General features: G+C 60.7%; 198 protein-coding genes and 9 pseudogenes (1 of these 207 cut by a window edge). 120 read left to right on the top strand and 87 right to left on the bottom strand.

From position 1 onward, the window contains the following. The 3 genes from CAY82_RS07965 to CAY82_RS07955 form a co-directional block, all read right to left on the bottom strand. Positions 1 to 251, bottom strand: the beginning of a protein-coding gene (locus CAY82_RS07965; RefSeq protein WP_087500729.1) for a DMT family transporter. It extends 649 nt beyond the left edge of the window; only the first 251 of its 900 coding nucleotides appear in the window; it begins with the start codon at positions 249 to 251; its stop codon lies beyond the left edge, outside the window. Between the two features lie 24 nt (positions 252 to 275). Then, positions 276 to 1,787, bottom strand: a complete 1,512-nt coding sequence (locus CAY82_RS07960; RefSeq protein WP_170931047.1) for a sensor domain-containing diguanylate cyclase — start codon at positions 1,785 to 1,787, stop codon at positions 276 to 278. Between the two features lie 147 nt (positions 1,788 to 1,934). Continuing rightward, complete coding sequence (locus CAY82_RS07955; protein ID WP_087500727.1) at positions 1,935 to 3,035, bottom strand: SDR family oxidoreductase; 1,101 nt, start codon at positions 3,033 to 3,035, stop codon at positions 1,935 to 1,937. 72 nt (positions 3,036 to 3,107) lie between these two features. Here CAY82_RS07955 and CAY82_RS07950 point away from each other — a divergent pair, with 72 nt between their 5' ends. The 23 genes from CAY82_RS07950 (at position 3,108) to CAY82_RS07835 (ending at position 27,964) form a co-directional block, all read left to right on the top strand. After that, on the top strand, positions 3,108 to 3,512 hold the full coding sequence (locus CAY82_RS07950) for a MerR family transcriptional regulator (protein WP_087500726.1): 405 nt from the start codon (positions 3,108 to 3,110) through the stop codon (positions 3,510 to 3,512). 162 nt (positions 3,513 to 3,674) lie between these two features. Further along, positions 3,675 to 4,199, top strand: a complete 525-nt coding sequence (locus CAY82_RS07945) for an RNA polymerase sigma factor (protein WP_087500725.1) — start codon at positions 3,675 to 3,677, stop codon at positions 4,197 to 4,199. Then, entirely contained in the window at positions 4,196 to 5,032 is an 837-nt protein-coding gene (locus CAY82_RS07940) for a FecR family protein (RefSeq protein ID WP_087500724.1), read from the top strand. The genes CAY82_RS07945 and CAY82_RS07940 overlap by 4 nt, the downstream gene beginning before the upstream one ends. A 77-nt stretch (positions 5,033 to 5,109) precedes the next feature. Then, positions 5,110 to 7,548 carry a TonB-dependent receptor gene (locus CAY82_RS07935; RefSeq protein WP_087500723.1) on the top strand — a complete coding sequence of 813 codons (2,439 nt, stop codon included), beginning with the start codon at positions 5,110 to 5,112 and terminating at the stop codon, positions 7,546 to 7,548. Between the two features lie 190 nt (positions 7,549 to 7,738). Beyond that, positions 7,739 to 8,245 (top strand): GNAT family N-acetyltransferase, encoded by a 507-nt coding sequence (locus CAY82_RS07930; protein ID WP_087500722.1) that lies wholly within the window; start codon positions 7,739 to 7,741, stop codon positions 8,243 to 8,245. Positions 8,246 to 8,402: 157 nt separating this feature from the next. Further along, complete coding sequence (locus tag CAY82_RS07925) at positions 8,403 to 9,116, top strand: YafY family protein (RefSeq protein ID WP_087500721.1); 714 nt, start codon at positions 8,403 to 8,405, stop codon at positions 9,114 to 9,116. Between the two features lie 44 nt (positions 9,117 to 9,160). Further along, positions 9,161 to 9,469 carry an antibiotic biosynthesis monooxygenase gene (locus tag CAY82_RS07920; protein WP_087500720.1) on the top strand — a complete coding sequence of 103 codons (309 nt, stop codon included), beginning with the start codon at positions 9,161 to 9,163 and terminating at the stop codon, positions 9,467 to 9,469. A gap of 988 nt (positions 9,470 to 10,457) precedes the next feature. After that, a complete protein-coding gene (locus CAY82_RS27265) occupies positions 10,458 to 10,607 on the top strand; it encodes a DUF2933 domain-containing protein (RefSeq protein ID WP_087500718.1) in 150 nt (49 codons plus the stop codon). A gap of 35 nt (positions 10,608 to 10,642) precedes the next feature. Next, a complete protein-coding gene (locus CAY82_RS07905; protein ID WP_087500717.1) occupies positions 10,643 to 11,329 on the top strand; it encodes an isoprenylcysteine carboxylmethyltransferase family protein in 687 nt (228 codons plus the stop codon). Next, positions 11,326 to 11,595 carry a DUF5676 family membrane protein gene (locus tag CAY82_RS07900; RefSeq protein WP_087500716.1) on the top strand — a complete coding sequence of 90 codons (270 nt, stop codon included), beginning with the start codon at positions 11,326 to 11,328 and terminating at the stop codon, positions 11,593 to 11,595. The genes CAY82_RS07905 and CAY82_RS07900 overlap by 4 nt, the downstream gene beginning before the upstream one ends. 25 nt (positions 11,596 to 11,620) lie before the next feature. Beyond that, positions 11,621 to 13,804 carry a heavy metal translocating P-type ATPase gene (locus CAY82_RS07895; protein WP_087500715.1) on the top strand — a complete coding sequence of 728 codons (2,184 nt, stop codon included), beginning with the start codon at positions 11,621 to 11,623 and terminating at the stop codon, positions 13,802 to 13,804. Next, positions 13,801 to 14,019 carry a hypothetical protein gene (locus CAY82_RS07890; RefSeq protein WP_087500714.1) on the top strand — a complete coding sequence of 73 codons (219 nt, stop codon included), beginning with the start codon at positions 13,801 to 13,803 and terminating at the stop codon, positions 14,017 to 14,019. Before CAY82_RS07895 ends, CAY82_RS07890 begins: the two co-directional genes overlap by 4 nt. A 156-nt stretch (positions 14,020 to 14,175) precedes the next feature. Next, the gene (locus CAY82_RS07885; RefSeq protein WP_087500713.1) at positions 14,176 to 14,496 is read left to right on the top strand and encodes a DUF2933 domain-containing protein; all 321 of its coding nucleotides are present in this window, start codon (positions 14,176 to 14,178) and stop codon (positions 14,494 to 14,496) included. Between the two features lie 430 nt (positions 14,497 to 14,926). Continuing rightward, on the top strand, positions 14,927 to 16,624 hold the full coding sequence (leuA, locus tag CAY82_RS07880) for a 2-isopropylmalate synthase (protein WP_087500712.1): 1,698 nt from the start codon (positions 14,927 to 14,929) through the stop codon (positions 16,622 to 16,624). A gap of 11 nt (positions 16,625 to 16,635) precedes the next feature. Then, positions 16,636 to 17,370, top strand: a complete 735-nt coding sequence (locus tag CAY82_RS07875) for a helix-turn-helix transcriptional regulator (protein ID WP_087500711.1) — start codon at positions 16,636 to 16,638, stop codon at positions 17,368 to 17,370. 143 nt (positions 17,371 to 17,513) lie between these two features. Continuing rightward, positions 17,514 to 18,992: an efflux transporter outer membrane subunit gene (locus CAY82_RS07870; RefSeq protein WP_256576237.1), complete on the top strand. Its 1,479-nt coding sequence runs from the start codon at positions 17,514 to 17,516 to the stop codon at positions 18,990 to 18,992. Continuing rightward, a complete protein-coding gene (locus CAY82_RS07865; protein ID WP_087500709.1) occupies positions 18,989 to 20,146 on the top strand; it encodes an HlyD family secretion protein in 1,158 nt (385 codons plus the stop codon). The genes CAY82_RS07870 and CAY82_RS07865 overlap by 4 nt, the downstream gene beginning before the upstream one ends. Continuing rightward, positions 20,136 to 21,647 carry a DHA2 family efflux MFS transporter permease subunit gene (locus CAY82_RS07860; protein WP_087500708.1) on the top strand — a complete coding sequence of 504 codons (1,512 nt, stop codon included), beginning with the start codon at positions 20,136 to 20,138 and terminating at the stop codon, positions 21,645 to 21,647. The genes CAY82_RS07865 and CAY82_RS07860 overlap by 11 nt, the downstream gene beginning before the upstream one ends. Positions 21,648 to 21,920: 273 nt before the next feature. Next, positions 21,921 to 22,697 carry a DUF3050 domain-containing protein gene (locus tag CAY82_RS07855; protein WP_087500707.1) on the top strand — a complete coding sequence of 259 codons (777 nt, stop codon included), beginning with the start codon at positions 21,921 to 21,923 and terminating at the stop codon, positions 22,695 to 22,697. After that, complete coding sequence (locus tag CAY82_RS07850; protein WP_087500706.1) at positions 22,694 to 23,041, top strand: DUF4437 domain-containing protein; 348 nt, start codon at positions 22,694 to 22,696, stop codon at positions 23,039 to 23,041. Before CAY82_RS07855 ends, CAY82_RS07850 begins: the two co-directional genes overlap by 4 nt. Positions 23,042 to 23,059: 18 nt before the next feature. Further along, entirely contained in the window at positions 23,060 to 23,989 is a 930-nt protein-coding gene (locus tag CAY82_RS07845; protein ID WP_087500705.1) for a diiron oxygenase, read from the top strand. A 20-nt stretch (positions 23,990 to 24,009) separates the two neighbouring features. Next, positions 24,010 to 27,477 carry an amino acid adenylation domain-containing protein gene (locus CAY82_RS07840; RefSeq protein ID WP_087500704.1) on the top strand — a complete coding sequence of 1,156 codons (3,468 nt, stop codon included), beginning with the start codon at positions 24,010 to 24,012 and terminating at the stop codon, positions 27,475 to 27,477. A gap of 19 nt (positions 27,478 to 27,496) precedes the next feature. Then, positions 27,497 to 27,964 carry an SRPBCC family protein gene (locus CAY82_RS07835; RefSeq protein WP_087500703.1) on the top strand — a complete coding sequence of 156 codons (468 nt, stop codon included), beginning with the start codon at positions 27,497 to 27,499 and terminating at the stop codon, positions 27,962 to 27,964. A 167-nt stretch (positions 27,965 to 28,131) separates the two neighbouring features. Here the strand turns inward: CAY82_RS07835 and CAY82_RS07830 are convergent, their stop codons facing one another. Beyond that, positions 28,132 to 29,043 (bottom strand): LysR family transcriptional regulator, encoded by a 912-nt coding sequence (locus CAY82_RS07830; RefSeq protein WP_087500702.1) that lies wholly within the window; start codon positions 29,041 to 29,043, stop codon positions 28,132 to 28,134. Between the two features lie 93 nt (positions 29,044 to 29,136). Between CAY82_RS07830 and CAY82_RS07825 the strand changes: the two genes are divergently transcribed. Genes CAY82_RS07825 through aroE form a run of 5 tightly spaced genes read left to right on the top strand, consistent with a single transcriptional unit; the run spans position 29,137 to position 32,975 of the window. Continuing rightward, entirely contained in the window at positions 29,137 to 30,084 is a 948-nt protein-coding gene (locus tag CAY82_RS07825) for a ketopantoate reductase family protein (RefSeq protein ID WP_087500701.1), read from the top strand. Beyond that, positions 30,081 to 30,479, top strand: a complete 399-nt coding sequence (locus CAY82_RS07820) for a VOC family protein (RefSeq protein ID WP_087500700.1) — start codon at positions 30,081 to 30,083, stop codon at positions 30,477 to 30,479. Before CAY82_RS07825 ends, CAY82_RS07820 begins: the two co-directional genes overlap by 4 nt. After that, a complete protein-coding gene (locus CAY82_RS07815; RefSeq protein ID WP_063913500.1) occupies positions 30,476 to 30,931 on the top strand; it encodes a MaoC family dehydratase in 456 nt (151 codons plus the stop codon). Before CAY82_RS07820 ends, CAY82_RS07815 begins: the two co-directional genes overlap by 4 nt. Further along, on the top strand, positions 30,928 to 32,160 hold the full coding sequence (locus CAY82_RS07810) for a CaiB/BaiF CoA-transferase family protein (RefSeq protein ID WP_087500699.1): 1,233 nt from the start codon (positions 30,928 to 30,930) through the stop codon (positions 32,158 to 32,160). Before CAY82_RS07815 ends, CAY82_RS07810 begins: the two co-directional genes overlap by 4 nt. After that, a complete protein-coding gene (gene aroE / locus CAY82_RS07805) occupies positions 32,157 to 32,975 on the top strand; it encodes a shikimate dehydrogenase (protein ID WP_087500698.1) in 819 nt (272 codons plus the stop codon). Before CAY82_RS07810 ends, aroE begins: the two co-directional genes overlap by 4 nt. A gap of 108 nt (positions 32,976 to 33,083) precedes the next feature. Here the strand turns inward: aroE and CAY82_RS07800 are convergent, their stop codons facing one another. The 4 genes from CAY82_RS07800 to CAY82_RS07785 are packed head-to-tail and all read right to left on the bottom strand — an operon-like array spanning position 33,084 to position 36,984. Further along, positions 33,084 to 33,803, bottom strand: coding sequence for a proteasome-type protease (locus CAY82_RS07800; protein WP_087500697.1), 720 nt, complete (start codon positions 33,801 to 33,803; stop codon positions 33,084 to 33,086). Positions 33,804 to 33,844: 41 nt separating this feature from the next. Further along, positions 33,845 to 34,624, bottom strand: coding sequence for a transglutaminase family protein (locus tag CAY82_RS07795; RefSeq protein WP_087500696.1), 780 nt, complete (start codon positions 34,622 to 34,624; stop codon positions 33,845 to 33,847). Continuing rightward, the gene (locus CAY82_RS07790; protein WP_087500695.1) at positions 34,621 to 35,571 is read right to left on the bottom strand and encodes an alpha-E domain-containing protein; all 951 of its coding nucleotides are present in this window, start codon (positions 35,569 to 35,571) and stop codon (positions 34,621 to 34,623) included. Before CAY82_RS07790 ends, CAY82_RS07795 begins: the two co-directional genes overlap by 4 nt. Before the next feature lie 3 nt (positions 35,572 to 35,574). Next, on the bottom strand, positions 35,575 to 36,984 hold the full coding sequence (locus tag CAY82_RS07785; RefSeq protein WP_087500694.1) for a circularly permuted type 2 ATP-grasp protein: 1,410 nt from the start codon (positions 36,982 to 36,984) through the stop codon (positions 35,575 to 35,577). Positions 36,985 to 37,451: 467 nt separating this feature from the next. Here CAY82_RS07785 and CAY82_RS07780 point away from each other — a divergent pair, with 467 nt between their 5' ends. Together CAY82_RS07780 and chrA are read left to right on the top strand one after the other, a co-directional pair. After that, positions 37,452 to 37,664: a chromate resistance protein ChrB domain-containing protein gene (locus tag CAY82_RS07780; protein WP_306460810.1), complete on the top strand. Its 213-nt coding sequence runs from the start codon at positions 37,452 to 37,454 to the stop codon at positions 37,662 to 37,664. A 70-nt stretch (positions 37,665 to 37,734) separates the two neighbouring features. Beyond that, positions 37,735 to 39,105 (top strand): chromate efflux transporter, encoded by a 1,371-nt coding sequence (chrA, locus tag CAY82_RS07775; protein WP_087500693.1) that lies wholly within the window; start codon positions 37,735 to 37,737, stop codon positions 39,103 to 39,105. 60 nt (positions 39,106 to 39,165) lie between these two features. Here the strand turns inward: chrA and CAY82_RS07770 are convergent, their stop codons facing one another. Continuing rightward, positions 39,166 to 39,417 carry a MoaD/ThiS family protein gene (locus CAY82_RS07770; protein ID WP_087500692.1) on the bottom strand — a complete coding sequence of 84 codons (252 nt, stop codon included), beginning with the start codon at positions 39,415 to 39,417 and terminating at the stop codon, positions 39,166 to 39,168. A 122-nt stretch (positions 39,418 to 39,539) separates the two neighbouring features. Continuing rightward, positions 39,540 to 39,956, bottom strand: a pseudogene (locus CAY82_RS07765) (LysR family transcriptional regulator); the annotation flags it as partial. 266 nt (positions 39,957 to 40,222) lie between these two features. Here CAY82_RS07765 and moaB point away from each other — a divergent pair. The 6 genes and pseudogenes from moaB (at position 40,223) to CAY82_RS07735 (ending at position 47,237) form a co-directional block, all read left to right on the top strand. After that, entirely contained in the window at positions 40,223 to 40,762 is a 540-nt protein-coding gene (gene moaB / locus CAY82_RS07760; RefSeq protein ID WP_087500691.1) for a molybdenum cofactor biosynthesis protein B, read from the top strand. Between the two features lie 8 nt (positions 40,763 to 40,770). Then, positions 40,771 to 40,944, top strand: a pseudogene (locus CAY82_RS07755) (molybdopterin molybdenumtransferase MoeA); the annotation flags it as partial. A gap of 352 nt (positions 40,945 to 41,296) precedes the next feature. Continuing rightward, positions 41,297 to 43,621, top strand: a complete 2,325-nt coding sequence (locus CAY82_RS07750; protein ID WP_087500690.1) for an FdhF/YdeP family oxidoreductase — start codon at positions 41,297 to 41,299, stop codon at positions 43,619 to 43,621. Positions 43,622 to 43,720: 99 nt separating this feature from the next. Continuing rightward, positions 43,721 to 45,112, top strand: coding sequence for a cytochrome ubiquinol oxidase subunit I (locus CAY82_RS07745; protein WP_087500689.1), 1,392 nt, complete (start codon positions 43,721 to 43,723; stop codon positions 45,110 to 45,112). Positions 45,113 to 45,126: 14 nt separating this feature from the next. Continuing rightward, a complete protein-coding gene (gene cydB / locus CAY82_RS07740) occupies positions 45,127 to 46,143 on the top strand; it encodes a cytochrome d ubiquinol oxidase subunit II (protein WP_087500688.1) in 1,017 nt (338 codons plus the stop codon). Positions 46,144 to 46,298: 155 nt separating this feature from the next. Further along, positions 46,299 to 47,237 (top strand): Dyp-type peroxidase, encoded by a 939-nt coding sequence (locus tag CAY82_RS07735; RefSeq protein WP_087500687.1) that lies wholly within the window; start codon positions 46,299 to 46,301, stop codon positions 47,235 to 47,237. Positions 47,238 to 47,538: 301 nt separating this feature from the next. Here CAY82_RS07735 and CAY82_RS07730 read toward each other — a convergent pair whose 3' ends face one another. Further along, entirely contained in the window at positions 47,539 to 48,057 is a 519-nt protein-coding gene (locus tag CAY82_RS07730; RefSeq protein WP_087500686.1) for a cysteine hydrolase family protein, read from the bottom strand. A 679-nt stretch (positions 48,058 to 48,736) separates the two neighbouring features. On the opposite strand from CAY82_RS07730, the gene CAY82_RS07725 reads away from it, so the two are divergent. Next, positions 48,737 to 49,021: a hypothetical protein gene (locus CAY82_RS07725; protein WP_140399090.1), complete on the top strand. Its 285-nt coding sequence runs from the start codon at positions 48,737 to 48,739 to the stop codon at positions 49,019 to 49,021. Between the two features lie 170 nt (positions 49,022 to 49,191). Here CAY82_RS07725 and CAY82_RS07720 read toward each other — a convergent pair whose 3' ends face one another. After that, on the bottom strand, positions 49,192 to 50,106 hold the full coding sequence (locus CAY82_RS07720) for a LysR family transcriptional regulator (protein WP_087500684.1): 915 nt from the start codon (positions 50,104 to 50,106) through the stop codon (positions 49,192 to 49,194). A 124-nt stretch (positions 50,107 to 50,230) separates the two neighbouring features. Here CAY82_RS07720 and CAY82_RS07715 point away from each other — a divergent pair, with 124 nt between their 5' ends. The 13 genes from CAY82_RS07715 (at position 50,231) to CAY82_RS07655 (ending at position 66,240) form a co-directional block, all read left to right on the top strand. After that, complete coding sequence (locus CAY82_RS07715) at positions 50,231 to 50,689, top strand: DUF6196 family protein (RefSeq protein ID WP_087500683.1); 459 nt, start codon at positions 50,231 to 50,233, stop codon at positions 50,687 to 50,689. A 109-nt stretch (positions 50,690 to 50,798) separates the two neighbouring features. Then, positions 50,799 to 51,095, top strand: coding sequence for a FecR domain-containing protein (locus CAY82_RS07710; protein WP_087500682.1), 297 nt, complete (start codon positions 50,799 to 50,801; stop codon positions 51,093 to 51,095). A gap of 468 nt (positions 51,096 to 51,563) precedes the next feature. After that, on the top strand, positions 51,564 to 52,133 hold the full coding sequence (locus CAY82_RS07705; RefSeq protein WP_087500681.1) for an acyl carrier protein: 570 nt from the start codon (positions 51,564 to 51,566) through the stop codon (positions 52,131 to 52,133). Between the two features lie 11 nt (positions 52,134 to 52,144). Then, positions 52,145 to 53,419 (top strand): beta-ketoacyl-[acyl-carrier-protein] synthase family protein, encoded by a 1,275-nt coding sequence (locus tag CAY82_RS07700; RefSeq protein ID WP_087500680.1) that lies wholly within the window; start codon positions 52,145 to 52,147, stop codon positions 53,417 to 53,419. A gap of 169 nt (positions 53,420 to 53,588) precedes the next feature. Next, positions 53,589 to 54,503, top strand: a complete 915-nt coding sequence (locus CAY82_RS07695; protein WP_087500858.1) for a beta-ketoacyl synthase — start codon at positions 53,589 to 53,591, stop codon at positions 54,501 to 54,503. After that, complete coding sequence (locus tag CAY82_RS07690; RefSeq protein ID WP_084858048.1) at positions 54,500 to 55,798, top strand: beta-ketoacyl-[acyl-carrier-protein] synthase family protein; 1,299 nt, start codon at positions 54,500 to 54,502, stop codon at positions 55,796 to 55,798. The genes CAY82_RS07695 and CAY82_RS07690 overlap by 4 nt, the downstream gene beginning before the upstream one ends. After that, the gene (locus CAY82_RS07685) at positions 55,795 to 57,000 is read left to right on the top strand and encodes a beta-ketoacyl synthase N-terminal-like domain-containing protein (protein ID WP_087500679.1); all 1,206 of its coding nucleotides are present in this window, start codon (positions 55,795 to 55,797) and stop codon (positions 56,998 to 57,000) included. Before CAY82_RS07690 ends, CAY82_RS07685 begins: the two co-directional genes overlap by 4 nt. A gap of 44 nt (positions 57,001 to 57,044) precedes the next feature. Beyond that, positions 57,045 to 59,915 (top strand): aminotransferase class III-fold pyridoxal phosphate-dependent enzyme, encoded by a 2,871-nt coding sequence (locus CAY82_RS07680; RefSeq protein ID WP_087500678.1) that lies wholly within the window; start codon positions 57,045 to 57,047, stop codon positions 59,913 to 59,915. 9 nt (positions 59,916 to 59,924) lie between these two features. Continuing rightward, on the top strand, positions 59,925 to 60,662 hold the full coding sequence (locus CAY82_RS07675; RefSeq protein ID WP_087500677.1) for a 3-oxoacyl-ACP reductase family protein: 738 nt from the start codon (positions 59,925 to 59,927) through the stop codon (positions 60,660 to 60,662). After that, on the top strand, positions 60,659 to 61,423 hold the full coding sequence (locus CAY82_RS07670) for an SDR family NAD(P)-dependent oxidoreductase (protein ID WP_087500676.1): 765 nt from the start codon (positions 60,659 to 60,661) through the stop codon (positions 61,421 to 61,423). Before CAY82_RS07675 ends, CAY82_RS07670 begins: the two co-directional genes overlap by 4 nt. A 2-nt stretch (positions 61,424 to 61,425) precedes the next feature. Further along, positions 61,426 to 62,709 carry a DUF1302 family protein gene (locus tag CAY82_RS07665; protein WP_087500675.1) on the top strand — a complete coding sequence of 428 codons (1,284 nt, stop codon included), beginning with the start codon at positions 61,426 to 61,428 and terminating at the stop codon, positions 62,707 to 62,709. 51 nt (positions 62,710 to 62,760) lie between these two features. Next, positions 62,761 to 63,597: an outer membrane lipoprotein-sorting protein gene (locus tag CAY82_RS07660; RefSeq protein WP_087500674.1), complete on the top strand. Its 837-nt coding sequence runs from the start codon at positions 62,761 to 62,763 to the stop codon at positions 63,595 to 63,597. Positions 63,598 to 63,630: 33 nt separating this feature from the next. Further along, entirely contained in the window at positions 63,631 to 66,240 is a 2,610-nt protein-coding gene (locus CAY82_RS07655; protein WP_087500673.1) for an RND family transporter, read from the top strand. A gap of 69 nt (positions 66,241 to 66,309) precedes the next feature. Here CAY82_RS07655 and CAY82_RS07650 read toward each other — a convergent pair whose 3' ends face one another. The 3 genes from CAY82_RS07650 to CAY82_RS07640 form a co-directional block, all read right to left on the bottom strand. Beyond that, positions 66,310 to 66,693, bottom strand: coding sequence for a MerR family transcriptional regulator (locus tag CAY82_RS07650; RefSeq protein ID WP_087500672.1), 384 nt, complete (start codon positions 66,691 to 66,693; stop codon positions 66,310 to 66,312). Between the two features lie 165 nt (positions 66,694 to 66,858). After that, positions 66,859 to 67,437 carry an NAD(P)H-dependent oxidoreductase gene (locus CAY82_RS07645; protein WP_087500671.1) on the bottom strand — a complete coding sequence of 193 codons (579 nt, stop codon included), beginning with the start codon at positions 67,435 to 67,437 and terminating at the stop codon, positions 66,859 to 66,861. A 364-nt stretch (positions 67,438 to 67,801) separates the two neighbouring features. Next, positions 67,802 to 68,716, bottom strand: a complete 915-nt coding sequence (locus CAY82_RS07640) for a LysR family transcriptional regulator (protein ID WP_063913470.1) — start codon at positions 68,714 to 68,716, stop codon at positions 67,802 to 67,804. 206 nt (positions 68,717 to 68,922) lie between these two features. Here CAY82_RS07640 and CAY82_RS07635 point away from each other — a divergent pair, with 206 nt between their 5' ends. The 5 genes from CAY82_RS07635 to CAY82_RS07610 all read left to right on the top strand — a co-directional run bounded on the left by CAY82_RS07635 (position 68,923) and on the right by CAY82_RS07610 (position 77,320). After that, positions 68,923 to 69,945: a zinc-dependent alcohol dehydrogenase family protein gene (locus CAY82_RS07635; protein WP_087500670.1), complete on the top strand. Its 1,023-nt coding sequence runs from the start codon at positions 68,923 to 68,925 to the stop codon at positions 69,943 to 69,945. Positions 69,946 to 70,457: 512 nt separating this feature from the next. After that, positions 70,458 to 71,843: a hypothetical protein gene (locus CAY82_RS07625; RefSeq protein WP_087500668.1), complete on the top strand. Its 1,386-nt coding sequence runs from the start codon at positions 70,458 to 70,460 to the stop codon at positions 71,841 to 71,843. Next, on the top strand, positions 71,843 to 73,198 hold the full coding sequence (locus CAY82_RS07620) for a GntR family transcriptional regulator (RefSeq protein WP_087500667.1): 1,356 nt from the start codon (positions 71,843 to 71,845) through the stop codon (positions 73,196 to 73,198). The genes CAY82_RS07625 and CAY82_RS07620 overlap by 1 nt, the downstream gene beginning before the upstream one ends. 208 nt (positions 73,199 to 73,406) lie before the next feature. Beyond that, positions 73,407 to 75,056: a VRR-NUC domain-containing protein gene (locus CAY82_RS07615; protein WP_087500666.1), complete on the top strand. Its 1,650-nt coding sequence runs from the start codon at positions 73,407 to 73,409 to the stop codon at positions 75,054 to 75,056. Continuing rightward, positions 75,053 to 77,320 (top strand): ATP-dependent DNA helicase, encoded by a 2,268-nt coding sequence (locus CAY82_RS07610; protein ID WP_087500665.1) that lies wholly within the window; start codon positions 75,053 to 75,055, stop codon positions 77,318 to 77,320. The genes CAY82_RS07615 and CAY82_RS07610 overlap by 4 nt, the downstream gene beginning before the upstream one ends. 12 nt (positions 77,321 to 77,332) lie before the next feature. Here the strand turns inward: CAY82_RS07610 and CAY82_RS07605 are convergent, their stop codons facing one another. Continuing rightward, positions 77,333 to 78,514: an NnrS family protein gene (locus CAY82_RS07605; protein WP_087500664.1), complete on the bottom strand. Its 1,182-nt coding sequence runs from the start codon at positions 78,512 to 78,514 to the stop codon at positions 77,333 to 77,335. A gap of 214 nt (positions 78,515 to 78,728) precedes the next feature. On the opposite strand from CAY82_RS07605, the gene xerC reads away from it, so the two are divergent. The 9 genes from xerC to ureG all read left to right on the top strand — a co-directional run bounded on the left by xerC (position 78,729) and on the right by ureG (position 85,602). Continuing rightward, positions 78,729 to 79,643: a tyrosine recombinase XerC gene (xerC, locus tag CAY82_RS07600; protein WP_087500663.1), complete on the top strand. Its 915-nt coding sequence runs from the start codon at positions 78,729 to 78,731 to the stop codon at positions 79,641 to 79,643. 396 nt (positions 79,644 to 80,039) lie between these two features. Then, a complete protein-coding gene (locus tag CAY82_RS07590) occupies positions 80,040 to 80,873 on the top strand; it encodes an urease accessory protein UreD (RefSeq protein WP_087500662.1) in 834 nt (277 codons plus the stop codon). 9 nt (positions 80,874 to 80,882) lie between these two features. Then, the gene (locus tag CAY82_RS07585) at positions 80,883 to 81,185 is read left to right on the top strand and encodes an urease subunit gamma (RefSeq protein ID WP_003256923.1); all 303 of its coding nucleotides are present in this window, start codon (positions 80,883 to 80,885) and stop codon (positions 81,183 to 81,185) included. A gap of 19 nt (positions 81,186 to 81,204) precedes the next feature. Beyond that, positions 81,205 to 81,522 (top strand): urease subunit beta, encoded by a 318-nt coding sequence (locus tag CAY82_RS07580; protein WP_025339426.1) that lies wholly within the window; start codon positions 81,205 to 81,207, stop codon positions 81,520 to 81,522. After that, a complete protein-coding gene (gene ureC / locus CAY82_RS07575) occupies positions 81,519 to 83,222 on the top strand; it encodes an urease subunit alpha (protein WP_087500661.1) in 1,704 nt (567 codons plus the stop codon). Before CAY82_RS07580 ends, ureC begins: the two co-directional genes overlap by 4 nt. Positions 83,223 to 83,232: 10 nt before the next feature. Beyond that, positions 83,233 to 83,730, top strand: coding sequence for an urease accessory protein UreE (ureE, locus tag CAY82_RS07570; protein WP_087500660.1), 498 nt, complete (start codon positions 83,233 to 83,235; stop codon positions 83,728 to 83,730). Positions 83,731 to 83,747: 17 nt separating this feature from the next. Further along, positions 83,748 to 84,293, top strand: a complete 546-nt coding sequence (locus CAY82_RS07565) for a HupE/UreJ family protein (protein WP_087500659.1) — start codon at positions 83,748 to 83,750, stop codon at positions 84,291 to 84,293. After that, on the top strand, positions 84,293 to 84,967 hold the full coding sequence (locus tag CAY82_RS07560; RefSeq protein WP_087500658.1) for an urease accessory protein UreF: 675 nt from the start codon (positions 84,293 to 84,295) through the stop codon (positions 84,965 to 84,967). The genes CAY82_RS07565 and CAY82_RS07560 overlap by 1 nt, the downstream gene beginning before the upstream one ends. 11 nt (positions 84,968 to 84,978) lie before the next feature. After that, positions 84,979 to 85,602: an urease accessory protein UreG gene (ureG, locus tag CAY82_RS07555; protein ID WP_010953755.1), complete on the top strand. Its 624-nt coding sequence runs from the start codon at positions 84,979 to 84,981 to the stop codon at positions 85,600 to 85,602. Positions 85,603 to 85,820: 218 nt separating this feature from the next. On the opposite strand, the gene CAY82_RS07550 is transcribed toward ureG, so the two are convergent. From CAY82_RS07550 to mcpP, 11 genes are all read right to left on the bottom strand, one after another. Next, entirely contained in the window at positions 85,821 to 86,549 is a 729-nt protein-coding gene (locus CAY82_RS07550) for a thioredoxin family protein (RefSeq protein ID WP_087500657.1), read from the bottom strand. Between the two features lie 93 nt (positions 86,550 to 86,642). Then, on the bottom strand, positions 86,643 to 88,844 hold the full coding sequence (locus CAY82_RS07545) for an LTA synthase family protein (RefSeq protein WP_087500656.1): 2,202 nt from the start codon (positions 88,842 to 88,844) through the stop codon (positions 86,643 to 86,645). Positions 88,845 to 88,980: 136 nt separating this feature from the next. After that, positions 88,981 to 90,261: a hypothetical protein gene (locus CAY82_RS07540; protein WP_087500655.1), complete on the bottom strand. Its 1,281-nt coding sequence runs from the start codon at positions 90,259 to 90,261 to the stop codon at positions 88,981 to 88,983. Positions 90,262 to 90,307: 46 nt separating this feature from the next. Next, positions 90,308 to 91,060 carry a hypothetical protein gene (locus CAY82_RS07535; RefSeq protein WP_087500654.1) on the bottom strand — a complete coding sequence of 251 codons (753 nt, stop codon included), beginning with the start codon at positions 91,058 to 91,060 and terminating at the stop codon, positions 90,308 to 90,310. Between the two features lie 46 nt (positions 91,061 to 91,106). Then, complete coding sequence (locus CAY82_RS07530; protein ID WP_087500653.1) at positions 91,107 to 91,787, bottom strand: C39 family peptidase; 681 nt, start codon at positions 91,785 to 91,787, stop codon at positions 91,107 to 91,109. Between the two features lie 62 nt (positions 91,788 to 91,849). Continuing rightward, positions 91,850 to 93,163, bottom strand: coding sequence for a heme utilization protein (locus CAY82_RS07525; RefSeq protein WP_087500652.1), 1,314 nt, complete (start codon positions 93,161 to 93,163; stop codon positions 91,850 to 91,852). Between the two features lie 49 nt (positions 93,164 to 93,212). Then, positions 93,213 to 93,791 carry an adhesin gene (locus CAY82_RS07520; protein WP_087500651.1) on the bottom strand — a complete coding sequence of 193 codons (579 nt, stop codon included), beginning with the start codon at positions 93,789 to 93,791 and terminating at the stop codon, positions 93,213 to 93,215. A gap of 1 nt (position 93,792) precedes the next feature. Further along, positions 93,793 to 94,227 (bottom strand): hypothetical protein, encoded by a 435-nt coding sequence (locus CAY82_RS07515; RefSeq protein WP_087500650.1) that lies wholly within the window; start codon positions 94,225 to 94,227, stop codon positions 93,793 to 93,795. A gap of 297 nt (positions 94,228 to 94,524) precedes the next feature. After that, the gene (locus CAY82_RS07510) at positions 94,525 to 95,094 is read right to left on the bottom strand and encodes an AAA family ATPase (RefSeq protein ID WP_087500649.1); all 570 of its coding nucleotides are present in this window, start codon (positions 95,092 to 95,094) and stop codon (positions 94,525 to 94,527) included. Next, complete coding sequence (gene pnuC / locus CAY82_RS07505; protein ID WP_087500648.1) at positions 95,091 to 95,657, bottom strand: nicotinamide riboside transporter PnuC; 567 nt, start codon at positions 95,655 to 95,657, stop codon at positions 95,091 to 95,093. Before pnuC ends, CAY82_RS07510 begins: the two co-directional genes overlap by 4 nt. A gap of 245 nt (positions 95,658 to 95,902) precedes the next feature. After that, positions 95,903 to 97,537, bottom strand: coding sequence for a methyl-accepting chemotaxis protein McpP (gene mcpP, locus CAY82_RS07500; RefSeq protein ID WP_087500647.1), 1,635 nt, complete (start codon positions 97,535 to 97,537; stop codon positions 95,903 to 95,905). Positions 97,538 to 97,836: 299 nt separating this feature from the next. Between mcpP and CAY82_RS07495 the strand changes: the two genes are divergently transcribed. After that, the gene (locus tag CAY82_RS07495; protein ID WP_087500646.1) at positions 97,837 to 98,667 is read left to right on the top strand and encodes an undecaprenyl-diphosphate phosphatase; all 831 of its coding nucleotides are present in this window, start codon (positions 97,837 to 97,839) and stop codon (positions 98,665 to 98,667) included. Next, entirely contained in the window at positions 98,660 to 99,073 is a 414-nt protein-coding gene (locus CAY82_RS07490; RefSeq protein WP_087500645.1) for a DUF1294 domain-containing protein, read from the top strand. Before CAY82_RS07495 ends, CAY82_RS07490 begins: the two co-directional genes overlap by 8 nt. A 121-nt stretch (positions 99,074 to 99,194) precedes the next feature. On the opposite strand, the gene CAY82_RS07485 is transcribed toward CAY82_RS07490, so the two are convergent. Continuing rightward, the gene (locus tag CAY82_RS07485; RefSeq protein WP_087500644.1) at positions 99,195 to 99,554 is read right to left on the bottom strand and encodes an MmcQ/YjbR family DNA-binding protein; all 360 of its coding nucleotides are present in this window, start codon (positions 99,552 to 99,554) and stop codon (positions 99,195 to 99,197) included. Beyond that, entirely contained in the window at positions 99,547 to 100,449 is a 903-nt protein-coding gene (locus tag CAY82_RS07480; protein WP_087500643.1) for a LysR substrate-binding domain-containing protein, read from the bottom strand. The genes CAY82_RS07485 and CAY82_RS07480 overlap by 8 nt, the downstream gene beginning before the upstream one ends. 133 nt (positions 100,450 to 100,582) lie before the next feature. Between CAY82_RS07480 and CAY82_RS07475 the strand changes: the two genes are divergently transcribed. Next, on the top strand, positions 100,583 to 101,194 hold the full coding sequence (locus tag CAY82_RS07475; RefSeq protein ID WP_087500642.1) for an FMN-dependent NADH-azoreductase: 612 nt from the start codon (positions 100,583 to 100,585) through the stop codon (positions 101,192 to 101,194). A gap of 88 nt (positions 101,195 to 101,282) precedes the next feature. On the opposite strand, the gene CAY82_RS07470 is transcribed toward CAY82_RS07475, so the two are convergent. The 4 genes from CAY82_RS07470 to CAY82_RS07455 form a co-directional block, all read right to left on the bottom strand. After that, positions 101,283 to 102,485: an NAD(P)/FAD-dependent oxidoreductase gene (locus tag CAY82_RS07470; RefSeq protein WP_087500641.1), complete on the bottom strand. Its 1,203-nt coding sequence runs from the start codon at positions 102,483 to 102,485 to the stop codon at positions 101,283 to 101,285. Between the two features lie 69 nt (positions 102,486 to 102,554). Further along, positions 102,555 to 103,154: a helix-turn-helix domain-containing protein gene (locus CAY82_RS07465; protein WP_087500640.1), complete on the bottom strand. Its 600-nt coding sequence runs from the start codon at positions 103,152 to 103,154 to the stop codon at positions 102,555 to 102,557. Between the two features lie 39 nt (positions 103,155 to 103,193). Further along, positions 103,194 to 105,146 (bottom strand): FAD-dependent oxidoreductase, encoded by a 1,953-nt coding sequence (locus CAY82_RS07460; RefSeq protein WP_087500639.1) that lies wholly within the window; start codon positions 105,144 to 105,146, stop codon positions 103,194 to 103,196. A 327-nt stretch (positions 105,147 to 105,473) separates the two neighbouring features. After that, a complete protein-coding gene (locus tag CAY82_RS07455) occupies positions 105,474 to 106,871 on the bottom strand; it encodes a cytosine permease (protein ID WP_087500638.1) in 1,398 nt (465 codons plus the stop codon). 236 nt (positions 106,872 to 107,107) lie between these two features. Between CAY82_RS07455 and CAY82_RS07450 the strand changes: the two genes are divergently transcribed. The 4 genes from CAY82_RS07450 to CAY82_RS07435 all read left to right on the top strand — a co-directional run bounded on the left by CAY82_RS07450 (position 107,108) and on the right by CAY82_RS07435 (position 109,179). Beyond that, complete coding sequence (locus CAY82_RS07450) at positions 107,108 to 107,992, top strand: EamA family transporter (RefSeq protein ID WP_087500637.1); 885 nt, start codon at positions 107,108 to 107,110, stop codon at positions 107,990 to 107,992. A gap of 87 nt (positions 107,993 to 108,079) precedes the next feature. Further along, positions 108,080 to 108,400, top strand: a complete 321-nt coding sequence (locus CAY82_RS07445) for a YbjQ family protein (RefSeq protein ID WP_003258990.1) — start codon at positions 108,080 to 108,082, stop codon at positions 108,398 to 108,400. A gap of 138 nt (positions 108,401 to 108,538) precedes the next feature. Continuing rightward, on the top strand, positions 108,539 to 108,727 hold the full coding sequence (locus CAY82_RS07440) for a hypothetical protein (RefSeq protein WP_087500636.1): 189 nt from the start codon (positions 108,539 to 108,541) through the stop codon (positions 108,725 to 108,727). 140 nt (positions 108,728 to 108,867) lie between these two features. Continuing rightward, positions 108,868 to 109,179 (top strand): hypothetical protein, encoded by a 312-nt coding sequence (locus CAY82_RS07435; protein WP_087500635.1) that lies wholly within the window; start codon positions 108,868 to 108,870, stop codon positions 109,177 to 109,179. A 46-nt stretch (positions 109,180 to 109,225) separates the two neighbouring features. Here CAY82_RS07435 and CAY82_RS07430 read toward each other — a convergent pair whose 3' ends face one another. Further along, on the bottom strand, positions 109,226 to 109,558 hold the full coding sequence (locus CAY82_RS07430) for a hypothetical protein (RefSeq protein ID WP_087500634.1): 333 nt from the start codon (positions 109,556 to 109,558) through the stop codon (positions 109,226 to 109,228). 301 nt (positions 109,559 to 109,859) lie between these two features. Beyond that, entirely contained in the window at positions 109,860 to 110,999 is a 1,140-nt protein-coding gene (ampC, locus tag CAY82_RS07425) for a class C beta-lactamase (RefSeq protein ID WP_087500633.1), read from the bottom strand. A gap of 119 nt (positions 111,000 to 111,118) precedes the next feature. On the opposite strand from ampC, the gene CAY82_RS07420 reads away from it, so the two are divergent. After that, the gene (locus CAY82_RS07420) at positions 111,119 to 112,108 is read left to right on the top strand and encodes a bile acid:sodium symporter family protein (protein WP_087500632.1); all 990 of its coding nucleotides are present in this window, start codon (positions 111,119 to 111,121) and stop codon (positions 112,106 to 112,108) included. 138 nt (positions 112,109 to 112,246) lie between these two features. Here the strand turns inward: CAY82_RS07420 and CAY82_RS07415 are convergent, their stop codons facing one another. Continuing rightward, positions 112,247 to 112,840 carry a DUF4157 domain-containing protein gene (locus tag CAY82_RS07415; protein WP_087500631.1) on the bottom strand — a complete coding sequence of 198 codons (594 nt, stop codon included), beginning with the start codon at positions 112,838 to 112,840 and terminating at the stop codon, positions 112,247 to 112,249. After that, a complete protein-coding gene (locus CAY82_RS07410) occupies positions 112,827 to 113,390 on the bottom strand; it encodes a TetR/AcrR family transcriptional regulator (RefSeq protein ID WP_087500630.1) in 564 nt (187 codons plus the stop codon). Before CAY82_RS07410 ends, CAY82_RS07415 begins: the two co-directional genes overlap by 14 nt. A gap of 89 nt (positions 113,391 to 113,479) precedes the next feature. Between CAY82_RS07410 and CAY82_RS07405 the strand changes: the two genes are divergently transcribed. Both CAY82_RS07405 and CAY82_RS07400 read left to right on the top strand, forming a co-directional pair. Continuing rightward, the gene (locus CAY82_RS07405; RefSeq protein ID WP_087500629.1) at positions 113,480 to 114,211 is read left to right on the top strand and encodes an SDR family oxidoreductase; all 732 of its coding nucleotides are present in this window, start codon (positions 113,480 to 113,482) and stop codon (positions 114,209 to 114,211) included. A 29-nt stretch (positions 114,212 to 114,240) separates the two neighbouring features. After that, positions 114,241 to 114,852 (top strand): 2-hydroxychromene-2-carboxylate isomerase, encoded by a 612-nt coding sequence (locus tag CAY82_RS07400; RefSeq protein ID WP_087500628.1) that lies wholly within the window; start codon positions 114,241 to 114,243, stop codon positions 114,850 to 114,852. A 94-nt stretch (positions 114,853 to 114,946) separates the two neighbouring features. Here CAY82_RS07400 and CAY82_RS07395 read toward each other — a convergent pair whose 3' ends face one another. From CAY82_RS07395 to CAY82_RS07380, 4 genes are all read right to left on the bottom strand, one after another. Beyond that, complete coding sequence (locus CAY82_RS07395; protein ID WP_087500627.1) at positions 114,947 to 115,492, bottom strand: cupin domain-containing protein; 546 nt, start codon at positions 115,490 to 115,492, stop codon at positions 114,947 to 114,949. Between the two features lie 81 nt (positions 115,493 to 115,573). Next, on the bottom strand, positions 115,574 to 116,779 hold the full coding sequence (locus CAY82_RS07390) for an MFS transporter (RefSeq protein ID WP_087500626.1): 1,206 nt from the start codon (positions 116,777 to 116,779) through the stop codon (positions 115,574 to 115,576). Positions 116,780 to 116,864: 85 nt separating this feature from the next. Next, positions 116,865 to 117,398: a cytochrome b gene (locus CAY82_RS07385; protein ID WP_087500625.1), complete on the bottom strand. Its 534-nt coding sequence runs from the start codon at positions 117,396 to 117,398 to the stop codon at positions 116,865 to 116,867. Then, positions 117,395 to 118,447 (bottom strand): catalase family peroxidase, encoded by a 1,053-nt coding sequence (locus CAY82_RS07380; RefSeq protein WP_087500624.1) that lies wholly within the window; start codon positions 118,445 to 118,447, stop codon positions 117,395 to 117,397. The genes CAY82_RS07385 and CAY82_RS07380 overlap by 4 nt, the downstream gene beginning before the upstream one ends. A 124-nt stretch (positions 118,448 to 118,571) precedes the next feature. Here CAY82_RS07380 and CAY82_RS07375 point away from each other — a divergent pair, with 124 nt between their 5' ends. Together CAY82_RS07375 and CAY82_RS07370 are read left to right on the top strand one after the other, a co-directional pair. Beyond that, positions 118,572 to 119,093, top strand: coding sequence for a sigma-70 family RNA polymerase sigma factor (locus CAY82_RS07375; protein WP_087500623.1), 522 nt, complete (start codon positions 118,572 to 118,574; stop codon positions 119,091 to 119,093). After that, the gene (locus CAY82_RS07370) at positions 119,090 to 119,842 is read left to right on the top strand and encodes an anti-sigma factor (RefSeq protein WP_087500622.1); all 753 of its coding nucleotides are present in this window, start codon (positions 119,090 to 119,092) and stop codon (positions 119,840 to 119,842) included. The genes CAY82_RS07375 and CAY82_RS07370 overlap by 4 nt, the downstream gene beginning before the upstream one ends. Before the next feature lie 344 nt (positions 119,843 to 120,186). Here CAY82_RS07370 and xthA read toward each other — a convergent pair whose 3' ends face one another. Then, positions 120,187 to 120,999 carry an exodeoxyribonuclease III gene (xthA, locus tag CAY82_RS07365; protein WP_087500621.1) on the bottom strand — a complete coding sequence of 271 codons (813 nt, stop codon included), beginning with the start codon at positions 120,997 to 120,999 and terminating at the stop codon, positions 120,187 to 120,189. 164 nt (positions 121,000 to 121,163) lie between these two features. On the opposite strand from xthA, the gene CAY82_RS07360 reads away from it, so the two are divergent. Genes CAY82_RS07360 through CAY82_RS07350 form a run of 3 tightly spaced genes read left to right on the top strand, consistent with a single transcriptional unit; the run spans position 121,164 to position 127,280 of the window. Further along, positions 121,164 to 121,814, top strand: a complete 651-nt coding sequence (locus tag CAY82_RS07360) for an N-acetyltransferase (protein WP_087500620.1) — start codon at positions 121,164 to 121,166, stop codon at positions 121,812 to 121,814. Positions 121,815 to 121,866: 52 nt separating this feature from the next. After that, complete coding sequence (locus CAY82_RS07355; RefSeq protein WP_087500857.1) at positions 121,867 to 123,609, top strand: autotransporter assembly complex family protein; 1,743 nt, start codon at positions 121,867 to 121,869, stop codon at positions 123,607 to 123,609. Then, positions 123,606 to 127,280, top strand: a complete 3,675-nt coding sequence (locus CAY82_RS07350) for a translocation/assembly module TamB domain-containing protein (RefSeq protein WP_087500619.1) — start codon at positions 123,606 to 123,608, stop codon at positions 127,278 to 127,280. The genes CAY82_RS07355 and CAY82_RS07350 overlap by 4 nt, the downstream gene beginning before the upstream one ends. A gap of 18 nt (positions 127,281 to 127,298) precedes the next feature. Here CAY82_RS07350 and CAY82_RS07345 read toward each other — a convergent pair whose 3' ends face one another. From CAY82_RS07345 to CAY82_RS25880, 6 genes are all read right to left on the bottom strand, one after another. After that, on the bottom strand, positions 127,299 to 127,853 hold the full coding sequence (locus tag CAY82_RS07345) for a DUF2589 domain-containing protein (RefSeq protein WP_087500618.1): 555 nt from the start codon (positions 127,851 to 127,853) through the stop codon (positions 127,299 to 127,301). Positions 127,854 to 127,929: 76 nt separating this feature from the next. Further along, positions 127,930 to 128,589 (bottom strand): DUF2589 domain-containing protein, encoded by a 660-nt coding sequence (locus CAY82_RS07340; protein WP_087500617.1) that lies wholly within the window; start codon positions 128,587 to 128,589, stop codon positions 127,930 to 127,932. Positions 128,590 to 128,853: 264 nt separating this feature from the next. Continuing rightward, positions 128,854 to 130,356 carry a hypothetical protein gene (locus CAY82_RS25885; RefSeq protein ID WP_140399089.1) on the bottom strand — a complete coding sequence of 501 codons (1,503 nt, stop codon included), beginning with the start codon at positions 130,354 to 130,356 and terminating at the stop codon, positions 128,854 to 128,856. An 802-nt stretch (positions 130,357 to 131,158) separates the two neighbouring features. Further along, positions 131,159 to 132,118 (bottom strand): ATP-binding protein, encoded by a 960-nt coding sequence (locus CAY82_RS07335; protein WP_087500616.1) that lies wholly within the window; start codon positions 132,116 to 132,118, stop codon positions 131,159 to 131,161. A gap of 2 nt (positions 132,119 to 132,120) precedes the next feature. After that, positions 132,121 to 134,043: a DDE-type integrase/transposase/recombinase gene (locus CAY82_RS07330; RefSeq protein WP_087500615.1), complete on the bottom strand. Its 1,923-nt coding sequence runs from the start codon at positions 134,041 to 134,043 to the stop codon at positions 132,121 to 132,123. Further along, entirely contained in the window at positions 134,027 to 134,695 is a 669-nt protein-coding gene (locus CAY82_RS25880) for a hypothetical protein (RefSeq protein ID WP_140399088.1), read from the bottom strand. The genes CAY82_RS07330 and CAY82_RS25880 overlap by 17 nt, the downstream gene beginning before the upstream one ends. A 314-nt stretch (positions 134,696 to 135,009) precedes the next feature. Between CAY82_RS25880 and CAY82_RS07325 the strand changes: the two genes are divergently transcribed. Then, the gene (locus CAY82_RS07325) at positions 135,010 to 135,939 is read left to right on the top strand and encodes a hypothetical protein (RefSeq protein ID WP_140399087.1); all 930 of its coding nucleotides are present in this window, start codon (positions 135,010 to 135,012) and stop codon (positions 135,937 to 135,939) included. Positions 135,940 to 136,052: 113 nt separating this feature from the next. On the opposite strand, the gene CAY82_RS07320 is transcribed toward CAY82_RS07325, so the two are convergent. Further along, positions 136,053 to 137,015 carry a DNA-binding protein gene (locus CAY82_RS07320; protein ID WP_087500613.1) on the bottom strand — a complete coding sequence of 321 codons (963 nt, stop codon included), beginning with the start codon at positions 137,013 to 137,015 and terminating at the stop codon, positions 136,053 to 136,055. 171 nt (positions 137,016 to 137,186) lie between these two features. On the opposite strand from CAY82_RS07320, the gene CAY82_RS07315 reads away from it, so the two are divergent. From CAY82_RS07315 to CAY82_RS27020, 6 genes and pseudogenes are all read left to right on the top strand, one after another. Then, the gene (locus tag CAY82_RS07315) at positions 137,187 to 138,092 is read left to right on the top strand and encodes a site-specific integrase (RefSeq protein ID WP_087500612.1); all 906 of its coding nucleotides are present in this window, start codon (positions 137,187 to 137,189) and stop codon (positions 138,090 to 138,092) included. 230 nt (positions 138,093 to 138,322) lie between these two features. Continuing rightward, positions 138,323 to 138,532, top strand: a pseudogene (locus CAY82_RS07310) (AAA family ATPase); the annotation flags it as partial. Beyond that, positions 138,495 to 138,653, top strand: a pseudogene (locus CAY82_RS27030) (UvrD-helicase domain-containing protein); the annotation flags it as partial. The pseudogenes CAY82_RS07310 and CAY82_RS27030, both read left to right, overlap by 38 nt. Positions 138,654 to 138,934: 281 nt before the next feature. Next, positions 138,935 to 139,240: pseudogene (locus tag CAY82_RS27025) on the top strand (IS110 family transposase); the annotation flags it as partial. Between the two features lie 529 nt (positions 139,241 to 139,769). Further along, on the top strand, positions 139,770 to 139,946 hold the full coding sequence (locus CAY82_RS07300; protein ID WP_087500610.1) for a CsbD family protein: 177 nt from the start codon (positions 139,770 to 139,772) through the stop codon (positions 139,944 to 139,946). A gap of 175 nt (positions 139,947 to 140,121) precedes the next feature. Next, positions 140,122 to 140,406: a hypothetical protein gene (locus CAY82_RS27020; protein WP_019099085.1), complete on the top strand. Its 285-nt coding sequence runs from the start codon at positions 140,122 to 140,124 to the stop codon at positions 140,404 to 140,406. 133 nt (positions 140,407 to 140,539) lie between these two features. On the opposite strand, the pseudogene CAY82_RS07290 reads toward CAY82_RS27020, so the two are convergent. After that, positions 140,540 to 141,067, bottom strand: a pseudogene (locus CAY82_RS07290) (YSC84-related protein). Between the two features lie 671 nt (positions 141,068 to 141,738). Between CAY82_RS07290 and CAY82_RS07285 the strand changes: the two are divergent. Together CAY82_RS07285 and CAY82_RS07280 are read left to right on the top strand one after the other, a co-directional pair. Continuing rightward, complete coding sequence (locus tag CAY82_RS07285) at positions 141,739 to 142,086, top strand: hypothetical protein (RefSeq protein ID WP_087500609.1); 348 nt, start codon at positions 141,739 to 141,741, stop codon at positions 142,084 to 142,086. Next, positions 142,038 to 142,376 (top strand): hypothetical protein, encoded by a 339-nt coding sequence (locus CAY82_RS07280; RefSeq protein WP_087500608.1) that lies wholly within the window; start codon positions 142,038 to 142,040, stop codon positions 142,374 to 142,376. Before CAY82_RS07285 ends, CAY82_RS07280 begins: the two co-directional genes overlap by 49 nt. Before the next feature lie 51 nt (positions 142,377 to 142,427). Here the strand turns inward: CAY82_RS07280 and CAY82_RS07275 are convergent, their stop codons facing one another. Together CAY82_RS07275 and CAY82_RS07270 are read right to left on the bottom strand one after the other, a co-directional pair. Continuing rightward, positions 142,428 to 143,159, bottom strand: a complete 732-nt coding sequence (locus CAY82_RS07275; RefSeq protein WP_087500607.1) for a Crp/Fnr family transcriptional regulator — start codon at positions 143,157 to 143,159, stop codon at positions 142,428 to 142,430. Between the two features lie 91 nt (positions 143,160 to 143,250). Further along, complete coding sequence (locus tag CAY82_RS07270) at positions 143,251 to 151,884, bottom strand: glucoamylase family protein (RefSeq protein WP_087500606.1); 8,634 nt, start codon at positions 151,882 to 151,884, stop codon at positions 143,251 to 143,253. 198 nt (positions 151,885 to 152,082) lie between these two features. Here CAY82_RS07270 and CAY82_RS07260 point away from each other — a divergent pair, with 198 nt between their 5' ends. The 8 genes and pseudogenes from CAY82_RS07260 to CAY82_RS07205 all read left to right on the top strand — a co-directional run bounded on the left by CAY82_RS07260 (position 152,083) and on the right by CAY82_RS07205 (position 161,467). Further along, entirely contained in the window at positions 152,083 to 153,384 is a 1,302-nt protein-coding gene (locus CAY82_RS07260) for a PAS domain-containing sensor histidine kinase (RefSeq protein ID WP_256576236.1), read from the top strand. A 1,490-nt stretch (positions 153,385 to 154,874) separates the two neighbouring features. After that, positions 154,875 to 155,204, top strand: a pseudogene (locus CAY82_RS07245) (hypothetical protein); the annotation flags it as partial. A 1,095-nt stretch (positions 155,205 to 156,299) separates the two neighbouring features. Then, complete coding sequence (locus CAY82_RS07235) at positions 156,300 to 156,611, top strand: peptidase M48, Ste24p (RefSeq protein WP_087500602.1); 312 nt, start codon at positions 156,300 to 156,302, stop codon at positions 156,609 to 156,611. Positions 156,612 to 156,843: 232 nt separating this feature from the next. Next, positions 156,844 to 157,077 (top strand): hypothetical protein, encoded by a 234-nt coding sequence (locus CAY82_RS07230; RefSeq protein WP_087500601.1) that lies wholly within the window; start codon positions 156,844 to 156,846, stop codon positions 157,075 to 157,077. Between the two features lie 472 nt (positions 157,078 to 157,549). After that, positions 157,550 to 157,774: a Pathogenicity locus gene (locus tag CAY82_RS27015; RefSeq protein WP_087500600.1), complete on the top strand. Its 225-nt coding sequence runs from the start codon at positions 157,550 to 157,552 to the stop codon at positions 157,772 to 157,774. Positions 157,775 to 158,938: 1,164 nt separating this feature from the next. Further along, entirely contained in the window at positions 158,939 to 159,145 is a 207-nt protein-coding gene (locus tag CAY82_RS27010; protein WP_087500599.1) for a hypothetical protein, read from the top strand. Between the two features lie 895 nt (positions 159,146 to 160,040). Further along, positions 160,041 to 160,442: an antitoxin Xre-like helix-turn-helix domain-containing protein gene (locus tag CAY82_RS07210; protein WP_087500598.1), complete on the top strand. Its 402-nt coding sequence runs from the start codon at positions 160,041 to 160,043 to the stop codon at positions 160,440 to 160,442. Positions 160,443 to 160,843: 401 nt separating this feature from the next. Continuing rightward, a complete protein-coding gene (locus tag CAY82_RS07205; protein WP_087500597.1) occupies positions 160,844 to 161,467 on the top strand; it encodes a hypothetical protein in 624 nt (207 codons plus the stop codon). A gap of 547 nt (positions 161,468 to 162,014) precedes the next feature. On the opposite strand, the gene CAY82_RS07200 is transcribed toward CAY82_RS07205, so the two are convergent. Together CAY82_RS07200 and CAY82_RS07195 are read right to left on the bottom strand one after the other, a co-directional pair. Then, positions 162,015 to 162,383, bottom strand: a complete 369-nt coding sequence (locus tag CAY82_RS07200; protein ID WP_087500596.1) for a Mor transcription activator family protein — start codon at positions 162,381 to 162,383, stop codon at positions 162,015 to 162,017. A gap of 251 nt (positions 162,384 to 162,634) precedes the next feature. Further along, positions 162,635 to 163,093, bottom strand: coding sequence for a hypothetical protein (locus tag CAY82_RS07195; protein WP_087500595.1), 459 nt, complete (start codon positions 163,091 to 163,093; stop codon positions 162,635 to 162,637). A 151-nt stretch (positions 163,094 to 163,244) separates the two neighbouring features. Here CAY82_RS07195 and CAY82_RS07190 point away from each other — a divergent pair, with 151 nt between their 5' ends. After that, positions 163,245 to 163,433, top strand: coding sequence for a hypothetical protein (locus CAY82_RS07190; protein WP_003248064.1), 189 nt, complete (start codon positions 163,245 to 163,247; stop codon positions 163,431 to 163,433). A 36-nt stretch (positions 163,434 to 163,469) separates the two neighbouring features. On the opposite strand, the gene CAY82_RS07185 is transcribed toward CAY82_RS07190, so the two are convergent. From CAY82_RS07185 to CAY82_RS07175, 3 genes are all read right to left on the bottom strand, one after another. After that, the gene (locus CAY82_RS07185; protein ID WP_087500594.1) at positions 163,470 to 163,844 is read right to left on the bottom strand and encodes a fe2+ zn2+ uptake regulation protein; all 375 of its coding nucleotides are present in this window, start codon (positions 163,842 to 163,844) and stop codon (positions 163,470 to 163,472) included. Positions 163,845 to 164,249: 405 nt separating this feature from the next. Further along, positions 164,250 to 164,972, bottom strand: a complete 723-nt coding sequence (locus CAY82_RS07180) for a UDP-2,3-diacylglucosamine diphosphatase (protein WP_087500593.1) — start codon at positions 164,970 to 164,972, stop codon at positions 164,250 to 164,252. Continuing rightward, positions 164,969 to 165,469 carry a peptidylprolyl isomerase gene (locus tag CAY82_RS07175; protein WP_087500592.1) on the bottom strand — a complete coding sequence of 167 codons (501 nt, stop codon included), beginning with the start codon at positions 165,467 to 165,469 and terminating at the stop codon, positions 164,969 to 164,971. Before CAY82_RS07175 ends, CAY82_RS07180 begins: the two co-directional genes overlap by 4 nt. Before the next feature lie 247 nt (positions 165,470 to 165,716). Between CAY82_RS07175 and CAY82_RS07170 the strand changes: the two genes are divergently transcribed. Beyond that, positions 165,717 to 167,420, top strand: a complete 1,704-nt coding sequence (locus CAY82_RS07170) for a glutamine--tRNA ligase/YqeY domain fusion protein (RefSeq protein WP_087500591.1) — start codon at positions 165,717 to 165,719, stop codon at positions 167,418 to 167,420. A gap of 9 nt (positions 167,421 to 167,429) precedes the next feature. Then, a complete protein-coding gene (cysS, locus tag CAY82_RS07165; RefSeq protein WP_087500590.1) occupies positions 167,430 to 168,812 on the top strand; it encodes a cysteine--tRNA ligase in 1,383 nt (460 codons plus the stop codon). 110 nt (positions 168,813 to 168,922) lie between these two features. On the opposite strand, the gene CAY82_RS07160 is transcribed toward cysS, so the two are convergent. From CAY82_RS07160 to csiR, 3 genes are all read right to left on the bottom strand, one after another. After that, positions 168,923 to 170,314, bottom strand: coding sequence for a HAMP domain-containing sensor histidine kinase (locus CAY82_RS07160; RefSeq protein ID WP_087500589.1), 1,392 nt, complete (start codon positions 170,312 to 170,314; stop codon positions 168,923 to 168,925). Further along, positions 170,292 to 170,972 (bottom strand): response regulator transcription factor, encoded by a 681-nt coding sequence (locus CAY82_RS07155; protein ID WP_087500588.1) that lies wholly within the window; start codon positions 170,970 to 170,972, stop codon positions 170,292 to 170,294. The genes CAY82_RS07160 and CAY82_RS07155 overlap by 23 nt, the downstream gene beginning before the upstream one ends. Positions 170,973 to 171,169: 197 nt before the next feature. Then, positions 171,170 to 171,865 carry a DNA-binding transcriptional regulator CsiR gene (gene csiR, locus CAY82_RS07150; protein ID WP_087500587.1) on the bottom strand — a complete coding sequence of 232 codons (696 nt, stop codon included), beginning with the start codon at positions 171,863 to 171,865 and terminating at the stop codon, positions 171,170 to 171,172. A gap of 195 nt (positions 171,866 to 172,060) precedes the next feature. Here csiR and glaH point away from each other — a divergent pair, with 195 nt between their 5' ends. The 5 genes from glaH (at position 172,061) to hemB (ending at position 178,178) form a co-directional block, all read left to right on the top strand. After that, complete coding sequence (gene glaH / locus CAY82_RS07145; RefSeq protein ID WP_087500586.1) at positions 172,061 to 173,038, top strand: glutarate dioxygenase GlaH; 978 nt, start codon at positions 172,061 to 172,063, stop codon at positions 173,036 to 173,038. Between the two features lie 115 nt (positions 173,039 to 173,153). Next, positions 173,154 to 174,416: an L-2-hydroxyglutarate oxidase gene (gene lhgO, locus CAY82_RS07140; RefSeq protein ID WP_087500585.1), complete on the top strand. Its 1,263-nt coding sequence runs from the start codon at positions 173,154 to 173,156 to the stop codon at positions 174,414 to 174,416. Between the two features lie 151 nt (positions 174,417 to 174,567). Further along, positions 174,568 to 175,959 carry a GABA permease gene (gabP, locus tag CAY82_RS07135; protein ID WP_087500584.1) on the top strand — a complete coding sequence of 464 codons (1,392 nt, stop codon included), beginning with the start codon at positions 174,568 to 174,570 and terminating at the stop codon, positions 175,957 to 175,959. An 87-nt stretch (positions 175,960 to 176,046) separates the two neighbouring features. Then, positions 176,047 to 176,940 carry a PA4780 family RIO1-like protein kinase gene (locus CAY82_RS07130; protein WP_063914830.1) on the top strand — a complete coding sequence of 298 codons (894 nt, stop codon included), beginning with the start codon at positions 176,047 to 176,049 and terminating at the stop codon, positions 176,938 to 176,940. A 263-nt stretch (positions 176,941 to 177,203) separates the two neighbouring features. Next, positions 177,204 to 178,178 carry a porphobilinogen synthase gene (hemB, locus tag CAY82_RS07125; RefSeq protein ID WP_013972900.1) on the top strand — a complete coding sequence of 325 codons (975 nt, stop codon included), beginning with the start codon at positions 177,204 to 177,206 and terminating at the stop codon, positions 178,176 to 178,178. A 56-nt stretch (positions 178,179 to 178,234) separates the two neighbouring features. On the opposite strand, the gene CAY82_RS07120 is transcribed toward hemB, so the two are convergent. The 4 genes from CAY82_RS07120 to CAY82_RS07105 form a co-directional block, all read right to left on the bottom strand. Then, complete coding sequence (locus tag CAY82_RS07120) at positions 178,235 to 178,936, bottom strand: YoaK family protein (RefSeq protein ID WP_087500583.1); 702 nt, start codon at positions 178,934 to 178,936, stop codon at positions 178,235 to 178,237. Between the two features lie 9 nt (positions 178,937 to 178,945). Then, entirely contained in the window at positions 178,946 to 179,575 is a 630-nt protein-coding gene (locus CAY82_RS07115) for a riboflavin synthase subunit alpha (RefSeq protein ID WP_087500582.1), read from the bottom strand. A 177-nt stretch (positions 179,576 to 179,752) separates the two neighbouring features. Further along, complete coding sequence (locus CAY82_RS07110; RefSeq protein ID WP_256576235.1) at positions 179,753 to 180,655, bottom strand: TIGR03915 family putative DNA repair protein; 903 nt, start codon at positions 180,653 to 180,655, stop codon at positions 179,753 to 179,755. Then, on the bottom strand, positions 180,646 to 181,866 hold the full coding sequence (locus CAY82_RS07105) for a putative DNA modification/repair radical SAM protein (protein ID WP_087500581.1): 1,221 nt from the start codon (positions 181,864 to 181,866) through the stop codon (positions 180,646 to 180,648). The genes CAY82_RS07110 and CAY82_RS07105 overlap by 10 nt, the downstream gene beginning before the upstream one ends. A 145-nt stretch (positions 181,867 to 182,011) precedes the next feature. On the opposite strand from CAY82_RS07105, the gene mqo reads away from it, so the two are divergent. Then, positions 182,012 to 183,589: a malate dehydrogenase (quinone) gene (mqo, locus tag CAY82_RS07100; RefSeq protein WP_087500580.1), complete on the top strand. Its 1,578-nt coding sequence runs from the start codon at positions 182,012 to 182,014 to the stop codon at positions 183,587 to 183,589. 244 nt (positions 183,590 to 183,833) lie between these two features. Here the strand turns inward: mqo and CAY82_RS07090 are convergent, their stop codons facing one another. The 4 genes from CAY82_RS07090 to CAY82_RS07075 are packed head-to-tail and all read right to left on the bottom strand — an operon-like array spanning position 183,834 to position 187,421. Continuing rightward, positions 183,834 to 184,103, bottom strand: a complete 270-nt coding sequence (locus CAY82_RS07090) for a glycosyltransferase (RefSeq protein ID WP_256576234.1) — start codon at positions 184,101 to 184,103, stop codon at positions 183,834 to 183,836. Positions 184,104 to 184,137: 34 nt separating this feature from the next. Further along, complete coding sequence (locus CAY82_RS07085; RefSeq protein WP_087500578.1) at positions 184,138 to 185,112, bottom strand: NAD-dependent epimerase/dehydratase family protein; 975 nt, start codon at positions 185,110 to 185,112, stop codon at positions 184,138 to 184,140. After that, positions 185,100 to 186,437 carry a UDP-glucose/GDP-mannose dehydrogenase family protein gene (locus CAY82_RS07080; RefSeq protein WP_087500577.1) on the bottom strand — a complete coding sequence of 446 codons (1,338 nt, stop codon included), beginning with the start codon at positions 186,435 to 186,437 and terminating at the stop codon, positions 185,100 to 185,102. The genes CAY82_RS07085 and CAY82_RS07080 overlap by 13 nt, the downstream gene beginning before the upstream one ends. A 48-nt stretch (positions 186,438 to 186,485) precedes the next feature. Then, on the bottom strand, positions 186,486 to 187,421 hold the full coding sequence (locus CAY82_RS07075; RefSeq protein WP_087500856.1) for a LysR family transcriptional regulator: 936 nt from the start codon (positions 187,419 to 187,421) through the stop codon (positions 186,486 to 186,488). Between the two features lie 115 nt (positions 187,422 to 187,536). On the opposite strand from CAY82_RS07075, the gene CAY82_RS07070 reads away from it, so the two are divergent. Next, positions 187,537 to 188,400 carry a type 1 glutamine amidotransferase domain-containing protein gene (locus CAY82_RS07070; RefSeq protein ID WP_087500576.1) on the top strand — a complete coding sequence of 288 codons (864 nt, stop codon included), beginning with the start codon at positions 187,537 to 187,539 and terminating at the stop codon, positions 188,398 to 188,400. 119 nt (positions 188,401 to 188,519) lie between these two features. Further along, positions 188,520 to 189,566 (top strand): class I SAM-dependent methyltransferase, encoded by a 1,047-nt coding sequence (locus tag CAY82_RS07065; protein ID WP_087500575.1) that lies wholly within the window; start codon positions 188,520 to 188,522, stop codon positions 189,564 to 189,566. A gap of 142 nt (positions 189,567 to 189,708) precedes the next feature. Here the strand turns inward: CAY82_RS07065 and CAY82_RS07060 are convergent, their stop codons facing one another. From CAY82_RS07060 to yghU, 6 genes are all read right to left on the bottom strand, one after another. Further along, positions 189,709 to 190,953, bottom strand: coding sequence for a saccharopine dehydrogenase family protein (locus tag CAY82_RS07060; protein WP_087500574.1), 1,245 nt, complete (start codon positions 190,951 to 190,953; stop codon positions 189,709 to 189,711). Positions 190,954 to 190,984: 31 nt separating this feature from the next. Beyond that, positions 190,985 to 192,082, bottom strand: coding sequence for a carboxynorspermidine decarboxylase (locus CAY82_RS07055; protein ID WP_087500573.1), 1,098 nt, complete (start codon positions 192,080 to 192,082; stop codon positions 190,985 to 190,987). Positions 192,083 to 192,417: 335 nt separating this feature from the next. After that, on the bottom strand, positions 192,418 to 193,335 hold the full coding sequence (locus tag CAY82_RS07050; RefSeq protein WP_087500572.1) for a pyridoxal-phosphate dependent enzyme: 918 nt from the start codon (positions 193,333 to 193,335) through the stop codon (positions 192,418 to 192,420). After that, positions 193,332 to 194,006 carry a transcriptional regulator gene (locus CAY82_RS07045; RefSeq protein ID WP_087500571.1) on the bottom strand — a complete coding sequence of 225 codons (675 nt, stop codon included), beginning with the start codon at positions 194,004 to 194,006 and terminating at the stop codon, positions 193,332 to 193,334. Before CAY82_RS07045 ends, CAY82_RS07050 begins: the two co-directional genes overlap by 4 nt. 184 nt (positions 194,007 to 194,190) lie before the next feature. Then, a complete protein-coding gene (locus CAY82_RS07040; RefSeq protein ID WP_087500570.1) occupies positions 194,191 to 195,894 on the bottom strand; it encodes an amidase in 1,704 nt (567 codons plus the stop codon). A gap of 138 nt (positions 195,895 to 196,032) precedes the next feature. After that, positions 196,033 to 196,872 (bottom strand): glutathione-dependent disulfide-bond oxidoreductase, encoded by an 840-nt coding sequence (yghU, locus tag CAY82_RS07035; protein WP_087500569.1) that lies wholly within the window; start codon positions 196,870 to 196,872, stop codon positions 196,033 to 196,035. A 200-nt stretch (positions 196,873 to 197,072) separates the two neighbouring features. On the opposite strand from yghU, the gene CAY82_RS07030 reads away from it, so the two are divergent. Next, entirely contained in the window at positions 197,073 to 198,110 is a 1,038-nt protein-coding gene (locus tag CAY82_RS07030; RefSeq protein ID WP_087500568.1) for a dienelactone hydrolase, read from the top strand. A 257-nt stretch (positions 198,111 to 198,367) separates the two neighbouring features. On the opposite strand, the gene CAY82_RS07025 is transcribed toward CAY82_RS07030, so the two are convergent. The 5 genes and pseudogenes from CAY82_RS07025 to CAY82_RS07000 form a co-directional block, all read right to left on the bottom strand. Next, positions 198,368 to 199,954 (bottom strand): ABC-F family ATPase, encoded by a 1,587-nt coding sequence (locus CAY82_RS07025; RefSeq protein ID WP_087500567.1) that lies wholly within the window; start codon positions 199,952 to 199,954, stop codon positions 198,368 to 198,370. 35 nt (positions 199,955 to 199,989) lie between these two features. Further along, a complete protein-coding gene (locus tag CAY82_RS07020; RefSeq protein ID WP_087500566.1) occupies positions 199,990 to 201,168 on the bottom strand; it encodes a tyrosine-type recombinase/integrase in 1,179 nt (392 codons plus the stop codon). A 202-nt stretch (positions 201,169 to 201,370) separates the two neighbouring features. Further along, a pseudogene (locus CAY82_RS27005) lies at positions 201,371 to 201,460 on the bottom strand (DUF2591 domain-containing protein); the annotation flags it as partial. Positions 201,461 to 201,555: 95 nt separating this feature from the next. Continuing rightward, positions 201,556 to 202,125: a hypothetical protein gene (locus CAY82_RS07010; RefSeq protein ID WP_087500565.1), complete on the bottom strand. Its 570-nt coding sequence runs from the start codon at positions 202,123 to 202,125 to the stop codon at positions 201,556 to 201,558. Between the two features lie 333 nt (positions 202,126 to 202,458). After that, the gene (locus tag CAY82_RS07000; protein ID WP_087500563.1) at positions 202,459 to 202,839 is read right to left on the bottom strand and encodes a hypothetical protein; all 381 of its coding nucleotides are present in this window, start codon (positions 202,837 to 202,839) and stop codon (positions 202,459 to 202,461) included. Positions 202,840 to 202,985: 146 nt separating this feature from the next. Here CAY82_RS07000 and CAY82_RS26665 point away from each other — a divergent pair, with 146 nt between their 5' ends. The 3 genes from CAY82_RS26665 (at position 202,986) to CAY82_RS06995 (ending at position 203,663) form a co-directional block, all read left to right on the top strand. Then, positions 202,986 to 203,156 carry a hypothetical protein gene (locus CAY82_RS26665; protein WP_170931045.1) on the top strand — a complete coding sequence of 57 codons (171 nt, stop codon included), beginning with the start codon at positions 202,986 to 202,988 and terminating at the stop codon, positions 203,154 to 203,156. Continuing rightward, entirely contained in the window at positions 203,153 to 203,326 is a 174-nt protein-coding gene (locus tag CAY82_RS26660; protein WP_170931044.1) for a hypothetical protein, read from the top strand. Before CAY82_RS26665 ends, CAY82_RS26660 begins: the two co-directional genes overlap by 4 nt. A 73-nt stretch (positions 203,327 to 203,399) precedes the next feature. Next, entirely contained in the window at positions 203,400 to 203,663 is a 264-nt protein-coding gene (locus tag CAY82_RS06995) for a hypothetical protein (RefSeq protein ID WP_256576233.1), read from the top strand. Positions 203,664 to 204,452: 789 nt separating this feature from the next. On the opposite strand, the gene CAY82_RS06985 is transcribed toward CAY82_RS06995, so the two are convergent. Then, positions 204,453 to 205,175, bottom strand: coding sequence for a DUF4198 domain-containing protein (locus CAY82_RS06985; RefSeq protein WP_087500562.1), 723 nt, complete (start codon positions 205,173 to 205,175; stop codon positions 204,453 to 204,455). Positions 205,176 to 205,189: 14 nt separating this feature from the next. After that, positions 205,190 to 207,280, bottom strand: coding sequence for a TonB-dependent siderophore receptor (locus CAY82_RS06980; protein ID WP_087500561.1), 2,091 nt, complete (start codon positions 207,278 to 207,280; stop codon positions 205,190 to 205,192). Positions 207,281 to 207,928: 648 nt separating this feature from the next. Between CAY82_RS06980 and CAY82_RS06975 the strand changes: the two genes are divergently transcribed. After that, positions 207,929 to 208,753: an AraC family transcriptional regulator gene (locus CAY82_RS06975; protein ID WP_087500560.1), complete on the top strand. Its 825-nt coding sequence runs from the start codon at positions 207,929 to 207,931 to the stop codon at positions 208,751 to 208,753. A 73-nt stretch (positions 208,754 to 208,826) separates the two neighbouring features. Next, positions 208,827 to 209,213 carry a cupin domain-containing protein gene (locus CAY82_RS06970; RefSeq protein ID WP_087500559.1) on the top strand — a complete coding sequence of 129 codons (387 nt, stop codon included), beginning with the start codon at positions 208,827 to 208,829 and terminating at the stop codon, positions 209,211 to 209,213. Between the two features lie 407 nt (positions 209,214 to 209,620). Here CAY82_RS06970 and CAY82_RS06965 read toward each other — a convergent pair. Together CAY82_RS06965 and CAY82_RS06960 are read right to left on the bottom strand one after the other, a co-directional pair. Further along, positions 209,621 to 209,954: pseudogene (locus tag CAY82_RS06965) on the bottom strand (integrase). 32 nt (positions 209,955 to 209,986) lie between these two features. After that, positions 209,987 to 211,567, bottom strand: a complete 1,581-nt coding sequence (locus CAY82_RS06960) for a sensor domain-containing diguanylate cyclase (RefSeq protein WP_087500558.1) — start codon at positions 211,565 to 211,567, stop codon at positions 209,987 to 209,989. Between the two features lie 159 nt (positions 211,568 to 211,726). Here CAY82_RS06960 and CAY82_RS26655 point away from each other — a divergent pair, with 159 nt between their 5' ends. Then, positions 211,727 to 211,879, top strand: coding sequence for a hypothetical protein (locus CAY82_RS26655; protein WP_170931041.1), 153 nt, complete (start codon positions 211,727 to 211,729; stop codon positions 211,877 to 211,879). A gap of 126 nt (positions 211,880 to 212,005) precedes the next feature. Here CAY82_RS26655 and CAY82_RS06955 read toward each other — a convergent pair whose 3' ends face one another. Genes CAY82_RS06955 through CAY82_RS06945 form a run of 3 tightly spaced genes read right to left on the bottom strand, consistent with a single transcriptional unit; the run spans position 212,006 to position 216,215 of the window. After that, positions 212,006 to 213,409, bottom strand: a complete 1,404-nt coding sequence (locus CAY82_RS06955; protein WP_087500557.1) for an ATP-binding protein — start codon at positions 213,407 to 213,409, stop codon at positions 212,006 to 212,008. Continuing rightward, positions 213,406 to 215,220, bottom strand: a complete 1,815-nt coding sequence (locus tag CAY82_RS06950; protein ID WP_087500556.1) for a DAHL domain-containing protein — start codon at positions 215,218 to 215,220, stop codon at positions 213,406 to 213,408. Before CAY82_RS06950 ends, CAY82_RS06955 begins: the two co-directional genes overlap by 4 nt. Next, positions 215,217 to 216,215 (bottom strand): cytochrome-c peroxidase, encoded by a 999-nt coding sequence (locus tag CAY82_RS06945; protein WP_087500555.1) that lies wholly within the window; start codon positions 216,213 to 216,215, stop codon positions 215,217 to 215,219. The genes CAY82_RS06950 and CAY82_RS06945 overlap by 4 nt, the downstream gene beginning before the upstream one ends. Before the next feature lie 199 nt (positions 216,216 to 216,414). Here CAY82_RS06945 and CAY82_RS06940 point away from each other — a divergent pair, with 199 nt between their 5' ends. Beyond that, positions 216,415 to 217,788 (top strand): HD domain-containing phosphohydrolase, encoded by a 1,374-nt coding sequence (locus tag CAY82_RS06940; RefSeq protein WP_087500554.1) that lies wholly within the window; start codon positions 216,415 to 216,417, stop codon positions 217,786 to 217,788. 212 nt (positions 217,789 to 218,000) lie between these two features. Continuing rightward, a complete protein-coding gene (locus CAY82_RS26650; RefSeq protein ID WP_170931043.1) occupies positions 218,001 to 218,174 on the top strand; it encodes a hypothetical protein in 174 nt (57 codons plus the stop codon). Between the two features lie 120 nt (positions 218,175 to 218,294). On the opposite strand, the gene CAY82_RS06930 is transcribed toward CAY82_RS26650, so the two are convergent. Then, a complete protein-coding gene (locus tag CAY82_RS06930; RefSeq protein WP_256576231.1) occupies positions 218,295 to 218,621 on the bottom strand; it encodes a hypothetical protein in 327 nt (108 codons plus the stop codon). 157 nt (positions 218,622 to 218,778) lie between these two features. Here CAY82_RS06930 and CAY82_RS26645 point away from each other — a divergent pair, with 157 nt between their 5' ends. The 4 genes from CAY82_RS26645 to CAY82_RS06915 form a co-directional block, all read left to right on the top strand. After that, a complete protein-coding gene (locus CAY82_RS26645) occupies positions 218,779 to 218,934 on the top strand; it encodes a hypothetical protein (RefSeq protein ID WP_170931040.1) in 156 nt (51 codons plus the stop codon). A 367-nt stretch (positions 218,935 to 219,301) separates the two neighbouring features. After that, a complete protein-coding gene (locus tag CAY82_RS06925; RefSeq protein WP_087500551.1) occupies positions 219,302 to 219,670 on the top strand; it encodes a hypothetical protein in 369 nt (122 codons plus the stop codon). Between the two features lie 130 nt (positions 219,671 to 219,800). Beyond that, positions 219,801 to 220,130, top strand: a complete 330-nt coding sequence (locus CAY82_RS06920) for a hypothetical protein (RefSeq protein ID WP_087500550.1) — start codon at positions 219,801 to 219,803, stop codon at positions 220,128 to 220,130. A 424-nt stretch (positions 220,131 to 220,554) separates the two neighbouring features. Beyond that, positions 220,555 to 230,686, top strand: a 10,132-nt coding sequence (locus tag CAY82_RS06915) for an Ig-like domain-containing protein (RefSeq protein ID WP_140399086.1), incomplete at its 3' end; no start/stop codon positions are given.

The raw sequence follows: 230,686 nt of genomic DNA, 5'->3' as shown, positions 1-230,686 counted from the left end.
AAGTGGAACAACACAAAAATGCCGAGAAAGGCGCAGACGGCTGCATGGAGCCACTTGGCCGTATGCAGGGGCCGCTTCAGGAACAGCAGCAAGGCTGACAGCAGCAGGCAGCCGAGCACGGTTTTTATCAGGGCGATGCTGCTGGAGCTGAACCCACTGTTCATCAGTACCTTGCTGAATACGCCAATTGTCGCATTCAGTGCAGCGGCGCAGAGTGCAAAGAAAACGCCTTTGCCGAAATGAGATTGCATCAGTACATTCCTTGTCAATTGGCCTTATACATTCGCCCGGTCGACATGCAGGCGATTGCGGCCCGCTTGCTTGGCGATATAGAGCGCCTGGTCGGCGCGTTCAATTAGCGATGGCGGGCTGTCGAGGGCCGTTCCATCGGAGCAGGCGATGCCGATACTGGCGGTCACATGCCCGAAAGGGCTGCCTTTGTGAGGGATAGGTTGCAGGGCCAAACGCTCGAGTATCAGCCTGGCAACGACGGTCGCTCCGTCGATGTCGGTATCGGGCAGGATTACAGCCATTTCCTCACCCCCGTAGCGTGCCAGCAGGTCGCGAGGGCGGCGGATGCAGGAAGAGAGCAGGTAAGCCAACTGCTGCAGGCAGGCGTCGCCAGCCGGATGCCCATAGGTGTCGTTGTAACGTTTGAAATGGTCGATGTCGATCATCAGCAAGGTCAGCGTGGTCCCATCTCGATGCGCCGTGCGGATCTCCTGGGTCAGCGCCTCGTCAAAGCAGCGCCGGTTGGCAAGCCCCGTCAGCGCATCGTGCATCGCTTGGCGTTCGAGCTGTTGGTTGCTCTCAAGCAACTGCTGTTGGGTCAGCCGAAGTTCATTTTCGACCGCGCTTCGCCGGCTCATGGCTCTAATCAGCAGCCAGCCAATGGCCCCGGTCAGTGCGAGCAGCGCAGCGACCACCAGTGACGACAGCAGTGCCTCGAACCGCCAGGCTGCGAGTGCTTCCTGCTTGCCCAACGCGACCGTTGTCACCAGGGGTAGCTTGTCACTCTTGCGAAACGCATAGAGGCGTTCCACGCCGTCCAGGCTGGAGGTGAACGATGCGGTGCCCGCTGACTGGTCGATGAGGTACTTGGTGAAGATTGGCGACTTCGAAAAGTTGCGTCCCATGTCCTGTTCCCGAAACGGATAGCGCACCAGCATCGAACCATCGGCGTAGGACAGCCCGATGGCACCGTCATCACCGACGTCCAGCTTGCCGAAAAGCTGCAGGAAGTTCTCCACGCCAAGTGTCATGGCAACAACGCCGGCGAATTCGCCGCGCTCATCGTTGAATCGCCGGCTGACGGTGATCACCCAGTCCTGGGTGACGCGGCTACGGATTGGCAGGCCGATGAAGGGATCGGGGGACGGGTCATCACGGTGGTGTATGAAAAAGGCTCGGTCGCTGCTGTTGGCACCGACGGGGGTCGGACGGTTGGACGACATCAGCCAGCGCCCATCCTTGGCGTAGATGGTGATGCCGCTCATCGGCGGCATCAACGGTTGCTGACGCTTGACCAACTGCCCCAGGCGTTCGATCTGCTCAGGTCCGGCGCCCTCGGTTTCCAGGCGCTCAACCAGGCCGAGCAGCAGCATCGAGCTCTGTCGGACGATACCTTCTGAATAGGTGGACAGTGCCTGGGTCAGGTTCAGGCCATGGACGTTGATATCGTCCAGGGCGCGCTCGCGAGAGGCCATGACCTTCCACAGCGTTAACGAGGCGAGAGAACAACCGATGACCGATAGCAGTAGCACAACGAGCTGGATGTCACGCTTCACGTCAATTCACGCGCCTTTTTCCCTAAAGACCAAGTTGAGCGTCGACACGCTTTAACTAACCAGACGGTCAGGAAGTAACTATCCGGTTCATGCTCAAAAATATAACACCTAAATTGCTGGAATGTCCGACGTTGTTACGCGACGCCGTTATCTTCCAACAGGGTGTTCAGAAGAGTGAGCGTGACGATCAGGCAAGTAACCCATGATGTAGCGCACGGTATTTTCCAGCGTTCGCGACATGTCGGGATGTGCCAGCTGGTACTTTTGTTCCAGTTTCTTGCTATTACTCATGTCGAAGCGCTGCGTCTGAATAAAGTTCAATGACTCGGCGCTGATCGCGAATCGGGCAGCCAGCCCTGGAATCGTCAATAGCCACTTGAGCAACCCTATCGCTATATGACGGCGGGGTGGTTTGACCTCAAGCGTTTGTGCCAACTGTTCGAGCATACCCTGCAAGTTCGGTGTGTGCTCATAAAGCGCCAGGACTTGCCGGTTGGCCATCGAGGGGTCGAACGCCACGCAGGTTATCATCGTCACCAGGTAATCGACGCTCACCAATGGCAACCAGTGCCTGGCGGAACCGGGGACAGCTTTGAATCGGCCCAGGGCCAGGTTTCGAATGAGCCCGACCAGAGGTTGTCCTTCAAGGATGTGCCCACTCTCGCTGTGGCCACACACCGTAGCAGGATGAACGATCGTGTAATCTGCGCCTGCGTCCTGCATGTAACGGATGACTGCAAAATGGGATTCCAGCTTGCTGCCTTCGTAGCCACCTACACGGGCGTAGACTGCGGGCCAATTTGTGTTTTCAGGGTGCTCGTTATCAATCCCGATACGTTCAAGGTGGGTAAGGTTTTGCAGCATGTAGCCGCCCACCATCAGCAAGCGGATGCGCTGGCTCGCCGCGAGCCTGGCGACTCTCAGCGCCCCTTGTACATTGACTGCGCGGGCCTGCTCGATTGTCAGGCCCCAGGTAAACTGCGCCGCGAGGTGGAAGACCACAGCGGCCGAAGACACGCACTGTTGGTCTGCTTCGCTGAGCCCAAGCCCCTCCCTGCTGATGTCTCCCTCAACTGCATGGATATACGCAGGGTTACCTCCCAGCCGGCCTACCTGTTCTCTGAGGCGCTCAATGTTTTCAGGGTTGCGCATAAGCACCCAGGTCTTGTGCCCTGTCGCAGTAAGACGGGCCAGTAAATGTTGCCCCACAAACCCACTGCCGCCTGTGACGAAGCATTCCACGCTCATGTCTGAACCCTTGTTCGGATGATGGGCGCAGGCTAAGGTGTAGACCCTACTCTACAGTCAAGGATTTTTACTGTGAATATTGGAGAGTTGGAGCGCCGTAGTGGAGTCGGTCGTCATACATTGCGCTACTACGAGCAACTCGGACTTATCGTTGCCCATCGACAAGCCAACAACTACCGCAGCTATAGCGATCAGACCGTTGTTGATCTGGCCTTCATTCAGAGCGCCCAGAGCGGAGGTTTTTCACTCGCCGAGATCGGCGACATCCTTGCGGCCAAGCGGGGTAACAAGATCGATTGCGCGCAAGGCGCGGTCTTGGTCGCCAGCAAGATGGCCGAAATTCAAGCAAAGATCGCCACGCTGCAAGCCGCATATGTTTTTCTGGACGCGGAGCGTGTGAAGCTTGAAGCCAGTGCCATTGCCAACGGGCTGACAGTTCCTTACCTTTCTGCCCATGGGCATGCCTCGACGGCGTAGCCTGCCGGCGTGGTTCTCGCATCCTGGAACCGGTCCTCCAAATACGCCTTACGCCCACTCGAGCGGCTGACCGCGGGAGTGGAAGAGGGTGTTTATTCGCAATTATTTCTCATTTACACTTGGATCTTCTCTCCGGAGCCTAGCCCTCTTCCAGGATGCCTCGTGTCGTTCGATCCCGCCAAACCGACGTTGCTGTCTACATTGGTACGTCACTACGACGATCTGGTGGACCACATTCGCCGACGCTTCGGCGACAGGAGCATGGCGCGCGATGTCGTGCATGACGTGTGCGTGCAGTTGCTTGAGCGCGGTGAGAAGGAGGACGTTCGGACCCCACTGGCATTGCTGCGAAAAATCTCCAACGACACCGCCGTGAGTCGCTATCGTAGCGATCGTCGCCGAGTCGCCCGGGTGGAGGCAATCTCCGAGCTACCAGAGGTGGCCTGCCCGGCAGCCACCCCGATGAGCAGGTATGACACTGAGCGCGAGTTTCAACTGCTCGTCAACGCTATCGCAGACCTTCCACCTCGCTGCCAAGCCGTTTTTGTCATGCACAAGATTCACGAAATCCCCCAGGCAGAGGTAGCTGATCGCCTCGGTATTTCCATCAAGACGGTGGAAAAGCACGTACGCCTGGGTTTGGCAGCGTGCAGGCAACGGCTTGGACGCGATGAGGTGCACGCATGACGAACAAGCCCGAACAAGCGCCACTGGACGAGGCTCTGGGGCGACATCGTGAAGAGCTCAAACACCTGTTCCCCGTGCCGCCGTCCAGGCCAGCCTCCTCGAGAGCGGTAAAGTCGGCAGGTATCACGCTAGCGGTTGCGATCGCCTTTGCAGCCCTGGCCTGGCTGAACCCCGTCTACAAGAGCGAGCGTTTCGCTACCGCCATTGGTGAGCGGAGCGCTTTGCTGCTGGGCGACGGAAGCAAACTGCTGCTCGACAGCGGCACGCAGGTCGATATCAGTTGGCGTCTACTCAGCCGCGAAGTCGACCTGCGCGCTGGGCAAGCCCTCTTCGATGTGTCTTCGGCCGTGTACCGCCCCTTCGTAGTGTCCGCTGGCCTGGCGAAAGTCAAGGTGCTCGGTACGCTGTTCAATGTTCGCCGCCTGGATAACGACGAGGTTCGTGTGACCTTGGCCCGTGGGCGCGTTGACGTCGCCGTAGCTGCTGCAGGGCAAGCGCCTGTCACTCTCAGGCCAGGGCAGCAGGTGGACTCGATTGGCGGGCAACTGATGCCGGTTGCGAAGGTCGACGCCTCCAAGGCGATGGCCTGGAAAGATGATCGCATCGTGTTCGAGCAGACGCCGCTGGATGAAGCGGTATCGTTGCTGCGCCACTATCGCAAGGCATCCATTGAGCTGAACGACCCAAGCCTGGCTGCGCTCAAGGTGACAGGGGTCTTCGAGGTGCACAATGTCGACCTGCTGCTGGATCTGCTACCGAGCATCCTGCCCGTCGCCGTACTGCAACAAGGGGATGGCAGCGTCCGGATTCAACGCAAACCGATAAGAAAATAATTCTCAGGCGCAGGTAGGGTTTCTCGATTTCCATGGCGGCTATTGAAAAAAGCCAACTAAAAAAAGGAACTCGAGAAGTGCATTTTCCCCTCCGTAGTCGTCAACTACGCCTGTCATTGCTTGCCAGTAGCTTGCTCATCGCAATGTCGGCCCAGGGCCGGGAAAGGGTGAGCGTGGATCTCCCTGCCGCACCGCTGGGTGAGGCCATCAATGCCCTGGCACAGCAGTCTTCGGTACAGATCATCTTTGCCAGCGATCTCGCTGCAGACCGAAACACGCCCGCGCTGAAGGGGCGGTTCACGCCCGAGGAAGCACTTCAAACGCTACTCAAGGACAGTGGCTTGCAAGTACAGGCCAAGGATGAGCGCACCTTCGTCATCGTCGCGCAGGGTGCTCCAACATCCAGTCCCGAGACCCAAAGCGTGCCCGTGGAAATGGCGCAGATGGAGATTACCGCTTCACGCACCAGTAGCAGCCTGGTTTCCGCGACGCGGCAATCCACCGTTCTCGAGCATGAACAACTGCAAGAGCTGCGCCAGGGTTCAGAAAGCCTTGCCACGGTACTGGCCAAGGCGATTCCGGGCATGTCCGACTCCAGCCGCACCGTTACCGAGTACGGGCAGACCCTGCGCGGGCGCAGCATGTTGGTCATGGTCGACGGGGTGCCGCTCAATACCAACCGGGACTCGTCTCGCAACCTGGCCAACATCGACCCAGCACTGATCGAACGGGTCGAAGTCATCCGTGGCAGCAGCGCTATCTACGGCAGCGGTGCCACGGGGGGCATCATCTCCATCACCACACGACCTGCAGGTGGCGAAAACCGTGCCGAAACCAGCCTGAGCGCCACCTCGCCGCTTACCCGCCTGGGCAGCGACGGCCTGGGGGGCCAGTTCCAGCAATACTTCGCGGGCTCTCAGGGGGCGGTGGACTACTCGTTCGACTTCGGTACCCGCCACATTGGAGCCTCGTACGATGCGCACGGCGACCGGATTGCTCCGGAGCCGAGTCAAGGCGACCTGTTCGATTCGAACATTTACAACATTGGCGGCAAGCTGGGGCTGCGCATCGACGAGGACCAGCGAGTCCAGCTCGCTGTCAGCCATTACGACGCACGTCAGGACTCCGACTACGCTACAGACCCAAGCGTTGCGAAACTCCCCGCAGGCTCGGTGCCGGCCAATGCGATCAAGGGCCTGGATCTTGACGAGCAGAACCGCATTCGCAACACACTGGTGAACCTGGACTACGAGAATCTCGACATTCTCGGAAGCCGGCTTTCTGCCCAGATGTATTACCGGGACTACTTCACCCGCTTTACGCCGTTTGACGCCCGGGCCGTTGCCACCCGCGGCGGCAATGTAGACCAGATCATGCAGAACAGCGAAGTGTTCGGAAGCCGCCTGACCCTGCGCACGCCGCTTGGCGACAGCGGCAGTACCGAGCTGGTGTGGGGTGGCGACTATAACCAGGAACGCAGCGACATGCCGCTCGATGTCTTCGACCCTGCGGCTTATGACGCCAGTGGCGGCCTGGTCTTCGAGAAGACCGGCAAGCTCACTTACATGCCCCCGCTCAAGACTCGTAGCGCCGGTGCGTTCGCGCAGTTACAGCATCGTTTCGATGAGCATTGGTCGGTCGACGGCGGCCTGCGTTACGAATACTCCACCGCTGAATTCGATGACTTCGTTCCGTTGTCCGAATCCAGGGCTGCCTCCCCTGTGGCAGTGAAGGGGGGGCAGATTCATTACGATGCGGTGCTGTCGAACCTTGGCATCGTCTACTCGCCAGTGCTCGGCCAGGAAATCTACGCGTCCTTCAGCCAGGGCTTCCAGTTGCCTGACGTCGGCATTCAATTGCGAAATGCACGCCGTGGCTTCGACATCGACGCCTCGAACCTGGAACCGGTCAAAACCAACAACTATGAGCTTGGTTGGCGCGGTGAGCTGGGCAGCAACACCCTGGGCACCCTGGCACTGTTCTACACCACCTCCAAACTGGGAGACGTGCAAAGTTTCAACAATGGCCTGATTCTGACCCGAACCAAGGAGCGCATTTACGGTGCTGAAGCCAGCGTCGATTGGCTATCGGACGATGCGGTGTGGGGCGCAGGGGGTAGTGCGACCTGGATGCGTGGACGAGAGAAGCCGGATGGCAAGGGCTGGCAAGACATGACCGGCTATCGCGTTCCGCCCCTGAAACTGACCGCCTACATCCAGTACAAGCCGACCCTGGATTGGAGCAACCGCTTGCAAGCAACGTTCTTTGATGCCAAGGACTATAGGCTCGATGGAGTGGACAGTTTTGGACGACATCAGGTCAGTACCTATACGACAGTGGACCTGGTCAGCCAGTACCAGATCTCTGCTGACGACAAGGTGAGCGTCGGCATCCAGAACCTGTTCAATCGCGACTACTACCCGCTCTATAGCCAATTGCTGCGTAATAACAACAACACCAGCCACTTGCCGGCTCCAGGCACTGTGCTGACTGCCAGCTATACGCACAATTGGTAAGGTAGTGAAAAATCACCGGGCTCGATGTCGGGCCCGGTGGTCACTGGCATGTTTCACACCAATAGTTGGCATGTATGGGGCGGTAGCAGTCACTGGCGAGCGGCAGTTGTCGACCCGAAGCAAACATCAGGTGTAGCCGCAGTCGGCCCGTAGCTGGCATGCTTATCTGATCGCACGCAGGGAGTCTACGATGGAACGGTCTTGCACCACTTATTACCTGGAAATGGTCTCGGCTTCCGAGCTGAAGGAAAAACCACCGCGTCACGACCTCCAAATCATTGAATGTGAAGTGCCGCAGGCGGAATTCAATCGGTTTCTCTACAAGCTGGTAGGCACGCCTTGGGAGTGGGGCGATCTTGATACCTGGGGGATTTCTGACTGGCAGGCACTCGTTGAACAGGATTGCCACCGTACCTGGGTTGCCTATCACCGTGGTGCGATAGCCGGCTACTACGAGCTTTATCGCCCCGATGGCTGTAACAGCGAAATCCGTTACTTTGGGCTGGCACCTCAATTTTTAGGGAGTGGCTTCGGCGGAGCGCTCCTGAGTCACGCTGTTCGAACAGCGTGGGAATGGCACGGTACAGAGCGGGTGTGGGTACATACATGCACATTCGACCATCCTGCCGCGCTTCGGAATTATCAGGCGCGCGGATTCCGTATTTTCAAGCAGGAGGAGACGGAGCTAAGCCAATGAATGAAGCTGCCTGTGCGCAGCCGTCAGTTTCGAGCGACTTGCCCTGCCAAAGGCCATGGAGCCGCATTCGCTTCATACGGCCGCATTGCGCACATCATGCTGCGAGTATTTCGCGACGCCAATGAGCTCGCAAAGGACCCTCAATTGAGTACACCTCGTGCGTAAAGCTGATCGCTTGTTTCAATTGGTAAATCTGATTCGCGTCCATCAGCCAATCTCTGCTGAACGACTGGCTAGCCGAATTGGCGTTTCCGTTCGCTCAATCTATCGATACATCGACGACCTTTCCCTCAGTGGAGTCCCAATCTATGGTACCGCTGGCGTGGGATATGCCTTGGATGCCGATTTTGAGATGCCACCTCTAACGTTGAACAGGCTCGAACTGGATGCATTGATGCTCGGGATGGAAATGCTTTCAGCTTCCGCCGATAACGATCTAAGTGCTGCTGCAAGGATGTTGTTGAGCAAAGTCTCGGCCTCCATAGTCCATCACAAGGTTGACCCCAGCTCGGCAAAAATCAGGGCACTTGGAACAACGTCTTCCTCGACGCGTGGTCATCTTGCAACCCTTCGAAAGGCGATTGAAAGCGCTCAGGCGCTGAAGATAACTTATACCAGCTTGGACGGTGCGGTTTCGCAACGCCTCATTTTCCCCCTTGGCCTTTTCTACTGGGGAGGAAAGTGGACAGTTGGAAGCTGGTGTAGTGCCAGGGCAGCTTACCGCGATTTTCGGGTCGATCGCATAACCTCCATTGCTATTGCCCAACAACCATCACCCAACAATCCTGCCCTTGATCTCCAGGCCTATATGAAGCACCAGGCAAGCCAGTGGAAACCGATCACCACCACTGACACTACGCTGTCAGTATGAGCCACTGATAATGGGGACTCCTTGACACATAGAGGGTCATCCCCATGCAGCACACGTCTCACGTACTCGAATTAGCCATTTTCAAGGTCAAACAGGAGTGCGTTGCACAAATGCCTGCGCTCCGCGCAGGGCTTCGTGAAACGTTAAAGACCTTTCCTGGTTTGATCGACTACCGTGCCTACTGCCCTATGAGCGACGACCGCGTCTTCGCGGACTTGGCAATGTGGGACAGTCTTGAAAGCGCACAAAAAGTGGCAAAGGCGTTCAACGATGGAGATCCGAGATTCTCCGCTTATATGCACGCTATTGAAAACCTGACATTCATGAGCCACCTCGTTCCAGAGATGAGTTGACCCTGACAGATTGCCGGAGCAGGCAAGCGACGCCGATGTCTTTTTGTCAGGTATCGGTGTCGTCACTTCCGGTGGGTTTCTTCGTAAGCGTCTGGCCAATACACCTGAGCATTGCTCTCATCCCCGTGCTAGGGCTGCTGGGGAGCCTTCACAAATGACCAGATACCATCGTCAGCCTTAAGCTTACGTAAAGGTAAACACATCATTTCTCAATAGAGGACCTGCGCTTGGCGCATCTGTAGGGTGTCGATGCCAGCCCATAACCAGGGACGATTCAAGGCGGCCCGAGACCTCGAGCATCAGTTCATTGATTAGTTTGATTTTGATCAATTTCTTCATTGCCTTCCTGGCTAGAGTGAAAATCAATACGACGTAATAAGTCGAGGGGGTACCCCATGAACTGGTTCCGCCGTCGCCGCCGAAGCCTGTTGCGCCTCACCCTCGTGGTGTGGGTGTTGGCTGTGGCCGTAATGGCAATCCAAGGGTGCTTGGTACAACCGGATCACAATATAGCCGCGCCACACCATGCCGAGCAGTATGTGGTGGATGGTCATGCTCTCCACGCCAGTGGTTGCCTCCAGACCTGTGAGGAAACCGCCACGGCGATAAAGCCCACATGGCAGACTCCTGCATTAGACCCCGTCCATTGGGCCGTCCTTTTGCTGCTAACTGCGGCAGTAATAATAGTGCTTAACTCCGAGGATAAATCCTCCTTCGCCGCTCTTACACTGAAACGCCCCGCACCGCCGGAACGCCCAGCCCGCCTGATTTTTGTTCGTTCCAACGATTAACCCCCTACTTCAGAGTGGCCGGGCACCGGTCGCTCTGTCTGGTTGAGCACGGATCTTTCGCGACTCAGCTATTTCTACCTCACACGATGAGTATCCGGCATGGCGAGGTAGCTGACTGAGCCGACGCTGATGATTCCCTGGGCAGTAGGAGGTTGATATGGATCACGAACCACAAGGACAACAGTCAGAGTCGCAGGATGTTCCGGGCCATGGACACAATTTACAGCTCTTGCCAATTGAGCACACAACAAAAGGGGAGAGCCTTACCCTACCTACAATTAGCCACCTGCCCACTTGTGCATCTGTTTATGCCCTACGACCACGGCGACCCTCAGCGAAGGCACTAACAGCAAACACATCCGGCAAGTGAGGAGCACCAATCATGAACCATACTGAATCGGCCTACGGTCTCTGGTCGCTGGTCATCATCAACTCATTAGTGTTTGTGTTGTTCGCCTTCAGCTTCACACGGCCTAAGACGAGCCGCGATTGGCGCTCCTTTGGCATGTTCTCGGCGTTCCTGGTAGCTCTATTTACCGAAATGTACGGTTTTCCGCTGACCATCTACCTGTTGATGCCCTGGCTCTCTCGTAACTTCCCGGGCATCGACTTCCTCTCACACGACGCAGGGCATTTGCTCGAAACTGTTATGGGCTGGAAGGTCAATCCGCATTGGGGGCCATTCCACATTATCAGCAACCTGCTGATCGCAGGCGGCTTCTGGTTATTAGCAAGCGCCTGGCGTGTGCTCTACAAGGCCCAAAATACTGGACAACTAGCGCTCGACGGGCCCTATGCGCGGATCCGTCACCCGCAATATGTAGGCTTTGTACTGATCATGTTTGGCTTTCTCTTGCAGTGGCCGACATTGATCACCTTTATAATGTTTCCAATCCTCCTGTTGGTCTATGCCAAGCTGGCGAAGCAGGAAGAACAGGAGATGCTTGCGCACTTCGGCGATGCCTATCGCACTTACTGCGAACATACTCCGGCGTTCCTGCCTTGGTCATCCCCCCGCAGTCCCAACACACCTACTGGCGCTCCTCCAAGCTCAGGAAAGCAGTCATGAATGCTCCCTGGAGAACCGGAATTTCCCTGGCCCTGACCATGGCCATTTCCTACACCATCTGCGCGCTGCTTTATGCGTTATGGCCAGCGCAGGGTGTTGCTTTTCTTGGCGCCTTGTTCCATGGACTCGACTTTGGTCGCCTTCAAGCTCCGCAAGACTACAGTGTGGCGACTTTCGTCGGGCCACTCTTGGTCTTGAGTGTATGGGGCGCGACGGTCGGCACCTTGTTTGCCTGGCTGTCCGCCAAGCTCTGTGGAAGGCCTTGATAGCCGCTTCGAGTAGGAGGCAGCGATGAACGAATCACACATGCAGCACAGCCAACACCCGCAGGCGCTTGCATCAGAAAAAATGGCGAAAGATCCGATCTGCGGGATGATGGTAGATAAGACCAAAGCGTTGTCACGAGAACGTGGCGGGCGCCGCTATTACTTTTGCAGCGATACCTGCCTGCGCACCTTCGAGTCGCCAGAAAGTGAACTGAAGGCGATGAAAACCCGCGTGACCATTGCCCTCACAGGTGTACTGGCCTTGGCGCTGCTGCGTGCGGGCGCCTTCATTGCGTTGGCTGCTGGTGCGACGCTGCTGACTTGGGTGCCGATCCCGGCGCTACCGTGGTTCACGTGGGGAATTTGGCTTTTCCTCTTGGTCACTCCGGTGCAGTTCATCGGTGGCTGGAGTTTCTATAAGGGGGCGTGGAACGCCATTCGCACCCGTAGCATCAACATGGATTTTCTGATCGCCCTTGGCACGTCGGTTGCCTATTTCTACAGCGTCGCGGTGTTGTTCTTTCCGGATGCCCTGCCGGTCAAGGTAGCCGAGCGCGACGTTTATTTCGAGGTGTCGGCGGTCATCATTGCCTTCGTATTGCTTGGTAGGTACATGGAGGAAATCATCAAGAAGAAGTCCTCTGCCGCAGTACGACGCTTACTTGATCTCAAACCGGCGATCGCGCATGTGATTCGTGATGGCCAGGAAATCGACCTGCCCGCTGAAAGCGTTATGGCCGGCGAGTTTCTGATCGTCAAACCTGGCGAAAAAGTCCCTACCGATGGCGATGTCAGTGAGGGGCACTCAACGGTAGATGAGTCCATGCTGACCGGTGAGTCGATGCCGGTTGACAAGCACCCAGGCAGTCCGGTGATCGGAGGTACGCTCAATGGCAGTGGCGTGTTCACTTTCAAGGCGAGCAGGATCGGTGCCGACACCGCACTGGCACAAATCATCAAGATGGTCGAAGAAGCCCAGACCAGCACGGCGCAGATCCAACGGTTGGCCGATCAGGTCACTAGCTACTTTGTACCGTTGGTGGTGTCGGTCGCACTGCTGGCCCTGGTCGGCTGGTCTCTTGTAGGGAATTTCCCGCAGGGGTTATTGGCCTTTATCGCGGTGTTGATCATTTCCTGCCCCTGCGCACTGGGCGTGGCGACGCCCGCCGCGTTAATGGTCGGTGTTGGCAAGGGTGCCAATAACGGCATACTTATCCGCGGCGGCGAAGTGTTAGAGCGAGCAGAAAAACTGAGTACGGTGGTGTTCGACAAAACTGGCACTATTACCCGAGGCGAACCAAACGTAACCGATGTGATCCTGCTTGGCACAGCATTGGAAAACGAGGTCTTGATGCTCGCCGCCGCCGTGGAGTCTGGTTCAGAACATCCGCTCGGCGCAGCGATAGTCCGCGCTGCCCGGCATCGCGGCATCATTCTGCCGAAAGCGACCGGCATCAATGGGGTCGCCGGCCACGGCATCGAAGGCAGTATTGATAATCGAAAAATCTGGCTGGGCAACCGGCGTTTATTCTCCCGCAAAGGCATTTCGACCGAGGCTGCCGAGAAGCACCTCGCCAGCCTGGAAGCCGATGGCAAGACCTCCATGCTGGTCGGTGTGGACGAGCGTGTGGTCGGGGTGATTGCTGTGGCCGATACCGTTAAGCCCGAAGCGGTTGAAGCCGTCGCGGCATTGCAGGCAAGCGGCATCAAGGTCGTGCTACTGAGCGGCGACAACCACCGTACTGCCGAAGCGGTCGCGCGGCAGGTCGGCATCGAGCGAGTGATTGCCGAGGTCTTGCCGGACGATAAGGCCGCAGTGATCCGCCAATTGCAAAGCGAAGGGCAGGTCGTGGCAATGGTCGGTGATGGTGTCAACGATGCACCTGCCCTGGCCACCGCTGACATCGGCATCGCCATCGGCTCGGGTTCTGATGTAGCCAAGGAAACCGGCGGCATCATCTTGCTCAAGAATGATGTACGCGACGTGGTCTCCGCGATCAAGCTGTCACGCGCAACCATGGTCAAGATCAAACAGAACCTGTTCTGGGCGTTCATCTACAACAGCATCGGCATTCCAATCGCGGCCTTCGGACTGCTTAATCCCATCATTGCTGCCGCCGCGATGGCGCTCAGCTCATTATCAGTGATCGCCAACTCCGCGTTGCTAAAACGTGCCCATATTGGCTTAAGTCAGGAGGCCAAATCATGAAACGCGAGATTTTTGTTCTCTGCCTCCTCGTGAGTGTTGTGGGCATCGCCACCGTGCTTTACCTGTTGGGACTGACCGAAGAATCATTTGTCATAGCAGCAATTTTCCTGCTGTGCCCGATCTTGGTCGGTGTCCAACTTTTTCGAGGCGTCCGCCAATTTGATAAGGACATGGACGAGGCTAAACGGCAACTGAAAAGGAAGCATTTGCCTTGATACTTCATGCGATTCACTACCCTGAATGTTCGACGCATAGGACACGTAAACCGATGCTCTAGCTCGCTATGCTCGCGCCCACGATAGCGCTTCAGCAAAATTGGATGTGGCCTTGCGTCATGACCCTCCCTCCCGTTCCCTCCAAGGAGTGCCGTCATGAGCCATCATCACTTGTCCCAGAACCGCGCAAGGGGCACCAACTGGTACTTTTTAGGCTTCCTGGCCATCGCCGGTTATTTCCTGCTCACCGAGCATAGGGCTCACGTCCTTCCATATCTGCCATTCCTGCTGCTACTGGCCTGCCCACTGATGCACTTTTTCATGCACCGGGGACATGGGCATGGCGGACATGAACACGGTGAAAGGGGGGGGCATGACAATTGCTGTGGCCATCAGCACTCCAGCGCTCGCAATAGCCAAGAGGAGCACAACGGTCTACCCGATGAACAGACGAAATATCCCGATCACCCTGCATGACGTATCCGTCGTATGTCCGTAGTGCCATGACGCTAATCGATCTTCGGTTAGCTCATGGCCTGGTTTTTGAAACCGCTCATGAGCAGGATGTCCTGGCGAGAAGGGTGATCGCGTCCGCTTAAAGCTACGCGGACACCATCGCCCTTAATGCTGGAGTTCGAAAGGTGAGTTCGGCGGATGCTTGCCTGGCGCAAGCATTTTCCGGGGTGTGCAGGTGATGCTGGTAGTAATCTGAAAGCTGTTTTCTGTATATTTTTGAGATTAAACGCCAATTTTATAAAAATAATCACAATATTTGGTCTTTATCAGGCTGGATTATGCTGAAAAACGCAATCGACTTAAGCCTGGCATGGTGTAAATTGGATCCAATGTTTGCTCTTGCCCTCTACGGGCGACTACAGGGTGTGCACTGGCATAGGAGAAAGCCGCCATGATGTTGAAGGATCCTTCAAGTAAATATCGCCACTTCGCCACAGTCGACCTGCCAGACCGCCAATGGCCCAATCGGGTCCAGAAGGTCGCTCCCACTTGGTGTAGCGTCGACATGCGGGACGGTAACCAGGCACTGATCGAGCCGATGAACGCCGAACGCAAGCGTCGATTCTTCGACCTGTTGGTGAAGGTCGGTTTCAAGCAGATTGAGGTGGGTTTCCCGGCAGCATCGCAAACCGATTTCGACTATGTGCGTGAACTGATCGAGAGCGGTGGTATCCCCGAGGATGTCACTATCCAGGTCATGACTCAGGCCCGTACTCACCTGATCGAACGTACCTTCGAAGCGCTCAAGGGGGTGCCACGGGCCATCGTTCATGTGTACAACGCAACGGCTCCCGTATTTCGTGATGTGGTGTTCGGCGTGGATCGGGCAGGTTGCATCGACATCGCCACTCAGGCCACCAGGGAGATCAAGGCGCTGATGCAGGCCAATCCGCAGACGCACTGGACTTACCAATATTCACCTGAAACCTTCTGCTTCACCGAACTCGATTTCGGTCTGGAAATCTGTGAAGCGGTGATCGATGTATTCGAACCGTCGCCTACCAACAAGATGATCCTGAACCTGCCTACCACCGTGGAGGTTTCGACCGCCAACGTGTTCGCCGACCAGATCGAATGGTTCTGCCGGCATGTACGCAAGCGCGACAGCGTGATCATCAGTGTTCACCCGCACAATGACCGTGGCACCGGGGTATCTACCGCCGAGCAGGCTTGCCTGGCAGGAGCCGAGCGGGTCGAGGGCACCTTGTTCGGCAACGGTGAGCGAACCGGTAATGTCGATATCCTGACCTTGGCTATGAACCTCTATACCAGTGGCATCAGTCCAGCGCTGGATTTTTCCGACATCATCCACGTCCAGCGTGAGGTCGAGTTCTGTAACCAGTTGCCGACCCATCCGCGTCATCCCTATGCGGGAGAACTGGTGTTCACGGCATTCTCTGGCTCTCACCAGGATGCTATCAAGAAAGGCTTCGCCCATCGGCAGAAAAACCCCGACGGTTTCTGGGAGGTTCCGTACCTGCCGATCGATCCGGCCGACATGGGGCGCAGCTATGAGGCCGTCATCCGGGTCAACAGCCAGTCGGGCAAAGGTGGTGTGGCCTATCTGCTGGAGCAGCATGGTATCGTCCTGCCGCGCCGCTTGCAGATGGAGTTCAGCGGGCTGGTGCAGCAGGTTGCCGATAGTGAAGGGAGGGAGATCACCAGCGAGATGATCTTGTCGTGCTTCACCAGAAATTACCTGGAGCAGGGTAATCCATACGCCTTGCTGCACCCTATGGTCACCACTGACGAAGCCTGCACTTACCTTGACGCTCAACTGGTGGTCGACGGTGAACGCCTGGCGCTCGCTGGCAAGGGCAACGGCCCATTGGCTGCACTGGTCCATGCGTTTGCCCAGCAAGGTCTGGTCTTCGATATTGCCGATTACCACGAGCACGCTGTGCGCGATGGTGCTGAGTCCGAAGCGATCGCTTACATCGAGATACGTGTCAACAACCAGTTGCTGTTTGGCGTGGGTAGGGACGGCAGCACACTCCAGGCATCGCTCAAGGCTGTGGTGAGTGCTGTCTGCCGTGCCACGCGCCTGGGTTTGCTCAATACTGTGAATAGCATGACCGCCACGGCTTGAGGGGATAGTGCATGGAAGCATTGGGAATGGATTATGCGCATGCTGAAGTCGTGGGTAGTCACTGTCATGCACAGGATCAGTTGATCTACGCCGCAAACGGTGTCGTGCGTGTGTGTAGCGATGCTGGTAACTGGGTTATCTCATGTGGCCAGGCGCTTTGGGTGCCGGCTGGTGTCAGTCATGAGATGCGCATGGTGGGGGACGTGTCTGTGCGGACCTTGTTGCTGAGTTCGAGGGTCGATCACTGCCAGGTAATCGCTGTTTCCGGCTTGTTGCGCGAGCTGATTCTGGCAGCGTCACAAATGTTGGGGCAGCGCGATGAGTGTCTGGGTGAACATGTGCGTGCGCTCATTCAGCGCGAGCTGGAAGCGGCTCAGCGTATCAATGCTTATGTACCGATGCCAGAGCATGCAAGGCTACGCGCCTGGTGCGAGCACTTCCTCGATGAGCCCTCCCAGGAGCTGACGCTCGAGCAGTGCGGGGTGCAGTTGAGCATGTGTGCTCGTAGTGTCGCACGGCTGTTCCAGCGTGAGGTCGGTATGTCCTATGGCGAGTGGCGGGCCCGCGCCCGGATGATGCTTAGCCAGCTTCGTCTGGCTGACGGCTTGCCGATCATGAGCGTGGCCCTTGAGCACGGTTACCAGAGCGCCAGCGCTTTCGCAGCTGTGTTCAAGCGTATTCATGGTTATACCCCCAGCGACTGGCAGGTTGGTCTGCAGGAGGCGGCCATTCCGCGCGTGCATTGAGCCTGATTGCGAGCAGGGCGGCAACGCTCTGCTCGCTGCCTGGCAAAGTTGTCCCGGTTGCGCGCATGGTTGTCCTGCTGGCGGCAGAACCACCAGCGCTGCGCCGCTAAGCTGGCATCACGTTCCTTGAAGCGATTTCTGTGATGCAAGTACCGCGATCCTCTCCGTTGACCAGATTGCTTACTGCCGTTGGCCTGATGTCCGTATTGTCGGGCTGCGTTGACCATTCGCCGTTTGCCTCTTCTTCTGTGTCACCGTCAGTTGATGCACTCATGGATCTGCCCACTGGTGTCAGTGACCAGCCCGCGGTGGAGCGTTGGTGGGAGCTGTACCAGGATCCGCTCCTCAACAGCTGGGTGACGCAAGCCCTGGCACACAACCAGGACCTGGCCCAAGCCGATGCCAATGTCCGTGCAATGCTTGCCGGGATTGGTGAATTTGATGCCAGGCGTTGGCCCTCGACTGTGATGAGTTTTGCCGCTACCTACGGCAAGAGTGCAGATGACCAGACGCTGGCAGAGGCCACTGACAGCGATGCGCCTTCGCAATGGGAGTTCAACCCCGGTATCGAGCTGGCCTATCAGGTCGACATATGGGGGCAAGTGCGCAACGCGATCGAACGGGCTCGGGTCCAGGCTGAGGCGACACGTGAGGCCATGGAGCTGGTGCGTCTGCAGGTGGTTACCCAGACCACTCGCGCCTACGTTGACCAGTGCGTTTATGGTGTGCGTATAAAAGAAGCACGGCGGTCGTTGCAGACCCTCGAGCGCAGCGTACAGCTGAGTGACCGCCAACGTCAGGCCGGACTTGCCACCGAACTGGATGGGGTTCGCCTGTTGGGGCTACGCGAACAGGTCAAAGCGCAACTGCCGATGCTTGAGGCGCGCCGGCGTATGGCACAGTACGAACTGAGCATGCTCAGCGGCCAGGAGCCGGCAGCGCTCGTCGCCAAGGCTGATGCCTGCCAGCACATTCCAACCCTCAAAGCCCCGTTGCCCAGTGGTGATAGCTGGCACTTGCTGGAGCGTCGCCCTGATGTTCGCAAGGCAGAGCGCGAGTTGCAGGCGGCCGCTCTGGAAGTCGACATCGTCAAGGCCGATCTTTATCCGAAAGTGAGTTTTGGCGCCTCCTTGACCTCTTCCGATCATCATCTTTCCAATCTGGGCGACAGTCGCTCGGTGATGTTTGGCATTGGCCCGCTTATCAGTTGGGAGTTCCCCAACATCCAGGCCAACCGGGCACGGTTGAGCAAGGCCCGTGCGTTGCAGCAGGCACAGGTGGCGCATTACCGCGCAGTGGCGCTGACGGCGCTGAAGGACGTACGCCAGGCCTTGGCCCGTTTCGATGGTGAGCGGCAGCGGGCGCAGGCGCTGGGCGCGGCCCTGGCGCACAGCCAGCGCGGCTTCGATCTGGCGCAGTACAACTATCGGGCCGGTACCGTGGATGCGTTGCAGATGCTTGATGCCGAGCGTGACTTGATCAGTGTCCGGGCCCGGCATGTCGAGGCACAGGGGCGACTCGCCGGTGCGCAAATCAATCTGTTCAGGGCCCTGGGGGGGCGCTGGCAGCCTTCGTCGGCCTCGGGCACGGGACATGAAAACAATACTGGAATGCAACCATGAATGTAGCCGTTGAAAAACCGCTGCCCGCGGCTGACGCGCAGCTGGACCATGCCCCACATGGCAAGCGCGCCCGGCGGCGCCTGGCATGGATGGTCGGTGGTGGTATCGGGGTGCTGATGGTGCTGGGGGGCACGGGTTACTGGTTCAACACTGGCCGTTATCTGGAAACCACCGATGACGCCTATGTGCGCGCCGACTGGGTGGCGCTGAGCGCGCGCGTGGGCGGCTATGTCGCCCAGGTTGAGGTGGAGGACGATCAACCGGTCAAGGCTGGTGATGTGCTGGTACGTCTGCAGGATCGGGATTATCGCGCGCGTCGTGAACAGGCAGAGGCCGGGGTCGCTGAGGCTCAAGCTGCCCTTGCGGCCGCTCAAGCCATGCAGCGAGTGGCGGTTGAGCGTATCGACCAACAGCAGCAAGCCATCGTGCAAGCGGAGTCGGCGGTACGGAGCGCGCAAGCCGAGCGCCGTCGTAGTGATCTGGATATGCAACGTTATCGAGGTCTGGTGCGCGACAGTGCAGCGACGGTTCAACGCTTGGAGGCCGCCAGCGCCAAAGTCATCCAGGCGGATGCAGCCTTGCAGGCTGCACAGGCGAAACTGAGCGAGCAACGTTCGCAACTGGCGATCGTCAAGGCCGAGGCGGTGCATGCTGGCGCTGCGGTTGAACAGCAGTCGGCGGCCCAGGCCAGCGCACAGGCGCAGTTGGCCTTGGCCCGCCAGGATGAACAGGACACGCTGATCCGCGCACCTATCGAAGGTGTCGTCGGTCAGCGCCGGGTGCGGGCTGGACAGCACGTGGTCGCAGGCCAGCCGATGCTGGCAGTGGTCCCGTTGCAGCACACCTACGTAGTCGCCAACTACAAGGAAACCCAGCTCACCCACATGCGCGTCGGTCAGCCAGTGCGCATCAGTGTCGACAGTTATTCCAGCCAGACCTTGACCGGCCGAGTTGCCAGCTTCTCTCCAGCGTCGGGGAATGTCTTCGCCCTGTTGCCTTCAGACAACGCAACCGGCAATTTCACCAAGATCGTCCAGCGCTTCCCTGTACGCATCCTGCTCGACCAACCCGTGCAAGGGATGCAGATCTTGCCAGGCATGTCTGTGGTGACCACCGTCGACACGCGCCCTGCGGAGCCTGGCCATGAGCAGTGAGCAACCGGTATCGCTGCGGGCGTGGGTGGCGGTGATCGGTGGTTTGTTCGGCTGCTTCATGGCCGGTATGAACGTGCATGTCACCAGTGCAGCACTGCCGGAAATCAGGGGCTCATTGGGGGCCAGCTTCGAGGAGGGGTCGTGGATTTCGACCGCTTACCTGGTCGCGGAAATCGTCATGATCCCGCTGACGGCCTGGTTGGTGGAGGTGTTCTCGATGCGCCGCGTCATGTGGACCGGTTCGTTCATCTTCCTGCTGGCGTCGATCGCCTGTTCATGGGCGCCCAATCTTGAAACCATGATCATTATCAGGGTCATCCAGGGGGCGGCAGGCGCAGTGCTGATTCCGTTGTCCTTTCAGTTGATCATTACCGAGCTGCCGGCCAGCAAAATGGCCATGGGCATGGCGCTGTTCAGTCTTGCCAACAGCGTTGCACAGGCTGCCGGCCCTTCCATAGGGGGCTGGTTGACCGATGCCTACTCCTGGCGCTGGATCTTCTACCTGCAGTTGTTCCCGGGCATCGCCTTGCTGGCCGCCATTGCCTGGTCTATCGAAGCCAAGCCGATGAAGCTGGGGCTGCTGCGCCAGGGAGACTGGCTCGGGATCGTGGCCATGGTGATTGGCCTGGGAGGCCTGCAGATCGTTCTGGAGGAGGGTGGGCGACTGGATTGGTTCGGTTCGCGCTTCATCCTGGGTATGTCCGTCGTCGCTGGCATCGCCTTGGTCGTGTTCGTTGTCACGCAGCTCTATGGGAAGCGGGCATTCATCAACCTGCGACTGCTTGGACACTACAACTTTGGTGTTGCCAGCATTGCCATGTTCATCTTCGGTGGCGCCACTTTCGGCCTGGTATTCCTGGTGCCGAACTACCTCTCCCAACTACAGGGTTTCAGCGCCCGGGACGTTGGCGTGGCCCTGATTGCCTATGGCGTCGTACAACTCTTGCTGGCGCCTTTGATGCCGCGGCTGATGGGCTGGACCAGTGCGAAGTTCATGGTTGCCAGCGGTTTTCTGATCATGGCCCTCGGCTGCTGGATGGGGGCGAGCCTGACGGCGGACAGTGCCGACAACATCATCATCCCGTCGACTGTGGTTCGTGGTATTGGCCAGCCTTTCATCATGGTGGCGCTGTCAGTACTGGCGGTAGCTGGGCTGGACAAGCGTGAAGCTGGATCGGCCTCGGCTGTGTTTTCCATGCTGCGCAACCTCGGCGGTGCAATCGGTACCGCCGGGCTGACGCAGATCGTGGCAACCCGAGAGCGATATCACAGCGAGCGCATCCACGAGCATGTCACGGTATTTTCCCCCGGCTTGCAGGAGCGCATCAATCAGGCCATGGAGACCTGGTTGTCTCAGCAGCAGATGTTCGAGGGGCTGGCGGTCACCATCAGGCGTGAAGCCTACCTGATGGCCTATAGCGATGCGTTTTATGTGTCCTGCCTGGCGCTGCTCGGCTGTGCGGTGGCGGCGATGGTGTTGCGAGCACAACGGATGAACTGAAAGTAGAAAGCAAAAGGAATTCAAGGTGATTGGAATGGAATGTTCAGTCTGAGTAATTGAGTTTGCGGGTGGGTAGTATGCGATGAGGCGACTTATTTATAAGTTGCCGTTTTGTGGTGCCCGTATATAAATACGAGTGATCAAATTTAATCTGAATGACTATTGATTTGTAAGTATCCATGGCTTAGTTTTTTTCGGGCCGGTCCGGTAGGTGCGGTAAAACTTGAAAACAATACAGCTCTCGTCAACTAAGACCTTATGAAAGAGGTAAGCATGTCCGACCAGAAAGCCGTTCTTGAAAGCAAGAAAGCCGAACTAGGGAAACATCCGATTTTTGCCGAAATTGGTTCATTGGAAGTCCTGCGCACATTCATGGAAACGCATGTCTTCGCCGTTTGGGACTTCATGTCGCTGACCAAGCGATTGCAGCAAGAGTTGACCTGTACGCAGCTCCCCTGGCTTCCGCCATCCGACCCGGCAGCAGCACACCTGATCAATGAAATCGTGCTTGGCGAGGAGTCCGACCAGAACCTGCAGGGTGGGCACTACAGTCACTTCGAGCTATATCTGCATGCCATGCACGAGATTGGCGCCAGCACAGAGCGCATCGAGCATTTCGTTCGCCTGCTGCGTGGCGGCATGGACCTCAAGGAGGCGCTACACCACTGCCATGCGTCGCCGGCGGCGGTACGTTTTGTCGCCAACACCATCGAAACGGCCATCAATGCCAAGCCTCACGAGGTAGCTGCCGCCTTCCTGCATGGCCGGGAGAGTGTGATTCCGCGCATGTTCCAGACCATCCTTGATGATTGGGATATTGGTATCGACCAGGCTCCGACCTTCCGTTACTACCTGCAGCGGCACATCGATGTCGACTCCGATGATCATGGCCCGGCCGCCGAAAAACTGCTGGACCGCCTTGTGCAGGGCGACCCTCAGCGCCAGCAGGAGGTGTATGCGGCAGCCATCGATGCCGTGGCAAGCCGCCAATTGCTCTGGGACGATCTGCGCGCCGAGATGGCCGCGCAAATTGCCGAGTGTGTCGCATGAAGTTCGAGGTCATTGAGCAGGATCAGGCCAACTGGCAGCAGGTAAGCAGCGAGCGCGGCATCACCCTCACGGTGTTCAAGGACACCCTGGATGCCAAGACTCGCACCGGTATCCGCACGCGCCTTGTACGCTTCGCCCCCGGTGGTGGCACACGTGAAATCTACACCCACGACTATCACGAAGAAGTTTATCTGATCGAAGGTGATCAGACCGAACATGCCGCCCCAGGCCGCCCTGAGAAAACCTACGGGCAGGGCAGTTATTTCTTTCGCGCGGCCCACACAGAACATGGCCCGTTCCATTCGGAAGATGGCTGCCTGCTGTTCGAGGTCCATTACTATTGATCGGCAGGACGAAGCGAGATGAACGCACATGAATATCAGTCGTTCGCCGAAGTCTGGGAGCGACGAGCAACAATTCGCACGCGGCCGCGGCGGACGGTGGAGGACGACGAAAAGTTAATCTACCCCACCAGTCGTCAACCGCTGGTCACCAGTGCTGTATTTATGGAGAAGTGTCCGCACTTGCAGGAATTTGCTTTGGTGCAAAGTCTCTACAAGTTTATTAATGATGTGGTCATTTTCGAGACCGAGATCGTTGACAAGACGGCACGCAGTATTGCCAAGGATAACTTCCCCATCCGTTTTCCTTTTGCCTGCCGCTACGACGCCATGACTGTGGTGGTGGATGAGGATTACCACGCGTTGGTGGCCATGGACTACTTGCAGCAGACTATCGAGCTGACAGGTATTTCGCCTATAGCGTTGCCTCAGGAGATCGAGCTCAGCCGTTCGATTCCCAAAGCCATGGAAATGGCCCCGGAGCACTTGAAGGCCGCAGTGGAGCTGATTTGTGTGGCGGTAGCAGAAAATACGCTGACCAATGATGTGGCAGCGTTTGCACGCGACGACACCGTCAAGGAGTCCGTCAAAGGGCTGATGGCTGATCACCTGGCTGACGAGGGACGTCACTCGAGCTTCTGGGCACGTTTGACGCAAATCTATTGGAACAGCGCTTCACCAGAGGATCGCGCCACCATCGCTTCGATCCTGCCGTTGTTCCTGAGCCATTACCTGACCAACGACATCCAGAAATCCTTCGATCTAGCGCTAATCGAACAGCTGGACACAACGGAGCAGGTCAAGACGGCGCTGCGTCAGGAAGTCGAAGCCATGGACTTCCCAATCACTGCCGGGCACCCCCTGGTGGGCAACATCATGCGGTTTTTCCAAACGAGCACGATGCTCGAGGATCCAGTCGTGAAGACTGCGCTTGCCGCCTACCGGCTTTGACTTCATAGGAAGGAACTCCAATGAGACGTCTAGAAATTCTGCTCTGCGGGAGCAGCCAGGGGCTCGTGCGCCTGGCGAACGAGCTCCGGCTGATGGGGCACCAACCTCATCTGCTGGATACGGCGGCCAGCTTCGATCACTGGCAGCTCCACGCGTCGGACCTGGTAATCGATGATGGGACGCTTGCAAGCTGGCCAGAGTCGAGAAACACCTGGCAAGTCGCGCTTCGGGTTGTCGACAACGGTCTGGATGATCCGCTCCAGGACCTGCAACTGGCACTGCTTGCCCGCGAAGGCAACGGTACATGGCAATGCCTGGAGCGCCTGGAAATACCGGCGGATGTTTCGGGCAATGGCGCCGACCTTGTGGCCACAGCCTTGCAGGAGATGATTGAGGCCACCACCGCTCATGTCAGTGGCTACTCGCGCAGCGACGCGTACTTCAGCCAGTACCGCTTGCTGCCCAATGAGCCGAAGCCATTGGCAGGCCTGGGTGCTCTGGATACCTTGGCCTTTGCCCATCGCTGCAACATGAGTGCATCGGCTGCGCTGAGCCGGGCGGCAGGTGTTCCGTTCATCCAGCGTCTGGCTACCAGCCTGCGTGAACATCAACATGCGCCAGCTTTGCTGGTAGATGGTCACTACGTCAGCTACGGTGAACTGCATGCGATGAGCGTGGCGATCCAGGAGCGGCTGCTGCCGCTGTTGGTCGATGCTGGTGAACAGGCAGTCGTAGCTGTGGCGTTGGGCAAGGGTGTGGCGCTCTATGCTTCGATCCTGGCAGTGCTCGGTTGTGGTGCGGTGTATCTGCCACTTGACCCACAACACCCTGCCGAACGCCGGGCGCTGATTGTCGAGCACGCTCAGGCACGCGTCGTGATTCATGATGATCGCGTGGCACCTCCTGCAGCTTGCCGAGGGTTGCGTGTCGACCAATTGAGTGCCGTACATCAGGGTATCGATGGTCACGATGCGATAGCGCTTTCGGCCAGCCAATCGCTGCTGCGCGGTAGCTGGGAGGGCCAGCGCCCGTGCGTGGCGATATACACCTCCGGTACCACCGGGGCTCCCAAGGGGGTGCTGCTGACGGTTGCCAACATCAGCCATTTCTGCGCCTGGTATGCAGAGCATGTCGAGCTCGGGCCACAGGCTCGCGCCTTGCAGTTTTCGACCATCAATTTCGACGCATCGATGCTGGACATCTTCCCCACTTTTCTGGAAGGTGGTTGCCTGGTGGTCCCCAATGAGGATCAACGGCGTGACCCGCTAGCCCTTGCGCAACTGGTCGGGCAGGCGAAGGTCACCCACGCCTTTCTGCCGCCGGCGTTGCTCAGCATCATGCCTCTGCAGAGCCTGCACGGCATCCAGCATCTGATTACCGGTGGCGACGTCTGTGAACCGCATGTCATCGATGGGTTGGGTGAGCATTGCTGCCTTCACAATATCTATGGGCCTACCGAAACGACGGTGCTCGCAACCTGCCGGGTGATGCGCCCGGGGGACTCTAATCGTCTATTGGGCCTGCCTATCGCGAATACGCGGCTGTATCTGCTGGACGAGCAGGGCCTGCCCGTGCCTCAGGGGCAGGTGGGAGAAATCCACATCGCCGGGCCTGGTGTGGGGCTGGGGTACCTGAACAATTCCAGTGCCACCGAGGAGCGTTATCTGACCGGCAGTGGTGGCCTGCAGGGCGAGCGTCTGTACCGCACGGGTGATCTGGCGCGCTGGGGCGACCATGGAGTAGAGATCATCGGGCGCTTGGACAACCAAGTGAAGATCCGAGGGTTCCGTGTGGAACCTGAAGAAATCGAGCATGTTCTGCGCAGCAGCAACCTGTTCGTCCAGCAAGCAGTGGTCATCGATGACCAGCGACGTATCCTGGCGTTTTTTGCCGAGCCGCGCAGCTTGGATGCGCAGAGCGCTGCCCAAGCGTTGAAAGCTCATGCCGAGCGCCATCTGCCGGACTACATGCGCCCGGTATATTGGCGTCAGCTCGATACTCTGCCAGCCACAGCCAATGGTAAGGTCGATCGCAAGGCCTTGCGGCAGATGCCTGACGACGCTCGCGAGCGCCATGAGCGCAAGCAGCCTGTCACGCCGAGCATGCAACGCTTGCTAGGTATCTGGGCGAACCTGTTGGAAATCGATGCAGACGAGATCGGACTGGACGAGAGCTTTTTCAACCTTGGTGGCCATTCGATCCTGCTTTCGCGCATGCTCATGGACATTCGCGAGGCGTTCAGCAAAGGTGTTTCGATCAATCGCTTCATCGAAAAGCCCACGCTCAATAACCTTGACCGCTTGCTTGCGCAGGATGCGGCAGCCGATGCGGTGGTCAGCCCCCAGGCCTTGGCGGACGCCAATCTCAGTGTCGAGCTCGACATCTTGCCGCTCAGCGAGCAGGGAGATGTGCACAAGGTCATAGTCACTGGGGCCAATGGTTTCCTGGGCGTGCATATCGTCGAGGCCTTGCTTGAACTTGGCACCAGCGAGGTCGCCTGTCTGGTGCGTCCGTCAGCGGATTGCTCGGCCGAAGAGCGCTTCGCCCAGGCCCTGGTCGACAACCGCCTTGAAAACCTCGATATGAGCCGCGTCCGAGTGCTGGCGGCAGACATCAGCCAGCCTCGCCTGGGGCTCAGCGCCGAAGATTACGATCGGCTGGATCGCGACTACGGCTCGTTGATATACAACGCCGCCAACGTCAACCATGTGCTCGACTACGAGTCGCTCGTCAAGGACAACGTGGCACCGGTGGTTGAATGCCTGAAGCTGTGCGAAGGACGTAGCAAGAAGATCTTCAACTTCATATCCACCCTGTCGGCCTCAAGCAGCGTGGACGCTCAAGGCCGGGTGCTTGAAACACCGCCGGCAGCAACGCCGCCGATCTACATTCGCAATGGCTACAACCTCTCGAAGTGGGTAGCCGAGCGTATTCTGTGGAATGCCTGCGAGCGGGGGGTGAGGGTAAACATCTACCGCCCTGGGAACATCGCTTTCAATACCCGCACCGGCGTCTGCCAGCCGCACCAGAACCGTTTGATGCTGATGCTCAAAGGTTCACTGCAACTCAAGGAAGTGCCGCAGTTGTCGCTGAACTTCGATCTGATGCCGGTTGATTTCCTGGCGCGCTTCATCGGTTTCCATGCCAGCCGTCACAACAGTGCACGCGCTGTTTACAACCTGCATAACCCACAACCCTTGAGCTGGGACAACTACGTGGAAACGTTCCGTCTCATGGGGCACGACTTCCAGATGGTGCCTGTCAGTCGCTGGCAAAAGCGGCTGTCGACCATTGACAGCGGTAACGCATTGTTCGGTGTGGTCGGGTTCTACCTCAACGGCTTCGAGGAAGACATTGGCGACATCTCGATGATCGAACACGGCAACGCCTGGCACGGTGTAAACAACATGGGCGAAGAGTATCCGGCCAAAAGCCCGAGCCTGTTGCGCCGGGGCTGCGAGTTCCTCAAGGAAATCGATTTCATCTAACCACTCAAAGGAGTTGAACATGCAAAATTTCGAACCCGATACCCTGATCAAGAACCCGGTTGGCGAGCCTGTCGTAGCCAGCGTCACGATCAATGCAGATGCTCGCAAAGTTTGGGATATCGTGGGTAACTTTGCCGGTTTCCCCGTATTCATTCCGGCCCTTTCGCACATTGAAATGACCGGTTCTGGTGTACGTTCCGTACGCAAGAAGCTGTTCAAGGATGGCAATGTGGTGATCGAGCAACTCAACACCCATGACGATCAGAAGATGGTCATGACTTGGTCGTTGATCTACACATCGCTGAACATCGGTAATCTCTGGGCGTGCATGGAGGTCCAGGAGCAGGGGATAGGCCAGGCAATCGCCACCTGGACGATCATCGGAGAGCCTCATACCGGTACGGCGCAAGACTTGCCAGCTTTCCAGGCATTTCTCCAAGGGTTTGCGGACGGAGCCATGAACAACGTCAAGCAGATGTTCAACTGATCTGCGAGTTGTAGACCCAGGCCCGCTTGCTCATGTCGAGCAAGCGGGTTTCTTCAGTTGGACCAGGCCTTGTTTATCGTTAGAAACACAAGCAACTGTCTTTCTCCATGCTGTCTCAGATCTGCGGCAGTTAAGGCCTGGCCGGTGCAGTGGCGGTGCCTTCTCTGCTAACTGGCCCCTTTCTGGAACAACCCCCGCACCACCTCCCTCATCCAGCGATTTCCGCTGTCTTGCTGGTACCGTGCGTGCCAATGCTGCTTGACCGTGAAACCTTCCACTGCAAACGGGCAATCGTGCACCTGTAAACCATGCATGTCGGCAAGTGTCTGGCCGATGTGCCGTGGTAGCGTAGCCACCAGGTCGGTCGACCCGACAATCATCCCCAACCCCAGAAACGCCGGCAGCTCCAACATGATCCTGCGTTCGATGCCGGCCCGCGCCAGGCCAGCCTCCAGCAACTTCTGCCCGGTCCCGGCACTGATCTGTACGTGCCCCTCGGCTTGGTAGCGCGCCACGCTCATGCCTTTGCCCAAACGGGGGTGTCGCGGGTTGCTCAGGCAGACCCAGTCCTGCTCGAACAACACTTGCTGATACATCCCCGCACCCAGCCAGGGCACGAAGCCGATGGCCAGATCCGCCTCGCCCGACTCCAGCGCACTTTCGGTATTGCCATCGATGCGCGCGGCCTCCAGGCGAATACCAGGCGCGTGGGTACGCAGGTGGTTGAGGATGCTGGGCAGCAGGGTGATATGGCTGGCATCACTGACGCACAGGCGAAAGCGCCGCTGCGCTGTGGCCGGAACGAACTGCGGCTCCCAGGCGGTCAGGCGCCGCAGCGACTCCAGCACCTCGCGGCATGGCCCGATCAGCTGGTCTGCCCGCGGGGTAGGGGCCATGCCGCCCGGCGTGCGCACGAATAGCGGGTCGTTCAACTCTTCACGCAAGCGCCCCAACCAGATGCTCACGGTGGGTTGGCTCTGGCCGAGCTGTTCAGCGCTACGGGTGACGCTGCGGCATTGGTACAGCACATCGAACAGTTGCAGAAGCTTGGGGTCGGGCAAGGCGTCGCGCGCGCTCATTATTGCTAAATCCAATAGGCGTATTAAGCGCATTGTATAGCCGAAATAAGCCTCGCTGCATAAGGTAGTCGCAAACCACAGGAGGTCTGCGACGTGAAAATCTGCATTCTGGGTGCCGGCGCCCTTGGTTGCGCCATAGGCGCGGCCTTGAGCGAAGCAGGGCATGAAACCTGGCTGTTGAACCGTGGCCGCGCACATGTCGAGGCGATGAACCTGCACGGGCTGCGCGTGCAGGACGAACGCGGCGAGCGGCAGGTCCGGGTCAACGCGGCCTGCGACGCTGCCACCGTGGGCGTAGCCGACCTGGTGGTGGTGCTGGTCAAGTCGTTCCACACCAGCGAGGCGATTACCGGTGCCGGGGCGCTTATCGGGCCGCAGACGCTGGTGCTTTCACTACAGAATGGCCTTGGCCATGAAGACATCCTGGCCGAGATCGTGGGGCGTGAGCGGGTGCTGGCCGGCAAGACCTATGTCGGTGGCGTGCTGCTGGCACCGGGTTCGATCCGGGCCGGAGTAGCAGGCAAGCACACGTTCATCGGCGAGCTCGACGGCAAGCTGACGCCTCGTGTCCAGGCCATTGCCGAGGTCTTCAACAGCGCCGGGCTGGCCACCACGGTCAGCGACAATATCCTCGGCACCATGTGGGACAAGCTGCTGGTCAACGTCGCGACAGGTGCGCTCAGCGGTATCACCAGACTCGGTTATGGCCAGCTGTACAGCGAGCCGTTGCTGGAAAGCACCGCCAAGGCAGCAGTGGCTGAAGCCATTGCCGTCGCTGAACGAGCAGGCATCCGCCTGAGCCTCACCAGCCCGGATTCTGCATGGCGGCTGGCCGCCGAAGGCCTGCCGGCAAGCTTCCGTACCTCGATGCTGCAGAGCCTGGAGAAAGGCTCGGTCACCGAGATCGATTTCATCAATGGCTCCGTCGTGCGCTGGGGCCAGCGCCATGGCGTGGCTACGCCGGTCAACGCGACCTTGGTGGCCTGCATCAAGGGTATCGAACGCGCCATGGCCGATCAGCAGAAGGGGAGTAATCCATGAGCCAACCGAAAGCCTACCTTGAACACGTTGCGTTCTGGGTGCGGGACATCCAGTGGCACATCCGCTTCTTCAGCGAGGTGTGCGGCATGACCATGCGTGAAATACAGGGCGACGTCGAGCAGCCTGCACAGTACTGGACCCTCGGTGGCCTGCAGTTCATCCACCAGCCGGACTTTGCCGGCCCGGAAGGGCGCATGGCGCACCTGGGCATCATGTGCGAGGACCTCGAAGCCACCCTGGCCGCGGCACAGCGTTTCGGCGTCAGTGAAATGCCCCAGGGCCGCAACTGGCTGCGCCTGCCTGACGGTCTGGCGGTGGAGTTCATTCAGGCATTGCCGGCGAAATGCGTTGCCCAGGCACTGGCCATCGACCCACGTGCAGAGGTGGTGGCATGAGCGTGGTGGAAAAATACTGGGACGATGCCCGCGAAGGCGACGAATGCATCAGCCCCACCTACACCGTGACCCGTGAACGTATCCTGGCCTATGCCGACCTTACCGGCGACCACACGCCGGTGCATGTCGACGAGGCGTACGCCAACGCGAGTCACTTCGGCTGCCTGGTTGCCCATGGCCTGTTCGGGCTGTCGATTGCCGACGGCCTGAAGACCCAGTGCGAGTACCGCTTTGTACCGGGCATGTCGCTGGGCTGGACCTGGGACTTCGTGCTGCCGATCAAGGTCAACGATGTACTGCACGTGCGCATGCGCGTGGGGGCGATGCGCCCGAGCAACAGCCGACCGGGCTGGGGCATCGTGGTCTTGCCGTCGGAACTGATCAACCAGCACGGCGAAGTCGTGCAGCGTGGCGAGCACCGGTTGATGGTGCCGAGGAGAGTGCAGGCATGAGCCAGGCATTGCCATTGGCAGGTATCCGTGTCATCGACTATAGCCACTTCCTCGCCGGGCCCTATGTGGGCCGCTGCCTGGCAGCACTGGGCGCTGAGGTGATCAAGGTCGAACGGCCGGGCAGCGGCGATGCCGGCCGCCAGCACGCATTCACCCTCGACGAGCAGCAGAGCGGTTACTTCCTGCAATTGAACATGGGCAAGCAGGGCGTCAGCGTGAACATGAAAGACCCACGCGGCAAAGCGTTCATGCAGCGGCTGACCGACTCGGCCGACGTGTTCATCGAAAACTATCGCCCCGGCGCCCTGGACAAACTGGGCCTGGGCTATGCCGAGCTGTCGGCGCGCAACCCGCGACTGGTTTACTGTTCGATCTCCGCCTACGGCCACACGGGGCCGGATGCCCACCGCGCCGGCTTCGGGCTGATTGCCGAGGCCAAGAGCGGGATCATGCAGATGGTCGGCGTGCCAGGCGAAGCGCCGCCGTTGCTGCGAATTTCCTTGGGCGACATGTACACCGGCATTCATGCCGTGGCGGCGATCAATGCGGCGTTGCTGGGCCGGGTGAGCAGTGGCCGTGGCCAGCACATCGACATGGCCTTGTACGACACGCTGGTGTCGATGCATGAATACGCGGTGCAGTGCTACACCTTGTCCGATGGTACCGTCCTGCCCGAGCAGACCGGCCATGACATGCCGACCTCCACCCTGTACGGCGTGTTTCGCGCCGCCGATGGCGACCTGGTGATCGCTGCCCAGGTCGACGACGCCTGGAAGCGCTTTGCTGCGATGCTCGAAGCCAACGGTGGCCCGCCTGGGTTCGGCAGTGACAGCCGCTACCACAGCCTCAATGGCCGCAACGCCCATCGTCAGGCGATCCTGGCCGTGGTACGTGACTGGGTCGGCGCGCGCCGGGTAGCCGATATCCTGCAATTGCTCGATGACATCGACATTCCCAGCGCCAAGGTGCAGCGCATCGACGAAGTCGTGGCTGACCCGCAGATCCAGGCGCGCAACATGGTCATCGAGCAGCAGCACCCGCGCTACGGAACCTTGCGCCTGCCCAACCTGCCGTTCCGCTTTTCTGACTGCGACACCACGATCCACCAGGTGGCCCCGGACCTCGGCCAGCACAATGCCGAAGTGGCCGCCAGCCTTGGTTTCAGCCCTGAAGAAATCACCGCCATGCAGGCAGACGGTGTGCTGTTCACCCATGGAGATGCACGATGAGCGACCGCTATGCAGTGATCGGCCGACCGATCAACCACACCAAGTCCCCGTTGATTCACGGCCTGTTCGCCCAGGCCACCGGCCAGCACCTGGAGTATGGCGCGCTCGAGGGCGAGCTCGAGGGCTTCGAGGCCCAGGTACTGCAGTTTCGCAGTGATGGCGGGTTGGGCATGAACATCACCGCGCCGTTCAAGCTGCGAGCCTTCGAGCTGGCCGACCAGCGCAGCGAGCGCGCACAGCTGGCGCGGGCGGCCAATGCGCTGAAGTTCGAGGATGGCCGTATCTTCGCCGAGAACTTCGACGGTATCGGCTTGTTGCGGGATATCGAGGAGAACCTCGGGGAACCGCTGGGCAATCGTCGGGTACTGCTGCTCGGGGCCGGGGGCGCGGTGCGCGGGGCATTGCTACCTTTCTTGCAGGCGGGGCCGAGCGAGCTGGTGCTTGCCAACCGTGACATGGCCAAGGCGCTCACCTTGCGCAACGAAGTGGATCATCCAAGGCTGCGTATCAGCCGCTATGAGGAACTGGAGGGGCAGTGCTTCGACATCGTGGTCAATGCCACTTCCGCGAGCCTCACCGGTGAGCTGCCGCCGCTGCCCGAAGGTGTGCTGGGCGAGGCGCGTCTGGCTTACGAATTGGCATATGGCAAAGGCCTGACGCCGTTCCTGCGCATGGCCCAGGCGCAGGGTGTGGCGCGCCTGGCTGACGGTGTCGGCATGCTGGTCGAGCAGGCGGCGGAGGCGTTCGCCTGGTGGCGCGGGGTGCGGCCTGAAACCCGTGCCGTGATCGATCGCCTGACCATTCCCCTCAAGTAGGATCACGGTCCCTGTGGGAGCGGGCAAGCCTGCGAACACCGGCGCAGCCGGTGTTCGCACCGCGTTGGATTCTTCGCAGCTAAAGCCGCTCCCACAGGGTCCTGCCAATCAGTAGGGCGGTGCTGGCAGTTCGGCCAACAGTCTTTTCAGTCCGTCGCTCCACTGCCTGCGTATCTGCTCGTAATAGACATCGTCGCTGGCGATACGCTGGCGTTTCGGTGTTTCCAGGCTGTCCTTGTGATACACCAGCAGGTCCAACGGCATGCCCACCGACAGGTTGCTGCGGATGGTCGAGTCGAACGAGATCAGGCCACAGCGCAACGCTTCATCGAGTGGCATATGGTAGCCGAGATTGCGGTCCAGAATCGGCCGCCCGTACTTGCTTTCGCCCAGTTGCAGGAACGGGGTGTCCGGCGTGGCCTGGAAGAAATTGCCCTGGGCATAGACGTTGTATATGCCCATGGGGCCGCCGGCAATCTGGCCGCCGACGATGAACGAACTGCTCAGGTCGATTCCGGCCGACAGCTTGCTGCGATCACGGCTGACCACTTCGCGCAGGGTGTCGGCGACCAGTACCGTTGCATCGTAGAGCGTGGCAACGTTCAGCAGGTGGGGGCCGGGGCCCCGTGTGCGTTGCCGGAGCAGGTTCACCACCGATTGCGAGGTTGCCAGGTTGCCGGCGGTCTGCAGGACGATCAGGCGCTCCCCCGGCACGCCGAACACGAACAGCTTGGCAAAGCTGGCGATCTGGTCGATGCCTGCATTGGTGCGTGAGTCGCTGATGAAGACAAGCCCGTCCGCCAGGTGCATGGCGACACAATAGGTCATGCTGTTTCCCTTGTTTTTTCCATGAACGAATGCAGCACCTGTCACTGGCGGTGCACGTGTACGCTGGCCTGCATCGATTCGGCGCCGCCTCCGCGGCGCACGCCCCTGACCGGGCAGGCATCGAGGTAATCCAGGCCCACTGCCAGCTTCAGGTGACGCTCTGGCCGGGTAAGGCGGTTGGTGATGTCGAAACTGTACCAGGCGTCATCGACCCAGGCTTCGGCCCAGGCATGGCTGGCCAGGTGCTGCTCGTCTTCGGTACACAGGTAACCGGAGACATAGCGTGCCGGAATACCCAGGCTACGTGCGCAGGCGAGGAACGCGTGGGTATGGTCCTGGCATACCCCGGCAGCGCCGCTGAACGCTTCGATGGCAGTGGTGCCCACCGATGTGGTACCGGGGCTGTATGGCATGTGCTCGGCCAGGCCTTGCATCAGCCCGATCAGCGCCGCCCGGTCGCGGTGTTCGCCACAATGTCGGCTGGCGAACGCCTTGAGTGTGTCATCGGCCTGGGTCAGGTGGCTGCCGCGCAGGAATGGCAGGGGTGAATGTTCGCCGGCCTCCTGCTCGCGCTCCGGGTCGATTTCCACCTGGCCGCTGGCGGTCAGTGCCAGGTGCCCATGGGGTTTGTCCAGGGTCAGTACATGCAGGATGTTGCCATATGGGTCGATCTGGGCGTTGACCTTGCAGGGCAGGTCGAGTTGCCATTCATTGATGCGCTGGCGCTCGCTGCTGCGTGGCGTCAGGCGCAGGAACTGGATGCTGTTGCACACATCGCTTGCATAGCTATAGGTAGTGTCGTGGCGAATGGACAGTTTCATACGACCTCCAGATAGGAGTGATGGACCGCCTGGCCCAGTTGATTGATGCGCCCGATGAAGTCGCTCAACCACGGGTGCAACCCCGCTTCGAGGATTTCGTCGATCGCGGTGTAGCGCAGACGGGCGTTGAGCTCGGCTGCCATGCGCTGGGCGGCGCGCCCGGTGCTGCCCGGCAGGCAGGCAAGGATCTGATCCAGTTCCTCGATACAGGCATGCAGCGAGCGGGGCACATCGACCCGCAGTAACAGCAGCTCGGACACTGGCCGTGCACTGGGTGCGGCGCGGTAGAGCTCGTTGAAGGCTTCGTAGGAGGTCAGCGCGCGCAGCAAGGCGCTCCATTGGTAATAGCCACGGGCAGAGTCATCGCTGACCTCCTCGGAGGCCTCACCGAACATTTCATAGCGTGCATCGAGCAGGCGCAGGGTGTTGTCAGCCCGTTCCAGGAAGGTTCCCAGACGGATGAAGCTGTAGGCGTCGTTGCGCATGATGGTGCCTGAGGTCGCACCGCGGAACAGGTGCGAGCGTTCCTTGACCCAGTCGCAGAACTGGCTGATGCCATAACGGCCGAGGCCATTGCTGGCAATGTTGCGCATCTCGATCCAGGTAGCGTTGATGTTCTCCCACATGTCTGCGGTGATGCGGCCACGCACTGCGTGGGCATTGGTCCTGGCCGCCTGCAGGCAGCAATAGATGCTGCCGGGGTTGGTCGCGTCGAGAGCGAAGAAGTGCAGCATGCGCTCGGTGTCGAGCTCGGTGTGCCGGCGGCGGTAGTCGTCCAGCGTTCCGGATGCCAGCAGTGACATGGCCAGCTCGGCATGGCCGTCACTGCGGCCGGCCTGGGGCATCAGTGATAGCGAATAACTGACCTCGAGCATGCGCGCAAGGTTCTCTGCACGCTCCAGGTAGCGCGACATCCAGTAAAGGTCGGAAGCAGTTCTCGAAAGCATGGTTCAGTCCTCCACCACCCAGGTGTCCTTGGTACCGCCGCCTTGCGACGAGTTGACCACCAGCGAACCTTCCTGAAGGGCCACGCGGGTAAGGCCGCCTGGCACCAGTCGGGTTTCACTACCGGACAGCACGAACGGGCGCAGGTCGATGTGGCGTGGCGCGATGCCGTTGTCGACGAAGGTCGGGCATGTGGAAAGGCACAGGGTAGGTTGGGCGATGTAGGCGTGCGGGCGGGCCTTGATGCGGGCGCGGAAGTCTTCGATCTGTGCGCTGGTCGCCGCAGGCCCGACCAACATGCCGTAACCACCGGAGCCCTGGGTTTCCTTGACCACCAGCTCGGGCAGGTGGGCCAGGACATGGGAAAGTTCTGCAGGCTTGCGGCACTGCCAGGTCGGGACGTTGTTCAGGACCGGCTCTTCGCTCAGATAGAAGCGGATCATGTCGTCGACATAGGGGTAGATCGACTTGTCGTCCGCCACCCCGGTGCCTACCGCGTTGGCCAGCACCACGTTGCCGGCGCGGTACACCGAGATCAGCCCCGGCACGCCCAGCATCGAATCAGGATTGAACGACAGCGGGTCGAGGTAATCGTCGTCCAGGCGGCGATAGATCACATCCACCTGTTGTGGACCGGCGGTGGTACGCATGTAGACATGCTCATCGCGGATGAACAGGTCCGCGCCCTCCACCAGTTCGATGCCCATTTCCCGAGCCAGGAAGGCATGCTCGAAATAGGCACTGTTGAAGCGGCCAGGGGTGAGCAGCACGGCGGTGGGATTTTCCAGTGGGCTGGCGCTCTTGAGCGTGTCCAGCAGCAGGTTGGGGTAGTGGTCGATAGGGGCGATACGCTGTGCGGCGAACAGCTCGGGGAACAGCCGCATCATCATCTTGCGGTCTTCGAGCATGTAGCTGACCCCGCTGGGGGTGCGCAGGTTGTCCTCCAGTACGAAGTAGCTGCCATCCCCGTCGCGGACCAGATCGACGCCGGCGATATGGGCGTAGAGCCCACGGTGCAGCCCCAGGCCCTGCATGGCGATCTGGTAGCCTTCATTGGCCAGCACTTGCTCCGGGGGGATGATACCGGCCTTGAGGATGCGCTGGTCGTGGTAGATGTCCTGCAGGAACAGGTTCAGGGCATGCACCCGCTGGATACAGCCGCGCTCGACCATGCGCCATTCGCTGGCGCGAATGCTGCGCGGGATGATGTCAAAGGGGATCAGGCGCTCGGTGTCCTGTTTGTCACCGTACAGGGTGAAGGTGATACCGGCGCGGTGAAACAGCAGGTCTGCTTCGCGTCGGCGTTGTTCCAGCAGCTCTAGCGGGGTGTTTGCCAGCCAGCGGGCGAACTCCTGGTAATGCGGGCGGCAACTTCCGTTCGTTTCGTACATTTCATTGAAAAATGCCCGGGACATACCCACTCCTTGCCACCGTTGCCGGCAGCTTCATTGCGGTTCTTCTACGTGCTTCAGGGTGCGGCCTTGCTGGGGTCGGTGGGTGCTGTGTCTGCGGTGAACCTCGAATCCAATCAATTGCTGGTGCGTTGTGCACGCAAGAGGCCGTTGCAATGAAGGTGCCGAAAGCCCGGCGTAGCTCCGGAATGGCAACCATGGGGCGGTAAGGCATTGAAACTGTGAGGGTTTATTGCCGCATTCAACGACTGCGCCGCGCGCAGCGCACTGGAGCGGCCCGCAGGCGTGCCTCAAAAAAAGGCGCGTCATGCACCGAGCGGCAATATTTGGCCCGAATTGGAGCAAGCCCATGCTCGCCTCGGTGCGTACGTGTTGATTTTCTGTTGGTTCCGCTTGCTGTAGAAAAATAAATGTTTATGTTGAGTAATCTGTATGGCTGTTCGACCGGAGCAATGAGTACGCCAGGCTGATTGAAGAAATTGCAGGCTGCAGGGCTGGCATATGCCTGGTTGATTCTTCGCTTTATCGATACCGACACCCGATTCATCGGGTTGGACCGCCCTGAAGGTTGCCCGGGTGATGCGCTCGGCTTCGACTTCGATGGTGCCACGTACAGTCATGTCGGCAGCGCGTCTGTTTCGAAACCTTCATCGAACGTTTTGTTGTTCAGCAGCCCGGCCTGAGTCGCTTGGCCGCTGTCGTTAATTGTCATCGATGGCCTGCTGACGGCTTTCGCAAGCGAGGAAGTCCAAAATGGTTGATACCACCTCCGCAGTAGGCGGACAGCCTCAATCACAAGCTGCCCGGCAGCCGATTGGCTTGTTTGAAGCGTTTCTGTTCTGGCTCAAGCTGGGCTTCATCAGCTTTGGCGGGCCTGCCGGGCAGATCTCGATCATGCACCAGGAACTGGTCGAGCGCCGGCGTTGGATCAGCGAGAAGCGGTTCCTGCATGCGCTGAACTACTGCATGGTGTTGCCAGGCCCCGAGGCACAGCAGCTGGCCACCTACATCGGTTGGCTCATGCACCGCTCCTGGGGTGGGGTGATTGCCGGCGTACTGTTCGTGTTGCCCTCGCTGTTCATCCTGATTGGCTTGTCCTGGGTCTATATTGCCTTTGGCGAGGTCCCGGTGGTGGCGGGGATCTTCTATGGCATCAAGCCTGCAGTCACGGCGATCGTCGTTCACGCGGCTCACCGGATCGGCGCGCGCGCGCTGAAAAACGGCTGGCTGTGGGCCATGGCCGCAGCATCGTTCGTGGCCATCTTCGCCCTCAATGTGCCGTTCCCGCTGATCGTGCTGGTTGCCGGCATCGTCGGCTATGTGGGCGGTCGCTTCGCGCCCGGCAAATTCGCGATCGGTGGCGGTCATGGGGCTGCCAGGAGCAGTTACGGTCCGGCCGTGATCGACGATGACACACCAACGCCTGAGCATGCGCGTTTTCGGGTGGGGCATTTGCTGCGCCTGGTCCTGATCGGCGCAGTACTCTGGACGTTGCCCATGGGGCTGCTGGCGTTGACGTTTGGCTGGGACGGCACCTTGACGCAAATGGGCTGGTTCTTCACCAAGGCCGCGCTTTTGACCTTTGGTGGCGCTTACGCCGTACTGCCTTATGTCTACCAGGGCGCCGTCGGGCACTACGGTTGGCTGTCACCCACCCAGATGATCGATGGCCTCGCCTTGGGAGAAACCACGCCAGGGCCATTGATCATGGTGGTCGCCTTCGTCGGCTTCCTCGGTGGCTACGTGCATCCGATGTTCGGTGAGCAAAACCCGTTCCTTGCCGGTGCAGTCGCGGCGAGCCTCGTCACCTGGTTCACCTTCTTGCCGTCGTTCCTGTTCATCCTCGCCGGTGGCCCGTTGGTGGAGTCGACCCACAACGAAATGAAGTTCACCGCACCGCTGACGGGGATCACGGCCGCAGTGGTGGGCGTAATCCTGAACCTCGCCATCTTCTTCGGCTACCACGTGCTCTGGCCAAAGGGTTTCAGCGGGGCGTTCGACTGGCCTTGCGCACTGATCGCCATCGCTGCCGCAGTGGCCCTGTTCCGCTTCAAGCGTGGCGTGATCCAGGTACTGTTCACCTGCGCCTTGGCCGGCCTGGCGGTCCACATGTTGCGAGGTTGATAGTGCGGTCGTAGCCCGGGCCTGCACCGCCAGGCCAGGCGGCCCGCCTGGCCCAGGTGTCTAACCCCCCGTGACTGGTGGAAAGAAAGCGATGTCATCACCATCGCACAATGGTGTGTCCAGGGTGCACAGTTCCTGGTTGCGCGCGCACATCAGGTTGGCCTGGCCGAGGGTTTGCATCCATGGACCGCCACGGCCAACCAGGCGCTCACGCAGGTCGCGCAGGGTGGCCAGCGCGGGTTCCCATTGCAGTGTCTCGCCCTCGCTGCCGAGCAGTTCGCGATAGCGGGCGAAGTAGTTCACCCGGATCATGGCGCCACCTCGGCCTGGTACAGGCCCGAGCGCCCGCCGGACTTGCGCAGCAGGCGTAGCCAGTCGATCTGCAGCTGCGGTCGGCCGCTTTGCACATGTCGTTCAGGGGCAGGGCTGCCACGCTGGTTGCGGCTCAGCCCGTCGGTGACCTGTTCCGAGCTCGGCGACGACAGCTGCACCTGCAGTTGCGGGTAGCGGCTGATCAGCGGTTTGAGCAGGTCCATCACGTTGAACCCTGACAGCGGCACCATACCAATGCGCAGGCTGCCGACAATGCGCCCACGGCAGTTGGCAGCTTCGGCCTGCAGCCCGTCGTAGGCGGCCAGAAGGGTGCGGGTCCAGGCGAGGATCCGCTCGCCAGCCTCGGTGAAACCCTCGAAACGCTGGCCACGGTTGACCAGCATCAGGCCCAGTGAATCTTCCAGGTTGCGCAGGCGCATGGACAGAGTCGGCTGGGTGATATGGCACAAGGCAGCGGCCTGACCGAAATGCCGGGTCTGGTCCTGGGCAATCAGGAACTTGAGTTGTTTGATATCCATGGGGCGCCTTGCCGATCGGGATTGAAAATACGAAATCATCGAGGCATGGCACTTGAACAGGTGAACGCGGCCAGGCTTCAAGGCAGCGAAAAATAAAATGAAGTTTAAATATCGTCCAATGAGAAATAACGAAGAAGTGATAGAGCGGGTCGATGAAGAAATCTGATAGAGGCCGCTTATTATGTGTTGGGTATTATCGATTGGACACGTTGTCGGTGGCGCTCTAGTTTCCCGGGCGTATTGTCGAATTATCAGAGTGCCAGAATATGAGTGCCAAGCCCGATGCCGTGTTCGTTCCGCTGAATATTGCCGTGCTGACGGTCAGCGATACCCGTACGTTCGAAACCGATACTTCCGGCGTGCTGCTGGCCAGTCGCGCGGTGGACATGGGGCATCGCCTTGTGGCCAGGGTGTTGCTCAAGGACGACCTGTACAAGATCCGCGCGCAGGTCGCCGGCTGGATCGCCGATGATGGCGTACAAGTGGTGTTGATCACTGGTGGCACTGGCTTTACCGGGCGCGACAGCACCCCGGAGGCGGTCAACTGCCTGCTGGATAAGCACATCGATGGCTTCGGCGAGTTGTTCCGCGCCCTGTCGATCCTCGATATAGGCACCTCCACGGTGCAGAGCCGTGCCTTGGCGGGCCTGGCCAACGGCACCCTGGTGTGCTGTCTGCCGGGCTCCACCGGTGCCTGCCGTACCGCCTGGGAGGGCATCCTTGTCGAGCAACTGGACGCCCGGCATCGCCCGTGCAACTTCGTGCCCCACCTGAAGGTGGCCAACCCGTGCGGGACACGCTCGTGAGCGCATTGATGGCGGTCGATGAAGCGTTGCGCCAGCTCTTGGCGATGGCCAGGGCGACGCCGTTGACCGCGTGTGAGCAGGTCTCGCTGCGCCACGCCGATGGACGCGTGCTGGCCCAGGACCTGCGCGCGGCTATCGACTTGCCACCTTGGGCCAACAGCGTCATGGATGGCTACGCCATCTCGACGGGGTGAAAAGCGGCACCTCGAGGCAGCCCAGGGCGCCGAGCACGTCGCCTTCGATGATGCGTACGATGGCGTCCAGAGGCAAAAGCGGCAGTATTCGAAGTTCAGCGCGACAGCAGCTTAAAAACTGCAGGTAACAGCGTCCAATCATATTTAGTTACCAGTTCATCAGTGTTCTCTATCATGACTGGGTGATAGAGAATACTGATGAAGTCTTAATTACTTTTGATTTGACGATAGTGCGTCGCAAAAAATAGCCTGTACGTGTCAGCAGTGTCGAAGTTGATGGATCAAATGACGTCAAACTTCGAGCATGTTAATTTGCCTGTCGCGATCAAGGGTGACCCTGATGAACGAAGAAGAACATATCAAAAGTTATAATGGCCCGGCTGCCGGCTGGGGTGCACTGAAGAGCGTGACCAAGGCCTGGCTGGGCAGCGAGAACGCCGTCAAGAACATCCGCATGATGCTCAAGACCAACCAGGACAGTGGTTTCGACTGCCCCGGCTGCGCCTGGGGTGAGTCGCCCGAGAGCGGCATGGTCAAGTTCTGTGAGAACGGCGCCAAGGCGGTCAATTGGGAGGCCACCGGCCGCTCGGTCGACCCCGACTTCTTCGCCCGTTACAGCGTGAGCGCCTTGCTCGAGCAGAGCGATTACTGGCTCGAGTATCAGGGCCGCCTGACCCACCCCATGCGTTACGACGCCTCTACCGACCACTACGTGGAAATAAGCTGGGATGAGGCCTTTGCACTCATCGCCAAGCACCTGAACAGCCTCGAGTCGCCCGATCAGGCCGACTTCTACACGTCGGGCCGCGCCAGCAACGAGGCGGCTTACCTGTATCAGCTGTTCGTGCGTACCTTCGGCACCAACAACTTCCCCGACTGCTCGAACATGTGTCACGAGGCCAGCGGCCTGGGCATGTCCAGTACCCTGGGCGTGGGCAAGGGCACCGTGGTTTTCCATGATCTTGAGGAAGCCGACGCGATCTTCGTCATTGGCCAGAACCCCGGTACCAACCACCCGCGCATGCTCGAACCGCTGCGAGAGGCCGTGGAGCGTGGCGCCCAGGTGGTGTGTTTCAATCCGCTGAAGGAGCGTGGCCTGGAGCGCTTCCAGCACCCGCAGCACCCTTTCGAGATGCTCAGCAACGGCTCCGAGCCGACCAACACCGCTTACTTCCGCCCGGCTCTGGGCGGTGACATGGCAGTGCTGCGTGGCATGGCCAAGTTTCTTCTGCAGTGGGAGCGCGAGGCCCAGGCCAATGGCATGCCGCCGGTGTTCGACCATGCCTTCATCAAGGCTCATACCGACGGCATGGAAGACTACCTGGCGCAGGTCGATGCCACCTCGTGGGATCACATCGTCGAGCAGTCGGGCCTGAGCAAGGCAGAGATCGAGCTGGCGGCGCGCATGTATCGCAAGGCCGAACGGGTGATCATGTGCTGGGCCATGGGTGTGACCCAGCACCGGCACTCGGTGCCGACCGTGCAGGAAATCGTCAACCTGCAATTGTTGCGTGGCAACGTCGGTCGCCCGGGCGCCGGTCTGTCGCCGGTACGTGGCCATAGCAACGTACAGGGTGACCGTACCATGGGCATCGATGAAAAACCGCCGACCTGGCTGCTCGACAACCTGCAACGCCGTTTCGGCATTGATGTGCCACGTGGTCACGGGCACAACGCCGTGCTGGCGATTCAGGCGATGGAGGACCACCGTACCAAGGTGTTCATCGCCTTGGGCGGCAACTTCGCCCAGGCCACCCCGGACACCCCGCGGACCCACGCGGCGTTGCGCAATTGCGAGCTGACCGTGCACATCGCCACCAAGCTTAACCGTTCGCACCTGGTCACTGGACGAGATGCGTTGATCCTGCCTTGCCTGGGCCGTACCGAGATCGATGTCCAGGCCGAAGGCCCGCAAGGCATCACCGTTGAAGACACCTTCAGCATGGTGCATATCTCCCATGGCCAGTTGAAACCGCGCTCGCCGTTGCTGCGTTCCGAGCCTGCGATCATCGCCGGCATGGCCAAGGCCACTCTGGGTGACCGGCCGATCGACTGGGAGTGGGTGGTGGCTGATTACGCGCGCATCCGCGACCTGATCGCTGACACTATCCCCGGCTTTACCGACTTCAATGCACGCCTGCAACATCCGGGTGGCTTCTACCTGGGCAACGCCGCAGCCGAACGCGAGTGGAACACCCCCAGCGGCAAGGCGCAGTTCACTGCCACCCGGTTGCCGGCACAGTTGGTCAATGAAGCGGTGCTGGCACGTGGCGACAAACCTGACCTGATCCTGCAGACCCTGCGTTCGCACGATCAGTACAACACGACCCTGTACGGTCTGGACGATCGCTACCGTGGTGTGTTCGGCCTGCGTGAAGTGGTTTTCGCCAACGAGGCCGACATCCACCGGTTAGGCTTCGCGCCCGGTGACAAGGTGGACATGGTGTCGCTGTGGGAGGACGGGCTGGAGCGACGGGTCAGCGGCTTCACACTGGTGGCCTACGACATTCCCGCAGGCCAGGCGGCCGCCTATTACCCGGAGACCAACCCGCTGGTTCCTCTGGAAAGCTACGGCGACGAGACCTTCACGCCCACGTCGAAGTTTGTCGCCATACGCCTTGAGCGCGCACAGCCGGATGCTCTGATCCACGCCGTCGCCGAATAACCCTCACTTTCTTCATCTACCGACTGCAGGCCCGCGGGCGTGCGGCCCCTCCGTGGCTGCCGCCCGGGCAGGGGCCTGCCTGTCCACAAGGATATTGTCATGTCGAATCTGAGTGCACTGGACCTGGCGCGGCTTCAGTTCGCCTTCACGGTCTCGTTCCACATCATTTTCCCGGCCATCACCATTGGCCTGGCCAGCTTCCTGGCCGTGCTCGAAGGCTGCTGGCTGAAAACCGGCAACCCGGTCTACAAGGACCTGTACAAATTCTGGTCGAAGATCTTCGCCGTCAACTTCGGCATGGGCGTGGTGTCGGGCCTGGTGATGGCCTACGAGTTCGGGACCAACTGGGCGCGTTTCTCCGATTTTGCCGGTAGCGTGACCGGCCCTTTGCTCACCTACGAGGTGCTGACCGCGTTCTTCCTCGAAGCGGGCTTCCTGGGGGTGATGCTGTTCGGCTGGGGGCGGGTAGGGCGCAAGCTGCACTTTTTCGCCACGATCATGGTAGCCATAGGCACGCTTATCTCGATGTTCTGGATCCTCTCTTCAAACAGCTGGATGCAGACGCCACAGGGCATCGAGATAGTCGATGGCCGCGTGGTGCCACTGGACTGGTTCAAGATTGTCTTCAACCCGTCGTTCCCTTATCGGCTGGCGCACATGGCGCTGGCTGCGTTCCTGTCCACCGCGTTCTTCGTCGGTGCTTCGGCTGCCTGGCATCTGCTGCGTGGGCACGACACCCCGCAGGTGCGCAAGATGCTGTCGATGGCCATGTGGATGGTGCTTATCGCCACGCCCGTGCAGGTGGTGGTTGGTGACGCCCATGGCCTGAACACCCTGGAGCACCAGCCGGCGAAGATCGCTGCCATCGAGGGGCACTGGGAAAACAAGCCGGGTGAAGCCTCGCCACTGGTGCTGTTCGGCCTGCCGGACATGGCCGCTGAAACCACTCGCTACAATATCGAGGTTCCATACCTGGGCAGCCTGATCCTGACCCACAGCCTGGACAAGCAGATCCCGGCCCTGAAGAGCTTTGCCAAGGAAGACCGCCCCAACTCGACGATCATCTTCTGGAGCTTCCGGGTCATGGCCGGGCTGGGCATGCTGATGCTGGCCTGCGCGCTGCTGGCCCTGGTGTTGCGCCGCAACGCCGCGCTGTACCGCAACCGTGCCTTCCTCTGGTTCGCCCTGCTGATGGGGCCGTCGGGGCTGATCGCCATGCTGGCCGGCTGGTTCACCACCGAAGTGGGCCGTCAGCCATGGGTGGTCTACGGGATGCTGCGCACTACCGATGCGGCATCCAACCACAGCGCCTTGCAGATGAGCATGACCCTGGCGGCGTTCGTGATCATCTATTTCTCGGTGTTCACCGTGGGGATCGGCTACATGATGCGCCTGGTGCGCAAGGGCCCGGCCGCACATGACATTCCCCCGACCCCTGAGCAACCGGATTCGCTGGCCACTGCGCGTCGCCCGCTGTCCGTCGCCGATTGAGAAGGAGCAGGACAATGGCAATTCAAGGTATCGACCTGTCGGTCATCTGGGGCGTGATCATCGCCTTCGGCCTGATGATGTACGTGGTCATGGACGGCTTCGACCTGGGGCTGGGCATCCTTTTCCCGTTGATCAGCGACTCCAGTGATCGTGACGTGATGATGAATACCGTGGCACCCGTGTGGGACGGCAACGAGACATGGGCCGTGCTGGGCGCGGCGGCGTTGTACGGCGCTTTCCCGCTGGCCTACTCGGTGATCCTCGAGGCCCTTTACCTGCCACTGGTACTGGTGCTGGCCGGGCTGATCTTCCGTGGCGTGGCCTTCGAGTTCCGCTTCAAGGCCCATCCGGCCAAGCGCCATCTGTGGGACAAGGCGTTCATCGGCGGTTCGGTGCTGGCGACCTTCTTCCAGGGGGTAGCCATCGGCACCTACATCTCCGGCATCCCGGTGGTGGGCCGCCAGTTCGCGGGCACGGGATGGGACTGGCTGGCGCCGTTTCCGTTGTTCTGTGGTGTCGGCCTGCTGCTGACTTACGCGCTGCTGGGCAGCACCTGGCTGCTGATCAAGACCGACGGCATGCTCGAATCGCGCATGCGTCACTACAGCCGGCCGCTGACCTACCTGCTGGCAATGGTGATCGTGGTGATCTGTGCCTGGACTGCCTGGCTGCATGATGACATCGCCCAACGTTGGTTCGGTGCCAGTCACTGGCTACGTTCGGCGCTGATCGCGGTGCTGGCGGTGCTGGCCGTGGTGGTGATCCAGAAGGCCCTGCGCAAGCGTCACTCGCACCTGCCGTTCATCGCCGTGGTGGGGCTGGTGTTCCTGGGCTACCTGGGCCTGGCGATCAGCATCTGGCCGAACATCGTGCCGCCCAGCATCACCCTGTGGCAGGCCGCTGCGCCGCTGACCAGCCAGTTGTTCGCTCTGATTGGCGCGCTGTTCATCATTCCGATCATTCTGGGCTACACCTTCTGGAGCTACCACGTATTCCGCGGCAAGGTGCAGGCAGGGGATGCCTATCACTAGGTGTCGAGCGGTGACGCACGCTGGTGCAGGGGTACATCACCTGTACAGGCGTGCCTGACCGCGATGCTTCACTGCGGCGCTGCCAATGTCATTCGGCTCATTGAATGCGCGGCAATCCACCGAACTTTCAAAACTGCATCAAGGATAGCGTTTCTATGGATGATCTCGAAATCGAACCCCAGGCCGTCGACAGTGCGGTTACCCGCAGCGCAATCTTCCTGGTGGCGACGCTCAATCCCGGCAATGACAGCCGCGACCGCGTGCGTGCCCTGTGCGCCGACCTTGGCGGCCTGGTTCGCTCGGTCGGCAAACGGGTGCCGAGCGGTAACCTGTCTTGCGTCATCGGTTTCGGCGCGGCGGTCTGGGACGGCCTGTTCGGTGCCCCGCGACCGCTCGGCCTGCACGCTTTCAGGGAGTTCGGCAGTGGTCAGCGCAAGGCTGTCGCCACGCCGGGGGACATTCTCCTGCACATACGCGCCGAGCACATGGACCTGTGTTTCGAACTGGCCGCGCTGGTGGTCAAGCGCCTTGGGCAAGCGGTGACGGTGGTCGATGAGGTGCAGGGTTTCCGCTACTTCGACATGCGCAGCATCATCGGTTTCGTCGATGGCACGGAAAACCCTGGGGCGCGGGAAGTGGCCAGGTTCACGTTGGTCGGCGATGAAGATCCGCACTTCAGTGGCGGCAGCTATGTGCTGGTACAGAAGTACCTGCACGATATGAAAGGCTGGGAAGCGTTATCCACCGTGCAGCAAGAGCACATTATCGGCCGGACAAAACTTTCCGATATCGAATTGGACGCCTCGATCAAACCCAGCTGTTCGCACAGTTCGCTCACGACACTGGAAGAAGGCGGTCAGGAATTCAAGATCCTGCGCGACAACATGCCCTTCGGCCGCCCTGGTGCCGGAGAGTTCGGCACATACTTCATTGGCTACGCTCGTTCGCCGGCACCGATCGAGCAGATGCTGGAAAACATGTTCGTCGGCAAGCCGCCAGGCAACTACGACCGCTTGCTGGACTACAGCCGGGCGATGACCGGAGGGCTGTTTTTCGTGCCCTCGGTGGGCTACCTGGAGAGCCTTGGCGAATGACCCGTCATCGTGACTTGAATCAATGCGCCACAGGTTCACTATTCGTCCCAATAGCATGTTACGTAACGTAGTATGAATTCGCTGGGTCGAGCAATGAATGACAGCAACACCGGCTGGGGAACGTCAAGGTCGCAGATGCCAGATGATCCGATGCCCCAGGAAACTCACGGAGAAGACCTGGGCCTTTAAGTATCGCTGTTTGGGGTTGGTAACAGCTTGGCTACCGCCCAGTGTCTCGAAACCGACAGGTCGACCTGCCGGTTGCGAGTGATGGCTATCGAACCGGGGTTACCAGGCTCAACTAGAAGCGCCATTCTTCAGCACGAACCAGCTGACAAAACGGGCCATCGAGCGTTGCGTTGTGATGAGCAACGATATCCTCAGCTTTCATCACGGGCGTATCTGAACAGGTATGGCCGTCCGCGACGAGTACAGCATCAAAGCCAAGATCACGGGCAGCACGGCAGGTGCTGTCTACGCAGTACTGGGTTTTCATTCCCGTAATTACCACACCGGTAGCGCCGCAAGAGCGCAAACTGGCTGCCAGCTCGGTCATTTCGAAGGCGTTGGGCCTCCGCTTCTCGAACACTACTTCTCCACCCAGCAGGTTCAATTCCTCAGCAATCATTGTCAACGGACTACCTGATTCAATTGGAGATCCGGCTGGCCCGATATGGCGCGCGAGAAAAATCGGAGCTGCTGCGCTCCGCGCCTTATCCATTAGAGCATTCAAGGTTTCCAACAACTCCCCACAGCGCCAGGGCCGTTCAGTGCCATGAACAAGTCCCACTTGGATGTCGAGTATCAACAGGGCATACATGGATGCATCTCCTTGCGTTTGAACCAGCGACGCACGGGCATAAAAAAAGGCCCTATCCATCACTGGCGGGCCTTTGAAGTTCGTCTGCTATCAGCTCACGACACCTCACACGCTCCGCCTTCAGCGGTCGTGGTCGCGGTGGTCGAGGTGAGGTAATGGTTGGTCATGGATCGACACTAGCAATATCGCAGCGTGCTGACAAGCCAGATGCTGAAGTGCGCGGTTTGACAGGCAGGATAGTTGAATAGGCAGGCATTTGGTCTTGCGGACGGTTGTACAAGAGAAGAGGGTAACTGCCTTGCTCTAAAAGCTTGCGCGGTCCCTGTAGAAGACCCCCTAGCCTTTCCGGGTTGCGCTGTCACGCAGAGAACTCAATTCGAGAGTGCGACGTAGACTTTGTGGGAGGGGCATGAGCGCGAAGAATTCAACGCGGTGGTTGACACCGGCAGCGCAAGGTCCCTGCTAATTCAATGAGTTATGTACAGTTTAAACTATTGAATGACCTCCCTTCACCATGATTAAATCGCCGCCGGTTCACGCGCCCGCCAGGGCCTGAGCCAAGCAAGGTGCAAGGGTGGCTCGCAGCAACTGCCTAAAAAGCCTCTTGACATTTCGACAGCGCAAGAGGTGCGGTGGCGTAAATTTCACACATTAAATGGATGTTAAGAAACATATGTGGATGTCGAACGAGCGGGAAATTATTGGCAGTTACAAAATGCTGGGTAGCAAAGACCCGGATGCCATTTTCACGCAGAAAAACATGCTCCTTAAGGGTTCCAAATTCCTCAAGCTGGTCGGTTGGTTCTGTATCATTCTGGGGGTACCCATGCTGTTCTTGCTGGTGCCGGGCATCATCATGATTGCACTGGGTGGTTTCCTGTTGGTACGCGCCAACAAGAACATCAAGCTGATTGAGCAAGCAACCGAGGCGTATTGCCTTGAAATCGGTGTGACACCGGTTTAAACGCGAATCCAGGGGTGGGCCAACTCAACCTCAGGCCTTGCGCTGACCGTCCGCTACGGCCAGCGCAGTGACAAACTGCCTTGGAATTCGAACTCACCACACTGAGTGGTTTCTCAGCGATGACGAAAGCCGGCGCAGGGCATCCAGTGCCCGTCCGCTGAGCGTCGCTATCAGCCCTCGCTGCTGCTTCTGCCCAACGCATCGACGGCTTCGTCGATGAAGTGCCTGACCTTTGCCGAGGGACGACGGTCGGCTGGGTAGATCAGGTTGACGGGGTAGGTGGGTCCTTCGAAGTCCTCAAAGAGTACGACCAATTCACCTCGTTGCACGTAAGGCATGAGCACGTCCTCGACACAGAGCGTGATACCGAAGTCCGACAACGCCGCGTTCACCTTGGCCTGGGTGTTGTTGACGTTCAGTCGACTCGCAATGGGGATCGTGAACGTCTGCATGTTTTTGGTGAATCGCCAAAGCTTGTCCGTCATTCGATCGGAAAACAGGTAGCCCAGACAATCATGGTCCACGAGTTGCTCGGGATGGACCGGCGTTCCTCTGCGCGACAGATAAGCAGGGGATGCGCAGGCGAACATCCTGAAAGGCTTCAAGCCGCGTTGAACCAATGCTGCACTGTCGGCCAGTTGAGGTTTTCCCAAGCGGAAGACGACTTCGAATCCCTCTTCCACGATGTTCACAAACCGGTCTGTCAATTCCAGCTCGATTTCCGTTTCGGGGTAACGCGTTAGATACTGGGTAAGGAATGGAATTAATCGATGCGAGCCGTAATTGTAGGGCGCGCTGATCCTGATTTTTCCGCGTGGCGTTGAGTTCGCTGCCAGCGCCAGCGCGTCGGCGTCTTCAACGTCGTTCAGGATTGCCTTGCAGCGCGAATAGTATGCTTCACCCAAGGCGGTCAAGCTTTGACGGCGGGTGGTTCGGGTGATCAGTTTGAGACCTAGCTGAGATTCCAGATTGCCAACCTGTTTGGCAATCAGTTGCGGGGTTACGCCCAGTAGTGCCGCCGCTGCCGAAAACGAGTTTGATTCGGCTGCCGCCACGAACGCCGCCATACTTTTCAGCTTGTCCATATTTACAACCTTTAGTTGTCAATGTTGTTCTGTATCAAGCGTTTATCTTGAAGATCTTCCTGCTTAACATGTCCCGGGTCAATCAAAGTAAGCGTCTTGTACTTCTTGGAGCGGAGATCTGGAAATGGTGAACATATCGCATGAAACGGCGGAAGAGACGGAGCGCCGGCTGTTACGCGTGACGACCCAGGCGCGTGTCCGGTTCTTTACTGGCACATATGCGTTTTTGGAGTTTCCTTTGTCATCTTTTCCTCGTGCGGTAGATCCTGGCGCACTGGCCCTCGTTCGAGATGACAAGGTGTGGAGTCAACTGGTCCCTTGCGAAGCCGTCGACCAGGAGTTATTCGGCGTCTTCCGTTTCCATTTCCCCGAGGGCGCAGACAACAGCGGGTTTGTAGGCTGGTTGGCAACTCGTCTGAAACAGCGCTTTGGTACAGGTGTTTTCGTCACCTGCGGCCAACACCGAGATGAAGGCGGGATCTTTGATTATTGGGGCGTCCCGGCCAGTCTGGCTTCGGATGTCTTCAAGGAGATCCAGGCATTGGTTGATGGTCGGGCGGGGAAAATGAAGGGGGATCGATAGATACCCAGTTGTAAAAACTCGTTGGCTGAGGACTTGGCTCTAGTGTGCTCGAGACCGCGCTGGCTGATCTGCAGGAACTGCCAGCCAGGTACGGGTAGCCAGCTGCGCCTTGCGCGCGTTGCCTAACCCTTCGCGGCGAAACCTGCTGGGCAAGGGCCTGGCTCTGTGGCTGTTGGGGGCCGGTGGCGTCAGTGTGCTCAACCGCCTGGCCCCGGTGGCCGACCTGCTGGCCGACGCTCACACCGCCACCGGCGAGCGCAAGACCCTGCTGCTCGCCGATGGCAGCCGTCTGAGCCTCAACGCTCGTAGTGCGGCCGATATCCGCTTTGACGCCCGGCAGTGCCGGGTAATGCTGCGCGCAGGTGCCCTGCGGAATCGGCGTAAGCCTGATGTTGTGCTGGCGTAAGGCCTGGTTGCGCCGGCTGGGTCGGTGCTTTTGTCGCTGAACCCGCTCGCTGGCCTTAAGCGGCCTGTTGTAGGTGGCAGGGTTCGGGCCTGGTTCAAGGTCCTCCATGGCATGCCCCAGATATGTCCCCAAGTGTGGCAATCCTCTGGAACAGGGGCCCCCATGATCCATGAAAAGGCAGGGATGATCAGATGAGCAGCTTGCGCTCTCGACGTGCTCTTTTTTCGGGCGCCTGATCTGGAACTTTCGTGCTGTTTTAGGCAATCGATTTTGTCATTTAACGATCCCTGTCCAAGCACCATTGAGGTACCTAAGCCAAGGGTTACAGGGCGCGTCGGGATGGCAAGTTGACTCTCCCCTTAAGGGGAGACTTTAGACTCCCGGCCCTCGCTAGATTTGGCCTGAAAACAGCTTTTTTGGGCCTGATGACTTCATTCATTCAATGCTGCTTTTGTAGGGAAATATTCAATGAACAATCCATTGGAACTGGACAGCGTTATCAGCAGTACACGGGAGATTCTTGCGCAATTGCTGGTGATGGATAGGGACGACGTTGCAGAGCACAGCAGTATCGTAGACGACCTCAGTGCCGACTCGCTGGACATTGTCGACCTGAGCTTCCAACTGGGCCGTCAGTACGGTTGCACCTTGCCGAAAACCAGCGTGCTGGATCACGCGGTAGCGGTGTTCGGCGACGCCACCCGGTTTGTCGAAAAAGGCCGTATCACGCAGGACGGCGTGGCATTGCTGGAACAGAGCCTCAGCGCTTATGCGCCGGGCCAGTTGCGCGCGGGTATGCAGCCGGGCGAAGTCTTCGCGGCCACCACCGTACGTAACTGGGCGCAGCAATGCCATAACGTTTTCAACTACCTCCCCGAGACCTGCCCTGAGTGTGGCGCGGTTCACGCCCAACTCAATGAACGTAAACAAGTGGTGTGTGGCGGTTGCAGTGCCCGCCTGACCCCTCTGGACGGTGACTCGATCTCGCGTCTGTTGGTTGAGCAGTACGCGGCCACCCAGTTGAAAACCTCGGCGTAGGGGTTGCCTTGATGCAGGCCCGAGAGGTTCTGGTCACCGGCTATGGTCTGGTGGCTCCCACGGCACTGGATGCGGCCTCGCTGTTCAGGACGATCAGCGAAAAGCGTTCCTGCATTCGCCAGCACCCGGCGTTTGCCGAACTGGGGTTTGCTAACCCGGCGGCCGGATTTATCGATGAGCAACAATGGCAGGTCATCGCGGCGGCCTTCCCGGGTGATCTGCAGACCACCTCCCGCCAGGAATGGCTGGCGCATTACGTGGCCCGTCAGGCGCTGGCCCATGCCGGGTTGGCCGACGGCGCATTTGCCCGAGTCGCCAGCGGCATTTTTGTCGGGGCCAACAAACATTGCGAGAGCGGTGATTTGCGGGACGCCAGCCGTTACATGGACGATCAGGGGCGGGTCGATCTCGACCACTACCTGGATAACCACACCCTCAGCGGTGGGGCGTTTGCCCGGCGGGTCGATCAGCAAACCCGCTATCTCGCCGAATGGTTGGGTGTACGTGACCATATCTCCACACATTCCGATGCCTGTGCTGCCGGCACCATGGCCATCGGCAGCGCCTATCGAGCGATCGCCCGTGGCGAGATCGACCTGGCATTGTGTGGCGCGGTGGAGTTGATGGCCCATGAGTTGTCCTACTACAGCTTTGATGGGCTGGGCGCACTCTGCCAGCGAGTGGACTTTTCCCCACAAGAACAGAGCCGGCCGTTTATGCCGGACCGCTGCGGCTTTGTGCTGAGTGAAGGGGCGGCGCTGTTGGTGCTGGAATCCCGCGAGCATGCCGAGCGTCGTCAGGCCTGTTCGCTGGGCCGGGTGCTGGGTTACGCGAACCTGTGCGAGGCAGAAAAAATTACCTCCAGCAGTCGCGACGGCAGCAAGTATGCCGACTGCATGACGGCGGCCCTGGCCGATGCCGAACTGATCAGTGCGGCTGTGGACCATGTGAATGTTCACGGTACGTCGACCCAGGCCAATGACCGTTGCGAGGCCCTGGGCTTGGCGCAGGTCTTCGGCGAAACCCTGGAGCAGATGACGTTCACCGCCAATAAATCTGCCGTTGGGCATTCATTGGCCGGCAGTGGTGCCATTGAGGCGGTGCTGTCGTTGATGAGCATTCAGTTGGGCGTGGCCTTGCCGACCCTCAATTTTCAGCCGGAAAAATCTGAATTTCCGGAGTTGAAATTCCTTTGCGAACCGTTGCAGCAACCGATCAATGTCGTGCTCTCCAACTCCTTCGGGTTTGGTGGCGTGAACAGTTCGTTGGTGCTGGGCAGGGCATGAAATGACCAGATCCAATTCAATAGCCGTTTACATCACCGCTGCGTCGGTACTCAACGCCGCCGGTACTGAATGTGCGTCTCGTGACAGTCAACCTCAGGCGGCGCAACCGCTGGATTTCGACCCCGCACGCCTGGCCCATTGTGTTGCAGCGCCTGCCTTGCCGGCCGGTGTGTACGACCGCAAGTTGTCCCGCAGCCTTGAGCCTCAGGGGGCGCGTCTGCTGTATTGCGCCGGCCGTCTCGCCGAGACCTTGCGTGGGCTGGAACTGCCCGAGGGGCGGATCGCATTGACCGCTGCCATTCCGGAAGTGGATGGCCCGAGCTCGTGCTGGGATGCAGTGCGCGCCATTGGTGAACAACCGGCGGATCTCTTGGCGCAATTCTTTGCCCACACTCCGCCGCTGCATGCGCTGATGATGCTCAACAGCAGCGTCATGGCCCACGCGGCTGAGGCCTTGCGTTGCAAGGGCCCCATGGGCGGCTTTTGCTCCCAGGGCAATGCGGGGCTGGATGCTTTGATGGATGCCGCCGGCCATCTGAGCGAAGGCCGTGCCGATGCTGCCGTCGTCATCAGTAGCAGTCCGAACATCACTCCGGCGTTGTACCTGCGTGACGCTACTCACCCACCTGTGAACCCTGGCCCGTGGGTTTTCGGCGAAGGTGCTGCGGCACTGTTGCTGACGACCAACCCGGGCAGCGCTGCTCAATCTGCGTTGCGCATTGTCGGGTTTGCCCGTGGTTACAGCGCGCAACCCGAGCGTGGACTGGCGGTTGGTCGCGACGTCATTGAGCGTGCTTTGAGCAACGAAAAACTGTGCCTCAGCGATGTCGGGCAAGTCGTCGCCGACGCACAGGATCCGCAGATTGCCGCGTTGTTCAGCCAATCGGGGCACACCCTCGAACACTCAAAGGCGTTGGTAGGTGACTTGGGCAGCAGCGCCTTGCTCACCGAAATCGCTGTGACCTGGGCACTGGGTTCCAGCCGTTACACGTTGTTGCTCGAACACAGCCGAGGTGGGCATTGGGGCGCGGTGTTGCTGGCCAGAGCGTCGTCGGACAAAGAGACAATGGAGAGTTATCCATGAGCCCCACACGGATCGTGATCACGGGCATGGGCGCCGTCACCGGCTTCGGTTTCGAGTGGCAGTCCATGTGGCAAAAAATGTTGGCCGGCGAGCATTGCATTCGGCCATGGCAACCGGAAGGTGTCGAGGCGGGTGCTTTCCCCGTGCGTTATGCAGCGCCCGTGGATATGGGCTTGATGCCCGCGCACTTGAAAGACCATCCGGCCTGGGAGGGGGCGCTGGAAAAACGCACCCGCTTTGGATGGGTTGCGGCCACCCAAGCCATTGCCGACAGTGGCCTGAGCCCCGAACAGTTGCGCAGCGCGGCGGTATTGTCAGCGTCCGGCGTACCAGCTCATCGTTTGCAGGACATGCTGCTCAGCCTGGCGGACAACCCGGCGCAGGCGCCGTCCTGGGCTCAACTGATGGCGCGACAAGCGCAGGTCGATCCTGACGGTTCGCTGTGTCAGAGCAACGACCGCCTTGCGCGGGTGATTGCCGATGGCATCCGTAGTGAAGGCCCGGTGATCAATATCAGCAGCGCCTGCGCGGGAGCGTCCCAGGCCATCGGCAATGCATTCCAGATGATCCGCCGCGGCGAGGTCGAGGTGGCCATTGCCGGGGGCGCCGATTCGGTACTGAGTCTGGACACCATGACCGCGCTGTATCTGCTCGGCGCCGCCAGCAGCGAACAGCGTTGGGGCACCGAATTGTGTCGGCCGTTCGACCTCCATCGCAGTGGCTTGATCGCGGGTGAGGGCGGTGGTTTTGTCGTGCTCGAAACCCTCGAACGGGCGCTTGCCCGAGGGGCCACGCCGTACGCCGAAGTGCTGGGTTTCGGCAGCAGCCTGGATGCCTACAAAATCACCGCACCCGACCCGCAGGGCCGGGGAGCGGTGCTGGCGATGCAGGCGGCCCTGACGGATGCCGGGCTGGAGCCGCAACACGTCGATCTGATCAATGCCCACGGTACGTCGACACCCCTCAACGATGCTGCCGAAACCCTGGCGATCAAGACCCTGTTTGCCGAGCGCGAACATTATCGGCGGTTGTTGGTGACGGCCAACAAATCCCAGTTCGGCCACCTGATTGCGGCCGCCGGAGCCCCGGAGTTCATGCTCACGGCCCTGGCCTGCCGGGATGATCGGATCACGCCGACCCTGAACCTGCATGATGCCGACGAACAATGCGACCTCGACTACTGCGCCCATCAAGCGGTCAAGCGCAAGGTCGACGTTGCCCTGAGCAACTCCTTCGGTTTCGGCGGCCTCAACACCTCGCTGGCGCTGGGCAAGTACCGGGAGGCGCCGCGATGAAACAGGCGGTCGCGATTGCCGGTGCGGGTTGCGTGTTGCCCAGCGGCTGGGGCGTCGAGTCTTTTTGGGCAGCCGCGAACGAAGGGCGCAGTGCAATTACGGCGCTGAACGCCCGACGGTTCCGCAGCGAACGCGTGGTGGCGTTCGGGCAAATTCAGGATCAGGACCACCAACGCAGCCGACAAGACCTTGCGCAAAACCTTCAGCGTTACTGCACGCCGGCAGTGATTTGGGGGGTCAGCGCGGTACGCCAGGCGTTGGCAGAAGCAGGCCTGGCCGATGCGCAGCCGGATGTCCGTTTCGGTTTGTATTGCTGTCAGGGCGGCTACACCCATCCGTCTCTGGAATCCTATGCCGAGCTGTTGCACGGCTGTCTGCAGGACGGCGTCGCCGACATGGCGGCGTTCGCCAAACGGATCCTGCAAGACCGTGCCCAGGACCCTTTTCTGGTGCTCAAGAGCTTGAGCAACTGCTTGCTGGGTGTCACCAGCCTGGCGCTGAAACTGGTGGGGGAGTGCAACGCCTATATGCAAGGTGTCGCCGGCAACCTGGCAGCCTTGCGTGAGGCTACGGCCGCTTTGCAGGACAACCGAATTGACGCGGCAATCATTGTCGGTGCGGGCAGCGAGCTGGATGCGCTGGCGCTGTCCGGGTTGGTCCAGGCGGGTGCCATCAGCGCCAACGGCTCGAACACTCTGCTGCCGTTTGACCTTCGCGGCACCGGTGGCATTGCCGGGGAAGGCGCGGCAGCATTGGTGCTGCGTCGGCGCGAAGACCTGCCGGCCGGTCCTCAGGCCTGCCTCGCCGACATGACGGCCCATGCCACCCTCGGTCGCTTGAGCCTGCCCGACAGCCCAACCGATGTGTTGGTGTGCAGCGGCACCGGCGATGCACACAAAGACCGCGTGTTATGCCAGACGCTGGCCCTTGCGCGCGCCTCGCACATCACCAGTGGGTTGGCGATCAACGGCATTCTTAGCGCGGCGCCGAGCCTGGTGGATCTGATTCTTGCGCGTTGCGCATTGCAGGCCCAAAGCGTGCCGCCGATTGCCGGTTTGCAGCAGCCAGTGGCGAACCTGCCGTTTATTCAGGGCGCGCCCCACCCCGCGAGCCTTGCTCATTGCCTGGTGCTGAACCGCGACGACAACGGATTCAGCGCCGCCTATCAAGTGCTCTACAGCGCAAAGGTCACTCAAGACTGACGCTGGCGACCGCCTCTTTTTTATTTTTAAGGGATATGACATTCATGGATTATCGCGATTTCGTTCGGCCAAAATTCGTCGGCCTGCTCCAGGCACTGGGCCTGGGATGTGAGTTTCAGCGCGCCCTCGGTAGCCAGTTGTTCTACCGCAACCCCAAGGGCGACATGGTCACGGTCACCGACTTTCTCGGCGGTTACGGTGCGGCACTGTTCGGCCACAACGACCCGCAGTTTGTTGATCAGCTTTGTGCGCTGTTGCGCAACGACGTGCCGTTCAACGCACAATTGTCGATCCGCGGTGCAGCCGGGCAATTGGGGCGAGAACTCAGCGACGCCTTCAATCGTGAACTGAAGAACACCGAACGTTATATTTCGACTTTCTCCAACAGTGGCGCGGAGGCGGTGGAAATCGCTGTCAAGCACGCGGAGTTCCGTCGCCAGAAAAGCCTGCAAAAGCAGTTCGACGACATCGATTTCACCCTGGCCAGCCTGACCGCCAGCGAACGCGCTTACCGCGAGCTGGATGTGGCCGACCTCGACCTGCCGGCGGGTGTCCTGCCGGCCACCCTGAACAGCGTGACCTTGCGTCAGGTGGTTGAAGCCGTTCGCCAACACAACCTGGCGCAGTTGCACATCGAACCGGTATTTGTCGCCCTGCGCGGCAGCTTCCACGGCAAATTGGTCAATACCGTGCAACTGACCTATGGCCGTCAGTACCGGGCGCCGTTTGCCCGTTTTGGTCTGAACGTCGAGTTCATCGACCCACAGCAGCCCCGTCAGTTGCAGGAATTGCCTGCCCGGCACACGCACCATTGGTTGAGCCTGCAATGGGACGGCGAACGCCTGAACGTGGTGCAACTGCCGTTCAGTGGGATTACCGCCGTGTTGATGGAGCCGATTCAGGGCGAAGGCGGTATCAACGAGTTCGCGGCCGAGTTCTATCTGGGGCTGCGCAAGCTGTGTAACGAGCAACAATGCCCGCTGATCGTCGATGAAGTGCAGTCGGGTTTTGGTCGCACCGGGACGTTTCTTGCCAGCAGCCAGTTCAACCTGCAAGGCGACTATTACTGCCTGTCCAAGGCCCTTGGCGGCGGCTTGATGAAAATCGCCGCCACGGTGATCCGCAGCAGCCACTACGAAGGCGAGTTCAGCTACATCCACAGCTCGACCTTCGCCGAGGACGATGCGTCCTGCCATATCGCGCTGTCGGCATTGCGTCGGTTGTTCGCCAATGACGACGCGATGCTCAAAGACATACGCACCAAGGGCGCCTACCTCAAAGCCTCGCTCAATGAACTGAAGATGGCCTATCCGGATGTGATCGCCGATGTGCGCGGGCGTGGCTTGCTGGTGGGTTTGGAATTGCACGACTTGAGCGTCAGCAGCTCGCTGGTACAGGCGTCGGCCCAGTACAACGATGCCTTGGGTTACTTGATCGCCGGTTACCTGTTGCAATTCGAAGCGTTACGGGTAGCACCGTCGGGCAGCAACTCCAACGTGATTCGCCTGGAGCCGCCAGCCTGTATCACCCTGAGCGAAATCGACGGGATGATCGCTGCCCTGCAACGGGTCTGCGACATGCTGCGCCGTGGCGATGCGTTCCCGTTGGCGGCGGGTATCTGCGCGGACTCGATTCCCGCTGTGCCAGCCCGTCAGGACGATTTTCGGGTGGCCGAGCCCGTTGAAAACATCGATGCCAAGGTCGAAGTTGTCGCTCGGGTAGCGTTCATCAACCACCTGATCGATGCCGATATCCTCGGTGACGTCGATCCCTCGCTGGCAGCCCTGAGCCCGGAACAAAAACGCACGTTCATCAACCGCACCAAGCCTGAACGCCGCGCTGCGCCAGTCGGCCCGGTGATCATCCGGTCGCGCCTCGGCATGGCGGTGGAGTTCACGTTGTACCCGCTGTGCATGGATTCGGATGCCATGGCCGAGTACATCCTCAGCGGTGACCTGGACACCATTCGCGACGAAGTCGGCAGACGTATCACCGATGCCCGCGCCGATGGCTGCAGCATCGCCGGCCTTGGGATGTACACCTCGATCGTCACCAACAATTGTCAGGCGCTGAAGATTGCCGACATGGCGCTGACGTCCGGCAATGCCCTGACCATCGGCATGGGGCTCGAAGCCATCGAGCAAGGCTGCGTACAGCAAGGTCTGGCATTGCGCGAGCAAACCGCTGCCGTTGTCGGTGCCGCCGGTAACGTTGCCTCGACCTATGCCTCGGTGCTGTCCGCCACCGTCGATCACCTGATTCTGATTGGCAGCGGTCGTGACGGCTCGGTTCGGCGCCTGGAGAAAACTGCCCAACTGATTTACGCCGACGCGGCCCGTTCGATCCTCAAGGGCACGGCCGAACACGACCGGTTGGCGCAGCGACTGCTGACCCTTGATGGTTTTTGTGACTTGTTGCGCTCACATGGACAAAAAGCCGACCTCGGTTTGCACATCGCCCGTCTGGTGGATGAGCGCCTTGGCGCGAACGCTTTCATCACGGTCACCAACGATCTCGACGCCCTCAAGGGCGCACGGGTTGTCCTGTGTGCGGCCAATGCGCCTCAGCCATTCCTCGGCGCCGAACATTTCGCCGAGCGCAGCGTCATCTGCGATATCGCCGTGCCGCTGAACGTCCATCAAGACCTGCCGAGCCAACGCGAAGACCTGCTCTACATGCACGGCGGCATCGTCCAGACGCCGTTCGACGACGGCCTGGCGCCCAACGTACGGGCCTACCTGAAAAAAGGTCAGCTGTATGCGTGCATGGCCGAGTCGGTGTTGATGGGCTTGTCCGGTATGAGCCAGCACGGCTCCTACGGCGATATCAGCCGCGAGCAAGTTCAGCAGGTCCGCGCACTGGCCGCGACCCACGGCTTCACTCTCGCGCAATTCAAAACTCAAAACTCACTTTAAGGAGCGGTCATGGCTCAGAAAATAGCTGTCGTGACCGGCGGCAGTCGCGGCATTGGCAAGTCCATCGTGCTGGCCCTGGCCGGCGCGGGTTATCAGGTTGCCTTCAGTTATGTCCGTGACGAGGCGTCTGCCGCTGCCTTGCAGGCGCAGGTCGAAGGGCTCGGCCGGGAGTGCCTGGCCGTGCAGTGTGATGTCAAGGATGCACAGAGCATTCAGGCGTTTTTCGAACGGGTCGAGCAGCGTTTCGAGCGTATCGACTTGTTGGTCAACAACGCCGGTATTACCCGGGACGGTTTGCTTGCCACGCAATCGTTGAACGACATCACCGAGGTCATCCAGACCAACCTGATCGGCACGCTGTTGTGCAGTCAGCAGGTGCTGCCCTGCATGATGCGCCAGCGCAGCGGGTGCATCGTCAACCTCAGTTCCGTGGCCGCGCAAAAGCCCGGCAGGGGCCAGAGCAACTACGCCGCGGCCAAAGGCGGTGTAGAAGCATTGACGCGCGCACTGGCGGTGGAGTTGGCGCCGCGCAACATCCGGGTCAACGCCGTAGCGCCCGGCATCGTCAGCACCGACATGAGTGAAGCCCTGGTCGGCGCCCATGAGCAGGAAATCCAGTCGCGGCTGTTGATCAAACGGTTCGCCCGGCCTGAAGAAATTGCCGACGCGGTGCTGTATCTGGCCGAGCGCGGCCTGTACGTCACGGGAGAAGTCTTGTCCGTCAACGGCGGGTTGAAAATGCTATGAGCCAGGCACGCACGATTGTGATTACCGGCGCGGCCAAGGGTATTGGTCGCGCCGTCGCGGAGAATTTTGCAGCCCAGGCCGAGCACCTTTTGATCTTGCTGGATCTGGATCTGGCAACTTTGCAGGAGTGGGTCGCCGAGGGCGAATTTGCTGCTCGCATCGAAACACATCAAGCGAACATCGCCGATCTCGCCAGCCTGCAACTTCTGTTCAAGGACCTGGCCAAGCGGGTCGGCTTTATCGATGTGCTGGTCAACAGCGCCGGGGTCTGCGACGAGAACGAACCCGAAGACCTCGACAACTGGCACAAGGTGATTTCGATCAACCTCAACGGCACCTTTTACATCACCTCGTTGTGCCTGCCATTGATGGCGGATGGTGGGCGGATCGTCAACATGTCGTCGATCCTCGGCCGAGCGGGCAAGGTCCGTAACACCGCTTACTGCGCTTCCAAGCACGGCATCATCGGCATGACCAAAGCCTTGGCACTGGACCTGGCGCCACGGCGAATCACCGTCAATGCCATCCTGCCCGCCTGGATCGACACGCCGATGCTGCAAGGCGAATTGGCGGCTCAAGCGCGCATCGCCGGGATCACCCGCGAGCAAATCCTGCGCAATGCCAAGAAGAAGTTGCCCCTGCGGCGCTTCATTCAGGGCGACGAAGTGGCGGCCATGGTCCGTTATCTGGCGAGCCCGGAGGCGGGGGGCGTCACGGCGCAAAGCCTGATGATCGACGGCGGTGCCGGGTTGGGAATGTAGCCATGGCTCGACTGGGATTGAACCGCGGCCTGTTGGCCGCGCTGGTCAGCCTCGGCTCGCCGGTGGCGATCGCCGAGTGGTTGCCGGAGCATCATGAAGCGGAGATCGGCGTTGCCACGGCCGTGCGTCTGCACGGTGACGACCAGGTCACGCAAAAAGCCGTGTACCTCAAGTTCAGCCTGGAGGATGCCTGGGACAGCGGCTACTACAAGGCCAAGGGCCGAGCCCGTTACGACTTCCGTTATGACGGCAACAACCCCTACAGCGCTCAAGCCCGGGACGATTACCGGGCGACCGCCGATTGGCGGCACCTTTACTGGGGGCTCTACGTCGGTGACGGCGAGCTGACGGTGGGCTGGCAGCAGGTGGTGTGGGGGCGTGCAGATGAATTAAGGGTGCTCGATCAGATCAACCCGCTGGACTATCGCGAGGGTGTGATCGGTCTGTTGGAAGACAGCCGCATCGCCGTGCCGATGATTCGCCTGGTGCAGCCGGTCGCCGAGTGGGAGCTGGAAGCGCTGGTGATCACTGATTTCGTGAAAAACCAGGCGCCGGCCGTCGGCAGCGAGTTCGATGCACCAATCTTTGCCACACCCGATCCGCAGATGTTTGTCGTCGACTCGCGGCCCGGTTATGACGGTCACAGTGGCTTCGGTTACGGCGCCAGCGCCAACGGCCGGATCGGCAAGGTGGATGTCAGCTTCGTTGCTCTCAACGCCCGCCAACAGGACCCGGTTTACGCCGTCGAAGGCCAGACCGAAGAGGGCCTGATTCGCCTTGAACGGCAATTCCCGCGCTACTCCATGGGCGGCGTCGGTGTGGCCATCGATGCCGGCCACAGCATCGTGGTGCGCAGTGAAGTTGCCTACTTCGACAATTGGCGTGTCTCCAATCCTTACCGCGCCTACGGCAGCGACCAGACGGCGATGACCAAGTCGCTGCTGGGCGTCGATTACCTGCTGCGGGACTGGCTGATCTCGACGCAGTGGCAACAACAGCGGCTGCTCGACTGGCAGCCCGGCATGGTCCAGGACAAACGCGACGACCTGTTCACCGTGTCTGCCGAAGGCTCGCAGTTCCAGGATCGCCTTAAGACCCGCCTGGTTTTCGGCATGTCGCCGCCAGCGCAGGACGACAGTTTCGTTCAGGGGATCTTCACCTACAAACCGGTGGACTGGCTCAAGTTCGGGCTCGAAGTCGATGTGTTCTTCGGCAAGCCCGAGCGCCAGTTCGGTGCGTATGCCAACCGCGACCAGATGCGCTTGTCCGCCGGTTATCTGTTCTGACCACACCGGCGCCAGTGTACGAATCACTCAAACAATGAATAGGAAATCACCATGTTGCCCATCTTCAAGACCTTGACTGTCAGCGCACTGCTGTTGAGCGCCGCTGCCGCCATGGCAGCTGAAACCCCCACGGCCGACGACATCATTCGCCAGGCCCGGGACCGCGATGACGGCAAGAGCTTCATGTCCCAGGTCTCCCTGATCCTGCTCGACAAGCAAGGTAACAGCCGCATTCGCGAGTTCAGCTACCTGCAGAAGGATTACCCGGACAGCGACAAATTCACCATGTACTTCTCCGCGCCGAGTGATGTGCGTGACGTCGCCTTCCACATCGAAAACCCGCACGAAGCCCTGGGCCTCGAAGACAGTCAATGGATGTATTTGCCGGTCAGCCGACAGACCCGAAGGATTTCCACCACCGACAAACGCGGGGCGTTCATGGGCAGCGACTACTCCTATGCCGACCTCGATAAAATTCGTGTCGAAGACTATCGCCAAGCGCTGGTCGGCGAAGAGCAGTTGCAGGGCCGCGATTGCTATGTGATCGAACGTGAGCCGGCGACGCCTGCCGTGCTGGCCAAGACCGGGTACAACAAGCTCAAGGTCTGGATCGACAAGAAAAACTCACTGGTGCTGCGCCAGGACTTCTTTGATGTAAAGGGTGTGATGTTCAAGCAGATGCGCACCCTGAAGACTGAAACCATCGACCAGATCGACAGCATCACCCTCAGCGAAACCGAGGACTTCATCGCCGGTACGCGCTCTCAGCTGCGCTTCAACCAGTTGCAGTACAACGTCGTGCTGGACGACCGCCTGTTCACGCAGACCGCGATCAAGCGCGGGCTGAAAGCCGGCGACTTGCCGGAATACGCCGTGTCTGCCCGCTAAGCGCCGCTTTCGATTCATCTGGAACCTTAATTCGTGGAAAGATACCTGAACTTCGTCGAGCGCTATGCGCGGGCGATTGTGTTTGTGCTGGTGGCGATCACCGCCTATTTCACCTACACGCTCGGCGCGCTGATGTCGGACACCAATCCGTATCTGCTCAAGGACACTCATCCGGCGCGCAAGACGATCATTGACTTGCAGCGCGAGTTCACCGGCACGTATGACTCGGTCATGGTGGCGCTGAGCAACCCCAAGAGTGTCTTCAACACCACGTCGCTGAACGCCCAGTTCGAGCTGTCCCAGGCCATGCGCCGGTTGATGCTGGCGAACGATGAGGACCGTGTCGAACTGCAGCGCATCGTAGGCCTCCACAGTGGCGACCATGAAGCCCAGGGCTTGCTGATGCAGATCCTCGCCGAGGGTTTTTCGCAGAACGATTACGTTGCCGCCAAAGCGCTGCGCGACCATGGGGCTGCCCGGCACTGGGACGACCATGACCTCCAGTTCCTGAGCTTTCTTGCCGAACGGCTCAACCCGATCCAGGAAATGGCCTCGATGGCTGATCTGGAAAACATCAGCTTGAGTGCCGATGGCGAGTTGTGGATCCACAAGACCCTGCACGCCCTGGACATGGACCCGACCAAGGTCGAAGCGCAGATAATGGGCAACGAGCAGATGGTCGGTGGCGTCGTCTCGGCGGACAAGAAAGTCGCCATGGTCGTCGCCGAACTGGGCACCAAACAGGACGACGCTCAGGCTCAGTTGCGTGCCTATCAGCAGGTCCGCGAGATCATCGCGAAGTACCAGGCCTCTCACCCGGAGTTCACCGATGAGGTGTTCATCGCCGGCATGCCGATTTTCATTGCGGCCCAGCAGGAAATCATCGATCACGACCTGGCGATGCTGTTCCCGATCGTGTTCCTGTTGGTGACTGCCCTGCTGATTTTCTTCTTTCGCAAACCACTGGGCGTGGTGCTGCCGCTGTTTAATATCCTGTTCTGCACCATCTGGACCCTGGGCCTGATGGCGCTACTGCGTGTGCCGATGGACTTGCTCACCAGTGTCTTGCCGGTGTTCCTGTTCACCATCTGTTGTGCCGACGCGATCCACGTCATGGCCGAGTATTACGAACAGCTCAATTCGGGTAAGTCTTTCCGCGAAGCCAACCGTGAAACCCAGCGCCTTATGGTCACGCCCGTAGTTCTGACAACGGTCACGACTATCGCGACGTTCATGATTTCCACCACCAACAACATTGTCAGCATCCGCAACTTTGGCGTGTTCATGTCCATCGGCCTGACGGCGGCGCTGATTATCTCGTTGCTACTGATTCCGGCGTGGATTTCGATCTGGGGCAAAGATGCCGTCCCGCGCAAAGTGCAACTCAAAGAGTCGCTGATCTCCCACTATCTGGTGGTGTTCTGTGCCTGGCTGATTCGCTGGCGCAAGCCGGTATTGCTGGTGACCCTGCCGTTATTGGCGATGATGACGGTGTTCACGTTCAAGGTGGATATCGAAGACTCGGGCATTGCCTACTTCAAGAAGGACAGCCCGGTGCGGATGTCCGACGAGTTCATTAACCGGGCCGGAGTCGCGGGTACCTCGCCGGGCTGGATCGCCTTCGACACCAAGACTCCGCGTGGCGCGCTGACCACTGAAACCGTGCAGTTCCTCGAACGTCTGGACCAGTTCATCAGGGCCCAGCCGAACGTGAGTTACACCTATTCGGTGGCGACCTACATCAAGCGCATGAACCTCGTGCTCAACGACATGAACCCTGCTTTCCTGCGGGTGCCACAGGCGGTGGAGCAGGTGACGGTGGTCGATGATGACGGGAAACCGGAGACCTTCGACGTCGATGGCAATTCGCTCATCGAACAACACATCATGATGTTCGAGAACGGTGGCGGCACCGACTTGCAGAACGTGCTCAATGCCGATTACTCGAAGGCGGTGACGCTGTTCACCATGACCTCATCTGTGGCGGGCGATTACCAGGCGATGCTCGATAAACTGGACGCCTGGCTGGCCATCAACAAACCGGCCAACCTGCAAGTCACCCATGCCGGTACGCCGTACATCTGGACCGGGGTGTTGCAGGAAATCACCCAGGGTCAGGTGCTGAGCTTCTCACTGGCGTTGCTGGCCGTGACCTTGATGATGATGTTCTGGCTCAAGTCAGTACGCCTGGGCATCCTCGGAATGCTGACGTTACTGACCACGTCGGTGACGGTGTACGGCAGCATGTACCTGTTGGATATCGAGTTGAACATTGGCACCACACTGGTGACATTCCTGGTGGTGGGCGTCGTGGATTACGCCGTTCACCTGCTGTCACGGATCAAGATACTGGTGCAGAAGGGTATCGAGATCGACGAGGCTATCCTGACGGCCATGCAGGGCGTGGGGCGCTCGACGGTGGTCAATGTTGTGATCTTCTCGATGGGCTTTGTCGCGCTGCTGTTCTCCGCCTACAAACCCGTCATCGACCTGGGTGTATTGGTGATACTGGCACTGTCATCCAGCGGCGTCATGACTATTCTGTTGGTCACGCTGATTTCGCCATGGTTCTTTGCCTCGATTGTGCCGCAGCCAGCGGTACAAGAGGGCGAGCAGCCGGGGGGTGAGAGCGTGCCAGGCTGAATCGGCGGGGCGCCTGCGTGCTGAAAAGGGCACGGGGCGCCATGACCGCTCAGGGGGGGCAGTGCGGATTCACCGGGCTTTTTCCAGGTGCTCGAACTGGCATTGCTGCTGAGCATCCTTGAGGCTCAGCTCAAACTCAACCAGGCCGTCATGCACTTGCTGCAAGGCCTGGATCTGCCCCATCAATTCCTGTTTTTTGTTATCGATAGCCTGCATGGCCAGATCCCAGGGCAGCTCCTGGCCGCGATGATCCTGCAGAATGGCCTGCATTTCTTTGAGCTTGAAGCCGAGTTGTTGAGCGCATTTGATGAAGGTCAGCAGCTCGACACTTTGCTGGCTGTAGATGCGGTATTTGCCTTCGCGTTGCGGGGGTGGCAACAGGCCGATTTCTTCGTAATGTCGAATGCTTTTGACGGTAGTGCCCGACAGCTTGGCGGCTTTGCCGATGTACATGAAGATCCCTTTTTTGACGCATCAGAAGCGAAAAGATGTCGCGCGCTCGTACACGCGCGCGACATCTTTGCACAAGCGTCAGGGGGCGGGAAGCCGGGTTGGATAAGGTGTCACAGGAGGGAGACTTGGCTGGGCAGTGCAGGGGCACGGCCCAACCGGGGCCGATCAGCGGCTGGCGACTTCCTGGACTTGTTTGAGCCAGGCTTCACGCTGTTCCGGCTTGGAGCCCAATACCGGCCCGAAGGTCAAGGTTTTCAGAGGTTTTATGCCGCAGAACTCCAGGGTGGTCTTGCGCATTTGGTGCAGGCCCGGCATACGATACACCCAGCGGTAGTACCACGGCGGCGTGTCCATGGTCACCAAAAGGTGAGCCGTGCGGCCCTTGAGCAGCTTATCCGGGAAGGGTGAGCCCTTGCGGTACTTGAAGGCAAAACCGGGCAGAAACACGCGGTCGAAGAACCCCTTGAGTAACGCCGGAATGCCGCCCCACCAGATCGGGTACACCAATGTCAGGTGTTCGGCCCAGGTAATGTCGTTCTGTGCGTTGATCAAATCGGGCTCAAGCAACTGGACCTGGTTATAGCCATCGTGCAAGATCGGATCGAAATCCAGGGTGTCCAGACGCAGCAGACGCACCTCATGGCCTGCTTGCGTGGCCGCCTCGACATAACGGTCGGTTACGGCGCCGCAAAAGCTGGCGTTCGAAGGGTGGCCGAGGATTACGAGCATGCGTTTGCTCTTCATGACGAACTCCAGATAATGAAGTGCCAAGGGTAAAGTCTGCCCCTAACGGTAGAGTCAAGCCTTGCCGGTTACCGGTGGAGACAAACAGTCCAGCAGCGCTCGGGTGTAACCCGGAAAACCGTCGAATGAGCGGGCGCAGACACGCAATGTGCGTTGCGCCCAAGGCTCCGGCAGATCGCGCCAGATCAAGCGCGGATCATGGAGGGTGCGCCGGCATTTACTGGCTGCTGCCGGAGAGGCGCGCTTGTTAGGCCAGAAAACCAGGGGGTTGCTCTGGTTTTCAATAATCCGCGCCTGCAAATCGAGCTTTTCTGAGCTCGGAAGTCAGCTATTGCCGGGTGCTGGGTGACTTGTTCGGATTTCCCTAAAGACTATCAGGGTCGCCGAAGAACATCTGTATCCGCGACCGCAACCACCGTTCCGCCGGGTCATTGTCCTGCGCCCCACGCCAGGCCATGTGCAGCTCGAAACTACGCACCTCCAGCGGCAGATCCTCGGCCCGCAACCCACCCGCCGCGGTCAGCGCGTCCGCTGTGTAGTCCGGCACCGTAGCGACAATATCGGTGCCCGCCAGCAAACTCCCCAGCCCGTTGAACTGCGGCACCGCCAGCACCACATGGCGCTTGCGGCCAATCTCTTCCAGGGCCTCGTCGATGAACCCCGACAGGTCCCCGGCAAACGACACCAGCGCATGCGGCCGTGCGCAGAAGTCGTCCAGGGTGATGGTGCCCGGCACACTGTCGGCACGCAGCAGTTTCGGCATGCTGCGGCGCAGCACCTTGCGCTTGGCGTTGGCCGGCAGTTCGCTGGTGTAACTGACCCCCACCGAGATCTCGCCCGAGGCCAGCAGCGTCGGCATCAGCAGGTAATTGACCCGACGTACCACCAGCACGATACCTGGTGCTTCGGCGCGGATGCGCTTGAGCAACTGCGGCAGCAGGGCAAATTCGGCGTCGTCCGACAGGCCGATGCGGAACACAGCATTGCTGGTGGCCGGGTCGAATTCGGCAGCGCGGCTGACCGCAGTCGAAATCGAGTCCAGCGCCGGGGACAGCAGGGAAAATATTTCGTGGGCCCGGGCCGACGGCTCCATGCTGCGCCCGGTGCGCACGAACAGCGGATCGTCGAACAGGTTGCGCAGGCGCGACAGGGCCGCGCTGATGGCGGGCTGGCCGAGGAACAGTTTTTCCGCGGCACGGGTCACGCTGCGCTCGTGCATCAGCGTTTCGAACACGATCAGCAGGTTGAGGTCTACGCGACGCAGGTCGTTTCGATTCATCGGTGCGCTTCGCCTAAAGTGGGGCAGAGGTGAATCTTAAGGCCAAAGGCTGGTACCCTGCACGGGTTTAGGGGGACCAATCGCAGGGAAAGTCAGGTGCCCAATCGATGACAAGCATGTCGACTATTAATGACCACTGATGGTCTATCCGGCAAAGCCCGGATAGAGTTCGTGGTAATTAGAGGTTCACAATGGCGAGGTATGCGATGTCCCGCATGATCCGTTTCCACAAGTTCGGCGCTGCCGATGTGCTCCGTTGCGAGGAGCAGCCCGAACCGTCACCCGCTGCCGGCGAGGTACAGATCCGCGTCGAGGCGGTTGGCGTCAGCTGGTATGACGTGCTCTGGCGCCAGAACCTGGCACCGTCCCAGGCACGCCTGCCGGCGGGGATCGGCCACGAGATGGCCGGGGTGGTTACCGCGGTCGGCGAAGGTATCGAGGATATTGCCGTGGGCGACCGGGTTGCCAGCTTCCCGGCCACCAGTGCCAACGACCACCCGGTGTATGGCGATGTCATCGTGCTGCCGCGTACGGCCATTACCCGTTATCCGGATGTGCTCACCCCGATCGAGGCCAGCGTGCACTATACGCCGCTGCTGATCGCCTATTTCGCCTATGTCGACCTGGCCCGGGCAAAAGCCGGGCAGACCGCGCTGGTCACCGATGCCAGCCACTGCGCGGGCCCTGCCTTCGTGCAACTGGGCAAGGCCCTGGGCCTGAGGGTGTTCGCCGCCACCAAGGAGGCCGAACAGCGTGAGTATCTGCTGAGCCTTGGCGCCGACAAGGTGATTGTCACTGAAGAGCAGGACCTGCTGTTGCAGGTTGGCAAGTATACCGATGGCCGCGGCGTGGACATGGTCCTCGATGGCATGGGCGGGCCGCAGATGTCGCTGCTGGGCGATGTCCTGGCACCGCGTGGCAGCCTGGTGCTGTATGGCCTGCAAGGCGGCAATCAGACACCGTTTCCCGCCTGCGCGGCGTTCCAGAAGAACATCCAGTTCTATGTACATTGCATCGGTAACTTCACCGGCAAGCCGGAGTTGGGTATCAGCCAGGACCAGGTGGCGCTGCAGCGCGCCCTGCGCGATATCAACCAGTTCACCGCCGACCAGCTGCTCACACCGCAGATCATCAAGGTGTACCCGTTCGAGCAGGTGGTAGAGGCGCATCGCTACATGGACCAATGCCCGTGTGGTGGGCGTGTGGTACTGGACATGGCGCGACACTGACGGCTGTTTGCACTATCGGGAAACCCGGGCAGAGTCCCGGGTTTTTTGTGCCCGGTACAGAATGGCTGATGTATTAAAAGAATATTCCTACAATAAAAAACGAAGCGGACTGCATTTTTAAAGATTGCTTGGTGGGTTGTCGAAATATTCCGCCAAGTTTTTTGGCTTGAACTGTTTTCGCTTGGCAGTCAATGTGTATTCTCACTTCGGCTGAATGGTTTTTTTACCCTGATCTGTATCTTCTATTCGCTTTGCATCCCTCGATAATGGCTCAATGATGGTTTGCGCAAGGAGCGTGGGATGAGCATGGCTATGTCCGAGCCAGGGCAGTGTATGGCAGCGGCTGGGTGCCGCAGTGGTGCGTTTTTATCTATGGCATGGCGACAGTGACTGGTTACGTCATTACTTTCATTTGGTTGTAGGAAATTTCTTCTTGAGAAGTTCAGGGTATGTTGATGTTCAGGTCTTCTGTTCAATATGCGCTGGCTGCATGAAGTTGATGAGGTGATTTCGTGACGGCTATTCACGACCAGGCAATGCACTATATCTACCAGCAAGTACTCGAGCGCTTGCTTAGTCACATGTCACAAGCGCAGCGTGCTTCCTTGCAGTTACTGATACAACGTCTGCTGGTTGCTGCCGGCGGGCCCGAATACATCGGCACCTTCCGCTTGCTGGTGCTGCAAGGCAACGAACGCCGCAGTGCCCGGCTGCTGGCCATGCTGCGTGCGGCGCAACTGAGTATTGCCCAGCGTGCGCCGGTAACCTTCCAGCTGCGGGTGCTGGTGGTCAGCCTGCCTGCGGCTGCCAGCGCCACGCTCGAAAGCCATGAACGCTGCTTCAATGCGCTGTTCATGCAGGATGACCCGCGGGTGCAACTGCAAATGATCGAGGGGCGTGAGGTGGTGCCTTTCAGCCGGCACCCCTATGCCGGGTCCGAACGCTGGCTGTTGGCGAGGGACGCCATGCTGATGTTCGGTCATCTGGTCGATGCCAGGCCCGAAGCGCTGCTAGGTAGCCGTCTGCACCTGGAACTGGCGGGTGCCGTGGGTTTTGCGCTGCAGGCCCAGGCTCCAGCAGATGTATTGGTCACCGCCATCCCCGCGCGCCAGCGCCGCCGATACCTGGCCTGGGCCCGGCGCAGCTTGCGCCTGGCAGGGGAGCGTGGTGCGCATGTGGTGCATCAGTGCCTGGCGGCGCTGGCCCAGGGGCTGAGTCGCCTGCACGGCAGCGTGGGGGTACCGCTGGGCGCCTCGGCGGGGCCCGCATCGGGTGCTGCGCCGCAGGGTACGCCGGTGCGGGTAATTGCCATTGACGACCTGTTGCCGCCGTTGCTCGAAGAACAGCAACTCGACCTCATGCTCGGTTGTTGCTTCGAGGCTGGCCAGGATACCTGGCCATTGGCCGCGTTCGTCGAACCGTTGCTCCCGGCGCAGTTGCACGAACTGCGTGCGCGCAGTCTCCAGCCGCAGGCCAGTCGCCAGGCATTGCGGCTGGCTGGCCAGCCGGACGGCAACAAGCGGCGTGAGGCGCGTCAACTGCAGTTCGGCAAGGCTTACGGCATCAGCCAGATCCAACTGGTGTGCCTGCTATTCAGTCCGTTCGCCAGGCAGGGGAAAAACCTCGAGCGCTTTCTGCAATGCCGGCATGCCGACATGCTGGTGGCACTGCCTTATCTGCATCGGGCCTTGCAGGGTAAACCCTGCCCTGACGCGGTGAAGAACTGGCTGGTGAACACCAGTGGCCTGCCGCTGGGGCAACTGCGGATGATCTACGACGGACGCATGCCGCTGGCCGCCTGGCGCCTGATGAGCCACCTGGCCCGTCGCGATGTACAACTGAGGTTGCTGCCACGGGGAGTGTCGGTGCGGCGGCGTGGTCATGCGGGTCTGCCTTGATGGAGCAATCGGGCCCCGGTGAGTTCGCCTATCGCAAGGTCTATCGTTACCTGGAAGCCTTGATCGACCAGGCGCCAGGCAGTGGTCCGTGCCGTTTACCGTCGCTGCGCGTATTGTCCCGGCGGCTGCGGGTGTCATTGGCCACCGTGCAGAGTGCCTACAGCCTGCTGGAGGAAGAGGGCCGCGTGCAGTGCCTGCCGAGGTCGGGCTATTACGTACAGGGCGCTGTCAAGGGGGAAGCTGCAGCCGTGCTCCGGCAGTCACCTTTGCCGGAACCGCCGATGCTGGAGCGGACCTTGTTCTCGCACGAGCGGCGCCTGGCACGTCAGCGCATGCACAGTGTTGCCCCATGGGAGGCGCCCGGCAGCGCCCGCCTGCGCAATGCCGTCGCCGAGCGCTATACCCGCTCCTCCAACCAGTACTGGCGTGCCGAGGACGTTCAGCTGGCCCCTGATGTGCAGGCGTTGCTGGACACGTTGCTGGCGGCGCTGGCCCTGCAAGGGGGGACGGTGCTGGTCCACTCGCCTTGTTGCTGGCAGGTGCTGCGTGCATTGGCACGTGCCGGCATGCGTGTGCTTGAGGTGCCACTGGATACCCGTGGCAACCCGGACCTGCGCACCTTGGCCCGGCTGCTGGGGAGCGAGTCGGTGTGCATGTTGGTCATGCCGTCGTGCCTTGGCATGCCGCAGGGGCGGCTTTTTTCAGCGCACTACCAGCAGCAGCTTGGTCAGTTGCTTGGCCAGCACCCTGTCTGGTTGCTGGAAAACGATCTGGACAGCGGGCACTGCTACAGCGGGCCGCCGAGTACGCGCCTGCGTGATTGGGTCGATCCCCGCTGGCTATTGGTGATGGGGGCGTTCGAGGCCGCCGTGGGGGGCGAGGCGCCCTATGCCTACTTACTGGGCCATGATGCCATGCTGGCCAGGGCATTCGCTGACCGTGCATTTCGGCTTGCACCACTGCGCCTGCAAGCGCTGGCGCACATGCTGGGCAAAGGTGAGATCGAGGCGCAACTGGTGCGGCTGCGAGCGGACCTGCAAAAGCGCATGCAATGTCTGGCGCGTGCGCTGCAGGTGCAGTTCGGTCAGCGGGTGGCGTTGGAAATGCCGGAGGGTGGGCGGACACTGTGGGTGCGCTTTCGCCAGCCGCTGCCGTGGGAGGGTATTGCAGCAGCGCTGGCTGGTACAGCACTGCATGCACTGCCTGGCGAGCAGTTCAGCCTGCAGGGGCGCTACCAGCAGTACCTGGCGTTGGTGTGGCTGGGTGAGCACCCGGGGGAACTGCAACAGGCGGTAGAGCGCCTGGCCCAGGCGCTGGAACTGCGCTGCGGCCGGCCCGCCGGGGTTACATCTTGAGCTGCCGGGGTGCGTTGCCATCCATCGCTGGCCTACGGCTCTGGCGCAGCGGGGACAATGCGATACCTGTGGGAGCGGCCTTGCGTCGCGATTGGGCTGCAAAGCAGCCCCTAGCCGATCGTTGATCGTGGCACGACCCACGGCACTTGCCAGGCATACTGGTCTGTATGTATAACCAGTATCAATTTCAGCCGCCTGACCCCACTCCGTGATCGCCCATTCCGTCGACGACCCCTTCTATTACCTGCACAATTTCCGCCAGGTGCTGCTGTGGGTCGAACAGCGCTACGAAGACCTGCTAGACGATCAGGAACTGGCTTTCATCCGCACCTTCAACCAATTGGGCACCCCTGCACAGGCCCTGATGGTGCGCATGGTCATGCGCAAAGGCGAGCTGTTTCGCAGCGATCGTCTCGACTATGCCGAAATTGGCGATACCGGGCAGGCCCTGCAGCCGTTGTTGGCCCTCGGTTGGGTACGGGAACCCGGGCAACTGGCGCTGGAGCAATTATTCGCCTTGCTGCGCAAGGACGAACTTGCCCGCTGTTTTGCCCCGCTTCTGAGCCGTCCTCGCGCCGCAAAGCATGACCTGCTTGCACAACTTCAACCCTTGGGCCTGCAAGCCCGGTCATTGGCCGAATGGTTCCCGGACAGCGGCGTGCGCATCCTCCAGTGGTGTCTGCAACCCCTGTGCGACCGCATGCGCCTGCTGTTCTTCGGCAACCTGTACCAGGACTGGTCGGACTTCGTCCTTGCCGACCTCGGCTTGTTGCGCTACGAACAGGTGCCTTTCAGCACCGATTCGCGTGCCCTGCAGCAACGTGCCGAAGTCGACCTGGCCATGGCCTTGCACCAGTGCGCCGAGCGTCTGGAGCAGGGCGACGACCCGCTCTCGATCCTGGCTGCCCTGCAGGGCCTGCACAGCGACAACCCGTGGCTGGCCCGGCGCCATGCGCGCCTGCAATTTGCCCTGGGCCAGCAATTCGAACGCCTGGGCGACTGGGCGCAGGCCATGGCTGTCTACATGCAGTGCAGCCATGCCCAGGCGCGCATCCGCCAGGTGCGGGTGCTGGAGCGCAGCGAGCAGTGGCCCCAGGCCCATGCACTGGCACTGCAATTGGCGGCGGCACCGGCCAACGCCCTGGAAGTGCAGGCGCTGGAACGCATGTTGCCACGCCTGGCCCGCAAGCTCGGTGGTCCGCCACAGCGGCGCCAGCGTGTCGCGCCCCTGGAGCTGATAGAGCTGGAGCTGCCCCGGGAGCTGGCAGCACTGGGCGTGGAGGCGGCGGTCCGCCAGCATCTGGCCGAAGCCGATGGGCCGGTGCACTATGTGGAGAACACGCTGTTCAACAGCCTGTTCGGCTTGCTGTGCTGGGAGGCTATCTTCGCCCCGGTGCCTGGCGCGTTCTTCAACCCGTTCCAGGCCGCCCCGCAGGACCTGCACGACAGCGACTTCCAGCAACGCCGTAGCGCTCTGTTCGAACGATGCCTGGGGCGGCTCGACGATGGCAGCCATCACCGGGCGATTCTTGACTGTTACGTCGCCAAACAAGGCCTGCAGTCGCCGTTCGTGTTCTGGTCCATGCTCAGCGAAGAATTGCTTGAGCAGGCCTTGGCCTGCCTGCCGGCGGCCCATTTGAAACAGTGCTTCCTGCGCCTGTTGCAGGACATCCGCAACAACCGCGCCGGTATGCCCGACCTGATCCAGTTCTGGCCCGAGCAGGGCCGTTACCGCATGGTCGAGGTCAAGGGCCCCGGGGACCGCCTGCAGGACAACCAACTGCGCTGGCTGGAGTTCTGCCGGGCCCACGGTCTGCCTGTCGCGGTATGCCATGTGCGCTGGAGCGATACGCCTTGAGTTACAGCGTGGCAGTGCGCGCCTTGTGCGAGTTCAGCGCCAAGGTCGGCGACCTGGACCTGCGTTTCACGCCATCACCCACCGCCCAGGAGGGGATCGCGGGGCATCGTCGGGTGGTGGCACGACGCGCAGCGGGCTATGAGTCGGAAATTGCCCTCGAAGGCCAGTTCGAAACCCTGACGGTGCGTGGCCGCGCTGACGGCTATGACCCTGCCTGCAATCGCCTGGAAGAGATCAAGACACACCGCGGCGACCTGTCGCGCCAGCCGGCCAACCATCGCCAGTTGCACTGGGCACAGGCGAAGGTCTATGGCTGGTTGATGTGCCAGGCACGGCAACTGCCAGCCATCGAGGTGGCGCTGGTTTACCTGGACGTAGACAGCGATGGCCAGACGCTGATCAGTGAAACTTGCACGGCAGCCGAACTGCAGGCCTTCTTCGAAACCCAGTGCCAGCGCTTTCTGGCTTGGGCACAAGGGCAGGAACAGCGTCTGGCCGACCGTAACCGGGGCCTGCAGGCGCTGGGCTTTCCCTACCCGGCGTTCCGCCAGGGCCAGCGACAACTGGCGGAAACCCTGTACAAGGCGGTGAGTACCGGCCGTTGCCTGATGGCCCAGGCCAGCACGGGAATTGGTAAAACCCTCGGCACCTTGTTCCCCCTGCTCAAGGCCATGGTGCCGCAGCAACTGGACAAGTTGTACTTTCTCACGGCCAAGACCCCGGGCCGAGCCTTGGCCCTGGATGCCATTCGCCAGATCACCGACGCCACGCCACAGCCGGCCTTGCGCACGCTGGAACTGATCGCCCGCGACAAAGCCTGCGAGCATCCCGACAAGGCCTGCCATGGCGAATCCTGCCCCTTGGCTGCAGGCTTCTACGACCGCCTGCCGGCCGCGCGGGAGGCGGCGGCAGCGTTGCCCTTGCTCGACCGCGCCCAGCTGCGCGAGGTGGCCCTGGCGCACCAGGTGTGCCCGTATTACCTGGGCCAGGAGATGGCGCGCTGGGTAGACGTGCTGGTGGCGGATTACAACTACTACTTCGATGCCCACGCCTTGTTGTTCGGCCTGACCCAGGCCAACCAGTGGCGGGTCGCGGTGCTGGTGGACGAGGCGCACAACCTGGTAGAGCGCGGGCGCGGCATGTACAGCGCCAGTCTCGACCAGGGGCAGTTGCTGGCCCTGCGCCAGAGCAAGCCGCACGGGCTGGTCAGTGCGCTGGAGCGGCTGAACCGGCATTGGAACGCCCTCTACAAGGAACAGCGTGCGCCGTACCAGGCCAGAGAGTCGCTGCCAGACGCTTTGCTGCTCGCCCTGCAGCAATGCATCGGGCTGATCCAGGAGCAGATGAACCAGACGCCCGCGCAAATGGACCCGCAGGTGCTGCAGTTCTTCTACCAGGCGTTGCAGTTCAGCCGGGTTGCCGAGCTGTTCGACGAGCACTTCCTGTTTGACATCAGCCTGCGCCAGGGCCCGCGCAAGCGGCGGCTGGCCACGCTGTGCCTGCGCAATGTCACCCCGGCGCGGCTGTTGGGCCCGCGCATGCAGGCGGCGCGCAGTGTGATGCTGTTTTCCGCCACCCTGAGCCCACGGCATTTCTACAGCGACCTGCTGGGCATGCCGGCCGATACCGCCTGGCTGGAAGTAGCCGCACCGTTTCGCGCCGAACAGCTGGAAGTGCGCATCGCCAGCCAGGTGTCCACACGCTACCAGCAACGCCAGGCTTCACTCGCGCCGATCGTCGAGCTTATTGCCCGGCAATATGAGCGCATGCCGGGTAACTATCTGGCGTTCTTCAGCAGTTTCGAGTACCTGCAACAAGTGGCCGGGCTGCTGGCCGAGCGGTATGCGCAGATACCCTTGTGGGCCCAGGAGCCGGGCATGGACGAGGCGGCCCGCCAGGGGTTTCTCGACCGTTTTGTGGCGGATGGCTGCGGGGTGGGCTTTGCGGTGCTGGGTGGCGCATTCGGGGAGGGGGTGGACTTGCCGGGCACGCGGCTGATCGGCGCGTTTGTTGCCACCCTCGGGCTACCCCAGGTCAATCCGGTCAACGAGCAGTTCAAGCAGCGTTTGGGGCGGCAGTTTGGCGCGGGTTTCGATTACGCCTATCTCTACCCGGGCGTGCGCAAGGTCATCCAGGCGGCAGGCCGGGTGATCCGTGGTGACCAGGACCGTGGCGTTCTGGTTTTGATCGACGAGCGCTTCGCCGAACCCCGGGTGCAGCAGATGTTCCCAGGGTGGTGGCCGGTCGCCGGAAATTATCCTTGATCGGTTGACCGATCAGCCCGGCATGCCATCTACCCGGGGCTGCAGCAAAATGGGTAGGTAGTGGCGCAGGAACAGCAGCAGCGCCAGGCTCCAGCACAGTACCGAAAGGCTCACCCCCAACGGTGTGAACAGCGGCAGCACCACCCGTGCCAGTGTCGCCAGTTGTATCAAGGCAAAGGCCCAGGTAATGCTGGTCGGCACCTGCAGCGGCCTGCCGGTGTGGCCCAGGCTGACCCGTGCCATCATCGCCAGGATCAAGCCGCTCATGGCACCCACGGTCAGGGCGTGAGTCACCAGGCTCGGGCTCAGCGCCACTCCGGCGTGCCACAGCGCCATGCCCAGGCAGGCAATGGCAATCCAGGCATAGGCCAGGTGCAGCGACCACAGCAGGGGCACACGCCACAGGCCGCGGTCATGCCACAAGGCCAGGCGGGCAGTGTGCAAGGCGAACAAGGTGCCGAACAGCACGGCCAGGCCGATACGCGGCGTATCGGCCAAGCCCGAGGCAAAGGCCAGCGGTATCGCCACGCTGAGCAGCAGGCAGGTCCGGTCCAGCCAGGGACGGGCAGGGGCCGGGGCCATGTTGCCCAGGCCGCGCCGGGTGAAGAACGGGATCACCCGCCCGCCCAGCACGGTCATCATCGCGGCCACCAGCCACAACCCGGCAAACACCCCGCGGCGTTGCCACAGTTCGTCCTGACGCAGCCAGCCGGCCAGGGTCAGCCACTGGCAGGCGGCAATCAGCAGCACCAGGCCGACGATCGGGTAGTTATTACGCAAGCGCCGTTGCATGATCGGCCGTGCCAGGGCCAGTGCCACCAGCGGCAGGAAGCTGCCCTCGACCACTACCAGCAAGCCGCCCGGCAGCGGCAGGAACCAACTCGCCCGGCCCAGCAGCCAGAGCAGGAACAGGCCCTGCAGGGCGCGCCCGCTCAGGCCCGGGATACCGCTCCAGTTTTGTACGGCGGTCAACAGGAACCCGGCGACGATGGCGGTGACAAAGCCGTATAGCATCTCGTGGCGGTGCCAGGCGAGCATGCCGCCAGGTGATGTGGGGGCCAGTACCCCGGCCAGAACGCCGGCCCACAACAGCAAGGCGACCAGCGCAAACAAACTGCCCCCCAGGAAGAATGGGCGGAAACCCAGGCCCCAGACGGCCTGGCGTGGGCGTGACTCGATTGGTTGCACAAGCATGGGCGGTCCTTCGTTCGTTCAGTAGGCTCAATTGGGGTAAGATCACGATCCGTGCCAGCTTCAAACCCCTTGTATATCAAGGTGATGGCACCTCTCTGGGTCCAAATGACATGCGTACTTTGCTGTCATTCAGACTTGCTTCTATGTCGTTTTGACTTGCTTCAGGGTTTGGCTGGTTCGCCGCTGGTCAACGCTTCGCTACAGGATTCACGTTTTGTCCGACCTCTCGAAAAATCCGCTGCTGCAGTACATGGCCCGCCTGGCCCCATCCAGCCAGCAAACCATGCGCTACATCCTTCAGGACGCCGCCGACCGGCTGGGTTTTGTCGACTGCAATATCGTCGATGTGCCTTGGCATCGGCTTGAGCCCGGCCATGTGATCGCCCTGGTAGCGGCGCTGCGTGCCGACGGTTACGCACCCAACAGCTCGTCGCTGTACGTCAACGCCATCCGCGGTGTGATGAACGAAGCCTGGCGCCAGGGCCTGATCGATCACGAGCAGTTGCTGCGCATTCGCGAGGTCAAGCCGGACACTGGCAGCCGCCTGCCGCCGGGGCGCAACCTGCGGCGCAGCCTGATCCGCGAGCTGATGGATGTGTGCGCGGCCGACCCGCGGCCCCAGGGTGTGCGCGACGCGGCGATCATCGCCTTGCTGTACGGCACCGGCATGCGCAAGTCGGAATCGGTGGACATCGACCTGGACCAGGTCGATTTCGAGGCGCGCAGCCTGCAGGTGCTGGGCAAGGGCAACCGCCAGCTGATCAAGTACGCCCCGCCATGGGCGTTCGAGAAGTTACAGGCGTGGCTGGACCTGCGACGCCAGGACCTGCCGGCAGGAGCCGAAGACGACCCGTTCCTGTTCAACCGCATCCGCCGTGGCAGCCACATCACCCGGGCGCGTATCACCAAGCATGCCATTTACTACATCGCCCGCCAGCGCGGCGCGCAGGTGGGCGTGAAGATCATGCCGCACGACTTCCGCCGGGCGTTCATCACCCGCGTGATCGAAGAGCATGACCTGTCGATCGCGCAGAAGCTGGCGCATCACGCCAATATCCAGACCACGGCCATCTATGATCGGCGTGATGACAACGAACGCCGGCGTGCGGTGGACCGCTTCGATTACTGAGGCTGTGCCGCTGTATAAAGGGCTAGCTCCAACCCTGTGGGAGCGGGTTCACCCGCGAACACGGGCGAAGCCCGTGCCATGCACTGGGTTGGATTCTTCGCGGGTAAACCCGCTCCCACAGAGGCCGTATCACAGCATCGGGTAATTTTTTGCTTTGAGATGGCCCGGCACCGAAACAGGGCCGAAGCACGCCCCCGCCTTGTGCGCAATCCCCCCGTATGCCCGATGCCAGAGCGGCTGGGGCAAACGTTTCATCTTCGTTCACCTGCGGAGTTGGCCCGCAACCTGCTATATCCAGCCTGAGAATTTGATCGAGTGGTCAGGCCGCGCGCGCTGTAGCCGTGCGTGCCTGCCCCTCTAAACGGCCAGCAGGCCACGGATTTCAGGGGCCGCAGGATGTCGCTCGCGGAGCAGATCGAACAACAGCAAGACGATGCAGGCTGGAGCGCCAACCTGCAGTTGCGCTTTGTCAGGCGCGACGAGGTGACCCGCCTTGGTGCGTGGCGGCATTTCGGACCTCTTTTGGTGCAGCGGCCGTTCTATCCGGAAGGTGCACCGTGCCATGTCTACGTGCTGCACCCGCCCGGTGGCATCGTCGCCGGCGACCGCCTGGAACTGGACATCCAGCTGGAACCGGGCAGCCACGCGCTGCTGACCATGCCCGGCGCCAGCAAGTTCTACCGCAGCATCGGCCCGACCGCGCGGCTGGCCCAGCGCTTTCACCTGGCTGCCGGCAGCACCCTGGAGTGGCTACCGCAGGACAACATCTTCTTCTCCGGCGCCCGTGCCAGCCTAGAAAGCCGTTTCACCCTCGAACCGGGGGCGTGCCTGCTGGCCTGGGAAACCCTGTGCCTGGGGCGCCCGGTGATGGGCGAGCGTTTCGACCAAGGTGCCCTCGACAGCCGCCTGCACATCGAACTGCCCGACGAAGTTGGCCTGCACGAGCGCCTGCGCCTCGAAGGCGGGCGCCTGGGCAAGCTTGGCGGCCATCCGCTGCTGGCCACCTTCTGCGCCGCACCAGCCGACCAGGCCGTGCTGGAGCAGGTGCGCCTGCTGCTGGACGAACTGGCCAACCCGGCCGGCGCGACCCTGCTCGGGTCGCTGCTGGTGATCCGCGTGCTAGACCACGACAACCAACACCTGCAACGCACCCTGCAACGCCTGTGGCATGTGCTGCGCCCGGCCGTCCTCGGCCTGCCGGCCTGCCCCCCGCGTATCTGGGCCACCTGAGAGAGCGCCATGGAGCTGACCCCGAGAGAGAAAGACAAACTGCTGCTGTTCACCGCCGCGTTGCTGGCGGAGCGGCGACTGGCCCGTGGCCTGAAGCTCAACTACCCGGAAGCCGTGGCGTTGATCAGTGCTGCCGTGCTCGAAGGCGCCCGTGATGGCCGTACCGTCGCCGAACTGATGAGCCTGGGCCGCGAAGTGCTGAGCCGCGAGCAGGTGATGCCCGGCATTGCCGAAATGCTCCACGACGTGCAAGTCGAAGCGACCTTCCCGGATGGCACCAAGCTGGTGACCGTACATGACCCCATTGTCTGAAGTTGCCCAGGAGCCCCGCATGATCCCAGGTGAAATCCAGGTCGCCGCCGGCGACATCGAGCTGAACAGCGGCCGTGCGACGGTCAGCGTCAGCGTGGCCAACCATGGCGACCGGCCGGTGCAGGTCGGTTCGCACTATCACTTCTACGAAGTCAACGAGGCGCTGGTGTTCGAGCGCGCGCCGACCCTGGGCTTTCGCCTGGACATTCCCGCGGGTACCGCCGTGCGTTTCGAACCCGGCCAGGCGCGTACCGTGCAACTGGTGGCCTACGCCGGCAAGCGTGAAGTCCATGGCTTTCAGGGCAAGGTGATGGGTGCGCTGGAGGGCAGGGCATGAGCCGTATTTCCCGGCAGGCCTATGCCGACATGTTCGGCCCCACCGTGGGCGACCGTGTACGCTTGGCCGACACCGCGCTGTGGGTCGAGGTGGAGCATGACTTCACCCTCTATGGCGAAGAGGTCAAGTTTGGTGGCGGCAAGGTCATCCGCGACGGCATGGGGCAGGGCCAGATGCTGGCCGCCGAAGCCATGGACCTGGTACTGACCAATGCCCTGATCATCGACCACTGGGGCATCGTCAAGGCCGATATCGGCATCAAGCACGGGCGTATCGCGGTGATCGGCAAGGCTGGCAACCCCGATGTGCAGCCGGGCGTGAACGTGCCGGTGGGCCCCGGCACCGAGGTGATTGCGGCCGAGGGCAAGATCGTCACCGCCGGTGGCGTCGACTCGCACATTCATTTCATCTGCCCGCAGCAGGTGGACGAGGCGCTGAACAGCGGTGTCACCACCTTCATCGGTGGCGGTACCGGGCCGGCCACCGGCACCAACGCCACCACCTGCACGCCCGGCCCCTGGTACCTGGCGCGCATGCTCCAGGCCGCCGACAGCCTGCCGATCAACATCGGCTTGCTGGGCAAGGGCAACGCCTCGCGGCCGGAAGCGCTGCGCGAGCAGATCTCGGCCGGTGCCGTGGGCCTCAAGTTGCATGAAGACTGGGGCTCGACACCGGCTGCCATCGACTGCTGCCTGGGTGTGGCCGAGGAAATGGACATCCAGGTGGCGATCCACACCGACACCCTCAACGAGTCCGGCTGCATCGAAGACACCCTGGCGGCCATCGGCGACCGCACCATCCACACCTTCCACACCGAGGGCGCTGGTGGCGGCCATGCGCCGGACATCATTCGTGCGGCGGGGCAGGCCAACGTATTGCCGTCCTCGACCAACCCGACCCTGCCGTACACGGTCAACACCGTGGATGAGCACCTGGACATGCTCATGGTCTGCCACCACCTGGACCCGAGCATCGCCGAAGACGTGGCCTTTGCCGAGTCGCGCATTCGCCGCGAAACCATCGCCGCCGAGGACATCCTCCACGACATGGGCGCCTTTGCCATGACCTCGTCCGACTCCCAGGCCATGGGCCGGGTTGGTGAGGTGGTGCTGCGCACCTGGCAGGTGGCGCACCAGATGAAGCTGCGTCGCGGGCCACTGGCGCCAGACACCAGCTACAGCGACAACTTCCGGGTCAAGCGCTACATCGCCAAGTACACCATCAACCCGGCACTGACCCACGGCATCGGTCACGAAGTGGGCTCGGTGGAAGTCGGCAAGCTGGCCGACCTGGTGCTGTGGGCGCCGGCGTTTTTTGCGGTCAAGCCCGCCCTGGTGATCAAGGGCGGGATGATTGTCACCGCGCCCATGGGCGACATCAACGGTTCCATCCCCACGCCTCAACCGGTGCACTACCGGCCGATGTTCGGCGCCTTGGGCGCGGCACGGCATGCCACGCGCATGACCTTCCTGCCCCAGGCGGCCATGGACCGCGGCCTGGCTGAGGAGTTGAAGCTGCGCAGCCTGATCGGTGTGGCCCATGGCTGCCGCCGGGTGCGCAAGCCCGACATGGTCCACAACACCCTGCAGCCGCTGATCGAGGTCGATGCGCAGACCTACCAGGTGCGTGCCGACGGCGAGCTGCTGGTCTGCGAGCCGGCCCGCGAATTGCCGCTGGCCCAGCGTTACTTCCTGTTCTGAAGGAGCACTGATGATTGTCTTGACCCGCCGTATAACCGACCCCGGCACGCTGGGCGAAAGCGGTACCGTCACCCTGGACGTGGACAGCCGCATCAAGAGTCGCCTGCGAGTGACTCTGGATGATGGTCGTGAGGCCGGGCTGATGCTCGAACGTGGTCACCTGCTGCGCGGAGGCGAACTGCTGGCCGATGCCGAGGGTACTCAACTGATCCGTGTGCTGGCGGCACCCGAGACGGTCTCCACGGTGCGCTGCACCGACCTGCACTTGCTGGCCCGCGCGGCCTATCACTTGGGTAACCGCCATGTGCCGCTGCAGATCGAACCCGGCCTGTTGCGCTTCCAGCACGACCATGTGCTGGACGACATGCTGCGTGGTCTGGGCCTGACGGTAGAGACCGAACAGGCACCGTTCGAGCCCGAAGCGGGCGCCTACCAAAGCGCGCCGCACGGCCACAGCCATGCTCACGGCCACGATCATCCGTTCGTGCGCCTGCCTGCCCATTCCTGAACCACCTGGAGCAACCGATGAAAAAGACTTTCGCCTTGTTTCTGCTGATGCTGGCGCTGCCAGCCTTCGCCCACCCCGGGCACGACAGCAACCCGCTGCAGGACGGCCTGCTGCACCCGCTGACAGGCCTTGACCACCTGCTGATGCTGCTGGGCACTGGTGCGCTCGCCGCGTTGACCCGGCGCAGCCTGACGCTACCCCTGGCAACCCTGGCTGCGATGTTCGGTGGTGCGGTGTGCGGCCACCTGTTTGGCGATGTGCTGGGCATGGAAACCCTGATTGCCGTGTCGCTTCTGGTGGCTGCCGGGGCAGTACTGCTGCCTGGTCGCCAGCTGCTGCTGGCCATGGCCATGCCAGTGTTCGCCTTGTTCCATGGCTGGGCCCATGGCGTGGAAGCCACACCCAGTGCGTTTTGGCAATTCAGCGCCGGCTTCGTCATGGTCAGCGGCCTTTTGCTGGCTGGCGGATTCGCGGTCGGTTGCCTGTTGCGCAGGCATAGCGGCTTGCAGAAGGCCTTTGGCGGTGGCTTGCTGGCCGGCGCTGCCTTGGTACTGGCCGGTTGATGGACAGTGACTTGGCGTTGCTGCGCCTGCTGCAACTGGCCAGCCCTGGCTTGCCGGTGGGTGGTTTCACCTATTCGCAAGGCCTGGAGTGGGCGGTCGAAGCGGGTTGGGTCCGGGACGTGGATGGTTTCGCTGCCTGGCAGCGCGAGCAGATCGACGACACCTTGGCCTGCCTCGACTGGCCGGTGCTGGCGCGCTTGTATCACGCCTGCCAGGCCGAGGACGCCGTGGCCTTTGGCCACTGGAGCCGCTTTCTGTTGGCCAACCGCGAAACCGCCGAGCTGCGCCTCGAAGAACAGCAGCGCGGCGCCGCACTGGCACGGCTGCTGGACGGCTGGCAACTGGGCCAGGCGCCGGCCTGGCGTGCAAGCCTCGAACTTACTCAGCTGGGCGGTATGGCCTGGTTGGCTGCGCACTGGGCTATTCCTCTGCGCCAGCTTGCCCTGGGCCATGGCTTTGCCTGGCTGGAGGGCGCGGTAATGGCCGGAGTCAAGCTGGTGCCGTTCGGCCAGCAGGCTGCCCAGACCTTGCTGCGCGATCTGGGGGCAGGGCTGCCTGCAGCTCTCGACCAGGCACTGGCCCTGGGCGATGACCAGCTTGGCGGCGGCCTGCCGTTGCTGGCCATTGCCTCATCGCGTCACGAAACCCAATACACCCGTTTGTTCCGTTCCTGAGGACTGCCTGCATGCAAAGCTATCAACAACCCCTGCGCGTCGGTGTCGGCGGCCCGGTCGGCTCCGGCAAGACGGCGCTGCTCGAAGCCTTGTGCAAGGCCATGCGCGACCACTACCAGATCGCTGTGGTCACCAACGACATCTACACCAAGGAAGACCAGCGCATCCTCACCGAAGCCGGGGCCCTGGAGCCGGAGCGCATCGTTGGCGTGGAAACCGGCGGCTGCCCGCACACGGCCATTCGTGAAGACGCCTCGATGAACCTGGCGGCGGTCGAAGCATTGGCGCGCAAGTTTGGCAACCTCGAGGTGATCTTCGTCGAAAGCGGCGGTGATAACCTGAGTGCCACGTTCAGCCCGGAGCTGGCCGACCTGACCATCTACGTGATCGACGTGGCCGAGGGCGAGAAGATCCCGCGCAAGGGTGGGCCGGGGATTACCAAATCGGATTTCCTGGTGATCAACAAGACCGACCTGGCGCCCTATGTGGGGGCTTCGCTGGAAGTGATGGAGCGCGATACCCAGCGCATGCGTCCGCAGCGGCCATGGACCTTCAGCAACCTGAAGAAGGGCGAGGGGCTGCAGGCGGTGATCGATTTCATCGTCGAGCGCGGGATGTTGGGTGTGCGCGGGTGATATAACGGGTTGAACGCCGTCTGGACCATGGCGCAATTCCTGTGGGAGATTGCCCAGCCCTTTGGGCTGCGCTGTCGCACAGATAACTGAATTCGCAAGCGATCCTGGTACCCTGTGGGAGCGGCTTTAGCCGCGAAGAATCCAACGCGGTGCATGGCACCGGCTGCGCCGGTGTTCGCGGCTAAAGCCGCTCCCACAGGGATATATGTTGCCTCACGTTATGTATGGCAGCAGTGAGGCTTGTCCGGCTGCCCTTCATAGCGGTCATGGTGCCGCACCCAGTCCATGGTCCCACCCTCATTGCGCCCCAGTGGCGCAATGTCGAGGAAGTTGTAGGTATTGACCAGGATATCCAGCCCGCGGGCATAGGTTGAGTAAGTGTGGTACACGCTGCCATCCGGTTCGCGGTAAAACGCACTCAGCCCGGGAAGCTCGCTTTCATCGCCGTCATAGGGCTCATAGTTGTACTGCCGCTGGCCCTCGCTGCCGACGCTGACGCCAAAGTCCTCGTTGAACCCGCTGCCATTTGACGAATACCAGGGGAACTGCCAGCCCATGCGCCGGCGGAAGGCCTGGAACTCGGCATACGGCGCCCGCGACACTGCTACCAGCGAGACGTCGTGATGCGCCAGGTGCAGATTGGCGCCGTCGAAGTGGTCAGCCAGGAACGAGCAACCCGGGCAGCCTTCGCTCCAGCCTTCGGCGAACATGAAATGATAAACCAGCAACTGGCTGCGGCCCGCGAACAGGTCGGGCAGGCTGAGTTCGCCGTCCGGCCCGTGGAAGCGGTAGTCCTGCTCCACCTTGACCCAGGGCAGGGCGCGACGGGCTGCGGCCAGCGCGTCGCGGTGGTGGGTAAAGGCTTTTTCGTGCAGCCATAGCTGCCGGCGGGCCGCCAGCCACTGGCTGCGGGAAACCACCGGGTGCCTGCTTTCGCTCGTGCTCATGGTGCTGTCTCCGCATTGGGGGATTCACACACTAGTCGAGCACGGGCGGGTTGAATCGACAGTCTGCCGTGGTCGGGCGATGAGTGGTACTGCTCAGCCCGAATGGGCAATATGCCCTTCGGTCAGCTCATCCGCTGCCTCATCTTCCCCAGGCAGTGCAGTGATCACGCTGAAGTCGCTGACTTCCACCTGACCACCGCCATAGCCCAGCAGATGGAAGGAAAACGCCTTGCGTGCAGTCGGGTTGTCGAAGCTGAACTCCATCTCCAGCGGCTCGTCCGCGGTGACTTTCACTTCCTCAGGCAAGCCCAGCGGTACGTCCTGCTCCAACTGCTTGGCCTTTAGCTGGATATAGGCTGCGCGTTCAGGGTCCAGTGAGCGTACCTTGACCCGCACGCGGGTATGCGAGCCCTCGGGCATTTCCAGGTACTGGGCGCCGATCAGGTTATCGGCCCAGTCATCGCGAATGCGTTTGCGCAGCTGTATCGGCGATGGGCCGCCGAACTGGTAACGCAGGTTGAGGGGTGTTTGCAGCAGGGACTGGTCGAGTACCCCGGCGAGGGCGCCGATCTGCTGGCCAAGCAGGCTGTCGCCCGGGCCGAGGTAGCGTGCCTGGTCGGCGATGAAGCCCTCGCTGGCGTAACGCCGGCAGCGCTGCTGGAAGTCGCATTCGGTGAACACGCCCAGGCCGTCGTGATAACGCAGCATGCCGTTGGTGTAGGAGATCATCTCTCGACCGCTGTCGTAGTCGCGGTACAGCGAGCGACCGCCGAGCGCCATCGGGATGGGCAGGGCAAAGTAGTCGAGCAGGGAGGTGGCCAGGTCGATATGCCCGTAGGTACCGCGCTTGATCTGGGGCAGCTGCTCCTGCTCAGGCGCCAAGGTGAGGTTGAAGCCCCAGGACGAGGCCAGGCGTACACCATCAATGCCGTGGGACTCGTCGGAAGTCACCACCACCAGGGTGTCCTTGAGTACGCCCTGGCGTTCGAGGTTATCGAGGAATGCACCGAGCGCGTCGTCCAGGTAGGCGACCGCCGCCTGTTTCGGTGTGTCGTAGCGCTCCAGGTACTCGGCTGGTGCCGAGTACGGCTGGTGGGTGCCCACGGTCAGCAGGGTCAGCATCCATGGCTTGTCCTGCTTTTGCAGCTGGCCGACGTAGTCCAGCGCACCTTCGAAGAAGGCCCGGTCATCCTTGCCCCAGGGGAAGTTCAGGTAGTTCTTGTTGCGAAACCACTCCAGGCCATGCACCGCGTCGAAGCCGATGTGCGGCATGATGCGGTCCTTGGCCATGAAGCGCAGGCCGGCACCCTGCAGGTAGTGGGTGGTGAAGCCGGCCTGGCGCAACTGCGCTGGCAGGCAGGCCTGGTTGCGTTCGTTCTGGGTCAGCAGTTCCATGCCCTTGGGCGTGCCGTTGGCCAGCTTGTCATAGTCACCGCACAGCATCGCGTACAGGCCACGGATGGTCTGGTGGGTATGCAGCACGTAGTCCGGGGTGTTCATGCCGCGTTCGGCCCACTGGCTGAGCTTGGGCATCAGCTCTTCGTCGAAGCGGCTGTGCAGGGCCTGGCGATTGGGCCGCAGGTAGGCCCCGGGGATGCCCTCGACGGTGATTACCAGCAAGTTGCGGGCGTTGCCTGGCCCGGTGAGCAGACGCTGGCCATGCAGGTCGGACTGGGTCAGGCCAGTGCTGGCCAGGGGCGTGAAGGTTTGCGTCTGGCCCATCCAGCCTTCGACCTGGCGCTGCAGGTTGCCGGCCCCGGCCGACAGCAGCTGGTGGGTGAGGTTGTATTGCCGCCATTGGTCGGCATCGGAAGGCACCAGTTGCTGGCTGCCCCAATGGGCGCCAAACAGCAGCAGCGGAATGGCCCAGGCCTTGCGTGGTAGCGGCTGGCTGCATTGTGTGCGGCTGCGCCAGGCGTTGACCAGCCAGGCCAGCAGGCCGGCGCCCATGGCCCAGGGCAGCCAGGCGTGGGCCAGGCCGCCACCGGTCGAATTTTCCATGAACTGGGGGTCGACCAGGTACGTCAGGTCGGCGCTGGTGGGCAAACGGCCCACCGCGCTCACCAGTTCGGCCGAAGCTACCCAGAGGGTCGCCCAGGCCAGTAATACGGGCAGTGCCAGCCACCACGGCCGACGGTGCAGCAGCAAGACCAGCAGGCTGCCAACGGCGAGGTCGGACAGGTAACCGAGCGGGTTGGACCAACCCAGCATGGCGCGCGTACCCAGTGGGATCACCAGTACCAAGGTTGCCAGGGAGACAAACCGGGTATGTGGGTGGTCTGACAGGTTCTTCACAAAAACATCCCTTTTGCCATTAAATCGTCATGCATCTGTGCTTGATGATAACAGGCCGGGGCAGGGAGGGCGGTCCGGGACAAGGCTGGTAACCAAAAGCCGGGCCCATTTACGCGGGCCCGGTCGGTGGCAAGTATCAGAAGTAGTAGGGGAATTTCAGGCTGAAGGAAAAGTCCGGCGCGTCATCGGTCAGACCAATGGCCAGGTTGGGCACGATGGTCAGGTTGTCGGTGGCGGCGATGGTCATGCCGATGTTGAAGTTGGCCGCGTTGTAGTCGCTGTTGGAGATCGACTGCCAGTCACCGCCATCCGGTTTGATCTTGCTCTTGCGGGCGAACTGGTCAGATACCGAGAACGACATGCTCATCTTCTCGTTCAGGGCAAAAGCGATACCGCCGCCGATCTGCCAGGAGTCGCCCAGCTTCACGTCACCCGGCACCTTGCTGTTGGCCTGCGGGCTGATGTCGCTGAACGAGTCTTCCATGTTGTAGGTGTAGGACAGGCTGCCGAACAGCACGGCCGGGTCGAAGGTCTTGACCAGCGAGATGCCCGGCGTGATCGACCAGACGCCGTTGCCGGTTGGCAGGCTTTCCGGCACTGACAGGTTGTCGTTGCCGGGCACTTCGCGCAGCTTGATGCCATACGGGTCCTTGCCGGTGGGTGCCTTGATGCGCAGGGTGGCCACGGCGTCGGGCCAGGTCTCCGACTCGTCGAGGAACTTGTAGGCCACGCCAACGTTGATGTCACCGATTTCCGGGTCGCGAGTGACGGTTTCGTCGGAGGTGCTCGGCCCGGCACCACCCGCGCCGCCAGAGGAATAGGTGGACTGGCGGTACACCACCGGTACGTTGATGTCGAACTGCCAGCGCTGCGCCACGTTGTAGCGCGCGGTCATGTCCAGGGTCCAGTTGTCTGCCTTGATCCGGTCGAGGTTGATGCTGCCGAGGAAGATCGAGTCCAGCGCCAGGAAGCCGTTGAGCACCAGTGCCCGGGTATCGTAGTGGGTGTAGGTGACGCCGGTCTCGAAGCTGAACTTGCCGCCGCCGAAGAAGCCGCTGGCCTCGTCATACAGGTTGGATACGCTCTGTGCCGGTTCGGCGTCGGCGGTCAGCGCCTGGCCATAGGAGCTGCCGGTGGTGCCCGGCGCGCCCGATGCCACTGTCTGGGCGCCCTTGACCCCTTCGGCGGGGGACCTGACAAGGCGTTTGGGCGGCGGTGCTGCCGGGGTTTCCTCGACCTGGCGTACGCGCTGCTCCAGCACCATCAGTGCCTGTTGCTGTGCCTCGTAGCGCTGCTTGAGTTCGAGCAGCTCTTGCTTCAGTGCTTCGACCTGCGGGTCGGCAGCTGCATAGAGCAATGTGGCCGGGGCCAAGGTGGTCAAGCACACAAAAGCGTTTAGCGTTAAAGATCGGTGCATGGAATTGCCGTCCCTGCCGACTACTTTTGATGAGACTGAGCGTAGATCAGTATCCGAAAGTGCGAAGACCTTTGAGCTGGTCGAGACTGCCGTTCAGCGATGCGGCTGTCGGCACGTTTTCGCGCATCACCACGTTCAGAGATGTGACGTTGTTGACGTGGTTGCCATTGCCAAGCAGCGTCGAGTTCTGCATCAGCCCGCCCTGGGCCAGGCGCTGTACGCTGCTGCCCTGGTTGTTGTTGGCACTGATGTTGAGTTGCACGCCAACACCAGTCGACGACACCCTGAGCGAGCCGGCACCGTTTTCGCCGACCAGGGTCTGGCCCGCTGCCAGCACCTGGCCCTGTGGTTGTGTGGCCGGTACCTGGTTGGCCTTGGTCACGTTGATGTCGACATTGTTGTAGGCGGTGTTGTTGTCACCGGCCGCGCGCACCACTTGGGTCACCCCTTCGGTGCTGTTGAGCCCGCTGCCGCCGGTGACCGTGCCGCTGCCGGCGGACGCAGTGCCGCTGGCGGTCGAGCCGGTGCCTTTTTCGTCGATAATCGACACATAGAACTGTGGCTTGATGGTCGACTGCTGGATCTGCAGGGTGGAAGTCGCGCCGATCACCTCACCGTTGGCGTTCTGCCAGGTGCTGGTCATGACAATGCCGAAACTGACGATGCGCCCCGGTAGTACATAGCGCCCGCGCAAGTTCGCCAACTCCTGGTCCTTCAGTTCGATGGGCTTGAACGTTTCGGCGTGGGCCGGCTGGCTGGCTGCCAGGCAAACCACAGCGAGCCAGATTGGATTCTTCATTGGGGTGCTCCCCGGAGCGTCGTGCTCCTTGTCGTTGCAAGAGTCGTTAGAAGAAGTCGCTTTTGATGAAACCGAAGTCCAGCAGTTCTGCGTCCTGCACCGGGGTGAAGTTGTTCACCCGGCCCTTGGCGGTCAGGGGCAGGGGCGGGTCGAGCAGAATGTTGTTCTTGTCGTAGCCCTGGCCGATCACGGCGAAGATGATGCCGTTCCAGCCCTTGAGAAAATCATCGACCTTGTAGCGCTTGTGGCCCAGTACCGGGTCACCGATGTACACCCAGCCCTTGTCCACCTTCTGCATGACCACGAAGTGCTTGTAGCCGCGCACCTCCATCAGCACCACGACCGGGATGCGCACACTGTGCAGGGTCTCGGGCGCCACCCGATAGCCGCGGGCACGCATCCCCAGGCTTTCTACGTAGCGTTTCATATCGAGCATCGAGAAGCCTTGCGTGCGCACCAGGTCCTGGTCGGCGTGGGCCAGCATGCCCTCGATGATCTGTTGTTCGTCCACATCCAGCCAGTAGGCCTGGCGCAGGATGGTGGCCAGTGCGGCGGCGCCGCAGCTGAAGTCGGTCTTCTGTTGCACCAGGTCGGCGAACTTGCGCTCGCGTACGCTCTGGATGGGTTTGAACACCACGGCACCGCCCGGCAATACGGACAGCGGCATTTGTGCCGCTTCGCTCACGCTGGCCAGGCACAGCAAAAACGCCAAGGCAATAATGCGCATGATCGGATGCCTTCCGGTTCTGTTGAAGAAAGGCCCCCCGAAGGGGGCCTCAAGCACAGCGATCAGAACGAGGTGTTGGAGATGGCCAGCGAGTTGCTCTGCTGGTTGCCCACACCGGCTGCCACGTTCACGCCCAGGTTGCCACTGCCACCGTTCACCGAACCGCTCAGGGTTGCAGTGTTGGTCACAGGGTTAGCCCAGCCGGTCGGGGTCAGTACCTGGAAGGACACGGTATTGCTCAACTCGAACGAGCTGCTTTCACGGATTTTCTTGTCCACGTCTTTCGACGATTTGGACTCGTTCTTGGCCGACTTCTCGAAGGAAGCGTCAAACGATTTCTTGAACGACGAATCGTAGGAGTTTTCGAAGGAGGATTCCTTCGATTTCTCATGCGACTTCTCGAGGCTCACATCGAGATTGGCATACAGATCAGCCTCTACAGATACGCTGCGGCTATGATCGTGACGGCCATGATCCACTGTGACGGTTTTTGAAGCATCCAGCGATGCGTCCAGGGTAGCGTCCAACGTCGCCTTGCTGTGGGAGCGGGCGTCGTATCTGTTGGAGCCTTTAGCATCCCAGCTGTTGTAACCTTTGGCATCGAAGTGCTTGGCGCCGGAGGCCATCCAGCTTGACGAGTCCTCCTTGTCAACATGGAGCTCGAAGTCCTTTTTGTAGGAGGACATGCCGCTGCTGGTCTTGGTGAAGGTCAGCGTATCAACCCGGTAGGTGCGGTCGGCGCTGTTGTTCACCACCAGGCCTGGGCCGTCCTGGTCGGCAGAGGCCGTGGCTGTGGCGTTACCCAGTGGTGCGTGGGTGTTGGCAATGGCCATGGTGTTTTTCTGCTGGTTCAGATCGCCGCCAGCAATGTTGATGCCCACGTTACCTTCGGCGCCATCGGCCGAGCCGCTCATGATGGCTGAAGACTGGGTGGACCAGTTGTCTACACGGTTGTTGTCGCTGTACTGGCGGACGTCAGCGGTGGCTTCGGCAGTGCCGAAGACGAAGCTGTTGTCCAGGCTGGAGTCGGACGCTGCGTTGGCAATGGCCGCTGCGTTGTCCTGCTGGTTGCCGTTACCAGCTGCGACGTTGACACCCACGTTACCGCTGGCGCCAATGGCCGAGTCGCTCATCTCGGCGTCGTTGATGGTCCCTTGGTTGGTGATACGGTTGTCGGTGCTGCTCTGGTTGTCCCAGGCATTGGCCGTTGCATACACAGGGATCTTGGTTGGAGGAGGAGGCTTGTGGTGACCATTGTTATGATGGTGGCCATTATGGTGGTCATTACGCCGATCATTTTGCCCAGCTTGTACAGCAACAGCCATGATCGCAGCAATTGCGAAAACCAGAGGCTTGATTGCCATCGAGGGTTTCATGGTGATTCTCCGTACTTTTTAGGTTAAGTGTTGTTCTTAACTGCATGGGTCAATCCGCGACCCGTATGCTCAAGGTGTTGGCCATTCGGTTTCCCACCCCGGCACTCTGATTCAACTGGATCACCCCGCGGCTATCGGTGAATGCCTGGTCACTGGTAGTGACCTGGCGATGGCCGAGTGAGGCGCCAGCTGGATCGGAGCTGTAGAGCAGCGCCACGTTCTGTTGCATGAGGACGCTGTCGTCGATGCTTTGCGGCTGGGCACTGAGGCTGATGCGCAGTGCGTTGGCTTGCTGGGTGCCGGCGCCGGCGCTCTGGTTCACCCCGAGGGCACCGCTGCCGTTGCTGAAGGCGTTGCCCTGAATGCTCGAGCGGGCATCCATCGCCGGGGCTGCGGGGGTGTTCAGGCGCTGACGGATCTGCGTAATGGCGCTGGCCTCGGGCCCCACGGCGAAGGCGCGCGCGTTGGCCTGTTGCTGTTGGTCACCGGCAGCTTGGTTGACCGCCAGGTTGCCCTGGTAACGGCTGCCCGAACTGTCGATGTCGGCGTTGTTGATTACGGGAACCGGGGATTGCGCGAAGGCCGAAGTACTGCACAACGTGGCCAGGATCAGCAGCGTGTGCTTCATCTCACTTGCCTCCGGTCAGGATCTGCAGTGGCGCCAGGCCGCGCTGCACACTCGAATTGACCATGTTAGAGATGCCATTGCCCGAGCCTGTGCCGCGGCCACCGGCCAGGTTGGGTAGTTGGGTCTGGTTGTTGAGGTTGCCGCCCAGGTTATTGGTCTGTTGGGTGACCAGTGTGCTGATGCCCGCACCGCTGCTGATGGTGGCGAAGTCGCCATCAGTCAGTTCGCTGGTTTGCTTGAGAATGTGGTCGGAAGGGTTGGCGTTGACAGTGGTGGGGTTCGGGTCGGGTCGTAACGGCGGGACCACGGCGTTGCGTGTCTGCACATCACGGGTGATCACTATGATGCCGTTGTCGGCCTGGGTGGTCAGGCTCAAGGAACCCAGCATGCAACCCATCAGCAACAGGTGATAAAGGCCTTTATCAGTTTTCCTCACGACGACAACTCCTTCTATGAGTGCTGGCGCTGTTCAGCCATGCGAAGGAGAGAGCAGAAGGTGTGCCGCTTTTGAGAAGTGTATCCAGATCAACAGCTTAAGGTGAGTGTATGACAAACTACGACGTATTCTGTCTCAGGCGTGAAACAGGTAATCGCGAGTGTTGCCGGCAAAGCCAGCGGTGGTCTTGACTGGAAGGTTTTTTGCAGAGGTGTTTCGCCGGCGTGACACTGTCCCCAAAGCAGGGGAAGGCCCCACGATTCCGGGGCCTTTGCCCCACCGGGGTGTGTCAGTGGATTAACACCCGGCGGGGCAGCATGGCGCATCGCTATCAAGGAGCTTAGCCACTGTTTGCAGGGCCATCAACTGGCGCTGTGGCCAATTGCCTTCAATTATTTGATAGGCCTGGTCATGCCGTTGCAGCCAGTGCAGGCTGTCGTCGAAAAAGCGCTGGCGATCGCTCAGTTCGGGCTGGCTGCGCTGGCCATCGGCAACCCAATCCACGCCTTGTGGGCTCAGCAACAGGTGCAGGTGGTAATGCCGTGCCAGCAACGCCGGTTCCAGCCAGGCCGGGCAGTCATCGAACAGGGCATGACTCCAGAGCATGTTGCTGAGCAAATGGGTGTCGAGAATCAGCAGCGGCGGCGCCTGCTCGCGGGCGCGGTCCTCCCAGGCCAGCTGGCCGCGGGCGATGGTGGGAACGTCGGCGTAGCAGGTGTCGCGGCATTCCTGGTCGATGAAGTGGCGCACGTATTCGGCCACCACCACGCCGCCGAAATGCGCCTGGATTACCCCGCTGAGCCAGCTTTTGCCGCTGGACTCCGGACCGCACAACACCAGTACTTTCGTGGCCTGCGCCGCGCTCATGGCTGCACCAGCGCTGGGTCGCGGCGCCATTCCAGCCAGCCACGCACGGCAATCAGGGTGAGCACGGCGAAGAAGCCCGCGGTGAAGTAAAGCTGCTGGTGCAGGTACTGGCCCACGTAGACGATGTCTACCACCACCCACAGCGGCCAGCACTGCAGGCGCTTTTGCGCCATCCACAATTGTGCCACCAGGCTGAAACCGGTCAGGGTGGCGTCCAGCCAGGGCAGGGCGGCGTCGGTCCAGTTGGCCATTGCCGCGCCCAGGGCGGCACTCAGCAGCACCCCGACGGCCAGGCCGGCGAACAATGCCGGGCGCTGCAGGAGGGAGACCTGGCGGGCGTCTTCAGCATGGCCCGGGCGCTTCCATTGCCACCAGCCATAGACTTGCAGGATGGCGTAGGCCAGTTGCAGCAGCATGCCCGAGTACAGCTTTACCTCGTAGAACAGCCAGCCATAGATCAGCACCATGACCAGGCCGATCGGCCAGCACCAGGCGTTCTGCTTGACCGTGAGCCAGACAGCGGTGACGCCGAGGACGGCGGCGACGAGTTCAAGGCCGGACATCGGCTTTCCTTGGAGACTGCGGGGGAGGGGCGCGATTGTAGCGGGTCGGTGGGGGAAGGTGTAGGGCGGAACAGGCAGGGATGCGATTGCTTCATGTGGGAGATGCCATAGCCGATTACCCCCACAAGGATCGCGATTCCCTGTGGGAGCGGCTTCAGCCGCGAACACCGGCGCAGCCGGTGCCATGGCACCGCGCTGGATTCTTCGCGGCTAAAGCCGCTCCCACAGGGTGCGCGGACCGCTTGCTATACCCGGAACTGGCGTAGCAGTTGCTCCAGCTCTTCGCTCAACCGCCCCAGCGCCGCCCCGGCGTCACTGGATTGCCGCGCCGCATCGGCAGTCTGCTGGGACAACCCGGCAGTATCCAGCACATTGCGGTTGATCTCTTCGACCACATGCGACTGCTGCAAGGTGGCGCTGGCAATTGAGGCATTCAATGCGGTGAGGTTGTTCAGCGCCTGGTTGATGGCGTCCAGGCTGGCACCGGCCTCGCGGGCCTGCTCGACGGTCTGGCGCGAGGCCTCGCTACTGGTGTCGATGGCCTTGACTGCAGCGTCCGACTGGCTTTGCAAGTGCTCGATCATGGTATGGATCTCGGCCGTCGACTGCGCCGTGCGCTGGGCCAGCAGGCGTACCTCGTCGGCGACCACGGCAAAGCCACGGCCTTGCTCGCCGGCCCGCGCCGCCTCGATAGCTGCGTTTAGCGCCAACAGGTTGGTCTGTTCTGCGATAGAGCGGATCACGTCCAGCACACCACCGATGCGCGTGCTGTGCCCGGCCAGGTCGCGGATCACCTGCACGGCCTGGTCGATGGTCAGCGACAGCCGGTCGATCTGCGCCAGGCTGCCGTGAATGGCCTCTTGGCCTTGCGCCACCTGCTGTTGCGCGATGCGCATTTCCCCGGCGGCCTGCTCGGCGGTCTTGGCCACGTCCTGCACGGCGTAGGTCACTTCGTTGACCGCAGTGGCCACCTGGTCCATCTGCAGCGATTGCTGGGCGCTGTGCTGTTGCGCGGCACCGGCATTGTCGCCGACATGCCCGGCGGACCTGGCCAGGGCGTGGGCGGCCCCCTGCAACTGGCCGACCACGCCTTGCAGCTTGCCGTTGAAACGGTTGAAATGCTCGCCCAAGTGGGTGATTTCGTCGCGGCCGTGAGTGTCCAGGCGCCGGGTCAGGTCGCTTTCGCCGCTGGCGATGTTGCCCATGGCCTGCACTGCCTCCTGCAACGGGCGGGCGATGCTACGGGCAATCAGCATGACCACCAGTGCCATCAGCACGGCAATGGCCACACCCACCAGCGAGGCGTCGCGCAACTGGCGGGCGAATTCGGCCTGCACGTCGTCAACGTATACACCTGAGCCGATAATCCAGCCCCACGGCTTGAACAGCTGGATATAGGAAGTCTTGGCCACCGGCTCGCTGGCACCGGGCTTTGGCCAACGGTAGTTGACCGGCCCGGCACCCTGCTGACGGGCCAGGGCGACCATCTCGTTGAACACGGCAAAGCCGTCGGGGTCGCGGATGGCCGACAGGTCCTGGCCGTCCAGCTTGGGGTTGGCCGGATGCATGATCATCTTCGGCCCCAGGTCGTTGATCCAGAAGTAGTCGTTCTGGTCGTAGCGCAGCGCGCGTACCACTTGCAGCGCCTGTTGCTGGGCGTCTTCGCGGCTTAGCGTGCCGGCCGCCTCCAGGCCTTGGTAATAGGCCAGCACACCGGCTGCGGTCTGCACCACATGGCGGGTTTTTTCCGCTTTGGCCTGGTACAGGTCACCGTGGATCTGGCGCAGCATCAGCAGGCCCAATACCACCAACATGGCCACTGCCACCAAAAGGATCAGCCACAGACGGCGGCTGATAGACATCGATCTCAGGGTTTTCATCCCGCAGCTCCCGCATTGTTCTTTTTATTCAGGCGCATCCAAGCATGCTTTGCGTCTGGCCCCCACTCGACTAATGGCTAAGTGCTATCCATCCAATAGTCTGCAGCAGGTTGTACAAGGCGTTTGCAAAGGCGCTCTGTTAGGATTTCGGCCGCGCAAGATGAAACCTTTAGGCGGCGTGAACTTTTCTACTGGCATTGCGCCCAACAGTCGCTGTAAAACAGCCGGGCCGCGTACGGCAATTTCAAGCAAATCAAGAACAAGGGGCCTGCAACGAGCAGCGCTCCATCGGGGGAACGATGGATTTTTGGACTGCCTTCCAGGCAATCATCTTAGGCGTGGTCGAAGGGCTGACGGAGTTTCTGCCGATCTCCAGTACCGGCCACCAGATCATCGTCGCCGACCTGATCGGGTTTGGCGGCGAACGGGCCATGGCTTTCAACATCATCATTCAGTTGGCGGCGATCCTGGCGGTGGTGTGGGAGTTTCGCGGCAAGATCTTCGACGTGGTATTCGGCCTGACCAGCCAGCCCACGGCGCGGCGTTTCACCGGTAACCTGTTGCTGGCGTTCCTGCCGGCAGTAGTGCTGGGCGTGCTGTTCGCCGACCTGATTCACGAATACCTGTTCAACCCGATCACCGTGGCGGCGGCGCTGGTGGTGGGCGGGGTGATCATGCTCTGGGCCGAGCGCCGCGAGCACCGTGTGGAGGTGGACCACGTGGACGACATGCGCTGGAGCCACGCGCTGAAGATCGGCTTTATCCAGTGCCTGGCGATGATCCCGGGCACTTCGCGTTCCGGCTCGACCATTATCGGTGGCTTGCTGTTCGGTCTGTCGCGCAAGGCGGCGACCGAGTTCTCGTTCTTCCTGGCGATGCCGACCATGGTCGGTGCTGCGGTGTACTCGGGCTACAAGTACCGCGACCTGTTTCAGCCCGGCGACCTGCCGGTATTTGCCATTGGCTTCGTGACCTCGTTCATCTTTGCCATGATCGCCGTGCGTGGCCTGCTCAAGTTCATTGCCAACCACAGCTACGCGGCGTTCGCCTGGTATCGCATTGCCTTTGGCCTGCTGATTCTGGCGACCTGGCAGTTCGGCTGGGTTGACTGGACGACGGCACATGGCTGAGGCCGCGCGGGGGCAAAGGGTAGAGGGCGTACGTAATGTGCGCCTGAAGCTGCTGGTGTTGGGCCTGCTGTGCCTGCTGCCGGGCCTGGGCGCGGCGCGCATGGCCTGGGTCGATCAGGCCTGGTGGCCGCTGGCGCTGTACCCGGCAATGAGCCTGATCAGCCTGTTGCTGTATTGGCAGGATAAACAGCAGGCGCGTACCCAGGCCTGGCGAACGCCCGAGAAAGTGCTGCATGCCAGTGAGCTGCTGGGCGGCTGGCCGGGGGCGCTGCTGGCGCAGCAGCTGTATCGGCACAAGACGCGCAAGGTGTCGTACCAGTTGGTGTTCTGGGGCATTGTGCTGGTGCACCAGGTGTTCTGGGCGGACTGGCTGTTTCTTGGTGGGCGCTATCTGCCTTTCAGTTGATATTTGACTGTGCCGGCCCTTTCGCGGGTAAACCCGCTCCCACAGGATTATCCACTGGTCTCAAGATTTGTGCTGTACCTGTGGGAGCGGTTTTACCCGCGAAAGGGCCGGAACAGGGAATTCACAACACCAACCCCACCTGCAACCGCTTTGGCAACCGCCGCACCACCAGCTGGTGCGAGCGCTGCAACAGGTCACACAGCTCCTCACGCCCCATGGGGTAGGGCTGCGCCATGCTGATCCACCGCGCCCGCGCCAGGTACGGCGCAGGCCGCACCCCTGGGCGGTCGCAATAGCCGAGAAACAGCTCGTCGGCCACCTTGAACGACAACCCCGCACCTGCCAGGTCGAGCACCGCGAACATCTTGTTGCCCGCCACCGAGAACACCCGGACGCCGCCCCATTTGTAGTCCTCCCGTGCACCCGGCAGGCTCAGGCAAAAGGCCGCTACCTGGGCTTCGCTCATGTTCCGCTCAGACATACTTCTCTCCACAGGCCTCGAACGACGCAGCCAGGTGATCGATCCATACCCGCACCGCAGGCAGCAAACCGCGCCGATGCGGGTATACCGCTTGCAGGTAGCCACCCGGTAGCGACCAGTCGGGCAGCAGGCGCACTAGTTCGCCGCGTTCCAGCTCTTCCTCGCAGAACATGCTGGGTAGCGCGGTAAAACCGAGGCCCGCCCGTACAGCAGCATTACGTACTACGAAATCGTCGATGGCAAGGCGCGGTTCCAGGGCAATTTCCTGCTGCTTGCCATGGGGGCCGAACAGGCGGAAGTGTACCAGCCTGTCCGCCTCGGCAGCGCCCAGCACCGGCAATGATGCCAGCTCGCCCGGTTCGCGGATGTGGTCGGCGAAACCGGGCGCGGCAACCAGCTGCATCTGTGCCTGGCGCAGACGACGGGTGACCAGGGCGGGGTCTTCATCACCCAGGTCTCGCACGCGCAAGGCCACGTCGATGCCTTCGGAAATCAGGTCGACTCGGCGGTTGAGTAGCACCATGTCCAGTTGCACCAGCGGGTACTGCGAGAGAAAACGGCTGATCACATCCGGCAGGAAGGCGTGGGCCAATGCCACCGGACAGGACACCCGCAAACGCCCGCGCGGTTCGCTGCTCATGCTGGCTACCGCTTCGTCGGCGGCCTCGGCTTCCAGCAGCATGGCCTGGCAGTGGTGCAGGTAGCGCTCGCCCACTGCGGTGAGCTTCAGTTGCCGTGTGGTGCGCTGCAGCAGGCGTGTGCCCAGGCGTTCTTCAAGCTCGGCGATACGGCGTGACAGACGCGACTTGGGAATACCCAACTGGCGGCCGGCGGCGGCGAACCCGCCGGCTTCGACCACGCGGGCAAAGTAGAAGAGGTCGTTGAGGTCTTGCATGGGAATGTCTCACTGTTCCACCTGTGGGACAATCTAACGCATTTTTGCTGACTTATCAGCCATTGGTGAGGCCGGTAGGATTCTCCCCATCGTGATCGCCCAACGCCGCGGTCTTCATTCACAGGAGAGTCCCATGAAACTGTTGCATATTGATTCGAGCATCCTGGGCGACAATTCCGCCTCCCGCCAGTTGAGCCGCGAAGTGGTCGAAGCCTGGAAAGCCGCCGACCCGAGCGTGGAAGTGGTATACCGTGACCTGGCTGCCGACGCCATCGCCCACTTCTCCGCGGCTACCCTGGTAGCGGCTGGCACCCCGGAAGACATGCGCGACGCTGCCCAGGCTTTCGAAGCCAAACTGAGCGCGGAAACCCTGGAGGAATTCCTGGCAGCCGATGCCGTGGTGATTGGTGCACCGATGTACAACTTCACCGTGCCGACCCAGCTCAAGGCCTGGATCGACCGCGTCGCCGTCGCCGGCAAGACTTTCCGCTATACCGAAGCTGGCCCGGAAGGCCTGTGCGGCAACAAGAAAGTAGTGTTGGTGTCCACTGCAGGTGGCCTGCACGCTGGCCAGCCGACTGGCGCCGGGCATGAAGACTTCCTCAAGGTGTTCCTGGGCTTCATCGGTGTCACCGACCTGGAAATCGTCCGCGCCCATGGCCTGGCCTATAGCCCTGAGCACCGCAGCCAGGCGATCGATGCTGCCCAGGCGCAGATTGCCAACGAGTTGTTTGCTGCTGCCTGATCCTGCTGTTTTGCACAAGCGCTAAAGGCTTGCGCAAACCTTGTGGGAGCGGCCTTGTGTCGCGAAGGGGCCGCTCCCACAATCAACCTCAGGCTACCGGAATAGCCGGGTCAGCTGCTGCCAGCGCCGCAGCACGATCGGCCGCTGGCGGATAGATCCATACCGTATTGATCTGCGCCTTCAACACCTTGGCTTCGGCCTTGTCCTCCGGTGGCGACACCGTGCGCTCCCACCCTTCGGTATACACCGCCCCCCAGGCCCCAAGGTCCAGGCAGGTCACGTACTTGGGCTGGCTGTAGGTCATCGGGGCCACGCCAATCAGCTCGGCCGCCGCATTGTTGCCCGCATGACGCCCCAGCGGAATCGCATGCTGGCAGGACATCACCGCGTAATTGCCAAGCTCGTCGCAGGCGGCGTAGGCCACATCACCCGCTGCGTACACGGCATCATTGCCTTTCACCTTGAGGTTGCCATCGACATGCAAGCGGCCCTGGCGGTCGCGCTCGCCACTGATCTGTTCGGTGAGCGGGTTGGCCTTGAAGCCCACGGTCCAGATCACCGTGCTGGCGTCGATGCGCTGGCCGTTGTCCAGCAGCACGCCGGCAGGGTCCATCGAGGCTACCGTGGTACCACAGATCCATTCCACGCCCAGGGCCGCGCAGGCCTGCTCGATGGCGGGACGGATGCCGTCACCCAGGGCCGCGCCGATCCTCGCGCCACGGTCGACCACCACCACGCGCAACGCCGCGTCCTCGCCGAGGATTTCGCGCAGGCGGGCCGGCAGTTCGGTGGCGGTCTCGATGCCGGTAAAGCCACCGCCGGCCACCACCACGGTATTGCGCGCCGGTGTGTCGGGCAGGTTGGCCAGTGACTTCAGGTGGGTTTCCAGGCGCGCTGCGCTGTCGAGCTTGTCGACATCGAACACGTGCTCGATGCCGGCCATGTCGGGCCGGTTGAGCACACTGCCGCAGGCCATGATCAGGCGGTCGTAGGGCAGGGCGCACTGGGTGCCGCTTCGGGTGCGGTAGCTGACGCGGCGGGCTGCTTCATCGATGTGGAAGGCCGTACCTTGCACGAAGCGGACGTTGACGGCATCGAACAGCTCTTGCAACGGCGCGGCCATGGTGTGTACGTCGGCTTCGTAGAACCGCGGGCGCACATGCAGCTCGGCCTGGGGGGCAAGCAAGGTGACCTCGACATCCTTGCTGCCATGGAAGTCAAGCTGGCGGACGGCGCTGAGCGCGCTCCACAGGCCGGCAAAGCCCGCGCCAATGATCAGGATCTGCTTCATGGTTGTGCTCCTCTAAAGTTCGGTTAACAAGGTAGACCCTGTTGCTGGATGTTGGGGAGCGAGCATGCTTCAGAATGTTGGCGGCGTGATCACCCAGATCACCACGGCATCCACCTCACCGGGGTTGCCATAGCGGTGCGGCTCCTGGCTGGAGAAGCTGAAACTGTCCCCTTCGCCGAGCTGGAAATGCCGCTCGCCCACCCACAGCTCGAAGCTGCCACTGAGGATGTAACCAGCCTCTTCGCCGTCATGGCTGTAGCTCTGCTGGCTGTAGCTACCCGGTGGGAAGCGCGAATGCAGGATTTCGAGCTGGCGGTTGGGTTGGGGCGTGAGCAGTTGATCGACGATGCCATCTTCGTAGTGCACGCTCAGGCGGCTGTTGCGCCGTACCACATAGCCCTGGTCCTCTGGCGCTGTGGTGGCTTCGCTGGCGAAGAACCACTGGATGGTCACACCCAGGCTGCGGGCGATGTTGAACAGCGCCGGAATCGACGGATAGGAGAGGTTGCGCTCCAGCTGGCTAATGTAGCCAGCGGTCAGGTCACTGTGCGTGGCCAACTCCGCCAGGGTCATGCCACGGCGCTTGCGTAGGCCGCGAATGCGGCTGCCGAGAAACTGCGGCGCGGCGCCCCCGGCTTCGCTGGCGGGGGGCTGGGGGAGTTGGCTCATGCACGTCGGTCCATCGTAAAAGCCGCAGTATGTACAGCCTCAGAGCGCCCAGGCAACCGTCAGGCCATCGTGAATCGCTTCTTCGACGGTACGTGGCGCCAGGCAGTCGCCAACCCGGCGCACCTCGACCAGGCCGGCCAGGTCGACGGCCAGGCGGTCTTCCGGTTGATGGCCCATGCACAGTACCAGGGTGTCGATGCCTTCGAAGATCATCGGCTCGCCGCTGGCGGTGTGCTGCAGGTACACCGTGTTGTCGTCGCTGCCATACAGGCGGGCATAGGGCGTGATGGGGATACCCAGGCGATGCAGTTCGCCGGCCAGTTGGTCGCGTACATACAGCGGCAGGCTTTCGCCGCAATGGGTGCCATTGACCGCAAGCTGCACCTGGTGGCCCTCGCGCACCAGGCGTTCGGCGATACCGGGGCCGATCCAGTCGCAGCGCCAGTCGATTACCAGCACCGATCGCCCCGGTTTTGCTTCATTACGCAGTATCTGCCAGGCATCCACCACCTGTAGATCACCGGTGCGCTCGAAGGCCGGCCAGTAGGGGATAGCACCGGTGGCCGCGATCACCAGGTCAGGGCGTTCACGCTCGACCAGTGCGCGGTCGACCCGGGTGTTGCGTACTACTTCCACGCCCGCCAGGGCCATTTCCCGCTGCAGGTTGGTGCTGGCGCCACCGAACTCGCTGCGCCGTGGTAGCAACTGGGCCAGCAGCACCTGGCCGCCGAGCTGCGGACCAGCCTCGTATAGCGTGACCTGGTGCCCGCGCGCAGCGGCCACGGCGGCGGCTTTCATGCCAGCGGGCCCGCCACCGGCCACGAGGATGCGCTTGGGGCGGGTGGTGGGTGTCAATTGCCCGTACTGCAACTCGCGGCCGGTTTCCGGTCGCTGGATGCAGGAAATGGGCAAGCCCCGGTGGAAATGGCCGATGCAGGCCTGATTGCAGGCGATACAGGCACGTACGTCTTCGGCCTGGCCATGCTCGGTCTTGTTCGGCATCTGCGGGTCGCAGATCAGCGCGCGGGTCATGCCGCAGACATCGGCCTGGCCACGGGCCAGAATCAGTTCGGCTTCCTGGGGCTGGTTGATGCGCCCGGTGACGAACAGCGGGATTTCCAGATGTTGCTTGAAGGTGCCGGCCTCCCGGGCCAGATACGCCGGTTCGATGGCCATTGGCGGCACGATATGCACGGCACCGCCCAGGGACGCTGACGTGCCGGCCACGATGTGCAGGTAATCGAGCCGGCCCTGCAAGGCAACCGCTGCGGCCAGCGACTCGTCCTCGCTCAGCCCCTGGCTGTCGCGCTCGTCGGCACTGATGCGCAGGCCGATGATGAACTGCTCGTCGGTGGCTGCCCGTACGGCGTCCAACACTTCGCGCAGGAACCTCAGGCGCTGCTCCAGTTCACCGTTGTAGCCATCTGTGCGCTGGTTTACTCGCGGGTTGAGGAACTGCGCGGGCAGGTAGCCATGGCTGGCCACCACTTCAACGCCATCCAGCCCGGCCTGGTGCAGGCGGCGGGCAGCACTGGCGTAGCCCTGGACGATTTCGTCGATCATCGCCTGGTCCAGCGCGCGCGGCATCACCCGGAAGCGTTCATTAGGCACCGAGGACGCCGAGTAGGCCACCGCCAGCAAGCCGTCCGCCGACTCCATGATTTCTCGCCCGGGGTGGAACAGTTGCGACAGCACCACGGTGCCGTGCTCATGGCAGGCCTCGGCAAGCTGGCGGTAGCCGTCGATGCAGGCATCGTCGGTGGCCATCAGCACATGCGAGGTATAGCGGGCGCTGTCATGCACCCCGGCCACCTGCAGCACGATCAGGCCGACGCCACCGGCGGCGCGGGCGCGCTGGTAGGCGATGAGCTTGTCGTTGACCAGGTTGTCGGTAGGCAGGCAGGTGTCGTGACCGGTGGACATGATGCGGTTTTTCAAGCGTTTGCCGCGGATCTGCAAGGCTTCGAACAGGTGAGGGAAGGCGGTCTGCATACAGGCGGCTCCGGTGCGCTGTCGTTATTCTTTTGGCTATGAAAGTTCAGTCTAAGTAAAAAATCAAACTGTTTTTTTACTGGTCTGGGTTCTCTCATCTTCACGGCGAGGGCATGACGAGCGGCAGTTCAATGAGCCGGGTGGGGGTTGAAACAGGGCGAGCGGGCTGACCCGGATGCAGTGCAACTGGCGTGGCGGTGTTGTTGCGGATACTGGAGCGGGTGGCGCCGGACTATCGTCGTTGATGTTCGGTGCGAGTGCCGTCCTTCCCTCGCACCGCGTTCGCGGCGCAAGGGCGAGATGTTTCTACGTTGATGGCGAGAGGACTCAGTGTGCGTCAGGCACGATCATCGCTGCCGGTGCCTCTTGCGCCCGCTGCCGTGCCACCCAGTAGTACAGCACGCTCGGCACTACCAGGCCGATTAGCCACGAGACATCCACACCGCCCAGGTGCGCGACCAGCGGCCCTGTGTACAGTTTGGTGTCGATGAACGGCATCTGTATCAGCACGCCCACGGTGTAGACGATGATTCCTGGCCAGTTCCAGCGGCCGTATCGGCCCTGCGGGTCGGCGAGGGCGGGTATGTCGTAACGCTCCTTGGTGATGAAGTAGTAGTCGACCAGGTTGACCGCGCTCCACGGCACGAAGAACGTCAGCAGGAACAGGATGAACGACTTGAACGCACTGAGAAACGAATGCTGGCCAAGCAAGGCCACCAGGGTCGCGGCGCCGACGATGCCCAGTACGAACAGCAGGCGCTGGGCACGGCTGATCGCCAGGTGGCCGCGGAAGCCGCTGATGATGGTTGCAATGCACATGAAGCTGCCATAAGAGTTCAGCGTCGAGATCGTCACCTTGCCAAAGGCGATGCAGAAATACAGCAGTGCTGCGGTGCTACCGGCGCCACCCAGGCCGACGATGTAGGCCACTTCGCGACCGGAGAACTGGGCACCGGCGATAGCGGCGGCGAACACCCCGAGGATCATTGATGCCTGGGCGCCGATCACCGAGCCCAGGCCTGCGGCGAGGAAGGTCTTGACTGGCGATGTACTGCTTGGCAGATAGCGCGAGTAGTCGGCCACATAGGGGCCGAAGGCGATCTGCCAGGACGCAGCCAGCGATACGGCGAGCAGGAACGATGCCCAACTGAAGTGGCGGTTGTCGAGTAACTGCCCGATGTCGGCCAGCATCATGATGCGACTGAACAGGTAGACGAAGGCAATGATGCCCAGCACGCTGGCGATTCGGCCGATCCAGTGGATCACCCGATATCCGGCCAGGGTGGCGAGCACGATTATGCTGGCGAATATCAGGATACCCGTGCTGTCGCTGACGTCGAGCAATTGGCCGATCGCCTGTCCGGAGAGCACCGTGCCGGTGGCGGTGAAGCCCAGGTACATCAGGCATACCAGCACCATCGGTATGGCCGCGCCGTAGACCCCGAACTGCACGCGGCTGGAAATCATCTGCGGCAGCCCCAGGCGAGGGCCCTGAGCGGCATGGAGGGCCATGACCGCGCCGCCGATCACTTGACCGAGCAGCAGGCCGATCAGCGACCAGAACACGTCGCCACCGAGCACCACGGCCAGGGCGCCGGTCACGATTGCAGTGATCTGCAAGTTGGCCCCAAGCCAGAGGGTGAACTGACTGTACACGCGTCCATGGCGTTCAGTCTCGGGTATGTAGTCGATCGAGCGCCGCTCGAGTACGGGTTTGCTGGGCATTCAGTGGCTCCGCTTCATTGTTCTTGTGTAAGCGAGTCAGTCATCGGCGGGGACGCGAGGCGGATGACCTCTTCATCATGTGAGCATGTATATACAAGTCAGGTCAAGCCGTGCCTTGCGAGTGAAACAGTAGCGCTGTTGCGCAATGATGGGCCGCAACTGTGCTGGTCCCTGGTAACGGATTAACTTTATGCTGTAACGAAATATGTCTAGAGAACCTGAAGAAGGAAGCTGCAATGCCACTCAAGGACCTGCTCACCGCGCTGGTGGTAATTGTCGCCTGGGGAGTCAACTTCGTAGTCATCAAGGTTGGCCTCGATGGCTTGCCGCCGATGTTGCTTGGGGCATTGCGCTTCTTGTTGGTGGCGTTTCCGGCGATCTTGCTGATCAAGCGGCCCAAGCTGCCCTGGCGCTGGCTGATCGCCTATGGTGCGACCATTTCGTTGGGTCAGTTCGCTTTCCTTTTCCAGGCCATGTACAGCGGCATGCCGCCAGGGTTGGCCTCACTGATTCTGCAGTCGCAGGCGTTCTTCACCCTCGGCTTCGCCGCGCTGTTCCTCGGTGAGCGACTGCGCCTGGCCAGCGTGCTGGGGCTGCTGGTGGCGGCCAGCGGCCTGGCACTTATCGGCAGCGAAGACGGCGGCCATGTACCGATGCTGGCGCTGGTGCTGACCCTGTGTGGTGGCGCCATGTGGGGCTTGGGCAACATCATTACCCGGCGCTTTGGTTCGGTTGACCTGGTGGCGCTGGTGATCTGGGGTGGTCTGATCCCGCCATTGCCGTTCCTGGCATTATCCTGGTGGCTGGAAGGGCCGGAGCGCATTGGCCATGCCCTGGCCAACATCAGCTGGAGTTCGGTATTGGCCCTGGCCTACCTGGCGTTTGTCGCCACCATGCTCGGCTACAGCCTGTGGAGCAAGCTGCTGTCGCGCCACCCGGCCGGCAAGGTGGCGCCGTTCTCGCTGCTGGTGCCAGTGATTGGCCTGAGTTCGTCGGCGTTGTTGCTGGGCGAGCGTTTGACCGCGACCCAGGGCTGGGGCGCATTGCTGGTGATGGCCGGGTTGCTGGTCAACGTGTTCGGCGCCCGCATTGGCCAACGGCTGCGCGCGGTCAGCGCGTAATCCGCTGCCTTGTAGGAGCGCACCTGCCGGGGGACCTGCGCTCTGTTAGAATCGGCCTCTTTTGCCAGGCCAATGGAGCGCACCCCCATGATTATTTCCACCACCAGCCAGCTTGAAGGCCGCCCGATTGCCGAATACCTGGGCGTGGTCAGCTCCGAATCGGTGCAGGGTATCAACTTCGTGCGCGATTTCTTTGCACGTTTTCGCGACTTCTTCGGTGGCCGTTCGCAAACCCTGGAAAGCGCACTGCGCGAAGCTCGGGAACAGGCCACCGAGGAATTGAAGGCGCGGGCACGCCAGTTGCAAGCCGATGCGGTAGTGGGGGTGGATTTCGAGATCAGCATGCCGTCCGTACAGGGCGGCATGGTCGTGGTATTTGCTACCGGCACGGCGGTGCGCCTGAAGTAGAGCGTCTGCCGCTGGTCGGTTCCAAGGCTTCAGCCTGGGCGGTCTGCAAATGACCAGCTAGTCTCACTTTCACTGGTCGCGTTTAGCTAGGCAACTGTTCTGGTTGCCGGCGCGTCCGCCACTGGAGGGAGACAGGGCATGAGCGAATCCTTTTTCGAAGACCTGAACGACGCGTTCCCGATCAACAGCCAGGTGCGTTGCGGCCAGGCGGTATTCCGCCTGGGCTTCGCCCACATGACGCTGGATGATTCCGAACAGCTCCAGCCTGCACACCTGCAGCGCAGCAAAAAAGGCCGCTTCATGCCGCGGGTTCCGCTGAAGAAGTGATCCCGCTCCAGCACAACCCCGCCGAATGGCGGGGTTTTTATTGCTGTTTCTTGATCCGCCTCATGGTATTGCCGGGTAGCGCTCGCCGGATGGTCACGGCTGTGGTTTTCTGACGCGGCATTCCAGCAACGGAGGATTGAATGCTCATGCGAGTCAGGGAAGAGACCTATTGGCAGTGGGCCGACGCCCAGTTGCACAGCCGCTGCCACGACGAAGCACTCAGTGACGGCACCACGCTGGATGTGCAGGTACGTTTGTCGCGCCTGGGTGCGACTCAACTGTTCCTGGGGCTGTATGCCCGAGATGGGCGGGCATTGCTGGAGGAGTATTACCCTGCACGGCCAGGCGAGACCATGACACGCGCCCTGGTGTGGGGGGTTGACCGCGCCCGGGCGCTGGCAACCGGCGCCTTGCCGCTGCCGGAACCCCGCAGCCAGCGGCGCCAGGCATGAAAAAGCCCGGCCTATGCGGGCCGGGCTCAGGTAAGGGTGGGAACCCTCAGTTGAGCGGTTCGATCACCTTGACTGCCTGCTGCTCACGGGCAGCGGGCCATTCTTGTTGCAGGGTCTGCAGGACGCGGCCAACGAACTCGGTGTCGGCGGCGGCCTTCTTGCCGACATAGCCTTGGCCACGGCGGTAGACCTTGAAGCGTGCACGCATGCTGGGCAGGTGCTCTTCGAATTCATCTTCGACGGTGTTCGGTGGCAAGCGGTCGAGGCGCACTTCACCGGACTGGCTGACCCACAGCAGGTGGTCGTCAAGGCTGTCCTTGCGTACGGCGAACAGCTGAGCCAATTGGTCGATAGTCGGATTGTCGTTCAAGTTCATCATAAAGCCCCCATTACCCATTCGTAGGTGATTTTTCACAGTTGGCGCTATCACGGTGTAGCGCACTACCAACGCTGCTACAGCAGCATCGCAACAGGGGCTTTCTCACGCTGCCTTTTGGACAGTTTCCCTCTCCACGGACGGCCTGCGTTACCGCGCAGGCCGCCTGGAACACCCTTGCCACCGCTCCCGATCGGGGAGACGACTTCATCATGCCCAAGGGCGATGAACGGCGTCAACCACTTTGTAGTGAAAATTTATGCTCACTACATCCTGTCGTTTTGTTCGACAATCGCTGCCGGCACTACAGCCCGGACAGAATGTCGAAGGCTGCGTGCACCCTGGCTTCATTCGGGTAATTTCGGTTGGCCAGCAACACCACGGCCAGTTGTTCGGCGGGCACGAATGCGGCGTAGGCGCCGAAACCATTGGTCGAGCCGGTCTTGTTGTACCAAGCTGCCGGCAGCGCGGGCAGGGCTGGTTGCAAGCGCGTGGTTGCCACCGGTTCACGGATAAGCCGTGGGCTGTTGCCATCGACCAGTGTGCCCAGCGTGACTGGGTAGGGGTAACGCTCCCAGCCCAGGCCCTGGGTCATGGCGCCGACCTGGAAGTAGCCCTGCTGGGTAATGGCGGTGGCTTGCACCAGCGCGGGAGGCAGGCCCTCCGGCTGCATGTGCAGACGCACATAGCGCAGCAGGTCGCTGGCGCTTGTCTTGATGCCATAGGCTTCGTCGGCGTAAGGGCCGGGGCCGACACGCACCGGTTTGTCGGCACCGTCGTAGCCTTGGGCATAAAGCCCCTGGGCGCTGGCCGGGACGTGCAGATAGGTGTTTTCCAGGCCCATTTTTGCCAGCAGCCCCTCGCTCATCAACGTGGAAAACGGCTGATGCTGCGCGCGGGCGGCCAGGTCACCGAACAAGCCCAGGCTGGGGTTCGAGTAGCAGCGCTGGGTGCCAGGTTTGGCGCGGGGCTGCCAGTGACGGAAGAAATCGACCACCTGCTGCGGCGTCTGCACTGCATCCGGGAACTGCAACGGCAGGCAGTCGGCACTGTAGGCACCCAGCTCCAGCACGCTCGCGTCGCCGATGGGCGTGCCGGCAAGGGCCGGGTGATAGCGCTTGGCCGGGTCATTGAGGTCCAGTTTGCCTTCGGCACTGGCCAGTGCGACCAGGGTGGCGGTGTAAGTCTTGCTAAGCGAACCGATCTCGAACAGCGTGTCGCGGCTGACCGGCACATTGTCGGCCTTGCTGGCCACGCCATAGCTGAAGTAATGCGCGTAGTTTCGAGCGTAGATCGCCACCGCCATGCCGCTGATGCCTTGCTCCTGCATCAACGGGCGGATGATCTGGTCGACCTTGGCCTGCAACTGGTCGTCGGCCTGGGCGGCACTGTGGCCCAGGATGAGGGTGACGGCTGCCAGTGCAGCCAGGCGAGAGAGGATCATGGGCGGGTCCTTTACTGGGGCATGTCCGTTGAGCGATACCGGTGGGGGTTCCGGCGTTAGCGGCGAAAAGCCGAGGACCTTATCGTCTGCCCTTGCACAATGACAAGACGGAAACTGTGATGAAGTATTTGCGAATGTTATTCGACAATTTCACCCTGGCCTTGCTCGGGGTGGTGCTGATTGCCACCATGCTGCCTTGCTGGGGCGATGGCGCGGTGTATTTCGGTTGGCTGACCAACCTGGCTATTGGCCTGCTGTTCTTCCTGCACGGCGCCAAGCTTTCACGCGAGGCGATCATCGCCGGGGCCGGGCACTGGCGCCTGCACTTGCTGGTGTTCTCCTGCACCTTCGTGCTGTTCCCGCTGCTGGGTCTGGCGTTCAAGCCGCTGTTCGTGCCGCTGGTGGGCAACGAGCTGTACCTGGGCGTGCTCTACCTGTGTGCCTTGCCGGCCACCGTGCAGTCGGCCATCGCCTTCACCTCGCTGGCGCGTGGTAACGTGCCAGCAGCCATTTGCAGTGCGGCGGCATCCAGCCTGCTGGGCATCTTCCTCACGCCGTTACTGGTGATGATGTTGCTGGGGGCCAGCGGTGATACCGGTTCTGGCCTGGATGCAGTGCTGAAGATTACCCTGCAGCTGCTGGTACCGTTCGTGGCTGGGCAGATCGCCCGGCGCTGGATCGGTGCCTGGGTCAAGCGCAATGCGCGCTGGCTCAAGGTGGTGGACCAGGGCTCGATCCTGCTGGTGGTCTACACCGCGTTCAGCGAGGCGGTGGTCACCGGGTTGTGGCACACGGTATCGCCGCAGCACCTGGCTGGATTGTTTGCCGTGTGCGGGATCTTGCTGGCGGTGGTGCTGTACGGTACCCGGTTGCTCGGCAAGTTGCTGGGCTTTGACCTGGAGGACCGCATTACCATCCTGTTCGCCGGCTCGAAGAAGAGCCTGGCCACCGGGGTGCCGATGGCCCAGGTGCTGTTCGTCGGCAGTGGCATAGGCGCGATGATCCTGCCGCTGATGCTGTTCCACCAGGTCCAGCTGATGGTCTGTGCGGTGTTGGCGCAGCGTTATGCCAGCCGTGAGCAGGTGGCTGAAGAGGCTTCGGCGGCGTAACGGTTGTGGGAGCGGCCTTGTGTCGCGAAAGGCCGCAAAGCGGCCCCGGCAATATATGCCCCACGCCGAACTCCGGGGGCTGCTGCGCAACCCTTTCGCGACACAAGGCCGCTCCCACAGGGTAAAGCGCCGCTGTTGCTATCTTGCCTGCCCTGAAGTGCGCTCGCGCAGCGCCTTGCTTACCTCGGCCTCGATCTTGTAGGCCGGCGCCTCCAGGTCGTCGTAGTTGCGCGTGTAGCGCCTGGCGAACTCTTCCACACCCAGCTGCTGATACTGCTGCACGTGCTTGAGCTCGTGTGCCCACAACGCCACGTTGTCCTCGGCATCGGCGGGGCGGCGGAAGATGATCGTGTCGATCAGCGTCACGGCGTTTACGTCGGGGTTCTGCAGCAGCGCATTGGCCGCGCTCATCTGCTGTTCGTCACCCACCCGGAAGCGCGCTGCGTCGAGCACGGCAAAGTCGTACCAGGGTTCCAGTTGCGCACGAATATGCAACGGGATCGGCTCGACGCCGCTGGCGGTGGCTTCGTCGCGGGCCTGGTGCAAGGCGTATGTCAGGCTGGACGAAGCCAGGACTTCCACGTCCTTGAGAATCTGCCCGGCCTGCCCGGGGTCGATGGGCGCACAGAAACACCCCATCAGGCACACCTGGTACTGCCCTGGTGGGCAAGCCTGTTCGGCGAGTGCAGGCAGGCTCAGCAGCAGCCCCAGCAGTAGACTAATCCGCTTCATGCAGGGCCTTCTCGACAAAGTGGCGGCTGGCGTCCAGTACCTGCGACTGCACGCTTTCAGTGGCCAGCATGCGCCCGACCAGCAAGGCGCCGACGCACTGGCTGATCAGCACCCAGGCCAATTCGTCGTCCTCCAGGATGGCGCTCCAGGCCTGGTGCAGTTCCACCAGCCAATGCTCGGCCACTGCGCGTACCGGGGGTTCGGCACGGGCAATCTCCACCCCCAATGGCGGCAGCGGGCAGCCGCCTTCGGCATTGTGCAGGTGGGCCAGGCTCAGGTACTGCTGCAGGCAACGGCCCAGGCGTTCGCGGCTGGCCTTCTGGTTGGCCAGGCGTGCCAGCGGGCTGTTGCACAGTTCCTGCCGCACTACCTCGGTGAACAGGTCGTCCTTGGACGGGAAATGGTTGTAGAAGGCACCACCGGTCAGGCCGATCGCCTTCATCAGCCCGGCCACGCCGGTACTGGAAAAGCCCCCGCGTTTGGCCAGGGCGCCGCTGCTGGCCAGCAGCCGCTCACGGGTTTGCTGCTTGTGTTCGTTGGTGTAGCGCATTCACTTGTCTCTGCAGGCGGGCTTGACGGTGGCGGCGATCATAACATAGCGTTCGTTTACTAAACGATCATTTACCAATGGAGGCAGGCATGGCAGAACAACAAAAAGTAGTGCTGGTGATAGGTGCGGGGGATGCCACCGGTGGTGAGATCGCCAAGCGCTTTGCCCGCGAAGGCTACATTGCCTGTGTGACCCGGCGCCAGGCTGACAAGTTGCAGCCGCTGCTGGACGAAATCCGCGCTGCCGGCGGTCAGGCCCACGGGTTTGGCTCCGATGCGCGCAAGGAGGACGAGGTGGCGGCGCTGGTCGAAACCATCGAGCGTGATATCGGCCTGATCGAAGCGTTTGTGTTCAATATCGGTGCCAATGTGCCCTGTAGCATACTTGAGGAAACCCCACGCAAATACTTCAAGATCTGGGAGATGGCCTGTTTTGCCGGCTTCCTCACCGCCCAGGCGGTGGCCCGGCGCATGGTCCAGCGCGAGCGCGGCACCATACTGTTCACCGGTGCCACCGCCGGCACCCGTGGCGCGGCGGGCTTTGCGGCATTCGCCGGGGCCAAGCACGCCTTGCGCGCCCTGGCCCAGAGCATGGCGCGCGAGCTGGGGCCGCGGAACATCCATGTCGCCCACGTGGTAGTGGACGGGGCGATCGACACCGCCTTCATCCGTGACAGTTTTCCCGAGCGTTACGCCCTCAAGGACCAGGATGGCATCCTCGACCCGGCCCATATCGCCGACAGCTACTGGTTCCTGCACGCCCAGCCCCGAGACGCCTGGACCTTCGAGCTGGACCTGCGCCCCTGGATGGAACGCTGGTAAACCTCTTTCGCCAAGCAAGGACCGTAACCATGCACAAGACTGTCGATTTCTTTTTTGACTTGGGCAGCCCGGCCAGCTACCTGGCCTGGACCCAACTGCCAGGCCTGTGTGCCCGCCAGGGTGCCACGCTGCGCTACCGGCCGATGCTGCTGGGTGGGGTTTTCCAGGCCACCGGCAACGCGTCGCCTGTGATGATTCCGGCCAAGGGCCGTTACATGTTCACCGACCTGGCGCGCTTCGCCGCGCGCTATGGGGTTCCGTTAGAGTTGCCGCCGGGGTTTCCGGTCAATACCTTGACCCTGATGCGCGGTGCAATGGGCACCCAGCTGCGTTCGCCGGAGCGGTTCGAGGCGTTAGTGGCGGTGCTGTTCAACGGGCTGTTTGTGCAGCACCGTAACCTCGGCGATAGCGCCGTCCTCGACAAGACGCTCAGCCAGGGCGGCCTCGACCCGCAGGCATTTCACGCGCTGGCGGGTGATGACGAGGTGAAGGCCGCGCTCAGGCACGCGACCGAAGAGGCAGTGGAGCGCGGGGTTTTTGGTGCGCCGACCTGCTTCGTCGGTGACGCGATGTTCTTCGGCCAGGACCGCCTGGACTTTGTCGAAGAGGCCCTGCGTCAGGGTGTCGACAGCATTACCTGAAGGCGCCCCTCCCACAGGGTTGGCGCGTTCCCTGTGGGAGCGGCTTCAGCCGCGAACACCGGCAAAGCCGGTGCCATCCCCTTGCATAAAGCAATCAGAAGTTAGCCGGGGTGTTGGCGCTGATGATCTCGGCCTCGTCCGGGCCGATGTTCTTGAAACTGTGCGGCAGGGTAGTGGGGATGTAATACCCGTCGCCCGAGTTGAGCACGCTCACCTGGCCATCGACCCATAACTCGACGGTGCCGCGGGTGACCAGGCCACACTCCTCACCCTCGGCATGCACGATCGGTTCGCCCGAGTCGGCGCCCGGTGCGTACAGTTCACGCAGCATGCGCATCTGCCGGCCTTCGACACTGGCGCCGACCAGCAGCATACGCAGGCCATTGCGGCCCAGGTCTGGCTGTTCACCTGCACGGAACACGTAGCGCTCTTCGCGCACCGGCTCGTCGAAGCTGAAGAACTCCGCCAGGCTCATCGGAATGCCTTCGAGCAATTTTTTCAGGGAGCTGACCGAAGGGCTGACGCGATTCTGCTCGATCTGCGAGATCGTCGAATTGGTCAGCCCGCTGCGGCGGGCCAGTTCCCGTTGGGAGAGGTTGTTGCGTTCACGCACCAGTTTGAGTCGCGTCCCCGTGTCCATAGCCGCCTTGTAATCAGAGGTGTCAAAAATAATGAGCGATGCGCATTAAAACACACTCTGCACGCTTGCGCGCTGTGCTTGTCAGACCCGCTGTTCGCGGGGCATCGGCCATAACCCGACCAGCAGCAACAGCGCAGCTACAGCCAGGAATGGCAAGCGTGGATCGGCGGCATATACCAAGGTGCCGGCCAGTGGCCCGATCACTGCGCCCATGCCTTGCGCGGCACCGATGGAGCCGGCCGTGGCGCCTTGCTCGGAGGCGTGCATGGCATTGGCCGCCAGCGCCGAAAACGCCGGGAAGACAAAGCCCATGCCCGCCGCTGCGACGAAGTAGCAAACCCACAGCCAAAGGGGCGTGGTGGCCAGCGAGCTGCAGGCAAAGCCCAAGGCCGAAACCGTGGCGCCGACCCGGATCATCTTCAGCGGTGGCCATTCCAGTTGGCGCAGCAGCACCTGCGCCAGAATCAGCGCCACGCCCACCGTGGTCAGGGCGATGCCAGCGGCCTGGGCGGCTTCGGCAGGGCCCAGGTGCAGGCGGTCGAGGGCGAAGAAACCGACGATGATCTGCGACACCGAGACGCTGAGCATGGCGCTGAACGCCACCAGCAAGGGGCGACGCAGACGCGGGTCGTTCAGCCGCACCGGGCTGGGAGCGTGGCTGTGCGGCAGCGCCTGCGGCTTGAGGGTAAACAGCAGGACCAGGAAGGCACTGGCCGGCAGCAGCGACATGATATGGAACGGCACGCTCAGGCTATGCCGCGCCAGCAGCGCCGCCAGCGCCGGCCCAAGCACCAGGCCGACGGCGTTGGCCGCTCCCAGCGAGGCCATGGCCCGGGCCCGGCGTTGCGGTTCGACATAGTCGGCGATCAGCGCATTGCAGCCCACCGGGATGGCAGCGTAGAACGCGCCGATACAGCCGCGCGCGACCATCAGGCCGATGAAAGACAGGCTCGCCCCCGGTAGCCAGCGCAGCGCGCCTTCGACGAACAGACACAACAGCCAGTAGGCCAAGGTGAAGCCAGCGCTGCCCAGCAGCAGGATGCGCCGGCGGCCCAGGCGGTCCGCCGCGCGCCCCCAGGGCCGGGCCAGCAGCACCCAGACCACGCCGGCCACGGTTACGGCGGCACCGGCCTGCCACGTGGCCATGCCGAGCTGGCGGGCGATCGGGCCGATCAGGGCGACGAAGGCCATCATCGACATGGTGCAGGCCATGTTGGCCACCAGCAGGGGACGCAAGTCCAGGGTGCTGGCGGGTGTAAGGGCGGCAGGATCCTTTGCGGCGTTCATAGGGCAGTCCAGGGTTGTACGGCAGATAGAAAGGCGATCTTGTTGAGAAATATTATCGATTGTCGAGCCCCTGGGCTGCCGTGACTCATTCGCTGCGACGCAGTGGGCCAGGCCACATGCTACGCAACACACCGTCGCGGCGCACCCACGCATGCATCAAAGCCGCACCCACATGCACCAGCACCGTGGCGAACAGCAGGTAGCCAGCCCAGCCATGGGCCTGACGCAGCACGGCGTACAACTGCAAGTCATGTGGGGCGATGGCCGGCAAGCCCAGCGGGCGTGGGTAACCACCGGCCGACAGCATGGCCCAGCCCAGCAGCGGCATGGCCAGCATCAGGCCATAGAGCAGCAGGTGCGAGGCCCCGGCGGCCCAGCGTTGCACTGTGGGCAGGTCGCGCGGCAGGGCCGGGTGGGGCAGGGCCAGGCGCACGCCGATGCGCAGCAACACCAGCACCAGCAGGGCCAGGCCGGTGGCCTTGTGCAGCCCGATCAGCACGGGGTGGCGCGGCGACAGGTCGGCGACCATGCTCACACCGATGAACAACATGGCCAGGATCAGCACGGCCATCAGCCAGTGCAACAGGCGGGCGAGGGGGTGGAAGACGTCGGTTTTCATGGGCGGGCTCCGGTGCCGAGCGATTCACGGCTGCGGCGGTTGAAGGATTCCGAGTAGGCCGCCGAACGGGCGGCGAGGATCGGGTCGGCGGAGGCCTGGATGCCCCGGGGCAGGATCAGCGGGTCGAAGTTGAGGTCGCGGCAGGCCCCTTGCTCGGGGCCGTCGGCGTGTTCCAGCACCAGCGTGCCGGCGTCCACGCTGCGCCGTTCGGCAGGCCAGGGGCTGGCAGGGTCGTCCACCGCATCACCAGGTTCCGCCAGCACCAGGCGCAGCGTCCAGCGCAGCGGACCTTGGGCCAGGCGTTGCTGCAGGTCGTGCTGCAGGAACTGTTTGTCATCGACTTGGGCAGGCAGGGCGGTAAACGCTGTTTGCGGCTCCAGTTGCCAGCGCACCGGGTGGGCCGCGCCGCCAGCGTCGATCAGGCGGAAGGCGTTGATGCTGTGGTACTGCGTACTGGCGAAGCTGTTGCTGGGCTTGTAGCTCGCCGCCCATTGGCGAAACGCCGCGCTCTCCGGGTGGGCGGCGAAGAACGCTTTCAGTTTGCCTGGGTCCGGTTTGCCGGTGGCCGGGTCTGGCGCACCCGCCAGCACCTGCTCATAGAAGGCTTGTGGCGTGCTTACTGCCAGCACCGGCGGGTTGTTCATGCCGGTACGCCAGACCTGCCCGTCGTCGGTGCTCAGCTCGATGGCCAGGCTGCGCACCGGTATGCCGGTATCCGGCGCGAACGGGTTGGCGCCGCCGATGGCGAAACGGCCGATCACTGGCACCCGTGGCTGGCTGAACGCCCGCGCCGTGGACAGGCTGGCGGCCTGTCCGCTGGGCTGGAAGTAGCCGCTGACGCACAAGCCCTTGGCGTGGTTCTTGCGATATCCCGGGTAATGCCCGGCCTGGGCTTCGAAGGTGTCGATGATGCGCTGTGGGGTCAGCCGGGTTTCGCCGAGCCATCCGGCGGCATACGCAAATCCGGCGCCTGCGGCCAGCATCACGGCGCCGATGGCAGCCAGACGCAGGGCCTTGGCTGGGCCGTGCAGGGGTGAGTTCATGGTCATCGTCCAGTTCAGTGAAGGTGCCGGTACGACGGCGCTGGGAATAACTTATTCCATCAAAGGGAATAGAATTTCCTCACAGGCGTCTGCCTCTTACACTGACAACCCCAGAGGCCGGGACTTTGCCATGCATGATCTGGACGACCACCAGTGGCGCGAGCTGCTGGCCCGCCTGCGCCGCTTTGCCGTATGGCTGACCCGCGAGCCGGGCAGTGCCGACGACCTGGTGCAGGCCACGGTCGAGCGGGCCTTGAGCCGGCGCGACCAGCAACGCGATGCCGATGCACTGCGGGCCTGGCTGTTCACCATCCTTTATCGGCTGTTCCTCGACGGTAAGCGCCGCGACCGCCTGCATGCCCGCTGGCTGTCCTGGTTCGGCCGTGCCGAACGTGACGACGAGCCGGTCGGCGGCAATCTCGAGGCCATTGTCCTGGCCCAGGCCGACCTGCAGGCGTTCGCTCGGCTCACGGCAGAGCAACGTGCGTTGTTGCTGCTGGTAAGCATCGAAGGTTTGAGCTACAAGGAGGCCGCCCAGGCCCTGGGCATCCCCATCGGCACTGTGATGTCGCGCCTGTCGCGCGCCCGCAATGCCTTGCGCGAACTGACCGAGTGCAACCCCCAGCCCCCAGCCTTGCGGAGACTGAAATGACGCGCCTGATCCCCAGCGAAGACGAATTGCATGCTTACGTCGACGAGCGTCTGCAGCCTGGCCGCCGTGCCGAGGTAGAGGCCTGGCTGGTGGCCAACCCGCAGGCAGCGGCCAAGGTCGAAGGTTGGCGTACCGATGCCCGCCGCCTGCGTGCGGCGCTGGCCGGGTTTGGCGAAGTGCCTGGGGCGCCGCAGCTGGACCTGGGGCAGTTGCGCCGGCAATTGCGCCAACGCCGCCAGCGGCGCTGGGCCACGGCGGCGGTGTTTTTGTTGGCGTTGGGCGTGGGTGGCCTGGGCGGTTGGCAGGTGCGCGATGCCACCTTGGCACGTGCCGATCTGCCGATGGCCGATGCCGTCCAGGCGCACCGCTTGTTTGCCGGCAGTGCGGCACTGGATATTCAGGCCAGCGACCGGGGCCAGTTGCGCGACTGGCTGGGGCGCCACTTCAACCGCGTGGGCCAGTTGCCGGACCTCGCGGGCTACGGCTTCAAACCGGTGGGCGCGCGCCTGCTCAGCAATGAGCAGGGGCCGGCGGCGTTGCTGGTGTTCGAGGATGGCAAGGGCCAGCGCATCAGCCTGTTCCTGCGCTCTCCGGGGGATCAGTACCGGCGCATGCCGGACGGGCAGCGGGTGGATGGTCAGCTGGAGGCGCGGTACTGGTCGCATGGGGCCTACAACTTTGCCCTGGTCAGCGCGGCCGACGATGTGCGCGGGGCGGGGGTGGGGGAGGCGTTGCGGTCGGGGTTGTGAGTGGGGGGAAGGTGCATGCCTTGGGCTTTGTGGTGCCTGTGAGATCGAGCGCCGCCCGCGCGGCGCTTCGCGGGGCAAGCCCGCTCCCACATTTGTTTCGGGCCAGTCACTCCTGTGAGGTCACCTCTGTCCGCCTTGTTTGTTCCATTCGATATCAAGGGTGGGCAACTGCTCCTCATCCATCTCCAGCCATGCACCAAGGCTGCAACCCACCTGGCACAGGAATAATTGGCCCGAAACAGATGTGGGAGCGGGCTTGCCCCGCGAAGCGCCGCGCGGGCGGCGCTCGATCTCACAGTCAATACAAGATCCAAGGCATGCACCTTGTGGCCCCACCACTAAACTCAGCTCAACTCCAGCCAGATCGGTGCATGGTCCGACGGCTTTTCCATCCCGCGCAGTTCATAGTCCACACCCGCATCCTTGATCCGCGGCACCAGGTGCTGCGAGGCCATGATCAGGTCGATGCGCAGGCCGCGCTTGGGCTCGTCCTCGAAGCCGCGGCTGCGGTAGTCGAACCAGCTGAAGCGGTCGGTCACGTCCGGGTACAGATGGCGGAAGCTGTCCACCAGGCCCCAGCCTTTCAAACGTTCCATCCACTCGCGCTCTTCGGGCAGGAAGCTGCATTTGCCGGTCTTGAGCCAGCGTTTGGCATTGTCCGGGCCGATGCCGATGTCGCAGTCCTGCGGCGAAATGTTCATGTCGCCCATCACCAGCAGTGGCTGGTCGTTGCGGAACTGGCCCTCCAGCAGCGTCTGCAGGTCGCTGTAGAAGCGCTGCTTGGCCGGGAACTTGGTGGGGTGGTCTCGACTTTCACCCTGGGGGAAGTAGCCGTTCATGATGGTGATCGGGTTCCCATCGGCATCGGCGAAGGTGCCCCAGATAAAGCGGCGCTGGGCATCTTCTTCATCGCTGGCAAAGCCCTTGTGCAGGCTCAGCGGTGCCTGGCGCGACAGCAGGGCCACGCCATAGTGGCCTTTCTGGCCGTGGTAATGCACGTGGTAGCCCAGCGCCTGCACATCGGTCAGCGGGAACTGATCGTCGCTGACCTTGGTTTCCTGCAGGCCGATCACGTCCGGCTGGTGCTTTTCGATCAGCGCCGCCAGCTGGTGCGGGCGGGCCCGCAGGCCGTTGATGTTGAAACAGACGATCTTCATGGAAAGATAATCCCGGTAAAAGGCGCGATGCTAGCCGACATCGCCTGCCATCACCAGCATGGCGGCTTCGGGAGCCTGCTGCTAACGTCCTTGCCAGGGGGTGAACGATGCGCGGTGAGGCACCTCCAAGGCACTGTATGCCCATTCCAGGAGGACTACCCGCAATGCCCGAAACCACTGCCGCTCCGGCCCGTGTCTGCCTGCTCGATGATGGCTACAGCCGCGAGGCGCGTTCGCTGCTGTACAACGCCTACCGTCACGAACCCACCTTCGCCTATATCTTCGAGGCCCAGCGCCCAGGATATGAGCGGCGGCTGCGGGTGATGGTGCGCGAATGGGTACGCCAGCACTTCTACCTGCAACTGCCCGCCATCGGCCTGCTGCTGGAGGACCGCCTGATCGCTCTCGCCCTGATCGTGCCGCCGCTGCGCCGGCTGGGCGTGGCCGACAGCTGGGCCTGGCGCCTGCGCATGATATTGGGCACTGGCCTGCGCTGTACGCGCCGCTACATGGACTACCAGGCCGCCCTGGCCAGTTGCCTGCCCACCGACAAGGTGCATGTGCTGCCGCTGTTGGGCGTGCACCCGCAATTTCAGGGCAAGCACTACGGCGAGCAATTGTTACAAGCTGTGCATGACTGGTGTGCAGACGACCCTGGCACCCAAGGTGTAGTGCTGGACACCGGCAACGAGCACTACCTAGCGTTCTACCAGCGCCAGGGCTATGAGGAAATTGGCGAGGTAGCTGTAGGACCAATCCGGGAGAGGGTGTTCTTCCATCCCAACCCGGTCTCGTCCAATTCCGCTTTTGCCTGAGCAGGCAGCGCGGCTGCTCCCTTGAGCGCCCGGCTCTGGTAGCATGCGCCGCATGACGTATTCAGGAAGATTGACCTGGGGCCTGGTTATCTGGGCTGCCAGTTTCGCAGCATGGGGCCAGAGCGAGTTGTTGGTAAAGGTCAAGCCGGCCAACAAGGCGCTCAAGGCCAATGTCGAAGGCTATATCGGTACCCTTGGCGACCGCGATGAAGAAGCGCTGCTGCGCTTCAGTCGCGGCGCCCAGGAGCAGGCGCGCAAAGCCGCGCAGGCACTTGGCTACTACCAGGCGCAGATCGATACCGAGGTCAGGCCCGCCAGCGAGGCTGACCGTTCCCCGCAACTGATCCTCACCATCGACCCCGGCGAGCCGATACGCCTGCGCAACGTGACCGTGCGCATTGAAGGCCCGGCCAGCGAGATGAAGGCCTTTCGCGTACCCGACAGCAAGGCCCTGCGTGCAGGCGAACAACTCAACCACGGCCATTACGAAGATGCCAAGCGGCTGATCCAGAACCAGGCGTCACGCTATGGCTTCTTCAGTGGGCGCTTCAGCCGCCAGCGCCTGGCGGTAGACCCCCAGGCTGGCGTGGCCGATATCGAACTGGTTTACCAGAGCGGCCCGCGCTATCGCCTGGGCGCCGTTACCTTCGGTGGCGACACGCCGCTGGACGACGACCTGCTGCAGCGCATGGTCTCGTTCAAGCCAGGTACCCCTTACGACTCTGAGCTGATTGCCGAACTGAACAATGACCTGCAATCGAGCGGCTACTTCGAAGGCGTGCGCGTGGATGCGGCGCCCACCGCCGCAGTGGGCGAAGTAGTCCCCGTCGATGTCCGCCTGGAAACCCGCAAGCCGCGCACCATGGGCCTGGGCCTGGGCTTCTCGACCGACGTCGGGCCACGCGGCAAGGCCAACTGGACCCGCCACTGGGTCAATCCGCAAGGCCATAGCTACGGCTGGGAAACCGAACTGTCGGCGCCCCGGCAGAACGTCGGCCTGTGGTATGACATCCCCCTCGACCCGCCGCTGACCGACAAGTTGCGCTTTGCTGGCGGCTACCAGAACGAAGAAATTGCCGGCACCGACACCCTCAGCAAACTGCTGACGGTGGGCCCCGAATGGCACAGCAAGCTGCCCAGCGGCTGGCAGCGGGTGATTTCCCTCAAGTACCAGCGCGAGGAGTACCGCCTGGGTGATGACTCCGGGTTGAGCAACCTGCTGATGCCGGGGGTGAGTTTCTCCTTCCTGCGCAGCGACAACCGCATCGACCCACATAATGGTTACCGCCTGCAGTTCGATGTCCAGGCGGCCAAGGAAGGGCTGGTTTCGGACACCAACCTGCTGCATGGCAACGTGCTGCTCAAGGGCCTGACCACGCTTGGCCATGACCACCGTCTGCTTGGCCGGGTGCAGTTCGGCGGCAGCGCGACCAATGGCTTCAAGAACAACATTCCACCGTCGCTGCGCTTCTTCGCCGGTGGCGACCAGAGCGTGCGTGGCTATGACTATCAGACCCTGTCGCCGAAGAACAGCGACGGTGACCGCATTGGCGGGCGCTACTTGGTGGCCGGTAGTGTCGAGTACCAGTATTCGCTGGCCGAAAAGTGGCGGCTGGCAACCTTCGTCGACCAGGGCAACTCGTTCAACGACCTGGAGCTACCAAGCCTCAAGACCGGTGTCGGTCTTGGTGTGCGCTGGGTGTCGCCAGTCGGGCCGCTGCGCCTGGACCTGGCCAAGGCGCTGGATGATGAAGGGGGAATTCGCCTGCACTTTTCCATGGGGCCTGAGCTGTGAAGCGCATGATCAAGTACATTCTGGCGGGCCTGCTCGGGGTAGTCGCGAGCCTGGGCCTGGCACTCGGCCTGCTGCTGGGGACCGAGGCTGGCAGTCGCTGGGTGCTGGGTAAAGTGCCCGGGCTCGACGTGACTGACTTCCAGGGCCGCCTGGCAGGTAGCTGGCAGGCCAGCCGGCTGAGCTGGGCCGATGGTAACAGCACGGTAGAGGTGCAGGCACCGCTGCTGGCCTGGTCGCCTGCATGCCTGCTGCGCTCTGCCTTGTGCATTGACCAGTTGCAGGCGCAGCGCATCGACATGGCCTTTGCACCCAGTGCCGAATCGGCCGACAGTGGCCCGCTGCAGTTGCCGGCCCTGCGTTTGCCGCTAGCCATCGAGCTGGGTGAGGTCAAGGTTGGCCAATTGCGGCTGGATGGCAGTGATCTGCTTGGCGACTTGCAACTGGCGGCGCACTGGACCAACACCGGGCTGCGCATCGACAGCCTGCACTTGCAGCGCGACGCACTGCAATTGAACCTGCAGGGTGACCTGCAACCCGAGGCTGAATGGCCGCTGCAACTCCAGGCGCAACTGCAACTGCCTGCGGTAGACGGCAAACCCTGGCAGCTGGCGCTGACCGCTACCGGCGAGTTGCAGAAAACCCTGAAGCTTGCCGGCGCCAGCAGCGGTTACCTTGATGCCACGCTGAACGGGCAAGTGCAGGCGTTGGCCGAGCACCTGCCGGCGACCTTGCAGATCCGCTCCGAGGCATTCAAGCCGGCAGGCTCGTTACCCAATACCCTGCAGTTCAACCAGCTCAAGCTCGATGCCAGCGGCGACCTGCTCCAGGGCTATCAACTGTCGGGGGCGGCCAGTCTGCCGGCCGAGCAGTCGCCGATCGCCTTGCTGTTGTCCGGGGTGGTCGACAGCAAAGGCGCCAGGCTCGATGCCCTGGACCTGAAGGCCAGCGATACCCAGCGGGTCAAGTTGCAAGCCACGGCTGACTGGCAGCAAGGTCTGGTCGCCGATGCCCGACTGGACTGGCAGGATTTCCCGTGGCTGCGCCTTTATCAACTTGAGGCGCCGCCCGAGGTCACGCTCAAGCGCTTCATGGCACAGGTGCATTATCGCGATGGCAACTACCAGGGCTCCTTCAATGGCGACCTGGATGGCCCGGCCGGCGCGTTCAGCCTGGCCAGCCCGTTCGAAGGTGACCTGAGCCAGGTGAAACTGCCGCAGTTGGCGCTGACCGCCGGGCAAGGCAAGGCCGCCGGTAGTGTCGCCGTGCGCTTTGCCGATAACCTGGCCTGGGATGTCGACTTGCAGCTGTCGGCGCTCGACCCGGCCTATTGGTTGGCCGAACTGCCGGGTACCCTGGCAGGGCCGCTGCGCAGCAAGGGCGAGATGAAAGGCGACGCCTTGAGCCTCGATGCCCAGCTTGACCTGAAAGGCCGCCTGCGCGGCCAGCCGGCAACGCTCAAGGTGGAGGCTCAAGGGGCAGGGCAGAACTGGACCTTGGGCGCCTTGGCAGTCCAGTTGGGTGATAACCGTATCAATGGCAGTGGCAGCTTGCAGCAACGCCTGGCCGGGCGGCTCGACCTCGACCTGCCGCGCCTGGGCCAGTTGTGGCCCAGGTTGCAGGGCCAGGTCAAGGGCCGGCTGGACGTCGCCGGTACCTTGCAGGCTCCGCAGGGTACGCTGACCCTGCAGGGCCAGCGGCTGGCCCAGGCGGAAAACCGTCTGCAGCAGCTGGACCTGGACGCCCGCCTGGACAACGCCCAGCGCGGCGTGATCGAGCTGAAGGCCAGTGGCATTCACCTGGGTGATACGGCATTGGGCACCTTGCAGGCCAACGGCAAGGGCGACATTCGCCAGCAAGCGCTGACCCTGGCGCTGGACGGCCCGCAACTCAAGCTCGACCTCGGCCTGGATGGCCAACTGAGCAAGGGCGACTGGCGTGGGCGCCTGGCCAGTGGGCGGATCCAGGCCGGAGGCCAGGACTGGCAACTGCAGGCACCGGCGCGCCTGCAGCGGCTGGCCAGCGGTCAACTGGACTTTGCTGCGCACTGCTGGCGCTCCGGGCAGGCCAGCTTGTGTGGCGACGACCAGCGCCTGGCCCCTGAGCCGCGCTTGCGCTACCACCTCAAGCAGTTCCCGCTGGACAGCCTGGCCCAGTGGCTGCCGAAGGACTTCGCCTGGCAGGGCCTGCTCAATGCCGACATCAATCTGGACATCCCGGCCAGCGGCCCCAAGGGCAACATCGTCGTCGATGCCAGTGGCGGTACCCTGCGCGTACGCGACAAGGAGCGCTGGGTCGACTTCCCGTACCAAGCCCTGCGCTTGGACAGTACGCTGGCGCCACGGCGCATCGATACCCGCCTGGCGTTCCGCGGCGAGCGTCTGGGCGAGCTGAACGTCAACACCCGCCTCGACCCACTGGGCAAGAACAAGCCGCTGTCGGGTGATTTCCGCCTGGTCGGCCTCGACCTGTCAGTGGCGCGCCCGTTCGTGACGATGGTCGAGCGCCTCGCCGGGCAGCTCAATGGCAGTGGCCGGCTGTCGGGCACCTTGCTGGCGCCGCAGGTCAACGGCAACCTGATGCTCAGCGGTGGCGAAGTCAGTGGCGCCGAGCTGCCGGTCAGCCTTGAGGACCTGTCATTGCAGGCATTGATTGCCGGTGAGCAGGTACAGCTAAATGGCGGCTGGCGCAGTGGCGAGGTGGGGCGTGGCCAGCTGAGTGGCAACCTCACCTGGGGCCAGGCACTGGGCATGGACCTGCGCCTGCAGGGCCAGCAACTGCCTGTCACGGTCGAGCCTTATGCGACGCTGGAGGTCGCCCCGGACCTGACCTTGCGCCTGATCGATGACAAGCTGGCGGTGACCGGTAAGGTCCAGGTGCCCAAGGGCACTATCACCGTGCGTGAACTGCCGCCGTCCACCGTCAAGGTTTCGGATGACACGGTGATCGTCGGCCACCAGACCGAAGAGGGCAAGCCACCCATGGCAATGGCCATGGACATCGATGTCGAAGTGGGCCGCGACAAGCTGTCGTTCAGTGGCTTTGGCCTCAAGGCCAACCTGCTTGGCCGTGTGCACATCGGCGACAACCTCGATACCCGTGGCGAGCTGAGCCTCGCCGATGGCCGCTACCGTGCCTACGGCCAGCGCCTGACCATCCGCCGTGCACGGCTGCTGTTCGCAGGCCCGATCGACCAGCCGTATTTGGACATTGAAGCGATTCGCAAGGTCGACGACGTAATTGCCGGTATCCGCCTGAGCGGCAGTGCCGAGCAGCCCACCAGCAAAGTGTTCTCGGAGCCGGCCATGAGCCAGGAACAGGCGCTGTCGTACCTGGTACTGGGACGGCCTCTGGGCGCCTCCGGCGAGGACAACAACATGCTCGCCGAAGCGGCGTTGGGCCTGGGCCTGGCGGGTAGCGCCGGCATCACCGGCAGCCTGGCCTCGAGCCTGGGCATCGACGACTTCCAGCTGGACACCGAAGGTTCGGGCAATACCACCAGCGTGGTCGCCAGCGGTAACCTCACCGAGAAACTGAGCCTGCGCTATGGGGTGGGGGTGTTCGAGCCCGCCAACACCATTGCGTTGCGCTACAAGCTGAGCAAGAAGGTCTACCTCGAAGCCGCCAGTGGGCTGGCCAGCTCACTGGACATCTTCTACAAACGCGACTTCTGAACCGGCGCGGGGCGGCCGTCAACGGACGGTGGCCGCCTCGATGAACTCATTGGTATCGGGTGAGGGCGGCGGGGTGGGGGCACGTACCGGGATGATCAGGCTGGTGTATTCCTCGATCAGCCGGTTCAGGGCTTCTGGTGGTTCGCTGGCCTGGAACTGCATGCGGATCTGCACTTCATCGGGGTCACGGCTCTCCCCCTGACGGCCTTGGCCGCCGATGGTGACCTTGAAGCTCGCGGCCTTGTTTTCGCCTGCGGTCAACAGTGCCTGTTGTGCTTCGGTGCCTTTGACCCTTACCGACAGGTCGACCTGCATGCGCTCAAGCGCCAGGCCTTTGGGCGATACCAATGCGAACAGCGGCACGCGCATGATGTGCTGGCCGTCCATGGCCACTTCGACCATCTTGGCTTTCATGGGGGCGCCCAACGCCTCGGTGTCGCACTCGAAGAACTGGTCGAACAGGTTGATGTACTGCTGCGCGATCAGGCTGTTGGTAGCGCTGGCGGCTTCCTGCAGGCCACGGGTGATTTCGCGCAGGTCGATGGACGTCATGGGGGCGGGGGATTTATCCAATGATTCGACTCCTCAGGCCAGGTGGTGCCCCCCTTTATGCTGGTCAGGGGGGCTGTTCGGGGCAGGGATGCGCGTCTCAAGGGGTGCCGGCACCAGGGGCAGGAGTGCCGTCGGCCGCAGGGTTCTTCAAGGTATCTGCCTGGGAAATTTCGTCCTGGCTGTCCAGTGTGGCGGTTTTGACGACGGTTGGCTTTGTCGCGGCATCGGTCAGGAAGTCGATTACCCGCATCATCGCTTCAGGCGGCTCCTGGCGCTTCAAGGTCGTGTTGAAAGCGTAGCGGGCGCGGGTGTCTGTCTTGCGGGTTTGCGTGGACTTGTGGCTGACGCTGCCTTTCACGTTCAGCCTGAATGGCCCCCAGCCCAGCGAACCGGTCGCCTCGGCGTCCATGTCCTTGCTGGAGATGTCTTCCGACATCTGGTTGATGACCAGCTCGAACTCGACATTACCTTCTTCGATGGCGATGTTCGGGTGGGTGATGGCTGCTACAAGCGGCACTTTCATGGTCTTGCTGACCACGCCCTTGTATTCGCCTTGTTCATCGACGATGGTTTCGTCGTAGTCAAACTGGATGGCCACGGCCTTGCCGTCCTGGACGCACACCTGCATCAGGAAGTCGGCGTAGGATTTGCTGGCGGTGACCTGGGCCTGGACCATGGCCTGCAGGGGGCCTGCAATCATGCGGTCCATTGGCAAGGCGTTGATGACGGATCCGATAAGGCTGTTATCTATCGACATGGCTGAATTCTCTTTCTGGTCGGATTCAAAAGGTGGCCGTCAATGGCGGCCACGATGCTTGGGCATCAGCGAGCGCAAGGTTCCTGGCGTTGATCTTCAAACGTCATTGAAAACGGCCTCTTCTGGTAGGGCGTTGCCAGAAGCGTTGGATCAGTGCTAAGTTAATTTTTTATCAAGTTTTTTGAAAAAAAAAGGTTTTTTGCCAGGTGAGTTTGGTTTTGTTTATCGGAGGGAAAAGACACTGAATGGAGGGGAAGGTTTGTCTTAAGTTGGCTTAACTGGGCCCGAGAAATTTTCGGGAAGATTGCGAGCAAGTTTATATGCAAAATCAAAGTGTCCAGCGCTCAGGCATTTAAATGATGGCGTATTCTTTAGATAAGGGTTGGGGTCAGGGTGTTGGGACAATATTTTTAAAAGGTACTGTGGTGAAATATTAATCCTGCTCGCGGCTGCGTTTATAGATATGTAGTTACTATAATAAAAAAATATGTCCGTTGCGAAGCTTTTTCTTAAGTTGGCAATTTTATTAAGGTGGAGTATCTCTTTGTTTCGAATGATTTTGAATTGTGAAAGTATTCGAGATTTTGGTATTCCGCATTCTTTGATTATTGCGTCAAGTGGGATTGATTCCAAAAATGTTTTTTTAATTTCTTCAAATTCGCCGAAAGAAAAACCTCTTCTGTAGTAAGTGCTTTGGTAGACGATAGGGCGTCTGTAAATAATGTCTCTTGCGAGCTTGGAGAACTCATGTCTCCCTATGCCTAGCTCTTTTTGGGCTTTATTAAATGTAACGGATTTGCCGTTTTTTCTGTAGGTTGTAAGCGTGGATGCATATTCGTATGGAATTTGAAAGTTAGTTTTCTTGACATCACTCTTTTTGACGATAGTGGTCGAAAAATCCCCGGCTCTGAAAGTGGCTGAAAGGATGCCCATTTCACTGAGTACTTCTATAATTTGATTTCCATGAATTCCGGTGGCTCTTTTTAAACTGCTTAGTGTTATGAATTTTCGTTTGAATGAAGATATATCTGCTGCTTTCAGCAAGCGCAAATTTCTGCGCCCGTATGTTGTGAAAACCCCACTGTTGGCAAGTAGGTGCATGTCTACTTTTCGGCAGCCTAGGCGCTTGCAAGCTTCTTTGAATGTGATGAGTTGTGTCTTCTGATTTGTATCTATAGTTGAGATTCTTAAGTTATCATCAAGTCTCAAGCTGCTTGCTTCAGGGTGGAGTTTTACTTGGGTTAAGTGTTCTCGCAATATGGGAAGCGAGTTTCTCTCAATGAGGTACGGTGTGTGTTCCCCAGGGTGAGCGAGATATGACGCCCCACTTTCAATGACTGCCTTTTGGATTGACGCGACTCTGAGTTTTAGTAATTTGCTAATTGCCCAAATGGAAATGTATTTGTCATGAATGATTTTGAGAGAGTCTTGTGAAATTCTGGTTGGTATAAGTGACTGGCTTTGTAGTTTTCTTAGGTGGCCAAGTCGGTAGAGTTTGATGACTAGGTTTTTCGGAACGTCTAGCGTTTGTTTGGCTTGTATAACGCTCACCGAAGCAACCAGTTCTTCCATATAATCATGGATGAAGGTCTGATATAGCTTGTGGATTTCAATGATTTCATCTGTACTATATCGGCCCTGAGTGGATTTCCTGAATGGCGCAAAAGCCTTTGTACGCCAATGGAAGTATGGAATATCTAGCATCGTGAGAAGCTCCACTTTGGTGAAGCTGATGCCGAGTATTTGTCCATGGTTGACCTGGTTCACAAAATCTAAGCTGGCAAGGGTAGTGGAGGGAATAGACTTGCATGATGCGTACGTTAGTTGGGCTATGATAGCTCTGTGATTCAGTGGGGTTGGGTAGTGAAAGTTTGTATTGAGCCTGTTGTACGCATTAGTAATGTGGCCGAAGGCTATGTCCATCGCGCACAATGCCAAAATGCGACTAGTTTGACTTGTATAAGTTTTGCTGCGGTACTTTAATTTTGTAAGCGCAAAAAAAAATTGTCCAAAAATGATTGGTCTTTGTTTTTTAGTACTGACATTAAAGTCAATTCAAGTTTAGCTGTGTCAGCTGTGACCGATTCACATTCGAGGCTTGCTCCGCAAGCACAGGATTCGCTCAACTGGGTAAACGGTGTGAATTTAATATGGCAGTGTGGGCAGGAAAACAGATATCGACGCATATGGATTGGGCAGTATTCTACGCATCTTAGATCTTTAACCTTAGGTTCCCATCCAACTTTTAGGCATTCGGTGCAAATGCCTGATGCAAGGCAGTTCAATTGTACGGCGGGAACTTCGCATCCGCCTATATCTATCGGGTGACCAGGCTTGAATGGTAGCTTTCTGTAAAAAGCAGGTAGGTATTCAATTTCCGGATATTCTCTCTGAAGAAGTGAGTGGAAATCACCTTGCTGCAATAGGAGTTCTACGCCTATTGTTAAATTGGTTCTTTTGCAAAAACGGTTCACGCTACTGAATCCATTGTTTAGCGCCACCCGTCGCAAGAGGCTTGAAGGGCTTTCCTCAGTGTATGGCGCGGGAATGTAATGAAATATTTTCATGATTAGTTTACCTGCCTGGAACACTCGGATTGGGACATGCTGAAGGGATTTTGCCGATCGGGAAGATTGTTTATAAGCTTAACCAGTGCATAAGATCTTGCTAGTAAATCTATTGAAAGGACCTTAGGGTTTTGGCTGAGGCATAGCTGTAGGGCATTGAAAGTGAGAAGTTTAATTATTTCAAGGTTTCCCAACGAAGCGAGGTAGATACGCTCCCTTATCCCCGGATCCGTGAGGTGCGTGCCAGGCCCAAGTTCGCCTATAGCGTACATCTGTGCATCCAGTTCTGTGAGTACAGTCTGGTATTCGCTATTCTGCAAATCACTGTAAGCAAGCAGATCAAGTTTTGCGTGAAAAGGAAATCTGCGGGCTAAGTCCGCGCGTCTGTAAATCAGGTTTTCACAACTGCGGTAATATAAAGATTCGGTGTCCTCTTCGTCACGCCCAACAAGAATGAAGGGGGTCGCTGTCTCGTCAAGCAGCCTTACGAGCCAGCTAATCACCGTTTCTTGCGTTTTAAAGGCGTCTTTCTTAATAAGAAATTGAAATTCATCAATCAGTACTGCCTGGACTTGGCAGGTGCGAAGCAGTGTTTTAAGTCTATGGGTCAAGTCGACCGTGTCGCCCTGAAGTTCGTCGCAGTCCAGGCTTATCAAAATTGTTTTCACTAAAGATTTGGGCGTGGTAGCAGGTGGGAGAGTGCATTTGACTACTGGGATGATTAATTGCTTATCATGCTTAAGGTGAACGTAGTGTTTTGAGGGGTAGGCTGCTTGAGTGAAGCTAAGTAGGGTGGATTTACCGGTGCCTGAAGGTCCAGTAATTAGAGCGCAATTAGGAGATCCGCGCAGTTGAGTGGTTTCAATAGCTTTCAAAATCAGCGCATAGCTGCTCCGATAGTTCTTGAAAAAAACTACTTGTTGGCTATATCGTTCTAGACGATCTTTAATTTCGGTATCCATTGTTATTGCTCCTCAGGATTGAATTTAGAGGGGGCTGGGCACGCTGCTATTACATCAGGGAGATCTTCAGCACGTACCCAATGCGTCGGCTCAAAAAGCCCGTCTTGTTTGGAGTTTACATCGTTGTTTTTTGGCGGTAACCTTTGACATGAAGGGGGCTTGCCAGTTCGTGCCTTGTTCTTGTTTTTCTTGACAATGCTTTGATTAATTCGTACTCGATGCTTCAATGCAATAGAGTGATTGAATGTACGTTTCTCCTCTTTTATTTTTTCAAGAATCTGAAGGTGCGTGCTGAACAATAACCCTTCTTGGTATTCTGGATTTACAGCGTGCACGGTGTGTAACTCGTCAGGATTGTCTGGATGGCAGACGAATGCTTTCCCGAGGTCACTTACGTCATAATAAATCGTTAATTTTTTGCGTTGACCTCTCCACAGGTTGAGAAAAGGAACGCTGGGGCAGGTCCATTGTAGCTTTTTGAATCCGACACGACCGTTAACCGCAAATGCACTTTCTTTACATAGGAACATCTGCTTAAGAGTTAAGTCAGAAAATTGGCGAGGAGGAAATAGGTTGTTTATATGGTTGTCCCAATAGAGATCGGGCGACGTTCCAATTTCACGATGGTAGCATTGGTGGTATACATTTTCGAGCCAATCCTGAAACGCGTGTTCGAGTTGATCCAGTGTGTAACAAGCTTCTGCTTCTGAGTTGTAGTCACCCTTTTCTTTTGGATTGGAAAACGTCGTGCCTCTCATGTAGTGAATGAGTTGAACTTCAAGCGTTCTAAAAAAACGCTCAATATGCGGCTTTTGATTTGGCTCTTCAGGTTCACAAAAAATGGGTGTGCTGCCCATGCTGGCAAGTATAATTTTGAGCATTTCCTTGACGAACTCAGCGCCGTTATCAATTACATAAGTTCTACACAGGCCAGTGCGTGAACTGTTAGAAGATAAGGAATTTCTCAGTGCGCTAAGTGTTGAATCAAGGGTCGGATTGTTCGTGGAAATTTTCCACCCTAGCACTCGTCGCGAGGCAACATTCATCAGGCAGGTAAGCCATGGCCTGCCACACCTGCCCCCATTTACATCTATTAATTGGATGTCTAATTGATGCGAGTCGCATTCTGCGCAATCTAACATTTCTATATGGGGTTGATTTTTTATCCCCCAGTAATGTCGCTTCCTTGCCTCTTTGCTGCCGCGTTGCTTCTGGGTTCGCTCATAATTGTCATATTCATTTAGGATTCTTCGAAGCGTGCTTGCCGAGGGAGTTAGTAATAAATCATTGACAGGGCGTCTAGAATTGGTCTCTGCGACAGCTGCCTGGATCTGCTCAATTATGTCTGTCCCAGAAAATGGGGTTTTAATTAAATAATATTCATTGATATGATGTTGAATAATCTCTTGAATAGCAAAAGGTTGGCGCAATAACCGCGGTGTCTTACGCCTGATGGAGCGGGTAACCAGTGAGATGGGATTTTGGTTTGAGCGAAAGTATGCCTTGATCCAGTTGTGTACGGTATTGTAGCAGGGGGGAGTCGGATCATTGATTGTGCTGGCGGTACTCGCAATGATGGTTTTTACCTCGCGTATAGGGAGCGGGCCATTTAATTGCGCCAATACTTGATCTACATAACTTTTGCGTCGCGAAAATGCATTGAGTTCAACCTGGGTCAGGCCTGCTAGGATCTTGTTGGGTTCGCCATTGAGGGGGGCTACTTGTGTTCGTATAAAACGTCCTTTTTGCCAGGCTTTTTGTAGCCGATGGTAGCGGTGATAAGTGATGGTCCCGCTACGCTCTAAGCTTCTCAACTGGTAGCGGTCGGCCACTATTTCCATCACCTCAAAAGCATGCCCGTAATAGTTGTAGTGCTCGCCAATAATTGGAGAAAACTCATCGTGGTCACTAGTCAAGGTGATCATCAGTAGTCTCCACTTTAACGACTGAGTTGATGGTCAATGGATGATTGAGGTCCGCATGCAAGACTTGATAGAACAAACCATAAGCAATAAGCCTTGGCTCGAAGCCGCTGGATAATAGTGAGGTAATGGAAGCGACCTGCTGTCTACACTTTCTTAAATTGAGCTTGAAGCTCTCTACTTCACTATCGGTCACGGTAAAGGAGTGATGATAGAGCATCCTAAGGTTTCTTGTTCTGTGTATATGTCGGATGTCTGAGTCGAGCGCGAACTCTAAAGAGTAGCCGCACTCTCTTAAAATGGAAGAGAATAATTCAAGCTTTTCTACGCTTCGGCCATATTTGAAGCGGTTTTCGCTCTTGACTTCGTATAATATAGTTTGGTTGTTATGAAGCAATACTTCAAAGTCCGGTGTATAACTGGCATGACTCTTATTTTCTGTAAGTTTGAAAGGCTGTGAGGTGTACTGTTTTACTGCTTTTCGCCGCTCTAACTCAAGGCAGAAATCGCTTTCAAGCAAGGAGTCACACATGACACCCATGTGGTTTTTACGTGAGGGAAAGCATGATACGCGTCGGCCATGGCGTCCATGAGCGATTCGCTTCACCGTCGATAGCGTAAATTCTTTCATCAACGCTTCAGGAATAACGATCATGGCTGCCTCCATAGTTCAGGAATATGTGAGATACGACGATATAGATCCAAATAACAATTAGAATCACCTGCAATTGTGAGGCCTGACAGTTTAATGTCATCCTTTCCTTATGGGCCCTTCGACGCCAGCCCGCCGTTATGGCTGGCGTTGTTTCGGTGTTAACAGATTGCGCGTATTCTCACTGTTTTCCAAACCCGTAAAACAATACATCGATTTTTTGGATTAAGGCTCTAACACAAGGGTCTCAGCAGGTACAGAAAGTTCCACCCCGGTTTTCACTGGGAACGTCTGCCAGCAAATTAGGTTGGTGATTGATGACTGATATCTGTGGGTACAACAGGCTGGTACGGCACTGCCGGGCCAAGCATTTCATTTTTACACTGGCGGCAAAAATCCACGTTGCGCCAAACGGGCCAGCGTTAGCACGTTGGTGGGAAGCAACCCACGGACCAACGGAAGACACGCAGCTCAATCGAAAATGGGATGCCTATTTTCAGGGCGCTTTGCCTAGCTCCGATTTGTTGAAGCTGTTGTTGAACGAGCTGCCAGAAATGTCGAACGGTCTCACCAGTCCGATTTGGTACGCCTTGTCCGATATCCAGACGCACCAATACAAAGCTTTTTGGAACTCCTGCGCCCACGCGGTGAGGATCCAGAACGCGCCGATTGGGTACTATTCGCAACGCCATATGCGTGAGGTGCGTGCATATCCCAACTTGGATAGCTTGGGTGTTTTCGTGTTGTTGTTGAGAGGGGACGCTCCTCAGTATCGTTATCATCGATTGGGGATTGCTAAATTTTTCACGCGTTACCTGTGCATAGCGCTCGTGGATTCTGTTTTAAAAAATATTGCCCGCGATATCTATCAGTTGATTGATATGTTGATCAGAACAGGCCAATTTGGCGACATCGCTCTTCAATGGTGGCCTGAAAATGCAGATGCATTTAACCAGCTAGTCGAGCGTTACGCCCAACTGGGTCGACGGCTCAGCGCCATTATTGGCATAGAAAGACCACAGTCAGACTTACTGCTGCTGCTGTGGCTAGTAACGGATGACTGGCAGTTGCTCTCGCAATTTCGTGAGCGACAGGACGCGGCCTCAATTCCAGATTCCTTTCGTCGAAAGTGGGCTCGACAGTGCCAGCGCTTTGCTTGCCCTTCAACGCAGCTGCTAACTGCTGAGTGTGAGACCAGAGTATTAACACCACCTGAACAACGGGTGTGGAACAGGCTGCTCTTGTGAGTTAAGTGCGGCAACACCAGCAAATCGATAGCCGTTTCCGGTAGACGTGGCGGTGCGGGCTGTTGGCACGGGGCAGTGGGTATTGCGATTCACCACGACACCCGTATAGCCAATCAAACCGTCGTCAGCCGGGCGAGGAGCTCATGTAGTTGCGCGAGTTGCAGCGTCATTCGCCGTAGTGCCTGCTTGTCTTCACGTCGTTCAAGCAGTGTGCGGTGCGCTCGCGCGCGCAAAGCCTGGATCTCATCCTGCAGAATCTGTCGCCCTGCTTCAGCGGTTTGTAGTGCGTTCATCAAGCGTGCATTGTCTATGAGTGCCTGCTGCAATTCGTGCTCCTGGCGGCGCAAGTCCTGCACGCGCATCTGTTGCTCGGCGTTGATGCGCTCAAGTTCAAGGTAGATCTGAGCCACTTCTTCCTGCTTGCGCATGAGAAGTTCGCGGGAGTGGCGTGCCTCCTGGTGCAAGAGCTGGGTCTGCCGCTCATGGCGCTGCATCTCCTGTTCACGTTGTAGGAGGTGTTGCTGTCGATAGTGGCTCAGCGCTTCGTGCGCTTGCTTATGCTTTTCTTCTAAGGAACGGATCTGCTGAGTGCGTTCTTCCAAGAGTCGCTGGGCATGCTGTGCGCCCGCCTTTAAGCGCGCACATTCACCGTCGACGGTTTGCAAGCGTTCGTTGAGTTCCTGCTCACGTCGCTGAGCGGCCTGACGTTCGACTCCCAACTCCTGATGGACTGTCTGCAATTGTTCCATCCGGGCTTGATCAATCGCGCGTTGTTGCTCGTAGGCCGCTTGCTGTCGCTGTAGCCGAGCACGGTCCTCGGCGACGGCCGCCTGGGCATCGGCAGCGAGGCGCTGGGCTAGACTGCCGATAAAGGTCTGCAGCTCGTCATCAAGGCGAATGCTCGGTGGGTGCGGTTCGGATGCCTGCAGCTCCTGCAGGTAGCGCAGGATGGTGCTTTTAGATCCCGTATTGCCGAGTTCTACCCGCACCGCCTCAATGCTTGGGTGTTCGCCGCGGGCGAGTAAGGTATCGCGTGCCCGTTGCACCAGAGCCTTGTTAATGCCTGCGCGTGCCATGAGCAGACTCCGACAATTTCGTACCGTACAAGCAGTATGCGCGTACAGGTACGATTGGCATATGACTGGGAGTTTCGGACCGACGAGCTGACGTTCGAGAATGCTGAATTCTCGAACACGATAGGCGTTTTGGCCGGATTGTGCGGCTGAACGCGGTACGCAGGAGGTCAGGTGAGCGACGCGGAGCGGTATCAGCAGGCGGCACGCCGGGCCAGCACCACGCGCCGCTATGCCCAGGCCATCGAGCACTTCGAAGGGGAGTGGGGCGGGCTGCTGCCGGCGTCGAGCGTCAGCGTGGTGCGCTACCTGGCGGCCTTCGGCCCCCAGCTGTCGGCCAGCACGCTGCGCACGCACCTGGCGGCACTCGCCCACTGGCATCAGCAGCGCGGGTTTGTCGATCCGACCAAGACGGCCCAAGTGCGCGACACCCTGCGCGGCATCCAGGCGCTGCACCCGCAGCCGGTGAAACAGGCGCCGGCGTTGCAGCTCAAGGTGCTGGAGGCCAGCATCGAGGGCTTGAGCGCCGACGTGCACAGTGCACTACCCGCACTGCGACTGCGTGCCGCCCGCGACCAGGCGCTGATCCTGCTCGGTTTCTGGCGCGCCTTTCGTGGCGACGAGCTGTGCCGGCTGCAGGCCGAGCACGTGCGGATCGAAACGGGAGAGGGCATGCAGCTGTTCCTACCCAGCAGCAAGACCGACCGGGACAACCGCGGGCGCAACCTGACCATGCCAGCGCTAAAGCGCCTGTGTCCGGTGCAAGCCACGGAGCAGTGGCTTGAGATCAGCGGGATCAAGCAGGGTCCACTGTTCTGCGGCATCGATCGCTGGGGACATCTCAGCGAGCAGCCGCTTAATCCCAACAGTGTGTCGCGTCTGTTGCGCCGGGCGCTGTTGCGCAGCGGGATCGAGGCGGAGGGCTATTCGGCACACTCGCTTCGTCGTGGCTTCGCCACCTGGGCCAGCCGCAATCAGTGGAGCAGCGAGGCTTTGATGGCCTATGTCGGGTGGCGCGATGTGCAATCGGCCTCTCGTTACATTGATCCTGCGGCTCCGTTTGGCGACTTGGTGCGTTGAAGGGCTTTATGGTGGCGGTCGGTGGACGCGGATAGCCCGGATGGCACTCAAACGAGATTCTATTTCTAGCTGAAGGCTTCTAAGTAACCAGCTCAGCTCGGGAATACCATCCCGTGGGGCCCAGCAAGATCAGGACAGAAATCACCTCCAGCAAGCGCTATTCCAGTTCATCGACTAATGTGTAGTGGCTATTGGCCTGAGGGCCTAGACAGTATCAGGAGCGGATGGATATGCGGGTTGCGCGGCTGCAGATTGAGAATTTTCGCTGTATCAAGCGTGCTGATGTTTTGTTGCCCCGCCTTGCCGTTATTGTGGGCGACAACAACATAGGGAAGTCGACACTGCTTGAGGCGATCGATCTCGTAATGGGTCCCGAGCGGCTCTCCCGTCGGCCGGTGATAGATGAGCACGATTTCTATGCGGGGGAGTATGTCGATCCACAGGGGCAGCCAGTATCCGCTGATTATCCTTGATGAGTTTCAGGACACTAACGAGGACGAGTGGCGGTTCATCCGCGCGTTGACTCGGCACAGTCAGGTGCTGGCTCTGGCTGACCCGGAGCAGCGGATCTACGAGTTCCGCGGCGCCAGTGCACTAAGAATACAGGAGTTTGAAGACATCTTCCGACCCGCTTTCTATACCTTTGGAGCGGAAAATCACCGGAGTGTGGGAACCGATATTGTCCAGTTTGGTAATGATCTGCTGACCGGGGTAAACAGGGGCAGGACATACGCCAATGTCACGGTGAAATCCTACGTTCCGCGCAAAGGGCAGCTTCATAAAGATTTCAAATTTGCCGTCCTAGCGGCTATAGCGCGGCTGAATCGAGGGGGAGGAGACTGGTCACTGAGCGCAGTGGAAAGAAAAGCTGGGTGCACTGGCGATGGCAGTGTCCAACGTTTCTTCGTCAAACCTTCGTTGAGTGGGCAGGTCAGACCATCAACAAGTCTTTCTGGGCTGGGGCCTATTACTGGTAGCAGCGCGCCAAAGGAAGCAGTTACCAGGCCGCTGTACGCGCACTTGCGTTCAAGTGGATTCGGATTTTGTACAGTTGCTGGCAAACGAGGACGCCTTACGATGAAAGCATCTATTTGAATGCGCTGAGGAAGCGCGGCTCACCGCTTCTCAAGACCCTCGATTTGGGTTGACTGACTTCCTTAGGGCGTGACGCAGCCGTTCGTGGATGGCAGCGATGGGCCAAATGCGGCCCCCTTTAGGCTTATGGCCACCCCCAATACGGCGATATCGCCGTCCGCTAAGTTGTGCCGGCGATGTTCACCTGCAACCTCATCGATGCGCTGTTCGACCAGGGCCTGGATTGCTGGGCTCCCTTGGTGCCTGGCAACAAGGCTTGCATTTGGCCTGCAACCTCGTGTTAAGAAAATGCAAAACTGTCGCAACACCCAAAATGCCATTTCGCTATTGCTAAAAAATTGAAGCTGTTGCAGAGAGGAACGGCGAGGCTTTGGGGCCCTCGCGTGCCGACGCTGGATAAGATGAGCACCATCTGGGCACAGCCCTTGACTATTTTAGTGCCGACATCGTGCTGTCAGGGTGCGCTAACGCACTGACGGCTGCCCCAATTGCTGACAAAGTACTTACTCCGACCGCTACGAGTACGGTGTGTACCGGTTCCACCATCCAGCGGCCCTTCGCGCTACCGTTGGAGCGTGCCCCATGAACGAAGATCAAGTGAAAGGCAAAGTCAAACAGGTTTCCGGCCAAATCAAGGAAAGCACTGGGAAGTTGCTCGGAAACAGGTCGCTGGAGAACAAGGGCAAGATGCAAAAGGTGATCGGAGAGTTCCAGGAATGTGCTGGTGACATCAAGGAGGAAATCAAGAAGGGAGGCTAGCCATGACTTTATGGCAGGAGCAAGCCAGCAGGTATGCGAGGCTGGATCTCCTGAGGTAACGAGAAGGTTCCGACCCGCGCCCCATGATCCCTGCGGGGCGGAGGTCGTCAAACACTCTATAGCGCGCTTGGTGAGGCACAACAGTGCCACATCCGAGCGACCAGGAAATCAGCCCATGATCACTCACTTCAAAGTCGACGGCCACTTGGCCTGCGGCCGCCATGGCACCAACCTCCTTTGCACTGACCAGCCCGGCCGCGTGAAGTGCCGCAACTGCAGAGTCACCGAGGTATTCCAGAGTGCCCGTAAGGACATGCGAAACGCTGCGCGCAGAGCCGCCCGGAAGTTGCTGAAACCCCATGAGAAGCTTGGCTGGCGTGCCTTTTGGTTGGAAAGACTTGCTAAAATGCCCGGCCTGCAGCGCCTCCCAAGAGGCTTCAGTGGCCAGCCGTACATCTAGTCCATGAGTACAGCGCAGCCAGGCCTGGCTGCGCTGTGCTGTACTGGCTTACCTTGCTTTTCACGTCGGCTCAGTTCGAAATCCCCGGATATCCATGGTCTTGATGGCAAGCCATGACGAAGTGTCACACTGCTCAGCGCTTGATCCTGGATATCTTGGTTCCCTCGATGCTGACTCCGGCCATAAGCCCCTGCTGGTCGAAGACGAAGGCATAGGCGTCATCCTTCAGTGTCGAGGTCGATAGGTTCTTCGCCACCCCTTCGTCCACCAACACTACGGTCGGCCCAACGCCGATCTCCCAGCCTTGGGTGTTGCTGAGATACTGGACGGCGTTTTCTGTCATCAGGAACACCACGTAGCCATAAGACTGAGCACCAGCCTGCAACCCCCAGGAGCCGGTCACGGTGTTGTAGTAGCCGTCGACCTTCTATCCCCTCAGTAGCTCGCCTTCCCCATAGCTGCCGCCGAACACCAGGCCTGCCTTAATCACTTTGGGAAACACCAGCACGGCCTTAGCACTGTGGGAAAGGGTCTTGGCGAACGGAGTGGCCTTGTAGAGGATCTGCAGGGCCTGGCGGGAGTCCTTGTCCAGATCCTCGGCAGTGGCCCCCCGCGCGTCGTTCATGAACCCCGCCGAGACGAGCGAGAAGAAGGCAAGCATGAGCAGAGCAACAAAAGCTCGTGAGATGATCATCGTCGGACTCCACAGGTAGTTGGGGACTCGGTCATGAGTGACCTGCGCTTGCAGGCCTTGTCCGAGTGTTCGCGCCGATGCACATCGCGGCGTTTCGATCATGATGTGGTGAGTGCGGCCATTCTTCCGTACGCCAGCGCACCTACGGCGCAATTTTTCCCGCGGACAGGGTTTGCCGACGGCGGCCTCGCTGTTGTCACGGAAGGAATAACGTTCAGCAGCCCATTCATGTCGCTGTGCCAGAGGAATACGCGCCGCCGCGTCGGTGCGTGGGCGCACAGACGCGGGCCCACCGCCGGCTGCAGGATGAAGCATATGCATAAGTACGAAACCGCACACAGGTACGGCGGCATGCTCAAGGGCTGCATTGTACCTGTGAGAACGGCCTTGCCGGGGCACCGTACCGGTCGGAAAGTGCTACAGCAGCCAGACAGCTGCGGTACCAGGACGACGGGTGAGTTCCTGTAGACAACCGGTAGGTAGATTTTCGATAGCGTACCGACCAACGATGCCGATGCTGCAAATATTGATTTGCCACTGCACCTCATGACGAGGGGAGCAAGAAGGCGAAACGCGTCCCTCCGGAGAGGCCAAGCGGTCGCTTCCCACGTCCGGCCTTACGTAAGGAGTCAATGGTAATGCTGACATTCCAAGATGCGAAACAACAGCTGATGTACGCGTTCGCGCCGCTCACCTGTACCCCTTCCAAGAGCTGGGACGGGTCGTTGAGCCTGCTTTTCCGAAACCCGGGCACGGAGGCCGTCGAAACCTTCGTCACCGCCATCGGACCTAAACAATGGCAGAGCGAAGTCGCGATCACAACACTCATAGTCGAGCTGCGCCTGGAGGCGAGAATGTGGAGTCGTAGCCACTTGTTTGCCAACGACCTAACACTTGCAGCGGGCAAACGACCCGCTGAACGTTCCACGGATCCAATATCAGCACCTTTACTATTGAAGGCTGGTGCAAGACCAGCAAGGAACTAAAATCCATCGCACTGGAAGATGTCCACTTCTGCCTCAATGGCAACGACCACCTGTTGCTGGAGCAGGCGCAGGAGCGCCTGCAAAGAACCCATGAACCGGACGTTATGGTAGACGTCAATCTGTCCACGCTGGAACTGCGTCTACCACCAGGCTATGGCCCGTTGTCCGACTGCCGAATGCGCGTCTACCTGGATTCGACCCTGCGCGGCCAGTTCCACCTCGTCGGCCACCCGGCCAACGACAGTAGCCTCATCTATAGCAACGCGATACTGATCAATCAGCTGATCTAACGACAGGCTTCGGCTACTGATGCTCTCAAGCGCGATGTGACTTTTGTACAGTCAAATGGCAGGGGGCTCGGGCGACAGGTAGGGCAGCAGCCGTTCAGTTTCTTTCTTCACCACGGCATAGCATTCGCAACTGAGCCGCTCCAGGTGTGCTCTGTCCAGCACCCTGATGTTTCCCCGGCTGTACTCGATCACACCTAGACGCTGCAATTTGCCCGCAGCATCGGTCACCCCTTCACGGCGGACACCTAGCATGTTGGCGATGAGTTCCTGGGTCATGCACAGGCGGTCTCCTGGCAGGCGATCTAGCGACAGCAGCAGCCAGCGGCACAGTTGCTGGTCGATGGAATGATGGCGGTTGCACACCGCTGTTTGAGCCATCTGGGTAATCAGTGCCTGGGTGTAGCGCAGCATAAGCATCATAAGTTCGCCATGGCGATTGAACTCGTCCTTGAGTCGCTGCCCCGGCAGGCGATAGGCATACCCTGCGCTTTGCACGATCGCTCGGCTGGGCGTGCTTTCACCGCCCATGAACACCGCAATCCCGACCAGGCCTTCATTGCCCACTACCGAGATTTCGGCCGAGGAGCCGTTCTCCATGACATAAAGTAAAGAGACAATCGAGTCGGTAGGAAAGTAGACATGGCGCAGTGCGTCGCCAGATTCGTAGAGTGCCTTGCCCAGTGGCAAGCTCACCCGTTCCAAGTGAGGCTCCAGCCGGCTGAACGTCTGTGCTGATAATGCAGCCAGCAGATGATTCTGTTGAGGGGTGGACGAGGGTTGCATGCTCGGGACCATCGAGGGCAGGTTTTGTCAAAACAAGATTAGCCCAGCAGGACTGCAGTTTCCCACCCAGGTCCGTGCGCTGTCGAACGGTTCAGTTCATAGGCAAGAGGCAGCGTTGGCACTGGGCGATTACCTGATGCGCCTTTCCATCATCCTTCAGTTGCAGTGTGGCATGGGCAAGCAACTGGCCATCCAGGCTGAGGGTCCGTTCGGCGCTGGCGCTGTTGCGCACTTCAATGCGGTAGTAGGTATTTCCAAAACGGTAGTGCAGTACACAACCTGGCCAGCCTGCCGGTAACAGCGGGCGTAGCCGCAGGGTGTCACCGCTACGTTGCAGGCCCAGCAGGCTTTCGGTTATTAGGCGATACATCCAGCCCGCGGAGCCCGTGTACCAGCTCCAGCCTCCCCGCCCTGCGTGGGGGGCTATGGCGTAGACGTCGGCGGCCATGACATAGGGTTCTACTTTGTAGGTATCGATCAGTGCGCTACAACCCTGGCGTATTGGGTTAATCAAGCGCAATAGCTCCCAGGCCCTGTCTGCGTCTCCTAGGTGGGCATATGCCATGCTCGCCCAGATCGCCGCATGGGTGTATTGTCCGCCATTCTCACGCACGCCAGGCAGGTAGCCCTTGATGTAGCCAGGGTCCAGATCGCCCTGGTCGAAGGGAGGATCGAGCAGTTTCACGATACCGATATCGCGTCTTACCAGGTGGTGATCCAGCGCCCCCATGGCGGCGCGTGCGCGCTCGGCCGACGCGACCCCGGACAGCACCGCCCAACTTTGTGCGAGCGAGTCTATGCGGCACTCCTGATTGCTTGCCGATCCCAGTGCCTGGCCATCGTCGAACCATGCGCGGCGGTACCAACCGCCATCCCAAGCGTGCTGCTCAAGGTTTTCGGCAAGGACGGCGGCTTGCCTGGTGCAGTGCACTGCGAAGCCAGTGTCACCATGGCGTAGAGCGAGGTCGCCGAACGCCCGCAACACCTCATGGCCGAAGAAGCCCAACCATACACTTTCGCCCCGACCTTGTTCGCCGATGCGGTTCATACCGTCATTCCAGTCGCCGCTGCCTATCAACGGCAGGCCATGGACTCCACACTGTAGGGCGTGCCCGAGGGCACGCTGGCAATGCTGGTACAGGCTCTCGACCAGGTGCGAGTGGGCTGGCAGGTCGTAATAGGATTCTTCGCCGACATTGAGTTCACGCCCTTCCAGGTAGCCGACCGGCTCGTCCAGTACTGCTTGGTCTCCCGTGATCTCCACGTAGCGGCTGGTCGCCAGCGGCAGCCAGAGCAGGTCGTCCGAGCAGCGGGTACGGACACCGCGCTGCATGGGTGGGTGCCACCAGTGTTGGACATCGCCTTCGACATACTGATGCGCGGCACACGCAAGGAGGTGCTGGCGCGCCGCCGCCGGGGCAGCGTGCAGCATTGCCATACTGTCCTGTAACTGGTCGCGAAAACCGATGGCACCACCGGACTGGTAGAAGCCGCTGCGCGCCCAGAAACGGCAGGCAATTACCTGGTACATCAACCAGCCGTTGGCCAAGACATCCAACGAGGGTTCGGGGGTTTCGATCCGCAGGGCGCCCAGGGTCTGGCGCCAGTAGATCTGAACCTTGTCGAACGCTTCCATGGCTGCCCGTAGGCCGCGGTATTGCTGCACACACCGGGTAGCGGTCTTGGCATCCTGCTCGGCCCCCAGGCGGAACACCACTTCACGGCTTTCGCCGGCCTCCAGCAGCACGCTGACCCGCAGCGCCGCGCAGGGATCCAACCCTCCGCCCGTGCGCCCCGACAACCGCGCCTGGCGCATGCCGGCCGGCGCTTGAGAATCGCCGTTGCGACCGAGGAACTCGCTGCGATCGCAGGTGATGCTATCAAAAGGCAGGTCGCAGTCGAGAAACGCCACATGTCCGCAAAACTCTACGGCATAGGTATTACGGGCGAACAAGGCACCGCTGACCGGGTCGGTCTCGCTGACCACATGCATAGCAGACTTGCTGCGCAGGTCGCCAAGAACCCACTCGGCGAAGCAGGTCACAGATAACCGTCGTACTCGCCTAGAGTGGTTGTGCAATTTGAGTCGGCTGAACTTGACCGGGGCATCCAGCGCTACATGCACCCAAAGCTCACTGCGCAGGTCATCCTCGGTATACTCGAACACGCTGTAGCCAAAGCCATGCCGGGTGCAATAACGGCCAGGGCCAGGACAGGGCTGCGGAGTCGGCGACCAGTAGTGCCCGCTGTCCTCGTCACGCAGGTACAAGGTTTCGCCGCTGGGGTCGGTGACGGGGTCATTGTGCCAGGGCGTCAACCGATACTCGTGTGCGTTCTCGTACCAGGTGTAGGCGCTGCCAGCCTCCGAGACCACGCTGCCGAACCGTGGGTTGGCCAGGATATTGACCCACGGTGCTGGTGGCGGCTTGTCGGGGATCAGAGGGATGACGTACTCGCGACCATCGGCACTGAACCCCCCGTAGGGGTTGGCAAGCATCAGCGCGAGCTCGCCCGTTGGCAGGTGGTTGGCGGGCTCGAGTCGGGTGTAGGCCGGGTTCGGCTGGAAGGCGGGTGGTACAGGAGGCTGACGGCGCCGATGCAGTTGCTCGGCCAGCGTGCCATGGCTGTCGTTGAGCACCAGCCGGGCTACCGAAAGCGTCAGGATCCTGTCCTCTTCGGACAACTGTTGTGCAGGGCGTACGAATATCCCACCGGGGCGATCGAGCAGGGCTGCCTCGCTGCCGGAGGCGACAATACCCATGATCAGCTCCTGCAACTGCTGACGGTAGCCGGCCTGGTCTTCGTTCCAGATCACCAGGTCGAGTGTCAGGCCCTTCTGACGCCAGTAGGCATGGGCAAGCACCATCTGCTTGACCAATTGAAGGTTGGCGAGGTCGCCAATCTGTACCAGCACGATTGGTAGATCCCCCGACAGTCCCTGGCTCCACAGGCCGGACTGGTTGCGCCCGTTGCTGGCCAGCAGGGCCCCGCTAGCTCGTAGGCCGGCATTGGGGTAGATCACCGATGCGGCCATTTGCTCGAACAGTCGCGCATCGGCCACCGAACCATTGAGTTGGCGCAACAGGACCTGGCTATGCGGCCAGGCGAGGTCGAAGACCCGGTCGGCTAGGTGGCGGTCGCGGTACTTGGCGACTTGCTGAAGGCAGGCGTCGCGGCTGTCGGCGACGCCAGTGACCAGGTCGACTGTTACTGTCTGGCCTGGCGTCAGGGTTATGCGGCAGCGGATCGCCACGATCGGATCGAGCACCGCCCCCGCACTGCCGGATAACGTCTCAGTGTCATAGTCCAGTGCTGCCGGTGCCACGAGGGTACGGCCGCGGCCTATGAAGCGGGCCCGATCTGTCTCATAGGACACGGCATCGATATCGGCGCCATGCACGGCCAGAACATGACACATCCACGGCACGGCGTCCTGCAGCGAGCGGGGCCGCCGGGTGCAGAGGATGGCCTGCAACGGCTGAATCAGTTCGGTCTGGATGAACAACTTGCTGAAGGCCGGGTGCAACGCATCGCTCAGTGCCGGCGCCAGCACCACTTCGGCATAACTGGTCAGTTCCAGGATGCGGCGCTCGTCGCCATGGTTGGTCAGGTGCAGGCGACGTAATTCGATGTCGTCTTCGGGGGAGACGGCAATTTCAGTATGGCAGTCGAAGTTTCGTTCGCGAATGCGGAATTCCGCCCGGCCGTCGCTGAAAATTGCCTCCTGGTTTCTGGTTCGGTGGTGGGTCGGCTGGTAGGTGTTGGACCAGTACGCGCCGCTGGCGACGTCGCGCAGATAGCAGAAGTTTCCTAAGTCGTCGTGGCTGGCGTCCTCGCGCCAACGGGTGACCGCCAGGTCGTTACGCCGACTGTAGCCACTACCCACGTGATTGACCATTACGTGGTAGTGGCCATTGGAGAGCAGTTGGACGGCGGGGTGTTGCCGGTTCGGTTCGCTGAATAGGCGCAGTCGTGTTTCGGCGGCGCACTCTGCGGCCTCCACGGCCGATGCCTGAAGTGAATGAAGGTACGGGGCTGCCGTTTTCGGGACTCGCTCTTGCAACAGCAGCATGCTGGCCTGGAACTGTGGGTCCGAGGCGAAGCGCCGTTGCATGGGCTTGCCAAGTAGTAGGGAGGTCAGGGCGAGAAAGCTCATGCCTTGGTGATGGGCCATGAACGAACGGATCACCACAGAGTCCTGCCCGGGTGGTAGCCGTGTCTCGCTGTAGTCAACCGCCTCGTACAGTCCGAAACGTCCGGCAAGTCCGAGCCTGCCAAGGCGCTGCAGGTTATGGCAGGCGGCAGTGGGCGCCACCATCAAGGCGAGCGCGCTGGCGTAAGGGGCAACCACGTGCTCTTCGCCCAGACCGCGCTTCAGGCCAAGGCCGGGAACACCGAATGCACGGTATTGGTAGTTGAAATGAGCATCCAGCGCATTGTAGGCCGACTCTGAAACCCCCCAAGGAATGCCCAACAGGTTGCCATGTTTGATTTGCCGGTCGACGGCGGCCTGGCAGGTTTGGTCGAGCAAGGTCCCCTCATAGCTGGGCATCACCAGCAGAGGCATCAGATACTCGAACATCGAACCGGACCAGGACAGCAGAACCGGTACGCCAGAATTGCTGGTGAGTAGTCGGCCAAGGGCGAACCAACTGTCCTGGGGTACCTGCCCCTGGGCGATGATCACGAAATTGGTCAGGCGCATCTCCGACGCCAGCAGGTCGTAGAATGCTGAATCCAGTCGATGCTCATCGGCGTTGTAGCCGATGGCGAAAAGATCCCGGTGGGTGTCGTAGAGAAAGGTGAAGTCCATGGTGGCCAAGGTTGTAATGCGCCTTGCCAAGGCTTGCGCTTGAGCGATGCGCTGGCTGGCCAGCGCTCGAACGTTGGTCACTGCCAGCCGTTCGGAGAGCGGCCATTGGCCCGGTTCGAGCTCTGCCAATTGTCGCCAACTCAACGGTGTCTGGGGCGCTAGGTCGTTGCCAGGGGGTAATTGGAAACCCTGCAACTCCGTGCACAGGTCGAGGCACTGCGTATGTAGGGCCTGCAACCAGAACACACAGTCATCGGTTTCCTCGGCCCCAGGTGATGGGGAAATCAAACCTAGCAGTTGCTCGGCCAGCAGCGACATCTGGGTGACTGGCAGGTTGCCTGATCGCTCATGGGCTTGCTGCACCTGTTCACGCAAAGCTTCTATCTCCCTTGCGTCACGGCCTGAGCGGCTGAAGGCGTCGAGCAGGGTGTCGAAGGTGTCGAGCAGCCCCAGGGTCAGGCGCTGGTCCAGCATGGGGGTATCTGCCATTTCCAGAAGCCCGGGTCTCAGCGTCAGGAGCAGAGCGGCCAGGTTGCCGCTGTCCACCGCCGAAACATACTGTGGTGACAGTGGTTTGAGGGTCTGGGTGTCGTACCAGTTGTAGAAATGCCCCCTGTAGCGCTCCAGGCGGCTCATGCTGTCGAGTATCTGCGCCAGGCGTTCGAACAGGCGGCCGGCACCCAGATAACCGAAGTCATGGGCCGCCAGGTGTGAGAGCAGGGCCATGCCCATGTTGGTCGGCGACGTGCGGTGAGCGATGCTGGCGAAGGGCGGCTCCTGGAGGTTATCGGGCGGCAACCAGTTATCGTCAGGGCCGACATGACGGTCGAAGAACGCCCAGTTGCTGCGGGCCAGCCGATGCAGAAAGCGCAGATCCTCAGCCAACGGTGTGAACGCGACCTGACCACGCGGACGGCTGAGCCACCAGGCAAGTGCCGGCCCGAGCAGCCAGAGGGCGAGGATGGGTGATGCAAGCAGCAGCACCCTAGGCTGCATCGACAACACGCTGGCCAGCACCAGTACCAGGGCTGGTTGCATCCATTGCTCGCGATAAACCGCCTGGAGCGTATCGGCGCTTGTGCGCTCCTCCTCCCGCGAGGGGTTCCATTGAAGCAGTCGATGTTTGCTGACGACCAACCGCCAAAGGGTGCGCAGGATGGCATCCAGGCTGTAGTTGGTCTCGAACGGTAACCAGGCCAGTGACAGACCGGCACGAACGAAGAAGGTGCCCGAGGTGCGCAGGGCCGCAAGCAAGTGTTCGGAAAATGGTACATCGGTAGTTTTGCGCAACAGCTCGAGCAATGAATCCAACAGTGGGCGAGTCAGCAGCAACCCCAGCAGTGCAAGCGTCCAGGGCAATGCCGAGGCGCTGGCCAGCCAGCCCCACAGCAGCACCGTTAACAGGGCTGCCGGCTCCAGGCTGCGGCGCAGATTGTCGAGGATTTTCCAGCGCGACAGTGCGTTTAGCGGACTTTGCGCGAGACCGTGGGTGCCTGTGCGCAGCCACGGTACAAGCCACGGCAGCAGTTGCCAGTCCCCCCGTATCCAGCGGTGGCGGCGCTTGATATCGACGCTGTAGCGCGCCGGATATGCTTCGAATAACTGCACGTCGCTGAGCAGGCCGGAGTGGGCATAGCAGCCTTCGATCAGGTCATGGCTGAGCACGCGATTGTCGGCAAAGCGGCCATCCAGTGCCTGTTCGAAGGCATCCACCGCGTAGATGCCTTTGCCGATGAAGGAACCGCTCAAGAACAGGTCTTGGTAGACGTCAGAAACGGCCTGGGTATAGGGATCGACACCGGCCTCGCTGCCGAACAGCCGAGCGTAGGTCGAGCGCGACACACTGGGTAGGCTGATACCTACCCGCGGTTGCAGGATCGCGTACCCAGAGCGCACGCGACCGGTCTGTGCGTCGAAGCGTGCGCGGTTCAATGGATGCTGCATGGCCCCGACGAGCTTCTGGGCTACACCGCGCGGCAACTGGGTGTCAGTGTCCAAGGTGATGACATAGCGCACGCGCTTGAGCTTTTGCAGATCGCCGACGATGCGCATGAAGCACCCGTCCCCGTGGCCACGCAGGAGGGCATTGAGTTCGGCAAGTTTGCCGCGCTTGCGCTCACGCCCCATCCAGCACTGTTCGGTTCCGTTCCACGCGCGTGGCCGATGCAACAGAAAGAAGCGTTCGCAGCCTGGGCTTGGGTACTTGTGGTTCAGCGCCCGGATACCTTCGCTGGCCAGGTCGAGGAGGGCCATGTCTTCAGGGCATGTCTGTTCAGGGGCATCCATGAAATCGCTCAACAGCGCGAAATGCAGGTGCTCATCACGGTTTGCCAGAAAGCGCACCTCCAGCCCCTCGACCAGTTCTTCTGCATCGCTTGCAGTGGCTAGCATGGTGGGCACCACGACCAATGTCTTGGCGTCAGCAGGAATCCCGGACGAGTAGTCCAGCCGTGACAGGAAGGAAGGTTTCACGGTCAGGGTCACCAGCCAGTTCACAAGGCCAATGGCCAGGCGGCTGGTCGTCAGCACTATCGGTAGGGCCATGACCGTGAGTACCCATGTGGGCCAGCCCTCAACGTCAATGGAACGTATGAAGCCCCAGGCCAACAGGCACGACAGCAGAATCACAGGCACCAGGTAGAATACCAGCGGCGCTCGGTGCAACAGGCGTTGCCACCGCTCGGCAAGTGGAATACGGGCCGCGAGCCGTCGCTCCAGCGATGGCAGGCCGCCCCCTGCCAGGTAGAAACCAACATGCTCGGTCTGGTCTCCCGGCCGGGGGGCTGCGGCCTGAGCGAGCTCAATAGCCGCCTGCGCCACTTCTTTCTCATTGAATGCGCTATGGCGTGCCACCTGTTCGACCACATGCCGATAGTGATCACGACTGGCAAAGTCCATCGCTGGGTATACCGAGGCCGGGTCCTGACGCAGGATCTGTTCGACATGACTCAGGTTTTCGACGAACAGCTTCCAATCGATGGTCGACAACAGGCGCAAGCTTCCGATGCTGTTGCTGATGGACACTTGGTCGATAGCCTGCTGCTGGGCATCGAGTTGCACATTGCGTTCGATGCTGAGCGCTGACTCGCTGAGCATCTGTTCGACCCAGGCAAGCGGTTGGGTCAGTGTAGTGCTGTGGCCTTGAAGACGCCTTGCCAGTTCGGCAACAAAGGCGGGGGTCATCGGTGGTTCCGAGCGGGCCATGTCCGCCACCACCAGCACTACGCTCTTGGCGTCGCGCTCGGCGGTTTCCCCGATCTGGTCGGCCCAGGCATTGGCCAGACCGCGGTCAGCCCAGTTGGCCATGACCCTTGCTGCCACCCGGCGCAAATTTTCGATCAGCGCCAGCCGTAACATAATCGGGATTGCCCAGAGTTCTCCAAGGGTCAGTGTCCCGACCTGCTGATAGGCCTCGACAAAAAGGCTGAGACTCTCAGCGTCGACCCGGCCATCGCCGTGGGAGATGGTTTCAAGCGCGATGTTGTAGACCCGTGGCAGGCCGGCCGAGGGGCCGTTGTCGAGCCGCGGCAGTTGCAGGCTGTAGTCTGTCGGCAGATGACGTTTGGCGATGCGGATATGGGTCTCGACTAGGTAGAAGTTGTCGAGCAACCATTGCGCCGCTGGCAGCGCTGGGCGCGAGCTGGGCAGAGCGCCAGCAAGGGAGGTACAACAGGTGGAGAGCATCCGCTCGTTGTCAGCCAGACGGTCGAGCAGCGAATCGTCTGCGGGCAGTTGGCTCAAACGATGTTGGCTAGCAAGCCAGGTGCCGTGTTCCGCCATCTGCTTGGCGCTATACAGCTCCGACCGGAGCAGGCTCTCGTAGGTGAACGAATGGCGGGGCGAACGCCAGGGGCGCGCATGGCTAGGCAGGCGTTTAACGAAGGCGAGCGCGCGAAGCCAAGGATTGTCCATGGTGTCCTGGAGTACCGAGATCTGGCCGGTCAGCACTCAGTTTGAGGGGAGGCGCAAAGGAGGTCTGTTCGGTAGCGAACAGACCAGTCATGGCATCGCGCTCATCCTGTTCCTATGCACCGCTCCAAAACCTGGAAGGGTGCTATCACCCCTCCATATCCGGCAGGGGCGTGGTGTTTCATCGCAGGAGCTTGAGTCTTGAACACTCTTTGGAACCACGCCGCTACATCGACCTGCAAAAAGAGGCCTGACCTTGCTTCGCAAATATATTTGGACGAATCCGATTATGGCGTGCTGTTGACGGCAGAAAGCGGGCGCATTGAAAGCGCCAACCCTACGTTTTGTCGGTGGATCGGTTACACATTCGAAGAACTCCACGGCATGCGAATTCAGCAACTGTTGAGTGTGGAGGCCAGGACCTTTCATCAGATGTACTGGCAACCCTTGATGGTGCTCCAGGGTGCGGTGGCGAATGTCAAGTTCGATCTCGTGCACCATGCGGGCTTCATACTGCCGATGATGTCGAGTGCCATTACCTGCATGCATTCAAAGGCCATCGTTCATGAGCTGACCTTGTTCAACACCGAGGAGCAAAGGTACACACGTGAGCTGCTGACTGCCCGGCTGCTGGCCGAGCGGTGCCTGGCGAAAAATTTGAAGGCACAGCGTGCACTGCTTTCCCGAAGCCGTGTCTATATCGTTCAGACCCCTGCGGACAAGCAGGCCATGCTCTCCAAACAGATGCTTGGTATCGTGAGTCATGACCTACGTACACCACTTTTAGCAATAAGCATGGCGGCAGAGCTTCTGGGGCGCCACCCGCACTCTACTGAAACGCTCAAGTTGCTCGGGCATATCAGCCACTCTGTGGCGCGTGCTCAGCGACTGGTGGCGGACGTTCTGGATTTCACGCTTATCCAGTCTGGGCGAGGTGTTCCCATTCACCCTACAGTCTCGGATCTACCGAGCGCCGTGGAAGGATGCCTGGAAGAACTACGTTTGGCATTTCCCCGTCATCAATTAACATACGCTCACGTTGGCCAGCGTCTCGCCCTGTTCGATAAGGACCGCCTTTTCCAAGTCATTGGAAACCTTGTCGCCAACGCCATTGCGTATGGCGACCCACAGTCACCGGTGAGTGTGAGATCTTGTAACCAAGATAAGACCGCCGTCATCACCGTCCACAATATGGGCGCTCCAATTCCCGCTGACCTTTTAGAGCGTTTATTCGAACCTCTGGTACGTGGGCAGAAACAGCCTGTTGAAATGCGTAATGCAGGGCTTGGGTTATTCATAGTCAGCCAAATAGCAAAGGCCCAGGCGGGACGCGTATCAGTCATTTCGACACAACAGGATGGCACCACTTTCAGTGTGACATTTTCTCAAATCTATGCAGACACGAACCCGACTCACCCTCTATCAAACACCTTAGATACATCTTGGGTCAGGGTAATGAGACCTGACCATACGAAACTCATTGTTTTCAGGAGCAAGAGATGAACAGCTCCCGCGAGCGGGACTGGGTTCGTCGCATGCTTACATCGGGTCAACCGATGCTTGCGCTTTGGACTTTCTGAAGGCGGAAGCTCGACCGACTAGCTAGGCCTATCGACGCTCAGCTACCTTCTCGAAGGCCAGATGATTCACCGCGACAGTGAGGGGTATACGGAGAAGCATAAGCGAAGCAAGCTGCCATCGAAACCGCAGATGCAAAAGCTTCGCAAGGTGTTCCGCTCGGCGTGGTGGGTTCGACCTCACATGCCCAGAACCTCGCCCTAGCCTGTGCTGCAGATGCCCAGTACTACGCAGGTGTTGGCGTAGATGCCGAGCCGATAGCCTTGCATCCGGAGTTATGGGGGATGACCGAGCAGGTCATGACGAGCCACGAACGGGCATGCCTGGAGGGCGTGTGCAAGGCGCAGCCTCACCGACAGCGATCCGTTCCTGTTGGCGTTGTTCGTCGTTCATGACTTTGTCCCGGGCATGTGCCGCCTTCGCCGGGTGCGTGTTAATCACAATTTGCATGGCTATTTGCAATTAACGAGCGTAATGATGCGGCTCACCCCATACTGGGGCTGGAGAAAATCCCTTGAATACCGAGCCGACCAATCAAGAAGTCGCTGCAGCAGTTGGAATTGACGAGACTCAAGTTGAGCGGTACCGAAGGGAAACGGTTCGACTTAACGAGGGCTCCTGGCTTGTTCACTTTTCCTATGAAATGCCTAGGGAGCTTCGTTATGGCTTTACTGGCAGCTTCACAGCGCTGATAACGGATACAAGTCAGCGCTACGACTCTAACCCTCGTGGCTAGATTCTTTACCCAGCGTGTGTCGCACTCATTCTTCGAACTGTCCTTGCCGGGAGGCATTCTCATCGGCGTAGGCGCTGACGGGTAGCGCGCAACTAAGCTTTTCTTCACTATCTGTTGATCAGCTCATGGAGCTTAAAATGAAGCATTTGCTGATGGTTTTTTTGCTAGCTGCCTCGGGTGCTGCGTAGGCCGGAATTTCGATGCTAAACGCGACGTGCCCCGGCAACATTAATGTTCATGCCGACAAGGGCGGTCCAATCTACATGAACGGCAAGGAAGGAAAGCTGAAGAAATTCAATGAGAGATCACCCAGCCCTTCCGGGCTGCGCTATCGCGCAGCAAACAGGATGGGCATGACGTCAGATCTCCACTGACATCGAGATCTAGAAAAGCATTCGCCGACTGATCCGGGTAGGTCACCCGCCGAATGCTTTGCTATGGTTCCCAAAGCGCGGGAAAGAGGCCGTAGACCGCACTGGTGTGCAGCTTTGCTCCCGAATGAGAGAGTGGCCCAAATGGCATCGACGTTAATCCCTGTCGGCACAGCTTGCTGTGACCACGTATAGAAGAGTGAACACTTCGCTGCCATTGACCCGCGCACCTGTTTTTTTGTCAGGAAGAACAGTGGGTTATCTATTGTTTGATAGAAGCTGCTACTTCGAAGCTGAGGGCAGTGGGGTACTCCACCCACGTGGACCGCAAGCACGCGTCCATCGAGGAGCTGACGCGCACCCATCGCTCGCCGGCCCCGGATCGCTTCCGCCAGTGCGCCATCCTGATCTGGGCCATGCCCAAGCTTCCTGGAGCCGATGGCAAGCGCAGTACGAGCGTTCTGCCAGCGGCCTGGTGCGAGATGGACAACTGGAGCAATGACCCGCACCCAATCAAGACTCAGGAGCGCTGGAGGAGAGACATCCTGCGCGCTCTGGAGCTTGAGGTAGACGCCGCGCTGGTGGAAGCGCAGCACATTCTCGACCATGAAGGCCATTTGGTCGCAAATGTCGCTTGACTGCGACTGAACCAATTAGCCAATGTACGTTCATCCTGACATTCCTGCGCATGTTGAGGAGTGATAAACAGAACCCGGCCACCGAGCCGGTTTTTTTTGCCCGAAGAGCGTCTCAAGAGTCCCTACGCTGCGCCAGTCTTATTAATTGTCCCGGTGGTCTGGTATTTCACCCTATGCCAGACTTAGGGCGCATACTCGATTTAGCTCAGATTTTCTGAGTTATTGAGAGGTACTTATGTCTAGTGACATTACCAAGCCAGATGGATCTCCGGGACTTAAATTGGAAGTTGAATCAGGTACAGAAAAGCGTGAGGGGTTGGACAAATCTAGCCCAGAGGATAGGGACGATTATATCGATCCCGACGCTACGCCTGAACAAGATCCTCAGTCCCCTGAACGTCAAAAAGCTTCAAATACGGAAAAGTTCAGTAATCAGCAGGCTGGTTGGACTTATCCTGGGCGTCGTTGGTAGAGGCGCCCAACCAAATACGGCTCTTCCGCCACATACGCGCCTCGAAGCTGATGACCCTCTGGGCTACACCCCAGATGATGACGAGCCAGGCCTTGATAAAGGTCCGGAGAGTGAACGGAGGCAGATGCGTACACATGATGGATCACTCGCTGAGTAATTCATTTATTTGAGCCCGTATAACCGGGCTCATCAGAGGTTTATATGACAGATAAAACATCGAGCCAGGGTGAAAGAAGTTCTGGCGAAAATACATCTCCCCAAGGCCCAAGGGCGGAGGGAAGTAAGGGGGCCAACACCGAGCGGGCTTCAAAGGCAGAACTCTATAGTCGGCACGACAAGGTTGCTGAGAAAGATGTCAAAAATGATCCGCGAAAGTCGTGAAGTAGAACATTTGAGCTGATTGAAGCGCCCAATGAATTGGGATAGCGCTAATAAATCACTAGCTAGCCGCCTTCGGGCGGTTTTTTTGTTCAGGTGAATTAGCTTCCCATCAGATCGACGGATGTACGCTTACCATTCTAAACCTCGGAACTTCCGGGGCTTTTCGTTATGTGCTGCTCCGCACGGTTGCCCGGTCCCTCAATAGGGCCTCCCCTCCGGGCCTTTTCTTCTAGGAACCACTCATGGCCGAACCAGCAAGTACGACTGCCGGCGTCCTGCTGGTGAAGTACGGCGTGATCATTGGTGGCTTCGCAGGCGCGATCCTCTCGCTGACCTTCCTGCGGGGTCTCACTCGAGGCCAGGCGGTCGCCGCCTTCTTCACCGGCTTCGCTTCGGCAGTCTTCTGCACCCCGCTCGCCATCAGCTACTTCGGCCTTGGCACAAGCGGAGAAACGCAGTTCGGCGTTTCCTTCATCATAGGCCTACTGGCAATGAACATCATCCCAGTCCTGAAGTCGGCGGTGAGTCAGTTTGGAGCCAAGGGGGCTACCTGATGAGCTCAACCCTGATTTCAGTCCTGATCGGCGCCAACACGCCACCATTTTAAGGCTGAGAACCTACCCATAACCACTAAACAACCCGACAGGGAGACGATCGAACGAGCCTTCCGGGCCGGGGCACCCCTTGCTGCATGAGACCAGCATCATATTTATGATTAACGCACCAATGCAGTGGATTGATCTATTGGCACCGGCTACCTTAAGGCTTCACCCAAGGAGTCCGGTCATGGCAGATAAATATGTTGGAAGAATAGTTGGGGTTGGCACGGATAATGTCGAGTACGTCATCTACATCTACCAAGACGAGACCGTTGAGCGCTCTTCGAGCGGAATGGTTCGACATGAAGGCTTGAAGCATTTCGAAATGCAGATGGGTGGTACCGTGAACAAGATCTCCGAAACGGAGTACGAGATCGTGGCTACGGGAGTGAGAGTCACTGTGCATGATGATAAGAGCTGATCGGGTCTGCCTCCCGTGCGAGCGCTTGGTATGGAGTGCCGCATGACACGCTGGATGGGGCAATCATCATGCATAGTTCGCGTTGAGCCAATCGTCTTTCGGCTCAGTTCTCCCTCCTGCACTGAATAGACTCCTGAAGCCCCGGCACCGCAACATCATTTCAAACACAAGGCGACCTATGGATAGGCCGTATCCTCCTACGTCACTTCTTGAATTGTCCGGGCTATCCGACTTCGGTATCCGCTTGGCTCCTGCCCCTGAAATATGGGATTGGCTTCAGGCCAAGATTCTTACCGACACCGGCAGCATCCATAGCCATGGGCTTGCGTGAAGATATTCAGTCCGACTTGGCCGAGTCATTCGATGATCCCGACGGTTTGGCTGATGCAGTAAGGCAACCAATACCTTACATTGATGACGCTCATCATCAAAGGCGCTTTCTGGTTTGATCTCGATCATCATTAGGTGAAGTCTGTTGGCCCTAAAGGGCGTAGGGCCGGCCGTTATCGCTCGCCTTGAGCAGATGGGCATTGACTCGCTAGCTGTGCTCAGCAAAGCGAATGCTTGTGACATCTTGACTCAGGCATCGGCAGCAGTGGGATCGAGTTGCTGGAAGAATAGCCCCCAAGCCCGGGCAGCCATCAACGCGGCCATCGAGTTTGCAAAGGACTCTCAGTTGGGCACACCTAGTGTGTAAAGCTGATCGCATATTTGAATTGATAGATCTGATTCGTGTTCATCAGTCAATCTCTGCTGAATAACTGGCTAGCCGAATTCAGTGGACCCAACAATCATCAGCACTTGCTAGGCGTCCGAAATCGGTTCTCATGAAGGGCAGCTCTGGTTCGTTATCTGCCATCCAATTAGTGGAGTCGCTCGTATCGGTTCGCCCAAAGTTATGCTGAGCCTATGAACCACGCCTGGCGGTTCGTCACGTCCAGATGAAAAACGAACGCCTCACCGTATCAATTGCAGTCTTACAACAATTCCCTCATCGCACCCTAATCCTAATGGCCGCCCCAGTCGTCGACCCCGTGCAACTTGGCCCAATCGGCCGGGTGTTGACTGAGCGTGCTGAACGCCAAAGTCCCGCAGCGACCAGGTGCAATCCACGTCTGACGACACCAGATGACTTCAACCGGCATTCCCTCCAGGTACACATCAAGCGGGCGACGTTGAACGACCCGGCAACCGGCGACACCAGTACACGGGGTGTGAATGACCGCCTACAAGAGAATTGAGCCAGGCAAATCAATAGGCGAGGGTGCTCGACTAATTGTGCAGAAGCGGTAAAGGCATCCGGTGGCCTGGGTGGCTTTCGTCGCCATAACCACCATATATGTATTATTTAGTACGTTGACGTATAATAAAATAATTTCTCGGCCAATAAGATCGGATAAGATTTAAATATCGCACCTAATCGGGAACTAGAGAGCACACGGCGGTAAGCCCTGCGGACTCGGGAATGGTGAGGGAACTAGGGTCCGATGGCCCGTCTACAGGCCTACCTGTAATTGTGCGACCGGGCTGATGCTCGAGCGGGAGAGTTAGCAAAAGAGTGTGACCGAGATGGCTGGACCGCTCTGTGAATCGTCCCATAATGTTCTGGTCCCATAGCTGGATCGGCTTATGCAACAAATTTTGGAGGGTTTGGCTCTTGCTGGCGAACCCTTGCTCCGTGACGTACTTGAAGCCATACGTGTAAATTGCGGTGCAGGACAAAGTAGCTCACCTGCAGAAGAAATTGAGCCTCTACGTCTGCTGGCCGACTAATTTTACTATGCTGTCATTGATTATCAGTTTGTCAAAGCTGGTCGACCACCGTCTACCATCCAATGAGATACCCCCACGGTGTATGCCAATGAGAGACAAAACACCAGTCCTTCTGCCCGATGACCCCATGTACGCCGACGCAGTGGCTGCGATGAAGCTGTACCACGATGCACAGGTGGCAGGCCAATCTGCCAAGGAGGTCGAGCGCTTGCGAGTAATTGCTGAATCGCAGTTCCAAGCGGTGAACGATTATCAGCTCAGAGCTCTAGTTCGCCCTGGCTACCCTGTTAACTGACCGCCTCAATCAGTTTGGTGCCCTGGTTCCGGCCAATTCCCACCGCCTTTTCCCGTTGGAAACCATCGTAAATACTTTGCCGGCTGGCATCACGTCTTGACGATCCTTCCAGTCGTACACTGGATGTGCTGGATCCTGCCATGATTCTACGGTTTCAGGTGAGAGCACTAAAGCGTGGTGTCGTAAATAACGATCAACATTTGATTACCTGTCACGAGTGTCAGAGTTTCACCGCCCAAAATTAACCGGGCAACTTATGCTGGGGTTTCTGTATGAGGATACAGTTTTTCACCTACCCATTCGCTCGCGTGACTCCGTTTCACTGATTGAAGGGGCATCATGACGCGATCCTAAAGTGGACTCCATTCATTGCTCCGGCTGACTCGGACGTTCCATGTTGTGCCTGAATGCTTTAAATTAGCCCCATCCTTTTTATCCGGTGTTGAGGAAGCATTTATGCTTTGGCGAGGGGCTGAACTTTGAAGCGGATGCCGCGGGGGCGTTAAATTCAGGAGGATGGCCGTCCATGACTTGCGGTTATTGTTATATCGTTTGCCATTGTCCATTCATGGGCATTCAGAGCTATTGATATTGAACCGCTCGCAGCTCGTAAATACCTGCGTCTCCAACGCAGTGTTCTGCCTCTGCAGTGAGAAGCGATCTGGATAAAGGGGTTGAGGTCAGTCATGTGAGTATCCTTGTTTAGTTCCATGGTGGAGCTTTTTTGGAATTATGAAATTGTGGTTTGTGAGACTGAGCGATACACTTCCGATTGATTAAGGCTGTAAGGTGTCGTGATGAAGAGACGGCTGTGGTGACCGAGAGGCGGCTGTGGTAAAAAGCTAATTCGAGGCATATAATATGCTGGCGCTATATTTCAGTGGGAGTACGTATCATGTTGAGCAATCAACGCCTTTCTGGTGAGCAATGCTCAGTTGGACTTAGGGTCGCGCTTCGAATAATTGATGCCTGGCAAGCTACACCTCGCCAAGCCTGTAAGATACTCCGAATCTCGCCTTCGACGTTTCGGCGCGCGATGCGGGAAGGCGGATGTGGCGGCAAACTCGATTTGGATCAGCAGCAGAGGATTGGCCTGGTGATTGGCATACATGGCTTTTTGAGGGGGACGTTCGCTAACCAAGAAAATGTTAAGGGATTTCCAGGGATGAAGAATGAAAATTTTTTTTTTGACGGCAGGACACCGCTAGAGGTCATGGCTCAGGGTGGCATGATCTCTCTGTATGAGACCTACAGGCGCATTGAGCAGATTCACTGTGGCGAGCTCATGGGTAAATGACGCGGAGGTCCCGGTTTTGATTCGACAGAAGCCTGCAAGAACACCACTCAGTGCCTTTCCTACCCCCTGGAATCTGAGCCGCACATCCAGGCCCGCTGGTCGTGAACTCGAGGCTACACTGACGTAGCGTCATACAGCCCTGATACCCACATTCATGGTGTTCAGGTGGGTTGCCTAGGTGGCATGGCATTGCATAGCAGGAAGCTATATGTCGAGTTTTGAGGGAAAAGTTTCTGCAGACGGCAAGGCGGGGTGTTGGAGAAGGTAGGCTTGCAGCCCAATGTCGACGCTTTACTCCGCTCTATGACTCGGACGACTTTTTATCGCGAACGATTGTAGATTCTGGGGGCTTCCGATAGCGTTGATGGTCACAGGAATGCCCCTCCCACCGAGATACCACCATGACCTCTACCACTGAACAGTGCTCTGCCGAGCTGGAGACACTCACGCGCACAGCAGACAATGCCGCCATGTATGCTGCTCTTACGGGCGCCGAAAGGGTGTGTAGTATCGGTGAACCAGTCAGTAATACTGTGCCTGGGTACCGTTTGGTTCGAGTTGATGATCGACTGAACACGGTTGGCGGCGATGAATTCGAAATCGCATTAGTCGACGATACCTCAGCATTAGTCGCCTATTATGCTAAGGTCACGGTGGTAGATTTTCCATGTAGTGGTAACCGACCCGTTGCGCGCTGTCAGATCTGGCGATCTGCGGATATGCGACATACTCAAGTGCTTCTAGATATTTCGCAGAGAGTGCTTTTTGGCCATCTCATTCGGAACTACGATGTTCATTTGGACGAGGCCGGGATAACTGATGGTGGGAGATTTTATTGGCATCGCCAGATATCTCGCGCGATCTACGAAGGCCTGCATGTGTATCTGTACGATCCCATATCTCAAGAGCTTCGGCCCATGCATACCCAACGCGCGTTAAATGAAATTGAAGATCAGGCTTGGTCGGGCACCAATCAGAAGACTTTGCAAGCTATCATTTCAAAATGTGCTTGGAGTAGTAGCTAGTCTTGTGATTGGATGTCTGCGTTGTTTTGAACTCAAAATCAACCAGCCAAAGCTCCATCAAGACCGAGCACGCCAGTAACCACATATGCAGGACTATACGCCCCTGCTTTCGGTAATACGAAACCTTTTGGAATTTATTTAGATCAGGGACTTAAGGCCCTACAAAAAGCCTTTTCGTGCTGTAACTACTCGATGAAAGCTAACTTCGGCCTTCTGCAGCAAAGCGGAGGCGAAGCAGATTCCTATTACTCGTACTCCTGTTTCAAAAATCACTTCGCGAATGAGGCAGCAGGCTATATCTAAGGGGGTGCGCTTCTCAGGCTGCAATGAGGCCGATATTGAAAAAAGTCTCTGGGCCTTGGAAGCACTTGCACGAGGCGTCGATTCGCCCCAGAGCCTCAGCGTCAAAGGTCTGCGTAATCACGCAGACCAGTGTGGATGAATGCAGGCCGGTAGAATTTAGTTGTACAACCGATCACCTAGTGGAGCGGATGAGGATGGATCCATTTCAGGCCTGTTTGAAAAAAATTCAAACCAAATTGATAGCCTATGCCTGGCGACGGATATTGCCAATCTGGCGCAGGCTCAGGCCGTACTTGTCGGCCAGCAGGCTGCGGGACAAGCCGCTGGCGCTTTCTTTCTGGATCTGCAGGTTGCGCAACTGGCGCAGGAAGTGGTCAGCCTTGGGGATTTCCAGGGCGACACCGGCAAAGCGCTTGATCAGCGCATCGAGCGCTTCGGCCGGCAGCACGTCGGCAAGCTTGGTCCGCTCGCGGTGCTTGGGAATGTACTTGGGCCTGCCACCGTAGGCGCAGGTCAGCTGATAGGCGTTGTCGATGCCGATGCAGTCGATCAGGGCCTGCAGCGAGTGGGGCAGTTGGCTGATATCGATGTGGCTCAAGTCTGGCAATTGCATATGGCGCTCCTTCGGGGCGGATGGGCTGTGCTGCCCGATCACCAGCGGCGTTATGTCGAAGGTGTGACTGAATTTTCTGTGACAGCCGAGGCGCGTCGCTAGGCGGCATATGGGGTGGGGCTTGTAGCTTCAGCGAACAGGTTCTGCAGGCAGCGATATCCGGCGCTGTAGGACATGGCTCCAACATTTGGCTGTGGCGGGTGATTTCCCATCAGGTCTCTTCCTGTGTTCTGTGTTGGGTCCGGTAACCCTCAATTACACGGATAGCTGCTCAGCAGGCTGGCGCTGTGCAGGTAGGCTTGGGGGGTGTCGCGCATGCCTTGTGGCAGCGTGCGCCAGTCGACCACCAGGCACAGTGCATGCAGCGGCTGCCCGCCGCGCCGGCCGATGACCTGGTCGGCAAAGCTGCGGCGGTACAGTGCCTGGGTCTGCTGCAGCGCATGCACCTGGTCGGCCTGGGCCAGGGTTCGCCGGGCCAGTTCGGGTAGTTGCGACGGTGGTACGCTGAAGTGCATCGGAGCACCATTCGCCTGCAGGTATCCAGCCTGGCGCACGCGTTGCCAAAGTTGTTGCCATTGGCTGGCGCCGGCGTTGGCAGCCAGTTCGCGCCCCAGTTCGAGCAGTTGCTCGGCCGGGGTCTGGCGGGTGTCCAGTGCATGAAGGGAAAAGGGTGTCAGGAACAGCGATGCGAACAGCAGGGGTTTATACATGGTGCCTCCGGCATAGGTGCTTGGGAGGCCCATGCTTTCAGGCTGCCGCCGCCCCACCCAGCAGGAAATGCAGCGCCGGGGCCGGTGGCCGTTGTATCATTGCCGCGGCTCGTTGCGAGCCATTTGCCCCTGATGTTGCAAGGAACCTTCGATGACACACGTGCAGCGCCTCAAATATTCTCTTCTGATCATCCTGGTGGTACTGGGCCTGATGCTGGGCCTGTCCCACCTGCAGAAGCAGGGCACGATCAGTGAGCAGACCTTCCAGATGCTGGCCATCGCTATCGCTGTGGTGGTTGTGGTGATCAACGGCATCCTGCGGCGCAAGGTCAAGCCCTGACCTTGGCGGGCCGGCCAGATATGGCCGGCCATGCGCTCAGCGCGAAGGCGTTCGCTCCAGCACGGCGCGCGCGTGGGGGTTGAGGCTATAGCATTTGTCGTTGCCCAGCTGGATGACGCCCTCGGCGCACAGGCGCTTGAGCACTTCGCGCACGCTGAGGAACGACAGTGGGATATCCAGTTGTTCCAGTTGCGCGTGCACGCCGCGCACGCCAATGCTGCGGCCATTGCGGTCGGCGGCGTGCAAGGCATCGATGACCTTGAGACGGATCAGGCTGGTGCGCAGGCCGAAGCTGCGCAATAGCTCGCGGATCTGTTCGTTGCCGATGCGTTCTTCAGCAAAAGCATCCTGTCCCTTGGGCGCTTTGCCTGGGACGCGCCCAGCCTGGATCGAGGGTTGCGGGTTGTACATGTGAATGCTCCTTTTCGTGGACGAACCCGAAATATGGGTACCTCACTTATTAGGACGAATGAGAACGGAAAAACCGCAGCTCAATCGCGAAAAAAAGTGTCTGGTCCTGTTCAAGACGTTCCATTGCCTTGTAGTACGTAAAATTTTCATTTGGCCATTCTCGAACAACTGCAAGGCATTCCCTGGGTCAACACGCTGGCAGTGGGCCAGGCGGGCAAGGCGTTGTACCTGAACCGGTCAGTGGTGCCTTAGGTGTACAAGCAACTGCTGGGTGCATGCAGCAACCCGCAGGCCTTGGGCGTGTAGAACGTGATCTACAGCGTGCCTCACGGGCAGGGTAAGCGGCTAGCTACCTGCAACTGGGCCTCTTCGCGGGTTTACCCGCGAAGAAGGCGACTCGGCTGGTCAGGAAAACTCGAACGGCGCCAGTTGAAACCCTTGCTCGTCAACCTGCAAGGCCCAGCCGCGGCGGTCCCAGTCGCCCAGCACGATACGTCGTGCCGGTTGCCCGTCGACCACCAGCTTGTGTATCGCCGGCCGGTGGGTATGGCCATGCACCAACGTGCGCACGCCATGCGCCGCCATCACCTTCGGCACTTCCTCCGGCGTGACATCGACGATCTCGGTGGACTTCATCCGCGTTTGCGTGCGGCTTTCGCTGCGTAGCTTGCGTGCCAATTTGTAGCGGGCCGCCAGCGGCAGGTGCCGCAACACCCATAGGCTCAGCGGGTTGCGCAGCAAACGGCGCATTTTCATGTAGGCCAGGTCGCGGGTGCACAAGGTATCGCCATGCATCAGCAGCACCTGTTCACCACCCAGCTCGATCACGCTGGGGTCATGCAACAACGTGCAACCCGCAGCGTCGCAGAAGGCCTGGCCAATCAGGAAATCACGGTTGCCATGCATCAGGTAGATGGCCGTGCCGCTGTCGCTCAGCCGACGCATGGCCTGGCAGACCGACTGCTGGAAGGGCGTCATGGCATCGTCGCCGATCCACGCTTCGAAGAAGTCGCCAAGGATGTACAACGCCTTGGCGTGGCGGGCACGGCCATCGAGCAGATCAAGAAACGCCCGGGTAATGTCCGGGCGTTCTTCTTGCAGGTGCAGATCGGAGATCAGCAGGATCACTCAATGATCTCGGCTTTCTCGATGACCACGTCGTCTTTCGGCACGTCCTGGTGGCCAGCCTTGGAACCGGTGGCGACCTTTTCGATGGCATCGACGATTTCACGGCCTTCGATCACTTCGCCGAACACCGCGTAGCCCCAGCCTTGCACGTTCTTGCCGCTGTGGTTGAGGAAGTCGTTGTCGGACGAGTTGATGAAGAACTGCGCCGAGGCGGAGTGCGGCTCCATGGTGCGGGCCATGGCGATGCTGTACTTCTTGTTCTTCAGACCGTTGTCGGCTTCGTTCTGGATGCTGGCGCGGGTTTTCTTCTGGCTCATGCCAGGCTCGAAGCCGCCGCCCTGGATCATGAAGCCCTTGATCACGCGGTGGAACACGGTGCCATTGTAGTGGCCATCCTTGACGTACTGAACGAAGTTTTCGGTAGTCAGCGGCGCTTTCTCGGCGTCCAGTTGCAGGACGATGTCGCCGTGGTTGGTGCTCAGTTTGACTTTGGACATGCTGAAACTCGCTCTTTCAAGGCAATCGGAATTTGGGTGCGCAGGGCGCGGGTTATCACCTGACGCAGCATCAGGCGATCGCGACACATGGCGCGCACTGGCCATTTTGCCAGGCTACGGCAAAAAGCCGTGATAAATCACGCCAGTTTGTCCGGGCCCGACTGTCAGCAGCTTGACTGCTTCGGCTATGATAGGCCCTTTGATTCAATCGGCCTACCCAGGCCGGACACGTGCATTCAAGGATCCTATGAGCAAGCCCACTGCCGACAACGCGCCCAACGCCGCTGCCAAAGGCGCCCCCGCTGTCCCTGCGAACTTCCTGCGGCCGATCATCCAGGCCGACCTGGACTCGGGCAAGCACAGCAGCATCGTCACCCGTTTCCCGCCGGAGCCCAATGGTTACCTGCACATCGGTCACGCCAAGTCGATCTGCGTCAACTTCGGCCTGGCCAAGGAGTTCGGGGGCGTCTGCCACCTGCGTTTCGACGATACCAACCCGGCCAAGGAAGACCAGGAGTACATCGACGCCATCCAGAGCGATGTCAAGTGGCTGGGCTTCGACTGGGCCGGCGACGTGCGCTACGCCTCCGACTACTTTGACCAGCTGCACGATTGGGCGGTCGAGCTGATCAAGCGTGGCAAGGCCTACGTCTGCGACCTTACCCCTGAGCAAGCCAAGGAATACCGCGGCAACCTCAAGGAACCGGGCAAGAACAGCCCGTTCCGCGAGCGCAGCGTGGAAGAGAACCTCGACCTGTTCGCCCGCATGAAGGCTGGCGAGTTCAAGGACGGCGAGCGCGTGCTGCGGGCCAAGATCGACATGGCCTCGCCGAACATGAACCTGCGCGACCCGATCCTGTACCGCATCCGCCATGCCCACCACCACCAGACCGGTGACAAGTGGTGCATCTACCCCAACTACGACTTTACCCACGGCCAGTCGGACGCCATCGAGGGCATCACCCACTCGATCTGCACCCTGGAGTTCGAAGGGCATCGTCCGCTGTACGACTGGTTCCTCGACAACCTGCCGGTGCCGGCACACCCGCGCCAGTACGAGTTCAGCCGCCTGAACCTGAACTACACCATCACATCCAAGCGCAAGCTCAAGCAGTTGGTCGACGAAAAGCACGTCGAAGGCTGGGACGACCCGCGCATGTCGACCCTGTCCGGCTTCCGTCGCCGCGGCTATACACCGGCCTCGATCCGCAACTTCTGCGAAATGATCGGCACCAACCGTTCCGACGGTGTGGTCGACATGTCGATGCTCGAATTCAGCATCCGTGATGACCTGGACCGCACCGCACCGCGCGCCATGTGCGTGCTGCGCCCGCTGAAGGTGGTCATCACCAACTACCCGGAAGGCCAGGTCGAGCAGCTCGAACTGCCGCGGCACCCGAAGGAAGACATGGGCGTGCGCGTACTGCCGTTCTCCCGTGAGCTGTACATCGACCGCGACGACTTCATGGAAGAGCCGCCGAAGGGCTACAAGCGCCTGGAGCCGGCCGGTGAAGTGCGCCTGCGTGGCAGCTACGTCATCCGCGCCGACGAGGCCATCAAGGATGCCGACGGCAACATCGTCGAACTGCGCTGCTCGTACGACCCGGACACACTGGGCAAAAACCCGGAAGGTCGCAAGGTCAAGGGCGTGATCCACTGGGTGCCGGCCGAGGGCAGCGTCGAGTGCGAAGTGCGCCTGTACGACCGCCTGTTCCGCTCGCCGAACCCGGAAAAGACCGAGGAGGGCGGCAGCTTCCTGGACAACATCAACCCAGGTTCGCTGCAAGTGCTCAGCGGCTGCCGTGCCGAGCCGTCGCTGGCTCAGGCACAACCCGAGGACCGCTTCCAGTTCGAACGCGAAGGCTACTTCTGCGCCGACCTGAAAGACAGCCAGCCGGGGCGTCCGGTGTTCAACCGCACTGTCACCCTGCGTGACTCCTGGGGCAGCTGAGGAACCGCCGTGCTTACCATCTACAACACGCTGAGCAAAGCGAAGGAAGTATTCAAGCCGCTGGATGGCAACAAGGTGCGCATGTACGTGTGCGGCATGACCGTATATGACTACTGCCACCTGGGCCATGGTCGCAGCATGGTGGCCTTCGACCTGGTCACCCGCTGGCTGCGCAAGAGCGGCTATGAGCTGACCTACGTGCGCAACATCACCGACATCGATGACAAGATCATCAACCGGGCCAACGAGAACGGCGAAAGCTTCGACGCTCTGACCGCCCGCATGATCGACGCGATGCACGAAGACGAGCGCCGCCTGAACATCCTGCCGCCGGACCAGGAGCCGCGTGCCACCGACCATATCGCCGGCATGCACGCGATGATCCAGACCCTGATCGACAAGGGTTATGCCTACGCCCCGGGCAATGGTGATGTGTACTACCGCGTCGGCAAGTTCGTTGGCTACGGCAAGCTGTCGCGCAAGAAGATCGAGGACCTGCGCATCGGTGCCCGTATCGAGGTCGATGAAGCCAAGCAGGATCCGCTGGACTTCGTGCTGTGGAAGGGCGTCAAGCCGGGCGAGCCGAGCTGGGAATCGCCATGGGGGCCGGGGCGTCCGGGCTGGCACATTGAGTGCTCGGTGATGTCCACCTGCTGCCTGGGTGAAAGCTTCGACATTCACGGTGGCGGCAGCGACCTGGAGTTCCCGCACCACGAGAACGAGATTGCCCAGAGCGAGGCGGCCACCGGCAAGCAGTACGCCAACACCTGGATGCACTGCGGCATGATCCGTATCAATGGCGAGAAGATGTCCAAGTCGTTGAACAACTTCTTCACCATTCGCGACGTGCTCGAGAAGTATCACCCGGAAGTGGTGCGCTACCTGCTTGTGGCCAGCCACTACCGCAGCGCGATCAACTACTCGGAAGACAGCCTGCGCGACGCCAAGGGCGCACTGGAGCGCTTCTACCACGCATTGCGCGGCTTGCCACGGGTGGCGGCCAAGGGTGGCGAAGAGTTTGTCGAGCGCTTTAGCGTGGCCATGAACGACGACTTCGGCACCCCCGAAGCCTGCGCCGTGCTGTTCGACCTAGTGCGCGAGATCAACCGCCTGCGCGACAGCGACGTGGAGGCCGCTGCCGGCCTGGCCGGTCGCCTGCGCGAGCTGGGTGATGTGCTGGGTGTGCTGCAGCTGGAAGCCGACGACTTCCTGCGTGCCGGTGCCGAAGGCAAGGTGGATGCCGCTGAGGTCGAGGGCTTGATCCAGGCGCGCCTGCAAGCGCGTGCGGACAAGAACTGGGCCGAGTCCGACCGCATTCGCGACCAGCTGACCGCCATGGGTGTGGTGCTGGAAGACAGCAAGGGTGGGACTACCTGGCGTCTGGCTGACTGATCGGTGCAGTTGGGGCTGCTTTGCAGCCCATTCGCAGCACAAGGCTGCTCCCACAGTCCCTGTAGGAGCGGCCTTGTGCTGCGAATGGGCCGCATGGCGGCCCCCGGCCTTTACTTGGGCAGCCCCGCAAGCGGGCAGTGCAACACCAACCTGGCCCCACCCAGCTCGCTTTCCCCCACCTCCAGCCCGAACCCATGCAGGTCGACGATCGCCGCAACGATCGACAACCCCAGCCCGAACCCTGCATGGCGGTGGCCTTCATCGCTACGGTAGAAGCGCTTCAGCACTGCCGCCCGTTCCTCTTGCGGAATACCCGGCCCGCTGTCCTCGATGGCCAGGTTCAGGCCCTTATCGTCCTGCGTCGCAGTAATCCGCACCCGCCCACCCTCAGGCGTGAACTTGATGCCGTTGCCCACCAGGTTGGCCAGTGCCTCGAACAACAGTTCGCGGTCACCGTGCAATGCCGGCAGTTCAGCGGGCTGCTGCAGTTCCAGGCGAATGCCGCCATCTTCGGCCAGCGGCAGGTAGAAGTCGTGCAACTCCACCAGCAGCTCGTGCGGGTCAAGCTGGACGAAACCAGCCCGACGCTGGCGGTCTTCCAGTTCGCTGATGCGCAACAAGCCGCGAAAACGCGCCATCAGGGTGTCGGTTTCGCCGATGGCCTGGTCCAGCGCTTCGGCCTGGGTGGAGTCGACTTCACTCTGCTGGCGAATTCGGTACAGTTGGGCACGCAGTCGCGTGAGCGGGGTACGCAGGTCATGGGCGATGTTGTCGCACACGCCCTTGACCTCGTGCATCAGCCGCTCGATGCGGTCGAGCATGGCGTTGACGATGGCCGCCAGCATGTCCAGCTCGTCACGCCGGGCAGACAGCGGCAGGCGGTGGGTGAGGTCACCGGCGACGATCAGTTCGGCCTGGGCCTGGATCGCGCGGATGCGCTTGAGTGGCCGGCGTCTTAGCAGGTACCAGCCGGCAAAGCCCGGGATCAGGGTCAGCGAGATGCCCCAGAGCAGGGCGTGCAGAATGATCCGGGTGACCACGAACAGCGAGCCGTTGTCGCGCACCAGCACCAGCCAGCGGCCATCCTGCACCTTGATCGCCACCGCGTCGCAGCTGTCCCGCGGCATGTGTGGGTCGTCGGCGTCCAGGCAGCGGTTAAGTTCGTGAACTTTGCCATCCAGCCCCAGCTCGGGTGGGATGGCGCGAATACGCCCGCCGATCGGGTTGAGCTGGCTGTCGAACAGGCCATAGGCGTCGAAGCTGCGTTCTTCGAAGGCCTGGCTGGCAACAAGGGCGTCGTCCAGCTGTTTGCCACTCATATGTGCGAACAGGTGCTGGCGCTGCAACATGGAATGGCGGGTAAGTTTGTTCAGGTAGCTGGACACCTCGAAGTACAGCACCCCCATGAGGATGCTGCTCCAGGCCACGAACAGAAAGCTGTACAGCGCCAGCAGGCGGCTGGTCGAAGAGCTCCAGCCCTTAGACGGGTTCAGCAATGGCATAGCCGGAGCCCCGTACCGTACGGATCAGTGGCGTCTGGCCGGGAGAGTCGATTTTCTTGCGCAGGCGGCCGATGTGTACATCGATCAGGTTGGTGCCCGGGTCGAAGTGGTAGCCCCAGACTTCCTCGAAAATCATCATCCGCGTGATCACCTGGCCGCTATGGCGCATCAGGTACTCAAGCAGCTTGTACTCGGTGGGCAGCAGGTTGAGGGTTTGTTCGCCGCGGCGGGCTTCGTGGCTGATCAGGTCCAGTTGCAGGTCGGCGACCTGCAGCCGGGTCTGGGTCATGGGCACGCTATTGCGGCGCAGCAGTACTTCGACTCGCGCGGCCATCTCGTCGGACGCGAACGGTTTGGTCAGGTAGTCGTCCCCCCCGGCACGCAGGCCGCGTACCCGCTCGTCGACGTCGGAGAGGGCGCTGATCATCAGGATCGGTGTGGCGATCTTCAGGTTGCGCAGGGTGGTGACGATGGTCAGCCCATCGACCTCGGGCAACATGCGGTCCAGGGTGATCAGGTCGTAGCCGCCGGCAATGGCCTTGGCCAGGCCTTCACGGCCATTGTCGGCCCAATCCACCTCCAGGCCGTGGCTGGTAAGTTCGGCGACGATTTCCTGGCCGGTGACGGCGTCGTCTTCGATGGTCAGTACGCGAGGCATGCTGGTTTCCGGGCATCTAATGGAGACTTGATTGTGCCAAAGAATAGCCAAGCGGCGATTTAAGAAAAATTCATCTGGCGTCTTTTGCCTGCACTGGCCTCTTCGCGGGTAACCCCCCCACAGGTGCAGCGTCGCCCCCAAGAGCGGTGACATCCCTGTGGGAGCGGGTTTACCCGCGAAGCAGGCGCCGCGGTGTTTCAGCGTGCGCCGATACCCTCGGCATGCATGATCTGCGCAATGATCGGCACCGGAGTCATCAGGTGCGATCGCATCATGGCGCTGGCGCGCTTGGCGTCCCGGGCCAGAATCACTTCCACCAGTGCTGCATGCTCCTGGCGCTTGAGCTCCAGGGCCTGTTCGGAAAACACCGTCTGGGTCAGCCACAGGTGGCGGTAGCGCTCGGCCTGGTCGAACAAGTAGGTGCGTGCCTGCAGCAGGTGCTTGGAGCCGCAGCCCGAAGCAATGGCCGTGTGGAAAGCCTTGTGCCGTTCGTCCCACACATCCAGGCGCTGCTCGCGGGTCTTCACTTCCACCACCTTGGCCAGGGTATGCGAGTGGGCCAGTACCGACGCCTCCCAGGCGTCGTCGCCACGCTCGATGGCCAAGGTGATGATCATCGCCTCCAGGTTGGCGCGGGCATCGTAGATGTCGTTCATCTCGTCCAGCGACATGGGCGCCACGCGATAACCCTTCTGGCTGATCGCGTTGACCAGGTGCTCGGCCACCAACTGCGACAGCGCTTCACGCAGCGGGCCCACGCCCAGGTCGTAGCGTTCCTTCAGGGTGCTCATCAAGAGCTTTTCCCCAGGCTTGAACACGCCGCGAATGATGTCCTTCTTGAGCCTCTCATACCCGCTGAATGCTGAGTTTGGCCGGGGGGCGAGCGCTTCCAAGATCCTGTTCCTCAAACCGTTTTGCCGATCATACAGAAAGCGTTCGCTGGCGAAAAACAATGGACAAATACGCATTTTGTCGCTGAAGAATAAAAATGTAGACATTTAGCGTTTGTGGCGATATTTTTACCTCGCCCGCACTGATCCAGCTCATGCCCGGACGGCGCCACCCACTTTCTTTGCCAGGACACTGCCATGAACGCTTTTACGCAGATCGACGAACTTGTGATGCCACTGCCGCTCGAGCCGCGTGGTTACACCATCGCCCCCTCGAAACAGTCGCCGCGCCTGCTTGAACTCACCTTTGCCCGCGAAACGGTCGAAGCGTTCGTCCAGGCCGTTGCCCAGTGGCCGGTGCAGGCGCTGGAGTACAAGTCGTTCCTGCGCTTCCGGGTTGGCGAAATCCTCGACGAACTGTGCCAGGGCACCTTGCGGCCGGTGCTGCTCAATACCATCCTCAATCGCGCCAGCGGCGGCATGCTGATCACGCCGGTCGGCCTGGATGACGTGAGCCAGGCCGAGGACATGGTCAAGTTCACTACCGCCTGCGCACACCTGATCGGCCGCTCCAACTACGACGCCATGAGCGGCCAGTTCTATGCCCGCTTCGTGGTGGTCAATACCGACAACTCCGACAGTTACCTGCGCCAGCCGCACCGGGTCATGGAGCTGCACAACGACGGCACCTTCGTCAACCAGATCACCGATTACGTGCTGATGCTGAAGATCGACGAAAAGAACATGGAAGGCGGCAACTCGCTGCTGCTGCACCTGGACGACTGGGAGCAGTGCGACGAATTCTTCCGCCACCCGCTGGCCCGTCGCGAAATGCGCTGGACCGCACCGCCGAGCAAGAAGGTGTCCGAAGATGTGTTCCACTCGGTATTCGACACCGATGCCGAAGGCCGCCCGACCATGCGCTACATCGACCAGTTCGTGCAGCCGGAAAACTACGAGGAGGGCATCTGGCTGAACGCCCTGTCCGAGTCGCTGGAAGGCAGCCAGAAGAAGCTTTCGGTACCGGTTGGCGTGGGTAGCTTCCTGCTGATCAACAACCTATTCTGGCTGCATGGCCGCGACCGCTTCACGCCGCACGAAGGCCTGCGCCGCGAGCTGATGCGCCAGCGCGGTTACGTGGCTTTCCCCAAACCGCTGTACCAGCGCGGGCAATAATGACAGGGCGCGGGGCGGGCGCCCGCCCACGCGTCTTTGCACAAAACGATGCCACCAGGGCCCGCGCGGGCCTTGGTGAGCCAGTCAGGCAATGCCTGCGTGTGAGGTAAAGGCTGTGTACGATTTCATCATCATTGGCGGTGGCATTGTGGGCATGTCCACGGCCATGCACCTGATCAAGGTCTACCCGGATGCGAAGATTCTCCTGCTGGAGAAAGAGTCCGGCCCGGCCCGCCACCAGACCGGCCACAACAGCGGCGTGATCCACGCCGGCGTGTATTACACCCCCGGCAGCCTCAAGGCGCGCTTCTGCCTGGAAGGCAACAAGGCCACCAAGGCCTTTTGCACCCAGCACGGTATCCGCTTCGATGAGTGCGGCAAGCTGCTGGTGGCCACCAACGACCTGGAAATGCAACGCATGAAGGCGCTGTGGGAGCGCACCGCGGCCAATGGCCTGGAGCGCTACTGGCTGTCGGCGGCCGAGCTGCGCGAGCGCGAGCCCAATATCGTTGGCATGGGCGGCATCTTCGTGCCCTCCAGCGGCATCGTCAATTACGCCGAAGTGACTGCAGCCATGGGCGCCGAGTTCCAGCGCGCCGGCGGTGAAATCCGCTATGGCGCCGAGGTGGTCGGCCTGCAGGAACTGGCCAGCGAAGTGGTCGTGCGCACGCGTGGCGACCATCATGGCGACGAGCTGCGCAGCCGTTTCCTGGTGACCTGCTCGGGCCTGATGGCCGACCGCGTGGTGAGCATGCTGGGCTTGCGTACCGAGTTTGTCATCTGCCCGTTCCGCGGCGAGTACTACCTGCTGCCCAAGCAGCACAACCAGATCGTCAACCACCTGATTTACCCGATTCCCGACCCGTCCATGCCGTTCCTGGGCGTGCACCTTACGCGCATGATCGACGGCACCGTCACCGTTGGCCCCAACGCCGTGCTGGCGATGAAGCGTGAGGGCTATCGCAAGAGCGACGTCAGCCCCGGCGACCTGTTCCAGACCCTGACCACCCCCGGCATCCTCAAGGTGCTGGCGAAGAACTTCCGCCCAGGCCTGATCGAGATGAAGAACTCGCTGTTCAAGGGTGGCTACCTCAAGCAGGTACAGAAGTATTGCCCAAGCATCACCAAGGCCGACCTCACGCCTTACCCGGCCGGTGTACGTGCCCAGGCCGTGTCACGTGACGGCAAGCTGATCGACGACTTCCTGTTCGTCAACACGGCGCGCAGCGTCAACGTGTGCAACGCGCCGTCGCCGGCCGCCACCTCCGCCATCCCGATCGGCGCCTATATCGTTGACAAGGTATGTGAGCAGGTCTGCCGCCAGGGCGCAGCTTTCCCCAAGGCCGACCTTGCGCCCCGTCAGCGGGCAGCCGGCTGACAAACCCGTAACAGGTTCTGCGGTTTCGTTTTACTCAACCCGTTCTGCCCTACTCACCATCTAGGGCAGGGCGGGCTTTTTCGCGCCTGCGTCGGTGACGTGCAAGCCGGCGGCCCCAGCGTGGGCATGACAAAAACAACAAGGTAGCGCCATGCAAACCCACAAGAACAATTTGAGTCATGGATTGAAATCACGGCATGTCACCATGCTGTCCATCGCCGGCGTGATCGGCGCCGGCCTGTTCGTCGGCTCCGGCCGTGCGATTGCCGAAGCAGGGCCCGCCACCATCCTGGCCTATATCCTGGCCGGCGCACTGGTGGTGCTGGTGATGCGTATGCTGGCTGAAATGGCCGTTGCCTCGCCAGACACTGGTTCGTTCTCTACCTATGCCGACCTCGCCATCGGCAAGTGGGCCGGCTACACCATCGGCTGGCTGTACTGGTGGTTCTGGGTACTGATCATTCCCATCGAGGCCAATATCGCCGCCACCATCATCAACTCCTGGGTTCCTCAGCTGGAGATCTGGGTATTGTCGTTGGTGATTACCCTGTTGCTGACCGCCACCAACCTGTTCAGCGTGAAGAATTACGGTGAGTTCGAGTTCTGGCTTGCGTTGGTGAAGGTAGTGGCCATCGTCGGTTTCATCGCGCTGGGTGTGTGCGCCATCTTCGGCCTGCTGCCAGGCTCCGGTGTCAGCGGTGTGTCGCGCCTGTGGGATAGCGGCGGTTTCATGCCCAACGGCTTTGGTGCAGTGCTGAGCGCCATGCTGATTACCATGTTCTCGTTCCTCGGGGCTGAGGTGGTGACCATCGCCGCGGCCGAGTCCGACGAAGCAGGCAAGCATATTTCCAAGGCCACCAACTCGGTGATCTGGCGGATAACCCTGTTCTATATCCTGTCGATCTTCATCGTCATCGCGCTGGTGCCGTGGACCGACCCGCGCCTGGCCACCGAAGGCTCCTATGTCACGGTGCTGGACACCCTCGGTGTGCCACATGCCAAGGCCATCATCGACTTCGTGGTGCTGACCTCGGTGACCAGCTGCCTCAACTCCTCGCTGTACACCGCCTCGCGCATGGTCTATTCGCTGAGCCGTCGCGGTGACGCCCCTGCCTGCGCCCAGGTGACCAGCCGCAGTGGTACGCCGGTGGTGGCGGTGCTGCTGTCTACCGGTGCGGCGTTCCTGGCGGTGATCGCCAACTACCTGGTGCCGGCCAAGGTGTTCGGCTTCCTCATGGCCAGTTCGGGCGCCATTGCCCTGCTGGTGTACCTGGTGATCGCCATTTCCCAACTGCGCCTGCGCCAGCGCCTGGCCGCACAAGGCAAGACCCTGGGCTATCGCATGTGGCTGTTCCCGTGGCTGACCTGGGGCGTAATCCTGTTCATCAGTGGCGTGCTGGTGCTGATGCTGTTCCGCCCGGACCACCGTCTGGAGGTGATATCGACCATGGTTCTGGCGGTGTTGGTGGTATGTTCGGGGTTGCTGGTCACACGGCGTCGAGCGCGCGGGGTGGCAATTGGTAGCGTAGGGCAGGGCGTCTGATGCGCTATCAGTGAAGACAGACGAGCAAGTCGCCCCTGGCTGTGAGAGGATGTCCGCCATCACAGCCAGGACCCCGAACGCAGCCTGATGAAGACACCGAAAAGAATCGAACCCCTGATCGAAGACGGCCTGGTCGACGAAGTACTGCGGCCATTGATGAGTGGCAAGGAAGCCGCTGTGTATGTGGTGCGCTGCGGCAGCCAGGTGCGCTGTGCAAAGGTCTATAAAGAAGCCAACAAGCGCAGTTTCCGCCAGGCCGCCGAGTACCAGGAGGGCCGCAAGGTGCGCAACAGCCGTCAGGCCCGGGCCATGGCCAAGGGCAGCAAGTACGGCCGCAAGGAAGCCGAAGACGCCTGGCAGAACGCCGAAGTGGCAGCGCTGTTCCGCTTGGCCGGCGCCGGTGTGAGGGTGCCCAAGCCCTACGACTTCCAGGACGGCGTGCTGTTGATGGAGCTGGTGACCGATGCCGACGGTGACGCGGCGCCACGCCTGAACGACGTGCACCTCGACGCCGAAGATGCCCGGGCGTTCCATGCCTTCGTCATTCGCCAGATAGTACTGATGCTGTGTGCCGGGCTGGTGCATGGCGACCTGTCGGAGTTCAACGTGCTGCTTGGTCCGGACGGGCCGGTGATCATCGACCTGCCGCAGGCGGTGGATGCAGCGGCCAATAACCATGCCTTCAGCATGCTGCAACGCGATGTGGCCAACATGGCCCATTATTTCGGGCGCTTTGCCCCGGAGCTGAAAAGTACCCGGTATGCGCAGGAAATGTGGGCCTTGTACGAGGCGGGCGAACTGCGCCCGGACAGCCCGCTGACGGGGCTGTTCGAGGATGACGAGCAGGCGGCTGACGTGGCCGGGGTGATGCGCGAGATCGATGCGGCGCGGCTGGATGATGCGCGCCGGCGTGCCGCGCGGGTCGAGGCCGAGCATGGGGTGGCCAGGGCAGAGGAGCCTGCGCCGCCCTGGCTGCAGTAATAGGTTGCCTTGAGGGCTGCACAGTTCTCTGTAGGAGCAGCCTTGTGCTGCGAAGAGGCCTGCAAGGCAACATATCACCCTCGGCTGTAATGGCCCCTTCGCAGCACAAGGCTGCTCCTACAGGACCTGCGCAGGCCGTTAAGGCAAGATAGGGCCATCGCAGGCTTGTTGCTGTTGACGCAAGACAATATCTCGTCATCTGGCCTTTTCACTGGCGCGCGACAGGCATAAGGTATACGCCGTTCAAATTCCCTGGAGCTGTCATGTCCAACCAATTCCCGTCCGTTCGTCCACGCCGCCTGCGCCAGAACGAGTCCCTGCGCACGATCTTCCAGGAAACCGAGTTCCGCCTTGAAGACCTGATCCTGCCGATCTTCGTCGAAGAGGGCATCGATGACTTCGTGCCGATCACCAGCATGCCGGGCGTCAACCGCATCCCCGAGAAGCTGCTGGCCCAGGAGATCGAGCGCTATGCCCGCGCCGGTATCAAGTCTGTCATGACCTTTGGCGTTTCGCACAACCTGGACGCCGTTGGCAGCGACACCTGGAACGAAAACGGCCTGGTCGCGCGCATGTCGCGCATCTGCAAGGACACCGTGCCGGAAATGGTGGTGATGTCCGACACCTGCTTCTGCGAATACACCAGCCACGGCCACTGTGGTGTGCTGCACGACCACGGTGTAGATAACGACGCCACCCTGGCCAACCTGGGCAAGCAGGCGGTCATCGCCGCTGCCGCCGGTGCCGACTTCATTGCCCCTTCGGCAGCGATGGACGGCCAGGTCCAGGCCATCCGCAGCGCGCTGGATGGTGCCGGCTTCCACGATACCGCGATCATGGCTTATTCCACCAAGTTCGCATCGTCGCTGTATGGCCCGTTCCGTGAAGCCGGCGGTACCGCGCTGAAGGGGGACCGCAAGAGCTACCAGATGAACCCGATGAACCGTCGCGAAGCCGTGCGTGAGTCGCTGCTCGATGAGCAGGAAGGGGCGGATGTGCTGATGGTCAAGCCGGCCGGTGCCTACCTCGACGTGATCGCCGATATCCGTGCAGCATCGCGCCTGCCGCTGGCGGCGTACCAGGTCAGCGGCGAGTACGCGATGATCAAGTTCGGCGGCCTGGCTGGCGCCATCGATGAAGGCCGGGTGGTGCGTGAAAGCATTGGCGCGATCAAGCGTGCAGGTGCCGACCTGATCCTGACCTACTTCGCCATGGACCTGGCCCGCGAAGGCATCTGATTTCAGAGCGCGCCGCTTTCGCGGCGCGTCGCCGGCAAGCCAGCTCTCACAGGTGATCAGCGCGGCATGTAACCGCGCTGCCAGGAACCGGGGATGAACCGCGACACCATGGCCAGTACACAGGCCAGTGCACAGCTGCCGGTCATTGCCAGCAGGCCCAGGTGGTGTTGCAGCCAGGCACCCAGGGCGGCACCCAGCAGCATGCCGCCCCAGGGCACCAGTTGCACCCGCCAGCCATTGCGCCGCTCGCCCAGCAGCCAGCGCCCCAGGCCACGGCCGAAGCGCGACAGGGCGCCGGTGACGTACGTCAGGCCGATGGGCAGGCCGTTTACCTGTTCAACCACGGCATTGATCATGCCCATGGCCAGTGTGGCCGCGAGCAACGCCGGAAAGGTGACCGCCAAGGGCCATGCCGCCGCGAAGGCCAGCAGGGCGGCGACTACCAGCAGCACCGGCCAGGCCCTGCGGCGGAAACCACGTGCCAGCAGCACGCCCAGGGCGTTGCCGACGACGAAGCCCAGCACCGCGGCACTCAGGCGCAACACCAGGGCCAGGTCCGCTTCGCTGATGGCGACGGCCAGGCGAGTGGTGTTGCCACTCATGAACGACACGAAGTCACCCAGCGCCAGCAGGCCGATAGCATCGGTCATGCCGGCCAGCACTGACAGGCCGGCCACCAGGCCGAGACCGACACGACCACGCAGAATTTGCAGGCGCAGCCGTTTGGCCGTGCGTGCGGGGAGGGTGGTAGGCAGCATGGGCGGGCCTCAGGGCAGCAGTTTTTCGCGGGCCAGGGTGCCTTTGATAGTGCGTTCCACCACATCGACCAGGACCATGGTCTGGTGGTCCACTTCGATGTTGAGTAGCTCGCCGGCCTTGTAACTGGCGAAGGTGGTCTGGCGCAGGGTTTCCGGGATCAGGTTGATGGTGATCACGTTGTCCTCGACATCGGCGACGGTCAGGCTGCAGCCGTTGACCCCGATGAAACCGCGCGCGAACACGTACTTGCCCCATTCCGGTGGCATGCGGAACTTGATGAAGGCGCCGGTTTCCTTGATGGAGAGCTCGACGATTTCAGCGGTGGTGGCGATGTGGCCGGCCATCAGGTGGCCACCGACTTCGGCGTTCATCTTCGCCGAGCGTTCAATGTTGACGCCCTGGCCGGCCTTGAAATTGCGCAGGTTGGTGCGCTTGAGGGTGGCGGTCATGGCGTCGAACCTGACCTGGGTGCCGTGGATTTCGGTGACCGACAGGCAGGTACCTTCAACACTGACGCTGGCGCCGATCTTCAGCTCGTCGAGCAGTTCCGGGGTGAGGTCGATGGTGAACTGGTTGTGGCCCGGGTAGGTGGTCACATCAAGCAGAGGGCGGACGGCCTGGACGATGCCGGTGTACATGGAGTTGCTCCTGGGCACGGAAAAGAAAACTTCCGAACGCTATGCCCGTGGAGCGGTAAAAGCAAGCTGGCCATTTGTCTGGGTACTTGAAACCCACAAGCAGCTGTTCAGGGCAAACACAATTCATACGTGGCCACCGCTAACCGTCCATCCTCGGTCAAATCCCCTTCGACCGTTTCATTGATCATGTCCACCACCGGCCCTGGCGTGAACCCGGTCAGTTGCAGCTCCTCGGCAATCACTTGCAGGCTTGCTGATTTTCTTGCCGGACTGGGCTGCCACTTCTACGGCCTGTCCGTCCCGTTGCTTGCCTTGCCGTGCCAGGCCTTCGAGTTGCGGAATCAGCATGCCCTCCGGCAAATGCCGCCAGAACCGCCCGGGCATGTGCAGGCGCAAGGCATCGGGGTTGAGGCGTGCAGGGTTGAAGGTATGGCGATAGTAGGTGCGCCATAGCTCGGCGCCGGGGTCTTCGATGTTGCGCGCCCACTGGCGCCAGGGCTCGGGGCACTGGCGCCGGTAATCGAATGCCTGGCCATCGAAGTGTATGCCGTCGCGCGCCGTGGCAATCATCCAGCGCAAGCGCCCCAGGCGGTCGGCGAAATGCGCACTGGCGCTTTCCAGAATGTCATGCGCCGGCTCGTGATAGGCCACCAGGTCAAGTTGCAGCTGTTCAGCCAATACTTCCGGTAGTGGCACGAAGCGTACAAAGGCATGCAGATGGTGCGCTTCGCGAGTGACCTGGTTGATCCGTCTTTGCAGCTCACTGCCCAACCGGTCACCCGCCAGCATCGCAGTGCGGTCACCGTGGGCCACCCGCCACAGTACTTCGTAAAGCAAATTCCAGCGTTGCTCGCCACGGTAGCGGGCGGCCTGTTCGAGTTGGCTCAGCAGCGCCGCTGGCACTTTGGCCCGGAAAGGACCGGAGCCTTCCGGGAGCGCTGTCGGTACGGCCAGCAAATCCGCCACCGGCCCCTGCGCCCAGGTGACCTGCGACGGGTCGATGCCATGCCCCAACAACACCCGAGCCTGATCACGCCAGGTGGCAAACAGGTCGTCGCAGTCGAGCGCGATCATCCCCACAAGCCCATCTGCACCGGCGCTTGCGGCTCACGCAAGCGCGCCCTCAGCAGGCCGCTGCGCAGCTCGGCCTGGGCCGGGCGGTAGTCGCTGGTGACAATGAACGGCCGCGCCTTGTCCAGCACGCAGCGCAACTGAATCAGGTCGTCATAGCGGATGCGCCGCTCGCGTCGCAGGGCAACCAGGCGCTGCACACTCCGCAGGCCGATGCCGGGGATGCGTGCCAGTAGCGCCGGCTCGGCACGGTTCACGTCCAGTGGGAATACTTCGCGGTTGGCCAGAGCCCAGGCCAGCTTGGGGTCGATGTCCAGCGCCAGGTTGCCGCCCTGGCCCAGCAGTTCGCCGGCCTTGTAGCCATAGCCTCGGAGCAGGAAGTCAGCCTGGTACAGGCGATGCTCACGCATCAGCGGCGGTGCGGCCAGGGGTACGCTGCCCGGGCTGTCGGGGATGGGGCTGAAGGCGGAGTAGTACACGCGCTTGAGGCCGTAGCCCTGGTACAACGATTCAGCATTGCGCAGTAATGTGCTGTCGTCGGTGCTGTCAGCGCCAACGATCACCTGGGTGCTTTGCCCGGCTGGGGTAAAGCGCGGCGCCTTGGGTTCGTGGGCCACGGCCTGCTGGCCCAGGTGGATCACGCCCATGGCCTGGCGAATGGTATGCGCCTGTTTCTCCGGCGCCAGGCGTTTCAGGCTGGCGTCGGTCGGCAGTTCGATGTTGACGCTGAGCCGGTCGGCCAGGTGCCCGGCCTCTTCGATCAGCAGCGGATCGGCATCGGGGATGGTCTTGAGGTGGATGTAGCCCCGGAAGTCGTGTTTTTCGCGCAGCAGCCGGGCCACGCGGATCAACTGCTCCATGGTGTAGTCCGCCGAGCGGATGATGCCAGAGCTGAGGAACAGGCCGCTGATGCAGTTGCGCCGGTAGAAGTCCAGGGTCAGCCGGACCACTTCCTCGGGGCTGAAGCGCGCGCGTGGCACGTTGCTGGAGCGGCGGTTGACGCAGTACTGGCAGTCGTAGAGGCAAAAGTTGGTGAGTAGCACTTTGAGCAGTGATACGCAACGCCCGTCGGGGGTGTAACTGTGACAGATGCCCATGCCATTTGTGGCACCCAGGCCGTCGGCGCCGCGCGAGTTGCGCTTGGGCGCGCCGCTGCTGGCGCAGGAGGCGTCGTACTTGGCAGCATCGGCAAGGATGCCGAGTTTGGCGATGAGTTGCATGGGGCTGACCTGTAAAACTGAATATTCATACAGTATTTTGAGATGTGGTTGATTGCAAGTGATTGCGCGTCAGTCGTGCCCGACTAAATCCCTCATCTAAGCTTGTGTCTGTACTGACGGACAGCAACGAGGTACGGGAGACGTTATGAAGATCACCATCAAGCCGGTACTGGCGCTGACCGGGCTGGCCTTGGCATTCGGCATGCTCGATGCCCGCGCCGCGGAAACCAGGAAAGTCGATATCATGCTGGTGGGCGGCGGCATCATGAGTTCAACCCTGGCAGTCTGGCTCAATGAACTGGAGCCGGGTTGGTCGATGGAAATGGTCGAGCGCCTGGACAAGGTTGCCGAAGAAAGCTCCAACGGCTGGAACAACGCCGGCACCGGCCACTCGGCCCTGGCCGAGCTGAACTACACCCCGGAGAAGGGCGGCAAGGTCGATATCAGCAAGGCAGTGGAGATCAACGAGTCGTTCCAGATCACCCGCCAGTTCCTCGCCTGGCAGGTGAAGCAGGGCGTGCTCAAGAACCCGCATTCCTTCATCAACACCACCCCGCACATGAGCTTTGTCTGGGGTGACGACAACATTCGTTTCCTGAAAAAGCGCTACGAGGCACTGCAGGCAAGCCCGCTGTTCAAGCCCATGCAGTACTCCGAGGACCCCGCGCAGATTCGCAAGTGGGTGCCGTTGATGATGGAAGGCCGCGACCCCAACCAGAAACTGGCCGTGACCTGGACGCCGATCGGCACTGACGTCAACTTCGGCGAGATCACCCGGCAGTACGTAGGTTATCTGCAGACCCGGCCGAACTTCGATCTCAAGCTGTCGAGCGAAGTGCAGGCCATCACCCGCAACGAAGACGGCTCCTGGCATGTCGAGTACAAGAACCTCAAGGACGGCAGCAACGCTGCCACCGACGCCAGGTACCTGTTCATCGGTGCTGGCGGCGCGGCGCTGCCGCTGCTGCAGAAGTCGGGCATCGATGAAGCCAAGGACTATGCCGGCTTCCCGGTCGGAGGTTCGTTCCTGGTTACCGACAACCCGGCCATCGCCCAACGTCACATGGCCAAGGCCTACGGTATCGCCGCCACTGGTGCGCCACCGATGTCGGTGCCGCATCTGGACACCCGTGTGCTCGATGGCAAGCGCATGATCCTGTTCGGGCCGTTCGCCACCTTCTCGACCAAGTTCCTCAAGCAGGGCTCGCTGCTTGATCTGTTCGCCAGCGCCAGTGTGCACAACGCCTGGCCAATGGTAAGGGTCGGGGTGCGCGAGTTCGACCTGGTGCAGTACCTGATCGGCCAAGTGCTGCAATCTGACGATGACCGTTTCGAAGCATTGCGTACCTACTTCCCTGAGGCGAAAAAGGAAGACTGGCGGCTGTGGCAGGCGGGCCAGCGGGTGCAGATCATCAAGAAAGACGAGGCACTGGGTGGCGTGCTCAAGCTCGGCACTGAGGTGGTGACGTCCAAGGATGGCAGCATTGCCGGGTTGCTGGGGGCTTCGCCCGGCGCTTCGACCGCACCGCCGATCATGCTCGACGTGCTGAACAAGATGTTCAAGGACAAGGTGGCATCGCCGCAGTGGCAGGCCAAGATCAGGCAGATCATCCCGACCTACGGCATTCGCCTGAACGACCACCCGGACCAGTTGCATAAGGAGTGGGCATATACCAACGAGGTGTTGCAGCTCAATCCTCCCGAGAGCGCCGTTACGCCTTAGCAAGGTACCGTGCGGCCCTTCGCGGGCAGCTCGCTCCCATGGAGCTGCAATATTTTTTCTGCGCGGCAGCGCAGCCCAAAAGCGCTGGGCAATCCCGGGAACCTGGACTACCCCCGAAAAAGTTGGCGCGATCCCCTGTGGGAGCGGGTTTACCCGCGAAGAATCCAACGCGGTGCATGGCACCGGCTGCGCCGGTGTTCGCGGCTAAAGCCGCTCCCACAGGGGTTCCTGCTGATTCAATTAGTTATGTGCAGTCCATTAGAGCGGCATGCGAGCCCGCCCAGGCGAAGTGGTAGACGTGGCTGGGAGATGTCAGGATGCGCAGTTGCGCGTAACTCTGGCTTTTCAGTTGCTTCAGCACGCTCAGGGTGTGGTCGCTGCTGCCGGCATCGACTACCAGTACTTCGTAGTGTTCAGCGGCCAGTGCCGTGCGTATTTCCATCAGCAGTGATGGCAGGTTGTCGACCTCATTCTTGGCAGGAATAAGTACCGAGAGGTCAAGTGGTTCTGTCATGAGGCTACCTGTGATCTTGTTGGGATTGCGCGGCTCAAATCCGGTAGAAATCCCGGTACCAGCCAACGAAGGCGTTGACGCCATGTTCCAGCGATGTGCCCGGGGTGTAGTCGATCCAGCGCGCCAGCGAATCGATGTCGGCCCAGGTTTCCAGCACATCTCCCGCTTGCAGCGGCAGGTAGTCGCGCCGGGCTTTGGTGCCCAAGGCATGCTCCAGGCATTCGATGAAGTGCAGCAGCCGTACCGGCTCGCCTCGGCCGATGTTGAACAGCTGGCAGGGCGGTTGCCCGCCGGCCGGCAGTGGAGGCTTCAGGCGCAAGCGCACAATGCTCTCGACGATGTCGTTGATGTAGGTGAAGTCGCGCCCCATCAGGCCGTTGTTGTAGACCTCGATCGGCCGGCCCTCGAGTATTGCGCGGGTGAACTTGAACAAGGCCATGTCGGGACGGCCCCAGGGTCCGTAGACAGTAAAAAAGCGCAGGCCGGTGGTCGGCAACCGGTACAGGTGTGCGTAGCTGTGCGCCATCAGTTCATTGGCGCGCTTGCTGGCAGCATACAGCGACACGGGTTGCTCGACCGGGTCGTCGACGCTGAACGGAAGCTTGGCGTTGGCGCCGTACACTGAACTGCTCGAGGCGTAGATCAGGTGGCGCGGCGGCTGTTGGCGGCAGGCTTCGAGAATGTTGAGAAAGCCGACCAGATTGGCCTGGCCGTAGGCGCCGGGGTTGTCCAGCGAATAGCGCACCCCGGCCTGCGCCGCCAGGTGGATCACTTCACTGAACGCTTGCCCGGCGAACAGTTGTTGCAGTTCGCTCGGGTGGGCGATATCGACGGCGTGGAAGCGGAAATTGGCAAAGCCGAACAACTGCTGCAGGCGCGCCAGCTTTAGCTGGACGCTATAGTAGGCATTGAGGTTGTCGATACCGATCACCTCGATGCCCGTTTCGCACAGGCGCCGTGCAAGGTGGTAACCGATGAAGCCTGCCACGCCGGTAATCAGTACGGGCATGCTGGCTGCACCTGGCCACGGCCGATGCCGTAGTAAGTCAGGCCGGCGGCGGCCATGTGCTCGGGCTCGAACAGGTTGCGCCCGTCGAACACCACCCGGTCGGCCAGTTGCTGTGGCACCTTGTCCAGGTTGAGAACGCGATAGTCCTGCCATTCGGTGACGATCACCAGGGCATCGGCGCCGTGCAGTGCATCGTCCTTGCAGGGCACCAACTGCAGGTCGGTGCGCGGGCCATAGTGCCGCTGGATCTCTTCCATGGCCTGCGGGTCATGGGCTTGCACTCGTGCGCCGGCGGCCCATAGCGCTTCCAGCAGGACCCGGCTGGAGGCCTCGCGGATGTCGTTGGTATTGGGCTTGAACGACAACCCCCACAAGGCGAAGACCTTGCCCCGCAGGCCGCGTGGGTAGTGGCGCTGGATCTTGCTGAACAGCCGGCCCTTTTGCTGCTCGTTGACCGACTCCACCGCACGCAGCAGTTGCGGCTCGAAGCCTTCGGCCTCGGCGCTGCGGCGCAGGGCTTGCAGGTCCTTGGGGAAGCACGAACCGCCAAACCCGCAGCCGGCGTAGATGAAGTCGTAGCCGATGCGCGGGTCCGAGCCAATGCCACGGCGCACCATTTCGATGTCGGCGCCCAGGTGTTCTGCCAGGTTGGCGATTTCGTTGATGAAGGAGATCTTGGTCGCCAGCATGCAGTTGGCCGCGTACTTGGTCAGCTCGGCGCTGCGCGCATCCATGACCATGAGTTTTTCGCGGTTGCGGCTGAATGGCAGGTACAGCTCGCGCAGCAGCTCGACCTCGGCAGGTTCCGCGCCGCCGATGATGATGCGCTCCGGGCGCATGCAGTCGTCAACTGCCGAACCTTCCTTGAGGAACTCGGGGTTGCTGATGACGTGGAAACGGCTGGTATCGGCCACGGCTTGGGCGATGCGTGCCTTGATGCGGTGCACCGTGCCGACCGGCGCAGTGGATTTGTTGACGATCACCTTGGGGCCGTCGGCATGTTCGAGGATGCTGTCGATCACGGCGAACACGTGCTTCAGGTCGGCGCTGCCATCGGCCTGTGGTGGGGTGCCGACGGCGATGAACTGCAACCTGGCGTAGTTGGCCGCTTCGCCGGCGTCGGTGGTGAAGCGCAAGCGACCGCTGGCCAGGTTCTTCTCCAGCATCGGCGCGAGGCCGGGCTCGAAGATCGGGCAATGGCCTGTATTGAGGCTGGCGACCCGCTCGGCGTCGACATCCATGCACAACACCGAGTGTCCCACCTGGGCCAGGCAAACTGCCTGAGTGAGGCCGACATAGCCGGTACCGAAAACCGTGACCTTCATTTGACAGCTCCTTGGCGAGAAAGCTGAAAAAAAATGTCACAGCGTTGTTTAGAAATTGTTACCAGCGCAGGCTGTTGCCTCCTCGGCGACGCTCCGTAGCTGTTGGCGGAACCAGCGCCGCAGGGGATCGGCATGGGTGCGTTCGTGCCAGATCTGCATCACCTCGATGGCAGGCAGTGTCAGCGGCAGTGGGTACATGATCAGGTCGTCATCGCGCTCGGTGGCTTCAACGGCCAGCGAGCGCAGGCAGGTGAGCAGCAGGTTGGTGCCACGCAGCAGGCGCGTGGGGGCCACGAAGCTCGACAGGCCAGCCACGACCCGTCGTTGCATCCCCAGGCTGCGCAAGGCTCGGTCGACCAGGCCATCGAGGTCACCGGTGAGGGTGGTGAGCAGGTGGTCGCTGGCGAGGAAGGTATCGAGGTCCAGGCCGTCGCCCAGGCCTGGATGGTTGCGCGAGGCCAGCACTACGAAGTTTTCGCTGAGCAGGCGCTGTTGGTGGAAGGTCTCCGGCAGGTCGGTGAAGAAGCCTGCAACGGCCAGGTCACAGGTGCCTTTCTCCAGCTCCTCGCGAGGTAGCTGGCCGCGGGTATTGTGGGTGACCAGCGTCAGGTTCGGTGCCTGGTTGCGCAGGATCGGCAGCAGCCTGGGCAGCAGCGTCTGTTCCACATAGTCGGTGCTGTACAGGTGCAGGCGGGCAGGGCGGGCGAGGAAATCCTGCCCTTCGCAGCGTTCATAGAAACCTTCCAGGCCCACCACCAGGCGTTCTACCTCCGGTGCCAGTTCGTGAGCGCGTGGTGTCGGGGTCAGGCCCCTGGGGGCACGGACGAACAGGGGATCGCCAAACTCGTGGCGCAGCTTGTTGAGCTTGTGACTGAGTGCGGGCTGGCTCAGGGCCATGCGCTGGGCAGCGAGGGTGCCATTGCGCTCCTGATACAGCACATGGAACAGGTACAGAAGATTGAGGTCCTTACTGGTGATATTCATTTTCTGGATCACAGGCATGCGGGCTTTCGAATTATCGAATCATAGCCTTGCCGTTAGCATGAACGCATCCCGCTAACGTGAGCGGACCCTATTTGCCTGATCAGGAGATTGTTGCATGACCAAGATGTCCCGGCTCGCCTTGGCTGTTGCCGGCACCCTGCTTGCCGCTGGTGCCCATGCCGCGCCCAAGGGCGAGGTGCTGGTGCTGTTGTCCAGCGAGCACCAGCTGCCGCTGCAGGACGGTAAACACTATGCCACCGGCTACTACCTCAACGAGTTCGGCGTGCCTGCCGACCAGTTGCTCAAGGCTGGTTACAAGCTGGTGCTGGTCACCCCCAAGGGTAATGCGCCGCGCGTCGACCAGCGTTCGATCGACCCAAGCTACTTTGCCGGTGATGCGCAGGAGATGCGCCGGATCGAGAAGGTCGTGCAAGGCCTGCCGGGCATTGACGATACCCTGTCGGTGAGAGAGGTCCTGGCAGGTGACCTGGGCCGCTATGCCGGGCTGTTCATCCCCGGGGGGCATGCGCCGTTGATCGACTTGGCCAACAATCCGGACGTGGGCGCCTTGCTGCGGCATTTCCACCAGGCCGGCAAGCCCACAGCCGCCATCTGCCACGGCCCCATCGCCTTGCTCTCGGCCCAGCAGGACCCGGCAAGCTACCAGTCGGCGCTGGCGCGTGGTGAAAAGCCGGCAGCCAATGACTGGTTGTACAAGGGCTACAAGATGACCATTTTCTCCGACCCCGAGGAGCAGGTGTTCGAGGGTTCGCTCAAGGACCAGCGGCTGTTGTTCTACCCGGCCAACGCCATGGCAATGGCTGGGGGCGACATGGGCTACGCCAAGGCCTGGCAACCCAATGTGGTGGTGGACCGCGAACTGATCACCGGGCAGAACCCGTTCTCGGACAAGGCGCTGGCCAAGGTGCTGCTGGAAAAGTTGGCTGGGCAGGCAAAACCCTCTGATCAGGGCATCTAAACTTACAAGTGGCTTGCGTTGGGTAGCGCCAGGCAGGCCCATACCATTCAATCGACCACCGCCTCCCCGGAGCGGATGTCCCTCGCTGGCGATGGCCTTCTTGCAGAGGAGGGCAGGTCATGGACGAGGCAAGGCTTCACGACTTCATGGGCAAGCTGGTGGGCGACATGGGCGCTGCGGCGACCTTGGCCAACGTGATTCTTGGCGATGAGCTGGGGTTGTACCGGGCCATGGCCGACAGCCTGCCGACTACCCCCGAGGCGCTGGCGGAAAAGACCGGCTGCCACCCGCGGCTGGTGCGCGAATGGCTCTGCGCCCAGGCCGCCTCGGGCTACATGGTGCATGACAAGGGCCGTTTCGTGTTGCCCGAAGAGCAGGCCATGGCCCTGGCGCTGGAGGATTCCCCGGCCTACATGGCCGGTGGTGCCGCTGTGGTGGCTGCGCTGTTCCATGACAAGGACAAGCTGGTCGCGGCCATGCGCGGTGACGGTGGGCTGGCCTGGGGCGATCACCACCCATGCATGTTCAGCGGCACCGAACGGTTCTTCCGGCCGGGCTACCGCACCTTCCTGGTTGCCGAATGGTTGCCGGCGCTGGAAGGCGTGGTCGCCAAGTTGCAATCGGGCGCCAAGGTGGCGGATGTGGGTTGTGGGCATGGTGCTTCGACGCTGGTCATGGCTCAGGCGTTTCCGGCATCCACCTTCATCGGCTACGACTACCACGGGCCTTCCATCGCCATCGCCAACATGCGCGCGCGCGAGGCGGGGTTGGCAGGACGGGTGAGCTTCCAGCAGGCCAGCGCCAAGGACTACCCGGGGCATGACCATGACCTGGTGTGTTTCTTCGATTGCCTGCACGACATGGGCGACCCGGTGGGGGCTGCGAAGCATGCATATCGTGCATTGAAGGCCGACGGCACGGTGATGCTGGTGGAGCCTTATGCCGAGGATTCGCTGGAGGGCAACCTGACCCCGGTTGGGCGCTTGTTCTATGCGGCATCGACGTTTATCTGCACGCCGAATTCGTTGTCGCAGGAGGTGGGGTTGGGGCTGGGTGCGCAGGCTGGGGAAGCGCGGTTGCGGGCGGTGTTCGAGGAGGCGGGTTTCAACCGGTTCCGGCGGGCGACGCAGACGCCGTTCAACCTGATCCTGGAGGCTCGGAAATAGAGGTAAGCCTGTGCCGGCCCTTTCGCGGGTAAACCCGCTCCCACAGGTATTTCACAGGTCTGTAGGAGCGGGTTTACCCGCGAAGAGGTCGGGCCTGCAAAAGCAGAAGGGGCGCCTTGATGGCGCCCCTCTGTCTTGCTGCTTAGGCTTCAGCGTCCCAAGGACGATCACCTTTTTCATCTTTGACGCGGGTCGGCAGGCCCATCACGTCCAGTGCCTTGAGGAACGGCTCGGCTGGCAGTTCCTCGACGTTGACCATGCGCTTGGCATCCCACTCGCCACGGGCAACCAGCAGGGCGGCAGCCACTGGCGGTACCCCGGCGGTGTAGGAAATACCCTGGCTGTCGGTCTCGGCGTAGGCTTCTTCGTGGTCGGCCACGTTGTAGATGAACACCTCGCGTGGCTGGCCATCCTTGGTGCCCTTGACCAGGTCGCCGATGCAGGTTTTGCCGGTGTAGCCCGGGGCCAGCGAGGCTGGGTCCGGCAGCACGGCCTTGACCACTTTCAGCGGTACAACTTCCAGGCCTTCGGCGGTTTTCACCGGCTGCTCGGAGAGCAGGCCCAGGTTCTTGAGCACGGTGAACACGTTGATGTAGTGCTCGCCGAAGCTCATCCAGAAACGCACGTTCGGCACGTTGAGGTTCTTCGAAATCGAGTGAACTTCGTCGTGGCCGGTCAGGTACAGGTTCTGCGAGCCTACCACTGGCAGGTCGTCGGTACGCTTGACCTCGAACATGGTGTTGCTGGTCCACTGGCTGTTCTGCCAGCTCCACACTTGCCCGGTGAACTCGCGGAAGTTGATTTCCGGGTCGAAGTTGGTGGCGAAGTACTTGCCATGCGAACCGGCATTGACGTCGAGGATGTCGATCGAGTCAATGCTGTCGAAATACTGTTGCTGCGCCAGCTTGGCGTAGCTGTTCACCACACCCGGGTCGAAACCGACGCCGAGAATGGCGGTAATGTTCTTTGCCTGGCACTCTTCAAGGTGTTTCCACTCGTAGTTGCCGTACCACGGCGGTGTCTCGCAGATCTTGCCCGGTTCTTCGTGGATGGCGGTGTCCAGGTAGGCGACACCGGTATCGATGCAGGCACGCAGCACCGACATGTTGAGGAAGGCGGAACCAACGTTGATCACGATCTGCGATTCGGTCTCACGGATCAGCGCCTTGGTTGCCTCGACATCGAGGGCATTGAGCGAGAAGGCCTGGATGTCGGCGGGTACCTTGAGGCTACCCTTGGCCTTGACGCTTTCGATGATGGCCTGGCATTTGGAGATGTTCCGTGACGCGATAGCGATACGACCCAGTTCGTCGTTATGCTGCGCGCACTTGTGGGCCACCACCTTGGCGACACCTCCTGCACCAATGATAAGAACGTTCTTCTTCAATTTATCCCTTGCTCCTTACTGAAAGCCGGTCTTACGACAGGCTGGAAACGTAGTCTTCGAAACCGAACTCGCGCACCACTTCGACGCTGCCGTCGAGTTGCTTGACCACGATGGATGGCATTTTCAGACCGTTGAACCAGTTTTTCTTGACCATGGTGTAACCCGCCGCGTCGACGAACGACAGGCGATCACCGATGGCCAGCGGACGATCGAATTGGTATTCGCCGAAGATGTCACCGGCCAGGCACGACTTGCCGCAGACCATGTAGGTGTGCGCGCCGTCGTTGGGGGCCATCTTGGCGTTGAGGCGATAGATCAGCAGGTCGAGCATGTGCGCTTCGATCGAGCTGTCGACCACGGCCAGGTGCTTGCCGTTGTACAGGGTGTCGAGCACGGTCACTTCCAGCGAGGCACTGTTGGTGATGGCCGCTTCGCCCGGCTCCAGGTACACCTGCACGCCGTACTTTTCCGAGAAGGCTTTCAGGCGCGCACAGAAGGCGTCCAGCGCGTAGTCTTCACCGGTGAAGTGGATGCCGCCACCGAGGCTGACCCATTCGACCTTGTGCAGCAGGTGGCCGAAGCGCTCTTCGATGTGCGTGAGCATCTTGTCAAACAGGCCGAAGTCGCCATTCTCGCAGTTGTTGTGGAACATGAAGCCGGAGATCTGCTCGATCACCTGTTCGACCTTGACCGGGTCCCATTCGCCCAGGCGGCTGAACGGGCGGGCGGGGTCGGCCAGCAGGTAGTCGGAGCTGCTGACCTGCGGGTTGACGCGCAGGCCGCGGACTTTGCCTTCGGACTGTGCGGCGAAGCGTTGCAGTTGGCCGATCGAGTTGAAGATGATCTTGTCGCAGTTCTCGAGCATTTCCTCGACCTCGTCGTCGGCCCAGGCCACGCTGTAGGCGTGGGTTTCGCCGGCGAATTTCTGGCGGCCGAGCTTGAGCTCGTACAGCGACGAAGAGGTGGTGCCGTCCATGTACTGTTGCATCAGGTCGAAGACCGACCAGGTGGCAAAGCACTTGAGGGCGAGCAGTGCCTTGGCACCGGAGTGTTCGCGCACGTAGGCGATCTTCTCCATGTTGCCCAGCAGCTTGGTTTTATCGATGAGGTAGTACGGCGTCTTGATCATTTAAAGGCCCCCGGCCAGGCCGGCCAAAAAAAGGACACGCATTGTGCCTTCACTTGCCGCAGACCGAAAGGGTGGGTTACGCATTTCGTCGTGGTTGACGCCGTTGCGAGGGATTTTTCCGGTTGCGGCGGGCTTAGTAGAACAGCGGCATGTGACTATCGTAATCAGCAACCGGGTGCCGCAAGGAGAATCCGATGAGTGTTGCATTGGATGGCACCGGCTCCGCCGGTGTTCGCGGGTGAACCCGCTCCCACAGGGAATGCGCTTGCTTCAGACCTTGCGCAGTCCAATCTGTGGGAGCGGGTTTACCCGCGAAGAGGCCGGTACAGGTAACCTCAATCAACCTGCTTCAACCACGCCTGGATCTGCTCCAGCGTGGCGGTAGCCCCACCACAAACCACCACCAGCACATTCTGGTACTGCGCCAGGGCGCCTGGTGCATAGGCCAACGCCAAAGCCGCCCCACATGCAGGCTCCACCAGCACGCGATGGTCTCGCAAGAACCGTTCGCAGGCTTCCAGCGCAGCGCGGTCACTGACCAGATGGCTGTGCACCGGATGCTGCTGCACGCACACCAGCGCCTGGTCAGCCACACGCTTGGCCCCCAGCGACGTCGCCACCGAGGCAATACGTTCCAGCTCCACCGAATGCCCCGCCTGCATGGCCGCATGCAGCGATGCCGCGCCTTCGGTTTCTACCGCCAGCACCGGTACATCACTCCAGCCGTTGCGCTGCAGCCCCTCGACCACGCCACTGAGCAAACCGCCACCGCCCACCGACAACACCACGGCATCCGGCCTCACGCCGGCCTCGGCGACTTCATCCACCAGGCTGGCATGCCCGGCCCACAGCAGCGGGTCGTCGAATGGGTGAATGAAGGCGTCACCCGGGCCGACCAAGGTCTGCGCCAGGGCGTTGGCCTCTTGCCAGGAGCTGCCATGCACCACTACCTGTGCGTCCTCCAGGCGCAGCAGTTCCTTGGCCCGCTCAGTGGTGGTCTCGGGCACCACCACGGTCACTGGCACGCCCAGCTTGCGCCCGGCATAGGCCACTGCCAGGCCCGCGTTGCCGCCCGAGGAAGACACGAAATGCCGCGCGCCACGGGCATGGTGCACCTCGCAGGCGTGGCCCACGCCGCGCAGCTTGAACGAGCCGCAGGGCTGCAGGGCCTCGAGCTTGAGCCAGACGTTGCGGCCAGCGGCCAGCGAAAGCGGCCGGGATTCGATCAGGGGGGTATGAATATGCAAGGTCATTGGCTGGCTCCGCGCAGTTGCTCAAGGTAGTTGTAAACGGTGTAGCGGGTCACGCCAAGGGCGCTGGCGGCCTTTTCCACGCCGCCCTTGACGATGAACAGGCCACGCTCCTGCATCACTCGCACGGCCTCGACCTTGGCCTGCTTGTTCATCCGCCCTTGGTCGCTGCGCTGCAGAGATGCCTGGATTATCTCGCTCATCAGCAGTTCCATGTCGGCGGGTTCACTGACGGCAGGCGCAGCCCCCAGCGGCTGGAACTGCTGGAGAAAGTTCATGGCAGCGTCCAGGCCTGTGACGTCGGTGTTGACGCAGAGGCTGGCGAAGGGGTGGCCGCTGCGGTCGCGGAAGATCGCCGTGGCGCTGCGCAGGGTGCGGCCCTTGAGGGTGGTGGGGTAGTCAGGCAGCACTACCGGCTCACAGCCGTGCTGGTCGGCCGAAGCCTGCATCAGTGCCTTGAAACCTTGGTCCTGTTCCGGGGCAGCGAGGATCGGGCTACCGACGCTGCGGCCGGAAAGGTGCCCGTTGACGATCGCCACCACGGAGTGTTCCGGGTGGTCGAGGTCGTGCAGGAGGATTTCCATGTTGCGCGCAGCAACGCTGCCCATGGCCTGGATGGCGGCCTTGAGGACGGTGAGGGTGAGCTGGCGTTCTTCGCTGGGGGAGATAGGCATGGCAGATCACAAATCAACGTTTTGTGTATTTTTACACATAAAGTTGAATTTCGCGATTTGCTTTTTCAGGTCCATTTCGCGGGTAAACCCGCTCCCACAGGGACCCCACAGTACTCAAGACCTGTGGTGAACCTGTGGGAGCGGGTTTACCCGCGAATGGGCCGCAAAGCGGCCCCTTCAGGCCTCAGCTCAGGGCCGGGGTACGCGGCGGGATCATCCGCCGCGAGCCGGTCGCCTCGAAGGCTGCGCCAAAGCTCAGCAGCGCATTGTCGCTGTAAGCCCGGCCGGCAAAGGTCAGCCCCACCGGCATGCCGATATCGGCCATCACACCCATCGGTACAGTCACGGTCGGCACCCCCAGGTGACGGATCGCCAGGTTGCCGTTGGCCACCCAGATCCCGTTGCTCCAGGCGATGTCGGCCGATACCGGGTTGATGTCGGCATCAGCCGGGGCCACATCGGCCACGGTGGGGAACAGCACCGCGTCCAGGCCCAGGTTGTCCATCCAGTCTTCCAGGTCAATCTTGCGGGTCTGTTCCAGGCCGCGCAGGCCGTCAGGCAGGGTCTCGATCTGGTCCCAGGTCTTCAGGCCACGCTTGGCCATGTTGACATACTCGTCCATGCCGGCAGCCAGGTCGTCCTCACGATTGGGCAGGGTGCCTGGGTCGTGGGGGAAGATCTGTGGTCCGTCGACGTCGGCCAGGCGGTTGAGCTTGGGATCATCGTTGGCGCGCAGGAAGTCGTCGAAGGCCCAGCCCGACAGCTCCCACAATTCGTCATGCAGGAACTCCTTGCTGACGATGCCACGGTTGTACACGGTCGGAGCGCCCGGGCGGTCGCCTTCGCAGTTGGACACCAGCGGGAAGTCAACTTCCAGTACTTCTGCACCAGCCGCTTCCAGCGCCTGACGGGCCTGCTGCCACAGCTCGATCACCGTGGCGCGGGTGTGGATACGCTGGCCAGTCGGGCCGCCAATGCCAGGTTTCTCGGAAGTTCCGGCCTCGGCATCGGCATTGATGTACATGCGCGGCACACCAAAGCGCTTGCCCTTGAGCACAGTGGCATCCACGGCCAGGTCCAGGTACGAAGCCGGGCGCACCGTGGAAGCCGCCGGGATTGGCACCCAGGGTTGCAGGCGCCACAGGTCACCGCGCTTGTCGGCGTCGTCAGCTACGACTACGTCGAGAATTTCCAGCAGGTCGGCCATGGTGCGGGCATACGGCACCACCACGTCCATGGTTGGTGTCAGCGGCCAGTTGCCACGCACCGAAATCACCCCGCGCGACGGGGTATAGGCGCACAGACCGTTGTTGGACGCCGGGCCACGGCCGCTGGACCAGGTCTCTTCGGCCAGGCCGAAGGCACTGAAGCTGGCGGCGGTGGCGGTGCCGGCACCGTTGGACGAGCCCGAGGCGAACGGCGCGGTCAGGTAGTTGGCGTTGTACGGGCTTTCGGCGCGGCCATATACACCGCGCTGCATGCCACCGTTGGCCATGGGTGGCATGTTGGTCTTGCCCAGGCACACGGCGCCGGCGGCGCGCAGGCGTTCGATGGTGAAGGCGTCGCGTTGAGCCACCAGGTCCTTGAAGGCCGGGCTACCGGAGGCAGCGGTCAGGCCTTTGACCAGGTAGCTGTCCTTGGCGGTGTAGGGGATGCCGTCCAGCGGGCTCAGGACCTGGCCCTTGGCGCGACGGGCGTCGGAGGCTTCGGCCTCTTTCAGCGCCTCGGGGTTGCGTACCACTACGGTATTCAGGGCAGTGGCGGTGTCGGCGCCATCGTATGCGTCGATGCGCGCCAGGTAGGCCTGGACCAGCTCGACCGCCGTCGTGCGGCCCGACTCGAGCGCGTCGCGCAGCTCGGCAATGGAAACCTCGGTTACCTCGATCATGCGTTCACCAAAAAATGTGCAGGTGGGGGCTAATGCGAGGAGTGTACAAGAAGGGCTTGGCGGGCGCAGGTTTGCGCGGGGGCAAATGGTTTTTTGCAGGCGGGCATTGTCGGGGCCTGTATCGGCCCCGATTGCTGCTCACTCCAAGTCTGCCGCCGCATGCCGCTCCGGCACCTGGCTGTCTTCATCTCCCCAGGTTCGGTTCACCCGGGTACCGCGTTGCACCGCCGAGCGCAGGGCAATTTCCTCGGCCCAGCGCTGCACATGCGGGTACTCGTCAACCGCCAGGAACTCCGCTGCGCCATACAGGTTGCCGCGCACCAGCTGGCCATACCAGGGCCACACGGCGATGTCGGCGATGCTGTATTCCTCGCCGCCCAGGTAGCGGCTTTCGGCGAGGCGCCGGTCGAGCACATCCAGCTGGCGCTTGGCTTCCATGGTGAAGCGGTTGATGGCGTACTCGAACTTTTCCGGCGCATACACATAGAAGTGGCCAAAGCCACCGCCCAGGTAGGGCGCGGCGCCCATTTGCCAGAACAGCCAGTTCAGGCTTTCGGTGCGTGCAGCCGGCTCCTTGGGCAGCAGGGCGGCAAACTTTTCCGCCAGGTACAGCAGGATCGAGCCCGACTCGAACACCCGCACCGGCGGCTCGACGCTGCGGTCGAGCAGGGCGGGGATCTTCGAGTTGGGGTTTACTTGGACAAAGCCACTGGAGAATTGGTCGCCCTCGCCAATGCGGATCAACCAGGCATCATATTCGGCGCCCTGGTGGCCCAGCGCGAGCAGCTCTTCGAGGGCAATGGTGACCTTGACGCCATTGGGCGTAGCCAGGGAGTACAACTGCAGCGGGTGCTTGCCCACCGGCAGGTCCTTGTCGTGAGTCGGGCCGGCAACCGGGCGGTTGATGTTGGCGAACTGGCCGCCGGATGCTGCGTCGTTGCGCCAGACCTTGGGTGGCACGTAGGCGGGCTTGCTCATGCATGAATCTCCTTCAATGGCGCGAAACGGTCACGTAGAGACGTGGACCTGCATCTATGCCACGGGTTCGACGAAAAGTGCAAATGCATAGGACGCGGGCATGCATTGCATGACTTCGGTTTCATCCAGGTTTCATCCGGTGCAGCCCAGGCCGGTTCTATGCTGGGCTATCTCTTCGCCCTGCAAGGAACAGCCGGCCGATGACTCTCCCACGCTGTGTGTTGCTGCTGGCCCTGCTCGGCGGCCTGCTGGCCAACGCCGAGGCCGCACCTTGGGTTGCCGGCCTGCACCACATGAGCCTGGCCGACCCGGTCGACGCCCGGCCCATGCAGGCGCTGGCGTTCTACCCGGCCACTGGCAGAACGCGCAGCAGCCGTATGGACGGCTATCTGATCGACGTGGCTGAAGAGGCGCCGGTCGCGTTGGGCCAGTTCCCGTTGCTGGTGTTGTCCCATGGCAATACCGGTAGCCCGCTGGCCTTGCATTACCTGGCGACGTCACTGGCGCGTCAGGGCTTTATCGTGGTGGCGGTGGTGCATCCGGGGGACAACGCGCGTGACCACAGCCGCCTGGGCACCCTGAGCAACCTGTATGGCCGGCCGCTGCAAGTCAGTGCCGCCATCACGGCCGCCCGCGATGATGCCTTGCTGGGGCCCTACCTGAATGACGGCAAGGTGGGGGTGATCGGCTACTCGGCCGGTGGTGAAACCGCTTTGATTCTCTCAGGCGCGCGCCCTGACCTGGACCGCCTGCGCCAGTATTGCCTGGAGCGCCCGAACGACGCTGATGCCTGCAAAACCCACGGCGTACTGATTGCCGACCGCAGCGAGCTGGTACCCGAGGCCGACCAGCGGGTGGGGGCGGTAATGCTGATGGCGCCGTTGAGCCTGCTGTTCGGGCGCCATGCTCTGGTCGGGGTGCAGGTACCGGCGTTGATCTACAGTGGCGACAGCGACCAGCTAGTGGCTGTGGACCGTAACGCAGAAGCCCTGGCCCGCAAGCTGCCGGTCACACCGGACTACCGCCTGTTGGCCGGCGCCGGGCACTTCGTGTTCATGGCCCATTGCGATGCCGAGCAGTATGTGAGGATGCCGGCGCTGTGCAAGGACGCAGCAGGCGTGGACCGCCGGCACATCCACCATTCTCTGCAACGCGAAACCGCGGCGTTCTTCAGCCAGGCGCTGGGCGCGCCGCAGCCGGCTGAGCGTTCAGCCGCGATTGGCGCGCCGCGCCAGTAACAGCGTCAGGCCGCCACCGGCCACGGCAAGCAGGGCCGCTACACAGTAGATCGAGGCAGGGACCAGGCCGATAGCAGGGTCAACACATCGCAGCTGGCAACCCCCAGCAAACCGAAGCGAATGGCCTGCTTGTCCCCGAGGGTATCCGTGATCCCACAGGGTTTGCATAGGCCTCAAATGCTACGCAGTCCCTGTGGGAGCGGGTTTACCCGCGAATAGGGCAGCCCGGCCAGTGCAAATGGTCGGGCCCTTTTCAATCAGACCAGCACACCCTGGCTACGCAGGTAATCGTCGTAGGTACCGCTGAAGTCCACCACGCCATCAGCCGACAGCTCGATGATGCGCGTGGCCAGCGACGACACGAACTCACGGTCGTGGCTGACGAACAGCAGGGTGCCCGGGTAGTTTTCCAGCGCCAGGTTCAGCGCCTCGATCGATTCCATGTCCAGGTGGTTGGTCGGCTCGTCCATCACCAGCACGTTCGGCTTCTGCAGGATCAGCTTGCCGAACAGCATGCGGCCTTGCTCACCACCGGAAATCACCTTCACCGACTTGAGGATCTCGTCGTTGGAGAACAGCATGCGCCCGAGGGTGCCGCGGATTACCTGCTCGCCGGAGGTCCACTGGCCCATCCAGTCGAACAGGGTCATGTCGTCTTCGAAGTCGTGGGCGTGGTCCTGGGCGTAATAGCCCACTTCGGCGCTGTCGGTCCACTTCACTTCACCCTTGTCCGGGGTCATTTCACCGACCAAGGTACGCAGCAGGGTGGTCTTGCCGATACCGTTGGGGCCGATGATCGCAACGCGTTCGCCAGCCTCGATGGTGAAGCCCAGGTCCTTGAACAGCACCTTGTCGTCGAAGGCCTTGGCCATATTCTCGACGGTGACGGCCTGGCGGTGCAGTTTCTTGGTCTGTTCAAAGCGGATGAACGGGCTTACCCGGCTCGACGGCTTGACCTCGGCCAGCTGGATCTTGTCGATCTGCTTGGCTCGCGAGGTGGCCTGCTTGGCCTTGGAGGCGTTGGCCGAGAAGCGGCTGACGAAGGTCTGCAGTTCGGCGATCTGGGCTTTCTTCTTGGCGTTGTCCGACAGCAGCTGCTCGCGCGCCTGGGTGGCAGCGGTCATGTACTCGTCGTAGTTGCCCGGGAACACGCGCAGCTCGCCGTAGTCCAGGTCGGCCATGTGGGTGCAGACACTGTTGAGGAAGTGTCGGTCGTGGGAAATGATCACCATGGTGCTGTTACGCGCGGTGAGGATGGTTTCCAGCCAGCGGATGGTGTTGATGTCCAGGTGGTTGGTCGGCTCGTCGAGCAGCAGCACGTCCGGGTCCGAGAACAGCGCCTGGGCCAGCAGCACACGCAGCTTCCAGCCTGGTGCCACTTCGCTCATCGGGCCGAAGTGCTGTTCCAGCGGAATACCCAGACCCAGCAGCAATTCACCGGCGCGGGATTCGGCGGTGTAGCCGTCCATCTCGGCGAATTCGGTTTCCAGCTCGGCGACGGCCATGCCGTCTTCCTCGGTCATTTCCGGCAGCGAGTAGATACGATCGCGCTCGGCCTTGACCTTCCACAGTTGGCCGTGGCCCATGATCACCGTGTCGATAACGGTGAATTCCTCGTAGGCAAACTGATCCTGGCGCAGTTTGCCCAGGCGAGTGTTCGGTTCGAGCATGACTTGGCCGCCGGACGGCTCCAGGTCACCACCGAGGATCTTCATGAAGGTCGACTTACCGCAACCGTTGGCGCCGATCAGGCCGTAGCGGTTGCCGTTGTTGAATTTGACGGAAACGTTTTCGAACAGCGGCTTGGAGCCGAACTGCATGGTGATGTTGGCGGTGGAGATCAAAGGGCTTACCTATCAGTCACTTACAGAGCTGGCTTTCAAGCTGATACCGATTTGATACCAGTTTTGAGTTTTTCCAGCTCGCTCCAGTCGGAGCTTGAGTTGAGCCAACGGGCATACGTCGACAGCAGCATTTGGACGCTGTGACCCAGCTGTTGGGCGATAAATGCGGGGTTGAGGCCGGACATTAAGCATATTGTCGCATAGGTGTGCCGGCAGTTATATGGGGGACGACGCCGAATGCCCAGCTCATTCAGCACCGGCACCCACTGTTTGTGCAGATCGGAGGTCTGTTTCACGTGCTCGGCGTTCTTCGACGGCGGGAACAGGAACGGCGTTTCGGTCACCGCTCCCTTCCCATGCCTGCGGCGGTCTGCGTATTCCCGGGCGAACTGGATCGCGCGCAAGGCCCGGTCATTCAGCAGCACGAAGCGATCCCTCCCTGTTTTTGTCCTTTCCTCCACCTCGCCCAAGGCGACGGTCCTCTTTGCGTGCACCGTCCTCTTTTCCATATCGATCACATCCCAGCGTACTGCCAAGGCCTCCGACAAGCGGAGGCCGGTGAAGAACATGAACTCGAACAGCGCGGCATAGATGAGGCTCGGCCAATGCTTGTGTTCGTAGAGCTTGTCGATGATGGTGTTGGCTTCGGCTAGGGGGAACGGGTCGATCTCCTTACGCGACCGCTTCGGCAATTCAATCACCTCGGCGGGGTTCTTGGTCAGCAGGCCTTCTCGGGTTGCCGCAGCCAGGATCGTCGACAACCTGGTGATTGCATTGCGCTTCACGTTTGCCGAGGTCCATTCGGTTTCTGTGATGACGCGGCGGAGCAGGGTGGTAGTGATCAGGTCGATACGGACCATGGCCAGGCGCGGCACCCAGTACAGGTTCAGGGCGCTTTTGTAGTTGTTGTGCGTTCCCTGGGTGATTTCGCGGCTATCCAGCCAGAGTTGAGCGTACTCACCGAAGGTCGGCTTACCGCCGACCGCGGCCTGTGAGCTGGGGAACAGCTCGGCGTACTTGTCCTGGTCAAGGAGGCCGAGCTTGGTGAGGCTTGTTACCTGATCGCGAAGGCTGGATGCAGCTTTGATGCCTTTCTGTGTCGGGGGATAGGGGAGCGTTTCGCATCGACGGACACCGTCCCATGTGAAACGAATGCGGAGGGAGTTGCGGAAGATCTCGACCCCTCTGGGTAGATCCATTGGCTTTCCAGCCATTCGTCGTATCTCCTTTTGCTGTAAATGATGCGGCCGCCATGCTTCATCCAGACGCCTTCAGGAATGATGCCTCGCAGGCGGCGGTGCTCAAGAGAGAGTTTGGTGCAGCCGAGTAGGTCGGCCATGCGTTGTTCGGTGACCTTGTCGATGTCACCGGTGCTTTCGGTTTCCATGGAATGGTCTCCACGCCTCCTTTCCGGGATCATGGCATCAGCTCCTTTGGCACCTGGATGGAGTCGCCGAGCTTGTGGTTCACGAGGCCCCGGCAGAAGGCGATTAGGGCCGTGGGTCCGTAGCACCAGACCCCGGCTCCGGCCGGCCCACCGGCGTAACACAGATCGGCAGGCAGCCCGGGAATGTGCTGAGCGGTGCCGCTGTGCTTGTCGATCAGTTGACCGCCGTGCTCCCAGTTTGAAGAGGGCCTGAATCCGTAGCCCATCTCGACGCCGCGGATGCTGACACTGGTATGGAGATGCATTTTTCCAGAGACTCGATGGTTGCCCAAACTTTGGAAATGCCATCCTTAAAAGCATCACAGTTCACAGGGAACTGAATCGCGTATCCGATCTTTCCGCGCAATGCTTCCAGCAAGCCGAAGAAAGGTTCGGCATCAATGCACGCCACCGGCTCGCCCTGGTGCTGCTCGGCAGGCGCTACGACCGGCATCGGCCCCAGGCCAACTACAGGCAGGCCCATGACCACCGAATCCCTCTCTGCCTCTTCTTTGGTCCACCAGATGGCAGTACCAACCATCCAGGCTATTGGCTCGGGGTGGGGCTGTGGGGCTGGGTGCGTTTCGCGGTAGCCGGCCAAGAACAGCAGGTAGTCTCCGTGGGTGCGCTGGTCTTCGAAACCGGTGCTGTCCTTGCGCAGGTCCGCCTCGCTCAGGCCGAGCGGGTTGAGCCTGATGAACAAATCGCGTGGGTCGGTGTTGCTGGATCGGTTTTCTGTGGGCATAGGGATACCTCTCGAGATTGGACTAGAATCAGGAATGGACCATCAACTGCAGGCCTAAGGATGGCTTGCTTGATATGTGGCTGCGCAGCAAAAGAAATACCGCCAGCCTCAACTTTCATCGAAATCGACTGTCCGGAGTGCGGTTTCTTCGGGTTGCCGAAGGAACTCGCTGACAAGATCAAGAGTGGAGAGTGCCGTCTTCATGTCAGGCGTAACCGGGACTATCTGGCAATGCGGAACGAGCAGAAACAGGGGCCCTGGATAACGCCAGTCGACATCAATATCTACCAGCTGCTCCGACGGCACGGAATCGGCGACGGTGACTGACGCCGTTCAAGCGGCATTTATCGCCAGGCGTGGATAGTCAACCCATCCGACTCTTGGCATCTTGGTTTTCGGATTTATTACCGCGTTGCCCTTGGCATCGGTGAGTGCGCATCGGGCTCGAATGCGAAGATCCCGACAGTCACCCTGTTTGCGCGCAAGCTCGATGAACTGATGCGCGTACTGGGGGGCGTCGAACAGGTTGCTTAGCTGCTTGACCTTCTCGCCGCTCATGAGTTTGTCGGCGTACTTCGCGACGGCCTCTTTCCACTGGGCTGGCGTGAGCTGCAGGGGGGCGCCAGGCTTGCCGGGTTTGCTGGTTTTGACGCGCTTCTTGGCCTCGGCCAGCGCTACATCACGGGTCATGCCGAACACTGCGAATGTGCTCATGGTGATCTCCATTGCAGGCGCCGCCCTCGCCGGGGAGGCGTTATCGTTGAATAGGGAAGGCGCTGGCGGGCAGCGCTTGGTGTCAGTTTTTGCGGAAGGATTTGATCTTTGGTATAACGCCCGACCATTTCACAGGAAGGATCCTTATGAAACGCACCATCATTGGCGCCATGCTCGTTGCTGTTACTGCGCTGTCGTTGAGCGGCTGCTTCGAATCCGAGGCCGAGGAGAAGGCGAAGGAGCAGCAAGAAGCCAGCGAGAAATTTTGGAAAATCACTCCGCCAGACGAGAGCCAGGACCAAGGGTTTAAGCCATGATCCGCGCCTTCGCACTAGCTATCATTGCTTTAGTCAGCGCTGGACTACTCAGTGGGTGTCTGGAGTCAGAGGCAGAGAAGCAGGTCAAAATCGACGAGCAGAAGTCGAAGGACTTTTGGGACATGGGCGGTCCTACTGATCGCAGCAAGAGCAAGGGTTACACGCCCTGATGCACCGCTTCTCTTAACGCCGCCCACATTGGCGGCTTTTTTATGCGCGTTGGCGCGGGCCACAGTACGCGCTGTGGGGGCCCGTATCCCTTCCGATCAGCTCAGGAAGGTCCAGCCCCTGAGGGCCGACATCCACATCGGTGACCACCACAGCGAGCCGCTGGGCAGGGTGTCGACTCAGGCCTGGGTCTTCAACCCTTCGCCCGGGCCAGACATCATCCCCCGGCTGCACGATGCCAAGGTCAACGGCATGGCTCAGCTCGGTATCAACATAAACGGGCTCGAAGAGATCGACGGCGTGTTGTACGCGCAGTCGTGGTGGTGCAGAAAGGAATGATGGGCGGGCTACCACAGGCCTGGGTGTCCGAACTGGACGATCAGGTGGCCCTGCTCGAGGATCCCGATGGGCGCGCTGCCGTGCTCAGTGAGATGGCCTATGCTGCGCGTCGGCGGCGGGAGGTCGGTGACGGAGACCTAGCCGAGATGCTGGAGATTGTCGAGTCGGCCAGGTTGTGGGCGCTTGGCGAATCTGAGAGGGTGTGGGAGTGGTCGGCAGAGTGCCGAAGGAGTGCGAAAATCGATTCCAAAACTGAAATGGCGACCCTTGCAGTATGCGGCCTGTAGCCGTGCCGTTTCGTCGTTGTTTTGGAATCGATTTTGCCTTGCAGGCAGCATGGAGTGAAGGTTTATAACGCGGTCTTGAAAACCGTTGAGCAGAACCTACGCCTGGGCCGCACCTGTTGGGCGGCTCGATTGGTCTCTGCGAACGGCTGCTTTCGACCCTTTGCAGCCGTTCGAGATGTCTGCGAAACCAAGGGCGATTCATTTATCGATAATGAGCTCGAGCGAGTCTTTGGAGAATTGGACAAGCTCATGCTCCAGGCCCCGTTTGCTGAACTTGATTTTTACTTGGGTGTACCCTTCCTCATAGGTGTACATCCAATTCGCATGAACATCCTTGTTGCGAAGGCTCCCGCACTCCCGAAGAACTGATAAGAGCGATGAGAGCCACGTAGGCCGATCGTCTCTTTCCGAGGCGGCGTCTAACGGCTGGGTCGACCGTTGGTCTTGTGGCGAGAAGTGTCTGCCGTGCCTCGGCCGACATGGCCGAGGCACGATGCAAGAGTTACTCGTGGTGCGGCTCCCCCAGGAACGTCAGCGAACTGAACAGACTCTGCTGGGCTACCGGTCCGCCTTCTGCCAGTGGCAGGGTGGCCTGCGCCGCGACGATGTTGAGGCCCTCGTTGCGTACGGTGATGTGTGCCTTGCCTTGCTTGTCGGTGGTGGCGCTGACCTGGTGAGGCGAGCCTCGGTAATCCCCTTGCAGCGGTATATTCGCAGCCGGTTTGCCATCGAGCAGCACCTGAACTTCCAGCGTCTTGCCTGGCCCAACTTGCAGCGGGTCACTGAGCGGGACGATCGCCAAACGCAGCATGTCCAGTTTCGGCAGGCGAGCACCGCTTTGGTAAATGGCCAGGCTGTACTTGAAGCTGTGGGTGGAGGCGATCGCATCCTTGACCTGGGTGCGGTCCTGATTGACCCATTGCTTGTCCGGGCGCTGCGACCAAGGCCCGTTGTCCAACAGCACGGCAAGTGCCGCAGGTGGGGTGAGCGGTTGCAGGACCGCATGATCCGCCAGGCGTTCGACAGTGACCGGGACCGTCTTCCCGGCTGCGTCGAATGCCCAGGCGCGCTTGATCTTCTCCGCCTTATAGGCGTTGTCCTCGGCACCGTGGCCGTACACGGCCTCGATGTTGCCGCGTCGCTGCTCGGTCCACAGGCCGTGGGCACTGGCGTTGGCGCTGATCACCATGGCCACCAAGGCGGCCACTTTCAACGATGGATGCATGATGGTTCCTCAGCTCAAAGATTCAGGGTCAGGCTCACACTTAAGTTGCGCGGCTCCCCGGGCAGCACCCAGGAGCTGTTGTACGAGCGTTCGTAATACTTGCGGTCGAACAGGTTGTTGAGGTTCAGGCCGACGGTGACTTGTTCGCTGGCCTTGTAGTGCGCCAGAAGGTCGACCGTGCTGTAGGCGTCCAGGGTGAAGTCGCTGCCGGCCTGGCCTGAGCGTTCGCCAACGTAGTTCACCGCTGCGCCCACATCCGAGCCGCGCAGGGCGCCCTCCTGGAATTCATACACGCCCATCAGGCTGCCGCTGTTGCGGGCGATGCCCAGCAAGTCGCTGCCCTTGGGCAGGGCCGCGTCGCCTTTGGTGACTTCGGCGTCGATATAGGCGTAGGCACCGATCACCCGCAGCGCGTCGGTGAGCTGGCCGCTGAACTGCAGGTCCAGGCCTTGGCTGCGCGCCTCGCCGGCCGCCACGCTCTCGCCAAGTGCGTCGGTGGTGATGACGTTCTCCTTGTCGATGTGGAACAGGGCGATGGTCGCGCCCAGGCGGCTGTCGAGCAGGTCCAGCTTGACCCCTGTCTCGTAACCCAGGCCCTTTTCAGGTTTGTACACCTGGCCCTGAGTGCCGATGGTATTGGGTTTGAACGAGGTGGAGGCGTTGGCGAATACACCCACCTGCGGGGTCAGTTGGTACAGGACTCCGATGCGCGGTGTGGCGACCTCCTTTTCCTGGCTGTTGCTGACGCCAGTGGCGCGGTTTTGCGAAGTCTGCTCGAACCGCTCCAGACGCACGCCCAGCAGCCCGCGAAGGCGCTCGGTGAATGCGATCTGGTCTTGCAGGTTGAGTGCGTAGCTTTCGGTGTGCTCGAAGAAGTCGTTGGGCCGGGTGATGGCTGGCTTCGGCTTGCCGTAGACCGGGTTGTAGATGTCCAGCCCATACCCTGCGGAGGTGGCACTTTGTGGGTACTTCTGGCTGTTGCGGTAGTTTTCGTACTCCAGCCCGACCAAGGTCTGATGCTGCCAGCCGCCCAGCTCGAACTGGCCGTGCAGCTCGGCCTGGGTGATGTTGTCGTTCCATTCGAAGTCGCGTTCGCGATAGAAACGCGTGATGGTGGTGCCGACCAGGGCCTGGGGTTCGGAACTGTTGCCCTTGAGCGTCCCCTGGGTATAGTGGTTGGCCAGGCGCAGCTTCCAGTTGTCGTTGAGAACGTGTTCCAGTGCGACGTCGAGGGTCTGATTGTCGTTGCGGATCTCGCCGTCATTCGGCTCGCCAAGGAAGGTCGAGCGCTTGACCGAGCCCATTTCGCCATTGACCGCCGGAATGCCGCGGTCGAACACCGACTCAGTGCGGGAAAACTCGGTGTCGATCATCAGCCGGGTGTCGGGCGACAGTTGCCAGCTCAGGGAGGGGCTGACGATACGGCGTTCGCTGCCGACATAATCACGGAAGCTGTCGTTGTCCTCGACCGCGAGGTTGATCCGGCCCAGCAGATTGCCTTCGCTGTCCAGCGGCGAGTTGGCATCCAGGGCAGTGCGGTAGCGGTCCCAGCTGCCTGCGCTGAGGGTAAGGGTGCTGAAGGCTTCAGCCTGAGGGCGCTTGGTGACGATGTTGACCAGCCCGCCAGGGTCGCCACGGCCGTAGAGACTGGCAGCAGGGCCTTTGAGCACTTCGATGCGCTCGATGTTGGAGGTGTCGGGCGCGCTGTAGCTGCCGCGGTTGATGGCGAAACCGTTCTTGTACAGCTCGCCGGTGGTGAAACCGCGCACGCTGTAGTTGAGGAAGGTCAGGCCGCCGAAGTTGTTCTGCCGCGACACCCCACCGGCAAAGTCCAAGGCGCGGTCGATGCGGGTGGTGTTGAGGTCCTTGATTACCTGTGCAGGCACCACGTCGATGCTCTGCGGCGTGTCGCGAATGTCGGTATCGGTTCGGGTCGCCGTGGCCGAGCGGTTGGCACGATAGCCTTGCACCGGCCCGTCGACGCGCTCTTCGAGGTAGGCATCGGTGATCGAGGTTTCGTTCAGCAACAAGGGTTCCGCCGCTGAAATCGGCTGGCCGAACAAGCCTAAGGTCAGGCCGGCCAGAAGGGGGGCACGAGGGTTCACGTAAAGTCTCCATCTATCACGCTAAAACGTTGCATTTTTGCCCATCCTGACCTGGGTACTTACCTGCCCATCCGTGAGTTGATTGGCCTGTGCTGTCTGAACCAAGCGACACAGGCCGCACTGTTTACGCAGACGCCCGATGCGAGCGGCCTAGCTCGCGTCAGACCTGGACTGAATCTTGATGAAGAAATTTCATCAAACGGCTACGCATGGTATAGGATGTAATAACGTAACACTACTATCGTGCGCACAAATTTTTGGAGATGTAACTTAAAGGTGTTGTGTAGGGAACTTGGGAACCACCCCATCTACCGTCCTGTGCTGTTACACGACACCTCGGCGAACGTGTTCAAAAGGCTGTGAATGGACACCCCTAGGTGTCTACGAAACTACGGGCGATTCAGGCTTCTGGCCGATTTCAGCCGGTTGCCTACGGTCGGTTTGACTCCTTCCTTTGGTGGCCAGTCGTTTGCTCTCCCACTTTTAAGACGTAGACGAGGGTCTGCTTTGGGTCGATTGCAGTCACTCGCGACTGGCGGCTTTCGACCCGAAGCCGACATTGAGCGGAAATGGATTGGGTGCTCGCGTAATTCTGAAATAGGATGGAGCATCCTCATTTAAGATTGCGCACTAGCGGCAAGCATATTCATGGAACGAAAGGCAAACCCGTCATCCACCTCTGATTGGGTCATACGCAGCACTACACCTGGCAGTGTGGAGCGCATTGAAGCGTGGTTTGGGGGCCATGGCTACGACCCGCATCGTCACGATACATATTCGATAGGCCGTACCCTTTCCGGGGTTCAGAGCTTTCACTACAAGGGAGCGCTGTGCCACGGCGTGCCAGGCAACACACTTGTATTGCATCCCGACGAAGTGCATGACGGCATGGCTGGCACTGATGTGGGTTTTCGCTACCGGATGGCCTACATCGACCCGTCGCTGATACAGAACGTTCTCGGGGGAGAACCGTTGCCTTTCATTGCTGGCGGGCTCTCCTGCGACCCGCGCTTGTACCACGCCAGCGAGGCTTTCGTGCAGGCACTGGATCATCCTCTAGAAACACTAGAGGAACAGGACGCCGTTTATGACTTGGCAATGGCGCTTCGTGCAGTCGGCGGCAAGCCACGTGGCCGCAAACGTCTGGATTACCGCTCTGCCGAGCGTGCCAGGGAGTTCATCATGGAGCACCTTCAAGAGGGCATCACGCTGGAGATGCTGGAACAGGCGAGTGGGCGTGAGCAATGGAGCTTATCGCGAGACTTTCGGGCCCTCTACGGCACCAGCCCATACCGTTTTGTCACGCTAAGGCGCCTGGACTCTTTCCGCAGACTGATTCTGGATGGCTTCACACTGGTCGATGCCGCCCTCGCAGCAGGCTTTCATGATCAGAGCCACATGACCCGGCACTTCACGCGCACCTACGGCGTGCCGCCTATGCGTTGGCTGGAACGCTTACGCACTGTTCGCTGAGTTGCAGGATCGTACAAGAACAGCGCGCTTTCCATTCGATAGGCTGGCCACTCCAACTTAGAGAGGATCAGCTATGTCCAGCATGCATCAGCAATTGGTACCACAACCTGTGAATCTGACTCAGAAAGCTTCTCTAATCGAGCAGCAATGGAGTCCAAGGGTCGTCGCGGAAATGAACGACTACCAATTCAAGGTGGTACGCATCGAAGGTGAATTTATCTGGCATTCACACCCGGAAACTGATGAAGCTTTTCTAGTGCTTGAAGGTCTCTTGCGTATCGACCTCCCCGAGGGCTGCGTTCATGTGAAGCCGGGTGAACTGTATGTCGTGCCACGTGGTGTAGAGCACAGAACAGCGGCACAAACGGAAACAAAACTTATGATGATTGAGCCGCGAGGCGTGTTGAATACCGGTCATGAAGGCGGGGAGCGAACTGCGCTGAATGACATCTGGATCTGAGTCGACATCGAAAATAGTGGCTAGCCTCATCAGAACGTGAAGCGGACAGCTATCCGAGAAGGTGGCCGTTTGAACTGGCCTCATGATTTAAGAGCGCAGCTCTCACCGGTGTGGCATAGACCAGGAAGCTGGCGCACCTCGGTTCGGAGCCAGCTATCGGGCGATTAGGCCGGAACAGGCTAGAGAGCCCTGGTCAATGTCCGCTATGGGTCGAAAGCGGACAGCCAACGGCGGCTACCAGGTGATACCAATTTTGATACCACTGACGGGGAAATGAGGGGGGGCAGGAGGGGTGTTTTGCCGAATAAACTCAACCCCTTAGCACCGCCAGACACCCCTAGGAAACTGCATGGTGATGTTGGCGGTAGAAATCAAGTGCTTGTCCTGCGGGGGTTCCAGAGGTGTATTTAGGCCCTCTCGTCAGTTTTGGGCCAATTCTGGGCCAATTCGACTCGGGGGCGGCAGCTTCTCCAGCTCCCTCCAGTCCGAGGAGGAGCTGATCCATTTCGCGTAGGTAGAAAGCAACATCTCAACGCTGTGACCAAGCTGGCTGGCGATGAACGTGGGGTTCATCCCAGACATCAGGCACATGGTGGCGTAGGTGTGGCGGGTGTCGTACTGACGGCGTTCACGGATGTTCAGCGCCTTGAGCGCCGATTTGAAGTGGCGGATTGTAACACTTGGCTCGTTGATCCACAGCCCACCTTTGCTCGGCTGGAGCACAAATGGGCTGACTGACACATCGTGCGTAGCTCACTCTGGAGAAGCACCTGTCAGGACACTAGCTCGAGGGGCCTTGATTCTTGCTCTGCCACAACTTGGTTACGGCCTTGTTGTTTGGCACGGTAGAGGAGTTGATCTGCCCTATGGAATGCATCGTCCATCGAGCTGCCGGATCGCCAGAGCGCGACCCCCAGCGAAACAGTAATGTGACCAACAGCCTCCAAGGCAGTAGACGCGATCGAGAGGCGTAATCGCTCCGCGATGTCTACCGCCGCAGAGATTGAACTGTTGGGAATCAGCAAAACGAACTCTTCACCCCCTACGCGGCAAAGCAGATCGGTAGGCCTAGAGTTCTGTTTCATCAGTTCCGCAACAGCTTTGAGCGTCTCGTCACCGACATCGTGGCCAAAGGTATCGTTCACCTGCTTGAAATGATCAATGTCTACAGAAATCACCGCAATGGTCTTCTTCGACTCCTGCCAGGGTGCGAGTGTATCTTGCATTGCTCGACGGTTTGCTAGTCCGGTGAGTGGATCACTTTGAGCCTGACGGTTGAGTCTGCCGATTTTTTCCTGCAATAGGCTGACGCTAAGCAAAAGTGCCCGACGTAACTGCCAACTTTCCAGGTAGTCCCCAGGAATGGCGCTGATGCGCTCATAGCTTTCTGGTGCGTCCAGGCGTTTGGCGCTGTCCGCCAATCGGGATAACGGTTCGGAGATTTTCGACCCAGACCACCATATTATTAGCAAACCCAGAAGACCCAATGGCACGATCCCTTTAGCCACCTTTAGGGCAGTAACGCTTAAAGTACCCTGAACAACAGCCATTGGCTGTTGCGAGACAATACCCCAATGGCTGCTGGGTATACCCGCGTAACCAGCAAGCATTTCATTTCCATCCCGGTCGACTGCCTCGAGTGATCCATTGGCCTGACTCAGTGCAGCATCTACAATCCGATCACGGCCAATTAGTCTGCCGATTTGCTGAGAGTCAGGGTGGTAGAGTACACGCCGCTGGCTGTCCACGAGATAGACATAGGCCCCATTTTCCCGACGGTTCAAATCCATCAGCACTCGAAGCGTATTCTGCTGCTCCAACCTTAGAGTACCCCCTACTAGCCCGAGATACTGCCCATTGGTATCGAAGATCGGTTGGGATACGAACACCACTAAATTGCCAGAGATTGAGTGAAACGCATTACTGATCATTGGCTCGCGCCGCTCTAGCGGTTCACGGCTTTGCAGAGATTGGCCGTTTAGCTGCAACCGCTCTGGTGCAGATGCGACGATGGTACCGGTAGCGTCTGAAACAAGTACTGAGTTGAAGCTGTTGTCTTGCTCAAGCAACCGTCTAGCCTCGACAGCCAGCAGATGCCGGTCATGGAAGTTTCTTGAAACCACGGCAGAGCCATATTTAAGGCGGTCAAGATCAGAACTCAATACCCCCTCTACAGCGGTAGCTATTCGTGTGGCGTAAGTACGGTTGCTTTCCAGTGCGCTCTCAATAAGTTCTTGCTCTTGGGTCTGGAACATTACCCAGAATGTGTGGGCAAGAGTGGCAGCGGCACTGAACAGCACAAATGCGATAAGCACGATGCGTAGGTTTAATCTAGGTTTCTTCTGAGAAATCACTCGGTGTTCCATTAATATTCAGATCTAGCCTGCTGAAAACTCTGCCTCAGGGGAAGAAAGCACGTCCGGGCTCCTCTGACTCTTTGGCAACACCAGCAGTTCACAAAAACAGTAGTTAGTGTCTCATGCGCGAGCCCTCGCCACCAAGGAGGCCCCCTGTTGAGCATGCCTGGCACGCAAAAAACACAGTGGTTCACACAACTGCACGACGTCGAGGTGAACGGCACGGCCCAACTTGGCATCAACATCAACGGTGTCGAGGAGATCGACGGCTTGTTGTGTGTGCAGTCGTGGTGGTGCCGGAACGAGTGAGTCGCCGTGGGAAGGCTCGACAATGTGGGGCTGGATGCCAGGCGATCAGCTCGCCCCATAAGCACAGCCAAACGCAGGGCTCGATTTGCGACCGACTTGTGCCTAAATTGGGCACATCAATCGCTATCACAGCTCTGCGTTCTGCCGTACCGGCAGTTGTACGCGAAACGTTGTTCCGACGCCGACCTGGCTTGAAACGGTTATCTCTCCACCGTGTTTCTTTACAATGCCGTATGAAAGGGACAGGCCTAACCCGGTACCTTGACCGACGGGTTTGGTGGTGAAAAAAGGATCAAAGATTTTCTTAACGTTCTCCGGTGCTATCCCCGCGCCCGTATCTGTAACTTCGATGCACACCCAGGCGCCTTGATGAGCAGTGCCCAAGGTGATGGTGCCTCGCTCGGGGCCTATGGCTTGGGCGGCATTAACCACCAGGTTCATGATCACCTGGTTGATCTGCGACGGCAGGCATTCGATCTCGGGCAACGGCTGGTACCGCTTTACCACGTCTGCTTTGTATTTCAGCTCACTCGCGACGATGTTCAGAGTGGAGTCAATGCCCTGTTCCAGATTAGCCAATTGCCACTGCTGATTGTTGTCTACGCGCGAGAAGTCTTTGAGGTCTTTGACGATCTGCGCCACTCGACCGATTCCGTCCTTGGATTCCTTGATCAGGATGGGGATGTCTTCCATGAGGAATTCCAGGTCGGTCTGCTCGCCAAGTCTTTGCAAGGGCGCAGCGATTTCGCTTGGGCCGAGCATCAGTGCGGCCTGGCGATAGGCGTCGAGCGTCGCAACCAGTTGCTGGAAGTACCTTTCCAGAGTGCCCAGATTGGAGGACACGAATCCGATCGGGTTGTTGATCTCGTGCGCGACGCCAGCGGCCATCTGCCCCAACGAGGCGAGCTTCTCCGATTGCACCAGCTGGCTTTCCAGCTGCTTGCGCTCGTCTATCTCGCGCTGCAGCGCTTCACCGGCCTGGGTCAGTTGCTGGGTACGCTGTTCTACCCGTTGTTCGAGCTGGTGCATTTTCAGCAAGGCTCGTTGGGTCATTTCCCACTTGGTCAGCAAGGCGCTGGCCATTTGCTGGACTTCGATGTTGTCGAACGGTTTTTTCAGGATCAGCAGTCGGTCGTGCGCCTGCAGCCGGTCGAGCAACTCGTCCCAGGAGTAGTCCGAGTAGGCGGTGCACACGACTACCTGCAACAGCGGGTCCTCTTCCCACAGGTGCTCGATGGTTTGGGCTCCATCCCATCCGCCTGGCATTCGCATGTCGACGAAGGCCAACGCGTAGGGCTTGCGGTTTTGCAGTGCCTGCTTCAGCAGGCTGAGTCCCTCCTCACCGCCATAGGCTGAGTCGAGTTCGAATACCGGTCGTTCGTGCTTGACCTGCTCGCCAAATAACAGCCCCTCCATCTCGTCCAGCTCAGTGGTCTGCGACCTGGACGGGGAAAGGATCTTGCGAAAATCCTCGTGGATAGTCGGCATGTCATCGATCAGCAGGATCCGACGATTGGTCAGGTCACTCATGCAGGCTCCGTCACCGCGATTAGCGGGATCCGCAGGGTAAAGAGAGCACCCAGGCCAGGACCATCGCTGTGTGCGGTGAGGTGACCATTCATCTCGATGGCGGCCAGGGCGCAGCTGTGCAAGCCGAAGCCATGCCCGTCCTTGCGAGTGGTGAAGCCGTGGGCAAAGATCTTCTGCAGGTTTTCGGGAGCAATGCCTTCGCCTTCGTCCAGCACGCTAATTTCCAGAAGGACCCCATCAATGATGCAGGTCCTGAGGATCATCGTCCGCTGATCGCTGCCGGGGCCGGACATGGCGTACTTGGCGTTGCTGATAAGGTTGATCAGAATCAGCAGCAGCCGATGCCGGTCGCCCATCACCAGAGGCAGTTCGGCAAAGTCGCGCACCACCGTTACCTGGTGCCGGACCAGCGCTCCTGCGTTCATGCGCAGCGCGTCTTCGACCAGGTCGTTGACCGACAGCGGCTCTGGCACACTTTTGGCCCCGGCATAGGACTGCTGGGTGGCCACCACTTCCTTGATGTGGTCGATGCTCTTGTTCATCCGCTCCAGCTCGATCACGATCTCCTGCTGCTCGTTGGTGATCGCCTCGGTCAACTGGTTGAGGTAGCCGGGAAGCAACCGGCCTTTGGGGTCTTCGTCGAGAAAACGACCGATGTCACCGGCATGCTCGCGGAACAGTTGCATGGCCTTGCCCAGGCCCTGGGTTTTGCTACTGCGCAAAGTTCGAGCGATGAGATCAGAGGATGTGTTCACGCTGTTGAGCACGTTGCCCACGTTGTGCAACACATTGGTGGCGATCTCCGCCATACCAGCTTGGCGGGCAGCGTTGAACAGTTCGCTCTGAGCGTTTCTGAGTTCCAGGGTGCGATCCTCGACCCGCTGTTCCAGGACGTCATTGGAGGCCTGCAACGCGTTGTTGACCCGTCTTACCTCGGCGAAGCTCCGCACCAGTAGCGCAGCCAGGCAGATGACCGAAAACATCAGCAGGCCGGATAGCCACAAGGTGTAGAGATGGTATTTACGGTCGATCTTTTCAACCTGTTGTTGATTCCTGTCCAGGAGGTTGGTGATAGCATCCAGGCGTTCGGCGACGGGAATCGCCTCGATGTGCTCGAGAAGGCGGTTGACGATCGGTTGCTCGCGCAGGATCAATGCCACGTGATTGCTCAACAGATTGAGGGGCGTCTGAAACTCCTTGGGCAGGTTCTCCACGTTAACAGCTAAGGCGCCTAACCCCACCTCTATCTCTGCCGCCTTGTCCGCAGAGGTAACCTGTGCGAACTCCAGGGCACTTAGCAAGAGATCATAAGTGTCCGTGACGAATGCCTGTACTTCCTGCCGATTCGGGGGCGGCATTTTGTTTAGCTGGGCCTGAATACCGTCCTCGGCTGCGGGTAGAAAGGCCAACGAGTTTCGCAGCACGGCATTGTGCGATTTGAATTGCTCCACAAGCCGAGCCTTTTCCCCAAGCGCAGAGAGAAAACCGTCATGGGCATCACGCCACTGGTCTGAGTTGTCGCGGCCTTGTTCGGCTTCCCGCTTGTCGAAGCGTGCCCATAGCTGCTTCATTTCCTTGAGCGGGTTCACAAGTGGATCGTAATTATGGGAGATGGCTACCCGGGCCTTGAGCACTTCATTTTCCCATACAGCATCCTGTTGCTTGAGCTGACGAATAAGATCCCTGGATTCGTTGTAGGCCTGGGTCTGCTCTGACCCGGAATTCAGGTACAGGTACAGCAGCATGGACGACAGTACAAGGACCATCCCGCTGAATAGAATCAGGCTTATGCGCCGAGAAATTACCCTCATGGCTGAACCACGTTTTCAGCAGTGAGTGTTTTGAGGAACAGTATGATGAGCCTGCGGTCCTCGTCGGTTGGGATTCGCCCAAGCTGATACTGAAACATCACGTCAATCGCACGTTCAAGCGTAGGCGCCGAGCCATCGTGGAAATAGGGAGCGGTCATCGCCACGTTGCGCAGGCTCGGCACTTTGAACACCCCCCGGTCGGCTTCCTCTCCGGTCACGTTGAAGCGGCCTTGGTCTGCCTCGGTGGGGTTACCACGGTCAGCGATGTAGTCGCCGAACACGCCAAATTTCTGGAACATGTTGCCCCCAATATTTACTCCTTGGTGGCAGGCGATGCAGCCATAGTCCTTGAAGCGCTGGTAGCCGTATTTTTCCTCAAGGGTGAGAGCCTCGGTATCGCCCTGCAGGTAACGATCGAAGCGCGCGCCTGGGGTAAGAAGCGTCCTTTGGTAATCGGCCAACGCGGTCAGGATATTGTCCTTGGTCACAGCATCCGGGTAGGCGTCCTTAAACGCCTGACGGTAACGCTCGTCTCCGGCAATGCGCTGCTCGATCACGCCCCAGTCTCCACCCATCTCGTGAGTGCTGGTGATCACGGCATTCCCCTGCTCCTCGAGTGACTCGACCCGGCCATTCCAGAACTGTCGGAAATTGAGGCTGGCATTGAATACCGTTGGAGTATTGAGCTGCAGCGGCTGGCCATCGACCCCAACGGAAAACGCCCGGTCATCGGCCCCGTACTTGTCCAGACGGTGACAGCTGGTACAGGACAGGGTGCCGTTGAGCGACAGCCGTGGATCGTTGAACAACAGGCGGCCCAGCTCGACGCGCCCAGGCGCCAGAACCGGAATAGGTGGCAGCGGTTTGAGCGGTTCATCCAGAGGCTCGGCTCCGGCGTTCGAGCACAGCATGAGTAGCACCAGCGGGCTCAGGTAACGTCGCAAGCGCTCAAAGCGACGAACAGAAGTAAAGCAACAGGTATTGTGCGCGAACATCCGGGAGAATCCTTTGTCCCTTGGCTGACGGATACGCAGTTGGGTGGTGCCATGCCATCAGGTTAGATGCCTTCCGGATTTTTCGCCTGTCACCAGCCCCGTCTTGCCCCCGGCACCTATCGCAGAAAAATGATCTAGCCTTTGAACAGGCGTTCGTTGAACACGAGTGCCACCATCGATCGACCGCGTGAGGCCTGCCATGGAAGCGCAATCGACCCTGACCCCACCCTGTCGGCCAACCGTGTTGCTGGTAGACGACGAGGAGCCGATCCTCAACAGTCTGCGCCGGCTATTGCGTGGCCAACCCTATGACGTGTTGCTGGCGACCAGCGGCGAACAGGCTCTGGCGCTGATGGAAGAGGGCCCGGTGGACCTGGTGATGAGCGATGCGCGCATGCCGGGTATGGATGGCGCCACCTTGTTGGCGCAGATCCATCAGCGATACCCGTCGACCGTCAGGATCATGCTGACCGGCTATGCTGACCCAGGCGCGATCATCAAGGCTGTTAACGACGGTCGCATCCATCGTTACATCAGCAAGCCCTGGAACGACGACGAGATGTTGCTGACCTTGCGCCAGGCCTTGGAGCACCAGCATTCCGAACGTGAGCGCCAACGCCTGGAGCTGCTGACACGTCGGCAGAACGCCCAGTTGAGACTGCTCAATACCAACCTGGAGAAACGAGTTGCGGCACGTACTGCTGAGCTACAGCAGACCGCCGACATGCTCGACTTAGCCTATGAAGAACTGAAACACAGCTATGTTACCGGGACCGAAGTGTTCTCAATGTTGGCTAACCTGCGGCTGCCTCCAGCCAAGCAGACCAACCGGCAGATCATCGAACTGGTACGTTGCTACTGTAGGGTGCACGCCCTGGACGAGGCGACAAGTCGCGATCTGGCCATGGCTGCGGCGCTGTACAACATCGGCAAGTTGAGTTGGCCGGACAGCATGATCGCTGCCCCTTCGGACCTGCTGATGCACAGCGACCGCGAGCGCTACCGCGACTATCCTCGCCAAAGTGAAACACTGCTCATGACCCTTGAGCCTATGAAGGATGCCGCGCGTCTGATCCTGCACCACCAAGAACACTGGGACGGCAGCGGTTTCCCCGACCGACTTAAGGGCGAAGCTATCCCGTTCGGCGCCCGCTTGCTCAAGCTGGCCGTGGACTTCGTTGAGCTGCAACGGGGTTTGATTCTTGAACGACAGATGAACAGTGATGAGGCCTTGCTCTACCTGCGCAAATACGCCGGCCGGCTGTATGAACCGGCGCTACTGGAAGATTTCGTTGAAGTCTGCGCGTCGCTCCACAGCGATCTCACCCTGGTGGATCCTGACGTCCAGGTCTGCGCCACTCGCGACTTGGTACCGGGAATGGTGCTCGCGCGCAACCTGAATGCCGACAACGGCATGTTGCTGCTTAATGCCGGTAAGATTTTGAGCGCCGCGCTGGTGGAAAAACTGGTGGCTTTTGAATCTATGGAGGGTGGTAAATACTGCATTTTTGTCCGGATCCCTTCGGAGGAAGGTATGGCGCCTAGCACCAGACTTGGCTCCGTACTGAGTTGAGGTGCGTTGGAGCGTTGCAAACATTTGTGCGATAACCCCACGAGCACATGCAGCAGAGTACCTCCTGCAAGGCCGCTTTCATCCCATGGCGGAGAGGGCGATTTAAAGCTTGTTGAAAGGGGGCGACACGCCAATGATCTCGGCAGCGGGCGACGGGAATCGTGTATAGTGAGCTTCGGGTCTTTTTCTTGGCCCTAACCGAGGTAACAATTATGCACCCGACCTTCTCCCCAGAAACGCAGCGGGCCCATCAACGCTTGAGTGAGCAAATTGAAGTATTCATTCGTGATGGGGGCAATATTGAGCAGATCCCAACTGGTATGAGCGGTACATCGACAATGAAACCGAAGAACTCATGGCCGAGCGAGCGCACCGCCAAGGTTTAAGGCACGCAAGCAACACCGAGATTCGGCTGACTCATGCCTCAAAGAAATGCCCGGCTATAAGCTGGGCATTTATAATGATTTGATAGTTAAATCTGGCGTGGCAAGTACTAGATAATCTCCTCAAGTGTAATGGTGAGGGTAAAGCTTCATATCGTATTCCAGTTTCTCCGCATCAGTCACCCGTTTGCGAACCTCGGCATAAAATTGCTGGCTGTGATTCTGAAATCTTTTATAGTTTTGCGCACTTGCTCTCAGGGCTGCCTTAAGCGCGTGTCCGCTCAGGCCCTCAGCTTTTTTTTGAGAAGTCAAATATTTTTGCCAGCTGTTTTCTACTTGCAAGAGTCCTTGTGCAAGCGCTTGCGTCTCTATTGTCGCCATTGGTTCATCCTCTTCAAGACCAATTCTGGCCAGGTGGTATGGATCGCTAGAGCGACGATGTAGAGGCATGGTGCTGAGGCCATCGAAAAAGCGCCCGAACCTGCAGCTTAGCTTGTATGTAGTGCTTGGGGGCAATTCAGCGCCAAGCGGCATCTGGCGCATGTGTTTCGGCGGAGAGTGACGGGGATTGCGCCTGGCAAAATCAACACATCCCCATGGTTGCGCCATGATGGAACGGGAATTGCTGGAACTCTGGGGCATCGATCATGCGGAGTACGCAGAAATGACTCAGAATGACCGCTACTACATGATCTTCGTTGTGGTTGCTGTGCTGGTGCTGGATCTGGCGGCGACTTTTGTGTTTCTGAAGGTCATCGCCTGACCCCCATTTCTGGGCCAGCACACCCGAAATCGGGGTCATCTGCAGGGTGACAATCCGGTTTGGGACAAGTACTGCCCGCCCTCTGGCTGGTTCATGGCCCCACTGCACCGCGAGCCCTGCGTCGACCGCCAGCTGAAATCTCGCACAAGAAAACCAGCGGCGTGGTTCTGCCTGAACATCCCCGGTCCAACATAAGCACAGCCTGGCTGGAGGGACGCACACGTAGCCCGTTCTGCAACCGATATTGCAAACAGGTATATTGCCCGACTGACATTGAGCAGTAACATGAACAAGTGAAAACCAAAAAAGGGATGGGGCTTGGCAACACTTTCTCAAGTTGTTCGATGGGGCAGCAGGAGCGTGTCGCATGAAGAACTCAAGATCGGTAGCAGGCGTAATACTGATGTCCTCATTCGCCGCACTGTTCGTCGTAGGCTGCTCACATGACCCCGATGTGCGTAAGGGCCATGGGTATGCGTCTGGAGCCACAGAAAGAAGTTCGCCGGCGTACCTGGGATGCGTCAAAAGCGAACTTCAAGGGAATGTGAAAACCTACCAGGTCGATGGCGATAACTCGGTCAAGCTGTTCGTCGATAGCACCGACCCCAACAAGGCAGGTGGCCTGGTCGAAGTGCGGGAAACGGGAACCGGGCATCACTTTACGGCCTATCAACGCGATGCCTGGTACGACCATGGCAGGCTGCTGGACGCCGCGCTGATGTGTTCAAAAGCATGATCAACTGACCGTCAAGCACAAAAAGCCCGCCCATGAGTGCGGGCTTTTTGCATTTGCCTGTCCCAGGCGCAATAATCCACCCATTTGAATGGAGAGCACGGTGTTGGAATCGAGAAGTGTTGTCGCTGAAATGTTCATTGGAATGCCGGTGCACTTCTGGGTGTTGCCGGCTGCCGGCCTGATCGCCTGGTTCGGTCTGAAATGGGCCGAGCAATCCGATAAACGCGCCGCTACGCTGCGGACTGTGACCTACCTGCTGCTCATCGCACTGGCTGTATTGCCCAACGGCTTTTATACACTGTTTCCACCTTCACCCGACATGCCCAAGCTGAATCGCGAACCGCTACCCAACTACGAAGGCCGCTTTTACTTGGACGCTTTCTACGTGTTTAGTGGGTGGGCACTGAGCAAAGTGGCCAAGCTCAAGTTTATCTGGAATAAGTCCGAAAAAGCCGCTTGACTGTCGGGTCTGACTGGGATCTTGTCTCAGGTCGGCTCGATTTCGAACGGGTCATTGAAATAAATCCATCTATCTTGCTGTCGATTTTACATGCCTGCGTTCATTTGAGTGGGCCCAGTGGGAAGTACTATCCGTTCGCACCTATCGAAATGGGAGAAGGTGCTTTCACTCATGGCTCCCCAAAATCCGATCAACTTTCATTCCCGATCAAGAAGTAATTTGCGTTTTTTGACGATGGAACGCATAGAAGCGGCTCGTCAGGGCTGATAAGCCCTTGCATTGTGCCACATGGAACATCTAGATCGGGAGCAGTCTTCCCGAACTATTTATAATAGCCTGACTGGCGTTTTATGAGGGGCGTGCTATTTCTGGAGATTACTAGTGCGATCGCTCGGTCGTGCCGTTGACAAAAGGACTGTCAGCTATGTCGATTCAGGCCAAGGTATCTCCCCTCGCTCAAAGTGTTACTTCTGCCGCCCCCATCGCAATCCCCAGCAACGGAATACTGACTCTCACCCAGAGCAGTAACGTTGTTCTGGATGTTGCTCCCGAAAGTGTGATGGGTTACGCAAAAAGCGGTGCCGATCTGATCGTACAACTGAAGTCCGGCGAAAACCTGCGCATTGCCAACTTCTATGTCGAGGGGCAGCCTGTAAGTCAGTTGTACCTGGTAGAGCGGGACAAACTGCTGGCCGTCGACCTGCCGCCGGTCGCTGGTGATGGGCCGCTGATTGCGGGCTATGTGCCGCAGGAAAGCCTGGCCGGGTTCGAGTCGCTTACAGCCGCCGATGGTACCACTGCCGGGCTAAGCCCCGGGGGGGCACTGCTGGCTGGCGCTGCGATCATCGGTGGCGGCGTCGCGATCGCCAACAGCAACAGCGGTGGCGGTGGCGGTGGCGGCAGTGATGATGGCGGTGTGCCGCCTGACACCACGGCCCCAGCGCCGGCCAGCGGCCTGCAGATTGCCACGGATGGCAGCAGCATCAGCGGCACCGCCGAGCCGGGCGCTACCGTGGGCATCGACAGCAACGGCGACGGGCAAACGGACGTCAGCGTGGTGGTTGGCCCTGACGGCAACTTCCAGATCCCATTGAACCCGCCACTTACCAACGGCGAAACGGTTTCTGTGGTGGTGACCGATCCTGCTGGCAACAGCAGCCCGGCCGCGACCGTGCAGGCCCCAGACTTCCCCGATGCGCCGCAGATCAACCCGAGCAACGGCACCAGCCTCAGCGGCACCGCCGAGCCGGGCAGCACCGTGGTCCTTACCGACGGCAACGGCAACCCGATCGGCCAGACCACCGCCGACGGCAACGGCAATTGGTCGTACACCCCGGACAGCCAACTGCCCGATGGCACGGTAGTCGAGGCAGTGGTCGAGGATGCAGCCGGCAACAGCAGCCCGCCCGCCAGCATCATCATCGATGGTGTGGCGCCATCGGCACCTGTGATCGACCCGAGCAACGGTATCGAGCTCAGCGGGACCGCCGAGGCGGGCAGCAGCGTTACTCTCACCGATGGCAGCGGCAACCCGATCGGCCAGACCACCGCCGATGGCAACGGCGTCTGGAGCTACACCCCCGCGACGCCGCTGCCCGACGGCACAGTGGTCAACGCCACCGCAACTGATCCGGCCGGTAACACCAGCGGGCAGGGCAGTACCACGGTGGACGGCGTGGCCCCCGGCGCGCCCACCATCAACCTGAGCGATGGCAGCAGCCTCAGTGGCACCGCCGAGCCAGGTAGCACCGTGGTCCTCACCGACAGCAACGGCAACCCCATCGGCCACACTACGGCCGACGGCAGTGGCAACTGGTATTACCCCACGGATAGCCAACTTCCCGATGGCACGGTGGTCAACGCGGTGGTCGAGGATGCCGCCGGCAACAGCAGCCCGCCAGCCAGCACCACCATTGATGGCGTGGCACCGTCGGCACCCTCGATCAATCCGAGCAACGGTACCGAGCTTAGCGGTATCGCAGAGCCGAACAGTACCGTGACCCTCACTGATGGTGGCGGTAACCCGATCGGCCAGGCGACGGCCGATGGCAGTGGTAACTGGAGCTTTACCCCGACCACGCCGATCGCTGATGGAACGGTGGTCAACGTGGTGGCCCAGGACGCAGCCGGCAATACCAGCGCACCGTCGAGCACCACAGTGGATTCGCAGGCCCCGGCCGCGCCAGTGGTCGAGCCGAGTAACGGCAGCGAAATCAGCGGCACCGCGGAGCCTGGCAGCACCGTCACCCTGACCGATGGCAGCGGCAACCCCATCGGCGAGACGACCGCCGACGGCAACGGCGACTGGAGTTTTACCCCAGGTACCCCGCTGGCCAACGGCACTGTGGTCAACGCCACGGCGACCGACCCGGCCGGCAACACCAGCGGGCAGGGCAGCACCACGGTGGACGGCGTGGCCCCCGGCGCGCCCACCATAAATCTGAGTAACGGCAGCAGCCTCAGCGGCACCGCCGAGCCGAACAGCACGGTGACCCTCACCGATGGCAGTGGTAATCCGATTGGTGAAGTCACCACCGACGGCAGTGGCAACTGGACCTACACCCCAACCACGCCGATCGCTGATGGCACTGTGATCAACGTGGTGGCCCAAGACGCGGCCGGCAACACTAGCGCTCCGACGAGTACCACAGTGGACTCCCAGGCCCCGGCCGCTCCCGCGATCAACCCGAGCAACGGCACCGCGATCAGTGGCACCGCCGAACCGGGCAGCACCGTGACCCTGACCGATGGCAGCGGTAACCCGATCGGCCAGATCACCGCCGACGGCAGCGGCAACTGGAGTTTCACCCCCGGCACGCCGTTGGCCAACGGCACCGTGGTGAACGCCACCGCGACCGACCCGACCGGCAACACCGGTCCGCAGGCCACCACCACGGTAGACTCGGTGGCCCCGGCCGCGCCGGTGGTCGAGCCGAGTAACGGCAGCGAAATCAGCGGCACCGCGGAGCCTGGCAGCACCGTCACCCTGACCGATGGCAGCGGCAACCCCATCGGCGAGACGACCGCCGACGGCAACGGCGACTGGAGCTTTACCCCAGGTACCCCGCTGGCCAACGGCACTGTGGTCAACGCCACGGCGACCGACCCGGCCGGCAACACCAGCGGGCAGGGCAGCACCACGGTGGACGGCGTGGCCCCCGGCGCGCCCACCATAAATCTGAGTAACGGCAGCAGCCTCAGCGGCACCGCCGAGCCGAACAGCACGGTGACCCTCACCGATGGCAGTGGTAATCCGATTGGTGAAGTCACCACCGACGGCAGTGGCAACTGGACCTACACCCCAACCACGCCGATCGCTGATGGCACTGTGATCAACGTGGTGGCCCAAGACGCGGCCGGCAACACTAGCGCTCCGACGAGTACCACAGTGGACTCCCAGGCCCCGGCCGCTCCCGCGATCAACCCGAGCAACGGCACCGCGATCAGTGGCACCGCCGAACCGGGCAGCACCGTGACCCTGACCGATGGCAGCGGTAACCCGATCGGCCAGATCACCGCCGACGGCAGCGGCAACTGGAGTTTCACCCCCGGCACGCCGTTGGCCAACGGCACCGTGGTGAACGCCACCGCGACCGACCCGACCGGCAACACCGGTCCGCAGGCCACCACCACGGTAGACTCGGTGGCCCCGGCCGCGCCGGTGGTCGAGCCGAGTAACGGCAGCGAAATCAGCGGCACCGCGGAGCCTGGCAGCACCGTCACCCTGACCGATGGCAGCGGCAACCCCATCGGCGAGACGACCGCCGACGGCAACGGCGACTGGAGCTTTACCCCTGGTACGCCGCTGGCCAACGGCACCGTGGTCAACGCCACGGCGACCGACCCGGCCGGCAACACCAGCGGGCAGGGCAGCACCACGGTTGACGGCGTGGCCCCCGGCGCGCCCACCATAAATCTGAGTAACGGCAGCAGCCTCAGCGGTACCGCCGAGCCGAACAGCACGGTGACCCTCACCGATGGTAGCGGCAATCTGATCGGCCAGGCGACGGCCGATAGCGGTGGCAACTGGACCTACACCCCAACCACGCCGATCGCTGATGGCACTGTGATCAACGTGGTGGCCCAGGACGCGGCCGGCAACACTAGCGCTCCGACGAGTACCACAGTGGACTCCCAGGCCCCGGCCGCTCCCGCGATCAACCCGAGCAACGGCACCACGATCAGTGGCACCGCCGAACCGGGCAGCACCGTGACCCTGACCGATGGCAGCGGTAACCCGATCGGGCAGATCACCGCCGATGGCAGTGGCAACTGGAGTTTCACCCCCGGCACGCCGCTGGCCAACGGCACCGTGGTAAACGCCACCGCGACCGATCCGACCGGTAACACCGGCCCGCAGGCCACCACCACGGTGGACTCGGTGGCCCCGGCCGCGCCGGTGGTCGAGCCGAGCAACGGCACGGAAATCAGTGGTACTGCTGAAGCTGGCGCGACGGTCATCCTGACCGACGGCGGCGGCAACCCGATCGGCGAGACGACCACCGATGGCAGCGGTAACTGGTCGTTCACGCCCGTTACGCCGCTGGCCAACGGCACCGTGGTTAACGCCACGGCGACCGACCCGGCTGGCAACACCAGCGGGCCGACCAGCGTCACCGTCGACGCCATCGCCCCACCTGCACCGATCATCAACCTGAGCGATGGCAGCAGCCTCAGCGGTACCGCCGAGCCGAACAGCACGGTGACCCTCACCGATGGCAGTGGTAATCCGATTGGCGAAGTCATCGCCGACGGTAGCGGCAACTGGAGCTTCACCCCAGCCACGCCGCTGCCCAATGGCACGGTGGTCAATGCCACGGCAAGCGACCCGGCCGGCAACACCGGCCCGGCAGCGACGGTCACCGTCGACGCCAGCGCGCCGGCTGCACCAATCATCAATCCGAGCAACGGCACCACGATCAGTGGCGCCGCCGAACCGGGCAGCACCGTGACCCTGACCGATGGCAGCGGTAACCCGATCGGCCAGATCACCGCCGACGGCAGCGGCAACTGGAGCTTCACCCCAGCCACGCCGCTGCCCAATGGTACAGTGGTCAATGTCACGGCAAGCGACCCGACCGGCAATACCGGTCCGCAGGCCACCACCACGGTGGACTCGGTGGCCCCGGCCGCGCCGGTGGTCGAACCGAGTAACGGCAGCGAAATCAGCGGCACCGCCGAAGCCGGGGCCAAAGTGATCCTCACCGACGGCAGCGGCAACCCCATCGGCGAGACCACCGCCGACGGCAATGGCGACTGGAGCTTCACCCCGGCCACACCGCTGGCCAACGGCACGGTGGTGAACGCCGTAGCCCAGGATCCGGCTGGCAATACCAGTGGGCCGAGCAGCGTCACTGTTGACGCCATCGCGCCGCCTGCGCCAATCATCAACCCGAGCAACGGCACGGTGATCAACGGTACCGCCGAGCCGAACAGCACGGTGACCCTCACCGATGGCAGTGGTAATCCGATTGGTGAAGTCACCACCGACGGCAGTGGCAACTGGAGCTTCACTCCGGGTGCGCCACTGCCCAGTGGCACGGTGGTCAATGTCACGGCGAGTGATCCGGCCGGCAACGCCGGCCCGGCAGCGACGGTCACCGTCGACGCCAGCGCGCCGGCTGCACCAATCATCAATCCGAGCAACGGCGTGACCATCAGCGGTACGGCTGAAGCGGGCGCCACCGTGACCCTGACCGATGGCAGTGGTAACCCGATCGGCCAGATCACCGCCGACGGCAGCGGCAACTGGAGTTTCACCCCCGGCACGCCGTTGGCCAACGGCACCGTGGTAAACGCCACCGCGACCGACCCGACCGGCAACACCGGTCCGCAGGCCACCACCACGGTGGACTCGGTGGCCCCGGCCGCGCCGGTGGTCGAGCCGAGCAACGGCAGCGAAATCAGCGGCACCGCGGAGCCTGGCAGCACCGTCACCCTGACCGATGGCAGCGGCAACCCCATCGGCGAGACGACCGCCGATGGCAATGGCGACTGGAGCTTCACCCCGGCCACACCGCTGGCTAACGGCACGGTGATCAACGCCGTAGCCCAGGATCCGGCTGGCAACGCCAGTGGGCCGAGCAGCGTCACTGTTGACGCCATCGCTCCAGCTGCACCGATCATCAACCTGAGCGATGGCAGCAGCCTTAGCGGTACCGCCGAGCCGAACAGCACGGTGACCCTCGCCGATGGCAGTGGTAATCCGATTGGCGAAGTCATCGCCGACGGCAGCGGCAACTGGAGCTTCACCCCAGCCACGCCGCTGCCCAATGGCACTGTGGTCAATGCCACGGCAAGCGACCCGGCCGGCAACACCGGCCCGGCAGCGACGGTCACCATCGACGCCAGCGCGCCGGCTGCACCAATCATCAATCCGAGCAACGGCGTGACCATCAGCGGTACGGCTGAAGCGGGTGCCACCGTGACCCTGACCGACGCCGGTGGCAACCCGATTGGGCAGATCACCGCCGACGGCAGTGGTAACTGGAGTTTCACCCCCGGCACGCCGTTGGCCAACGGCACCGTGGTGAACGCCACCGCGACCGATCCGACCGGCAACACCGGTTCTCAGGCCACCACCACGGTGGACTCGGTGGCCCCGACTGCGCCAGTGGTCGAGCCGAGTAACGGCAGCGAAATCAGCGGCACCGCCGAAGCCGGGGCCAAGGTGATCCTCACCGACGGCAGCGGCAACCCGATCGGCGAGACTACCGCCGACGGCAATGGTGACTGGAGCTTCACCCCGGCCACACCGTTGGCCAACGGCACGGTGATCAACGCCGTAGCCCAGGATCCGGCTGGCAATACCAGTGGGCCGAGCAGCGTCACTGTTGACGCCATCGCCCCAGCCGCACCGACCATCAACCTGAGCGATGGCAGCAGCCTCAGCGGCACCGCCGAGCCGAACAGCACGGTGACCCTGACCGATGGCAGCGGCAATCCGATCGGCCAGGTGATGGCTGATGGCAGCGGCAATTGGAGCTTCACCCCAGCCACGCCGCTGCCCAATGGTACTGTGGTCAATGCCACGGCGAGCGACCCGGCCGGCAACACCGGCCCGGCAGCGACGGTCACCGTCGACGCCAGCGCGCCGGCTGCACCAATCATCAATCCGAGCAACGGCGTGACCATCAGCGGTACGGCTGAAGCGGGCGCCACCGTGACCCTGACCGATGGCAGTGGCAACCCGATCGGCCAGATCACCGCCGACGGCAGCGGCAACTGGAGTTTCACCCCCGGCACGCCGTTGGCCAACGGCACCGTGGTGAACGCCACCGCGACCGATCCGACCGGCAACACCGGTCCGCAGGCCACCACCACGGTGGACACGGTGGCCCCGGCCGCGCCGGTGGTCGAGCCGAGTAACGGCAGCGAAATCAGCGGCACCGCCGAAGCCGGGGCCAAGGTGATCCTCACCGATGGCAGCGGCAACCTCATCGGCGAGACCACCGCCGACGGCAATGGCGACTGGAGTTTCACCCCGGCCACACCGCTGGCCAACGGCACGGTGGTGAACGCCGTGGCCCAGGACCCGGCCGGCAACACCGGCCCGCAGGGCAGCACCACAGTGGACTCGGTGGCACCCGCCGCGCCGGTGGTCAACCCGAGCAACGGCACGGTGATCAACGGTACCGCCGAACCGAACAGCACCGTGGCCCTCACCGACGGCAATGGTAATCCGATTGGCCAGATCACCGCCGACGGCAGCGGTAACTGGAGCTTCACTCCAGCAACGGCGCTGCCCAATGGCACCGTGGTCAACGCCACGGCGACCGATGCCGCCGGCAATACCGGCAATCCTGGTGGTACCACCGTGGACTCGTCGCTGCCGTCGATTCCGCAGGTCGAGCCGAGTAATGGCTCGGTGATCAGCGGCACCGCCGATGCGGGCAACACCATTATCCTCACCGATGGGAACGGCAACCCGATCGGCCAGGTCACTGCCGACGGCAGCGGCAACTGGTCGTTCACGCCCGGCATACCGTTGCCGGATGGCACCGTGGTCAACGCGGTGGCGCGCAACCCCGGTGGGACCGAAAGTGCGCCGGCGGTCATTACCGTGGATGGCGTGGCGCCGGCGGCGCCGGTGGTCGAGCCGAGCAATGGCAGCGAGATCAGTGGTACCGCCGAAGCCGGGGCCAAGGTGATCCTCACCGATGGCAGCGGCAACCCCATCGGCGAGACGACCGCCGATGGCAGCGGTAACTGGTCGTTCACGCCCCTTACGCCGCTGGTTAACGGCACGTTGATCAACGCCGTAGCCCAGGATCCGGCTGGCAATACCAGTGGGCCGAGCAGCGTCACTGTTGACGCCATCGCGCCAGCCGCACCGATCATCAACCTGAGCGATGGCAGCAGCCTCAGCGGTACCGCCGAGCCGAACAGCACGGTGACCCTCACCGATGGCAGTGGTAATCCGATTGGCGAAGTCATCGCCGACGGTAGCGGCAATTGGAGCTTCACCCCAGCCACGCCACTGCCTAATGGCACAGTGGTCAATGCCACGGCGAGCGACCCGGCCGGCAACACCGGCCCGGCAGCGACGGTCACGGTCGACGCCAGCGCGCCGGCTGCACCAATCATCAATCCGAGCAACGGCACCACGATCAGTGGCACCGCGGAGTCTGGTAGCACCGTCACCCTGACCGATGGCAGCGGTAACCCGATTGGCCAGATCACTGCCGACGGCAGTGGCAACTGGAGTTTCACACCGGGCACGCCGTTGGCCAACGGCACCGTGGTGAACGCCACCGCGACTGATCCGACCGGCAACACCGGTCCTCAGGCCACCACCACGGTGGACTCGGTGGCCCCGACTGCGCCAGTGATCGAGCCGAGCAACGGCAGCGAGATCAGTGGTACCGCCGAAGCCGGGGCCAAGGTGATCCTCACCGATGGCAGCGGCAACCCCATCGGCGAGACGACCGCCGATGGCAACGGCGACTGGAGCTTCACCCCGGCCACACCGCTGGCCAACGGCACGGTGATCAACGCCGTAGCCCAGGATCCGGCTGGCAATACCAGTGGGCCGAGCAGCATCACTGTTGACGCCATCGCTCCAGCTGCACCGATCATCAACCTGAGCGATGGCAGCAGCCTTAGCGGTACCGCCGAGCCGAACAGCACGGTGACCCTCGCCGATGGCAGTGGTAATCCGATTGGCGAAGTCATCGCCGACGGCAGCGGCAACTGGAGCTTCACCCCAGCCACGCCGCTGCCCAATGGCACTGTGGTCAATGCCACGGCAAGCGACCCGGCCGGCAACACCGGCCCGGCAGCGACGGTCACCATCGACGCCAGCGCGCCGGCTGCACCAATCATCAATCCGAGCAACGGCGTGACCATCAGCGGTACGGCTGAAGCGGGTGCCACCGTGACCCTGACCGACGCCGGTGGCAACCCGATTGGGCAGATCACCGCCGACGGCAGTGGTAACTGGAGTTTCACACCGGGCAGCCCGTTACCCAACGGCACCGTGGTAAACGTCACCGCGACCGACCCGACCGGCAACACCGGCCCGCAGGCCACCACCACGGTGGACTCGGTGGCCCCGGCCGCGCCGGTGGTCGAGCCGAGTAACGGCAGCGAAATCAGCGGCACCGCGGAGCCTGGCAGCACCGTCACTCTGACCGATGGCAGCGGCAACCCCATCGGCGAGACGACCGCCGACGGCAACGGCGACTGGAGCTTTACCCCTGGTACCCCGCTGGCCAACGGCACCGTGGTCAACGCCACGGCGACCGACTCGGCCGGCAACACCAGCGGGCAGGGCAGCACCACGGTGGACGGCGTGGCCCCCGGCGCGCCCACCATAAATCTGAGTAACGGCAGCAGCCTCAGCGGTACCGCCGAGCCGAACAGCACGGTGACCCTCACCGATGGCAGTGGTAATCCGATTGGCGAAGTCATCGCCGACGGCAGCGGCAATTGGAGCTTCACCCCAGCCACGCCGCTGCCCAATGGCACGGTGGTCAATGCCACGGCAAGCGACCCGGCCGGCAACACCGGCCCGGCAGCGACGGTCACCGTCGACGCCAGCGCGCCGGCTGCACCAATCATCAATCCAAGCAACGGCACCACGATCAGTGGCACCGCCGAACCGGGCAGCACCGTGACCCTGACCGATGGCAGCGGCAACCCGATCGGCCAGATCACCGCCGACGGCAGTGGCAACTGGAGTTTCACACCGGGCACGCCGCTGGCCAACGGCACCGTGGTGAACGCCACCGCGACTGATCCGACCGGCAACACCGGTCCTCAGGCCACCACCACGGTGGACTCGGTGGCCCCGACTGCGCCAGTGGTCGAGCCGAGCAACGGCAGCGAAATCAGCGGCACCGCCGAAGCCGGGGCCAAGGTGATCCTCACCGACGGCAGCGGCAACCCGATCGGCGAGACGACCGCCGATGGCAACGGCGACTGGAGTTTCACCCCGGCCACACCGCTGGCCAACGGCACGGTGGTGAACGCCGTGGCCCAGGACCCGGCCGGCAACACCGGCCCGCAGGGCAGCACCACAGTGGACTCGGTGGCACCCGCCGCGCCGGTGGTCA

The organism is Pseudomonas sp. SID14000, from assembly GCF_002165135.1.
Lineage (GTDB): Bacteria > Pseudomonadota > Gammaproteobacteria > Pseudomonadales > Pseudomonadaceae > Aquipseudomonas.
This window is presented reverse-complemented; position numbering and strand designations above follow the sequence as displayed.

Coding starts and splice junctions, on each gene's coding strand:
- CAY82_RS07955 (WP_087500727.1), bottom strand. CDS start 3,035: ATGAGCGTGGAATGCTTCGTCACAGGCGGCAGTGGGTTTGTGGGGCAA.
- CAY82_RS07940 (WP_087500724.1), top strand. CDS start 4,196: ATGACGAACAAGCCCGAACAAGCGCCACTGGACGAGGCTCTGGGGCGA.
- CAY82_RS07930 (WP_087500722.1), top strand. CDS start 7,739: ATGGAACGGTCTTGCACCACTTATTACCTGGAAATGGTCTCGGCTTCC.
- CAY82_RS07920 (WP_087500720.1), top strand. CDS start 9,161: ATGCAGCACACGTCTCACGTACTCGAATTAGCCATTTTCAAGGTCAAA.
- CAY82_RS27265 (WP_087500718.1), top strand. CDS start 10,458: ATGTTCCGGGCCATGGACACAATTTACAGCTCTTGCCAATTGAGCACA.
- CAY82_RS07905 (WP_087500717.1), top strand. CDS start 10,643: ATGAACCATACTGAATCGGCCTACGGTCTCTGGTCGCTGGTCATCATC.
- CAY82_RS07900 (WP_087500716.1), top strand. CDS start 11,326: ATGAATGCTCCCTGGAGAACCGGAATTTCCCTGGCCCTGACCATGGCC.
- CAY82_RS07895 (WP_087500715.1), top strand. CDS start 11,621: ATGAACGAATCACACATGCAGCACAGCCAACACCCGCAGGCGCTTGCA.
- CAY82_RS07890 (WP_087500714.1), top strand. CDS start 13,801: ATGAAACGCGAGATTTTTGTTCTCTGCCTCCTCGTGAGTGTTGTGGGC.
- CAY82_RS07885 (WP_087500713.1), top strand. CDS start 14,176: ATGAGCCATCATCACTTGTCCCAGAACCGCGCAAGGGGCACCAACTGG.
- leuA (WP_087500712.1), top strand. CDS start 14,927: ATGATGTTGAAGGATCCTTCAAGTAAATATCGCCACTTCGCCACAGTC.
- CAY82_RS07875 (WP_087500711.1), top strand. CDS start 16,636: ATGGAAGCATTGGGAATGGATTATGCGCATGCTGAAGTCGTGGGTAGT.
- CAY82_RS07870 (WP_256576237.1), top strand. CDS start 17,514: ATGCAAGTACCGCGATCCTCTCCGTTGACCAGATTGCTTACTGCCGTT.
- CAY82_RS07865 (WP_087500709.1), top strand. CDS start 18,989: ATGAATGTAGCCGTTGAAAAACCGCTGCCCGCGGCTGACGCGCAGCTG.
- CAY82_RS07860 (WP_087500708.1), top strand. CDS start 20,136: ATGAGCAGTGAGCAACCGGTATCGCTGCGGGCGTGGGTGGCGGTGATC.
- CAY82_RS07855 (WP_087500707.1), top strand. CDS start 21,921: ATGTCCGACCAGAAAGCCGTTCTTGAAAGCAAGAAAGCCGAACTAGGG.
- CAY82_RS07850 (WP_087500706.1), top strand. CDS start 22,694: ATGAAGTTCGAGGTCATTGAGCAGGATCAGGCCAACTGGCAGCAGGTA.
- CAY82_RS07845 (WP_087500705.1), top strand. CDS start 23,060: ATGAACGCACATGAATATCAGTCGTTCGCCGAAGTCTGGGAGCGACGA.
- CAY82_RS07840 (WP_087500704.1), top strand. CDS start 24,010: ATGAGACGTCTAGAAATTCTGCTCTGCGGGAGCAGCCAGGGGCTCGTG.
- CAY82_RS07835 (WP_087500703.1), top strand. CDS start 27,497: ATGCAAAATTTCGAACCCGATACCCTGATCAAGAACCCGGTTGGCGAG.
- CAY82_RS07830 (WP_087500702.1), bottom strand. CDS start 29,043: ATGAGCGCGCGCGACGCCTTGCCCGACCCCAAGCTTCTGCAACTGTTC.
- CAY82_RS07820 (WP_087500700.1), top strand. CDS start 30,081: ATGAGCCAACCGAAAGCCTACCTTGAACACGTTGCGTTCTGGGTGCGG.
- CAY82_RS07815 (WP_063913500.1), top strand. CDS start 30,476: ATGAGCGTGGTGGAAAAATACTGGGACGATGCCCGCGAAGGCGACGAA.
- CAY82_RS07810 (WP_087500699.1), top strand. CDS start 30,928: ATGAGCCAGGCATTGCCATTGGCAGGTATCCGTGTCATCGACTATAGC.
- aroE (WP_087500698.1), top strand. CDS start 32,157: ATGAGCGACCGCTATGCAGTGATCGGCCGACCGATCAACCACACCAAG.
- CAY82_RS07800 (WP_087500697.1), bottom strand. CDS start 33,803: ATGACCTATTGTGTCGCCATGCACCTGGCGGACGGGCTTGTCTTCATC.
- CAY82_RS07795 (WP_087500696.1), bottom strand. CDS start 34,624: ATGAAACTGTCCATTCGCCACGACACTACCTATAGCTATGCAAGCGAT.
- CAY82_RS07790 (WP_087500695.1), bottom strand. CDS start 35,571: ATGCTTTCGAGAACTGCTTCCGACCTTTACTGGATGTCGCGCTACCTG.
- CAY82_RS07785 (WP_087500694.1), bottom strand. CDS start 36,984: ATGTCCCGGGCATTTTTCAATGAAATGTACGAAACGAACGGAAGTTGC.
- chrA (WP_087500693.1), top strand. CDS start 37,735: ATGGTTGATACCACCTCCGCAGTAGGCGGACAGCCTCAATCACAAGCT.
- CAY82_RS07770 (WP_087500692.1), bottom strand. CDS start 39,417: ATGATCCGGGTGAACTACTTCGCCCGCTATCGCGAACTGCTCGGCAGC.
- moaB (WP_087500691.1), top strand. CDS start 40,223: ATGAGTGCCAAGCCCGATGCCGTGTTCGTTCCGCTGAATATTGCCGTG.
- CAY82_RS07750 (WP_087500690.1), top strand. CDS start 41,297: ATGAACGAAGAAGAACATATCAAAAGTTATAATGGCCCGGCTGCCGGC.
- CAY82_RS07745 (WP_087500689.1), top strand. CDS start 43,721: ATGTCGAATCTGAGTGCACTGGACCTGGCGCGGCTTCAGTTCGCCTTC.
- cydB (WP_087500688.1), top strand. CDS start 45,127: ATGGCAATTCAAGGTATCGACCTGTCGGTCATCTGGGGCGTGATCATC.
- CAY82_RS07735 (WP_087500687.1), top strand. CDS start 46,299: ATGGATGATCTCGAAATCGAACCCCAGGCCGTCGACAGTGCGGTTACC.
- CAY82_RS07730 (WP_087500686.1), bottom strand. CDS start 48,057: ATGTATGCCCTGTTGATACTCGACATCCAAGTGGGACTTGTTCATGGC.
- CAY82_RS07725 (WP_140399090.1), top strand. CDS start 48,737: ATGTCGAACGAGCGGGAAATTATTGGCAGTTACAAAATGCTGGGTAGC.
- CAY82_RS07720 (WP_087500684.1), bottom strand. CDS start 50,106: ATGGACAAGCTGAAAAGTATGGCGGCGTTCGTGGCGGCAGCCGAATCA.
- CAY82_RS07715 (WP_087500683.1), top strand. CDS start 50,231: ATGGTGAACATATCGCATGAAACGGCGGAAGAGACGGAGCGCCGGCTG.
- CAY82_RS07705 (WP_087500681.1), top strand. CDS start 51,564: ATGAACAATCCATTGGAACTGGACAGCGTTATCAGCAGTACACGGGAG.
- CAY82_RS07700 (WP_087500680.1), top strand. CDS start 52,145: ATGCAGGCCCGAGAGGTTCTGGTCACCGGCTATGGTCTGGTGGCTCCC.
- CAY82_RS07690 (WP_084858048.1), top strand. CDS start 54,500: ATGAGCCCCACACGGATCGTGATCACGGGCATGGGCGCCGTCACCGGC.
- CAY82_RS07685 (WP_087500679.1), top strand. CDS start 55,795: ATGAAACAGGCGGTCGCGATTGCCGGTGCGGGTTGCGTGTTGCCCAGC.
- CAY82_RS07680 (WP_087500678.1), top strand. CDS start 57,045: ATGGATTATCGCGATTTCGTTCGGCCAAAATTCGTCGGCCTGCTCCAG.
- CAY82_RS07675 (WP_087500677.1), top strand. CDS start 59,925: ATGGCTCAGAAAATAGCTGTCGTGACCGGCGGCAGTCGCGGCATTGGC.
- CAY82_RS07670 (WP_087500676.1), top strand. CDS start 60,659: ATGAGCCAGGCACGCACGATTGTGATTACCGGCGCGGCCAAGGGTATT.
- CAY82_RS07665 (WP_087500675.1), top strand. CDS start 61,426: ATGGCTCGACTGGGATTGAACCGCGGCCTGTTGGCCGCGCTGGTCAGC.
- CAY82_RS07660 (WP_087500674.1), top strand. CDS start 62,761: ATGTTGCCCATCTTCAAGACCTTGACTGTCAGCGCACTGCTGTTGAGC.
- CAY82_RS07650 (WP_087500672.1), bottom strand. CDS start 66,693: ATGTACATCGGCAAAGCCGCCAAGCTGTCGGGCACTACCGTCAAAAGC.
- CAY82_RS07645 (WP_087500671.1), bottom strand. CDS start 67,437: ATGAAGAGCAAACGCATGCTCGTAATCCTCGGCCACCCTTCGAACGCC.
- CAY82_RS07640 (WP_063913470.1), bottom strand. CDS start 68,716: ATGAATCGAAACGACCTGCGTCGCGTAGACCTCAACCTGCTGATCGTG.
- CAY82_RS07635 (WP_087500670.1), top strand. CDS start 68,923: ATGTCCCGCATGATCCGTTTCCACAAGTTCGGCGCTGCCGATGTGCTC.
- CAY82_RS07620 (WP_087500667.1), top strand. CDS start 71,843: ATGGAGCAATCGGGCCCCGGTGAGTTCGCCTATCGCAAGGTCTATCGT.
- CAY82_RS07605 (WP_087500664.1), bottom strand. CDS start 78,514: ATGCTTGTGCAACCAATCGAGTCACGCCCACGCCAGGCCGTCTGGGGC.
- CAY82_RS07590 (WP_087500662.1), top strand. CDS start 80,040: ATGTCGCTCGCGGAGCAGATCGAACAACAGCAAGACGATGCAGGCTGG.
- CAY82_RS07585 (WP_003256923.1), top strand. CDS start 80,883: ATGGAGCTGACCCCGAGAGAGAAAGACAAACTGCTGCTGTTCACCGCC.
- CAY82_RS07580 (WP_025339426.1), top strand. CDS start 81,205: ATGATCCCAGGTGAAATCCAGGTCGCCGCCGGCGACATCGAGCTGAAC.
- ureC (WP_087500661.1), top strand. CDS start 81,519: ATGAGCCGTATTTCCCGGCAGGCCTATGCCGACATGTTCGGCCCCACC.
- ureE (WP_087500660.1), top strand. CDS start 83,233: ATGATTGTCTTGACCCGCCGTATAACCGACCCCGGCACGCTGGGCGAA.
- CAY82_RS07565 (WP_087500659.1), top strand. CDS start 83,748: ATGAAAAAGACTTTCGCCTTGTTTCTGCTGATGCTGGCGCTGCCAGCC.
- CAY82_RS07560 (WP_087500658.1), top strand. CDS start 84,293: ATGGACAGTGACTTGGCGTTGCTGCGCCTGCTGCAACTGGCCAGCCCT.
- ureG (WP_010953755.1), top strand. CDS start 84,979: ATGCAAAGCTATCAACAACCCCTGCGCGTCGGTGTCGGCGGCCCGGTC.
- CAY82_RS07550 (WP_087500657.1), bottom strand. CDS start 86,549: ATGAGCACGAGCGAAAGCAGGCACCCGGTGGTTTCCCGCAGCCAGTGG.
- CAY82_RS07540 (WP_087500655.1), bottom strand. CDS start 90,261: ATGCACCGATCTTTAACGCTAAACGCTTTTGTGTGCTTGACCACCTTG.
- CAY82_RS07535 (WP_087500654.1), bottom strand. CDS start 91,060: ATGAAGAATCCAATCTGGCTCGCTGTGGTTTGCCTGGCAGCCAGCCAG.
- CAY82_RS07530 (WP_087500653.1), bottom strand. CDS start 91,787: ATGCGCATTATTGCCTTGGCGTTTTTGCTGTGCCTGGCCAGCGTGAGC.
- CAY82_RS07525 (WP_087500652.1), bottom strand. CDS start 93,163: ATGAAACCCTCGATGGCAATCAAGCCTCTGGTTTTCGCAATTGCTGCG.
- CAY82_RS07520 (WP_087500651.1), bottom strand. CDS start 93,791: ATGAAGCACACGCTGCTGATCCTGGCCACGTTGTGCAGTACTTCGGCC.
- CAY82_RS07510 (WP_087500649.1), bottom strand. CDS start 95,094: ATGAGCGCGGCGCAGGCCACGAAAGTACTGGTGTTGTGCGGTCCGGAG.
- pnuC (WP_087500648.1), bottom strand. CDS start 95,657: ATGTCCGGCCTTGAACTCGTCGCCGCCGTCCTCGGCGTCACCGCTGTC.
- mcpP (WP_087500647.1), bottom strand. CDS start 97,537: ATGAAAACCCTGAGATCGATGTCTATCAGCCGCCGTCTGTGGCTGATC.
- CAY82_RS07495 (WP_087500646.1), top strand. CDS start 97,837: ATGGATTTTTGGACTGCCTTCCAGGCAATCATCTTAGGCGTGGTCGAA.
- CAY82_RS07490 (WP_087500645.1), top strand. CDS start 98,660: ATGGCTGAGGCCGCGCGGGGGCAAAGGGTAGAGGGCGTACGTAATGTG.
- CAY82_RS07485 (WP_087500644.1), bottom strand. CDS start 99,554: ATGTCTGAGCGGAACATGAGCGAAGCCCAGGTAGCGGCCTTTTGCCTG.
- CAY82_RS07480 (WP_087500643.1), bottom strand. CDS start 100,449: ATGCAAGACCTCAACGACCTCTTCTACTTTGCCCGCGTGGTCGAAGCC.
- CAY82_RS07475 (WP_087500642.1), top strand. CDS start 100,583: ATGAAACTGTTGCATATTGATTCGAGCATCCTGGGCGACAATTCCGCC.
- CAY82_RS07470 (WP_087500641.1), bottom strand. CDS start 102,485: ATGAAGCAGATCCTGATCATTGGCGCGGGCTTTGCCGGCCTGTGGAGC.
- CAY82_RS07465 (WP_087500640.1), bottom strand. CDS start 103,154: ATGAGCCAACTCCCCCAGCCCCCCGCCAGCGAAGCCGGGGGCGCCGCG.
- CAY82_RS07460 (WP_087500639.1), bottom strand. CDS start 105,146: ATGCAGACCGCCTTCCCTCACCTGTTCGAAGCCTTGCAGATCCGCGGC.
- CAY82_RS07455 (WP_087500638.1), bottom strand. CDS start 106,871: ATGCCCAGCAAACCCGTACTCGAGCGGCGCTCGATCGACTACATACCC.
- CAY82_RS07450 (WP_087500637.1), top strand. CDS start 107,108: ATGCCACTCAAGGACCTGCTCACCGCGCTGGTGGTAATTGTCGCCTGG.
- CAY82_RS07445 (WP_003258990.1), top strand. CDS start 108,080: ATGATTATTTCCACCACCAGCCAGCTTGAAGGCCGCCCGATTGCCGAA.
- CAY82_RS07440 (WP_087500636.1), top strand. CDS start 108,539: ATGAGCGAATCCTTTTTCGAAGACCTGAACGACGCGTTCCCGATCAAC.
- CAY82_RS07435 (WP_087500635.1), top strand. CDS start 108,868: ATGCTCATGCGAGTCAGGGAAGAGACCTATTGGCAGTGGGCCGACGCC.
- CAY82_RS07430 (WP_087500634.1), bottom strand. CDS start 109,558: ATGATGAACTTGAACGACAATCCGACTATCGACCAATTGGCTCAGCTG.
- ampC (WP_087500633.1), bottom strand. CDS start 110,999: ATGATCCTCTCTCGCCTGGCTGCACTGGCAGCCGTCACCCTCATCCTG.
- CAY82_RS07420 (WP_087500632.1), top strand. CDS start 111,119: ATGAAGTATTTGCGAATGTTATTCGACAATTTCACCCTGGCCTTGCTC.
- CAY82_RS07415 (WP_087500631.1), bottom strand. CDS start 112,840: ATGAAGCGGATTAGTCTACTGCTGGGGCTGCTGCTGAGCCTGCCTGCA.
- CAY82_RS07410 (WP_087500630.1), bottom strand. CDS start 113,390: ATGCGCTACACCAACGAACACAAGCAGCAAACCCGTGAGCGGCTGCTG.
- CAY82_RS07405 (WP_087500629.1), top strand. CDS start 113,480: ATGGCAGAACAACAAAAAGTAGTGCTGGTGATAGGTGCGGGGGATGCC.
- CAY82_RS07400 (WP_087500628.1), top strand. CDS start 114,241: ATGCACAAGACTGTCGATTTCTTTTTTGACTTGGGCAGCCCGGCCAGC.
- CAY82_RS07395 (WP_087500627.1), bottom strand. CDS start 115,492: ATGGACACGGGGACGCGACTCAAACTGGTGCGTGAACGCAACAACCTC.
- CAY82_RS07390 (WP_087500626.1), bottom strand. CDS start 116,779: ATGAACGCCGCAAAGGATCCTGCCGCCCTTACACCCGCCAGCACCCTG.
- CAY82_RS07385 (WP_087500625.1), bottom strand. CDS start 117,398: ATGAAAACCGACGTCTTCCACCCCCTCGCCCGCCTGTTGCACTGGCTG.
- CAY82_RS07380 (WP_087500624.1), bottom strand. CDS start 118,447: ATGACCATGAACTCACCCCTGCACGGCCCAGCCAAGGCCCTGCGTCTG.
- CAY82_RS07375 (WP_087500623.1), top strand. CDS start 118,572: ATGCATGATCTGGACGACCACCAGTGGCGCGAGCTGCTGGCCCGCCTG.
- CAY82_RS07370 (WP_087500622.1), top strand. CDS start 119,090: ATGACGCGCCTGATCCCCAGCGAAGACGAATTGCATGCTTACGTCGAC.
- xthA (WP_087500621.1), bottom strand. CDS start 120,999: ATGAAGATCGTCTGTTTCAACATCAACGGCCTGCGGGCCCGCCCGCAC.
- CAY82_RS07360 (WP_087500620.1), top strand. CDS start 121,164: ATGCCCGAAACCACTGCCGCTCCGGCCCGTGTCTGCCTGCTCGATGAT.
- CAY82_RS07355 (WP_087500857.1), top strand. CDS start 121,867: ATGACGTATTCAGGAAGATTGACCTGGGGCCTGGTTATCTGGGCTGCC.
- CAY82_RS07340 (WP_087500617.1), bottom strand. CDS start 128,589: ATGTCGATAGATAACAGCCTTATCGGATCCGTCATCAACGCCTTGCCA.
- CAY82_RS07335 (WP_087500616.1), bottom strand. CDS start 132,118: ATGGATACCGAAATTAAAGATCGTCTAGAACGATATAGCCAACAAGTA.
- CAY82_RS07330 (WP_087500615.1), bottom strand. CDS start 134,043: ATGATCACCTTGACTAGTGACCACGATGAGTTTTCTCCAATTATTGGC.
- CAY82_RS25880 (WP_140399088.1), bottom strand. CDS start 134,695: ATGATCGTTATTCCTGAAGCGTTGATGAAAGAATTTACGCTATCGACG.
- CAY82_RS07325 (WP_140399087.1), top strand. CDS start 135,010: ATGACTGATATCTGTGGGTACAACAGGCTGGTACGGCACTGCCGGGCC.
- CAY82_RS07320 (WP_087500613.1), bottom strand. CDS start 137,015: ATGGCACGCGCAGGCATTAACAAGGCTCTGGTGCAACGGGCACGCGAT.
- CAY82_RS07300 (WP_087500610.1), top strand. CDS start 139,770: ATGAACGAAGATCAAGTGAAAGGCAAAGTCAAACAGGTTTCCGGCCAA.
- CAY82_RS27020 (WP_019099085.1), top strand. CDS start 140,122: ATGATCACTCACTTCAAAGTCGACGGCCACTTGGCCTGCGGCCGCCAT.
- CAY82_RS07285 (WP_087500609.1), top strand. CDS start 141,739: ATGCTGACATTCCAAGATGCGAAACAACAGCTGATGTACGCGTTCGCG.
- CAY82_RS07275 (WP_087500607.1), bottom strand. CDS start 143,159: ATGCAACCCTCGTCCACCCCTCAACAGAATCATCTGCTGGCTGCATTA.
- CAY82_RS07270 (WP_087500606.1), bottom strand. CDS start 151,884: ATGGACAATCCTTGGCTTCGCGCGCTCGCCTTCGTTAAACGCCTGCCT.
- CAY82_RS07235 (WP_087500602.1), top strand. CDS start 156,300: ATGGCCGAACCAGCAAGTACGACTGCCGGCGTCCTGCTGGTGAAGTAC.
- CAY82_RS07230 (WP_087500601.1), top strand. CDS start 156,844: ATGGCAGATAAATATGTTGGAAGAATAGTTGGGGTTGGCACGGATAAT.
- CAY82_RS27010 (WP_087500599.1), top strand. CDS start 158,939: ATGAGAGACAAAACACCAGTCCTTCTGCCCGATGACCCCATGTACGCC.
- CAY82_RS07210 (WP_087500598.1), top strand. CDS start 160,041: ATGTTGAGCAATCAACGCCTTTCTGGTGAGCAATGCTCAGTTGGACTT.
- CAY82_RS07205 (WP_087500597.1), top strand. CDS start 160,844: ATGACCTCTACCACTGAACAGTGCTCTGCCGAGCTGGAGACACTCACG.
- CAY82_RS07200 (WP_087500596.1), bottom strand. CDS start 162,383: ATGCAATTGCCAGACTTGAGCCACATCGATATCAGCCAACTGCCCCAC.
- CAY82_RS07195 (WP_087500595.1), bottom strand. CDS start 163,093: ATGTATAAACCCCTGCTGTTCGCATCGCTGTTCCTGACACCCTTTTCC.
- CAY82_RS07190 (WP_003248064.1), top strand. CDS start 163,245: ATGACACACGTGCAGCGCCTCAAATATTCTCTTCTGATCATCCTGGTG.
- CAY82_RS07185 (WP_087500594.1), bottom strand. CDS start 163,844: ATGTACAACCCGCAACCCTCGATCCAGGCTGGGCGCGTCCCAGGCAAA.
- CAY82_RS07175 (WP_087500592.1), bottom strand. CDS start 165,469: ATGTCCAAAGTCAAACTGAGCACCAACCACGGCGACATCGTCCTGCAA.
- CAY82_RS07170 (WP_087500591.1), top strand. CDS start 165,717: ATGAGCAAGCCCACTGCCGACAACGCGCCCAACGCCGCTGCCAAAGGC.
- CAY82_RS07160 (WP_087500589.1), bottom strand. CDS start 170,314: ATGCCATTGCTGAACCCGTCTAAGGGCTGGAGCTCTTCGACCAGCCGC.
- CAY82_RS07155 (WP_087500588.1), bottom strand. CDS start 170,972: ATGCCTCGCGTACTGACCATCGAAGACGACGCCGTCACCGGCCAGGAA.
- glaH (WP_087500586.1), top strand. CDS start 172,061: ATGAACGCTTTTACGCAGATCGACGAACTTGTGATGCCACTGCCGCTC.
- gabP (WP_087500584.1), top strand. CDS start 174,568: ATGCAAACCCACAAGAACAATTTGAGTCATGGATTGAAATCACGGCAT.
- CAY82_RS07130 (WP_063914830.1), top strand. CDS start 176,047: ATGAAGACACCGAAAAGAATCGAACCCCTGATCGAAGACGGCCTGGTC.
- hemB (WP_013972900.1), top strand. CDS start 177,204: ATGTCCAACCAATTCCCGTCCGTTCGTCCACGCCGCCTGCGCCAGAAC.
- CAY82_RS07120 (WP_087500583.1), bottom strand. CDS start 178,936: ATGCTGCCTACCACCCTCCCCGCACGCACGGCCAAACGGCTGCGCCTG.
- CAY82_RS07115 (WP_087500582.1), bottom strand. CDS start 179,575: ATGTACACCGGCATCGTCCAGGCCGTCCGCCCTCTGCTTGATGTGACC.
- CAY82_RS07105 (WP_087500581.1), bottom strand. CDS start 181,866: ATGCAACTCATCGCCAAACTCGGCATCCTTGCCGATGCTGCCAAGTAC.
- mqo (WP_087500580.1), top strand. CDS start 182,012: ATGAAGATCACCATCAAGCCGGTACTGGCGCTGACCGGGCTGGCCTTG.
- CAY82_RS07090 (WP_256576234.1), bottom strand. CDS start 184,103: ATGACAGAACCACTTGACCTCTCGGTACTTATTCCTGCCAAGAATGAG.
- CAY82_RS07085 (WP_087500578.1), bottom strand. CDS start 185,112: ATGCCCGTACTGATTACCGGCGTGGCAGGCTTCATCGGTTACCACCTT.
- CAY82_RS07080 (WP_087500577.1), bottom strand. CDS start 186,437: ATGAAGGTCACGGTTTTCGGTACCGGCTATGTCGGCCTCACTCAGGCA.
- CAY82_RS07075 (WP_087500856.1), bottom strand. CDS start 187,421: ATGAATATCACCAGTAAGGACCTCAATCTTCTGTACCTGTTCCATGTG.
- CAY82_RS07070 (WP_087500576.1), top strand. CDS start 187,537: ATGACCAAGATGTCCCGGCTCGCCTTGGCTGTTGCCGGCACCCTGCTT.
- CAY82_RS07065 (WP_087500575.1), top strand. CDS start 188,520: ATGGACGAGGCAAGGCTTCACGACTTCATGGGCAAGCTGGTGGGCGAC.
- CAY82_RS07055 (WP_087500573.1), bottom strand. CDS start 192,082: ATGATCAAGACGCCGTACTACCTCATCGATAAAACCAAGCTGCTGGGC.
- CAY82_RS07050 (WP_087500572.1), bottom strand. CDS start 193,335: ATGACCTTGCATATTCATACCCCCCTGATCGAATCCCGGCCGCTTTCG.
- CAY82_RS07045 (WP_087500571.1), bottom strand. CDS start 194,006: ATGCCTATCTCCCCCAGCGAAGAACGCCAGCTCACCCTCACCGTCCTC.
- CAY82_RS07040 (WP_087500570.1), bottom strand. CDS start 195,894: ATGATCGAGGTAACCGAGGTTTCCATTGCCGAGCTGCGCGACGCGCTC.
- yghU (WP_087500569.1), bottom strand. CDS start 196,872: ATGAGCAAGCCCGCCTACGTGCCACCCAAGGTCTGGCGCAACGACGCA.
- CAY82_RS07030 (WP_087500568.1), top strand. CDS start 197,073: ATGACTCTCCCACGCTGTGTGTTGCTGCTGGCCCTGCTCGGCGGCCTG.
- CAY82_RS07020 (WP_087500566.1), bottom strand. CDS start 201,168: ATGGCTGGAAAGCCAATGGATCTACCCAGAGGGGTCGAGATCTTCCGC.
- CAY82_RS07010 (WP_087500565.1), bottom strand. CDS start 202,125: ATGCCCACAGAAAACCGATCCAGCAACACCGACCCACGCGATTTGTTC.
- CAY82_RS07000 (WP_087500563.1), bottom strand. CDS start 202,839: ATGAGCACATTCGCAGTGTTCGGCATGACCCGTGATGTAGCGCTGGCC.
- CAY82_RS26665 (WP_170931045.1), top strand. CDS start 202,986: ATGAAACGCACCATCATTGGCGCCATGCTCGTTGCTGTTACTGCGCTG.
- CAY82_RS26660 (WP_170931044.1), top strand. CDS start 203,153: ATGATCCGCGCCTTCGCACTAGCTATCATTGCTTTAGTCAGCGCTGGA.
- CAY82_RS06985 (WP_087500562.1), bottom strand. CDS start 205,175: ATGCATCCATCGTTGAAAGTGGCCGCCTTGGTGGCCATGGTGATCAGC.
- CAY82_RS06975 (WP_087500560.1), top strand. CDS start 207,929: ATGGAACGAAAGGCAAACCCGTCATCCACCTCTGATTGGGTCATACGC.
- CAY82_RS06970 (WP_087500559.1), top strand. CDS start 208,827: ATGTCCAGCATGCATCAGCAATTGGTACCACAACCTGTGAATCTGACT.
- CAY82_RS06955 (WP_087500557.1), bottom strand. CDS start 213,409: ATGAGTGACCTGACCAATCGTCGGATCCTGCTGATCGATGACATGCCG.
- CAY82_RS06950 (WP_087500556.1), bottom strand. CDS start 215,220: ATGAGGGTAATTTCTCGGCGCATAAGCCTGATTCTATTCAGCGGGATG.
- CAY82_RS06945 (WP_087500555.1), bottom strand. CDS start 216,215: ATGTTCGCGCACAATACCTGTTGCTTTACTTCTGTTCGTCGCTTTGAG.
- CAY82_RS06940 (WP_087500554.1), top strand. CDS start 216,415: ATGGAAGCGCAATCGACCCTGACCCCACCCTGTCGGCCAACCGTGTTG.
- CAY82_RS26650 (WP_170931043.1), top strand. CDS start 218,001: ATGCACCCGACCTTCTCCCCAGAAACGCAGCGGGCCCATCAACGCTTG.
- CAY82_RS06930 (WP_256576231.1), bottom strand. CDS start 218,621: ATGCCTCTACATCGTCGCTCTAGCGATCCATACCACCTGGCCAGAATT.
- CAY82_RS26645 (WP_170931040.1), top strand. CDS start 218,779: ATGATGGAACGGGAATTGCTGGAACTCTGGGGCATCGATCATGCGGAG.
- CAY82_RS06925 (WP_087500551.1), top strand. CDS start 219,302: ATGAAGAACTCAAGATCGGTAGCAGGCGTAATACTGATGTCCTCATTC.
- CAY82_RS06920 (WP_087500550.1), top strand. CDS start 219,801: ATGTTCATTGGAATGCCGGTGCACTTCTGGGTGTTGCCGGCTGCCGGC.